Source organism: Duganella sp. Dugasp78 (assembly GCF_059491455.1).
In genome coordinates this window covers 3750043-3980728 of the sequence record NZ_CP168506.1, presented here as the reverse complement: position 1 = coordinate 3980728, position 230686 = coordinate 3750043, and the positions used below count along the sequence as shown (strand labels likewise).

The following is a 230686-nucleotide window of genomic DNA, read 5'->3' as shown; positions in this document are numbered from 1 at the left end:
AGGCCAGCACCAGCAGAGCCGGAGAAAAGCGCATCCTCATTTCGACAGCCAGCCGCCGGTAAAGCCTGCGCGCGCCAGCCCGCGTCGGATGGCAGGGTTGCCGCGCATGACGCGCCAGACCAGATCGCTGCGGTAGTTCTCGGTCATGGCGATGATCGGCCCCTGGTCAATGCCGAGATAGTCGTTGTCGACCCAGCCTTTGCCGGCCACTACCCGGCCCTGCTGCAGCGGCACTTTGTATTCGAAGCTCGGATTGAACGCGTCCAGGAAGCCGTAGCGGTCGTAGATGAAATCACCGTAGCGCTGTTTTATCTCCAGCACGGCGGGGATGACGATCTCCGGCGCGAACGGCAGCGACGCGGCGACGGCGGTCGGCGCCAGCGTGCAGTCGTCGTAGGTTTTCAGGCCGCCGATGCCGCGCGCGGCGTAGGTGCGGAACGGCAGCTGCCGGCCTTCGTATTCCAGCGTCTTGTCGACCGGACCATCGCTGGCGGTGATGCCCCATACGTTGGCGCCGTAGCCTTTGCAGCGCAGCGGATTGCTGATCGCGTAGTCACGCTGAGCATAAGTGGCACGGCGGCTGTTTTCGAAATAGTCGTAGCCGCGCTCTCGCATGTAGTCGTCGCGAATGTCGCGGAAATCGATCCACACGTGGCTGTACTGGTGGATGAACATGGACGGGAAGCCCAGGTGTTCCTTGTCGCCCTTGCCCTCCAGGTTTTTGGCGTAGTTGCTGGTCCAGGCTTTCCATGCGTCGGGCCGCACCGGATGCGAGGGCGATCCCAATGCCAGCACGTAGATCAGCATCGCTTCGTTGTAGCCCTTCCAGTCGTAGCCGATGAAACCCGACTCGGGATGCCAGCCCAGCGCGATGGACGGCTTGCGCGCCTGCGCCCAGGTCCAGTCCACCCGCTCGTAGATTTCCGCCGCCAGCTTGCGGATTTCCTTCTCGGCGGTGTCGTCGCCGTCGAAGTAGGATTGGCAGAACAAGGCGCCGGCCAAGAACAGCGCGGTGTCCACAGTGGACAGTTCCACCTTGTCGTTGTAGCGCAGCCCCGTCTTCATGTCGAGGAAATGATAGAAGAAGCCCTTATAGCCGCTGGTGCCCGTGCCTTGGGCCGCGCCCTGCGGCGCATCGCGGAAGAAGAGCAGGGTGGCCAGTACGCGTTCGCGCGCCTGCTGGCGCGTGATGTAGCCGCGTTCGACGCCGATCGGATACGCGGTCAGCCCGAAGCCCACCGCCGCCACGCTGGAGAACGGTGGCGTCGGATAACGGTCCGGCACCAGGCCGTTGGCGGGGTTGGCGGTGTCCCAGAAGAAGTCGAAGGTGCGCTGTTCCAGCTGGTCGAACAGCGGCGGCAGCTGGTTATCACGAGCGGCAACGGCGCCGCAGCATAGCGCGGAAACGACAAGCACCAATCCGGCTAGGAGACGCGGCGTACGACGTAGCACGAGGGGCAATGACATGGATCGTTTTCTTCCATCAGAAGGCGTAGCGGGCGCTGAACTTCACGGTGCGCATCGGGCCACCGACCGAGTTCGGCGTACCCAGGTTCTTGTTGTCGCCACCGAGGCGGTTCTGCGGATTGCCGGGACCACCGCCCCAACCGTCGTAGCCGCCGTAATTGACGCTGTTGAACAGATTGAGCACGTCCGCGCGCAGCGACACTTTGCCGTAGCGGAAACCGACTTCCTTCGACACACCGACATCGACCTGGTGGAAGGCGCTGCCATTGCCCTTGGCCGATACGCAGTGATCGAAGCCGGTCGAGCAATCCGTGATACGGTAAGGCAGGCCGGAACCCAGCGTCAGCTTCCCGGACAACATCAACCCGAACGGCAGTACGCCATCGCTCACGCCGGCCACCACCAGGCGATGGCGCTCGACGTCGGTCGATGGATTCCAGCCCGACGTATTGCGGCCGTAGGTCCAGTTGAAGATATCGTTGGTCCATTCCTTGTTGGTGGTCTCGCCGCGGCTGTAGGTATAGGTCGCGCCCAGGCTCCAGGTGGAAGCCTTGGTGTACGGCTTGTCCATCTTCAGATAGGCCGAATCGGTTTTCGCCTCGGTGATGAAGTCGCCCAGGATTAGCGTGCTGAATCCCGGCACCGAACCCCACAGCGGATCGATCGGGCTTTGCGTGCCCCAGCCCCCCTGTGGATCGCGATTGCCGCCGAACCAGTTGAACTGGTTATGGCTGCGCGAATTGGTATAACCCGCCTCGCCGTTCCAGATGCCCAGCGCCTGGCGCAGGCCAAAGCTGAACTGGTCGGTGTAGGCCATCTTGTGATCGCTCTTGATCATCCAGATTTCGCCGCCGGGCTGCGCGTTCTTCTGCGATTCGTCCAGCGCATGGTTGGCGATGGTGCGGTCATACGCCCTGCCCCAACCAGCGAACAGCACCGAGGCGCGGTCGCCCTTGATGTCGTAGGACAGGCCCAGTCGCGGCGCCCACGCGCCCTTGAACGGCTTGCGGTTGCTGCCGGTGCTGATGTAGTCGCGGATATTGACGCCGCCCTTGGCCAGCGACTGCGCATAGGTCTGGCCGGCGGGCGCGCCGTCGCGCGGGTCCTGCTTGTCGAAGATGGCGACGCGGTCGGCCGGCGTGACATAGCTGTTGTTGAGCATATTGTCTTCGTAGTCGTAGCGCAGGCCGAGATTGAACAGCAGCTTGTCGCTGGCCTGCCAGTCGTCCTGGAAGTACAGGCCATACTGGTTGTTGGCGAAGTCCACGCCGCTGGCGGGGATGGCCTTGTCGGTGCGGATAACGCTGGCCAGGCCGGTCACGGTATCGATGCGCTCATAGATCTGGTCGACCGCGCGCGCCGTGCCGGACAGGTCGTAGGTGATGTGCTTGACCTTGACGCCGCCCTTCATCGTATGGCCGGCCAAGCCGTTGTAGGTCAGGTCGTCCTGCAGCAGGGTGCCGCTTTGTTCGCGGAACTGGTTGTTGGGCGAGCCGCCGACGATGATCACGTCGACCACGTTGTTGTCGGTATTGCTGGGCGAGACCTGGTAGCGGATGTACGGCTTGTTGGCGTTCGAATGCGGATTCCAGCTGTATTTTTCGTAGCCCAGGCGCGCCTCGTTGAGCCAGCGGTCGTTGCTCCACTCATGCTTGAAATCGAAACGGTCCTCGTCGTTGCTGCGGTTGAGGACATTCTCGGCCACGCTCAATTTGGCGTCTTCCGGTATCAGGTCGGTCTCGCGGCGCACGCGGGCGGTGGCCTCGACGCGCTGGTCGCGGTCGATCTGCGCATCCACCTTCAACAGGAACAGGTTCTCCTTGAACGACGACACAGACGAACCCTGTTGCGCCAGCAGTCCCGGCACCACGCCGGCGTTGGGCAGCAGGTCGGTTCGCTGCGCCACCACCTGGCGCGGACTGTCGATCTTCTTGCCTTCATACGCGAAGAAGAAGTGCGCCACGTCCTGCTTGATCGGACCGCCCAGCGTCACGCCGTACTGGTCCTGCGACGATGCCGGGCGCGATATGCCCTGGCGCTCGGCGGCCTTCTGGAACGGATCGAGCGCGGTCAGGTTGGTGCCGGTGTGGTCCCAGAACACGTCGCCGTGCAGCTGGTTGCCGCCGGACTTGGTGACGGCGGTGATCGCAGCGCTGGACACCTGGTCATACTCCGCCTTGTAGTTCTGCGAGATGACCTTGTACTCGGCCACCGCCGATTGCGGGAACGGATTGCCACGGCTGGAATCGAGGCCGGAGACGCCGCCGCGCAGGATGTTGTTCTTCTGGCTGACGCCATCGATGAAGACGTTGACGTTGTCCTGGTTCTGCGCGCCGCTCTGCACCTTGACGTTGCCGCTGTTGTCGACGTTGAAGCGCACGCCCGGCGCCAGGTCGGCGAAGGACAGGAAATTGCGCGTCACCTGCGGCAGCTTCTCGATCTGTTCGCGCGAGACCGAGGTGCCGATCTCGGAGCCGGCGACATCGCGCCGCGCGGCCGAATCGGTGATCACCACCTGCTGCACGCCGCCCTGCAAGGCCAGGTTGACCTGGCTGGTCTGGCCGACGCTGACGGTGACCAGTTCCGCCTTCTGCTCACCGACCCTGATCTCGTAGGTGCCGGGGGCGACACCGCTCAACACATAGCTGCCGTCGGCGCGCGTGACGGTGCGGTAGACGTAGCCATTGAGCTGGTTGGTGGCGCTGACCGCCGCACCGGCCGACGGCGCCGCGTTGGCGGCCGTGACCTGGCCCTGGATGGTGGCGCTGCTCAGTTGTGCGCCTGCGTATGGTGCGGCCAGCAAAGCGGCGGTCAGCGAGGCCGCCATGACGGATAGGCGTAAAGCGGGCAAATGGCGTGGGCTTGTTTTCATGTTTGTCTCCTGATTTTTGTTGTGTGAATCTAGGCATGAAGCGGAACTGCGATTTAAGTGGGTGTGCTCTCCCCTGTCGACGCGCGCGCCACCAGCTCTGCGCCCAGCGTCTGCGCGCTTGCGGGCACGCTGCCCGGCTGGCCGATCTTGGCGACCAGGCTTTCCAGCGCCCGCACACCCAGATCGGCAATCGGAACCCGGACGGTGGTCAGCGCCGGGCTGACATACCGCGCAATCGGAATATCGTCGAAGCCCGCCAGGGCCATGTCGCGCGGCAGCTGCAGGCCGCCCTGCTTGAGCGTCAGCAGCGCGCCGATGGCCATCATGTCGTTGGCGGCGAACAGCGCGTCGGGGCGCTGGCCTGCGTCCATCCCCAGCAACAGCTGGCCGACCGCCTGGCCGGACTGCTCGGAGAAGTCGCCCTCGTAGACATGTTCGGCGGCGCCGGGCGCCAGCTCGGCCAGCGCGGCGCGGTAGCCGCGCAGACGCTCCTGCGCCTCGAAGTTGCCGGACGGCCCGGCGAGGAAGGCGATGCGGCGATAACCGCCCGCCACCAGGTGCGCCACCATGGCGTGCGCGCCGCTGTAGTTGTCGACCGAAATGGACGGGTACTGGGTGCCGCCGGCGGCGTTGTTCATCAATACAACGGGCAGGTCTTCCGGCAGGTTATCGGACAGGAAGGCGGCATCGACGTGGGGCGACATCACCAGCAGGCCGTCGACGCGGCCGCGCATGGCGCGGATCGCCAGCGCTGCTTCGTCGGCGTCGCCGTGCAGACTGGAGACCATCAGGTGCAGGCCGCGGCGGCGCGCGGCGCCGTCTATGCCGCGTATGATCTCCGAGAAGAATTCGCCGTACAGGTCCGGCAGCAGCACGCCGATGGTGTTGGTGAAGCTGGTGGTCAGGCTGCGCGCGCCCACGTGCGGCATGTAGCGCATGCGCTTGACCACGGCCAGGATGTGCTTGCGGGTGTCGTCCGTGATGCTGGCATGGCCGTTCAACGCGCGCGAAACGGACGCGACGGAAACGCCCGCTTCCTGTGCCACATCCTTGATGGTGATTGCCATTGATAGCCTTCAGTGAAATGTAACCGGTTACATTGCAATCAAAAAGAAAACCGGTCACGCTTTAGAGGAATGTAACCGGTTACATTTGATATCACAAAGTCTACTCGCCTTTTGTCGGGCCTGTAAAGCGATTTTTGCAATATTGCTCGAAGCCCCCTGGCGCCCTGTCTTAGAGGGTCTTGACGAACTCGCGTATGCCGCCGAGCAGCATTTCGACCGACATCGCGGTCAGGATCAGGCCCATCAGGCGCTCGAAGGCCGTCATCACCTGCGGGCCCAGCACTTTCTGCAGGCGCTCGGCGCTGAGGAACACGGCCAGCCAAACCACACCCACCGCCGCCAGCGCGGCCACGTGCACCAGCACCTCGCCGGTGCTCTCGCGCGAGAACAGCAGCACCGTGGCCAGCGCCGACGGCCCGGCCAGCGCGGGGATCGCCAGCGGCACGATGAACGGCTCGCCGCCTTCGGTGCGCCCCAGCACGCCGTCGGGATGCGGGAAGATCATGCGGATCGAGATCAAGAGCAGGATCACGCTGCCGCCGATGCGCAGCGACACTTCCGACAATTGCAGCGCGGTCAGGAAGTGGCGACCGAAGAACATGAAGACCAGCAGCAGCACGAAGGCGATGGCGCACTCGCGGATCACGATGCGCGAGCGGCGCGCCACCGGCACCGGATTGAGCACGCTGGCGAACAGCGGCACGTTGCCGAACGGGTCGGTCACCAGCAGCAGCAGGATGAAGGTCTGGAAGAAGTTCTGGGTCATGGCATCTCGGGGTCAAATGAAAAACGGGAGCCGAAGCTCCCGTTTGCAGTGTACCACCAGATTCAGCTTAAGCCGATTTGCGGCGGCGTGCTACCACACCCATCAGGCCCAGGCCAGCCAGCAGCATGGCGTAGGTTTCTGGTTCTGGTACTGGCGCGGTTTCGTAGGTGTAGGTCACTTTAGCGTAGCCATCCATCGTCACCATCGTGTAATAGTCGGCATTGCCGTTGTCGCCGACCAGCGATTGGGTCGAAGCGCCCAGAACCGCGCCGCTGTATTTACCGGTGCCGATGAAGCTGCTCAGGTTGGTCGAGTACACCCCAAAATTGCTTTGGACCCATGGGGACAATGCCACATGGCGACCAGACGCACCGGCGTAGTCAGTGTTACCGTCGTAATTACCCAGGCTGAAGAACTGCGAATTCGAAGCATGGGTCAGCAGCGTGTCCGAGCCAACGGTCAGGGTCAGGTCAGCGGCTACGCCAACGGTGAAGTTGCCGGCCGAGCCAGTGTTTTCGATATTCAGTTCACCGTCGTACAGCTTGCTGTACAGATCGATGCGCACCGATTGCAGGGTGCCCAGGCTGCCGTCGAACTGGTCGAATTTCAGCACGCCGCCGCCGTTAACCTCAACGTCTTTAATGATATTGCTGTCGGCGGTTACCACCGCTGCGTTTGCACCCAGGGAGGCGCTCAGGGCGGCCGAGGCCAGCATCAATTTGGTAAATTTTTTCATGTCAGTTTTCCGCGATATTTATCTTGATGGGCCGTCTTAAACCTGTGCTGCGCGCGATTTGCGCTTGGCAACGAAGGCAACCATGCCCAGGCCCAGCAGCAGCATGCCGTAGGTTTCTGGCTCTGGCACTGGAGCGGCGGTGTAGGTATAGACGACTTTGCCGAAGCGGGTAGCGCTCGAATCATAGGTAGCTTTAACACCGCTTGCGCCGCTGCCGGTGATGCTGACATTGGCCGAGAAAGGCGCGTTCACAAAGCCGTTGCCGGTGAACAGTGCGAAATCGCTGTTGCCCAGGATCGCGGCGATCGACAAGGTGGTCGAGCCGGTGATACCAGAGATGACCTGCTTACCGTTCACGGTGTAAGGGGCATTGATCACCTGGGCGGTCGAGGTGCCCAGCACACTGGTGTCCGGACGCTTCAGGCTGATCGTCGCAGATGCGCCGACATTGGCACTCTTGTTCTGAACATTGTTCAGACCGGTAAGCGTGACGTTGGTGGTGACCAGCGAGGAGTAATCGATTTCGATGCCGGTCAGCGTACCCAGAGCGCCGTCAAACTGCTGGATGCTCAGCAGCGAGGTCAGGTTGACGCCGGAGGCCGGAAGAGTTCCCAAGTCGATGGTCAGCGTTTTTGCATAGGCAGGGACAGCAGCGGCAAAAGTGATGCACAGTGCAGAGGCAATCTTTTTCATATTCATATTTTTTCCCGATTAATGTACTAAGAGCGACCGTCCTGAACAGCCCATGGCAATCGCTGAGTTCCTTACTTAACGCAATCTTAACACAGAATATCCTATTTGCATTTCTTTTTACACATCTAAGAGAGTGTATTTGCAATATTAGTTGCCAATAAGTATTTATTCGTTGTCCATGACGCACAAATAAGAAAAGCGGCCAGTGGCCGCTTTTCTGTGGAGCAATAAACGCCGCTGGATGCGCGTTTAGTTGCCGCTCTCGCCCTTCTTGATCCAGGCCGCCAGCTGGTGCGGGCGCAGGCCGTCGTAGTCCTCGAACGGCTGGTGAATCCACGGGTTGTGCGGCAGTTCTTCCATCTGGTAGTCCGGCTTGAAGGCCGAGCTGCCCTTGGTCCAGATTACCGCCGTCTTCACTTCCGTCACGCCGTCGAAGTTGGACTTCAGATGGTCCATCACCTTCATCAGCGTCACGCCCGAATCGGCCAGGTCGTCGACCAGCAGGATGCGGCCGGCCAGCGGGCCCTTGGTCATCGTCATGTACTTGGCGATGTCGAGGTCGCCCTGCACCGTGCCCTTGTCGGCGCGGTAGGAGCTGGTCGACAGGATCGCCAGCGGCACGTCGAAGATGCGCGAGAACACGTCGCCAGGACGCACGCCGCCGCGCGCCAGGCACAGTACCTGGTCGAACTTCCAGCCCGACTCGTGCACCTTGAGCGCCAGGCGCTCGATCAGGCGGTGGTATTCATCCCAGGTGACCCAGAGGTGCTTGTCGTTCGATTGTGGGGTCGTCATATTTGCAAAATCCTTTGATTACTCGAATGGATGACGCAGCACGATCGTTTCCTCACGATCCGGGCCGGTCGATACCATGTCGACCGGCACGCCGACCAACTCTTCGATACGTTTGATGTAAGCGCGGGCCGTGGCCGGCAGCGCCGCCAGCGACTTGGCGCCCACGGTGCTCTCGGTCCAACCCGGCATTTCCTCGTACACCGGCACGCAACGGGCGGCTTCTTCAGCGCCGGACGGGAAGATGTCCACGGCCACGCCGTCGATGGTGTAGCCGGTGCACAGCTTCAGCGACTCCAGGCCGTCCAGCACGTCCAGCTTGGTCAGGCACATGCCCGTCACGCCGTTGATCTGCACCGAACGGCGCAGCAGCGCCGCGTCGAACCAGCCGCAGCGGCGGGCACGGCCCGTCACGGTGCCGAATTCGTGGCCCACTTGCGCCAGGTGATGGCCGACACCGGCATCGGTAGGCAGTTCCGAAGGGAACGGGCCGGAACCGACGCGGGTGGTGTAGGCCTTGGTGATGCCCATGATGTAGTGCAGCATGTTCGGACCGACGCCGGCACCGGCGGCGGCATTGCCGGCCACGCAGTTCGACGAGGTGACGAACGGATAGGTGCCGTGGTCGACGTCCAGCAGCGAACCCTGCGCGCCTTCGAACAGCAGGTTGGCGCCGGCCTTGTGCGCGGCGTACAGTGCGCTCGAGACGTCGGTCACCATCGGGCGCAGGCGCGGCACGTAGGCCAGCGCGTCGTCCAGGGTCTTCTGGTAGTCGACCTTCGGGGCCTTCAGATAGTTTTCCAGCACGAAGTTGTGGTAGTCCAGGTTCTCGGCCAGCTTTTCGGCGAAACGGCTTTCGTTCAGCAGGTCGGCGACGCGGATCGCGCGGCGCGCGACCTTGTCTTCGTAGGCCGGGCCGATGCCCTTGCCGGTGGTGCCGATCTTGGCTTCGCCACGCTTGGCTTCACGCGCCAGGTCGAGCGCCGAGTGGTAAGGCAGGATCACGGGCGCCGCGTCCGACACCTTCAGGCGCGACGCGACTTCGACGCCGACCTTTTCCAGCTTGTCGATCTCGCGCAGCACGTCCGGCACCGACACCACCACACCGTTGCCGATGTAGCAGGCCACGCCCGGGCGCATGATGCCCGACGGGATCAGCTGCAGCGCGGTCTTGACGCCGCCGATGACCAGCGTGTGGCCGGCGTTGTGGCCGCCCTGGAAGCGGACCACACCCTGTGCATGGTCGGTCAACCAATCGACGATCTTGCCCTTACCCTCATCGCCCCACTGGGTACCGATGACGACGACGTTTTTTGCGTTTTTCTTTGACATCACACTAACCTAAAGTTTTAAGAATCCAGTTGCTACCATTATCGTCGAGAACCAGAGCGCGGTCGCACTCGAACTCGTCCAGCTCGTTGCTGTGACCCGGCATACTCTGGATCACGACTTCGCCGGACTTGCGCAGTTCGGCGATTTTTTCCTTCAATTCCGGCGCATTGCCCCACGGCGCGCGGATCGAATGCTTGCGCTCCGCGGTCGGCAGCAGGCGCGCCAGTTCGCGCAGGTCGAGCGAGAAGCCGGTGGCGGGACGCGCCCGGCCGAAGGCCTCGCCTACGTGATCGTAACGGCCGCCGCGCGCCACCGCGTTCGGCAGGCCCGGCACGTACAGCGCGAACATCGCGCCGCTTTCGTACTGGTAGCCGCGCAGGTCGGCCAGGTCGATCGCCACTTCGGCGCGGCCGATGGCCGACGCCGCCAGCGCGGCCAGTTCGGCCAGTGCCTTGCTGATGCCAGGCAGGTCCGGCAGCACGTCGCGCGCGCGCTTCAGCACTTCGACGTCGCCGTACAGGTTCGGCAGCGCCAGCAGCGCGTCGCGCACCACCGGCGAATAATGTTGGGTCAGCGCCTGCAGGTCCGGCACGTCCTTGGCGCGCAGCGCCAGGTACAGCCGGGCTTCATCCTTCTTGGCCGCGGCGTCGCCTTCGAGGATGGCGCGCAGCACGCCGACGTGCGTCAGGTCCAGCCGCACTTCGGTGAAGCCGGCCAGGGCCAGCGAGGCCAGCGCCAGTTCCTGGATCTCGGCGTCGGCTTCCAGGCCGGCGTGGCCGTAGATCTCGGCGCCGATCTGCAGCGGCTCGCGGGTGGCGTGCAGACCCGACGGACGGGTATGCAGCACGCTGCCGGCGTAGCACAGGCGCGTGACGGAGTCGCGGTTCAGCAGGTGGGCGTCGATGCGCGCCACCTGGATCGTCATGTCGGCCCGCAGGCCCAGCATGCGACCCGACAGCTGGTCCACCAGTTTGAAGGTGCGCAGATCGGTGTCCTGGCCGGCGCCGGTCATCAGCGATTCCAGGTACTCCAGCAGCGGCGGCATGACCAGTTCATATCCGTACAGACGGAAATTATCCAGCATCAGTCGACGCAGCTCTTCAATCTTGCGCGCTTCCGACGGCAAAACGTCGGCGATATTCTCAGGCAAAAGCCAATTCGGCATGGGGAGGCAGTTTAAAAATGAACAATGTGGCGCACGCGCCGAGGCCCGCGAAGCGGAAGGCCGAACCTGATATTTTACGCGAAAATGCGTTGCGGGAGGGGAAAAAGATACGCCGGATGTCATTCCCGCGAAAGCGGGAACCCATACTGACTATGGATTCCCGCCTGCGCGGGAATGACTATACAACTTATTTTTTGGCGGGAGCAGCGGCCGGGCCGGCGGCGCCGGAGCCCTTGAAGTACTTGAAGAAGTCCGAGCTCGGGTCCATCACCATCACGTCGCTGCGGTTCTTGAACGTGGCGCGGTAGGCTTCCAGGCTGCGGTAGAACTTGTAGAACTCCGGGTTCCTGCCGAACGCTTCGGCATAGATCGCCGAGGCCTTGGCGTCGCCCTCGCCGCGGATCTGCTCGGCGTCGCGGTAGGCTTCGGCGATGATCACGGCGTGCTGGCGGTCGGCGTCGGCGCGGATCTTCTCCGATTCGGCGCTGCCGGTCGAACGCAGCTCATTGGCCACCCGGGTACGCTCGGCCTTCATGCGCTCGTACACCGAGTTGTTGATCTGCTCGACATACTCGACGCGCTTGAGGCGCACGTCGATGATCTCGACGCCGATCTGGGCCGATTCCGCCACCACCTTGGTGCGGATCGCCTCCATCACCTTGCCGCGCTGGCCGGAGATCACCTCGCCCACGGTGCGCTTGGTGATTTCCTCGTTCAACGCCGCCTTGACGATCTGCGACATGCGGTCGCGCGCGCGGTTCTCGTCGCCGCCGAAAGTCACGTAGTACAGCTTGGGCTGGTTCTCGGCGCGGCCGATGCGCCACTTGACGAAGCTGTCGACCAGGATGTTCATCTTCTCGGCCGTGATGAAGCGCTCGGCGTCCGGGGTCTCGATGGTCATGATGCGGTTATCGAGGTAGACCACGTTCTGGAACGGCGGCGGCAGCTTGAAATGCAGGCCCGGCTCGCGGATGACTTCCTTGATCTGGCCCAGCGCGAACACGATGGCGTACTTGCGTTGGTCGACCACGAACATGGTGCACGACAGCAGCAGGAACGCGACGAAGGCCGCAATGAGGGTACTGGCTAAGCGGTTCATTAACGACCCTCCCGTTCACGTAAGGCATCGCGGGCGCGTGAATCGCGCTGGCGACTGACTTCCACCTGCGGCATCACTTCGGCCGGCAAGGCGGACGACGACGGCGAGGCGGCAGCCTGCGCGGCGGCGCGGGCGGCAGCGGCGGCGCTGTCGGTGGCCGCGGCCTGGGCGATCATTTTATCCAGCGGCAGGTACAGCATATTGCTGCCGGACTTGGCGTCGACCATCACCTTGCTGGTGCTGGAGAAGATCTGCTGCATGGTTTCCAGGTACATGCGGTCGCGCGTGACGCCCGGCGCCTTCTGGTACTCGGCCAGCACCTGCTTGAAGCGCGCGGCATTGCCGGTGGCGTTCTCGGTGATCATGGAGCGATAGCCCTCGGCCTCCTGCAGCAGGCGCGAGGCGCTGCCGCGTGCGCGCGGGATCACGTCGTTGGCGTAAGCCTGGCCTTCGTTCTTCTGGCGCTCGCGGTCCTGCCCTGCCCTGACTGCATCGTCAAAGGCGACCTGCACCTGCTCCGGCGGCTGCACCGCCTGCAGGGTCACGTTCGAGATCAGCACGCCGGAGGCGTAGCGGTCGAGGATCTGCTGCATCAGCTGCTGGGTTTCGAGGGCGACCTTGTCGCGGCCCTCGTACAGCACGAAGTCCATCTTGTTCTTGCCGACGATTTCGCGGATCGAGGTCTCGGCCACCTGGCGTACGGTTTCCTCCTCGTCGCGGTTGTTCACCAGCCAGGCCACCGGGTCCTTCAGTTTGAACTGCACGGCGAACTGGATGTCGATGATATTTTCGTCATCGGTCAGCATCAGCGATTCGCGCGCCTGCTTGTTCTTGATGTTGTTACGATAGCCAATTTCCACCATGCGCATCTGCGAGACCTTGACGGTTTCGTCGCTCTGGAACGGATACGGCCAGCGCCAGTTGAAACCGGAGCCGGTCACGTGGCTGATCTTGCCGAAGGTGTAGACCACGCCGGCCTGGCCTTCCTGCACGATGAAGGAACCGCTGGCGAGCCAGATCAGCGCGATCACAGCGCCAATCGCGCCGGCGGTGGCGCGCATGCCGGCCAGGTCGGGACGACCGCCGCCGCCAGTGCCGCCGCCGTTACCGTCGGGACGATTCTTCTGACCGAAGAAGCTGTTCAGGCGCTGATTGAAATCGCGCCACAGCTGCTCCATGTCGGGCGGCCCTTCGCCGGGCTTCTTGCCTTCATTGGCTTGCGGCTTGCCGTCCTGCTTGCCCGAGCCCCAGCGGGGATCGTTCAGCGACAGCTTCAGGCCGAGACGTTTCATAAGTGACGAGACACGCATTAGTGTGATCCGACATGAGTGAGGGTGGGACTGCTATCCGGTTCCGCAACTGGTTCAGCCAATTCGTCGCCAGTCTCATAGGCCTGATTGAGCCGGGCACCCGGCGCGCTCTTGGCCCATTCGACGATGGCGCCGCGCAGAAGGTCCAGTCCTTGACCGGTGCGCGCGCTGAGGAAAACGCGGGAAATCTTATCATATTCATCCCGCTCGACCGAAGGCTCCAGCCCGGCTGCGTCGATCTTGTTCCACACCAGGATCTGCGGAATATGATCGGCGCCGATTTCCTTGAGCACCAGGTTGACCTGCTCGATCTGCTCCATACGCACCGGCGACGAGGCGTCGACGACGTGCAGCAGCAGGTCGGCATGGATGGTCTCCTCCAGCGTGGCGCGGAACGCCGCCACCAGCTGGTGCGGCAGCTCGCGCACGAAACCGACCGTGTCCGAGATCACCACGTTGCCCACTTCCTGCCCCATGTACACACGGCGCGAAGTGGTGTCCAGCGTGGCGAACAATTGATCTGCGACATACACCCCGGCCTTGGTGACGGCGTTGAACAGCGTCGACTTGCCGGCATTGGTATAGCCGACCAGCGACACCGAGAACGTCTGGCTGCGGCCGCGCGAACGGCGCTGGGTTTCATGCTGCTTGCGCAGCTTGTCCAGGCGCGCGCGCAGGGCCTTGACCCGCTCGCCGATCAGCCGGCGGTCGGTCTCCAGCTGTGTCTCACCAGGGCCGCGCAAACCGATACCGCCCTTTTGACGCTCGAGGTGAGTCCAGCCGCGTATCAGGCGCGTGGCCAGATGCTGCAGCTGGGCCAGCTCCACCTGCAGCTTGCCCTCGTGGGAGGCGGCGCGCTGGGCGAAGATGTCGAGGATCAGGCTGGTGCGGTCCAGCACCCGGATGTTCAGGCGCTTTTCCAGGTTGCGCTGCTGGGCAGGCGACAAGGCGTGATTGAAGATGACGATTTCGATGCGGTGGTCCAGCACGGCCAGACCGATTTCATCGGCCTTGCCGCTGCCGACGAAGTAGGCGGCGTCCGGGGAGGAGCGCTTGGCCGTGATCGTCGTCACCGGGTCCGCACCTGCTGAGCGCGCCAGCAGGTTCAGTTCCTCGATGCTGGCAGCAAAGTCGCCCTGACCGAAATCGATACCGACTAGAGCTGCGCGCATACGACGGTCAAGGCTGGGCGAGTTGAAAAGAAGCGGTGTTGCAAGCGCTTATTCCGCGTCGGATTCAATGTTGAGGTTGACAGCGCGTGCCGGCACCACGGTGGAGATGGCGTGCTTATAAACCATCTGGGTCACAGTGTTACGCAGCAGTACGACGTACTGGTCGAACGATTCGATATGGCCCTGCAGCTTGATGCCGTTGACCAGGTAGATCGAGACAGGAACATGCTCTTTGCGCAAGGCATTGAGGAATGGGTCTTGTAACAGTTGCCCTTTGTTGCTCATAACAGCTCCATTTTATGTTGTTGTGTTGGAATTGGAGGCGAAACGCTTGATTTCAAGTACGTGGCCCAGCGAAAGTCAAACAATTTTCGCTGAAACACCGTTCGCCATGCCGGGAATGGTGCTTCTAAGCCACTGTAACCTGTTTTTGCCTTTTTTGCAGGGCGCACCTGCAAAAAAACCGCTTATTTTCCCGTCATTCCCGCGCAGGCGGGAATGACGTTACTTAGCTTGCGTCTTCGCGAACGGGTTTTTGCCAGTGCGCAGTTCGATGCGCAGCGGCGTGCCCACCAGCTGGAAGGTATCGCGGAAATGCTTCTCCAGATAGCGTTTGTACGGCTCGCCGACCGCGTCCAGGGCATTGCCGTGGATCACGATCACCGGCGGATTCATGCCGCCCTGGTGCGCATAACGCAGCTTCGGACGGATCGAACCCTTGCGGCGCGGCTCCTGCTTCTCCACGGCCTCGATCAGGGCGCGGGTCAGCTTCGGCGTCGACAGGTTGCACATGGCGGCGGCGTAGGCCGCGTCCACCGATTTCATCAGCGGGCCGATGCCCTGCGACTTCAACGCCGAGATGAAGTGCATCTTGGCGAAGGACAGGAAGTCCAGCTTGCGGTCGATGTCGATCTTGATCTCGTCGCGCTCGTCGCTGCGCAGGCCGTCCCACTTGTTGACGGCGATGACCAGCGCGCGGCCCGTCTCCAGCACGAAGCCGGCGATGTGGGCGTCCTGCTCGGAGATGTCCTGCTGGGCGTCGAGCATCAGCACGACGACATTAGCTTCCGAGATCGATTGCAGCGTCTTGACCACCGAGAATTTCTCGATCGCCTCGAACACCTTGCCGCGGCGGCGGATGCCGGCCGTGTCGATCAGCGTGTACTGCTTGCCTTCGCGCTCGAACGGAATCTCGATCGAGTCGCGGGTGGTGCCCGGCATGTCGAAGGCGATCACGCGCTCCTCGCCCACCAGGGTGTTGATCAGGGTGGACTTGCCGACGTTCGGGCGGCCGACCAGCGCGATCTTGATGCCGTGGTCGGTCTTTTCCAGTTCCTCGGGATCTTCCGGACGCTGGGCGAAGGCCAGGTCCAGCGCCTCCTCCACCAGGTCGGCGACGCCGTCGCCGTGTGCCGATGAGATCGAGTATGGCTCGCCCAGTCCCAGCTCGTAGAAGTCGGCGACGACGGCGGTGTAGCGCATGCCTTCCGACTTGTTCACGACCAGCATGACCGGACGGCCGCTTTTACGCAGGAAGTCGGTAATGGTTTTGTCATGCGGCGTCAGGCCCTGGCGGCCGTCGACCAGGAACACGACGATGTCGGCTTCGGCCACGGCCTGCTTGGTCTGCAGTGCCATCTGATGCATGATGCCTTCCTTGGCGACCGGCTCGAAGCCGCCCGTGTCGATGACGAGGAAGGGACGTTCGCCGACACGGCCCTCGCCATAGTGACGATCTCGCGTCAACCCAGGCAAGTCCGCCACCAGCGCGTCGCGCGAGCGGGTCAGACGATTGAACAAGGTCGATTTCCCTACATTGGGTCGACCCACTAGTGCGATTACCGGCTTCATTTTATTACTCGACCGCGAGAGCGGTCACTGTCCCTGATTGGGTTTGGAAAATCAAATTCGTGCCGGCGATGACAGGGTCCGATTGTATCGGGCTGCCGTCGGTCGCGGCGCGACCTATTAATGCGCCATCTTCCCGTGACAGGAGATGGACATAACCCTGGTAGTCGCCGACGGCTACTGCACGGCCGTAGGAGACTGGCGTCGACAGGCGGCGGTATGCCAGCTTGTCGTTCTTCCAGGCGTTGCTGCCGTTTTCACGGCTGTAGGCTGCAACTTCACCTTTGTCGTCGGAGACGAATACAAAACGCTGGTCCACCGCCACGCCGACGTCGGACGACGCGGGCTTGCTCCAGTGCGGCGCGCCGGTGATGGCGTCGAAGCAGGCCACGCGGCCCTGGTAGGACACGGCGCAGACATCCTTTTCCAGGATCACCGGCGTGCCGGCGATGTCGGTGACGCGTTCCAGCTCGGTGGCGCCGCGCGGTTCGCCGACCACCACTTCAAAGCGCGGCAGACCGGTGGCCAGCACCAGCGCCAGCAGCTTGCCGCCCGGCTGGGCGACGTACACGTTGGGACCATTGACCACCATGCCCGGCGCGTTGCGCAGGGTCAGGGCCGGCGTGGTGCGGGTGACGTTCCAGCGCTTGGCGCCGGTCTTGGCGTCATACGCGGTGATCAGGTTGTCGACGCTGCGCACGATCACCATGCCGCCGCCGACCACGGGCGACGACAGCACTTCGCTCGACGCCTGGCCTTTCCACAGCTGCTTGCCGTTGGTGTCGTACGCGAGGATAACACCCTTGACGCCGCCGACCACGATCACCTCGCCGTCGGTGCCGACGCCGGCCGTCAGGTCGGTGCCGGTCTTGACGCGCCATTGTTCCTTGCCGGTGGCCGCGTTCAGGCGCGCCAGCGCGCCATCTGCGTCGGCCACGTACAGGCTGTCGCCGGCCAGCGCCGGGGTAAAGACGGCGGTGCCGGCCTTGCCCATCGAGTATTTCCAGACCGTCTTGGGCGTGGTGCCGCCCTTCAGTTCAACCAGCGGCGCCGGCTGGTTCTTGGTATCTTTGGACGAGAACAAGGAACAACCGGCCAACATCGCAAACAGGCTTGCAGCAATAACTTTTTCGGTAATACGCATAAATTTTCAACCTTGATCGTTACGTACATCGTCGCCCTCGCGAAAGCGGGGGCCCATGCTGAATAAGCTCAGCATGGATTCCCGCCTGCGCGGGAACGACGCTGGATTATGCGGCGTCCTTGGCGGCTGGCACCGAGCCGCCGATGGCTTCAAACTTCAGCTGGATCAACTGGCGGCCTGGGTTCTTCTTGTCGGTGGCGTCCAGCGCGGCCTGGTAGGCGGCGCGGGCTTCGGCCAGCTTGTTCTGCGCGACCAGGATGTCGCCCTTGCGGTCGGCCACGGCGCCGGCGAACTGCGGCGCCACTTCACCAGCCAGCACCTTCAGCGCTTCGTCGTAGGCTTTCTCGTCCAGCAGCAGGCCGGCCAGGCGTACCTTGGCCACGGCCTTGAACTCTTCGTCGCCATGCTCGGCCGCCCATTGCAGCTGGGCCTTGGCCGATTTCAGGTCGTTCGCTTCGAAGCTGGTCTTGGCCGCCACCAGTGCGCTCATCGAGGCGTAGGCGGTGTTGCCGAATTTGCTTTCCATGTCGCCGGCGGCGCGCAGCACCTTGGCGTTGTCCTTGGCGTCGGCAGCCTGCTGCACTTCATCATACAGCGCCGACGCTTGCGCGGCCTGGTTGCGCTGGTAGTAGTTCCAGCCGGTGAAGCCCGAATACGCGGCCAGGCCGGCGATCAGCACCCACGAGGTCAGATTGCCGTATTTGTCCCACCAGGCTTTGAGGGTCGCAATTTGTTCTTGTTCTTCGAGATCGTATGCCATGTCGTTTCGTCTGCAAGTTATAGGAGGTTATGAAAGTACAGCTTAGTGATTGCAATGCTCGTCGTGCACGTGGTGGTGATGGTCGCCGCTGTCGGTGATCTGGTCGACCACGAAATCGACGACGTCGTCGAACGGCACCGTCGATTGCTGCTGCGCGCCCTCTTCCGCGCGCATCGCCTTGACGCTGGCGGTGTGGTTGGCCACTTCGTCCTCGCCGATGATGACGGCGAACGAGGCGCCGCTGCCATCGGCTTTTTTCATCTGGGTCTTGAAGCTGCCAGGGCCGTTGGCGGTCGAGGCGTGCATCACCACATCCAGGCCGGCGTCGCGCAGGCGCTCGCCCAGCACGAAGGCTTGCAGCTGCGCGGCCTCGCCCTGGTGCACCAGGTAGACGTCGCACTGATCGGGCGCGGCCGGTTCGCCGGCTTCCTTCATCAGCTCCAGCAGGCGCTCGATGCCCATGGCGAAACCGACGGCGGGCGTCGGCTTGCCGCCGAAGGAGGCGATCAGCGGATCGTAACGGCCGCCGGCGCACACGGTGCCCTGCGAGCCCAGCGAGTCCGTCACCCATTCGAACACGGTGCGGTTGTAGTAATCGAGGCCGCGCACCAGGCGCGGGTTGATCGCGTACGGGATGTTGTTGTGGTCGAGGATCTTGCGCACGCCGTTGAAGTGCGCCAGCGATTCCTCGCCCAGGTAGTCCAGCAGCTTGGGCGCGGCGTTGACCATCTCCTGCATCGCAGGGTTCTTGGTGTCCAGGATGCGCAGCGGGTTGCTGTGCAGGCGGCGCTTGGCCTCGGCGTCGAGGATGTCCTCGTGCTTCTCCAGGTAGGCGATCAGGTCGACGCGGTGGCGCGCGCGCTCTTCGGCGTCGCCGATCGAGTTCAGTTCGAGGCGGATGTTTTCCAGGCCCAGGTCATCCCACAGGCGGCGGCACAGCATGATCATTTCGGCGTCGACGTCAGGGCCGTTGAAGCCGACGGCTTCGCAGCCGAACTGGTAGAACTGGCGATAGCGGCCGCGCTGCGGACGCTCGTGGCGGAACATCGGGCCGGTGTACCACAGGCGCTTCGGACCTTCGTAGACCAGGTTATGCTCGATCACCGCGCGCACCGTACCGGCTGTGCCTTCAGGGCGCAGGGTCAGCTTGTCGCCGTTCATCGAGTCTTCGAACGAGTACATTTCCTTTTCCACGATGTCGGTCACGGCGCCGATGGCGCGCGCGAACAGCGCGGTGTTTTCCACGATAGGCGTGCGGATCTGCTGGAAGCCGTAGCTTTGCACCACTGACTGCGCGGTGTTCTCGAACAGCTGCCACAGATGCGAATCGGTCGGCAGGATGTCGTTCATGCCTTTGACGGCGACAATTTTTTCAGTTTTTTTGTTTTCGGACATTTCTATTCTCTTCATTTACCGCGTCGTTCCCGCGAAAGCGGGAATCCATACTCAGCATGGGTTCCCGCCTACGCGGGAACGACCGGTTGACTGTAATTCTTTTTCACGTAATTCAGTACGATTTCCTGGAACTCTTCAACGATGCGCTCACCGCGCAGCGTAGCGAACTTGGCGCCGTCGACAAACACCGGCGCGGCCGGCGATTCGCCGGTGCCCGGCAGGCTGATGCCGATGTTGGCGTGCTTCGATTCGCCGGGGCCGTTGACGATGCAGCCCATCACGGCCACGTTCATCGCCTCCACGCCCGGATAGATCTTTTTCCACTCCGGCATCTGGTCGCGCAGATAGGTCTGGATGTTGTCGGCCAGTTCCTGGAAGGTGGTCGAGGTGGTGCGGCCACAACCCGGGCACGCGATCACCATCGGCGTAAATTTGCGCAGGCCCATGGTCTGCAGGATCTCCTGGCCGACCACGACTTCCTTGGTGCGGTCACCGCCCGGCTCCGGCGTCAGCGAGATGCGGATGGTGTCGCCGATGCCCTCTTGCAGCAGCACCGATAGCGCGGCCGTCGAGGCGACGATGCCCTTGCTGCCCATGCCCGCTTCGGTCAGGCCCAGGTGCAGCGGATAGTCGCAGCGCTTGGCCAGTTCGCGGTACACGGCGATCAGGTCCTGCACGCCGGAGACTTTGCACGACAGGATGATCTTGTCGCGGCCCAGGCCCAGCTCCTCGGCGCGCACGGCGTTCTCGATGGCGGAGGTGATCAGCGCCTCGTACATCACCGCCTGCGCGGACCATGGCTCGGCGCGGCCGGCGTTTTCGTCCATGATGCGGGCCAGCAGCGCCTGATCCAGGCTGCCCCAGTTGACGCCGATGCGCACCGGCTTGTCGTAGCGCGCGGCCACTTCGATCATCTGCGCAAACTGCGTGTCGCGCTTGGCGCCCTTGCCGACGTTGCCCGGATTGATGCGGTACTTCGACAGCGCCCTGGCGCATTCCGGATAGTCGTTGAGCAGCGTGTGGCCGTTATAGTGGAAATCGCCGACCAGCGGCACGTCGATCTCCATCTTGTCCAGCTGTTCGCGGATGTAGGGCACTGCTGCGGCAGCTTCAGGACGGTCCACCGTCAGGCGCACCAGCTCCGAACCGGCGCGCGCCAGTTCCTTGATCTGGATAGCGGTCTCGATCACGTTGGCGGTGTCGGTGTTGGTCATCGACTGCACCACCACGGGGGCGTCGCCGCCCACCCAGATCTTGCGCTGGCCGTGCGAGACCAGCACGCTGCGGCTGGCGCGGCGATTAGATGGTCCCGAAGGAATAGCTGTTTGCGTTGAAGACATGATCGTTGTACTCGTACTGATTATTTGATGTTCACGCGCGAAATCGTACCGCCGGCGACCGGCGGCAAGGCCAGCGGCGCGCCGCCCAGCGTGGCTTCCACGCCGCCCGGTTTGCCGACGATCAGCAGCGCCGGATCCTTGATGTCAAAGGTCTCGGTGCTGCCGGCTTTCACCAGCCGCGAAATCAGCGGCGTCGTGCCCGGGCGGCGGATTTCCACCCACGAATCCTGCGTCACCTTCAGCACCAGCTGGTTGCCGCTGGCCGTGGCCGGCGCGGCCGCTGGCGGCGCCACCTGCGCAACCGGCGCGGCCGGCGCCGGCGCTGCTGGCGTGGTCGCTGCCGGCGCGGCTGGCTGAGTGGTCACCGCCGGTGCTGGCGCCGTGTCGGTCGCGCCGCCCGGTGGCGGCACCGAAATCAGCGGCACGCTAGGCGACTGCAACGGCGCGGTTTCCTGGCCCGGCTTGGCCAGCGTCGTCTCGATCGGCGCGAGCGCCGCGTCGGCCGGCTTCGGCGCTTCAACCGCAGCGCTGGCGCTGGCCGCGGCATCCTTGTCCGAACGCTGGAACAGCGAGGCCGGAATCAAGCCGGCCTGGTAGGCGTAGGCGCCCGCTGCGCCCACCACCACCACGACCGCAACCCCCACCAGCCACGCGGCCGGACCGGGCGAACGGCCCGTCATCGAGGGGAAGCGCGACTCGGTGAAAGTGGCGGCGATTTCCTTGCGCGGCGGCGCCGCTTCATGACTGGTCGGCGAGATGACTTCGATCATCGCCACCAGCGGCGTAGCGTCTATCTTCACGACCTTGGCGTACGCGCGCACGAAGCCGCGCACCACGGCCATGTTAGGCAGCGCGGCGTAGTCGCCCGCTTCCAGCGCCTTGACCTGGCGCGGCGCCAGCTTCAGTTGATCGGCGATCTGTTCGACCGTCAGCCCCATCGCTTCGCGCTGGGCTGCCAGTTGTGCTCCGGGCGTGGCCAGGCTGCTGCCCTGGTCCTTTGGCGGTTCTGCCCACTCTGAATTCATTGGTATCCCTGTCTCACTCATCAAACGCCCCACGTTGATAAGCAGCATACTCGGTCGAGCCGGGGTGGTGGCGGCGCAATTGCGTCGCCCAGCTGGTTTCCGCTCCCGTATCGCCCACTTTATGCTGCACCTTAATCCCGAGCCACAGCACATCGGCCGTCAGGCTCTCCATCTTTGCCACCTTGTTCAGACGGGTAATGAAGAAATTGGCGCGCACATAATCGCGCTTTTCAAAATAAACCCGCGCCAGATTGGCGTTGGTGGCCGGCAGGTCGGGCGTCAACTGCAAGGCTTGCAGCAGATAACGCTCCGCGCTGGCGTAATCCTTGATCTTCAATGCGCACGAGCCGGCGTTGTTCGCGGCGTTGGCCGGCGAACGGTAGGCACGGTTGGCCAGCGCCGCGTCGAACAGCGGCAGCGCCTCGGCCACGCGGCCGGCCTGGCACAGGAAGGAGCCGTAATTGTTGGCCAACTCCGGATTCGCCGGCGCCAGCTTGCGGGCGCGGACGAAGTTATCCTCGGCCAGGCCGTTCTCGCCCATCGCCTGGTAAATCAGGCCGCGCATGCCGTAGCCGTCGGCGTAGTTCGGATCGGCCACCAGCGCCAGCTTGACCTCGTCGAGCGCGAAGGTGTACTGCGCCTGCTCGAAGTAGCCGACCGCCAGCTGCATGCGGATCTCCACCTTGCGCTGGGCGGCGGTTTGGTCCGACACCGTGGTCAGCTCGGCCTGGCCGCTCTTGCCGCGCTCAGGTCCCGACGACGCGCAGCCGGCCAACGCCCCCGCCACGCACAGGGCGGCGAGTGTAAGCCGGCTACGCTGCGCCAGGAAGGTCATCAGGAACGGATCTCCACGATCTTGCCGAAGTCAGCGCCGAACTTCTGCTGGTACTCGGCCATCTTCTCCATGCGCTGGGCGACCTTGGTGCGGTCCTGGACTTCGCCGGCCAGCTGGCCGCAGGCGGCGTCGATGTCGTCGCCGCGCGTCTTGCGGATGGTGGTGACGATGCCGCCGTCGACCAGGATCTGGGCGAAGGCCTTGATGCGCGGGTTCTTGGAGCGCAGCAGGCCCGATTCCGGGAACGGATTAAAGGGAATCAGGTTGAATTTGCAGTTGACGCCGAACTCGCGGTCCTGCACCAGGGCCAGGAGTTCGCGGGCGTTCTCGTCGGAGTCGTTGACGCCGTCGAGCATGCAGTACTCGAAGGTGATGAAGTCGCGCGGCGCAAATTCCAGGTAGCGCTTGCAGGCGGCCATCAGCTCTTTGAGCGGGTATTTTTTGTTCAGCGGAATCAGGCTGTCGCGCAGCTTGTCGTTGGACGCGTGCAGCGAGACGGCCAGCGCCACCGGCACTTCCTGCGACAGCTTGTCCATCATCGGCACCACGCCGGAGGTGGACAGCGTGACGCGGCGGCGCGACAGGCCGTAGGCGTTATCGTCCAGCATCAGCTTGAGGGCGGTGGCGGTCGGCTCGAAGTTCAGCAGCGGCTCGCCCATGCCCATCATGACCACGTTGGTGATCTGGCGCTCGCCCTTGGGACCGGGCTCGATGCCTTTGGTGCGGCGCAGTTCGAACTCCGCCATCCATAGCTGGCCGATGATTTCGCCCACGCTCAGGTTGCGCGAGAAGCCTTGCTTGCCGGTCGAGCAGAAGCGGCAGTTGACGGCGCAGCCGGCCTGGGTCGAGATGCACAGCGTGCCGCGGTTCTCTTCCGGGATGAACACGGTTTCGACCGCGTTGCCGTTGCCGACGTCGACCAGCCATTTGCGGGTGCCGTCGGTGGACGTGTGGTCGCTGATGATGGCCGGCGCCGTGACGTGGGCGCGGGTTTTCAGTTTGTCGCGCAGCGACTTGGCCAAGTCGGTCATGCTATCGAAATCCGACGCGCCGAATTGGTGGATCCAGCGTTGCAGTTGCTTGGCGCGGAACGGCTTCTCTCCCAACTCGGCGCAATATGCGATAAGTTGCGCGGGATCGAAGTCCAGCAAGTTGGTCAGAGGTGCGTTCTCGGTCGTGCTCATTTCAAGGCTCAAAACAGTACTAATTATTTTTTCCGTTTCCGCGCCGCGGCGCGGAAACGGATCTTACTGAAAATTACTTACCGAAGAAGTAAGCGATTTCAACTGCGGCAGCTTCGACAGCGTCGGAACCGTGAACAGCGTTGGCGTCGATCGAATCGGCGAAGTCGGCGCGGATGGTGCCTTTTTCTGCCTTCTTAGGATCGGTAGCGCCCATCAGTTCGCGGTTTTTCAGGACGGCGTTTTCGCCTTCCAGTGCCTGGATCATGACTGGACCGGAAACCATGAAGTCCACCAGATCCTTGAAGAAGCCGCGCTCTTTGTGCGCAGCGTAGAAGCCTTCGGCTTCTTCACGCGACAGTTGCTTCATTTGAGCAGCAACGATCTTCAGGCCAGCGCCTTCGAAACGGCTGTAGATTTGGCCGATTACGTTTTTTGCAACTGCGTCTGGTTTGATGATCGACAGGGTGCGTTCGATTGCCATTTAAAAAACTCCAATAAAAAGAAAGGTTTAAAACAAAATTGATAACTCAATCAACCTTTGATTTTACCATAGAACACCCCATCTACCGAGAATCGGACGTAGATAAGCTTGCAAGAGCGGCCATATTCGCCGGTTTAACGGGCAAATATTAGGACTATAGCCAGATTAAGTCATCTTTAAGCGGGTTTCAGGGGCTATTTTGCGCATTTTTACCCCGGCGTGCTATGCTTTTGGCAAGCGGTATTTGAATCACTATGAAGGAGGTTCCCTTATGAACAATATGCAAAACACCTACGATCTGGCGGGAAGCCGCCGTTCGGTGCAGCACGCCGTGCTGCGCAACACCTACTGGCTGCTGGCGCTGTCGATGGTGCCGACCATTTTTGGCGCGGCGCTGGGCGTCTCGCTGCACCTGCCGCTGGGTGGCGGGCTGATGGCACTGCTGTTCCTGGCGGTCGCCTTCGGCTTCATCTGGGGCATCGAAAAGAACAAGGATTCCGGCGTGGGCGTGGCCCTGCTGCTGGGCTTCACCTTCTTCATGGGGCTGATGCTGACGCCGCTGCTGTCGCGCATCCTGGGCTACTCCAACGGTGGCTTCCTGATCATGACCGCGTTCGGCGGCACGGCGTCGGTGTTCGCGGTACTGGCGAGCATCGCCACCGTATCGAAGCGCGACTTCTCGGGCATGGCCAACTGGCTGTTCGCGGGCCTGGTGGTGATCCTGCTGGCATCGATCGCCAACATCTTCCTGGGCATCCCGGCGCTGGCGATCGTGATCTCGGTGGTAGCGATCGCGATCTTCTCGGCCTACATCCTGTATGACGTGCAGCAGATCATCAACGGCGGCGAGACCAACTACATCCGCGCCACGCTGAACATCTACCTGGACGTGTACAACATCTTCGTCAACCTGCTGTCGCTGCTGGGCATCTTCGGCGGCAACCGCGACTAAGCGATATCCGCATCTCAAGAAAACCGGCCCAGTGCCGCAATGCCGTTCAGTCAGACCTGAACGGCATTTTTATTTCAGCCAAGAGAATCCATATGCATCGCACCTTCACACAATTGATACTGATGGCCTTGGTCCTCGCGGCTGGGCCGTGGCAAGCGGCGCGGGCGGCATCGCCGTTCGCGCAGGAAGTGCCAACCACCTACGCCCAGTTTGATGAAGGTGCGGGCAGCTTGGCCCTGGTCGTGGCGGAATTGGCCGCCACCGATTACCTGAAGGGTTACGATTGCCCCAAACCGAAGGCCAACCCCGATGGCACCACCACCGTGGTGATGTGCTTGAACCCGCCGCCAAGCTGGTTCAAGGCGCGCGTGCTGCAGCATGTGGCCGGAGCGGAAATCGGCGACGAGTTTTACGCGGTGACCGGCAGCCATTGGGGCGCGATGAAAGCCGGCCCCGCCGAGCCGCCCAAGCTGATGCTGCTCCATTCGAATGGCACGGCGTTGGAAATGATACGCTATAAGTTTTGGCCTGTCGCCCAAAGCAAGGACGGGCAATATCACCTGGTCGTTCAAAGAGGCCCGATTCATTGGCTGCCTTGCTGGGCCGCTTCGCTGATGCAGGAAATCGACTATGACCAATTCGCCGCCGACCTGTCGATCACGCGAGAGGAATACAACAGCCGTTGGGCGGAAAAATATGCAGCCTTCTACCGCGTCACCGCGGACAGCGTGCGCCCGCGTTACGCGATCCCCGTCGCGCGCTTGCAGCAGGGCTTCAAGGATTTGCCGCTGGCGGCCGCCGGCTTTTCCTGCCCGCCGCCAAATCCAGCACCTTGAGTTTCATGGGGGTCAAGTCTGACATTCGGACACGGCCTCTGCCGTAGTGGCCGCTACGGCAGAGGCCGTGTCCGAATGTCAGACTTGACCCCATTTTTTAGCGAACGTGAAAGCGGGTGGTGGCGATGACTTGGGCGTTGGCGTCGATCAGGGCTAGTTGATGCGGGCCGGGGACAGGGCGCCAGGCGTAGTCGGCACCGGCCTGGCCAAGATCGGCGCCGTCCAGGCGCCAGCGCAGGCCCTTCCCTGCCTGGGCCTGGAAGAAGACGCGCTGGATGGCGTCCGGGATGTCGGGGTCGATGGCGATGATGCTGGCCTCGCCCGGATACAGGATCTTGGGCGCGCGCTGCGTGTCCTGCACCAATGCGATGACCGGGGTTTCGGTGCCGGCGATGAACCATTCGCCGCGCGCCGATTCCAGCGCCGGCTGGTAGACGATCTGCTGGCGCAGCACGCCCGCCGGCGGTTGCGGCGCTAGGCTGGCCTGGCCGCGGTGCAGGTAGTCCATTACGTCGCGCCACACCGGCGCCGCGCCGGTGACGCCGGAAACATCCCACATCGACTGCCCGTCGAAATTGCCAACCCAGACGCCGACTGTGTATCGGTCCGAGTAACCCATGCACCAGTTGTCGCGCATGTCCTTGCTGGTGCCGGTCTTGACCGCGCTCCAGAAAGTCGTGGCCAACTCGTTCTTCAGGCCGAAGGTCAGGCTGCGCGCGGCGCGGTCGGACAGGATGTCGCTGACGATGAAGGCGCCCCTGGCATCGAGCACCCGGCGCGGTGCCGGCGAAGGCGCGGCGCCGGCGCGTGGCGCCAGCGTCACCGCGCCGTACATGCCGCCGTTGGCCAGCGTGCGGTAGGCGTTACTCAACTCCAGCAGCGTCACCTCGGCGGAACCCAGCGCCAGCGAATAACCATAATAGTCCGGCGACTCGGTCAGGCTGCTCAGCCCCACATCATGCAGGCGTTCGTAGAAGCGCTCCATGCCGGTCATCACCAGCGTGCGCACCGCCGGCACGTTGAGCGAACTGGCAAGACTGGTGCGCACGCTGACGTGGCCTTTGAAGTCCTTGTCATAGTTCTGCGGGATGTAGAAGCCGGACGGCGTGGAGATATCGATCGCCGTATCGTCCATCACCGACGCCGCCGTGATCAGCTTGCGCTCCAGCGCCAGCTCATACAGGAAAGGCTTGAGCGTGGAGCCGGCCTGCCGCAACGCGGCCACGCCATCGACCTCGCCACCGCCGGCATTGCCGACATAGGCCAGGATCTCGCCGCTGGCGTTATCCAGCACCACCAACGCGCCGTCGTTGACGTTGCGTTCCCTCAGGGACATCAGCTGCTGGCGCAAGGCCGTTTGTGCGTAACGCTGCAAATCGCCATCGAGCGTGCTGCGCACCGACTGCCCGCCGCTGGTCAGCAGCTGTTGCGCCACCTGCGGCGCCGGCGGCAATTCCGCCGACAGCAAGGGGCGGCTCATCGCGACCATGGTCCGCAGCTCGATCTCGCTGCAGGTGGCCGGCGCCCTGAGCTCGCGCGACAGCGTACACGCGCGCTGCCACACCACCTTGGGCGCCGCGCCCGGCCCGCGCAGCAGGCTGGCAAGAATCATCGATTCGGTCAGGTTCAATCCCGACGGCGCCTTGCCGAACAGGCCGCGCGCCGCCGCGCCCACACCTTGCAGCTCGCCGCGGAACGAGACCAGGTTCAGATAGGCTTCCATGATCTGCGGCTTGGTCCACGTCGCGTCGAGCTGGCGGGCGGCCTTGATCTGGTCCCACTTCTGGCCCCAGCTGCGGCCCTTGGCCGACGCTTGCAGATGCGGATCCAGCTGCGCCGCCAGTTGCATGGTGATGGTGGATGCGCCGCGCGGACGGCTGCGGAACAGATTGTCCCAGGCAGCCTTGGTGGCCGCGCTCCAGTCGACGCCTCCGTGTTCATAGAAGCGCTGGTCCTCGGCCTGCAGCACCGCCGCCGCCAGGCTGGGCGAGATGTCGGCCAGCGCCACCCACGATAGCCGGCGCACCTTCATGTCGATGCGCAGCGACTGCACCGGCTGGCCGTGGCGGTCCAGCAGCTGGGCTTCCGACGGGCGGTAGCCGGCACGCACCTGCTCCGGCGTTGGCACGCTGAAAGCCTCGGCTCCTTGCGCGGCGCCGGCCAGCGCCAGCAGGGTTGCTGCAATCAGTTTCATTTCACGGTCATCGGTGCATTCGGCGCTTCGCCAAACATCTCCGGGCTGTACATCGCTTCGACGCGCGTGGCCGGCAGGTTGAACTGGCCCGGATTATTCAAGCGCACAGTGTACTCCACGCTCCATTTGCCTTTCGGGACAAACTGGTAGAACGCGTGATAGCCCTCGAAGCCGCGCTCCTCGAACACCGGCCACGCCCAACCGCTGCTCTTGTTGCCGCTGCTGAGCAGCTGCGAATCGCGTCCCAGGCCCGAACCCAGCACCGTGGCGCTGGCCGGGATAGGATCGTCGACCACCACCCAGGTCATGTCCGACTGCGCTTCCAAATCCAGATGCACGCGATAGACGTCGCCACGCGACCAGACGCCGGCCTTCTTCTGCTCCACCGGCGTGATGGTCTTGGCGATCTTGTAGCCGCTCGATACCGGCGTCTTGAGCGGCAGCGCGGCCAGCGTCTGCACCGTTACCCACGGCTTGCCGGCGCCGGCGTGAACCAGTTCCAGCTCGCCGCTGCCGCGTGGCCACGGCAGCATCACGCTGCCGCCCTTGGTCGCGCCGCCGAAGGCGATGCTCTTGCTGGCCTGTCCCAGCGTGGCGCTGCTGGTGCCGGTCACCGCCACGTTCTCGAATTTCTGCGAGAACCGGTCGATCGCCAGCACGCCCCAGGCATTGGCCACCGTCGTGCCCCAGCGGCCCTTCTTCTGGCGCCCCAGCGCGCCGCGCGCCAGGCGGCCGATATCGTCCTTCCAGGCCGGGTTGTCCACCATCGCCAGCAGCAGCCGGTTGGCGTTGCTGTCGGCAGAGGCCATCAGCCACCACCAGTCGTCGGTACGCTCGGTCGAGAAGCCCATCGTCGTGCCTTGCAGGTTCAGGCGCGAACGCAGGATCTGGTCCGCCTGCGCCAGCCGCTGCGCGTGCTGCGGCAGCTTGGGCGAGCGCTTGAGCACCAGGTACCAGTCGATGACGGCGGACGTCGGCCACAGATTCGGCTCAATGGAGAACGACTCCACCGCCTCCGGCAGGATGCCGTTGGAGCGCGACAGCGCCTCCAGCGCGGCCACCTTGCGGATCGCCAGGTCGGCGGTCGGCAGCGACGAGTAGCGCGTCACCTTGCCCTGCACGAAGGCCATCAGCCCGGTCTCCATGCGGCCCTTCAATTCATCGGGAATAGCGTAGCCGGCTTCCTGCGAGGCCGACAAGACATAGGCGGTCAAGGTGTCGGAACCCTGCTGCATGCTGGCGAAGTACTTGACCAGGCCGTCGGCGTCCAGATGCGCCGGCAGCGTATCGACCGCCGACTGCCACATCGATTTGTCGTGCAGCGCGATGGCGCGCGAGCTGACCTGCTCGAAGCAGCGGTAAGGATAAGCGCTCATGTAGTCGCGCACGCCCGGCAGCTCGCCACCGAGCCTGGCGCTGAACTGCGCCTGCACGCCGCCGCGTCCCGGCACAGCGCCATCCGGCAGGCGCACCTGCATGGACTGCTTGCCGTCCAGCTGCAGCAAGGTCGCCTGCGTGGTGCGCACCGGCACGGCGGCCACCACCTTCTGCTTGACCTTCAGACGGTCGCGCGAGGCCGGGCCGCCCTCGCCTTCGGTGACGATGCTGGCGCTCACGTCCCATGCCAGCGTGCTCACGGACAGCGGCACCTGGTAATCCCAGCCGATATCCTGCGCCTGGCCGGCCTCCAGCGACACCTGCTGCGGCGCCAGCGCCTTGCCACCCGCATTGGCGGTCAACGTGACCTTGACGGCGGCATTGGTGGTATTACGCAGCGTGAAGCCGGCGCGGAAGCGATCGCCCTCGCGCACCAGCGCGGGCAGGCCGGACAGCAGGATCAAATCCTGCGAGCTACGCACCTCGGTGCGGCCGGTGCCGAACAAATCGGCATCGGCGCTGGCGATGGCGACGATGCGGAAGGCCGTCAGCGAATCGTTAATCGGCACCTGTACCGTCGCTTCGCCGTTGGCGTCCAGCGTGACGCGGCCTTTCCAGAACAGCAGCGTGTCGAACAGCTCGCGCCCCGCGCCCTTGCCGCCGCCACCGCCGTGCGGCACGGCCTTGCGGCCGAAGTGGCGCTTGCCGACCACCTGCATCTGCGCGGTCGCCGTCTCCACTTGCAGGCTACGCTGCTGCATCATCGCTTCCAGCAAATCCCAGCTGGTGTTGGGCATCAGCTCCAGCAGGCCGACATCGACCGCCGCCAGCGCCACCTCGGCGCCTGCGGGCGGCGCCGAGCCGTCCGCGCGCGTGACCTTGACCGCCACAGTGGCCTGGTCGCGGATGTTGTAGACCGGCTTGTCGGCGGTGACCTGCACCTTCAACTCATTGGCCGACCAGCCCACACGCAACGGCGCGATGCCCAGCTTGTAGGCAGGCTTGCCCAGATCGACCAGCGCGGTCGGCCGCACGCTGGCGACGCGGCCGCGCACCACCAGTGCCGACACGTAGACGTTGGGCGCGTAGCTGTTCTTGACCGGGATGGTAAATACCGGCGCGCTGCCCGACAACGGACGCACATAGGTATCGATGATGCCTTCGCGCTCGACGGTGATCAGCGCGGTCGCTTCGCGGAACGGCATGCGCACCTGGAAGCTGGCCGTGTCGCCCGGCTCGTAGCGCTTTTTCTCCGGCAGCAGGTCGATGCGGTCGTTGTCGGTGGCGTTGAACCACCAGTCGGCGCCGTCGGCCACCCAGGTTTCGCGGTTGGTCATCGCCACGCGCTGCTGGTTGTCCTGCGTTTTGGCGCGCAGGATCAGGTTGCCCGATGCGGGCGCCTTGACCTGGCAGATCAGCAGGCCCTTGTTATCGGTCCTGCCTTCGCAGGCGGAGCCCAGCGCCTTGACTTCGTTGTTGTTCTCGTAGGCGTAGAAGCCGCCGATCAAACGCCGTCGATGCGAGTACGATTGCCGCTGGAAGAAGTCCACCGACACCGGGGCATCGGCCACCGGCTTGCCTTGCAGGTCCAGCACCACCACCTGGAATTTCAGCGCATCCTTGCTCAGCGCCCAGCCATCCGGCTGGAGGCCAATCACATAGCTGGATGGCCACAAGGGTATGCGGGTGGAGACGGACAGCGTTTCGCCGTTGGCGTCCTGGTAGGACATTTCGGCCGTCAGGTCATGCGCTGTTTGCACCTTCGGCAACTGGTCCAGCGTGACGCGCGCGCCGCCGGCCTTGTCCAGCGTGAGGTTGCGGGTCCTGATGCCGGATGGGCTGCTGACCGCGCCGCCGGAGGGGTCGGCATCGGCCTCGCCTTCCTCGAACATGCCCTCGTCTTCATCGAAGGCGCCGTTGCTGCGCTCGACGCCGACCTTGACGTCGCCAGCGTTGAAGGTGAAGTCCGCATAGTCTTCGAAGCTGACTGCCTTGTCCTGCACCACGGTGCGCAGCTGCACCGCCGCGCCGCCCGCTGCGCCGCCGGACAGATAACTGAGCTGCACATCCAGATCCACCGCAGATGCCTGGATGGCCGGCGTCTTCGGTCCTTGCAGGATGGCCTTCATGGTCGGCACGCGGAACTGCTCGACGCGGAAGCGCCCCGCAGTGCGGCCGCCGAGCAAGACGGTGTACCAGCCCTGCTTGGCGTCGGCCGGAATCGCCCACTGGTTTTCTGCGCTGCCGTTGGCGCTCCAGGCGATCGGCAGTTCGTATTTCTGCTCGCTCCCTTCGTGCATGACGAAGATGCTGCCCGGCTGGGCCTTGCGCTCTTCCGCCGTCAGCTGCTGCGCGCGCCAGTGGCGCTTGTCCTTGCGCGGCGCGTCGCTCGCGCCGACCAGCGCGATGCCCTGCTCGACATGGCGGCGCAGGAAGTGCTTCATGTGCACCGTCTCGCCGGCGCGCAGCAGTGTGCGGTCGAATACCGTGGCAGCGATGACGGTGTCGGCGGCGCTGCCTTCGGTCGGCAGGTTGAAGCGCCAGCTCTCGATGCCGCGCGTCCAGCTGGAGAGCGTAAAGGTCATGTCGGCGCCATTGCGCACGCTGATGAAGTAACCGCTGGCCGATTCGCAACTACTCTCGGGCAGCTCGTGTGCGATGCTGGCCACGCCCATGCTGTCGGTGACGCCCTGCCACAGCTGCTTGCCGGCGCAATCGCGCACCGTCACTTGCGCTTGCGGCACCGGCTTGCCCTTGTCCAGCGACGTCACCCACACCAGCGACGACTGCGCGCCGCGCTTGAAGTGCGCCACCATATTGGTCACCAGCGCCGCCGTGCTGATATAGGCGGTGGATGGCTTGTCGTTCAGCGCCGCGCCCAGCTTGGGGCTGGCCAGTTCGACCACGTAGAAGCCAGGCTTGCGCAACGGGATGCCGACCACTTCAAACGCCTGCCGGCCGCCCGGCTTGGGCATGGCGAAGCGCTCGACCGCGCCCACTGGCGCCTTCCTGCTCTCGCCCAGCAGCGGCTTGTACAAGGCGTCGCCATACAGCTCCTGCGGTTCCCAGCCATAGCCGGCCATGCGGCGCAGCCAGGACATGATCTGCCGGTCCTGCTCATCCTGCGCGACGCCGCCGTCGTTGACGCGCAAGGCCGCGCCATCGACCCGCGAGGTGCGCCCGGCCAGGCTGCCTTCGATATTGCGCACAGTGACGGGCAGCAGGCGGTCGCCCTTGGCCTCGATGATGCCGAAGCGCGCCGGGAACTTGACCAGCGGCGGCTGCACATCCGTCTGCACTGTCATCGGGAAGCGCGCCTGATTCAGCAAGGGGCGGTTGGCGTCGTCTTTCAAGCCGGCCGGCAGCGACAGCATCAGTTTGGATTTTTCAGGGAACGGGCCTTCGATGCTCAGCAAGTTGACGAAATCGGCCTTGGCGTCTTCCTTGTTGACGCTGGCCTTGTAGACTTTGCCGCCAGGGCCGGTCAACTTGACGGCCAGCGCATCGGCCATGCGGATCGGCGCCGTGAACTCCACGCGCGCCGGCAGGAAGGGGATGCAGCCGCCGTCGGATTTCAGCCTGTCGCAACTGAACTTGGCGGTGAATTCGGGCCGCGTCTTGTACGACCAGGTCTGGTCCTGCGTCGTCGCGATGCCGCTGTCTGCGGCGATGCCGGCGCCCCAGATCAGCGACACTTCCACGTTCGCAGGCAGGCGGCGCTTGCATTGCAGGACTGCCAGTGGCAGCTTTTCCAGGCGCTTGCTGCGCACCGTCGCCGTCGCGCCCCACACCACGCCGCGCGCCTTGAAATAGATCGTCAGGTAGCGGTCCATGAAGGACTTGCGCTGTTCCAGTACCTGCTCGCGTTCCGCGCCGGCCAGCACGCGCACGCCGATTTTTTCGTTGATGCCCTCGGCGCGGCACCAGGCATGGGCGGCGACGGTTTCGTCGCTGGCCGGCGCGTCCAGGCCGAGGATGAAGATCTGCTGCTCGTCGATATCCGCCGCGCCTTCACGCGGCGCCGACTGCACGATGGCGGGGCCGCCGGTATTAAAGGCGAAACGGCGTTCGCCGATGAGCGGCTTGCCCGCCAGATCCTTGGCGTCCGGCTTCAGTGTGAAGCTGCAGGCCACGCCGGCCGGCAGGTCGCGGACGAAATCGTAGCTCCAGTTTTTGCCGTCGATCCAGCGGCCCTTGCCCTCTTCCGGACAGTCGACGGTGAACGGATCGCCCAGGCGCATGTCGCCCAGCGGGACCATCTGGCCGCTGAAGCGCGCAGTCGCCTGTCGCACGCCTTTGACGATGCCGCTGGGGGAAAAGGAGGTGACGGAAGTTTGGGCCAGGACGGCCAGCGGCAGGCTGCACAAGGCGGCCATGCTGATAAAGCGGGACAGGAGGCGCATGCCAACTCCGGTGCTGAAGGGGAATCAGACCAGTGTTGCAAACGCCTCCGGCAAAGTCAACAATATTACCGAAAAAACATCAGGCCAGCTTATTCAGCCAGATTGAACACGCCCATCGATTCAACGTGCGAGGTGTGCGGGAACATATTCACCACGCCAGCCTTGTCGAGCACATAGCCGGCGTTGACCAGGATGCCGGCGTCGCGCGCCAAGGTCGACGGGCTGCACGAGACGTAGACGATACGCTTGGGCAGCAGGTCGGCGCGGGTCTGGCTCAGGGCCACCAGCGCTTCGCTCAGCGCCATGGCGCCGTCGCGCGGCGGGTCGATCAGCATGCGGTCGAACTTGCCCAGCTCGATCAGGTGATCGGCCGTGACCTCGAACAGGTTGCGGGTGTAGAAGGTGGTCTTGTGCGACAGGCCATTGGCCTTGGCGTTCTCCAGCGCGCGCTCGGTGAGCGAGGTCGCGCCTTCGATGCCCACCACTTCGCGCGCCTGCGTCGCCAGCGGCAGCGTGAAGTTGCCCAGGCCGCAGAACAGGTCGGCCACGCGGTCTTCCGGCTGCACGTCCAGCAGGCGCAGGGCCTTGGCCACCAGCACGCGGTTGATGTAGTGGTTCACCTGCGTGAAGTCGACCGGCTTGAACGGCATCTTGATGCCGAATTCCGGCAGCAGGTAGTGCAGTTCCTGGCCCAGCGGGTAGTAAGGCGCGGCCGTTTCCGGGCCCTTGGTTTGCAGCCAAAACTGGATCCCGTGCTGGTCGGCGAAGGCCTTCAGCTTGGCGTCGTCGCCGCCGCCCAGCGGCGCCATGATGCGCAGCACCAGCGCGGTCATGCCCTCGCCGATCGCCACTTCAATCTGCGGAATCTGGTCGAACAGGGTCAGCGAGCCGATCAGCGCGCGCAGCGGCAGCAGCAGGTCCGACACGTGCTTGGGCAGGATCTCGCAGCTCTGGATGTCGGCCACGAAGATCGAGCGCTTTTCCTTGAAGCCGACCAGCACCGTGTTCTTCTTCGCCACGTGGCGCACCGACAGGCGGGCGCGGTAGCGGTAGCCCCAGGTCGGGCCGTACATCGGGCGCATCACCGTCAGCGGACGGACCTTGCCGATATGCTGCAGGTTATCCTCCAGCACGCGCTGCTTGATCGCCACCTGCGCGGTCGGCTCCAGATGCTGCATCGAGCAGCCGCCGCACATGTCGAAGTGCGCGCACTTCGGCTTCACCCGCATATGGGATTCGTGCAGCAGCTCGTCCATGCGCGCCATTTCCCAGTTTTTCTTCTTCTTGAACGTGGTGAATGTCACCGTCTCGCCCGGCAAGGCGCCTTCGACAAACACCACTTTACCCTGGGAGCCGTCTTCATTTTCCAGATGGCCGACGCCGCGGGCGTCCATGTCGAGCGACTTGATGAAGATAGTATTTTCTTGCATAACGTTCAATGTTGAATTGGGAATGGCTGGCGCGGGCACTCCCGTGCCGGGCCGACATCATAGCAGAAGGGAACTATAGCAGGGAATCGCGCACCACGCCGCGCGCGGCCATGGCCCGTTTCAGCTTGACCAGCGCTTCCTGCTGGATCTGGCGCACGCGCTCGCGGGTGACGCCCATTTCCTCGGCCAGGGTTTCCAGCGTGGCCGGGTCGTCGTTGTCGAGGCCAAAGCGGCGCATGATGACGATGCGCTGCTTGTCGGGCAGCTTGGTCAGCCAGTCGCGCACCAGCAGGGTCATCTCGTGGTGCTCGGCGCGGGCGTCGGGGCTGTCGTCGGCGTCGCCGGGCAGCATGTCCATCAGCGACGATTGCGGATCGTTGTCCAGCGGCGCATCGAGCGAGGTCGCGTGCTCGGACAGCGCCAGGATGTCCTGCACCTCCTCCACCGGACGGCCGACCAGCTCGGCGATGTCCTCGGCGGTGGCGTCCTTGCCGTTGTGGTGCTGGGCTTCGAGGTGGTATTTGCCGCGCAGGATCTGGTTCAGCTCGCGCACCATGTGCACCGGCAGGCGCACCGTGCGGGCCTGGTTCATGATGGCGCGCTCGATGCTCTGGCGTATCCACCAGGTGGCGTAGGTGGAGAAGCGGAAGCCGCGCTCCGGCTCGAACTTGTCGATGGCACGCATCAGGCCGATGTTGCCCTCCTCGATCATGTCGAGCAGGACCACGCCGCGGTTGATGTAGTGCTTGGCGATCGAGACCACCAGCCGCAGGTTGTGTTCGATCATGGTCTGGCGGGCGCTGAAGTCGCCGGCCTTGGCCAGCGTGGCGTAGTGCACTTCCTGCGGCGCCGTCAGCAGCGGCCGGGTGCCGATCTGGTTCAGGTAGTGCTGGGTGGTGTCGGTCGACAGCTCGGCCGCCAGCACTTTCTTCAGTTCGTCGACGCTTTCCAGCACCGTGCCCGGTTCGGCGGTCTCCGCCTCGCCGTCCGCAGCTTCGATGGCGACATCATCATTGCTCTCGTCCGGGAATTCGTCCGGGGCCGAGTCGTCATCCATCGGGTTGTGCGGCGTCTGTGTCATGGTTCAGCTAGCGGTTAGGCAGGAATCTGGACGGGTCCACCGGTTTGCCCTGCTGCCTGATCTCAAAGTGCAGCTTGACGGAATCGGCATCCGAATCGCCCATTTCAGCAATCATTTGTCCCTTGGTCACGCTCTGGCCTTCCTTGACCACAATGGTGCGATTGTGGGCGTAGGCCGACAACAAGCTATTACTGTGCTTCACAATAACGAGATTACCATAACCACGGATGCCGCTGCCGGCATACATCACTTTTCCGGCCCCGGCAGCCACGACTTGCTGGCCCGCCTTGCCGGCGATATCCACGCCCTTGTTCTTGCCCTCGTCGAAGGTGGCGATGACGCGGCCCTCGGACGGCCACATCCAGCTCAGTTTTTCCTCGTCGACGCTGGCGCTGGCGCTGGGTAAGGCGACGGCCGGCGGCGCGGCAACCACGGCGGGCGATGGCGCCGGGGCCGGCTTGACGCTGGCTTCGGCCTTGGCGCCGCCGTTGCTGTCGGGCCGCTGCAACTCGGCCAGCGCGCTGTCCGAGTACGGCTTCTTCTCGCCCTTGGGTTCGGTTTTCTTGATCACCGGCGGCGGTGGCGGCGTCTTCTCCACCGGCGGCATGACGATGGCGCCGGTCTGCACGCCGGCAGCCGCGCTGTCTGGCGGCAGCACGCGCAGCACCTGGTCCACCTTGATGTCGTTCGGATTGGCCAGGTTGTTCCAGGTCACCAGGTCGCGGTAGTTCTGGCCGTATTCGAGCGCGATGCGGATCAGCGTATCGCCCTTCCTGACGGTGTACAGGCCGCGCTCGTCGCGGGCGATCTGCGCCGTTTCGCTCGGGGTGGCGGTCTTGACTGGCGGCGGCACGGTGCGGTCGACGACCGGTGCCTGATTCGGGGTGGTGCTGCAGGCGCTCAATAAAGCGAGCGCAAAGCTCATTGCGAGCAAGTTACTTTTATTTGTCATTCTCATCTTAGTCTAATGGTACGGGCACGTCAGACCGTGCCCGGACGCAGCGGCACGAAATGGCAGTCTTCCAGCGTGACGCTGGCCCATTCTGCCTTGCCGGTGCGGGTAATTAATTCCAGGTGCTGCGCGCGGACGCCCACCGGCGCCACCAGCCGACCGCCTATGGTCAGCTGCTCGAGCAGTGCTTGCGGCACCTCCAGGCCGGCGGCGGCCAGGATGATGCCGTCGAACGGCGCCGCTTGCGGCAGGCCTAGCATACCATCTCCGTAATGCAAACGCAGGTTCGGCACGCGCAGCGGGCGCAGATTGGCCTTGGCCAGCTCGTGCAGCGGCTTGATGCGCTCGATCGAATACACCTCCTGCGCCACGCAGGACAGCACCGCCGCCTGGTAGCCGCAGCCGGTGCCGATCTCCAGCACGCGCAGCAAGGGGCCGCCGTTGCGCATCACCTCGATCATGCGCGCCACGATGTAGGGCTGGGAGATGGTCTGGTGGTGGCCGATCGGCAGCGAGGCGTCGATATACGCCTGCGAGGCCAGCGCCTCGTCCATGAACAGGTGGCGCGGCACGCTCTCCATCGCCCCCAGCACCACCGCATCCTTGACGCCCTGTCTGGCGATCCGCTGCACCATGGCGCGGCGCACCGCGTCCGACACCAGCGGATTGCCGCGCGGCGCGGGCGCCGCCACCGGCTGCGCCCGCTCCATGGCGTAGCTGTGCGACTTGGACGGCGCCGCCACCGGCCGCGGGTTGGCATAACCGTGCTGCGGCGCCACGTGGCGGGCCGCGTTCTGGGTCGCCGTCTGCGGCGTGGCCACCGGCGCGAACACCGTCGCCTTCTTGGCCCCCTTGTCGACTACCGAGGATAGCGGGAGGGGAAAGCTACGGTTCTTCTCGTTCATGCCAGGGCCTTTGCCAATGCATCGCGTTGAGTTTTGTGGGTCAGGTCGATCTGCAGCGGCGTGATCGAGGTCCGGCCCTGGGCGCAGGCAAAGAAGTCCGTGCCCTCGCCGGCGTCCCTGGTCGCGCCCGGCGGGCCGATCCAGAAAATTTCCTTGCCGCGCGGGTCCCGGGCCCGTATCACCGGCTCGGCCTGGTGGCGCCGGCCCAGCCGCGTGGCGACCGGCACCGTCAGCTGCTCGTAGGGCCGGTTCGGGATGTTGACGTTCAGCAGATACGGCGCCGGCAACGCTTCATAATAGCGCTGAATGATGTCGCGCGCGTGACGGGCGGCATCCTCGATGTGCTCCCAGCCGTAGGCGCCCTGCGAGAACGCGATGGCGGGGATGCCGAACAGATAGCCCTCGGTGGCGGCGGCAACGGTGCCGGAGTACAGCGTGTCGTCGCCCATGTTCGGGCCGTTGTTGATGCCGGACACCACCAGGTCGGGCCGGTAGTCCAGCATGCCGGTCAACGCCACGTGCACGCAGTCGGTCGGCGTGCCGTTAACAAAATAGAAACCATTGGCGGCCTGCTGCACCGACAAGGGCCGGTCCAGCGACAGGGAATTGGAGGCGCCGGAGCGGTTGCTGTCCGGCGCCACGACCACGATGTCGGCGATGGGGGCCAAGGCTGCCGCCAGCGCGTTGATGCCCGGCGCCAGGTAGCCGTCGTCATTACTGATCAGGATTCTCATACAGAGATTTTACCTGAAGCAATGGCCGGACTGCGCGCCGCGGCGGGCCCGGAACCAGATAAATTTGCGCTAGCGCGACGGTGGCCGGGAGCTGGACAGCGGGCCGTCCAGGGCCAGCAATTCGTCGGCCGCGCGGGTCCACAGATCGCTGGGGCCGGGCCGGCTGCGCGGGCGCGACGGCCGCGACAGCGCCTCGCCATACTCGGCCGCGGCCGCGTCCTGATGCAGCTCCGGCACCAGCGCCGGCTCGCCGATGCGGCTGATCGGACCGCCCAGCAGCATCTGCACCTCCGCCAGCTGGGCACGCGCCTTGCGGGTTTCCGGATGTTCCGGCCCCAGGCGGCGGATTTGCGCCTGCAGCACGGCGTCGAACAGGCTGCCGGCGGCCTCCAGCTCCTGCATCCGCAGCAGGGTGCGGGCCAGCGCGCCCTTGCTGCGCAGCGTGTCGGCGTGTTCGGCGCCCAGCAGCCGCTTGCGCACCGCCAGCACCTGCTCCTGCGCGATGCGGGCGTGCTCGGTGTCGCCGCGATGGAACAGCATGTCGGCCCGGCTCGCCTTGCACGCCAGCGTCAGCAGGTGTTCCGAGCCGAGCTGGCGCAAGTAGGCGTCCAGCACGGCATCCAGCATGGCCAGCGCTTCGGCCGGGCGCCCCTGCTCGGCCAGCGTGGCCGCCAGGTTGGCGCGCGCCGCCAGGGTATCGAGATGCTCCGCGCCCAGCAGGCGCTCGCGCGCTTCGACGATGCACTCCTCAAGGAACTGCGCTTCGTCCAGCTGGCCCTGCATGCGCAAGGCGCCGGCCAGGTTGCTCTGGCTGGCCAGCGTGTCCGGGTGGTCGGCCCCCAGGCCACGCTGGCGCAGGCTCATACTTTCCTCGAAACACGCCAGCGCCTGCCGCTGCCGGCCCTCGCGGCGGTAGAGTTCGCCCAGCAGGTTGAGGTCGCGTGCCAGCGGCTGCGACAGCGCCCGCACCCCGCCCTCCTCCAGCGCCCGGCGCGCATCGCCGATCGAGGCCAGCAGGTGAATTTCGCGGCTCGATTGCCAGGGGAAGTAACCGCCGGCCAGCCAGTCGAGGAAGGCTTCGAAGGTGCGCGTCAGCGAGAAGCGGTCGCCGCCCTGATCCATGCGTACCGCCAATTGCTCGCCGTAGGCGAAGGTGCGCGTCTGCTGCAGCTGCACTTCGTCGAAATAACTGTCCAGCGACATCTGCGACATGCCGTAGCAGGAACAGAGCAGCTGCTCGAAGATGGGCTGGTAGCCCAGTATGCGCTGCGCCGGATCGCCGCGCCGCCATTGGGCGCGCTGCGCGCTATCGCCCATTTCGATGCGCGATGGCAGAGGATAGACCAGTAATGGCCGCTGTTCGTCCTCGTGACTGCGGCGATAGGCGGCCGCGCGGGTGACCAGCGCCTGCACGCCCTCCAGGCTTTGGCGGTTGGGCGTGAACACCACCACCAGCTTGCGCGGCAGCAAGGTGGTGCAGATGCCGGCGCTGTCGGTGCGTCCGGTGCGGGAATCGACCAGCACGTAACGGAAGTGCCGCGCCAGATTATCGGCAAAGCAACGGAACAGCGCCGGACAGCTATCGAACAGCTCGTCCCAATGCATCGCCGCCAGCCGTTCGCCATAGCTGTCGTCGAAGCGGCCCGCACGCATCAGGTATAACTGGCTGCTTTGGTCGACCCGGCTGACATATTGCTCCCATCCAATGGTAGCCAGCACTTCCTGCGCCAACTCCTCCTCGTCCAGCAGGGCCGCCCCCTTGCGGCGGCGCGCCAGCTGCTCGCGGCAAGCCTCGAACAGCTCCAGCACCCCCGGCCCCTCCTCGTGGTGGTCGAAATAATGGTGCAGGCCCGGCGCCTCCAGGTCCCAGTCGATCATCAGTACCGGGGTGGTGGCGTTCTGTTGCCTCGCCAGCAACACCGCGATATTGGACAGGGCCATCGTGCGCCCCGTACCACCCTTGTAAGAATAGAAAGTGACAACTTCGCCGGTTCCAGTCAACGGCGGCAGCGACAAGGTGATATCCATGGCAAACCTTTTAGCGTGGGAAGTGTGGAGGAGGATGTGCACGCCATTCAGGCGGGATCTCCGGCATGACAAAACGGCTGCTGTCATACCCCGGCGGCGTGCATCGTTTTAGGTAGTGGTAATGCTCGGCAATGCGTAAGACGATTTTTTCTATATCAGGGAGAAACTCCGGATTGGTTTTCAAGTCGCCGCTGGCCAGCGTGTAGCGGGAAAAGTCGACATACATGCCTGGCCCGGAAATTTGCGGCGGCAAACCGTCGGGGTGACGGGTCATGATGACGGGGATGATCAGGTGGCTGGGCAGCGGATACCACAGCTTGCGTTCGTTCTCGATAAGTTGCATTGCTGCAAACTCGCGCCGCGTGTAAGCGTGGGCCTCATATTTAGGTGTATAAATAACAATCATGCAAACGCTCTCACACAGCGCGCGCGCGATTTTTTGATCCAGGTCGTCGCCACCACCTAGTTGCTCCCTATCAACAAAGAGTTCGTTCTCGTTGTCGAAGTGAGGTTCCAGATAGCATTTGAGCGCCTCGACCAAGTCGTTTTTAAACTTGCTCATGTAGGCGTGCTGGCCGTGCGCATAACTGAAAAAACAGCCGTGACGGATAGTCATGACATCCTCCGTTGCTGACCTGTAGCGGCACAGCGATTAACCAACTCTAACAATCCACTCAGCAGACACTTTGCGCGAACGCAAACGTGCGGCAGACCGAACTTTGCGCAAACGGGTGGCGGTTTCAGGTATCATAAAAAATCTAACGACCGTTCTATTTTTAAATCAAGGAGACCACAATGAAAGCTGTCGTATGTCAAACCTGGGGTGGACCGGACACCCTCGCCGTCCAGGAATTGCCCGATCCGCAAGCCGGTCCGGGACAAGTGGTGATCGATGTCAAGGCGGCTGGCGTGAACTTTCCAGACGTGCTCATCATTCAAGGCAAGTATCAATTCAAGCCGGAATTGCCTTTCGTTCCAGGCAGCGAAGTAGCCGGCGTGGTGCGCTCGGTTGCTGACGATGTGACAACCTTCAAGCCGGGCGACCAGGTCATCGCCTTCACTTCGACCGGTGGTTTTGGGCAACAACTAGTGGCTCCTGTGCAAGCCCTGGCACCCATGCCGCCCGGCATAGATTTCGACACGGCAGCGGCCATCACCCTCACCTACGGCACCTCGCATCACGCGGTGGTAGACCGTGCCGCGCTAAAAGCTGGCGAGACCATGCTAGTACTTGGCGCGGCGGGCGGTGTCGGGCTGGCTGCGATCGAGATCGGCAAAGCCCTTGGAGCCCGCATCATTGCTTGCGCTTCGACCGATGAGAAGCTGGCGGTGTGCAAAGACCACGGTGCGGACGTGCTGATCAACTACAGCAAGGAGGATTTGCGCGAGGCGATCAAGCTGGCGACCGGCGGCAAGGGGCCGGACGTGATTTACGACCCGGTTGGCGGCGAATATGCGGAGCCGGCGTTCCGCTCGATCGCATGGCGCGGCCGGTATCTGGTGGTGGGATTTGCCAACGGTGAAATTCCGAAATTGCCGCTCAACCTGACCTTGCTCAAAGGTGCGTCACTGGTCGGCGTGTTCTGGGGCGAGTTCGTCAAACGCGAGCCGAAGGCCAACCTGGCCGGCATGCGCCAGTTGATGGAATGGTTGCAGGAGGGAAAGATCAAGCCGCATATTTCGGGCCGGTACAAGCTGGAGGAAACCGCGCAAGCGCTCAAGGACATGGCGGCCAGGAAGGTCACGGGCAAGGTGGTGATCTTGCCCTGACCACGGTCATTTCCCCCACTGGGGGAAATGACTTCCCGCGCAGGCGGGAATCCATGCTGACTACGCGGCAGCCCGGACTGTGTATGGCCCCCCGCTTTCGCGGGGACGACAGGCCGCGATTTTGATACCAGAAGTTACTGACCGGAATTCTTATTTTTGAAGAATTCGATCACTTCAGCCTGTTCGCGGGTACGTTTGAAGGACGGCAAACTCTGCCAGATCCGCTTGCCATACGGCTTGGAAATCACCCGCGGATCGCACAACATCAGCACGCCGCGATCACCCTCATCGCGAATCAGACGGCCAGCACCTTGCTTCAGGTTAATAATCGCCTCGGGCAAAGTGTGGTGCATGAAGCCGTTTTTGCCCTGTTTTTCCATCACTTCAATGCGTGCGGCCAGCACCGGATCGTCCGGCGGCGCAAACGGAAGCTTGTCGATAATCACTAAAGACAGCGCGTCGCCGCGCACATCGACGCCTTCCCAGAAGCTTTGCGAGCCGATCAGCACGCCATTTCCAGCCTTGCGGAACTGATCCAGCAACTCGGTACGGCCCTTGTCGCCCTGTACAAACAGCGGATACGGCAGTCCGCGCTTCTCGAATTCGTCGCGCAAACGCTCGGCTGCACGCTTGACGGCGCGCAAAGTGGTGCACAAAAGGAAAGTTTTTCCGCCCGCCGCCTCGATAACCGGCAGCGCCAGGTCCAGCACCGCGTCGGTGTAACCCATGGAATTCGGGTCCGGCAAGCCCTGCGGGACGTACAAAATCCCCTGCTGCTCGTAATTAAACGGGCTCGGCCAGGTCTTCGACGGCTCGCCGTCCAGCCCCATCTGCTCGGAAAAATGGCTGAAATCGTTCTTCACCGCCAGGGTCGCGGAGGTGAAAATCCAGCTGCGCGGCACGCCTTCGCGCTGGCCGTTGAAGATAGGCGCGATCGACAAAGGTGTCTTATGCAGCTGCAGGGACGAGGCATACGCCTCGACCCAGAACACCGCCTCGGCGCCCTTTTCCACCCGCGCCTTGGGATCGAATTTCCAATCCGCTAACTTTTGCGCCAGTTCCAGGCCGCGCTGGCGGCATTGTTCCAGCGTTTCCGCGCGGGCAGCCTGGGTTTCCAGCACCGCCAGCATGCCGTCCAGCTCGTCCTTGAGCGTCTGCAAGGCCGGAAAAAAATCGCTCGACGGCGCGATTTGCGGCAGCGACAAACGGACGATATCCTGCGGGAACGTCAGGCGCAGGTCGCGCGCGGCCTTCTCCACCACCGTGACCACCTTGCCCCAGTCGGCGCCGTCGCGGGCGTTGGACAAGCCTTCGGCCAGCACATCGCGGCACAATTCCAGCACTTGCGAGGTTGAAAACGTGTCGCCGAAGAACAGGGTGGCGGTGTCCGGCAGCTGGTGCGCCTCATCGAAGATCACCGTGTTGGCGGATGGCAGCAGCTCGGCGATGCCGGAATCCTTCAGCGCCACGTCGGCAAAGAACAGGTGGTGGTTGACCACCACCACATCGGCCTGCTGCGCCTCCTTGCGCGCCTTCATGACGAAGCAATCCTGGTAATACTGGCACTCGGCGCCCATGCAATTGTCGCGGGTCGAGGTCACCAGGTTCCAGATCAGCGCGTTTTCCGGCACGCGGGCCAGCTCGGCCTTGTCGCCGGAGCTGGTCATCTTGAGGAAACGCGAGATTTCGCGCAGGTGGCCGACGTCGTCGCGCGAGGTCATGCGGCCGTTCTGCAGCGTGCGTTCCAGGTGGTAATGGCAGACGTAGTTCGAGCGCCCCTTGAGCAGCGCCACCGACACCGGCGCCTGCAGCGCGGCGCGCACGGTCGGGATGTCGCGCAGGAACAGCTGGTCCTGCAAGTTCTTGGTCCCGGTGGAAACGATGGTCTTGCCGCCCCACAGCAGCGCCGGCACCAGGTAGGCGAAGGTCTTGCCCGTGCCCGTGCCGGCCTCGGCGATCAGCGTGGTCTGGTTGGCGATGGCGTCGGCCACCGCCTTGGCCATCTCGGTCTGCGAGCGGCGCGGACGGTACTCGCCCACAGCCGGCCCCAACGGCCCGCCGGCGCCAAACAGGCGTTCGACCTCGGCGTCATGTTTTCCGGGGGGCTGGTCGGGCGTGGCGCCGACTACGGCGGGGATGGTGTCGGCGGGCGTGGGAAGGTGTTCGGTCAAGGTAAGCTTAGTTGTGGCGCTGCGTGTGGCACTGAGCGGACTCAGGCCGGAACGTCGGGCACTAATTGCATTTTCAGCAGAGTGATATGGTCTTTCAATTGCAGCTTGCGCTTTTTCAGGCGACGCAATTGCAGCTGGTCGTGATGACCGTCCAGCGTGAGCATGTCGATGACCGCGTCCAAATCGCGGTGTTCGACGTCGAGTTCTATCAGACGACGCTGGATATCTTGTACATCAGTCATAATTCTCAGTCTTTACTCACACAAATAGTTTCGCCGGAACAACAAACGTATTGCAAACAAACTGCGACACGGTGCATAGTTTAATCTACGGCGCGCTTGTCGCCAACATAATGATCGCTCACCCGCCGTCTAGGATACAGTGTCGCATATGAGCGCATACAAAATAGAAGCCGGCACAGCCCAGCACATCGGAAACCGGTCTCAACAAAACGACCGGGTGGCCCTGTTCACGGCCGCCCAGGCCCCCGGCTATGTGATGGCCGTGCTAGCCGATGGCAACACCAGCGCCATCGGCTCGGACCAGGTGCTGTTGACCAGCAAACACCTGTTCGACGAAATGCGGGTCGGCGACACCCCCAGCATCCCGCGCCTGCAGGAGCTGATGCGCGCCATCGCCGAGGAAGCGCACCAGGTCATCAAGATGAATCCCATCGCCAAGACCGCCGAGCCGCAAAGCGCGCTGGCGCTGATGGTGCTCACGCCGGCCGGCCAAGCGGTGTGGGCCCATGTCGGCGATGCCCGGGTGTACCGCTTCGCCGGCGAGACCTGCGCCATGCGCAGCAACGACGGCGCCTATATCGAGCACCTGGTCAAGCACGACAATCTGCCGCTGGAAGCGGCGAGAAAACATCGCAACTCCAAGCTGCTCAACAACGCGCTGGGCAACAGCTTCAAGTCGCCCTTCGTCACGGTGGGCTACCACGATGGCTTGCAGGCGGGCGATGCCTTCCTGCTGTGCTCGGACGGACTGTGGCAATTGTTCAAGGATACGGAACTGGCGGCTGTGATCGCGCGCAACACCCCGCGCCAGGCGGCCGAACGCCTGATCAGCAAGGCCGGCGAACGCGCCCAGGGCAAGGGCGACAACTGCTCCATGGCCATCATCAAGCTGGTCGAGCAGCCCAAGGAAATCCCCAACTACACCATCCAGAAAATGCGCCGCGCGATCTAATGCCAAGCATGTCGCTCCCGCGAAAGCGGGAACCCATGGAACGCATCCCGGACAAACTCGGCATGGATTCCCGCCTGCGCGGGAATGACGATGACGCGCGGTTACTGTTTCTTGGCCGAGGCCGCCGCAGCGGCGGCTTCGGCAGCGGCGGCTTTCTTCTTCTCGGACTCCTCATGCACGGCGCGCCGGGCGTCGCTGTCGGCCTTCTTCTTCGCCACCTCGGCCTGGCGCTTTTCCGATTCGGCCTTTTTCTTCTCGAACGCGACGACATTGGCGGCACGCTTGCCGGCGTCGGACGCATCCTGCGCCTCCTGACGCTTGACCTTGGCCGCATGCTCGGCCTCGCGGTCCACCACCTTGCCGCCGTTCGGCGCCGGGCGCGGCGTGTCGTCCACGACCTTGGGTTCCTTCAGCGGCTGGGTCGCGCGCTGCGCGGCCTCGTCCGCATCCTTGCGGGCGCGCTCGGCCAGGTCGGCATCGCGCTTCTCGACCGAATCGGCGCGCTTGAAATGCTCGGCCTCCACCTCGGTGGCGCGCAGCCTGGCCAGCGCGGCGCGGCGCTTTTCCTTGGCCTGGTCCAGGCAGTGATTGACGAAGAACTTGGTGTAGCACACGCGCTCGCTCGCGGCGAACTCCTCGTGGACGGCGGCCCGGTCCTTGTACACCTGGGCCAGCGTGGCATTGGCCTGCTCGACCGAGCGGGTCTGCTGCGCGGCGGCCGGCTGCTGCTCGGTGGTCCGGGCTTGCACCGGCGCGGCCAGCACCGCCAGGGCCGCCAGCGCGGCGACTGCGATCATCTCGCCCAGCGGTTTCAAACTTGGTCTCATATTTTTTTCCTGTTGCGTCACGCCAGCGCGCCGGCCGCTGCGCGCTGCTCTTTATCCATGTACTCGCGCGATTGCATCTCGACGATGCGCGATACCGTGCGGTGAAATTCGTTGGCCAGCGTGCCGTTGGTGTACAGCTCTTCCGGCTCCACCTCGGCCGACATCAGCAGCTTGACGCCCTGGTCGTAGAACACGTCGATCAGCCAGGTAAAGCGCCGCGCCTCCGACGACATCGCGGCCGACATCATCGGAATCCCGGACAATATCACGGTATGGAAGCGGCTGGCGATTTCCAGGTAATCGTTCTGCGAGCGGGGACCGCCGCACAGGGTGTTGAAATCGAACCAGATGATGGTGCCGGCGCGGCGCAGCGCGCGGATCTCGCGCGCCTCGATGCGCACCACCGGATCCTCGTCGGCGGTCTCGGCGATGCTGGCGTAGGCCTCGCGCAGCGCGCGGTCGGTGTTGGCGTTGAGCGGCGTCAGGTAGGAATCGACCTGCTCCAGCGCGCGGCCGCGGTAGTCGACGCCGGCGTCGATGTTCATCACGTCCAGCTTGTCGTACAGCAGCGCGATGGTCGGCAGGATGCGGTCGCGGTGCAGGCCGTCCGGGTACAGCAGCTTCGGATCGTAGTTCGAGGTCATGATGAAGGACACGCCGTTCTCGAACAGTGCGCTCAACAGGTTGTACATGATCATGGCGTCGGCCACGTCCGAGATGTGGAACTCGTCGAAGCAGATCAGCCGGTATTTCTTGGCGATGCGCTTGGCCACCTCGTCCAGCGGATTGGCGACGCCGGTCAGCTCGTCGAGCTGGCGGTGCACGCCGCGCATGAACTCGTGGAAGTGCAGGCGCGTCTTGCGCACCAGCGGCACCACCGAGTAGAAGCTGTCCATCAGGAAGGACTTGCCGCGCCCCACTCCCCCCCACATGTACACGCCCTTCGGCACGTCGGGACGATTGATCAGCCGCTTGAAGGTGCTGGAACGCTGGCCCTTGTAGGCCACCCATTCGTCATAGCACAGCTGCAGGCGGTCGACCGCGCGGCGCTGGGCGGCATCGGCCTTGAAATTGCGCTCTTGCAGCGCATGCTGATAAAACTCTTCGACGTTCATGTGTTCGATTCTTTGTGGCGGCGCGCAAATAAAAACGGGCGGACCGCAGTCCGCCCGCAGTCCGCTTAGGGGTGCTGCTTAGAAGTTCAGCGTGCGCTTGTCGATCGCCAGCGCGGCTTCCTTGGTCGCTTCCGACAGCGACGGGTGTGCGTGGCAGATACGCGCGATGTCTTCAGCCGAAGCCTTGAACTCCATCGCCACCACCGCTTCGGAGATCAGCTCGGAAGCCATCGGTCCGATGATGTGCACGCCCAGGATTTCGTCGGTGGCCGCGTCGGCCAGGAACTTGACCATGCCCGAGGTGTCGCCCAGCGCGCGTGCGCGGCCGTTCGCCAGGAACGGGAAGGTGCCGGCCTTGTAGGCCACGCCGTCCGCCTTCAGCTGCTGCTCGGTGCGGCCTACCCACGCGATTTCCGGCGAGGTGTAGATGACCCAAGGGATGGTGTTGAAGTTGGTGTGGCCGTGCTGGCCAGCCATGCGCTCCGCAACAGCAACGCCTTCTTCTTCCGCCTTGTGCGCCAGCATCGGGCCGCGTACCACGTCGCCCACTGCCCAGACGCCTGGCAGGTTGGTCTTGCAGTCGTCGTCGACCGCCACGAAGCCGCGCTCGTCGAGCTTCAGGCCGACCTTGTCGGCGGCCAGGCCGTCGGTGTTCGGGGTGCGGCCGATCGAGATGATCAGCTTGTCGAACACGGCGGTCTGCGCTTCGCCCTTGGCGTTTTCGTAGGCCACGGTGACGTTGTTGGCGCCCTTGGTGATGGTGCCGATCTTGCAGCCCAGGTTGATGTTCAGGCCTTGCTTGGCGAACAGCTTGCCGGCTTCCTTGGCGATCTGCTCATCGACCGCGCCCAGGAACACAGGCAGGCCTTCCAGCACGGTCACTTCGGAACCCAGGCGGCGCCATACGGAACCCATTTCCAGGCCGATCACGCCGGCGCCGATCACGCCCAGCTTGGCAGGCACGCCTTCGATGGACAGTGCGCCGGTGTTCGACAGGATCAGTTTCTCGTCGAACTCCGCGCCTGGCAGTGCGCGTGCGTTGGAGCCGGTGGCGATGATGACTTGCTTGGCGTTGATGGTCTCGTTGGCAGGCGCGGAGATCGTCAGCGGATAGCCGTCAGCGGTGGCGGCGCCGGCGAAGGCTGCGCGGCCGTGGAAGAAGGTGACCTTGTTTTTCTTGAACAGGAACAGGATGCCGTCGTTGTTCTGCTTCACAACGGTGTTCTTGCGCTTGAGCATTTGCGGCAGGTTCAGCGACAGGCCGGCGACATCGATGCCGTGTTCCTTGAACGCGTGACCGGCGTGCTCGAAGTGCTCCGACGATTGCAGCAGCGCTTTCGACGGGATGCAGCCTACGTTGGTGCAAGTGCCGCCAGGGGCCGGGCCGCCCTTTTCATTTTCCCATGCGTCGACGCAAGCGACCGAGAAACCCAGCTGCGCTGCGCGGATCGCCGCGATGTAACCGCCAGGACCGGCGCCGATGACTACTACGTCAAATTGTTTACTCATTTTTTATTTTCCAATCAGTTCTCTTCTGGTACGAAAATCCATAGCAGAATGTAGATGGCGAGTCCGAAGCCAAAGGTCAGCACAAACAGGACGAACAGCAGACGCCAGATCCAGGCCTCAACGCCGGTGACCTGCCCGAGGCCGCCGCATACGCCACCGAGCCAGCGGTCGGTGCGCGAGCGGCGCAATCGGGTGATGTCGTTGGAGACGCCCGATGGGGCTTCCTTGTCCAGCAACCGGGCCTTGGCAGCGGCGAACTCCTCGTCCGACAGCGCGCCAGCCTGGTGCAGTTCGTGCAAACGCTTGATTTCTTCAGATACGCTCATTAGTGATCCTCTGAGATGAGACCCGCAAGCCGCCTGGGGTCTGACCCCGTACGGGGTCAGACCCCGAACTGCCGGGGTCGACAAGCCTTATAACTTACAGGTCCAGCAGCAGACGTGCCGGATCTTCCAGCGCCTCTTTCATCGCGACCAGGCCCAGCACGGCTTCGCGGCCGTCGATGATGCGGTGGTCGTAGGACATTGCCAGGTAGTTCATCGGACGGATCACGATCTGGCCGTTTTCAACCACGGCGCGGTCCTTGGTGGCGTGCACGCCCAGGATGGCCGATTGTGGCGGGTTGATGATCGGGGTCGACAGCATGGAGCCGAAGGTGCCGCCGTTCGAGATCGAGAAGGTGCCGCCGGTCAGGTCGTCCAGGGTCAGCTTGCCGTCCTTGGCTTTGGCGCCGAATTCGCCGATTTTCTTTTCGATGTCGGCGATCGACATCTGGTCGGCGTTGCGCAGGATAGGCACGACCAGGCCGCGTGGCGAACCGACCGCGATACCGATGTCGAAGTAGCCGTGGTAGACGATGTCGTTGCCGTCAACCGATGCGTTGATGATCGGGTACTTTTTCAGCGCGGCCACAGCGGCCTTGACGAAGAAGGACATGAAGCCCAGCTTGACGCCGTGCTCTTTCTCGAACTTGTCCTTGTACTTGTTGCGCAGTTCCATGACCGGCGCCATGTTCACTTCATTGAACGTGGTCAGGATGGCGTTGGTCGATTGCGATTGGATCAGACGCTCGGCGATACGTGCGCGCAGACGGCTCATTGGCACGCGCTCTTCCGGACGCTCGCCCAGGTTGGCAGCCGAAGGAGCGGCAACTTGCTGCAGTGCTGGCTTGGCGGCGGCTGGCGCCAGTGGCGCAACGGCTGGAGCCTTGGCGCCGGCGGCCAGGGCGTCGCCCTTGGTCACGCGGCCGTCTTTGCCCGAACCGGCGACATCGCCAGCGCTCAGGCCTTTTTCCGACAGGATCTTGGCGGCTGCAGGCATGGCCACGTCGCCTTTCGAACCGCCGGTGGCGGCTGCGGCGGCTGGCGCTGCTGCAGGTGCTGCTGCTGCGGCTGGAGCTGCAACGGCGGCGGCGCCGTCGGTGTCGATGATAGCGATCAGTTCGTCAGCAACCACGGTGCTGCCGTCGCCCTTGATGATCTTGACCAGAACACCCGCGGCTGGCGCCGGCAGTTCCAGAACGACTTTATCGGTTTCGATGTCAATCAGGTTTTCGTCGCGGGCGACTGCCTCGCCGACTTTTTTATGCCAGGTCAGCATGGTTGCTTCTGCTACCGATTCCGACAGCTGGGGGACTTTGACTTCGATTTGTGCCATGTAAAACTCCGTATATTTTATTGTTGCGGCGCCCCGCCGCGTAGCAGCAGGGCGCTCCGTCAAGTAAGTGCGATTATTTGGTCAGGATGAAACCTTTGAGCTTCGAGAACGCCGTCTCCAGCAGGTCTTTTTGCTGGGCGTAGTGCTTGTCGTAGTAGCCGACAGCCGGCGATGCCGACGCTGGGCGGCCGGCGTATGCCAGGCGCTGACCAGCGTCCATGCTCTCGAAGATGTTGTGCTGAATCTGGAACCATGGACCCTGATTCTGCGGCTCGTCCTGCGCCCACACTACTTCCGCCAGGTTCGGGAACTTCTTCAGTTCGGCAGCGAACGATTTGTGCGGGAACGGATACAGCTGCTCGACGCGGATGATGGCGGTGTCGGTCTGGCCACGGGTCTTGCGTGCGTTGACCAGGTCGTAGTAGACCTTGCCCGAGCAGGCGATCACGCGCTTGACTTTCTTGGCGTCGATTTTCTCGTCGACTTCGCCGATCACGGTCTGGAACGCGCCTTTGGCCAGCTCGTTCAGCGAGGAACCCGCATCCTTGTTACGCAGCAGCGACTTAGGCGTCAGGATCACCAGCGGCTTACGGAACTGACGCACCATCTGGCGACGCAGCACGTGGAAGATCTGCGACGCGGTGGTCGGCTGCACCACTTGCATATTGTTGTCGGCGCACAGCTGCAGGAAACGCTCCGGACGCGCGGACGAGTGCTCAGGACCCTGGCCTTCGTAACCGTGCGGCAGCATCATGACCAGGCCCGAAGCGCGGCCCCACTTCACTTCGCCGGAGCTGATGAACTGGTCGATGACCACTTGCGCGCCGTTGACGAAGTCGCCGAACTGGGCTTCCCAGATCGTCAGCGTGTTTGGCTCGGCGGTCGAGTAGCCGTATTCGAAGCCCAGTACCGCCTCTTCGGACAACACGGAGTCGATCACGGTGAACGGTGCCTGGCCTTCGGCGATGTTCTGCAGCGGCACGTAGGTGCCTGCATCCCAACGCTCGCGGTTCTGATCGTGCAGCACGGCGTGACGGTGCACGAAGGTGCCGCGGCCGGCGTCCTGGCCGGTAAGGCGCACTGCGTAGCCCGAAGCGACCAGCGATGCGTAGGCCAGGTGTTCGCCCATGCCCCAGTCCAGGTTCAGTTCGCCCTTGCCCATGTTGGCGCGGTCGCCCAGTACTTTCTCGACCAGCGAGTGCACTTTGAAGTTTTCCGGCACGGTGGTGATGCGGGTGGCCAGGCGCTTCAGCTCGGTCATCGGCACGGCGGTGTCGGCCGAGTCGGTCCACTTGCGGTTCAGGAACGGCAGCCAGTCGACCGCGTACTTGTTCTTGAAGTTGGAGATCACTGGATCGACGGTGTGCTTGCCGGCGTCCATCGCGTCGCGGAAGGCCGCTTGCATCTGCTCGCCGCCATCGGCTGCGATCACGGTCTGCGCCACCAGCTTGTCCGCGTACAGCTTGCGGGTGCCCGGGTGGGTGCCGATTTTCTTGTACATCAGCGGCTGGGTCAGCGCTGGCGTATCTTGTTCGTTGTGACCCAGTTTGCGGTAGCAGATGATGTCGACAACGATATCCTTCTGGAACTGCAGACGGTAGTCCATGGCGATCTGCGAAGCCAGAACCACGGCTTCAGGATCGTCGGCGTTCACGTGCAGCACCGGTGCTTCGATCATCTTGACGACGTCCGAGCAGTAGATGGTCGAACGCGCATCGCGCGGGTCGGAGGTGGTGAAGCCGATCTGGTTGTTGATGACGATGTGCACCGTGCCGCCCGTGCCGTAGCCGCGGGTCTGCGCCAGGTTCAGGGTTTCCATCACAACGCCCTGGCCTGCGAACGCGGCGTCGCCGTGCACCAGGATAGGCAGCACTTGCTTGCCCAGGGTGTCGCCGCGACGGTCCATGCGCGCCTTGACCGAACCCTCAACCACAGGGTTGACGATTTCCAGGTGCGACGGGTTGAACGCCAGCGACAGGTGGACCGGGCCGCCTGCGGTCGAGATGTCCGACGAGAAGCCCTGGTGGTATTTGACGTCGCCGGCTGGCAGGTCGTCGCCGTGCTTGCCTTCGAATTCTTCGAACAGTTCCTTGGGCGACTTGCCCAGGGTGTTGACCAGCACGTTCAGGCGGCCGCGGTGGGCCATGCCGATAACGATCTCCTGCACGCCTTTTTCGCCGGCGCGCTGAATGATTTCATCGATCGAGGCGATGAAGGTTTCGCCGCCTTCCAGCGAAAAGCGCTTCTGGCCGACGTACTTGGTGTGGAGGTAGCGTTCCAGGCCTTCGGCCGCGGTCAGGCGTTCCAGGATGTGCTTTTTCTTCTCGGGCGTGAAGTTCGGGGTCGAACGGATCGACTCCAGGCGCTCCTGCAGCCAGCGCTTTTCGGCCGGATCGGAGATGTACATATACTCTGCGCCGATCGAACGGGTGTAGGTGTCGCGCAGGAAGTTCAGCAGGTCGCGCAGGGTCGCGGTCTCAGGGCCGAAGTAGGTGTTGCTGATGTTGAACACGGTGTCCATGTCCGCATCGGTGAAGCCGTAGAAGGTCGGGTCCAGTTCTGGGATGGACGGACGTTCCTGGCGCTGCAGCGGATCCAGGTTGGCCCAGCGGGAACCCAGGTAGCGGTAGGCGGCGATCAGCTGGGTCGCGGCGACGCGCTTGCGGCCCATTTCAGCGTCGGCGGAGGCCACCACGGTACGGATCGGGCCGGCTTTCGCGCGTTCGGCGAAGGAGGCGATGACCGAAGCGTGGGCGACGTCTGGCTTATTGGTACCGTCGACGGCCGGCACGTGCTGCATGGCGTCGAAGTAGGCGCGCCAGTTGTCTGGCACGGAACCTGGGTTGTTGAGGTACGCCTCGTACAGTTCTTCGACGTACGGTGCGTTCCCACCAAACAGGTAGGAATTGGACGTATATTGTTGCATCATCTTGCTCACCTTTCTTCGCGCTTCGCGAGGAATTAGCGGGTTAATCTAACCTTCCGCGACACGGCCTGACCGGTTAGCGGATTGCACATCAAGTTGTGGGGAAGGGCTATAGTTCTTCAGGTAGTACAAAATCGGACAATCAGAATAGCACCGGTATTGTATCCCAACAACCAATTCCGCGACAAAAAGCGTAACAAATGTTTCGGTATTAATTTTCGCCTAAGCCGCATGGTTGCGCGGTTCCCACACAACGTTTCCATATTTTCAACGGCTTGGGGGCCGTGACCGTAGGCGGTAGAATAGCGCTTTCCCTCACCTCCCCGCCCTCATGCACACCCTAGAGCAGCTACGCGCAGGCCAACTGGCCGGCATCCAGCGCCTGCAAATGTCCAGCGGCCTCACCGAGTTCCCACAAGAGATATTCGACCTGGCCGACACGCTGGAGATCCTGGATTTATCGGGCAACGCCCTGTCCACGCTGCCGGACGACCTGCCGCGCCTGCACAAATTGCGCGTGATTTTCTGTTCCGCCAACCGGTTCACGACGCTGCCGGCGGTGCTGGGCGACTGCCCTGCGCTGACGATGATCGGCTTCAAAAGCAACCAGATACGCGAAGTTCCGGCCGCCGCGCTGCCGCCGAAGCTGCGCTGGCTGATCCTGACCGACAACCAGGTCGAGGAACTGCCCGTCGCCATCGGCCGTTGCACGCAACTGCAAAAACTGATGCTGGCGGGGAACCGGCTGTGCGCCCTGCCGCCCGAACTGGCCGCCTGCTCGCGGCTGGAATTGCTGCGCATCGCGGCCAACCGGCTGGCCGCGCTGCCGGCCTGGCTGCTCGACATGCCGCGCCTGTCCTGGCTGGCCTACGCGGGCAATCCCTTCTGCGAGGCCGATGAAGTGGCGGCCGACGCCGGCGCCGGCATCGCCGGCATCGGCTGGGATCAGTTGCGGCTTCAACAAAAACTGGGCGAAGGCGCTTCCGGCGTGATCCACCAGGCCGCGCTGCGGCAGGCCAGCGGCGAACTGGCCGTGGCGGTCAAGATGTTCAAGGGCGCCGTCACCAGCGACGGCCTGCCGCGCTGCGAGATGACCGCCTGCGTCAGCTCGGGCCAGCATCCCAACCTGATCCCGGTACTGGGCGAGGTGCTGGAGCACCCGGACGGCGCCAATGGCTGCGTGATGCCGCTGATCGATCCGGACTTCGGCAACCTGGCCGGCCCGCCCAGCCTGGACAGCTGCACCCGCGACACCTACCCGGCCGGCAAGCGTTTCAGTCCGGCGGAATTGTTCGGCATCGCGGGCGGCATCGCCTCGGCCGCGCGGCATTTGCATGAGCGCGGCATCATGCACGGCGACCTGTACGGCCACAACATCCTGCACTGCGGCCAGGGCCGCAGCCTGCTGGGCGACTTCGGCGCGGCCTCGCTGTTCGCGCCGGACGCGCCGCACGCGGGCGGGCTGCAGCGGCTGGAAGTGCGGGCCTTCGGCCTGCTGCTCGATGAGCTGTTGGCGCGTTGCGAGCTGCCGGTCGCGCAGCAGTCGGCGTTGGCGGAACTGCAAGCGGCCTGCGTCGTGGAAAATCCCGCCGCCCGGCCGTCGCTGGCGGACGTGGAGCGCCGCATCGCCGCCCTCCATGCCTGACAGCGCTCAGCGCGGCGCCGCGTGCGCCAGCCAGGCCGGGGCGCCGGCGAACCAGTCCAGCAGAAAGTCCAGCATCGCCCGCAGCGCTGGCGACATGTGCTGGCGCGAGGTGTAGATGCCGTAGATGCCCATCTGCTGCGGCGCGTAATCCGGCAACAACGCCACCAGCCGGCCTTCGGCGATCAGCGGCGCGGCGCTGTACAGGGGCTGCAGCGCGATGCCTGCGCCCTGCTCGGCCGCCTTCAGCAAAATCAAATCCTCGTTGGCCGACAGGTTGCCGCTGACCGGCACCGACACCGCCTCGCCATCGCGGTCCGTGAACTGCCACAGGCTCTTGCCGAAGTAGGTGTAGGTCAGGCAGTTGTGCACGGCCAGGTCCTCGGCCCGCAGCGGCGTGCCGCGTTCGGCCAGGTAGGACGGCGCCGCGCACACCACCGAATCGCACCAGCCCAGCTGGCGCGCGATCAGGTTGGGCTCCAGCGCGTTGGTGATGCGCAGCGCCAGGTCGATGCGCTGCTCGACCAGGTTGACGGCGCGGTTGTTCATCTGCAGGTCGACCGCCGTGCGCGGGTAGCGCTTCAGGAAGGCCGTGACGGCGATCGCCAGCGCGGCCTGCGCCAGCGATTGCGAGCAGGTGATGCGCAGCAGGCCTTGCGGCGTGTCGGCGTCGGCGCCGCTGCCCACTTCCATCGCCTCGGCCAGCTCCAGCAGGCGGCGGCAGCGCGCCAGCGTCAGGTCGCCGGCGTCGGTCAGGCTCAGGCGGCGCGTGCTCCGGTGCAGCAGGCGGGCGCCGGCCCACTCCTCCATCTCGGCCAGATAGCGCGTCACCATGGCGCGCGACATGTCCAGCGCCTCGGCCGCCGCGATCATGCTGCCGCGTTCGGCGATGCTGACGAAAACCTGCGCTGCTACGATCCTGTCCATCGATTCATCCGATTTATGCAATTAACAGATGCAGATTACCGTATTTTTCTATCGGATAAAGAAATTTAAGATGGCGTCACTCCAACTTCACACGAAAGACCATCATGATCAAGCACAGCCTGTTGTCCGCCGCCCTCGCCACCACCGTTGCCGGCGCCACCGCCGCACCGCTGACCCTGGAAGTGTTCAATCCGGGCGAAGCGGCCATCTTCCCGGTCGCTTCGGTGATCGTCAGCGGCGCCAAGGATGCGGTGCTGATCGACGCCCAGTTCTCGCGCGGCGAAGCGCTCAAGCTGGTCGAGCAGATCCGCGCCGGCGGCAAGCACCTGACCACCGTCTATGTCAGCCACAGCGACCCGGACTTCTATTTCGGCCTGGACGTGATCCACGCCGCCTTCCCGGATGCGAAGATCGTCGCCACGCCGCAAACCATCGCCGGCATCGAGAAGAAGAAGGATGCCAAGGTGGCGTTCTGGGGCCCTATCCTGAAGGACAACGCGCCGCAGAGCATTATCGTGCCGCAGCCGCTGCAGGGCGACACCATCAAGCTGGAAGGCCAGACCTTGAAGATCGAAGGCCTGAAAGGCGCGACGCCGGAGCGCAGCTATGTGTGGATTCCGTCGATCAAGGCGGTGGTGGGCGGCGTGGTGCTGTTCAACGAGCTGCACGTGTGGACCGCCGACACGCAGACGGCCGAGTCGCGCAAGCAGTGGCTGGCAACGCTGGACGACATCGCCGCGCTGAAGCCGGCCACCGTCGTGCCGGGCCACTTCAAAGTTGGCGCGGCGCTGACGCCGGACAGCATCGCCTACACCCGCGACTACCTGGTGCGCTTCGAAGCCGAGACCGCCAAGGCCGCCAACTCGGCCGCGCTGATCGCCCGCATGAAGGAGCTGTATCCGAACGCCGGCCTGAACGCCGCGCTCGACACCAGCGCCAAGGTCGCCAAGGGTGAAATGAAGTGGTAAGAAGGCAGAACTAGACAAATGCATCTAGATATTTTATTCTAGATGCATTGTCCTGGAATCCGCCTTCATCATGAGCACAGTCCCACCCAAGCCGACCCCGTCCGAACTGGAAATGCTGCGTCTGCTATGGCAAAGCGGGCCGGCGACCGCCAAGCAGGTGCACCAGGCGGCGGTGGAGGCGCGTCCCGACATGAACTACGCGACGGTGCTGCGGCTGCTGCAAGTGATGCACACCAAGGGCCTGCTGACCCGCGACGAAAGCCAGCGTGCGCATGTGTATGCGCCAGCGCAGGAACAGGATTCGCTGCAAACCAATCTGTTGAAGGATCTGATCCAGAAAGCCTTCTCCGGCTCCGGCAAGGCGCTGGTGCTGGCCGCGCTGCGCGGCGGCCACGTCAGCAAGAAGGAACGCGAGGAAATCCAGGCATTGCTGGATCAGGAAAAATAAACCGGGGGTCAAGTCTGACATTCGGACACAGGCTCAACCATAATCGCCTCCCAAAGGCTGAGGTCGTGTCCGAATGTCAGACTTGACCCTCAGTTGATCAACTACAATGAGGCCCCATTCATCGGAGCCTTACCCATGATCAGCCGCTTCAACCATTGGCCCGAGCGCCCTCACCCCGTTATCGCCGTCATGCTCGCGCTGGCGATCTGCGCGGTGCCCGTCCTGTTGCCGCATTTCCGCGTGCAGGATCTGGTGGCCAATCTGTTTGCCTATTTCGCTTGCTGCATCGTGGTCTATCCGATCGCGGCGCTGCTGCGGCGCCGGGTCACCAGCCTGCCGTCGATCTGGGCGATCGTCGTGGTGCTCTTGCTGGGAGCGTGCCTGTATCACACCAACATCATCGCGGAAACCGCCAACCTGCCTTGGCCACAGCGCCAGCCGGTCGTCATCAGCAAGTTCCTATTCAACCTGCCGCAGGCGACGCTGGGCGTGATCGCGTGGTGGCTGCTGGTGGTGCGGCCCGACCGGCGCAACACCCAATCCGAAACCGACGCATAAAAAAACGGGCCGAAGCCCGTTTTTTTGTGTGCTGCAACGACCGGCGATTAACGCTGGTCCAGCGGCTTGACTTCGCGGGTCGTCGAACCGACGAACAGCTGACGTGGACGGCCAATCTTCTGTTCCGGATCGGCGATCATTTCGTTCCACTGGGCGATCCAGCCGATGGTGCGGGCCATGGCGAAGATACCGGTGAACAGCGACACTGGAATGCCCAGCGCCGATTGCACGATGCCCGAGTAGAAGTCGACGTTCGGGTACAGCTTGCGCGAAACGAAGTACTCGTCGTTCAGTGCAATCTTTTCCAGTTCCATCGCCAGCTTGAACAGCGGGTCGTCTTGCAGGCCCAGTTCGTTCAGCACTTCGTAGCAGGTTTCGCGCATCAGTTTTGCACGTGGGTCGAAGTTCTTGTACACGCGGTGACCGAAGCCCATCAGCTTGACGCCGGAGTTCTTGTCTTTCACTTGCGCGATGAACTCAGGGATCTTGTCGACGGTGCCGATTTCCTTGAGCATGTTCAGTGCCGCTTCGTTGGCGCCGCCGTGGGCAGGGCCCCACAGGCAGGCGATACCGGCAGCGATACAGGCGAACGGGTTGGCACCCGACGAACCGGCCAGACGCACGGTCGAGGTCGACGCGTTCTGCTCGTGGTCCGCGTGCAGGATCAGGATGCGGTCCAGCGCGCGCACCAGCACGTCGTTGACCTTGTATTCTTCGCATGGATTGCCGAACATCATGCGCATGAAGTTGGCGCTGTACGACAGGTCGTTGCGTGGGTACACGAACGGCTGGCCGATCGAGTATTTGTAAGCCATCGCCACCAGGGTAGGCATCTTGGCGATCAGGCGGATGGCCGACACTTCACGGTGCTTGGCATCGTTGATGTCCAGCGAGTCGTGGTAGAACGAGGCCAGCGCGCCGACGGTGCCGACCAGCACCGACATCGGGTGCGCGTCGCGACGGAAACCGCGGAAGAAGAATTGCATCTGCTCGTGGACCATGGTGTGCTTGGTCACGGTCTCGACGAACTGGGCCTTCTCGACCTTGTTCGGCAGTTCGCCGTTCAGCAGCAGGTAGCACGATTCCATGAAGTCGGCGTTCACGGCCAGCTGTTCGATCGGGTAGCCGCGGTACAGCAGCTCGCCCTTGTCGCCGTCGATGTAGGTGATCGACGAGTTGCATGCCGCGGTCGACATGAAGCCTGGATCATAGGTGAACTTGCCGGTGCCGGCGTACAGTTTGCGGATGTCGATCACGTCAGGACCAACGGTGCCCTTGTAGATCGGGAATTCTACCGACGGGCTGCCATCGGAAAACGACAGGGTAGCTTTGTTATCAGAGGTGTTCATGGACTCTTCCTTCTTGGAGAGATGCGGCAAATAAAAAAAACGAAACTTTTCTGGGTGTGTCTTTACGCCAGACGCAGTCGCTGCAACAGTGCGCGCACATGCGGCAGATCGACCTCGCCTTCCGGCTCCTTGCGGGCCAGTACCAGATCCATCAGGGCATTGTCCGACAAATCGAGGAGCCGCGTGAATGCGTCCACTTCTTCGTCGGTCAATTCGGTTTCATGCGCATCGAGAAAACGGGTCAGGATGATGTCGTTTTCCAGCAGGCCCCGGCGGGAGCGCCACCGCAGGCGCGCTCGGTTGGCGGGGTCGGCCTGATGCGCTGAGCTGTTCGGTTCAGTCATATGGATGTGCTACTTTATATGAAAACGGGCGACGAGGCCGCCGCCCGTGCGGTGCCGCTTAGATCGCGCGGCGTACCATCAATTCCTTGATCTTGCCGATCGCCTTGTTCGGGTTCAGACCCTTAGGGCAAACGTCGACGCAGTTCATGATCGAGTGGCAGCGGAACAGGCGGTACGGGTCTTCCAGGTTGTCCAGGCGCGCGCCGGTGGCTTCGTCGCGCGAGTCGGCGATGAAGCGGTAGGCTTGCAGCAGGCCGGCAGGACCGACGAACTTGTCCGGGTTCCACCAGAACGACGGGCACGACGTCGAGCAGCAGGCGCACAGGATGCACTCGTACAGGCCGTCGAGCTCTTCGCGCTCGGTCGGGGATTGCAGGCGTTCTTTTTCAGGACGGATCGAATCGTTGATCAGGTATGGCTTGATCGAATCGTACTGCTTGAAGAACTGGGTCATGTCGACGATCAGGTCGCGGATCACCGGCAGGCCTGGCAGCGGACGCAGCACGATAGGCTCGGTCAGCTCGTTCAGGTTGGTGGTGCAGGCCAGGCCGTTCTTGCCGTTGATGTTCATCGCGTCCGAACCGCACACGCCTTCGCGGCACGAGCGGCGCAGGGCCAGCGAGTCGTCGACGTCGGACTTGATGCGCTGCAGCGCGTCGAGCAGCATCTTGTCGGTGTCCTTCAGCTCAACCGTCACGTCCTGCATGTACGGCTTGGCGTCCTGGTCCGGATCGTAACGATAAATTTTCAGTTTGAGAGTGCGTGCCATGTTCTAGCCCTTAGAAAGTACGTGGTTTCGGTTTGAAGGTATCAACCGTCAATGGCTTGGTAACGACCGCTTTGTATTCCAGTCGGTTGCCTTCCGAATACCACAGGGTGTGCTTCATCCAGTTGTCGTCGTCGCGCTGCGGATAATCGTTGTGGGCGTGGGCGCCGCGCGATTCCTTGCGGGCCACGGCCGACGTGATGGTCGCTTTCGCGGTTTCGATCAGGTTGTCCAGCTCCAGCGCTTCGACGCGCGCGGTGTTGAACACCTTGGACTTGTCCTTGAACGAGACGTGCTTGCGGCGCTCGTCGAGCACCATGATTTCCTTGGCGCCCTGGGCCATCATCTCTTCGGTACGGAACACGCCGCAGTACTTCTGCATCGTGGCGCGGATGTCGTTGGCGACGCCCTGCACTTTTTCCGAGCCGGTCGAGGTTTCCAGCTTGTTCAGGCGGTTCATGGCGAAATCGGCGGCGTCCTTCGGCAGCGGCTTGTTTTCCTTCTGCTTCAGGTTCGAGGCCACCACGTGGTTGCCGGCCGCGCGACCGAACACCACCAGGTCCAGCAGCGAGTTGGTGCCCAGGCGGTTGGCGCCGTGCACCGAGACGCAGGCGCATTCGCCGATCGCGTACAGGCCGTTGACGACCTTCTGCGTGCCGTCGCCGTTAGGCGTGACGACCTGGCCGTGGATGTTGGTTGGAATGCCGCCCATCTGGTAGTGGATGGTCGGCACGACAGGGATCGGTTCCTTGGTGGCGTCGACGTTGGCGAACTTGTGGCCGATTTCCAGGATCGACGGCAGACGCTTGGCGATGGTCTCGGCGCCGATGTGGCGCAGGTCCAGCATCACGTGGTCCTTGTTCGGACCGCAGCCGCGGCCTTCCTTGATCTCCTGGTCCATCGAACGGGACACGAAGTCGCGCGGCGCCAGATCCTTCAGCGTCGGCGCGTAGCGTTCCATGAAGCGCTCGCCTTCGGAGTTGATCAGGATACCGCCCTCGCCGCGCACACCTTCGGTGATCAGCACGCCGGCGCCGGCCACGCCGGTCGGGTGGAACTGCCAGAATTCCATGTCCTGCAGCGGCAGGCCGGCGCGTGCCGCCATGCCCATGCCGTCGCCGGTGTTGATGAAGGCGTTGGTCGATGCGGCGAAGATGCGGCCTGCGCCGCCGGTGGCGAAGATGGTGGTCTTCGCTTCCAGGATCATCGTTTCGCCGGTTTCCATTTCCAGCGCGACCACGCCGACCACGTCGCCTTCGGCGTCGCGGATGATGTCGAGCGCCATCCACTCGACGAAGAAGTGGGTGCGGGCGCGGACGTTGCGCTGGTACAGCGTGTGCAGCAGTGCGTGGCCGGTACGGTCGGCCGCGGCGCAGGCGCGCTGCACGGCTTTCTCGCCGAAGTTGGCGGTGTGGCCGCCGAACGGACGCTGGTAGATGGTGCCGTCAGGGTTGCGGTCGAACGGCATGCCGAAGTGTTCCAGCTCGTAGACGACCTTCGGTGCTTCGCGGCACATGAATTCGATGGCGTCCTGGTCGCCCAGGTAGTCGCCGCCCTTGACGGTGTCAAACATGTGCCAGAACCAGTTGTCCTCGGCCATGTTGCCCAGCGAGGCGCCGATGCCGCCCTGCGCCGCCACAGTGTGCGAGCGGGTCGGGAACACTTTCGACAGCACCGCCACGTTCAGACCGGCTTCAGCCAGTTGCAGGGATGCGCGCATGCCGGAGCCGCCGGCGCCAACGATTACCGCGTCAAAGCGGCGGGTAGGGATTGCAGATTTGATAGCTGCCACGATTACACACTCCAGAGTATCTGTACCGACCAAACGGCACAAGCGACCAACCACAGGATGGTGGCGATTTGCAGGGTCAGGCGAAGGCCGACGGCTTTGACGTAGTCCATCCAGATGTCGCGCACGCCGATCCAGGCGTGGAAGAACAGGCCGAACAGGGTGACGGCGCTGATCAGCTTGAACCATTGCTGGGCGAACAGACCGGCCCAGCCTTCATACGTGAAGTTCTGGCCGGTGAGGAAGGAAATCAGCAGGATGGCGGTGTACACCACCATCATCACGGCGGTTACGCGCTGTGCCAGCCAGTCGCGCATGCCGTAGCCGGCGCCGACGACGAGACGCTTAGGTCCGATGTTATTGTTGGCCATCTCAGAATACTCCAAACAGTTTGAGGGCGACCACCGCGGTCAGCGCCAGGCTGACCACCAGTACGGAGGCGGCGGACTTGCGGGCGGAATCCTTGTCCAGGCCGATGTGGGCATCCATCACCAGGTGGCGCACGCCGGCGCAGAAGTGCTGCATATAGCCCCACACCAGGGCCAGGATGATCAGCTTGACCAGCGGGTAGGACACTATCCCCTGGTAGTAGGCGAAGGAGATCTCGGAGCGCAAGCTCTGCTCCAGCAGATAGAGCACGAAAGGCAGCAGCGCAAACATCAGGAAACCGCTGATGCGGTGCAGGATGGAGACGACGCCGGCCAAAGGCAAGCGGTAGTTGGACAATTCGGTAACATGAATGTTACGGAACTCCGGCCGTTCTTTTTTGGGGACTTCCCTTACGGCTTCTGACATAACAAGACCTCCTAAGCTTAAACAAAAATATCGAGACTGCGATTTTCGCCGATTTTCGCACTCATAACCAATATCTATTGTTACATATAACCAAAATAGTGTTTGGCAACACTATGCGACGGCTACTTTCCGTAGCTCAACGTATTATCAGCGCAACAAGGCTACCGGCGTATGACGGCGCCCTGCTTGCGCTGCCTGAAGCGCGTTTCCAGATGCTTCAGGGTCTCCCTAATCCTCAGCTAACTAAGTTCATTGTGATAATGATGACGCTCCGTGGAGTACAACCCACGGCGCAATTCCACGGCCTTGTCGCCATACGTGAACGACACGCGCTCGGACGCCAGCAGGGGCGTATTGACGGGAATATGCAGCAGTGCGGCATCCTCGGCGCCGGCGCAGACGGCGCGGATCTTCTCCGTCGCGCGTATCATGCGGGTGCCGAACTCGGATTCGAACAGGCCGTACATCGGCCCCTTGTATTCCACCAGGCGCTCGGCGGTCAGCCCCTTGAAGGTCACGCCCGGCAACCACAGCTCTTCGACGATGGTGGGCAGGCTGTTGAAGGACTGCACGCGCTTGATGAAGATGACGGCGTCGCCGGATTTCAGGTCGAGCAGGCGCGCCACGTCGGCGGGCGCGCGCATGCGCTTGACTTCGATGAATTTGCTTTCGGGGTAGTGCGGCACGCCCTCGTCGGGCATCAGGCGCAGGAAGCGGAAATGGGCGCGCGCCTCGTGGTGGGTGGACACGAAGGTGCCCTTGCCCTGCTTGCGCATCACCAGGTTTTCCGCCGCCAGTTCGTCGATGGCCTTGCGCACCGTGCCCTGGCTGACCTTGAAGCGGTTGGCCAGCTCCACCTCGCTGGGGATCAACTCGCCCGGCTTCCACTCGCCCGATTGCAGGCTTTGCGTGATGAGCGCCTTGATTTGCTGGTACAGTGGCGAGAAAGTCGGCGACGGCGCGGCCGCGGAGCCCGCAGACGGTCCGGCAGCCCCGCCGCTGCTGGTGTTGGAATTGCTGTTCGGATTGGGCGGGACGGAATTCATAGACCAAGATTTCACCACAAATGCCCGGTGCCGTCCAGCAAAAACAAGCAATAACTTATCTGTCTTATATAAGACATAAGATAGGATTGACAGATACCTGCCACAGGCCTACACTCCCCGGCGAGACGGTTTAGCTAACGCTTCGGCAACCCTTCTAAGCGCTCAATTTGCAGTATGATTACGATTTTCCCGGACCGGCACCGGTCCTGCTTCGAGAACGTTTTAATTCCCACTTTGGAGATTCATCATGGCTAAAACCCCAATGCGTGTTGCTGTCACCGGCGCCGCCGGTCAAATCGGTTACGCTCTGCTGTTCCGCATCGCCAACGGCGACATGCTGGGCAAGGACCAACCAGTCATTCTGCAACTGCTGGAAATCGCCGACGAAAAAGCCCAGAAAGCCCTGAAGGGCGTCATGATGGAAATCGACGACTGCGCCTTCCCGCTGCTGACCGAGATGACCGCCCACTCCGACCCGATGACCGCCTTCAAGGATATCGACGTCGCCGTGCTGGTGGGCGCCCGTCCACGCGGCCCAGGCATGGAACGCAAGGACCTGCTGGAAGCGAACGCCCAGATCTTCACCGTGCAAGGCAAGGCGCTGGATGCGGTCGCATCGCGCAACGTTAAAGTACTGGTGGTCGGCAACCCAGCCAACACCAACGCCTACATCGCCATGAAATCGGCGCCGTCGCTGCCGGCCAAGAACTTCACCGCCATGCTGCGCCTGGACCACAACCGCGCGCTGTCGCAAGTGGCCGCCAAGACCGGCACCGCCGTCAAGGACATCGAAAAGCTGTGCGTATGGGGCAACCACTCGCCAACCATGTACGCCGACTACCGCTTCGCCACCGTCAACGGCAAGGCTGTCAAGGAACTGATCAACGACCAGGAATGGAACGCCAACGTGTTCCTGCCAACCGTCGGCAAGCGCGGCGCGGCGATCATCGAAGCGCGCGGCCTGTCGTCGGCAGCGTCGGCCGCCAACGCAGCAATCGACCACGTGCATGACTGGGTGCTGGGCACCGCCGGCAAGTGGACCACCATGGGCGTTCCTTCGGATGGTTCGTACGGCATCCCTGAAGGCACCATGTTCGGCTTCCCGGTGACCACCGAAAACGGCGAATACAAAATCGTCCAGGGCCTGGAAATCGACGCGTTCTCGCAAGAGCGCATCAACCTGACGCTGAAAGAACTGACCGAAGAGCGCGAAGGCGTCAAGCACCTGCTGCCAGCCTAAGTTCTGACACCACCGCACGTGGAACCGGTTAAACCACCGATCCGCCGCACCCGCCGCGCTGCCGAGAGCAGCGCGGCGTCCGTTTCTACTCAAGATTCCCGCATGCACCCATCCGAGGTTTTATTCCAGGGCAATCGCCAGCCGCTGCTGCTGCCGGCCTGCGACCATTACGCCGGCTCCGAAAAGCTGATGCGCAAATCGATCGCCCTGCAACAAGAGCTTGGCCCCCTGTTCGACATCACCCTCGATTGCGAAGACGGCGCCAGCGCCGGCAACGAGGAAGCCCACGCCCGCCTGGTGACGGAGCTGCTGCTGTCGGACGAGAACAAATTCAACCGCATCGGCGCCCGCGTGCACGATGTCGCCAGCCCGTTCTTCGCGCAGGACGTGGAGATCATCTGCGCCGCCGCCCATCGCCTGGCCTACCTGGTGCTGCCCAAGGTGCACGGCGCCAAGGAGGTGGCGGCCGCCATCAAGCTGATCAACACCCACGCCGCCAAGGCCGGCCGCAAGGACCTGCCGGTGCACGTGCTGATCGAAACCCACGGCGCGCTGCGCGAGGCCTACGACATCGCCGCCCTGCCCCAGGTGCAGAGCCTGTCGTTCGGCATCATGGATTTCGTCTCCTCGCACTACGGCGCCATCCCGGCCAGCGCGATGCGCACGCCGGGCCAGTTCACGCACCCGCTGGTGGTGCGCGCCAAGCTGGAGATCGCCGCCGCCTGCCACGCGCACGGCAAGGTGCCGTCGCATAACGTGACCACCGAGATCAAGGACACGGCGGTTGCCGCCAACGATGCCCAGCGCGCCGCCGCCGAATTCGGCTACACGCGCATGTGGAGCATCCACCCGAACCAGATCAAACCAATTATCAAGACCTTCACGCCGCGCCTGTCCGAGGTCAGCGAGGCGGCCGCCATCCTGCTTGAAGCAGAGGCGAAGCAATGGGGGCCAATTTCCCAAAACGGGCGCTTGCACGACCGCGCAAGCTACAGATACTATTGGACCGTTTTACAGCGCGCCAAGCTGGCCGGGCTGAGCTTGCCCGAGTCCGCCATCGCGCTGATGAACGGCAGCCCCACCGACCCCACACTGGAAACACCATGATGTCCATCTCCAAACTACTCCTGGCCTGCAGCTTCGCGCTGGCCTCCCTGACCCTGGCCGCCGGCGCGCAAGCGCAGACCGCCGCGCCAGCCAAGAAAGCCGTCAAGAAGGCGGGCAAGTCCAAAGCCGCCGCCAAGCCGGCCGAAGCCAAGACGCCGGACGAGGAAGCCGACGAGCCGGTCGTCACCGATTCGGCCGTGACCGAGTTCAACTGCGAACTGGGCAACAAGATCACCATCTACACCAACGCCAACGACGATGCGCACATCGCGCTGCGCTGGAAGAAACGCCTGCACCGCCTGACGCGCGTGGGCACCACCACCGGCGCCCAGCGTTTCGAGAACCATTTGTACGGCCTGGTCTGGATCGGCATTCCCGCCAAGGCCATGCTGCTGGACTCCAAGCAGAACCGCCAGCTGGCCAACGAGTGCCGCGATGCCGAGCAGCTGAAGCCGGTTGCCGTCAATGCCTCGGAGCCGACCAGCACCAAGGTCACGTTCCACTGATGTAGTTCCAAATAAGTTCCAAATAAGTTCCAAAAGGGGCGCGCCGGCACGGGCGCCAGCACCACGGTTTTAACTTCAATAATAGACGATACCCACGAAGGAGAGGTCATGTCCCGCAACACTCTGAACACGCTTAAGGATTTCAACATTTCCGGCAAAAAGGGCAAGTTCTACTCCCTGCCAGCCCTGGAAAAGAGCCTGGGCGCCAAAATCTCCCGCCTGCCGGTATCGATCCGTGTTGTGCTGGAATCCGTGCTGCGTAACTGCGACGGCAAGAAGGTCACCGAGGAACACGTCAAGCAGCTGGCCAACTGGGGCGCGACCGCCGACCGTACCGACGAGATCCCGTTCGTGGTCGCCCGCGTGGTGCTGCAGGACTTCACCGGCGTGCCGCTGCTGGCCGACCTGGCCGCGATGCGCAACGTCGCCTACAAGATGGGCGTGAACGCCAAGAAGATCGAACCGCTGGTGCCGGTTGACCTGGTGGTCGACCACTCGGTCACCATCGACCACTTCCGCGAAAAGGGCGCGCTGGACCTGAACATGAAGCTGGAATTCTCGCGCAACAACGAGCGCTACCAGTTCATGAAGTGGGGCATGCAAGCCTTCGACACCTTCGGCGTCGTGCCTCCGGGCTTCGGCATCGTCCACCAGGTCAACCTGGAATACCTGGCGCGCGGCGTGCACAAGACCGCTGACGGCGTCTACTACCCGGACACCCTGGTCGGCACCGACTCGCACACCACCATGATCAACGGCATCGGCGTGGTCGGCTGGGGCGTGGGCGGCATCGAGGCGGAAGCCGGCATGCTGGGCCAGCCAGTCTACTTCCTGACCCCGGACGTGATCGGCGTGAACCTGACCGGCGTGCTGCGCGAAGGCTGCACCGCGACCGACCTGGTGCTGACCATCACCGAACTGCTGCGCAAAGAGAAAGTCGTCGGCAAGTTCGTCGAGTTCTTCGGCGCAGGCACCGAGACGCTGTCGCTGACCGACCGCGCCACCATCGCCAACATGGCGCCTGAATACGGCGCGACCATGGGCTTCTTCCCGGTGGACGACGCCACCGTCGAATACTTCGAAGGCACCGGCCGCACCAAGGACGAGATCGCTGCGTTCGCTTCGTACTTCAAGGCCCAGGGCCTGTACGGCGTACCGAAAGCCGGCGACATCGACTACACCCGCGTGGTGGAACTGAACCTGACCAGCGTTACCCCATCGCTGGCGGGTCCTAAGCGTCCACAGGACCGTATCGAAATCGGCAACGTCAAGAACAACTTCACCGAACTGTTCTCGAAGCCGACCACCGACAACGGCTTCAACAAAAAAGCTGAAGACCTGAACAAGACCTACACCACCACCAACGGCGTGAACGTGAAGAACGGCGACGTGCTGATCGCCGCGATCACCTCGTGCACCAACACCTCGAACCCGAGCGTGCTGCTGGCCGCCGGCCTGCTGGCCAAGAAGGCTGTCGAAGCCGGCCTGACCGTGGCGCCGCACATCAAGACCTCGCTGGCGCCTGGCTCCCGCGTTGTGACCGAGTACCTGACCGCCGCCGGCCTGCTGCCATACCTGGAGCAACTGGGCTTCGGCGTGACCGCCTACGGTTGCACCACCTGCATCGGCAACGCCGGCGACCTGACCCCGGAACTGAACGCCGCCATCAGCAGCAACGACATCGTCGCTTCGGCCGTGCTGTCCGGTAACCGCAACTTCGAAGCGCGTATTCACCCGAACATCCGCTCGAACTTCCTGGCATCGCCACCGCTGGTCGTGGCCTACGCCATCGCCGGCAACATGACCGTCGACCTGATGACCCAGCCTGTCGGCAAGGGCAAGAACGGCAAGGACGTGTACCTGGGCGACATCTGGCCGACCTCGAAAGAGATCGCCAAGCTGATGAAGTTCGCGATGAACTCGAAAGTGTTCAAGTCGAACTACGCCGACGTCAAGGGCAACCCGGGCAAGCTGTGGGAACACGTGTCGTCGACCGAAGGCAATGTCTACAACTGGCCAGCGTCGACCTATATCGCCGAGCCACCGTTCTTCGACGGCTTCGAGATGACCCCGAAAGCGGCCGCCACCGGCATCACCGGCGCGCGCGCGCTGGGCGTGTTTGGCGATTCGATCACCACCGACCACATCTCCCCTGCCGGCTCGATCAAGGAAGACGGTCCAGCGGGCAAATGGCTGCTGGCTAACGGCGTGATGAAGGCGGACTTCAACTCCTACGGCTCGCGTCGCGGCAACCACGAGATCATGATGCGCGGCACCTTCGCCAACGTGCGTATCAAGAACAAGATGATCCCTGCCAAGGCGGACGGTTCGGCGGTCGAAGGCGGCATCACGATTCACCAGCCAAGCGGCGAACAGCTGTCGATCTACGACGCGGCGATGAAGTACGTGGCCGAAGGCACGCCTACCATGGTGTTCGGCGGCGAAGAGTACGGCACCGGCTCGTCGCGCGACTGGGCAGCCAAGGGCACCCAGCTGCTGGGCGTGAAGGCTGTGATCGTGCGTTCGTTCGAACGTATCCACCGCTCCAACCTGGTCGGCATGGGCGTGCTGCCGCTGCAATTCATCGGCAACGACAGCGTTGAATCGCTGGGCATCACCGGCAAGGAAGTCTACGACCTGAAGGGCCTGGAAGGCGAGATCAAGCCACAGCAACTGGCTACCCTGGTCATCCACCGCGAAGGCAAGCCGGCGCAGGAAGTCAAAGTGCTGCTGCGTATCGACACCCCGATCGAAGTCGACTACTACAAGCATGGCGGTATCCTGCCATTCGTGCTGCGCCAGCTGCTGGCCGCGTAAAAAGTTAGTTGCTTCACTGAAGACGCCGGCTAGTCCGGCGTTTTTTTTTACCCCGCCAGCAAGGGGTCTGACCCCGCGGGGTCAGACCCCGGCATCCGGGCTGCGGGTTTCGTTTGGGGGTTTACTGCCCCGCCCACCCGAATCAACTACAATACGGTTCATAAGGGTTATCATCTGCATGACTGATCCGCTTTATCCACTTTTATGAGACTCTTATTGCGCTATGCGTCGTCCAAATAAAGATTCATCCCATAAGTTGTCTGCCGAGAGCCAGCGCCTCGTCACCTATGCCCTCGCTGTAGGGCAGGCGGCCAGCCGTATCGAAGAGCGGGCCTGGGAACACAGCCTCGATGCGCAACTTCATAAACTCCTCAAGACCGGCCACCAGGAAACCGTCGACTCGACCTTGAACAGCCTGTTCAAGGAAGACCTGAACGCGTACGACGTGTTGATGGACAGCGTGGAAGCGGTCAGCGAATCGAGCAGCATCACCGTCGAGACCGACGGCGTCGCCAAACAGTACGACGTACTGCTGGTGGCCGCGCCGATCCTGGCGTGGACCCGCTTCGCCATCGCATCGGGCGCGATCCCGGCCGATATCCTGACCACGCTGTCGGCGCACTTCTCGGCCCACCTGCTGGCCGACGGCACGCACATGGCGATGTCGCCGACGCTGTTCTCGATCGACCAGCTGCCGCGCAGCCACGTCGAGACCTACGCCAAGGTGCACAAGCTGGCCCAGGCCGCGCTCAAGGGCACGGTGCTGAAGGCCGACACCAAGGTGCCGGAGACGGCGCCCTTCCTGGCCGACACGCGCTACCTGCTGGTGGCCGTGGTGGCGCCGGCGGGCGGCCCGCTGTTCCGCTGGCAGATGCCGGCCAACCAGGCCAACTTCGTAGCCGAGCGCACCAACGCGCTGGAGCAGTGGCGCGCGCAGGTCACGCCGACCATCAACCGCCTGCTGCCGGGCTGCGGCGTCGAGCTGCTGCTGCCGGAGGCTTACTACATGGCCTGCCGCGAGGCGGACAAGCTGATCCGCCCGGTGTCGATCCGCGCCGCCGTGCACTACCTGACGCATACGCTGGCGGTCGAGCCGTCCGAACTGCGCGCGGTGATCGCCGGCTTCGGCGAGGAAAACGCCGACGGCCAGATCGACGAGTACCGCGTGGCGTTCACGCAGCGTTCGTCGCCGGATGTGATCTACGGCGTGGTGTGGCCGCTGTACGGGCAGGAAGATGAGGAAGGCACGCCGCCGGAAGGTCCGCTGCAAGGCGGCCCGGGCGGCGTGCTGCAGCAGCCGGTGACGCCGGTGGAGGAAATCATCCGCCACCTGAACGAGGCCGGCATCACGCAGATCAAGAAGCACAATGAGCGCTTCGTGGCAGAGTTCTGCGACGACTGCGGCGCGCCGCTGTTTGCCGACCCGGTCGGCGAACTGGCGCACGCGGAAATGCCCGAGGATACGCCTACCGGCACCGAGCACTTCCACTAACGGCACGTCATACCCGCGAAAGCGGGTATCCATGCCGCGCATCTGCGGACATGTCGTATGGGTTCCCGCCTGCGCGGGAACGACGGCTTGGCCTTACCAGGCTGAATAAGGGTGCTTGATCAGGCTGGAGTTCAGGTAGCGCAGGTCGTCGGTGACTTCCTCGCCGACCCAGTCCGGCTTGTCGAACGCCTGGTCCTCCGAGCTCAATTCGATCTCGGCCACGACCAGCCCGGCGTTCGCGCCGAGGAACTCATCGACTTCCCAGACGTTGCCGGCGTAGTCGATACGGCGGCGGTATTTCTCGATCAGTGGCTGCTCGCACAAGCCATCCAGCAGCTCGGCCGCGTCGGCCATTGGAATCGGATACTCCCACTCGCCGCGCGTGGCGCCGACGTTGCGGCCCTTGATCGTCATCACCGCCCGCTCGCCCTCGATGCGCACCCGCACCACGCGGTCCTTGTGCGACGACAGATAGCCCTGGCGAAAAAACACCGGCTCGCCAAGGCTCTTCCACGCATCGCCGCGCAACAGGAACTTGCGCTCGATTTCTACGCCCATCTCAGGCGTCCAGCGACAGCAGGATAGGCTGCAGGATGGACGCGCCCAGCGCCGCGCTGCGGGCGCCGTTCCAGCCCACGTGCGGGTCCGGCAGGTCGGCGTTGTCCTTGAACGGCATCTCCAGCGTCAGCGCCAAGCAGCCGAAATGGTGGCCCACGTACTTGGACGCCAGGGTCAGCATGTCTTCCTTGTACTTGCTGGCGGCGTAGCCCACCTTGTCCTGGAAGTCCGGCGTGGCGTTCTTGTAGCGGTCGATGAAGTCCTGCTGCTTGACGCGGCGCTCCTCGCTGAAGTTCTCCAGCATCTCGTTACCGGCCACGAAGTTGTACGGCAGCGCCTCGTCGCCATGGATGTCGAAGAACATATCGATGCCGGTTTCGTGCATCTTCTGCTTCACGTACAGCACTTCCGGGCTGCGCTCGACCGATGGCGTCATCCACTCGCGATTGAGGTTGGCGCCCGAGGCGTTGGTGCGCAGGTTGCCGCGCACCGAGCCGTCCGGATTCATGTTCGGCACGATGTAGAACACGCAGCGCTGCAGCAGCTTGCGGGCGATGGCATTGGCGTCGTCCAGCAGCGAATCGATCAGGCCTTCGATGAACCACTCGGCCATCGATTCGCCCGGATGCTGGCGCGCGATGAACCAGATTTTCTTTTCCGCTTCCGGCTTGCCGATGACGACCAGGTTCATGTCGCGGCCGTCGATGGTGTTGCCCAGGTCGAGCACGCGGGCCAGCGGATGCTCGGCCACTTCGCCCAGCAGGCGCAGGTGGCGCTCGAACGAATACGGCTCGAAGTAGGCGTAGTAGACGCTGTCGGTTTCCGGCGTGTGCTTGATGGTCATGACCTCGCCGTCGAAGGCGGTCGGCACGCGGAACCAGTTTTCGGTGTCGTAGCTGGCGACGGCCTGGTAGTCCTCGTAGCCTTTCGCGTAGGTAGCCTGGCCGGCGTTCAGGAAGCGCATGCGCACCTGCTGGCCGCGCGCGCCCTGCAGGCGGAAGTGGAACCACTGGTGGATGTCGGCGTGCGAGTCCTTGCGCAGATTCAGTTCGATCTCCGCCGCGCTATCCGCGCGCAGCACCTCGATGGCGCCGGAGTCGAAGTTTTGGCTGATTTTGATGGTCATGTTGATCCAATATTAAGTGAATACCGATGACGCTATTTTACCAGCGGCCGCCCATTACGGCGGCGGCAGCTCGTGGATCGCTATGCCTTCGATCGGGTCGATATCGCGGTCCCACGGCCGCAGCGCGATCATGCGCTGGGTGTCCTCGTAGCCGGCCTGCCAGCGGGCGCGGATGCCGGCGGCGCTGAAGTCGATGTCCTTGGTGTGGTCCTCGTTGCCGACGCGCGGTGCTTTCAGCGACACCACATGCATGGTGGTGCCGCAGCCCCACGCCGCCAGCTCGCGCACCTCGGGCGACATCGCCGCCTCGTCCGACAGGTGCAGCGTTAGCTGGCGGATCACGTGGCGCAGCCGGTGCAGCTTGCGCTGCTGCTCGATGTTGCTGGCGCGGCTGGCGTACTGGATCTCCTTGTACTTGTCCAGCACCTGCAGCATGCTTTGCGGCTCGCTGCCGTCCGGGTTCCACACCTGCACCGAGAAGATCACCGAGCTGCGGCGCGGCTCGTCGTCGAGCACCGCCTCGATCGGCGTGTTGGAATAGATGCCGCCGTCCCAGTAGGGCTGGCCGTCGATGCGCACGGCCGGAAAGGCCGGCGGCAGCGCGCCGGACGCCATCACGTGCGAGGCGCTCAGCGTCTCCTTGCGGCTGTCGAAATAGCGCATGCCGCCGGAGCGCGCGTTGACCGCGCCGACCGTGAAGCGGGTATCGCTGTTATTGAGCAGGTCGAAATCGACCAGCGTATCGAGCGTGGTGCGCAGCGGCGCCGTTTGATAGTAGGACGCCTGTTCGACGCCGACTTTGGCGTCGGGATTCCACCACGAGGAGAGATTGGGTTCGAAGAAGGCCGGTATGCCCTGCCCCATCGTCACGGCGTTGGCCAGCACGCGCGGCATGACGGAAAAACCCAGCGCGTTCTGCTCCATGCGGTGCCAGAACTGGCGCAGCCGGTCCATGCGGTAGCGCGGCTCGTTGCCGGCGATGATGGCGCCGTTGATGGCGCCGATGGAGGTGCCGATCACCCAGTCCGGCTCGACGCCGGCTTCGTGCATGGCCTGGTAGACGCCCACCTGGTAGGCGCCCAACGCGCCGCCGCCCTGCAGCGCCAGCACGACTTGTCCCGGCATCGACGGCGACGACAGTTGGGCGGGTTTGCGATTCAAGTGTGACCTCCGGAAGGTGACGGGCTGCGCTGCACTGCACCATCCGATTGTAGTGCAATTCAGCGCCGCCCGCAGCCTTCCTTTATGCCACCGTCACGCCTTTCGCCGTCAGCGCGGCGCGCACGCCGGCGCCGTAGGCCGGATCGGCCTGGTCGAAGTGGGCCAGCTGGCGGGCGATGATCTCGGCGCTCACCTGGCTCAACGGACCGGCGATGTTGTCGAACAGGTTCTGCTGCTCCTGCGCCGGCATCAGGCGGAACAGATTACCGGCCTGGGTGTAATCGTCTTCCTTGCCGCGGCCGTCGTAGCGGGCCGCGCCGCCTTGCAGCGCCAGCGCAGGTTCGCCGTGGCCCAGGCCTTGCGGATGGCTGCCGTTCGCTTCGGTGGCCGCGTAGTTCTGCGCCGCGCCGCCGTTGGCGATGGCCATCGCGCCATCGCGCTGCTGGTTGTGGAAGGGGCAGCGCGGCGCGTTCACCGGCAGGTGCTGGTGGTTGGTGCCGACGCGGTACAGCTGGGCGTCGTGGTAGGCGAACAGGCGCGCCTGCAGCATCTTGTCCGGCGAGTAGCCCAGGCCCGGCACCACGTTGGCCGGCGACAGCGCGGCCTGCTCCACTTCCGCGTGGTAGTTCAGCGGGTTGCGGTTCAGTTCAAACACGCCCACCGGGATCAGCGGAAAGTCCTTGTGCGGCCAGACCTTGGTCAGGTCGAAGGGATTCCAGCCGGTGCGCGCTTCCCAGGCAGCCAGCTCGGCCTCGGTGGCCACCTGCAGCTTGACGTCCCACTGCGGGAAGTCGCCGGCGGCGATGGCGCCGAACAGGTCGCGCTGCGCGTAGTCCGGATCGGTGCCGGCGATGCGCGTGGCCTCGGCGGCGGGCAGGTTCTTGATGCCCTGCCTGGTCTTCAGGTGCCATTTTACGTAGACGCGTTCACCGGCGGCGTTGATCATGCTGAAGGTGTGGCTGCCGAAACCGTCCATGTGGCGGTAGCCATCGGGCGTGCCGCGGTCGGAGAACAGCATCGTCACCTGGTGCAGGCTTTCCGGCGTCTTGCTCCAGAAGTCGAACATCATGGTTGGCGATTTCAGGTTGGTCTGCGGATCGCGCTTCTGGGTGTGGATGAAGTCCGGGAACTTGATGCCGTCCTTGATGAAGAACATCGGCGTGTTGTTGCCGACCAGGTCCCAGTTGCCTTCCTCGGTGTAGAAGCGCATGGCGAAGCCGCGCGGATCGCGTTCGGTGTCGGCGCTGCCCTTCTCGCCGCCGACGGTGGAGAAGCGCACGAAGGTGTCGGTCTTCTTGCCGACCTCGGAGAACAGCCTGGCCTTGGTGTATTGGGTGATGTCGTGGGTGACGGTGAAGGTGCCGTAGGCGCCCGAGCCCTTGGCGTGGACCACGCGCTCCGGAATGCGCTCGCGGTTGAAGTGCTGGAGTTTCTCGATCAGGTGGAAGTCTTGCAGCAGCAGCGGGCCGCGCGGGCCGGCGCTGGCGGAGTTCTGGTTGTCGGCGACCGGGATGCCGGAGGCGGTGGTGATCGGTGGCTGGCTCATTGCTATGGCTCCTGGTTAATTGATAGTGAAATCATTTTAAGGAGCACATCAATAAATATAAAGTTAATTAATTATATTTAATTGATAGTTACCAGCTATCAACCAGGATTGCCGCGCAATTTTACCCCGCGTGCCGTAAGCGATACGCTGGCCGCACCACTTAGGGGTCAGACCCCGAGGGGTCTGACCCCCGCTTGGCCGTGCGGGGTAGGTTCAGGCTTCGCTGATGCGCTTGGCGATGTGGGCCAGCGCTTCCTCGACCTGGTCGACCAGGATCAGGCACAGGTCGCCCGCTTGCAGGCGGCCCAGGGCGGTGTCGATGGCGAGGAACTCGCCGTAGATCTCCTGGATGTGCGTGGTGCGCGGCGCGCCGTTCAGGCCGGAGCGCAGCAGGCCCACCACTTCGCCGTCCACGCGGCCGCGCTGGCAGGCGTCCTCGTACAGGATCACGTCGTCGAAGGCGCGGCCGAGGATCTGCGTCTGCTGCGTGATGTCCTGGTCGCGGCGGTCGCCGGCGCCGCTGATGACCACCGAGCGGCGCTTGGCCGGCATCGTCTCCACCGCCTGCACCAACGCCAGGATGGCGTCCGGGTTGTGGCCGTAGTCGGCGATCAGCGTCGCGCCCTTGTAGTCGAACACGTTGAAGCGGCCCGGCGCGTTGTCGGAATCGTTGGCGAAGGTCTTAAGGCCGAGGCGGATCGCGTCCCAGCTGATGCCCACGCCCCACGCGGCGGCGACCGACGCCATCACGTTCTCCACCTGGAAGCCGATGGCGCCGTTGCGGGTGATCGGCACTTCCGACAGCGGAATGCGCTGCGCGTTCTTGCCCTCGGCGGCGACGATATAGCCGTCTGCCACGTACACGGTGCGGCAGCCCTGCGCCAGGTGCGTGGCGATCACCGGGTGGCCGCGCTCGGCGCCGAAGAAGATCACCTTGCCGCGGCAGTTAGCCGCCATGCCGGCAACGATAGGATCGATGGCATTAAGCACCGCGAAGCCGCTCTCGGAGACGTTCTGCACGATCACGCGCTTGAGCACGGCCAGGTCTTCCACCGTGGTGATGTAGTTCAGGCCGAGGTGGTCGCCGCTGCCGATGTTGGTGACCACGGCCACCTGGCAGCGGTCGAAGGCCAGGCCTTCGCGCAGCACGCCGCCACGCGCGGTCTCGAACACGGCGGCGTCGACGTCGGGATGCAGCAGCACGTTGCGCGCGCTGCGCGGGCCGCTGCAGTCGCCGCTGTCGGTCTGGCGGCCTTCGATGTAGACGCCGTCGGTGTTGGTCATGCCGGTGCGCAGGCCGCTGGCGGTCAGCAGGTGGGCGATCAGGCGCACGGTGGTGGTCTTGCCGTTGGTGCCGGTGACGGCAACCACGGGGATGCGGCCGTTCTCGCCCGGCGCGAACATGGTGTTGACGATGGCTTCGCCGACCGCGCGGCCCTTGCCAAACGACGGCGCGATGTGCATGCGCAGGCCGGGGGCGGCGTTCACTTCCACCACGCCGCCGCGCTGGTTCTCGATTGGTTGCAGCACGCCGTCGCAGACCACGTCGACGCCGCAGATATCGAGACCGATCATCTGCGCCGCTTCCACCGCGCGCGCCGCCACTTCAGGGTGCACGTCGTCGGTGACGTCGGTGGCGGTGCCGCCGGTCGACAGGTTGGCGTTGTTGCGCAGGATGACGCGCTGGCCCTTGGCCGGGATCGAATCGGCTTCCAGGTCCTGCAGCGCCAGCCGCGCCAGCGCGATGTCGTCGAAGCGGATCTTGGTCAGCGAGGTCGAATGGCCGCTGCCGCGGCGCGGGTCGGCGTTGACGATGCTGACCAGTTCACGCACGGTGTGCACGCCGTCGCCCACCACCTGCGGCGGATCGCGGCGGGCGGCCGCCACCAGCTTGTTGCCGATGACGAGCAAACGATAATCGTGACCCGGCAGGTAGCGCTCGACCATGATGTCGTCGCGGAATTCGCGCGCCGTGTGGAAGGCTTTTGCCAGGTGCTCCTTCGACATCACATTGACCGTGACGCCCTTGCCCTGGTTGCCGTCCTTGGGCTTGACCACCACCGGCAGGCCGATTTCCTGCGCCGCCGCCCAGGCGTCTTCGACGTCTTCGACCGAGCGGCCGATAGGCACCGGCACGCCGGCCGCGTGCAGCAGCTTCTTGGTCAGTTCCTTGTCCTGCGCGATGGATTCGCCGATGGCGCTGGTGCTGTCCATTTCTGCGGCCTGGATGCGGCGCTGGCGCGAGCCCCAGCCGAACATCACCATGCTGCCTTCGGTCAGGCGGCGGATCGGAATGTCGCGCGCGACGGCGGCGCTGACGATGGCGCCGGTGCTTGGGCCCAGGCGCACGTCTTCATCCAGGTCGCGCAGTTCGTTCAGGGCGCCGGTCAGGTCGAACGGGGTGTCGGCCAGGGCAGCGTTGATCAGGTTGTGCGCCAGGGTCATCGCCAGGCGGCCGACCGCTTCCTCGCTGTACTCGACCACGGTCTGGTAGATGCCCTCTTCCAGCGTGGCCGTGGTGCGGCTGAAGGTGACCGGGCAGCCGGCCTGCGCCTGCAGGCTCAGTGCCGCCACTTCCAGCACGCGCGCCAGCGGCACGGCGTCGGTGTGGCCGGTGGTGTGCAGGGCGCCGATGGCGGGGAAGCGCGCGTGCAGGCGCTGCTCGAAGCCGGGCAGGTTGGCGATCGACTGCTCCTCGGGCGGGCACGATACGATCACTTCCACCGCCGTGTGGTGGCTCCAAAGATTCGGGCCGCGAAGGGCACGGGTGCGGATGACTTCCATAACTCTGCTTGTTCTTTCGTGATGTATCAGTGATGAGTTCGCTTCGGGTTGGTCTCGAAGGTGCGCAGGCCGGCGCCGATCAGCTCGGGCGTCAGGCCCAGCGCCCAGCCGGCGGCGATCGCGGCCAGCACGGCTTCCGGCGGCACCAGCGGCGACAGCGGCAGGCTGGCGACGTCCTCGTAGCCCTGCGCCAGCACGATGCGACTCACTTGCTGGTCCTGGCGCTGGAACACCACGCGCTTGCCATCCTGGCGGTGTTGGGCGACGGCGGCCAGGTGCTCGTCGACGCCGTAGAAAATCACTTCGCCGTCGCACAGGTCGGCCATGTCGACCACTTGCGCGTCGGCGGCGTTGAGCACCGCCACGCCGCTCGGCAGGATGACGTCGACCTGGGTGCGCAGCACGCCGTACAGCTTGTCGTGGCTGTCGATGTAGAACTCGCTGACGTCCTCGAAATCGCTGACGTCGGTGACCACGCCGACCGCGCACTTGTCGTAGGCCAGGCCTTCGGTCAGGATCATGCGGGCGCTGGCTTCGAACACGCCGGCTTCGACGTTCTTGTTGAGCAGCAGGCGCTCGCCGCTTTCCCAGTCGCTGAAGCCGTCGCGCGGCAGCAGGCGGCCGTTGACGAACAGGCCATCGGCGCAGGTCAGGCCGACCTTCTTGCCGCTGATTTGCAGCAGCCAGGCGATCAGTCTCGAGGCCATGGTGGCGCCGTGCTTGCCGGTGATGCCGACGATGGGCATGCGGCCGCCCTCGTCCGGCGCGAACAGGTGGTCGACGATGGCTTCGCCGACGTTGCGCGGCTCGCCGCTGGCAGGCTTGAGGTGGGCCAGCAGGCCCGGGCTGGCGTTGACTTCGATGATGGCGCCGCCCTGCTCTTCCAGCGGACGCGAAATGTCGGCCGCCACCACGTCGATGCCGGCGATGTCCAGGCCGACCACGCGCGCGGCCAGCGTGGCCATCGCGGCCACCTGCGGGTGCACCTGGTCGGTGACGTCGAAGGCGACGTTGCCGTTCGGCTGGATCAGCACTTTCTGGCCGTCCTGCGGCACGGAATAGGCGGTCATGCCCTGGCGCTCCAGCTCCAGGATGATCTCGGCGCCGTGCTCCGGCGCCAGCGCGTTCAGCGGCGCATCCTCGGTGGTGCCGCGGCGTGGATCGGTGTTGATCTGGTCGTCGACCAGTTCGACGATGTTGGATTTGCCGTCGCCGGTGACCCACAGCGACTCGCCGGCGGCGGCGGCGATCAGGCGCTTGCCCACCACCAGCAGGCGGTGTTCGTTGCCGGCAATGAAGCGCTCGACGATCACGCTGGTGCTGTCGCCCTTGCGCGCGGCCAGCGCGTAGGCGGCCTTGACGTCGGCTTCGGTCATCAGGTTGAGCGACACGCCGCGGCCGTGGTTGCCGTCATACGGCTTGACCACCACCGGCACGCCGATGTCCTGCGCCGCTTCCCACGCCGCTTCGGCGCTGGTGACCAGCTCGCCTTCAGGCACGGGCACGCCGCAGGAGCTCAGCAGCGACTTGGTCAAATCCTTGTCGCTGGCGATGCCTTCGGCGATGGCGCTGGTTTGCTCGGTCTCGGCGGTCCAGATGCGGCGCTGGCGGGCGCCGTGGCCCAGCTGCACCAGGTTGCCGTCGGTCAGGCGGATCGACGGGATCTTGCGCACGGTGGCGGCGTCGACGATGTTGGCGGTGCTCGGTCCCAGGCACACCGACTCGACCAGGTCGGTCAGGTCGATGACGGTGGCGGCCAGGTCGTAGGGCTGGTCTTCGATCATCGCCATCAGCAGGTCGCGGCCGGCGGCCAGCGCGGCGCGTCCCACCTGCTCCTGGCGGGTGCGGAAGGCCATCTTGTACAGGCCGGTGCCGTCGCCGATCTGGCGCGTCTTGCCGAAGCCGGTCTTCATGCCGGCCAGGTTTTGCAGTTCGAGCACCACGTGTTCCAGGATGTGGCCGGCATAAGTGCCGTCGCGCAGGCGCTCCAGGAAGCCGCCGTGCTCGCCCACGCCGCAGCGGTGGACGATCAGCCCCGGCAGGATCGCGGTCAGGCGCTCATACAAGCCAGGCAATAAATTCGATGGGAAATTCTCCAGTTCGCCAATATCCAGCCAAGCCTCGATCACCGGGCGATAGGTCCAGATGTTGGGGCCGCGCAAATGGGTTACGCGGAGAACTTCTATGTCTTTCTTCTTGGTCATGTTTCTATTCTTGTATCTTTGTTATCAGCCGTGGCCAGCCCGCGCCGTATTTTAACCTCTGTACCACCGCTGGCGGCCAAATTGCATTTGGCCGACCCAGCGCGTGCGTTATACTTGCCGCCAACAAAACACTGGTGCTTCTTGATTTCTATCAAGGATGTCACCCATGACAGAATACCGTAAATAAAGCACTTATATCAGTCGCAACATCCACTAGTACCGCCTTTGTTCCACCTTTTTCGCCACTGGAGTACGCTGCACGATGACAACAGAACAACTTTCCTCCAACTCCAGCCAGAGCGAGCTTCCTGAACGCTGGCGTTCCGAGATACAGGCACAACTTTCCCAAGGGGAAAACGTTGTAAGTGCCCTGGAGGTTGACCTGGACGAACAACTTCGTTTCTCCAAGGGAGTAATTGTCGTCACCGAGCGCGGCGTGCTGGCGCGCGCGCCGGGCCGCAGCGACTGGCAACGTTGGCCTTTCGCCAAGGATATGCTGCTGAAGCACCACGACCACGCGGGCGTCGGCCACCTGGAGCTGGTCAACGGCAGCGGCCGCCTGGGCGCGTGGCGCTTCACGCTGGGCCAGAACCTGCATGCGATCCGCCTGGTCGAGCAGTTCGGCGCGCACCGCGACAGCCATGCGCTGGGCGTGCCGGTGGTGCGCGAGGAAAAAAACGTCTGCCCGAGCTGCAAGGCGCCGCTCGAGCCGGAACAGGAAGAGTGCCCGATCTGCACCAAGGTGGTCTACACGCCGCCGTCGACGTGGACGCTGTTCCGCCTGTGGCGCTTCGCCAAGCCGTACCGGCTGCCGCTGGGCTTCGGCTTTGCGCTGATGCTGCTGTCGACCGGCGCGCACATGATACCGCCCTACCTGACCATCCCGCTGATGGACAAGGTGCTGATCCCCTACCAGAACGGGGCGCCGGTCGACACCTCGCTGGTGGCGCTGTACATGTCCGGCCTGGTGGGGTCGGCGGTGCTGGCGTGGATACTGGGCTGGGGCAAGACCTATGTGCTGGCGCTGGTGTCGGAGCGCATCGGCGCCGACCTGCGCACCGAGACCTACGACCACCTGCTGCGGCTGTCGCTGGAATACTTCGGCGGCAAGCGCACCGGCGATTTGATGTCGCGCATCGGCAGCGAGAGCGATCGTATCTGCGTGTTCCTGTCGCTGCACCTGCTGGACTTCGCGTCGGACTGCCTGATGATCATCATGACCGGCGTGATCCTGTTCTCGATCGATCCGTGGCTGGCGATCTTCACGCTGCTGCCGCTGCCGTTCATCGCGTGGCTGATCCACGTGGTGCGCGACCGCCTGCGCACCGGCTTCGAAAAGATCGACCGCGTGTGGGGCGAGGTGACCAACGTGCTGGCCGATACCATCCCCGGCATCCGCGTGGTGAAGGCGTTCGCGCAGGAGTCGCGCGAAGCGTCGCGCTTCCGCACCGCCAACAAGCACAATCTGGCGGTCAACGACAAGCTCAATAAAATCTGGTCGCTGTTCTCGCCGACCGTGTCCTTCCTGACGGAGCTGGGCCTGCTGGTGATCTGGGTGTTCGGCATCTACCAGGTGTCCAAGGGCCATATCACGGTCGGTGTGCTGTCGGCCTTCATCGCCTACTCCAGCCGCTTCTACGGCCGCCTGGATTCGATGAGCCGCATCGTCTCGGTGACGCAAAAATCGGCGTCGGCTGCCAAGCGTATCTTCGATATTCTCGACCACGTGTCGTCGGTGCCGGAACCTGCCAATCCAGTCAAGCTGGCCAAGGTCGATGGCAACATCACCTTGCGCGAAGTGGGCTTCCGCTACGGGAACCGCGCCGTCAACCGCGGCATTTCGCTCGACATCAAGGCCGGCGAGATGATCGGCCTGGTGGGCCACTCGGGCTCCGGCAAATCGACGCTGGTCAACCTGATCTGCCGCTTCTACGATGTCTCGGAAGGCGCGATCATGCTCGACGGCGTAGACATCCGCTCGTTCGCGGTGTCGGACTACCGCCGCAACATCGGCCTGGTGCTGCAGGAGCCGTTCCTGTTCTTCGGCACCATCGCCGAGAATCTGGCCTACGGCAAGCCGGAGGCGACGCGCGCCGAGATCATCGCCGCCGCCCGCGCCGCGCATGCGCACGAATTCATTTTGCGCCTGCCGCAGGGTTACGATTCGATGGTCGGCGAGCGCGGACAGGGCTTGTCCGGCGGCGAGCGCCAGCGCATCTCGATCGCGCGCGCGCTGCTGATCGATCCGAAGATCCTGATCCTCGACGAGGCCACGTCCTCGGTCGACTCCGAGACCGAGAAAGAAATCCAGCGCGCGCTGGAGAACCTGGTGCAGGGCCGCACCACGATCGCGATTGCGCACCGCCTGTCCACGCTGCAGAAGGCGGACCGCCTGGTGGTGCTGGACCGCGGCGTGGTGGTGGAGGAAGGCGCGCACGACGACCTGATGGCGCGCGAAGGCGCCTACTTCCGCCTGTATCAGGCGCAGGCCCGCAACGTCGACACGGATCTCGACGACAGCGGCAGCAAAGAATAAGAGAACCAGAACATGACGACGAATTTTGAATTGACACGCAATCCCTTTGGCCGCCTGGTGCTGACCACGGCCGAGGGCGAAGTGCACGAGAGCGTGGCGCCGGTGCGCGCCTTCCCGGTGCAGGCGCCGGACGACGGCATCGCGCTGGTGAGCACCGACGGCAAGGAAGTGGGCTGGATCGACCGCATCGAGGACTTGCCGGCGGCCGTGGGCCAGCTGGTGCGCGAGGAGCTGGAGGGACGCGAGTTCATGCCGGAGATCGCGCGCATCAGCGGCGTGACCAGCTACGCCACGCCGTGCACCTGGTCGGTGGCGACCGACCGCGGCGACACCGAGTTCGTGCTGCGCGGTGAAGAAGACATCCGCCGCCTGACCGTGGACACGCTCTTGATCTCCGACATCCACGGCATCCACTACCTGATCCGCGACGTGCGCGAGCTGGACAAGCACAGCAAGAAAATCCTCGACCGTTTCCTGTAAGCGCGCCTTTTGCGGCGGGCAGCGCCAGCAGCCTGCCAGCCGCCTCTACACTTTGACATACCGCAGCGTGTGCCTTCAAAAGCACCGCATGATTGATGCCGTGCGCCCGCCATCGTGGCGCCGCAAGGCATACAATGAAACTGCCCGAACCAAAATCCCACTTTCCGCTACTTCCGGCGCCCAAGCGCAAACGCAAGCGCCGCAAGCCGGCCCCTGCCAAGCCGCCGGCGCACGGACCTTTGAAGAAAAGGAACAGTCATGGATGAGATCAAGGAAGAATTGCAGTTCAATTTGCGCTACGCCCAGCGACTGTGCCAACGTACATCTCGCTTTTATCGCAGGATACAGACCACGCTCACCTTCATCAGCCTGCTTGCTGGCAGCAGCGCGGTCGCCGCACTGGCCGCCCAGATGTTGATTCCATCGGCGTGGCTGCTGGGCGTGTTCGCGGTGTTCAGCTGTCTTAACCTGGCGATACGGCCGGCCGACAAAATCGCCGCCAACGATGCAGATACCCGCAAGTACGGCGCGCTACTGGCAAAACTCAACGTGCTGGACGCGCCAACGCTCCAGCAGATGCTGGACGAGGCGCGCCTCTCCGATACGATCGAGGTGGAGCCCCTGCGGGCGGTAGCCTATAACGATGTCGTCATGGAAATCGACGAGCCGGATTCGCTGATTGAACTGAGCCCGATGCAGAAGCTGATGGGCGTTCTAGCCTGATTCCACCAGCCGGCCACGGCGTCGACGAACTGGACCGTCTATTTAAAAGCTTTCATGAGCGCGTCCAGTTTCACCTTCAGCGACTGGTCGTGATGGCTGACCGGCGGCACTTCGCGTTTGACGTCGAGCAGCTGGTACACCGCCATCTGCGCCGCGCGCACCGAGTATTCGACGGTGAACACCACGTCCTCCGGCACCTCGACGAACTGGCTGACGAAGGCCAGGTTGCGCGAGTTGGCCGGTACCGGCAACGGGCGGTCGCTGTTAAAGCGCGGCATGAACATGCTGGTGATGTAGGGCATGCGGCATGGGATGCAGTTGGCCTTGGCCATGATCTCCATGTCGAAATTCAGATGGCCGCACAATTCGCGCAGGATCTCTTCGCCGCTGCAATCGGCCATCGGCTTGGCGACGAAATTGCCGATGCGGTCAGGGTGCAGCGCGTAGCCCCAGAACACCTGCACGCCTTCCGGCTGACCGGCGAAGTGCGGCTGGTGGGCCAGCACGATCGACATCAGCCAGTTCGAATCCTTGAACGTCACCAGCCCACCGGTGCCGGCCACGTTGCCGCTGAACTGCTCCATCTTGTCGAAGAACGCCGGGTCCTTCAGTGTGACCGTGAACGACTCCCACCACGATTCCGGGATGCTGGTATTGAAGGCGGCCGGATTGCCGAACTGCGGACGGTCCACCGCCAGCTTTTCCCACAGCGCCCAGCCCTGGCTGTCGCGCTTGTCCAGCTTGGGCGGCGCGCTGTGCATGCTGCCGAAGCTTGAAGCGTCGGTCATCGAGCCGTTCTGGAAGAACACCAGATCGTGCGGGGCGACGGCAATGGTCATGGCCTCGCCGTTGCGGGTGCATTTCAACGCCGTCGCGGTCAGCGTGCCGCCCTCCTCCAGCAGTTCGATATCGTCGACCATGCAGTTGCGGACGATCTGCACGCCCTGCTGCTGCAACCAGTGCTGCAAAGGCCGCACCAGCGAATCGTACTGGTTGTAGACGGTGCGCTTGACGCCGGCCAGCGTTTCGATGCGCGAGAACTCCATCATGAAGCGATGCAGGTAGCGCTTGAACTCCACCGCGCTGTGCCACGGCTGGAAGGCGAAGGTGGTGGCCCACATGTACCAGAATTTGGTGTCGAAGAATTCGGGCGACAGCCAGTCGGTGATGGCGCTGTCGCCCAGTTTTTCTTCGTCGGCTTCGGCCAGCGCCAGCAGCTCGGTGCGGTCCTGCATGCTGAAGCCCATCGACGTCACGTCGACGCGGAAGCGGTTGCGGTCGACCAGGCGGGCCTGCGAGTGCGATTTGTGCATGTCGTTGAAGGCGACGGTCTCGTCGTAGACGCTTTGGCCTTTGTGCTCCAGCGAGGGGATGGACTTGAACAGGTCCCAGGTGCATTCGTAGTTGTCGGTGGTGAGCATGCGGCCGCCGCGCAGCATGTAGCCGGTGTCCGCGTTGCCGCCGCCATCGAGGCTGCCGCCGGCCAGCGGCAGCGCTTCGAAGATGGTGATGTGGCGGGCATCGACGCCGGCGTCGCGGATCATGAAGGCGGCCGCGGCCAGCGAGCCGATGCCTCCGCCGACCAGATACGCTTTGATGGTGTTGCTCATGGCACTGTCCTTTGTGTGTGTAGGTAAGTGCCACGATAGTGCGGATCTTGAGGCGCGATATCCATGCGCCAGATCAAAAATCCAAAAATATATCCCCCATCCCGGGCTCGCTGGTCCGCAGCGGGCGGTTTGTGCGAAATCAAATGTAGCAGGTCGCGCAGCCCTAGACTCTTAGGAGTTCTTAAGGAGACCGATATGAAAATGATTGTCGTGGTAAATGAGCAGGGACAAGTAGTCGCCGCAGCACATGCCGCTCCCGAAGTCGTGCCGGACGCAGCTAATCCCGGCGCTTCTTCGTCCGGCGGATCGTCATGCGGTTTAGGCGCGCTTCCCGGTCAACGAGTCGCCGTTGTCGAAGTTCCTGAACAACTGAAAGCTCTCGATTCCGAGCAGCGGCTGCGCGCAATACTCGATCATCGACTCCCGCCTGGTGCCGACTCTCTTGAACACTCACCGCGGGCCCAAAAATAGGTTCGTGTTTGACGCATTTTGGAAAGGACTTCTCATGTCATTCAATAACGTACAACCAGCCGACGGGCCCTTCAGCATAGGCTCCGAACCCGTTCGCGTCTGGCTTACATTGGGCAACAGCGAAGATTTTGGCGCCCAGTGGATTATGGCAAATCCCATAGGCCCCGGCAGCCTCGAAGTTTCAAGCTTCACCAAAGAAAAAAGAATCCGGGTACCAAACGCTCTTGATGTGATCTACTGGGTCACCGTGAGCAATGATGGCGAGGATACCTTGTTTAATATCCAGGGCGGCGGGAACGTCTGACACAACGCCGTCAGGCAAATGCGGGAACGGTCCGCTACACCGAGCGGACCGGCCGGCAGTTTTACTTTTCCGTCGAATACATGCCGGCGTATTTCAGGCCGAAGTACAGGATGAAGGTGTAGCAGGCCGCCGGCACCAGGAAGGACATCTGCAGGCTGATGGTGTCTGCCAGCAGGCCTTGTGCGAACGGCACCAGCGCGCCGCCGACGATGGCCATGCACAGCACACCCGAGCCCTGTCCGGTCAGTGGACCGAGCTTGTTCAGCGCCATCGAGAAGATGGTCGGGAACATGATGGAGTTGAACAGGCCCACGGCCAGCATCGCCCACATCGCCAGTTGGCCGCCAGAGAAGATCGCCGTCAGCACCAGCGCGATCACGGCCGCCGAGTTGAAGGCCAGCGCCTTGCCTGGACTGACGTAGCGCATCACGGCGAAGCCGATGAAGCGGCCCACCATCGCGCCGCCCCAGTAGTAGCTGACGAAAGGTGCCGCGTCGGCAGCCGACAGGCCCGCCACTTTCGCATCGCCGATGAAGTTGATCATGAAGCTGCCGATACTGACTTCGCCGCCCACGTACAGGAAGATCGCCACCGCGCCCAGCACCAGGTGGCGGTGCTGCAGCACTGCCGACCAGCCGGCGCTTTCAGCGCCCGCCTGTTCGGCGTCGACGATCTTCGGCAGGCGCGCCAGCGCGAACAGCACCGCCAGCGCCAGCAAGGCCGCCGCCAGCACCAGGTACGGGCCCTGCACGCTGGCCGCCTGGGTCGCGTGGTAGGCCGCCAGCTGTTCGGTGGTCAGCTTGGCCATGTCGGCGGAGCTCATCACGCCGCCGGCCAGGATCAACATGCCGCCCAGCGTGGGCGCCACAGTGGTGCCCAGCGAATTGAAGGCCTGGGTCAGCGTCAGGCGGCTCGACGCCGTCTGCGGATCGCCCAGTACCGTCACGTAGGGATTGGCCGCCACCTGCAGGATGGTGATGCCGCCCGCCAGCACGAAGAAGGCGATCAGGAACAGCGTGTAGCCGCTGGTCGCCGCAGGATAGAACAAGGCGCAACCGGCGGCCGCGATGGTCAGGCCGGCGACGGCGCCGTTCTGGTAGCCGATTTTCTTGATCAGCATACCGGCCGGCAGCGAGACGATGAAGTAGGCGCCGAAGAAGCAGAACTGCACCAGCATCGCCTGCACATAAGTCAGCGTGTAGACTGCCTTCAGGTGCGGGATCAGCACGTCGTTCAGGGAGGTCAGCAGACCCCACATGAAGAACAGGATGGTGACGATGATCAGCGGACCGGTATTGCCGCCCGTCTGCGTCTGGCCGCCTTGCATAGCGACGGCTGGGGAATATTGTTCCATGCTTTGAGAATCTCCTGAGTGTTATTTAAAATCGCCGCACGCCAGCGCATCCTTGTCCGTGGCGGCACCGCCAGCGATCTGGATGTTGGCGAAGGTCGCGGCGAACGGCGCATCGGCGGCCACATTGAACGGCGTGCCCAGTGCCGCCAGCGACAGCCCTTTGGCGCTGAAGCAGGCCAGCGGGATTTTAACCGTCTGCTTGCCCTTGCCCGCCAAACGCTGGAACACGGCGCTGGCGTCCAGTTCCACCGTTTCGATGCCGACGCTGACCTTGCCCTGCGGCGCAGCCGACACGATAACATCAAATTGAAGTGCGCCGTCGGTTGAAGCGAAGGCCGGCAGCTTCTGCGCCTTGGCCGCTTGCGCTTCCAGCCTGGCCGCGCCGGTCCAGGTGAGGCGCTTGGCATCCTGCTGGGTGTTGATCTGCGCGGTTTCGACGGTGACGGTCGGCAGCTTGAAGACGGCGTTCAGGTCCGCGCCCAAGGCCACGCGCTGGGCGCCGCTGCTCACATACAGCGCATAGGTGGAGCGGTCGGCCGGCGCGTACACCGGCACCGCGGTGGTCTTGCCGCAGCCGCCGGCCGGATAGCTGGCGTCCAGCAGCGGCAAGGTGCGCTTGCCGGCCGCACCCGCGTACGTCAGGCCGTAGCCGTACTTGAACAGCGGATCGTAGGCGGCATCGCCAACGTTCAGCGGCGACTGGCAGGCCGACTTCGGCCACGAGAACGACAGCTTGCCGTGGAAGTCCGCATTGACCTTGCCGTCCGCCTTGCGGAACAACACATCGGAGATGCCCTTGCCTTCGGTGCCCGGCAGCCAGGCCGAGACAAAACTGTCCGACAGGTTGAGCAGATCGTTGACGAACAGCGGCCGGCCGGACATCAGCACCGTCACCACCGGCTTGCCCTTGCCCGCTACCGCCTGCAATACCGCCAGGTCTTCGGGATGGCGGCCGGACAGGCGCAGCGTGCCCGATGGGTCGATGTCGCCGTCGCCTTCCGCGTATGGCGTCTCGCCGATGACGGCGATGACGGCGTCGAACTTGCTCACGTCGACGCCGGCGGCATTTTCGCTGAAGGTGACGTTGCCTTCGCCGGCGGCCTCCCGGATGCCGGCCAGGATGGTGTCGCCGAACGGGTAGTCGCTGTTCTTGTTGTCGGTGCCCTGCCAGGTCAGCGACCATCCGCCCGACTGGTTGGCCATGCTGTCGGCGCTCTTGCCGACCACCAGAATCTTCTTGCCGCGCGCCAGTGGCAGCACGCCGCCGTTGTTCTTCAACAGCACCAGCGATTCGCGCACCGCCTGGCGCGCCAATGCGCGCGCCTGCAGCAGCTCCTGCTTGCCGGCGTAGATGTTCTGCGAAGGCTTCTTGCCGTCGAACAGACCGGCGCGCAGCTTCACGCGCAGGATGCGGGTGACGGCATCGTCGATGCGCGACATCGGGATCTCGCCCTTCTCCACCTGCGCGATGGTGTTGGCGATGAAGCTCTTCCAGTGTTCCGGCACCATCACCAGATCGACGCCGGCGTTGATCGAGGCGGCGCAGCTGTCGTTGGCGCAGCCCGGCACTTCGGCGATGGCGTTCCAGTCGCTCACCACCAGGCCGTCGAAGCCCATCTTGGTTTTCAGCGCGTCGGTCAGCAGCTCTTTACTGCCGTGCATCTTGCCGTGGTCGGTGCCGCCCTTGACATCGTTCCAGCTGTTGAAGGACGCCATCACCGTCTGCACGCCCGCCTGCAGCGCCGGGTAGTAGCCCTGCGCGTGGATGTTGATCATCTCCGACATCGTCGACTGGTTCTCGCCGCGGTCCTTGCCCTCGGCCGTGCCGCCGTCGCCGATGAAGTGCTTGGCGGTGGCGACCACCGTGCCGTCCGATTTCAGGTCGCCCTGCAGGCCCTTGACGTAGGCGCCGGCGTAGTCCCTGACGATGGCCGGGTCTTCGGAAAAGGATTCGTAGGTGCGTCCCCAGCGATCGTCGCGCACCACGGCCAGCGTCGGCGCGAACACCCAGTCGATGCCGGTGGCGCGCACCGCCCTGGCGACCGAGCGGGCCATCTCGCCGACCAGCTTCGCATCGCGCGCCGCGCCCAGGCCTATGTTATGCGGGAACAGCGTGGCGCCGTACATATTGCTGTTGCCGTGCATGGCGTCGATGCCCCAGATGACGGGGATCTGCACCTTCATGTCGGTGCTCATCGAGGCGTCGTAGTAGGCGTCGGCCAGCTTGACCCAGTCGGCGGCGCTGGCGTGCTTGTTCCCGTCGGGCCAGCTGCCGCCGCCGTTCAGTACGGAGCCGATGTAGTACTTGCGGATGTCTTCCGGCGTGCTGAATTTGATTTCGGGCTGCGTCATCTGGCCGATCTTCTGCGCCAGCGTCATGCCGGCCACGACCTGCGCGATGCGCGCCTCCATGCGAGGGTCCTGCTTGACGGCGCTGGTGATGTGCGGCCAGTCGGCCAGCGGCTTGGCGGCCGGCGCGGCGGCGATGTGCGCGCCGGCCAGCGCCAGCGTGGCGGCCAGCACGGCGCGACGCAGGGTGTGGTTATTGGTCTTCATTCGTGTACTCGTCTCCGTTATTGATATTGTTATCCCGTCGCTCCCGCGCAGGCGGGAGTCCATACTCAGCATGGATACCCGCCTGCGCGGGTATGACGGTTATTCGGCGTGCAGGAAGGCGCTGTACCACCGGCCGCTCTGCTTGAGGATGCGGCGCTGCGTCGGGTAGTCGATATAGGTCAGGCCGAAGCGGCGCAGATAACCCTCCGCCCATTCAAAGTTATCCAGCAGGCTCCAGGCGAAATACCCTTTGACGTTGCCGCCGGCCGCGATGGCGTCGCGCACGGCGGCCAGGTGGCGGATCAGGTAATCGCGGCGCGCGGTGTCGTTGACGGCGCCGTCGGCATCCACGTGATCGTCGTAGGACGAACCGTTTTCGGTCACATACAAATCGCCGGCCGGATAGTCGCGGGCCACGCGCTCCAGCAGCTCGACCAGCCCTTGCGGCGACACTTCCCAACCGAAGTCGGTGCGCTGGCGATCCCACGGATAGACGATGGCGGTACGCAGCGGGTACTGGTCCGGCGCATCCTTCACCACCTCTGGGAAGTAGTAGTTCACGCCGAGGAAGTCCATCGGCGCGGCGATGGCCTCCATATCGCCCGGCAGCACCTGCGGCGCGTCCCGGCCCACCAGTTGCAGCGCCAGCTCGGGATAGCCACGGCCATACAGCGCATCGAGGAACCAGCGGTTGCGCAGCACGTCGTGGCGCAGCACGGCCTGCTGGTCGGCAGCACTGTCGCTGGCCGCTTGAACCGGATGCAGGCTCAGGGCGATGCCGACCTTCGCGCCCGGCACGTTGGCGCGTATCAGCGGCACCGCCAGCCCGTGCGAGACCAGCACGTTGTGGCAGACCTGCAGCGCCAGCGGCAGGCTCTTGTTGCCCGGCGCGTGCATGCCGTCCCAGTTGCCGTGCATGGACGTGCACCATGGCTCGTTGTGCGTGATCCAGTGCTGCACGCGGTCGCCCAGGTGCTTGCTGACCACGTCGGCGTAGCGCAGGAAGGCGTCGACGGTGGCGCGGTTGGCCCAGCCGCCCTGGTCCTCCAGGTACTGCGGCAGATCCCAGTGATACAGCGTGCACCACGGCTGCAGGCCGCGCGCCAGCATGCCGTCCACCAGCTTCGAATAGAACGCCAGTCCCTGCGCGTTCGGCTCGGCGTCGACGCCGTTGAAGATGCGCGGCCAGGCGATCGAGAAGCGGTAGGAATTCAGGCCCATGGACTGCGCCAGGTCCAGGTCCTCCTCCCAGCGGTGATAGTGGTCGCAGGCCACGGCGCCGGTGGAGCCGTCGCGCACCTTGCCCGGCGTGGCGCTGAAGGTATCCCAGATCGACGGCACGCGCCCGTCCTCCGCGGCCGCGCCCTCGATCTGGTAGGCCGACGTCGAAACGCCCCACAGGAAGTCGCTGGCAAAGTCGCTACGCTGGATCGCCGTCGGCAGGTCGGTAAGTATCATGGTCATGGTTTTTAAGTGGAATCGTTTCCATTTCACTGCAAAAAAAGAGCATGCGACCAGCGCATACTCCTCGTTCTTTACTGCCTGGGCGCCGCCAGCGACGCCCGCTGCGTCACGTGCAGCGCGTAATCGCGCGCCACCGGCCGCTTCAGCTCATAGCAGCGGTTGAGCAGGAAGTTCAGGCCGTTCAAGGTCATCTCGCTCCACGGGATATGCACGCTGGTCAGGCGCGGCGCGGTGAATTCCGCGCTGTGCGTGTCGTCGTATCCCAGCACCGAGACCTGCTCCGGCACCGCCACCCCCGCCTGCTGGAAACAGGACAAGGCCCCCACCGCCATTTCATCGTTGGCGCAAAACACCGCCGTAAATTCATAGCCCGACGCCAGCAGCTGCTCGGCGCAAGCCCAGCCGCCGTCCGGCGAAAACTGGCCGTCCTCCATCCACACCGACGCCGGGTCTATGCCCGCCGCCGCCAGCTCCGCCAGGAAACCGGCGATGCGCTGCTGGTTGTCCGGCGCGCTGGCGCGGCCCGCGATCACGGCGATCCGGCGGTGGCCCTGCTCCAGCAGGGTGCGCGCCGCCAGCCGGCCGCCGGCCTCGTGGTCGACGGTGAAGCACTGCTCGGCGATGCTGGCGAAGGCGTGGTTGATCACCACCACCCGCGACTGGAACGGCCCCAGCGCCACAAAGTCCTCGTCCTCCAGCGCGTTGCTCATCACGATCAGGCCGTCGCTGCCGCGCTCGATCAGGAAGTTGACGCCCTCGATCGCCTGCTGCCGCGCGTCGCCATCGCCGACGCCGAAGGCCACCACCATGTTCAGGCCACCGGCCCGCAGCGCCGTGTAGATCGACTGCAGGATGGGCGTGTAAAACGTCCCGCTCAGGTAGGGGATGTAGACCCCGATCATCTGCGAGCTGCCCGACAACAGCGAGCGCGCCGCGTGCGACGGCCGGAACTCCAGCTCCTCGATCGCCTTGCGCACCTTCTCCTGCGTCGCCTGCGACACCGAGCCCTTGCCGCTGATTACGCGCGACGCTGTGCCCAGCCCTACTCCCGCCAGGCGGGCTACGTCTTTGATGGTTGCCACAGCTTCCCTTATCCGTTCAGTCGGCGGCAAGCATACCCCATCGCGGCCGGCGGTGACAAGCGCGCCGGCCCCCTCGGTTCCGTTCAGTCCCGCAGCGCGGCGGCGATGCTTTTCTGCGCCTTCTCCACCGGCATGCGGGTGTTCCAGAATGCCGTCAGCACGTCCTGCAGGGCGCCGTTCTGGTCGGGCGTCAGGTAGACCTCGATCATGCCCAGCGGCCGCGCCTTGTCGCGCATGATCGCCATGCCGGCCTGGGCGCAGGCGTCCATCGACGACACGTCGACATCGCTGCGCACCGGCAGCGAGCCCTTGAGCTTGCTGAACGCCAGCTGCGCGGCCGGCGCCATCATGGTGGTGGCCAGCAGCTTCTGCGCCCTGACCGCGTCGGCGTTGGCGGTTTTCGGGAACACGAAGGCGTCGCCCTGGATCAGATAGGGCACGGCCGGGCCGAGGCCGGCGATGCAGCCGTAGTCCTTGCCGGCGCTCTGTCTGGCGGCGGCGAACTCGCCCTTGGCCCAGTCGCCCATGATCTGCATCCCGGCCTTGCCGCTGATCAGCATGGCGGTGGCGTCGTTCCAGTTGCGGTTGGGCGAGCCGGCGTCGACATAGCCCTGCAGGCGCTTGAAGGCCACCAGCACCTTCTTGAACGCTTCCGAATTGAGCGCCTTGGGATCGCGCTCGCGCAGCACCTGCAGGTACAGCTCGCGGCCGCCGACATTGGCCAGCATGGCCTGGAACAGGATGTTTTCCTGCCACGGCTGGCCGCCGTGCGCCAGGCCGACCAGGCCGGCCGCCTTGAGCTTGTCGAGCGCGGCAAACAGCTGCTCCGGCGTGGCCGGCTCGGCGGCGATGCCGGCCTTCTTGAACGCCGCCTTCGAATACCAGATCCAGGTCGACATGTGGAGGTCGACCGGCAGCGCGTAGTAATGGCCCTTGACGCGGATGACGTCGAGCATCGGCGCCGGCAGCAGCTGGTCCCAGTGGTCGCGCGCGGCGATGTCGTCGACGTTGTTGAGCGAGCCCTGGTCGATCAGGTCGCGGAACTGCTTGGTGGTGTTGAACTGGGCGGCGGTGGGCGGATTGCCGCCGACGATGCGGTTGATCGCCACCGCCTTGGCCTGGTCGGCGCCGGCCACGGCGGTGTCGACCCAGACGCCGCCGGCGGCGCGGTAGGCGTCGGCGAACTGGCGCACGGCGGCCGACTCGCTGCTGGAGGTCCACCAGTGCATCACTTCGGCGCGCGGCCCGGCGGCCGGCGCGGCCGCGTGGCTGGCGCCAGCGCTCGCGCCCAGCGCCAGCGCGGCCAGCAGCGACGCGGCGGCGGCGTCCCTACGGTGCATCAACATCCTGTCTCCTTGTCCGCCGGTGCGGCCCGGCGATATTCTGTTCAGAGCGCGTTTGGAAACGTTACCAAATCACCCGGACGACTATAGCATCGCTTGTTTTTCAGTGTCAACCGGAATCGCGGCGGCCGGCGCCGGGGCCCGCCGCCGCGCCGCTTACACGCCCTCCGGCACAAACACGCGCAGGCGATGGCCATCGCGGTCGACCGCCACGAAAGTGTAGCCGAAGTCCAGCGCCACCGGACGCTGGGCGATGGCCACGCCGCGCGCCGACCAGTCGGCGTGCATGTCGTTGACCACGCTGCGGTCGCCGACGCTGATGCACAGCTCGCCACCGCCGCCGGAGGCCAGCGCCTTCGGCTCGACCGCGTCGCGCGACCACAGGCCCAGCTTCAGGCCGGACGCCAGCACGAACAGCGCGAAGGTCGGCGCGACATCCACCGGCTGCTGGCCCAGCAGGTCGGCGTAGTAGGTGGCGCTGGCGACCGGGTCGTCGACATACAGCAAGACAAAGTTAGGGCTGATCATCATGGTTCTCCTGGTGGGTTGGCGCGGCACGCTGTCCGGCGCCGCATGACCATAATGTTAAGGGCCGGCTGCGACAGTTTCTGTCAGGAGCATCGCGCTTGTGCCCGATCAAGCGCCGATATTTCCGAGTGGATAGACTTTAGCGGTATCGACACCCAGGAGGCCGCGCATGACGATCCACCGCCGCTGGCCGCGCCGGCAGCGCGGCGCCCTTGCCCTGATGTTCGCCGCCGCCGTGGTCGGCATGTTGCTGCTGGTCGGCATGGCGCTCGACGTTGGCCAGCTGTACACCCGCAAGGCCGAGCTGCAACTGCTGGCCGACGCCACCGCGCTGGCCGCCGCGCGCGAACTGAACGGCACCGCAGCCGGCGTCGCCAGCGCGCTGGCCAAGGCCGCCGACGCCGCCGGCGCGTTGCGCTACCAGTTCGGCAAGGAGCCGGTCGCCTGGTCCAGCGCCGCCCTCAGTTTCAGCGCGAGCCCCGACGCGCCGGCCAGCGACTGGCGCGCAGCCGCCGCCGCCCAGGCCGCGCCGGACGGCCTGCTGTATGCGCGCGCCGACAGCGACAAGCTGGCGCCGGCCCACGGCCAGATTGCCACCGTGTTCCTGCGCCTGCTGTCGGGCGGGCTGGAAACAATGAGCACCTCGGCCCACGCGGTGGCCGGCCGCCTGACCATCGCCGCCACGCCGCTGGCGGTGTGCGCGCTGTCCAGCACGCCCGCCGCAGCCCGCCTCAACCCCGGCCCGCCGGCGCTGACCGAGTTGGTGGAATACGGCTTCCGGCGCGGCGTCGGCTACGACCTGATGCAGCTCAACCCGAACGGCCTGACGCCGGAACACTTTGCCATCGACCCGCTGACGCCGCCCGGCAGCGCCGGCAGCGCCGGCAACACCGCCGACAGCGTGCTCACCCCTTACGTGTGCGCCGGCACGCTGCAGGTCCCGCGCCTGCAGGGCGGCGCCATCACCGTCAAGCGCGGCTTTCCGCTGGCCACCCAGTACCCCCAGCTTAACGCCCGCTTCGACCAGTACGTCGGCGGCACCTGCTCGCCCAACGGCGCGCCGCCCGACACCAACGTCAAGGCCTATGTCTACACCGCGATCCCGTGGATGAGCACGGCGCGCAACGGCCAGGGCGCCAAACGCTACGCCGACGCCGTCAACAACAAGCTGTGGACCGTGGCCGATCCGCTGCCCGCGCCGGCCGGCACGCTGAACGCCGACTACGGCCCGCTGTGGTCCTATGCCAAGGCGGTGCCGTACGCCGCCTACACCGCCGGCGCGGCCGAGCCAGCCACCGGCTACGCCACCTTCGCCGCCGGCACCTGGTCGACCCTGTACGGGCCCGGCGCGCCAGTCGCCAGCAACGCTTACCCGGCCAGCACGCCCTACCTGGCGCTGACGGGCGCCAACTTCCTGGCGCCCGGCGCCGCCAACCTGCCCGGCCTGCGCCAGCGCCGCGTGCTCAACGTGGCGCTGCTGGCCTGTCCGGTGGCGGCAGGCGGCACCGTCAGCGCCACCGTGCTGGCGGTGGGCAAATTCTTCATGACGGTGCCCGCCACCGCCACCAGCCTGTACGCCGAATTTGCCGGCGCGGTGCCGGACCAGGCGCTGGGCGGCGCCGTCGAGTTGCTGCCATGAGCCAGCCCGGCCGCCGCCAGCGCGGCATCGCCGCCGTGGAAATGGCGCTGATACTGCCGGTCTTCGTGCTGCTGCTGGCGCTGCCGCTGTTTCTCGGCCGCGCGCTGTATCACTACCAGATCATGCAACGCGCCGCCCATGACGGCGCGCGCTACCTGGCCTCCTGCGCCGTGCTCGATCTCAAGACGCCGGCGCGCGCCGCGGACGTGGTGGCCGCCGCGCGCGCCATCGTCGCCGCCGAGCTCGATGGCGCCAGCGCCGGCAGCTACCCGCCCGTGGTCACCATCCTCTGCGACGGCACCCAGTGCACCGGCTTTTCCCTGCCCACGACCATCACCGTGAATGTCAGCGACCTGCTGGAGGACGACGTGTTTCCCTATTTTTCCTACGACCTGCTGGGCACCGGCGGCATGTCGCTGAGCGCCACCGCATCGATGCACTATGTCGGCAACTAAGCCCCCACGCGCACCGCGCGGCGCGATCACGGTCGAATTCAGCCTGCTGTCGCTGCTGTTCTTCACGCTGCTGTTCGCCGTGATGGAGGTGGCGCGCGCCATGTATGTGTTGAATACCCTGCAGGAAGTGACGCGGCGCGCGGCGGCGCTGGCCGCCGTGAGCGACTTCAGCAACCCGGCCGTGATGGACCGGCTGCGCCAGACGGCGCTGATGAACGACGGCCCCGGCACGCTGAAGATGGGCCAGCCCGTCACCGACGCCCACCTGCGCATCGACTACCTGTCGCTGGCGCGCAGCGGCAACGGCGATCTCACACCCACCCCCATCCCGAGCGGCAGCCTGCCGGCCTGCGTGGCGCGCGCCCGCCTCAATTGCATCGCCGATCCGAACGGCGCCAGCTGCATCCGCTTCGTGCGCGTGCGCCTGTGCGCGCCGAACGGCAACGCTTGTGACGCGGTGAGCTACCAGACCATCATGCCCCTGTTCAGCCTGTCCGCCACGCTGCCCACCGCGACCGCGATCGCCAGGGCCGAGTCGCTGGGCTTGCAGGCGGGCAGCCCGATGTGTCCGTAGAGGCCAAGAATTGCACTAATACAACACCCAATGCCGCGCGATAGTATTGGCGTAGTGAACCGGCAGCGTATATGCTGAGAACTGGTCTGTATGACGATTCCCCCCAGAAAGCACACGCAAATGAAGCGCCGCTCCCTGATACGGCTGGCATTGCTAACCTGGCTGCCCGCCCGGGCCGCGCCGGGCCAGCCGGTGATCAACGTCTCCACCCTGGTCGGCGACGATCCCGCCACGGACGTCGCCGAGCAGGTGTTGCGCGAGGCCTACCACCGGCTGGGCTACAAGCTCGAAGTGCACCGCCTGCCGGGCGAACGCACGCTGATCTACGCCAACGAGGGCCGCATGGACGGCGAGCTGTACCGCAAACTGGGCATGGACCGCAGCTACGGCAACCTGGTCATCGTGCCGGTGCCGCTGCTGACCTACGAAATCGTGGTCTTCACGCACGGCACCAATTTCATCCTCAACGGCTGGGACAGCCTGAAGCCCTACACCATCGGCCACGTTCGCGGCATCAAGATCGTGCAGGAAAACACCATCGGCATGAAGACCGAGGCCGTGCCGACCATGACCCAGGCCTTCCAGAAAATGATGGTCGGGCGCACCGACGTGGTAGTCGGCAACCGCCTGTCCGGCATGGCCGTGATCAAGAACCTGAAGCTGGACGAGGTGGCGATGCTGTCGCCGCCGCTGGCCTCGTTCCCGGTGTACCACTATCTGCACAAGTCGCGCGCGGCGCTGGTGCCCCAGCTGGCCGCCGTGCTGCGCCAGATGCGCACCGACAAGGTGATCGAGAACATTCAGCAACATGTCTCGAACGGCCCCGCCTGAGGCCGCGCTACATGCCGTGCAGGCGCTTGAACAGGCCGACCAGATCAAGATACTGCACGCCGACATACAGGCCGATGCCGGCGGCGACCAGCAAAGCCGTAACCACGGTGGATTTTTTCATGACGCTTCCTTTCACAGGCTGACAAGAGATTGATGAATGCTGAGACGTGAGGCCGACCATGCCGGCAGGCCGCTCGCCAGCAAGGCGCCCAGCAGGACCAGCGCCGCCCAGGCCAGCGCGCCGGCGCCCGACACGGCCAGGGGAAACGCCAGCCCGAACAGCAGCTCGCCGAGATAGGCGCCGATCGCCGCCGACAGCGGCAGCGACAGGGCGAACGCCAGCGGCACGCTCATCAGCGCCACCAGCACACCCTCGCACAGCACATTGCGCAGCACCACGGCGGAACTGGCGCCGATGCTGCGCATGATGCCGAACTCGCGGCCGCGCTCGGCCACGTTGCTGCCCATCGCCGAGCCCAGTCCGAACAGGCCGACCGCCGCCATCAATAGCGCGATGAACAGCATGGCCGCGATCAGCAGGTCGAAATGACCGTCGACCTCCTTGCGCAGCATGGTCTCGGTCAGGTTCATGCGGACGTCGATGCCGGCGGCGGCCAGCGTGGCGCCGATCCGGCGTGCCGCCTCGGCGATGCCCGCTTCGTCACGCGCGCGCAGCACGATGCGGTAGCTGGCGGCCTGCCCGGCGCGACCCGCCATCCGCGCATAGGTCGGCGCCAGGACGAACACCGTGGCCGCCGTCATGTCCTGGCGCGCGATGCCGGCCACCCGCAGCGTCAGCGTGCGGCCATGGCCGGCGATGCCGATGTCGCCGCCCACCCGCGCCTGCGGGAAGAATTCCAGCGCGGCGCTGTTCAGCACCACCTGGTCCGGCTGGCCGGCGTCCAGCCACCGGCCGGCCAGCATCTCCAGCTTCAGCGTCGCGTTCTGCTCGGGCACCGCCTGCACCGTCAGCGTGCCGTGCGCGCCGTCCGGATAGACACGCTCGATCTCCAGGCCGTCCGCGCGCTGGCGGGCCACGCCGCTATGCTCCCACGCCTCGATCAGCGCCACCTGCGGCAGCGCGCCGAGCAGCTGGGTGACCTGCGCGACCGGCGCCGGACGGGCCAGCAAGGTCTCGATGTCGTAGTGGCGCTCTGCCGCCGCGTCGACCAGGTGCTGCGCGGACGCGGCCCGGATATTCAGGCTGCTCATGTACATGGCGCCGGCCAGCGCCAGCAAGGACAGCGTCAGCAGCAGGCGGCCGCGCCGGCGCAGGCTGTTGCGCAGCGCCAGCAGCAGGCTGCGGTCGACCAGGGGCAGGCGGTCCAGCCAGGCGGCCGGCGCGGCGAAGCGCTGGCCGTGGCTGCCGCTGTCGCTGATGGCCGCCTGCACCGTCGCCGCGCTGGCCTGCGCGACCGGCACCGCGGCCACCGCCAGCGGCAGCAGCACGCCGGCCGCGATCAGCAGCAGATAGCACCAGTGCGGAACGGCGCCGCTGTGCATAGTGAAGTTGAGAAGCTGGTTCAGCACCACACGCGAGAACGCGCGCCCCGCCGCCAGCCCGGCCGACATGCCGAGCGCCGTGGCGATGGCGGCCAGCGCCAGTACCAGCGTCAGGTACAGGCCGGCGATCTGCGAGCGCCGCGCGCCGATGGCCTTCATCACGCCGATCTGGCGCCGCTGCTGCTGCAGCATGCCGCCCACCACGGTGGCCGTCAGCACCGCCGACAGCACCAACGCCACGCCGCTGAACACCAGCAGCATCGCCAGGATCGAGCTCATGACCTTTTGATGCGGATGCTCGCCCGGCGGCGGAATGCGGATGCGCTCCACCGCATGGCCGTTCTGCCGCAGCCAGACGGCCAGCCGCGCCACCGTCGCCTCGATGGCGTCGACATTCATGGGCTGCTCGCTGACGGTCAGCTTCAGCTGGCGCAGGCTGCCGTCCAGGCCCAGCGCGGCCACGCTGGCCGGCGTGGCATAGGCGTACACGGTCTGGCCGCGACTGGCCGGCGGCAACGACGGATCGTGCACGGTGCCGGAGACCAGCAGCGATTGCGGCGCACCGTGGCCGGTGCTGACGCTGAGGCGCTGGCCAATGCGCGCGCCGATCAGGCGCAGCGCGTCGCGCTCCAGCAGCAGCGATCCGTCCGGCGGCGGCCACGCGCCCTGCTCGCGATACACAGTGTTGATGCGCAGCTGATTAAAATCCTCCACCACGAAGATGGTCAACGGCAGCGCCGCGCCCTTGCCCTCACCCGCCAGCGTGACGCCGACCGTGCCGCTGGCCTGCGCCTGCGCGATGCCGGGGAAGGCGCGTATCGCCGCCAGCAAGGGCGCGTCGATGCGCTCCAGTTGCAGCGTGGCCGACGGCGGATTGGTGTCGAGGTAGTTACGGGTGGTCTCGCGACTGAGGATGGTGTAGCTGCTCAACATGGTGGCCAGCCCGCACACGCCAGCCGCCATCGCCAGCACCATCAGGGCCACGCGGCCCGGCGTGAGCGCGACGTCGCGCAACAGCTTGCGCCAGCGCGGGCTAAGCATGACGTACCCGGTTGGCGTGGAGGTCGACGCCGGCCGCGCTGGCGTGCGGCGCGCAGATCCGGCCGTCGGCCAGCGTGACGAGGCGCGTGAAGTACTCGCTGAAATCGCGTTCGTGGGTCACCATCAGCACCGTCTTGCCCTGCTCGACCAGGCCGGCGAACAGCTGCATGATCTGGCGCGTGGTGTCGCTATCGAGGTTGCCAGTCGGTTCGTCGGCGACCAGGATGGGCGCGTCGTTGGCCAACGCGCGCGCGATCGCGGCGCGCTGCTGCTGGCCGCCGGACAGCGCCGACGGCAGCTTGTCGGCCTGCGCGCCGATGTCGAGCTGCTCCAGCAACGCCAGCGCGCGCGCACGGCGCTGGCGCGCCGGGTAGGTGGCACAGAAATCCATCGGCAGCATCACGTTCTCGGCCACGGTCAGCGTCGGCAGCAGCTGGAAGAACTGGAACACGATGCCCAGATGGCGGCCGCGCCAGCGTGCCAGCTCCGATTGCCGCATGCTGTGTACGGCGGCGCCGTCTATCCAGACTTCGCCGGAGGATGGCGTATCGATGCCGGCGGCCAGGTTCAGCAGGGTCGATTTACCGCTGCCGGACTTGCCGACCACGGCCACGAACTCGCCGGCCCCGACCTCCAGGTTGACGCCGTCCAGCGCCATCAGGCTGCCGGCGCTGCTGTCGTAACGTTTGCTCAAATCGCGCAAGACCATCAAGGGTCGCGCCGCTGCGGATATTGTCATGGTTGATTCCCGTCGATTTAATAACACAGCAGCCATTAAACCGACGGGGGATTGCCACTTTATCTCCGTCGTGTGAAGATTTGTAAAGTAGCCAACTTTGTGGACAGGACGATGCAACACCCCGGTTTAGTAATCCTTCCTAAACTGCGCCACGCCAGCATGCTTTCCGCGAATTTGCCACCTGGGTGGGTGAAAATGCCGCAATCAAAACAAGCAACCGCCGTCAGTTTCATAAACGGCGCGCAAAAACCAAAATGAAACCTACCTATTTCCTGCTACTCGCTTTGACCGTGCCTCTCGCCCACGCGCGCGACATCAGCGTCAGTTCGCCCGATGGCGCGCTGGTCGTCAGCATCAGCGACGATCGCGCCAATCCGACCTATCGCGTGACCTATCGGGGCGTGCCCGTCATCACGCCGTCCCACCTGGGCATGGTGTTCAAGCGCGGGGCCTCGTTTGGCGAGGGCTATCAGATTGCCGCCACGGCCAGCGACAGCGCCGACACCACCTGGACCCAGCCCTGGGGCGAGCGCAAGCTGGTGCGCGACCAGCACAACGAGATCCGAGTCGACTTCGCGCGCACGCTCGACGCGCGCAGCAAGTTCACGGTGCGCTTCCGGGTGTTCAATGACGGCATCGGCTTCCGCTACGAGGTGCCCGAGCAGCCAGGCATGCCAGGCGAGATCGAGATCGTCGACGAAACCACCGAGTTCCAGGTCCCCGACGCCGACAAGACGCGCGCCTGGTGGATTCCGGCCCGCGCCTGGCGCGGCCTGGAATACCTGTACCGCTCCACGCTGCTGAAAGACGCGCCGCACGTGGAAACGCCGTTCACGCTGCGCCTGCCGTCCGGCGTGCACCTGTCGATCCACGAGGCGGCGCTGACCGACTACGCGTCGATGACGCTGAACCAGCAGCACGACGGCGTGTTCAAGGCCGACCTCACGCCGTGGTACGACGGCAGCCGCGTGAAGACCCGCGGCGCGTTCAAGACGCCATGGCGCACCGTGCAGATATCGCCCGATGCCAAGGGCTTGTTGAACTCCGACCTGATCCTCAACCTGAACGAACCGAACAAGCTGGGCGACGTCTCCTGGGTCAAGCCGGGCAAATACGTCGGCATCTGGTGGGCCATGCACCTGTGGCAGAAAACCTGGGCCTCGGGCCCCAAGCATGGTGCGACGACGGCCGAGACCAAGCGCTATATGGACTTCGCCGCCAAGTACGGTTTCTCCGGCGTGCTGGTGGAAGGCTGGAACGTCGGCTGGGACGGCGAATGGCAGGACAACGGCGACAGCTTCAGCTTCACCCAGCCTTACCCGGATTTCGACATGCGCCAGATCGCCGCCTACGGCAAGAAACTGGGCGTGGGCCTGATCGGCCACCACGAAACCTCGGGCGCGGTATCGCACTACGCCAGCCAGATGGACGCCGCATTCAACTACTACCGCGACAACAATGTCACGCAGGTCAAAACCGGCTACGTCACCGACAACGCCCGCATCAAGCGCGTCGACGCCGACGGCATCACGCGCTACGAATGGCACGACGGCCAATACATGGCCGGCGAATACCTGCATTCCGTGCTGGCGGCGGCCAAGCGCCACATCAGCATCGACACCCACGAGCCGATCAAGGACACCGGCCTGCGCCGCACCTATCCCAACTGGCTCACGCGCGAGGGCGCGCGCGGCCAGGAATACAACGCCTGGGGTTATCCGCCCAATCCGCCCGAGCACACGGCGCTGCTGCCATTTACCCGCATGCTGTCCGGCCCGTTCGACTACACGCCCGGCATCTTCAACCTCAAGCCGAACGGCGAGCAGTCGGAGAACCGCGTGCGCTCGACGCTGGCCAAGGAGCTGTCGCTCTACGTCGTGCTGTATAGCCCGATCCAGATGGCGGCCGACCTGCCCGAAAACTACGAGGCGCGACGCGACGCCTTCCAGTTCATCATCGACGTGCCGGCCGACTGGGAAGAGAGCCGCGCCATCGCCGGCGAAGTGGGACAGTATGTGGCCATCGCCCGCCAGCAGCGAGGCGGGCGCGATTGGTACCTCGGCGCGTTGACCAATGAAACGGCGCGCACGCTCAATCTCAAGCTCGACTTCCTCGCGCCGGGCCAGCGCTATCAGGCCGAGATCTACCGCGATGGCCCGGACGCCCATTGGGAAACCAATCCCTACGCCATCGTCATCGAGAAGAAGGCCGCAAAACGCGACGACATGCTGCCGCTATGGCTGGCGGCCGGCGGCGGCGCCGCGATCCGCTTCAAGGCGATCGACTAGCGCGATGTTTACTAAAACCGCACTAAACTCCGTCGTCCGCGCCGCCCTCGCCTCGCCGCCGCAGGCTTCGGATGCTATAAACAGCACAATAACAATACCAACTGGAGACGATCAATGACGCAACACCGCACCACCGGCCAGCTCGCGCTCAGCATCGCGCTGGCCATGACCAGCATCTGGGCCGGCGCCGCGCCCGCACCGGAACCTGGCTTCCCGGTCAATACCTTCATCGGCACCCAGGATGATGGCAATACCTTCCCCGGCGCCTCCGCCCCATTCGGCATGCTGCAACTGAGCCCGATCGGCGAGCACTATGCGGGCTGGCGCTACCTGGACCCGAAGATCCGCGGCTTCGGCCACTTCTTCCTGTCCGGCGCCGGTTGCTGGGAACAGGGCGGCCAGTTGTCGGTGCTGCCGGTGACCGGCGACATCGGCCCCGGCGCCAGCTTCGACACCAGCAAGCCGGCCAGCTTCGATCAGAAGAAGTACGCGTCCAGCTACACCCATGAGGGCGAAGTCGGCACGGCCGGCTACTTCAAGATCAAGCTCACCGACTACGGCGGCATCGTCGCCGAAACCACGGCGCTCACACGCGCCGGCGCGGAGCGCTACACCTTCGCGGACACGGCGCGCCAGGGCCATGTGCTGGTCAACGTCGGCCAGGCCAATGAACGCCACTCGGTGGTCGGCAGCACATTGCAGGTGGTTGGCGACCGCGCCATCGAAGGCAAGATCGTCACCAAGAGCTTCTGCGGCGGCGCCCAGTACGCGACCTGGTTCCGCATGGAGTTCGACCGTCCCTTCAGCACGCACGGCGTCTGGAGCGACGCCGGCGGCGCACCCGGCACCCGCGCCCTTAGCCAGCAAGGCGACAGCCGTCCGCACGGCGCATGGTTCACCTTCGACCTGAAAGACGGCAAGGCCGTCACCGCCATCAGCGCCATCTCCCACGTCGACGCCGAGGGCGCGCGCCGCAACCTGCACGCCGACGCCTACGCAGGCGCACAGCCGCTCAGCTTCGACGCCATGCGCGTGGCCTCGCAGCGCGCCTGGCAGAAGGAGCTGAACACGGTGCGCATCGGCGGCGCCGACAAGGATCAGCGCACGGTGTTCTACACCGCCCTGTATCACGCGCTGCTGCAGCCCCTGACGGGCAACGACGCCGACGGCCGCTATCGCGGCTACGACGACGCCCTGCACAACGCCGACGGCGCCACCTACTACGAGTTCTTCTCGCTGTGGGACACCTACCGCGCGCACAACCAGCTGCTGGCGCTCCTGCGCCCGCAGCGCGCGCGCGACATTGCCGATTCGGTGTTGAAGACCCGCGAACAAGGCGGATGGCTGCCGCGCTGGGGCTACGCCAACTTCGAATCCAACGTAATGACGGGCGACCCGGTGACGCCCTTCCTGGTCGACCTGTGGCGCTTCGGTGCGCTGAAAGGCCAGGAACAGCGCGCCTATACGGCGCTGCGTGAAAATGCCTTCGGCGTGCCGCCCTTCGGCAGCCGCAGCGAAGGCCGGGCCGGCAATCCAAGCTACCTGGCAAACGGCTACGTGCAGTACGACCGCGCCTTCCGCGCCAAGGGCATGGATGTCGATCCGCACCACGGCGGCTCCGCCACGCTCGAATATGCGCAGGCCGATGGCGCGCTGGCCTACATGGCCGAGGCACTGGGCAAGCATGACGACGCCGCGCTGCTGCGCCAGCGCGCCGGCAACTGGCGCAAGGTCTGGGATGCATCGGCGGACGACAAGGAACTGGGCTTCAAGGGTTTTCCGCGCGCGCGCATGAGTGACGGCACGTGGTTTGCGGAACTCGACGGCAGCTACAGTCCGCGCGCCGAACACGGCTTCCACGAAGGCACGGCATGGCAGTATCAATGGCTGGTGCAGCAGGATGTGGGCGGCCTGGTGGCGGCGATGGGCGGACGCGCGCAGGCCGCGCGCAGGCTCGACGCCTTCTTCGCCTACGACGCCTTGCGCAAGAATCCCTACGAGGCGGTACGCAAGGATTGGGTGATGGGGCCGTATAACTACTACAGCCAGTATCGCTATAACCCCAACAACGAGCCGGACCTGCATGCGCCGTGGATGTACACGCTGGTTGGCCAGCCGTGGAAGACCAGCACCGTATTGCGCGCTGCCGAAACGCTGTTCACCAACGCGCCGAACGGCGTTACCGGCAACGACGATCTGGGGACCATGTCGGCGTGGTATGTGTTCAGCGTGCTCGGACTGTATCCGTCGATGCCGGGCAGCGGACACTTCCTGCTGCATGCGCCGAAGTTCGCCAGCGCAGAGCTGGATGTGGGCAACGGCAAGACCTTGCGCATCAATAGCAACGCCGCCGGCGGCAAGGCTCAGGCACCGATGGCGATCGAGCAGGTGCGCTGGAACGGCCAGCCGTTGCAGCAGGTCTGGCTGGACTGGGAGCAGCTCAACGCCGGTGGGCAGATCCAGATGAAACTGGGCAGCGACGCCGCCGCGCACACCTGGGGCACGCAAGCGGACGCCCTGCCCGCCGATCTGCGCGAGCCGCGCAGCCAGTAACTACCCCGTCATTCCCGCGCAGGCGGGAATCCATGCCGAGTCTCTGACCACGCGGCGTATGGGTTCCCGCCTGCGCGGGAACGACGGTTATGGCGCTGCCGCCTTCCAATACCGGTCGATCCACTCCCCGTGCGTCGGCATCGCCGCGACGGCCTGCGCCAACGTCGCGCGCATCCCCTCCACGTACTGAACCAACTTATCTTCCGGCATATCGTCCACGATCGGATGGTAGCTTTGCGGCAGGATGCGCTGGCCCAGCATCACCTGCACCCAACTCGGCAACGCAAAGAAATCCTCGCCGTTGCGGAAGTAGCGCCCGTCGCTGCGGAACAGTTCCATCACCTCCCGCAAGCTATCCGGAATGGACATGGTGCAGCAGTAATCCCAGAACGGCGTGTCGTTACGTTCGGTCGCATGATAATGCAGGATCAAGAAATCCCGAACCCGCTCGTACTCGAACGCGGATTCGCGGTTGAACCGCTCGGCCAGCAAAGGGTTGAAATCGCGGCCGGGGAACAAGGCCAACAGCCGGCTGATACCCGACTGAACCATATAGATGCTGGTCGATTCCAGCGGCTCCAGGAAGCCGCTGGCCAGTCCCAACGCCACCACATTCTTGTTCCAGAACTTCTTGCGCATGCCGGGCGTGAAGCGCAACTGGCGCGGCTCGGCCAGCGCCTTGCCGTCCAGGTTGGCCAGCAGCGTCGCGGCGGCCTGGTCGTCGCCGAGGTGGCGGCTCGAATACACGTAGCCATTGCCGGTGCGGTGTTGTAGCGGAATGCGCCACTGCCAGCCCGCCTCGCGCGCGGTGGCGCGCGTGTACGGCGTGATCGGATCGACGCGTTCGCTGGGCACCGCCATCGCACGGTCGCAAGGCAGCCAATGCGTCCAGTCCTCGTAGCCGGTCTTGAGCGTCTGCTCGATCAGCAAGCCGCGGAAGCCCGAGCAATCAATGAACAATTCACCTTCAACGACCTCGCCGTTTTCCAGCCTCACCGACTCGACATAGCCATCGCCGGCGCGCTGATTCACGCCGACGATCTTGCCTTCGATGCGCCGCACGCCGCGCTGCTCCGACAGCTCGCGCAGGAAGCGCGCATACAGGCTGGCGTCGAAGTGATAGGCGTAGGCGATGTCGGCCAGCGGCGAATTGGCCGGCGCATTCCTGTCGCCGGGTACGAACTTTCCCTGCGGCGCCATGACGGTCTGCAGCGAATAATCGCCGATGGGCGCGGCACGTCCCGACTGGAACAGCTTCAGCCAGAACTGGTGGAACGGCAGCGGCCCCAGCGAGCGGCCTATGACACCGAAGCCGTGGATATAACTGTCGCCGATGCGCGACCAGTCCTTGAACTCGATGCCGAGCTTGATCGTGCCCTGTGTCCGTTTGACGAACTCGGTTTCATCGATGCCCAGCATTTGCGCGTTGAACATGCGGATGTGCGGCACGCTGGCCTCGCCGACGCCGACGATGCCGATTTCCTCGGACTCGATCAGCCGTACCGAAGCCTGCTTGCCCAGGTAAGTGGCCAGCGCCGCAGCCGCCATCCAGCCGGCGCTGCCGCCGCCAACGACGACCACGCGCTGGATGCGGTGGTCGGCGCCGCTCGGATTGGGAGTGTTTTTCATTTTTCGCTATCCCTTGCACAAGCAAAAAAGTCGGCAGTTGCCAGGACAGGCAACGCCGACGGGAACCCGGGGGGACGGGAGGAAGATCAGAACTTGTAGTTCAGGCCGAAGTACGCAATGCGGCCGGTGTAGCCACTGGAGTAGAAGCGATCCTTGGTGTCGCTACCCAGGTGCGAACGCGTCTCTTCCTTGGTGAGGTTCAACACCGAAGCGGTCAGGCTCAGTTCCTTGGTGATGTTGTACGCCACGTTCAGGTCGATCTGGCTGTAGGGTTCCTCATACACGTTCAAGCCGTTGTCCAGACCGTCTACCACTTCGCCGCGACGGTTGTACGAAGCACGCAGCAGGTACTTGTCGGTCTCGTAGAACACGGTGACATTGGCCTGGTTCTTGGCGCTACCAACCAGCGGCGACTTGCCGATTTCAGTGCCGTCGCCGAGAGTGATGGCGGCCTGATTGGTCTTGTTGTAGGTATAGTTGACCTGGAAGCCGAGACCGGACGCCAGCGTGTGCTGCGCATACATCTCGATACCCTGCGACACGCCATTGCGGCCGCCGGCCGTGGTCGAGTAGTTCTGCACCGTCACGGACTGACCGCCGACGTTCATGGTCACGTCGCGCACCACCGGCACCGAGAAGTTGCTGACGTTCTTGCGGAACAGGTCGGCGCCGAGCACGGAGCCGCGGTGGAAGTACCACTCCAGGCCCACGTCGAACTGAGTGGCCTTGTACGGATCGAGCTGCTTGTTGCTGCCCTCGCCGAACCAGCCCTGCTTGTCGCCGCCACCAATCAAACGGCGGTCGTTGACGTATTCCTGGCTGTAGTTCTGCAAGCCGCCCGGCGATGCGATGTCGCCATAGCTCGGCCGCGACACCACCTTGGACGCGGCCATGCGCAGCAGCAGGTCCGGGCGCACGTCGAAGGCCAGGTTGAAGCTCGGCAGCACGTCGTTGTAGCTGCGGTCGAGCGAGCTGAGCACGAACGACGAGGTATGCGCAATGTTGTCCGGCAGCCTGGTGAAGCCGCTGGTGCAACCGGAGCCGGCAGGTGCGCCGACCGCAGGCGCGCCGCCCGCCTGGCAAGGCGCCGGGCTGCCATTGGGGCCGTCGTAGAAGTAGTCGTTGTAGTTATCGACCCGGTCGGTCGAATCGGCATGCTGCCTGGTGCGCACCACGCGCAAGCCGACATTGCCGCGCAGACGGTCGGTCTTGATGTTGGCCTGGAAGTAGGTCGACGAGATCTTCTCGTTGACGTTGTAGACGAAGTTGTCTTCGTTGCGGGTCTGCATCTGGCCGTAGGTCTGGTTCAGGTAGGCGATGTAGGCTGGATAGTTAATCGCCGGGAAAGCGCTGGCGCTGATGCCGCCCGCCAGGTTGTCCAGCGACTGGCTGTACAGGAACTGCGGCTGGAACTTGTTGGCGGTGGAATCGCAGCCGGCCTGGTAGCGTTTGTCGTAGTTGGCCGGATCGGCGCCCTTGCACACCCAGTAGTTGTTGCCGGTGCTGCGGTGGGTGCCGCCGTCACGGTACTTGCCGCCGAATTGCAGCGAGTCCAGCCAGTTGCTGTCGCTGTGCCAGGTGAAATCGGCCTGGGCGTATTTCTGCTGGGTGCTGTTGTGGGTCCACGAGGAACTGGTCGAACCGAGGTCGATTTCGCCGATGCCCTTCTGCAGGTTCGCCATCAGCTCCGGCGAGAAGGTCATGGTCGGCTTGCCGGCCGTGCTCCAGGCGCTGGCGTAGTTGCCGAGGGTCCAGCTGCCGTCCGCGTTTTGCAGGCGCGGCTTGATCGGCATGGCGAATTGCAGCTCGGGACCGCCGCCGGCCCAGGTACGGCCGCCCTTGATGGTGGCGTCCAGCGACTCGCCGTGCCATTCGGCTTCGAGGTCGGCGGTTTGCGACAGCGCCTTTTCACGGTTGTAGCTGCCGGTGATCTGCGGCGTCGGGATGGTGCAATCGTCCGGACCGAAGCCGCCGGTGTTGGTCAGCCCGCCGGCCTTGGCCTGGTCTCCGCTGCAGTAGTACTTCTTGCCGGCATGCGCGCTGTATTGCGCGCCGGTGACGATGGTGCCGCTGCGGTCGAAGGTCAGGCCGTCGAGCATGCGGCCGCCCGGCCAGTTGCCGTCGCCGTCATAGCGGGCCAGATTCCATTCCGGGATCTTGAGCGTGTTGGTCTGCGAGTTCTGCGACAGGTCGAAGCGGAAGTAGTTACCCGTCACGGTCAGGTTGCGGATCGGCTTGGCCTGCAAGGTCAGCTGCCCGCCCTTGCGCTCGCGGTCCTCGGTCTTGACGTCGAAGTTGAGCGACGTCGGCATCATGAAATTGGTGTAGTGCTTGCCGTTCTGGTCATTGAAGCCGGACTGGCCCCACCAGTAGCTGTTCATGTTGGACGGCTTGCCGTTGACATCGGTGGCAGGATGCGCATCGTAGTCGTCGCCATACCACTGCCAGTTTTCAACGCCGGCGCCCATGGTGCGGGTGGTGCGTTTCTGCTGCGTGTAGCCGACCAGCACGCCGAAACGGTTGCCCTCGTCGTGCCAGGCGTACTGGCCTGAGAACTGGCCGTCGGTCTTCTTGCTGGTGTCGGCCCAGGTGCCTTCGGCGGAAACGAAGCCGGTGCCTGACTTGACCTCCAGCGGACGGCGCGTATGCAGGATCACCGTGCCACCGATGCCGCCTTCGTCGATGCGCGCTTCCGGCGTCTTGAACAGCTCGGCGCTGGACAGCATGTTCGCCGGCATCAGCATGTAGTTGAAGGAACGGGTCGGATCGCCGTTGGACTCGGCCGTGGCGATGTAGTTGCCGTTCAGTTGGGTCAGGGTCAGTTCCGACGACAGGCCGCGGACGCTGACGTTCTTGCCCTCGCCGCCGCTGCGGTCGATGATCACGCCGGGCACGCGCTGCAAGGCGTCGGCCACGTTCTTGTCGGGGAACTTGCCGATGTCTTCGGCGGTGACCACGTCGACGATGGCGTTGGCGTTGCGCTTCTGGTCGAGGCTTTTCTCGATCGCGTAGCGGTAGCCGGTGACGACCACCGAGTCGACCGGTTTGGCGTCGGCATTCTTATCGGCCGGCTTGTCGGCGGGCGCGGTTTGCGCGTGGGCGCTGGAAAGGGTCATCAGGCCAAGGCTCAAGGCCGTGGCGATCGGCGTCTTGGTCCAGCGGCGCTGCCGTGCAGCGTGAGGGGTTTTGAACGTCATGTACTGTCTCCTGGTCGTGTGCCCAACGAGGGGCTGTATTTATTATTTGACGGTGGCATCGATTTCCTAAACGGCTAAAAAGCCGCTTGCATATCGATGGACACCGCATTCCAACCAGAAAGATTTATACAGAAGAAGCGAAGGGGGCTCTACAAACTTTCAAAGATTGCATGAAGTTTAGCGTGGTTTAGGAAACAAGCGAGGTGGGTACGCGACACCCGCCAGCCGGGCGTCGCCGGGAGTGGGATCAGGCGGGGGTGCCGCGCATGTAGTTCAGTTGCCAGGTGTGGCCGTCGAGGTCCTCGAAGCCGTGGCCGTACATGAAGCCGTAGTCTTCGGCGGCGCCGGTTGGCGTGCCGCCGGCGGCCACGGCCCTGGCCACCAGGTCGTCCACCTCTTCGCGGCTTTCGCAGGTCAGGCAGACCCACATTTCGATCATTTCACGGGTGTCGGGGATTTTCTTGCTGGTGAAGGTGTTGAAGAACGCTTCCGTCATCAGCATGGCGTGGATGCTGTCCTTGGCAATGACCATCAAGGCCGCGTTGTCATTCGAGAACGTGGGGTTGAAGGTATAGCCCAGCGCGCTGAAAAAGGCCTTCGACTTGTCCAGGTCCTTGACCGACATGTTCACAATGATCTGTTTGTTCATGTTGCTTCCTTTCGAGTGTGGTGAATTCCTACCTACGACGTCCGGCATACTCAAAAATCGACATACATTGGCGCCTTTATTTGCAGGAAGATTTCCTTATGGAACATCAACTGTTATAGTGACATTTCGTTCTAAGCGAGGGTTTCGGTACGCCCACAGTACTATGCTCAGTATCCATACCAACTACGCGTCCCTCGCTACCCAACGCACGATTGCCCTCACCTCGGGCAGGTTGGCGGTGACCATGACGCGTCTGGGTACCGGACTGCGCATCAATTCAGCGATGGATGATGCGGCAGGGCTGCAGATTGCCACCCGGCTGAAGGCGCAGTCGAGCGGCATGGACGTATCGATGGGAAATATCCACAAGTCCCAGTCCATCTTGCAAACTGCGGACGGCGCGCTGGACGAAAGTACGACCATCCTTATTCGCATGAAGGACTTGGCAACCCAGGCGGCCGACGGCAGCAGCGCGGCCATGGACCGCCAGGCGATGCAAGCTGAATATACGGCCTTGAGTAATCAGCTTAGCAATATTGCGATCGGCACCACCTTTGGTGGCACCAAATTGCTTACCGGAGACACCGCAGCTGAGCGGGCGGCCGTACAGGCGACGACAGCCAATGCGGTTGCGTTCGCGGCCAGCAGCAGCGCCGCGCTAGGTACCGCCAACGCGCAATATGCTGCGGCGTTCGCGGCAGATGCCGCCGGCTCCACGCCGGCGACCCAGTCGGCGCTGGCCGTCGCCACAGCCGCCGTAGCCACATACACCTTGCAAACCAGTGTCGCGCAGACCGCGGCCAACGACGCCCAGGTCTACGCTGCCAAGGTGGCTCTGGCCTCCGTGGTCAACGGCATCTTTTCCAGCAGCGAAAATTTCCAGATCGGCGCATCAAGCAAGGAGGTCATGACGGTCACGCTGACTCCGCTGCTCGACGCCATGCACACGGCTTTACATGCTGCCGCCACCACTTACGATACCTTCGGCATCGCAAACAGTGCTGCCGGCAGCGACGTCGTCACAGCGACACTGGCCCGCGGCAGCATCGATAAGTTGGGCCAGGCCCTCGACGCTGTGGCCGGCGTGCGCGCGGCAATCGGCGCCTACGCCAACCGGTTGGACCACGCGTACAACAATCAGGCCAGCATGGAGAGCAACACTAAACTGGCGACGGGTCGCATCATGGACACCGACTTTGCGCAGGAGAGCGCCGGCATGATTTCCGACCAGATGCTGATGCAGGCATCCACAACCATGCTGCATCGGAGTAATAGCATCAGTTCCATGGTGATGGGCTTGCTGGTCTGAGGCCGTGGACACCGGCTTGGCTTCCTTTCCTTTTGAGATCAGGAAAAGAGGATGTCTGCATTGGGCGATCGCCAAATGGAAGCGCGTCTCAAAAGCGGGCTACCGCAAGAACAGCATGGTCTCCAGTCAGGTCTAGAGGTTGAGAGCACAAGCGCAAGAATGAACCGCTATGAACGCGGTACACATACTAGGAACAGCGTTGACGGAGCGGATTGGGAACGTCCTCGGCCTAGCACTGACGTACTTCTACGCTCGCAATGAAGACGAGGCCCGTCTAGTCGTTTTTTCCCACCGAACGTAGCAAGACAACAGAGATGAGTCGCTACAATTTACCGAAGAGTTAACTACGCCTTAGCAAGGAGTCTGCCTCCATGGGGCGGATTCGACGCTGTTTCAACATCGGAGCTTTTTACATGGAATCTGATCGACTTCCACACCTGACCAAAGCGGAACTTCACATGCAAGGTCAGTATGCCGACATACTTAACGAAGTGAGAGTTCGTATTGAGGCGCTAAAAACAATTGTTGACGGCACTGCGTCATTACAGCCATGGCTGACAGCCGAACTGATCTACTTGCAGCTTAGGATGCTCTGTGAATTAGTTGCTATCGGGTGTTTGGTGGCTCATGGGGACCTTGGAAAGGAAAAATTGGGGCAACTGCCAAAGCTCTATCAAGCGGGAGCGATCTTGCAAAAACTGGAAACGCTCCACCCAGAATTTTTCCCGATGCCGATAACGATAACGTCATCTAACGGGACACACCATATTGAGTACGTAGAAACTGGCTATTTAAGCAAAGCAGAGTTTTTGGAGCTCTATGCAGAAACCCATCAACACCTGCACAGAGGCAGCATGGCAGTTATCTATCGAGAAACGAATCCCAAGCAGCCGCCAAATGTTGAGACAGGTTTAAATTGGGCAAAAAAGCTTTTGGCACTTCTCAACACGCACCATATAAAGACCTGCTTGGGAAATAAGCAACTAATTTGTTTTTTGGCCCACGAACAAGTCGGCGGTAACGCCTTGGTCATAGCCGCTGTATCCCCTCCACCGCAATAACGTCCATAATTTTAGGTGGCGCTCTTTGCAAAAAGCGAACGACCTTACGTTAGCGGGCTCAACTTCAGGCTAGGAGTTTACCTTAGCGCTGGGGACACCATATCGACGAAATCCGCAGCATCTTTGAAATAGTTTCTAAATGCGTTTGCAATAGCAGCCGGGTTTGCACCACTGACGTAGACTACGTCATCTGCCGGGTGCGCCTTTTCAATCAAGTCACGGAAGTGCAAAGCCCCTTTACTTTCAACCCAACCATATGCCTGCAATCCATCGGCTGAAAAATGCAAAACGATGTTTTTTCTTCGTGGTATTTCTAAATTACTTTTTCGAGCCGCTCTCAAATTGGCAATAATGTGAAGTTCTGCTTCCAAAATTTTCATTTCAGAAACTAGCTCTTTATCGCTGAGATCCGGACAAGGACCGTAAATATCTTCCTTGGTGCGCGCAATATATTCGCTCGAAAGTACAAACAGCCGTTCGCGTCGGACATTCGCACCAACATCGAATTTTATTCGGTGTCCATCGAGGATATCACTAATTTCTACTGCGGTTGCCCAAGCGTGCTGCGCCTTGGTTCTGTACTGTATTTCGATTCGGAGGCCGTTGTAAATGCTCCCGGCGCTCTCATCATTCACGTGATACTGGAATACGTCATGAACGCCCCGGTATCCGGTCGGCTTTGGGAAATCTATGTAGTCGTACTTATCAGCGTGTATTCGCTCGTGCTTAGCGCGACTTTGATGAAATCGTGCTCGAAAATCACGCAGGTCTTCCACGCTATCAAAGATTAGCCGGCAACCAGCTAGGTCATGCATCGTCGACAGGTCTTTTGCTCGCCCAGTTTTAAGCTTGTCGATAATTGTGTTTAATCGTTTGAGTCGCTGCGCGAAAATTACTGGCCTGGCCCCGATGTAGCGACGCAAGGTGTTTCGAAACGTTGTGAGAACGAAGGCATGAGAGTTACGCCAATTGGTAATCACTTCAGCGTCGAGGTCTGTCGCATTGTCTTGCGCAGTACGCTCACCCGCACGGCGTACCGCTGTACGACTATAAAGGGATGGGTCACCGTATGAATATGGCATAAATCGCCGCTGGGCCTTGAGTTTTCAATTCAGCATCTAACCAGATTTATGCATTTAGTGCAACAAAAACAAAAATATTACACTCATTTGGATATGCAAACTTCTTTGGACGAGCGTGTTCCCGCGTACTAGCACTCATCTACGGAATAAAGATTGCGGGCCGATAAAGGCGCCACCAATGCACCTTGCCCGGATTGCTTCCCATTGCCTCACATGCACGGTGATTTGCGCGTTCGAATAAGCCTGGGTGTGCGGCGGGTTCACCCGCTTCGATTTCATTGCATCGCGACATCCACTGAGCCACCTGGTCTTCGGTGAAATGTCGCTCGCCTGGAAGCTCTATATCGCGCTCCAGCAGTGCCCACTCAGAGCTACGCTTGGCGCTGTCGCGTGCTTTGGTGCCGAAGCCGAACACCAACGAGGCGGCGCTGCTGGTCGTGATAGCAATTGCACACCAGGCTACAACCTCGGGATCGGCCATCTTTGCGAACGCATACGAGCCAGCAAGGATCGAGACGACTTTTATAAAACCTTCCCTGAACTCGAATATCCGCTGGCGCTCTTGATAATAGATACGGTTGGCCAGCACACGCTGACGCACGTCGCATCGGCGCTTGTAAAGATATTCGAAATCGGACATAGCTATCTCCTTTCCGTCGGCGCTGGTGGCGCAGGGCGGTGCTCCGCTGGTCGAGGAACGTGTGCACGTTCTTCACGCGCGGGGCTTGGGGTTGGGGTCGGTCGCGGGTTATTGGTCGCCATATCGTACACCTTTTCGAAATCGATCTCTTTCTTGCATTGGAGGAGTGAAGAAAAAAGCAAGTTTCTCACAAGACCAATTATATGCAATATCACAACTAAATTGGCACCGATATTCCGAAGACATACAAAGAAATTCGTCTAAGGCCAACATAATTCAAGGCACCGTTAAGGCAGGGAGCGTAAAACGAAAAAGGCCAATCCGAAGATTGGCCTAAGTCGTTGATTCTATTGGTCGGGGCGAGAAGATTCGAACTTCCGACCCCTTGCACCCCATGCAAGTACGCTACCAGGCTGCGCTACGCCCCGACGAATTTGGAATTATAACAGCGGCTTTAAGTATTTGTCATGTTTGCTTTTCACCGGCGTTGCAATCTCCCCTCTGCGCAGGAGTAAGATAAGCATTTCCGTTCGTCATCGGAAACCCGCATGCACTCCCCCGCCGAACTCGCCGCCCTGCAACAAGCCGCCGACCTCATCAAACAGGCCGACGCCCTGATCATCGCCGCCGGCGCCGGCATGGGCGTCGATTCCGGCCTGCCCGACTTTCGCGGCAACGAGGGCTTCTGGAAAATCTACCCCGCCCTCGGCCGCGCCGGCATGGAGTTCGCCAGCGTCGCCACGCCCTACACCTTCCGCTCCGACCCAACGCTGGCCTGGGGCTTCTACGGCCATCGCTTGCAGCTCTACCGCAACACCACGCCGCACGCAGGCTTCGCCCTGCTCAAAGCCTGGGGCGAAGGCATGGAGGCCGGCTATGGCGTCTTCACCAGCAACGTCGACGGCCACTTCCAGCGCGCCGGCTTCGATCCGCATGGCGTCTACGAATACCACGGCTCCATCCATCACCTGCAATGCATGGAACCGTGCGGCCCGGATATCTGGAGCGCCGACGGCTTCGTGCCGGAAGTCGATACCGAGGCCTGCCGCCTGCTGAACGCCGCGCCGCTTTGCCCGCAATGCGGCGGCATGGCGCGGCCGAATATCCTGATGTTCGGCGATTGGGGCTGGAACGAGCGGCGCGCGGTGATACAGGAGGCGCAGCTGCAAACCCTGCTGCAGAAGGCGCAGCGTCCCCTGGTGATCGAGTTGGGCGCGGGAGCGGTGATACCGTCGGTGCGCCACTTTGGTCAGCGCGTGCTTCATAGTCACAACGGCCGCATGATACGGATTAATCCACGCGAGCCGGATGTCGCCAGCCCGCTCGATGTGGGCCTGGCGATGGGCGCCCTCGCCGCCTTGACGGCGATCGACGCATTGCTATAAACGATTTACACCAATTTCACGGCGATGCCGGACAGGCCATCCACCTTGCCCACCAGCGTCTGTCCGCGCACGACCGCTCCCACACCTTCCGGCGTGCCGCTGAAAATCAGGTCGCCCGGCGCCAGCGCGAACAGCGTGGACAAATTGGCGATGGTCTCGCTGATCGACCAGATCAGGTGATCGATGGTGGCCGATTGTTTGGTCACGCCATCCACCTCCAGCTGGATCGCCGCGCGGTTGATGTCTCCCGCTTCGGCCGCGCGATGGATCATGCCAACCGGCGCCGAGTAGTCGAAGGCCTTGCCGATTTCCCAAGGGCGACCGGCGTCGCGCATCTTGAATTGCAAATCGCGGCGTGTCATGTCCAACCCTACCGCGTAGCCGAAGATGTGCGCGGCCGCGTCCTCCACCGCGATGTTGCTGCCGCCCTTGCCGATGGCGACCACCAGTTCGCACTCGTAGTGCAGGTTGCTGGTCGCCTGCGGATACGGCAGGTCCAGCACCACACCGGGCGGCACCGGGATGACCGCTTGCGCGTCGTTTGGTTTGCAGAAGAAGAATGGCGGTTCGCGGTCCGGGTCGAAACCCATCTCCCGCGCATGCGCCGCGTAGTTACGGCCGACGCAGTAGACGCGGCGTACAGGGAACAGGTCGGTGGTGCCGGCGACCGGTAGGCCGACGATGTCATGGGCGGGAATTACGTAGGATGTCATGATGCTCCGATAGCGGGAATGGGAGATCAGGCATGGTACAACAGCCTCCGCCCGCGCGCAGCGGACGGAAACAATACGAGACAAATCAGGTCATCAGCAGCGCGCGCATGGCGACGCGGAAGGCCTCCGCCAGACTGGCGCGGTCCATGTTCGGCCGGTACAGCGCGCGTATCGTCAGCCCGTGGAAATAGGAGATCAGTGTGTCGAGACGGCCGTCCAGCAGCACGTCGTCCACCGGCAGATTGCGCTGTTCGCGGCCGCGCTTGACCAGCGCGCGCAACTGCGCGCGCGAGACTTCTTCGTTTTCGCGCATCTTGGCGGCGATCACCGGATTGCGCGAGGCCTCGGCAAACATCTCCAGCGGCACGCTCCACGGCTGCGGGTCGAGCGACTCGTCGATGTGGATGGGCGCATCTTCCAGTATCGCTTCCAGCGGATCTTCGCGCGTGGCCAGGTCGCGCAGCAGGCCCGATACATGCTCCGCCTCGCGGGCGACAAAGGCCAGGATGATGGCGTCCTTGCCGTCGAAGTAGTTGTAGATATGGCCGGCGCTCATGCCGGCCTGCTTGGATATCTCGGCCATGCTCGCACCATGGAAGCCGCTGCGCGCGAAGCAGACGGCGGCCGCTTCCAGCACCTGGTTGCGCCGGTTCTGCGCCCGTTCCGGGTCGGTGCGTCGTTTTGCGATGGGTGCGGTCATGGAGTCTTCCTTGGGTAACGATCTTGCCTGAGGCGGTACTGTGGCGAAGCGGCCCCCTTTTGTCAATTTATCAGCAGCCGAAGGCGGCAGGCGCGCAACACTCAGGGCCGGCCGCTGCGGCCACTTTAGCTGCGCTGCTGGGCGGCTTCCGGCTGCCAGCCGCCGCCGAGTACCTTGTACAGGGTGACGGCGTTGCTGGATTTACCCAGGCGCGCAGTGATCAAGCCCTGCTGCGCCGCGTACAGCGCGCGCTGCGACACCAGCGCGTTCAGGTACGAGTCCGCGCCCTTGCGGTAGCGCGCCTCGTGGATGCGGAAGCTCTTGTCGGCCGCATCGACCAGCGCCTGCTGCGAGGCGATGCGCTCGTCCAGCGTGCCGCGCTGGGCCAACGCGTCGGCCACTTCGCGGAACGCCACCTGGATCGCCTTCTCGTACTGCGCCACCGAGATGTCGCGATTGGCCTTGGCGATATTCAGATTGGCGCGATTGACGCCGCCGTCGAAGATCGGCAGATTGATCTGCGGGACGAAGCTCCACGTCGACGATCCCGCCTTGAACAAGCCGGACAAGTTGCTGCTCGCGCTACCGCCCGACGCTGTCAGCGATATGCTGGGGAAGAAGGCGGCGCGCGCCACGCCGATGTTGGCGTTGGCGGCACGCAGCGCGCGTTCCGCTTCCTGCACATCGGGGCGCGCTTGCAGCAGGTCCGACGGCAGGCCCGCCGGAATCGCGGCCAGCTGCGTCACCGCATCCAGCTCGCCGGCAGGCAGAAACTCCGCAGGCACGCCGCTGCCGACCAGCAGTGTCAGCGCGTTCTGGTCCAGCGCCACTTGCGCGGTGTAGACCGCCATGTCGCTGCGCGCCGATTCCACACTGGTCTGGGCTTCATACATATCAACGCCTGAGGTGACGCCGGAATCGAAGCGCTTCTTGCTCAGATCATAGGACGTCTGCTGGCTGCGCAGCGTTTCCGCCGCCAGCTTCAGGCGCTGCTGGTCGGCGATCAGCGTCAGGTAGGCGTTGGCCACCTCGGCCACCAGCGTGATCTGCTGCGCGCGGCGCGCTTCCTCTGTGCCGAGGTAAGTCTGCAATCCCGCTTCCGACAGGTTGCGCACCTTGCCGAAGAAGTCCAGCTCATACGACGCCATCGTCAACCCGCCGCTGTACTGGCGGTTGATGGCCGCCTCGCCGGTGCCTGTCATGGTCGAAGACGTGCGCGATGCGCTCTGGCCGACATTGGCCGACAGCTTGGGCAGCAAAGCCGCGCTGTCGATGTTGTACTGCGCCTTGGCCTTCTCGATGTTGAGCACCGAGACGCGCAGGTCCCGGTTGTTGGCCAGCGCCAGCGCGATCACCTTGCGCAGACGCTCATCAGCAAAGTATTCGCGCCACTGGATTTCCGATACCGGCCTGGCATCGGCCGCCGCTGCCGGCACGCCTTGGTAGGCATCGCCAGCCGGCCAGGCTTGCGCCACCGGTTGCGCCGGACGTTCATACACCGGCGCCAGGCTGCAACCCGCTAGCATCGCCAACGCCGCCATGGTGAATATAGATTTTTTCATGATTTTTTCCACGATCAATGCGCCTCCACAGCGGCAACAGGAGCGGCGGCCTTCTTGCTGAAGAAACCGCGCACCAGTACAAAGAACACCGGCACAAAGAAGATGCCCAGGAAGGTTGCGGACAGCATCCCGCCCAACACGCCGACGCCGATCGCGTTCTGGCTGCCGGAACCGGCGCCGCTGCTGATCGCCAGCGGCAGCACGCCGAGGCCAAAGGCGATGGACGTCATCAGGATCGGACGCAGTCGCAGACGCACGGCCTGCAGGGTCGCCTGCTTCAGCTCCACGCCCTGCTCCTGCAGCTCCTTCGCAAACTCCACGATCAGGATCGCGTTCTTCGCCGCCAGCCCCACCACGGTCAGCAAGCCGACCTGGAAGTACACATCGTTCGACAGCTTGAACACAAACGTCGCCAGCACCGTGCCGATCACACCCAGCGGCACCACCAGCAGCACCGAGAAGGGAATCGACCAGCTTTCATACAGCGCGGCCAGGCACAGGAACACGATCAGGATCGAGATCGCGTACAGCTGCGTGGTCTGCGAGCCGGAGTCGCGTTCCTCCGTCGACAGGCCGGTCCACTCGAAGCCGACACCAGGCGGCAGCTGGGCCGCCATCTTTTCGATTTCCACCATCGCGGCGCCGGAGCTCTGGCCGGGCGCCGGCATGCCGAGGATCTCGGTCGACGGCAAGCCGTTGTAGCGTTCCAGGCGCGGCGACGCGTAGATCCATTTGCCGGTCGAGAAGGCCGAGAAAGGTACCATCTCGCCGTCTGCATTGCGGACAAACCATTTGCCCAGGTCTTCCGGCGACATGCGCGAATCGGGCTGGCCCTGCATGTACACCTTCTTCACGCGGCCACGGTCCACGAAGTCGTTGACGTAGGCGCTACCCCAGGCAGTACTCAGCACCTTGTTCACATCGGCGATCGACAAGCCCAGCGCCGTCGCCTTCTGCTGGTCGACCGTGATCTTGTACTGCGGCGTATCTTCCTGGCCGTTGGGACGAACCGCCATCAGCACCGGATTCTTGGACGCCATGCCCAGCATCTGGTTACGCGCCGCCATCAGCGCCTCATGGCCTACGCCGCCCTGGTCCTGCAGCTGCAGGTCGAAGCCGCTGGCGTTACCCAGTTCCAGCACGGCGGGCGGCGCGAAGGCAAACACCATCGCATCCTTGATCTGCGAGAAGCTGCCCATGGCGCGGCCGACGATGGCGTTCACGCGCTGGCCAGCTCCCTTGCGCTCCGACCAGTCCTTCATGCGGACGAAGGCGATACCGGTGTTCTGGCCGTTGCCGCTGAAGCTAAAGCCAGCCACCGCGAACACCGACGCCACCGAATCCTTCTCTTCGTTCAGAAAGTGCTGCTCGACTTTTTCGATCACCTTCAGCGTGCGCTGCTGGGTCGCGCCGGTCGGCAGCTGGATTTGCGAGAACAGCACGCCCTGGTCTTCCTCCGGCAGGAAGGAAGTCGGCAAGCGCACGAACACGAAGGCCAGCACCGCCAGCAGCAGCGCGTACAGGATCAGCGAACGTCCACCGCGGTTCAGCAGCGCGCCCACCCAGCCCTGGTACTTCAAGCTGCTGCGGTCGAAGCTGCGGTTGAACCAGCCGAAGAAGCCGGTGTTAATCGCCGCATGGCCCTTGGCCACTGGCTTGAGCAGGGTCGCGCACAGCGCCGGCGTGAAGATCATCGCCACCAGCACCGACAGCACCATCGCTGAAACGATCGTCACCGAGAACTGGCGGTAGATCACGCCGGTGGAACCGCTGAAGAAGGCCATCGGCACGAACACCGCCGACAGCACCATCGCGATGCCCACCAGCGCGCCGCTGATCTGGCCCATCGATTTGCGCGTCGCTTCGAGCGGGGACAAGCCCTCTTCCGTCATCACGCGCTCGACATTTTCCACCACCACGATGGCGTCATCGACCAGCAGGCCGATCGCCAGCACCACGGCGAACATGGTCAGCGTGTTGATCGAATAGCCCAACGCGGACAAAATCGCGAAGGTCCCCAGCAGCACCACCGGCACCGCCATCGTCGGAATCAGCGTGGCGCGGAAGTTTTGCAGGAACAGGTACATCACCAGGAACACCAGGATCACCGCCTCCACCAGCGTCTTGACCACTTCCTCGATCGACAGCTTGACGAATGGCGTGGTGTCGAAGGCAATCACCGCCTTCATCCCGGCCGGGAACTGCTTCTCCATCGCCGCGATGCGGGCCTTGACGGCGTTGGCGGTATCGAGCGCGTTGGCGCCTGTGGCCAGCTTGATGGCGACGCCGGTGGCAGGCTTGCCGTTGTAGCGGGCCAGCACGTTGTAGTTCTCGCTGCCCAGCTCCATGCGGGCCACGTCGCGCAGGTGCACGGTGGCGCCGCTGCTCGCGGTCTTCAGCAGGATCGCGCCGAACTGCTCGGCGGTCTGCAGGCGGCTCTGCGCCGACACAGTGGCGTTGAGCTGCTGGCCCGGCATGGCTGGCGCGCCGCCCAGCTCACCGGCCGATACTTCGGTGTTCTGCGCGGTGATGGCGGCGGTCACGTCGGCCGGCGTCAGCTGATAGCTTTGCAGCTTGGCCGGATCGAGCCAGATGCGCATCGCGTACTGGGCGCCGAACAGCGTCACGTCGCCCACGCCTTCTACGCGGCTGAGCGGATCGATGACGTTGGCGGCCACGTAGTCGCCCAGGTCGGCCTGCTTCATGCTGCCGTCTTCGGAGACGAAGCCCAGCACCATCATGAAGTTCTTGGTGGCCTTGGCCACCACCAGGCCTTGCTGCGTGACGATGGCCGGCAGCAGCGGCGTCGCCAGCTGCAGCTTGTTCTGCACCTGCACCTGGGCGATGTCCGGGTTGGTGCCGCTCCTGAAGGTCAGCGTGATGCTGATGCCGCCGGTGCCGTCGCTCGACGAGGACATGTAGCGCAAGCCGTCGATGCCCTTCATCTTCTGTTCGATGACCTGGGTAACAGCGTCTTCCACCGTCTTGGCCGAGGCGCCCGGATACGAGCCGCTGATCGAAATCGACGGCGGTGCGATGCTTGGATACTGCGCGATCGGCAGGCCGAGGATCGCGATCACGCCCGACAGCATGATGACGATGGCGACGACCCACGCGAAGATCGGGCGGTCAATAAAGAAACGTGACATGACCATGCTCCTTTACTGGGCGCTCTTGGCGCTGGACGGCATGGCGCCGCCCACTGCCACGGCTGCGGCAGCGGTGGTGGGTTTCGCGGCGTTGGCCGGCGCGCCGGGCTTCACCTTCTGCACGCCTTCGACGATCAGCAGGTCGCCCGCGTTCAGGCCGGACTTGACCAGCCACTTGTCGCCCAGCGTGCCGCCGGTGACCAGCGTGCGCTGTTCGACCTTGCCTTCCTTGTTCAGCACCAGCGCGGTCGCCTCGCCCTTGGCGTTGCGGGTCACGCCCTGCTGCGGCACGGCGATGGCCTGCTCGTTGACGCCCGATTCCACCACTGCGCGCACGAACATGCCAGGCAGCAGATCGTGCCTGGGGTTGGGGAACAGCGCGCGCAGGGTGACGTTGCCGGTGCCCGGATCGACCGTCACGTCGGAGAACTGCAGCTTGCCGCTTTCCGCGTACTTGCTGCCGTCCGACAGCAGCAGCGTGACCCTGGCCTGGCCGCCGGCCTGCTTCAAGCCGCCGCTTTCCAGCTCGCGTTTCAGGCGCAGCAGGTCTTCGCTCGATTGCGTGACGTCGACATAGATCGGGTCCAGCTGCTGCACGGTGGTCAGCGCGGTGGTCTGGTTGGCGGTCACCAGCGCGCCCGGCGTGACGGCCGAGCGGCTGATACGGCCGCCGATCGGCGCGTCCACGTGCGTGTATTTGAGGTTGATGGACGCCTGCTCCAGCGCGGCGGCGGCCGATTCCACGTCGGCCTTGGCCTGCTCGTTGGCGGCGACGGCGTCGTCGTAGTCCTGCCGGCTCACGCCTTCGATCGCCACCAGCTCCTTGTAGCGCGCCACTTTCGGCCCGCTGGTCATCAGGTTGGCCCGGGCCTTGGCCAGCGCCGCCTTGGCCGAGTTGCAGGCCGCCTGGTAGCTGGCCGCGTCGATCTGGTACAGCGCCATGCCGGCCTTGACGTCGGCGCCTTCGACAAACAGGCGTTTTTGTATCAGTCCGCTGACCTGCGGGCGCACTTCGGCCACCTGGAAGGCGGCAGTGCGGCCCGGCAGTTCGGTCGTGATGTGCAGCGCTTCCGGCGCCACTTTGAAAACGCCCACTTCCGCCACCTGCGCATGAGGTGATTCGGTCGTGGATTGGGAGCAACCAGCAGCCAGCGCGGTGACGGCGATCAGGGCTGCGGTCCTGCAGAAAAGAGCTTCCATAATGTGACTTTCTGTATAAATTATGTGCATAGATCGATAGAATGAACGATCATTCTAATTAAGTCAAGCCAGCTTTTTGTCCATGACACGACAAAACGTGGCGCACGCTGGTGAATTTCAGAGGGTGGCCGGGGCAGGCGCCGCGCCCGGTGCTACAATGAATTAATTTCTTTCAGACATCATTCTTGGCCCGTGCCATGACATCGCAGCCCACCCCACGCGCGGCCCGGCCGCGCCTCACCACGCTGGTGACAGTGGGCGTGGCCGCGACGGTGCTGATGTCGGTGCTGTCGCTGCTGGTGCTGGTCGATCACTTCGCCATCGACTATGCCGAGCGCGAAGCGGGCCAGCGCTTGCAGCAGCTGTCGTGGCAGATGCGCGATGCGCTCAATCGCGTGGTGCAGAAGGCCACCGGCGACGTCCAGCTGCTCACGGAACTGCCGCAGATCCGCGACGCCAACTCCCCCGCCGACGTCCGCCGGGTGCTGGAAAGCCTGCAAAAAACCTTCCCCGACTACGCCTGGATCGGCCTGGCCAATCCCGACGGCAGCGTTTACGCCGCCACCCAGGGCCTGCTCGAAGGCCAGGACGTCAGCGGGCGCGCCTGGTTCAAGGGCGGCCGCGACCAGCTGTATGCCGGCGACTTTCACCCCGCCACCCTGCTCGGCAAAACACTGCCGCACAGCGCCGACCCGTGGCGCTTCGTCGACGCCGCCGGGCCGGTGCGGCGTTCGGACGGCAGCTACCGCGGCGTGCTGTGCGTGCACATGAGCTGGAACTGGGCGCGGCGCCTGGTGCAGACCATCCTGGCGCCGGCCGACCACCAATACTCGGCCGAGATCTTCGTGGTGCGCGGCGACGGCACCGTCATGCTCGGCCCCAAGGGCACCGAGGAAAAGACCATCGACAGCACCAGCCTGGCGCTGTCGCAGTCGGGCGCGCCGGGGTCGCTGAAGGAAACCTGGGCCGACGGCCACAGCTACCTGACCGGCTTCTCCCGCACCGGCAACGCCAACGACCCGGCCACGCTGGCCTGGTCGGTGCTGGTGCGCCAGCCGGAGGACGTGGCGCTGGCCGGCGCCCGCGCGCTGGAGCGCCAGATCCTGCTGCTGGGCGCCATCCTCGGCGTGGCGATGGCGCTGGCGGCGTCGGTGGCGGCGCGCCGGCTCACCCATCCGCTCAACGCGCTCAGTAAAAATATCGAACAGCGCTCGGCCGCGGCGGCCGGCGCCGAACCCGGCGCGCTGGCGCCGGTCCCGCTGATCGACAGCTTCCATGAGGCGCAGGTGCTGTCGCAGGCGCTGGCCGACCTGGTGCGCAACGAGCAGGGCCACCTGGCCACGCTGCGCGGCATGAACGAGCAGCTGGAATCGACCGTGGCCGAGCGCACCCGCGAGATCGCCCGCAAGGCGCTGCTGCTGGAACGCGCGCTGGCGCAGGAGCAAAGCACGCAGCTGCTGCTGCAGGAGCGCGCGGCCGAGCTGCGCGCCATCCTGGACAACGCCCACGACGCCTTCATCGCCCTCGATCCGGGCGGCGTGGTGCTGGACTGGAACCGCCAGGCCGAAAAACTGATCGGCTGGAGCCGCGCCGAGGTGATCGGCCAGCCGCTGGCGTCCATGGTGCTGCCGCCGCTGCTGCGCCGCGCCTACGAGCGCGACATGCGCCAGCTGGCCGACAGCGGCGCCGACACCGTGCTCAATCGCCGCATCGAGCTGACCTTGTGCAACCGCGCCGGCCAGGAGCTGCCGGTGGAGGTGTCGCTGGCCTATGTGCCGCGCAGCAGCGGCCACCTGTTCATCGCCTTCCTGCACGACATCAGCGAGCGCAAGTCGCTGTTCGAATCGATGGCGGCGATGGCGCTGCGCGACACCCTGACCGGCCTGCCCAACCGGCGCGCGCTGATGACGGCGCTCAACGACGCCATCCAGCGCGCCAACCGCCTGCGCCAGAGCTGCGCCGTGTTCTTCCTCGACCTGGACCGCTTCAAGCAGATCAACGACCGCTACGGCCACGAGGAAGGCGACGAGCTGCTGCGCCAGTTCGCCGCGCGGGTGCAGCACATCGTGCGCAAGACCGACACCGTGGGCCGGCTGGCGGGCGACGAGTTCATCGTCATCCTGGAGAACCTGCACAGCGACAGCGCCGCCCAGGAGACCGCCGACAAGCTGCTGCCGGCGCTGCAGCAGCCGTTCCACCTGAAGACCGCCTCCGTCTCGCTGAGCGCCAGCATCGGCATCGCCATCCACCATCCCGACGACCCGCAGGATATCGAGATGCTGCTCAGCCGCGCGGACCGGGCCATGTACCTCAACAAGCAGCAAGGCGCGCAGCAGCGCCTGCAGGGCTGAGCGGCGCGCACGCTTGCTATCGAAAATCCCGCTTCGCCCATTTCAGGTAGTATCAGCCGAAGATCAGCCGCACCCCTGCCATGGGGGGCTATTTTTCGGACCGCCTATGCAAGCCCAGAACAGCGTCACTCATCTGTTTCTCTCTTCCGGCGTGCCCGGCCTGGACGAAGTCCTGGCCGGCGGGCTCACGCGCGACCGGCTCTACCTGGTCGAGGGCGAGCCCGGCACCGGCAAGACCACGCTGGCGCTGCAGTTCCTCAACGAAGGCGCGCGCCAGGGCGAGGCCGTGCTCTACATCACGCTGGCGGAGACCGCCGTCGAGCTGCTGAGCGTGGCGCAGTCGCACGGCTGGACCATGGACGGCATCCACGTCGAGGAAATCCTGCCCAACGAGGACGTGCTCGATCCCGAGCAGCAGTACACCATCTTCCATCCGTCCGAGATCGAACTGGGCAACACCACCCAGCGCATCGTCGCCGCCGTCGAGCACCACCAGCCACGCCGCGTGGTGCTCGATTCGCTGTCGGAGCTGCAGCTGCTGGCGGAAAGCCCGCTGCGCTACCGGCGCCAGGTGCTGGCGCTCAAGCAGTACCTGAGCAGCCGCAACTGCACCACCATCTTCCTCGACGACCGCACCGCCCTCAGCACCGACCTGCAGGTGCGCAGCGTGGCGCACGGGGTGATGAAGCTGGAGCTGGCCGACCAGGCCTACGGCGCCGAGCGGCGCCGCCTGCGCGTGGTCAAGTACCGCGGCATCGCCTTCCGCGGCGGCGCCCACGACTACAAGATCGTCAGCGGCGGGCTGCAGGTCTTCCCGCGCCTGGAGGCGGCCGCCACCCGCGTGGTCAGCGAGCGGCGCCAGCTGTCGAGCGGGCTGCCGGCGCTGGACCAGCTGATCGGCGGCGGCCTCGAGGAAGGCATGAGCACGTTGATCTCCGGCCCGCCGGGCACCGGCAAGTCCACGCTGGCGGCGCAGTTCGTGCACGCCGCCACCCAGCGCGGCGAGCCGTGCGCGATGTTCCTGTTCGAGGAGGCGCGCAACAATATGCTCAACCGCGCGGCCGGCGTCGGCATGCGGCTGGCCGAGGCGATCGAGCGCGACCTGCTGACGATCCAGCAGATCGATCCGGCCGAGCTGACGCCCGGCCAGTTCTCGCACGCGGTGATGCAGGCGGTGGAGCGCGGCGTGCGGGTGGTCGTGATCGACAGCCTGAACGGCTACCTGAACGCGGTGCCGGACGAGCGCTTCCTCGCCATCTACCTGCACGAGCTGCTCACCTACCTGGGCCAGCGCGGCGTGGTCAGCATCGTGGTCGGCGTCCAGCAGGGCATGCTGGGCAGCGGCATGACCACCGCCATCGACGCCAGCTACATCGCCGACAACGTCATCATGCTGCGCTACTTCGAAGCCGAGGGCGAGGTGCGGCAGGCGATTTCCGTGTTCAAGAAGCGCGGCAGCGCGCACGAGCGCACCATCCGCCGCTTCCAGATCAGCAAGGACGGCATCCAGGTCGGGCCGGTGCTCAACGACTTCCACGGCATCCTGACCGGCGTGCCCACCTTCAACGCGCCGCAGGCCGCAGGCGGCCAGCGGCCCGGCTGACACCGATGGAAACGCGCATCCTGATCTACGCGCCGACCGGCCAGGACGCCCCGCTGGCGGCCAAGGTGATGGCGATGGCGTCCATCAACAGCCACATCTGCTGCTCGCTGGCGGAGCTGGCCACGCAGCTGGAACAAGGCGCGGGCGCGGTGCTGACGGTGGAGGAGGCGCTGGCGCCGGGCGGCTACCAGCTGCTGCAGGCGCACGTGGCGCGCCAGCCCGACTGGTCCGACCTGCCCATCATCCTGCTGACCCACCGCGGCGCCGATTCGCCGATGGTGCGCCGGGCCGTGGCCGGCCTGGGCAACCTGAGCCTGATCGAGCGGCCGGTGCGCACGCTGACGCTGATCACCGCCCTGCACGCCACGCTGCGCGCCCGCCACAAGCAGTACCAGGTGCGCGAGGCGGCGCGCCGCAAGGATGAATTCCTGGCCAGCCTGGGGCACGAGCTGCGCAACCCGCTGGCGCCGATCCGCACCTCGGTCTCGCTGCTCACCCATCTGTACCCGGACGCGCAGCCGGTGGCGCGCATCCGCGACGTGGTGGAGCGCCAGGTGCGGCTGCTGACGCGGCTGGTCGACGACCTGCTGGACGTGGCCCGCATCACCAGCGGCAAGATCACGCTGCAGCGCCAGCCGGTGAGCCTGGCCGCGGTGATGAACCATGTCGGCGAGCTGTGCGTGCAGGCGGCCGACGCCAAGCGCATCGACATCGGCTGGCAGCTGCCGGCCGAGGACCTGACGTTCGACGCCGACTATGCGCGGGTGGTGCAGATCATCGCCAACATCGTGTCGAACGCGGTCAAGTTCACGCCGCAGGGCGGCCAGGTGGCGGTGCGCGCGGCGCACGACGGCGACACGCTGGAGGTGACGGTGCGCGACAACGGCATCGGCCTGGATGCCGAATCGATGTCGCGCATCTTCCGCATGTTCGAGCAGAGCAGGACGGTGGCCGGCCAGTTCTCCAGCGGCCTGGGCATAGGCCTGAGCCTGGCGCGCCAGTTCGCCGAGATGCATGGCGGCTCGGTGGAGGTCAGCAGCGCCGGGCCCGGCCAGGGCAGCCAGTTCACGATCCGCCTGCCGGTGGTGAGCGGCGCCGCGCGCGACGATGCCGTGCTGCCGGCCAGCAGCGACGCCGACGGCCGCAAGGTGCAGGTGCTGGTGGTGGACGACAACCAGGACGCCGCCGACTCGCTGGCGGCGCTGCTGGAGATCGACGGCTTCGACGCGCACGCCGTGTACGACGGCGCCAGCGCCATCGCGGCCAGCAGCGCGCATCCGCCGGACCTGATCATCCTCGACCTCGGCATGCCCGGCATGGACGGCTACGAGACCGCGCGGGCGATCCGCCAGCGCCCTGGCGCCGACGGCATCCTGATGATCGCGCTGACCGGCTGGGGCCAGGGCGATGCCCGCCGCCGCTCCGGCGAGGCCGGCTTCGACCATCACCTGGTCAAGCCGGTGGAGCTGGACCAGATCATCCGCCTGGCCGGCGCGCACCACAACCGCGAGCAGGTGCAGGCGGCGCGCTGAGGCGCGCGCCCGCTCAGTGCGGGGTGATGTTGATGGTCGCGCCCTGCAGGTAGACGGCGTTGCTGCCTTCAAAGCCGGAGTCCGCGCCCAACATGATCCAGAAATTGCCGTCCTTGTCGGCCCTCACCACGATGGGGTCGCTCGACTTGCGGCTGGTGCTGGCCCAGTTTCCGCCGGCGCAACCGAGGCCCGCCACGCCCTGCGTGCCCAGCACCTTGCCCTGGGTGCCCGAAACGCCCTGGTTGCCGCGGTCCAGGTTCAGGCGATAGTTGCCGTCGGGGCGCAGCACCGGCTCGATGTTGAAGTAGTCCGCCGCCGCCACCATGTACACGCTGTCGCCGCGCGAACCGCCGACGCCGGCGCAGCCGGTGCCCGCATCGGTCGCATAGTGCAATTCGAAGGTCACGTTGTACTCGGTGTTCTTCACGAAGCCGCCCAGCTGGTGCGTGACATAGGTCAGCACATCGTCGCTGTTGTTGTGCGACGCCAGGTAGTAGCCCTTGCCGCTCAACGGCGCCGGCAAGTCCTTCCAGCCCGAGGCTATTTCAGTGGGCCTGGTCTTGTCGCTGTAGTCGGCCACGTCGCTGTGCCAGCCGTCGATGCCGTTGTTGAAATCCACCGTCACCGTGGACGCCACCGGCGCGGGCAGGTGCTCGTCGAAGATGTTTGGAAAAAGATCGCCGCCGCCGCCGCCGCAGGCGGCCAGCGTCAGGACGCCGGTCGCGGACAGCGCGGCAAGCAGATATCGTTGTATGGTCATGGTTTTCCCTAGTGTGTGCGATGCCCTACTGAGGCATCGACACCTAGTTTAAAGAAAAGCATGCATTATTAGTAATTAATTTGTAATCAATCTTGTAATAATTGGTAACTGGCGCTTACTTCCAGTCGCCACGCAACGCCAGCACGCGCTGCTGCAGGCCTTCCGGCGTCACGTCCTGCGGCGGCATCGGCACGCCGACCGCCAGCGCCAGCCGCGAGCGCAGGCCGGTGCGGAAGGCGCGCTCGAACACATTGGCGCCGCTGCGGCTCAGCAGGTGGCCCCACAGGCCGCGCAGCGCCATCGGGATCACCGGCACCTTGCTGCGTTCGACGATCTTGGCCACGCCACCCTTGAACTCGTTGATCTCGCCGGTGCTGGTCAGGCGGCCTTCCGGGAAGATGCACACCAGGTCGCCCTCGTGCAGCGCCTGCGCGATATCGACGTAGGCCTTCTCCATCAGCCACGGGTCTTCCTTGGCCGGCGCGATCGGGATCGCGCGCGCGGTGCGGAAGATCCAGCCCAGCAGCGGCAGCTTGAAGATGCGGTGGTCCATCACGAAGCGGATCGGCCGTGGGCTGGCCGCGCCGATGACGATGGCGTCGACGTAGCTGACGTGGTTACACACCAGCACCGCCGCGCCTTCGGCCGGAATATGCTCGGCGTCGATGGTGCGCACGCGGTGCACGGTGTGGATCAGCATCCAGGCCAGGAAGCGCATCAGGAACTCCGGCACCAGCGAGAAGATGTAGATCGCCACCAGGGCGTTGAGCGCAGCCGTCACCAGGAACAGCTGCGGGATGGTGAAGCCTCGCCCCAGCAGCACGATGGCCAGGCCGGCCGCCGCCACCATGAACAGCGCGTTGAGGATGTTCATGCCGGCGATGGTGCGCGACATGTGGGCGGGATCGCAGCGGGTCTGGATCAGCGCGAACAACGGCACGATGAAGAAGCCGCCGAACATGCCGATCAACAGCACGTCGCACAGGATGCGCAACATGCCGTGTTGCGCCATCAGGGCGAAGGCGTCCAGGTGCGGGCCGGCTGCCAGCGCCACGGAGCCGGCGCCGGCGGCGAAGCCCTGGCTGGAGAAGTACAGGTCGGCGCCGAACACCGACAGGCCGATGGAGCCGAACGGCACCAGGCCGATCTCCACCTTGCGGCCGGAGAGGCGCTCGCACAGCAGCGAGCCGCTGCCCACACCCAGCGAGAACACCGTCAGCAGCAGCACGAACACGCTGTGGTCGCCGTGCAGGTAATCCTTGGCGTACACGGGGAACTGCGCCAGCACCAGCGCGCCGTAGAACCAGAACCACGAGTTGCCCAGCATGGACAGGAACACCACGCGGTTCTTGCGGGAGAAGTTGATGTTGCGGACCGATTCGCCGATGAAGTTCCAGCTCACCTTGAGCTCGGGCGCCGGCGCCGGCGCCAGCGGGATGCGGTAGCTGGCGACCAGGCCGAGCAGCGCCACGGCGATGGTGGCGACGGCTTCGAAGGCGATGCCGTTGGGCTTTTGCACCACCAGCACCGCGCCCAGGATCTCGCCGAGCAGGATGCCGACGAAGGTGCCCATCTCGGTCACGCCGTTGCCGCCGATCAGTTCATCGGGCTTGAGCTGCTGCGGCAGGTAGGCGTATTTGACAGGGCCGAACAGGGTCGAGTGGACGCCCATGCCGACCACGGCGGTGACCAGCAGCCACAGGGTGTGCGTCATCCAGCCAAGGCCGGCGATGCACATGATGGCGACCTCCAGCCATTTGACGAAGCGGGTCAGGCCGGACTTTTCGAACTTGTCGGCCAGCTGGCCGGCGGTGGCCGAGAACAGCACATAGGGCAGGATGAACAGGCCGGGGATCAGGTTGGTGATCAGCGACGGCGACAGCGTGGTCCAGCTCATCGCATCGAAGGTCAGCATCACCACCAGCGCGGTCTTGAACAGATTGTCGTTGAACGCGCCGAGGAACTGGGTCCAGAAAAACGGCGCGAAGCGGCGTTGCGACAACAGGGAAAACTGATTGGGCTGGCTCATGTCTGCGTCATCCGTTCTGATGGGTGGTACGGAAAGGTTGAACGGATTATAACCCTATGCTCAATGCCGCCGTGCCCTCAGGACACCGACGCGACCTGCGGGATGAAGATGACGATGCGTGTGCCGGCGCCGATGGCGGTGGCGATGTCGATCCGGCCCTCGAAGGCGGCCACCCGCTCGCGCATGCCGACGATGCCGATGCCGGACGACGCCAATGCGGAGTCGTAGCCGGCGCCGTTATCGGCGATCTCCATGCGCAGCCCTTCGCCGTTCAGCGACAGGGCCACCGTCACCTGCGTGGCGCGCGCGTGCTTGGCTATATTGGACAAGGCTTCCTGCATGATGCGGTAGGCCGAGATGCCGATGCCGCTTTCCAGCCGCGCAAAGTCGCCGTCCGCGCGGAACGCGAAGCGGCAGCCGGCATGGGCGCGGTCGTAATGGCGCACCATCTCCTCCACCGCGCCTTCTAGGCCCAGCATGTCCAGCACCTCGGGGCGCAGGCGCCGCACCAGCGTGCGGCCGCTGTTGTAGAGCCCCAGCGCCAGCTTGATGATGGTCTGCGCGCGCTCGCGCACCTCGCCCGGCTCGCTGACGTCGACGATGCGCTGCGCCTCCAGCCGCGCGGCGATCAGCGTCGCGTTGAGCTCATCGTGGATCTCCAGCGCGATGCTCTTGCGCTCATCCTCGACGGCGGTGTTGACCTTGCGGATCAGGCGGCGCTTCTCGGCATCGGCCGCGCGCAGCGCCTGCATCGACGCCTGCAGCGACGCGTTCAAGCCCTGCGACAGCTGCCACGCCAGCAGCGCGCACACCAACAGCCCAAGGCTGGCCACCAGCAGCTCGACATAAAAACGGTGCGTCTGCTTGAGCAGCAGCGCCGACGGCGACATCGTCACCCGCACATAGCCCATGGTCTCGACCGCGCTGCTGCTGCCGGCCGGCTTGTCCTTCAGGTAGGGCTTGCCGTCGGCCGTCAGCATGGTCACGAACATCAGCCGCTTGAGCACGGGCGCCTCGTAGTAGCGCGCGTCCGGCTGGCCCGGCGCATGCGCGGCGGCTTGCACCAGTTGATGCCGTTGCGCGTCCAGCACTTCGATGCGGTCGATGCTGGCATCCGATTGCAGCAGGCCGTTGATGGTCAGCCGCAGGTCATCGTAGCGGTGCGACAGCAGACTGAATTCGCTGCTCTGCGCCAGCACCTTGGCCACCAGCGGGCCGCGCTCGGCCAACTCCTCGCGCACCTCGGACAGCCGCGAATGGTAGGCGTACCAGACGAAGGTGCTAAACATATAGGCCAGCGGGATGACGGTGACGCACAGCAGCCGCGCGCGCACGCTCCAGTGGCGCCAGAAGTTGAACCGCATCCGCTTACGGCTCGATCAGGCCGTGCTTGACGGCCAGCCGCGTAATATAGGCCGGCCGGTGCACGCCCAGCTTTTCCTTCACGGCCTGGCTGATGTTGCTGATGGTCTTGGTGGAGACGTCGAGCTTCTCGGCGATCTCCGCGTTGGTCAGGCCTTCGGCCATCAGCGTGAAGATCTCCAGCGCGCGCTCGTCCAGCTGCGACTGCGGCGACGCGTCGCCGCGCACCGACAGGTTGGCCAGCCGCTCGGCGATCTGCGGCAGGAAGTACAGCTCGCCGTCATGCGCGCGCCGCACGGCCGCCGCCAGGTCGGCCGGATCGCAATCCTTGGTCATGAAGGCGCGCCCGCCGAGGCGGTAGGTCTCCTTGATCAGGCTGTCCTGGTCGAACTGGCTGAGGAAGACGATGGCGGCGTCCGGCGCATGCGCCAGGATCTGCTTGGCCACGTCCAATCCGGTGAGCTGTTCGCCGAAGCGGATATCCAGCACCGCCACGTCGGGCTTGAGCTGCTTGTACTGCTCCAGCGCCTCTTCCGGCGTGCGCGCCTGCGCCACCACGTGCAGCCCCTGCCCTTCGAGCGACATCGCGAAGCCCGTCATGACGATGGGATGATCGTCCGCCAGCATGACCCGTATCTTCTTCACTACTACCTCCTGGAATATTTGCTACCCGATGATGGAAGCATACCACACCATGACAGCGCAAAATATTCCATGATTTCCCTTTTATTTTGCTATTACATGGAATAGTATACTTCCAACACATAGCAATCCCACCACCACCAAGGAGCACATATGCATCAGAAAAAGAATCTCACCGGTCTGACCGTCGTGGCCCTGTTGCACGTCGCGCTGCTGGCCGCCTTCCTGCACGGCTCCAAGCTGACGGTGTTCAGGGTGAAGGAGGCGATGATCGACCTGGCGCCGACCGCGCCCGTGCCGCCGCCAAAGGTGCTGCCGCCGGACGTGCCGCTACCCAAGCTGGCGCCGCCGGATATCTTCGTGCCGCAAGTGGAAACGCCGGTGCTGCCGTCCAACCCGCCGCCGGTGACGGCCCGGCCGCTGACGGACCAGCCACCGGCCCAGCCCACGCCGACCGGGGTCGCCGAACCTGGCGCCAAGACGGTGGTGAAGGCGGCGCCGCAGCTGGTGGCGGCGGTGGTGGACGCCAAGGCCTGCGCCAAGCCGGACTATCCGAAGTCCGCGCTGCGCAACGGCGACACGGGCACCGTCACGCTGGCACTGCTGATCGGCACCGACGGCCGGGTGGCCGATTCGAAGGTGGAGAAATCCAGCGGCTTCCGAGAGCTGGACCGCGCGGCGCAAGTCGGGCTGGGATTATGCCGCTTCAAGCCCGGCACCGTGGACGGCGTACCGCAGCAATCGTGGACCAAAATGCAGTACGTCTGGAGCCTGGACGATTAAAACAAACGCTTCAAACAAGCGGGGGTCAAGTCTGACATTCGGACACGGCCTCTGCCGTGGCGGCCGCCACGGCAGAGGCCGTGTCCGAATGTCAGACTTGACCCCCGCGATTTTCAGACCTATCGCGGCTTGACCGCGACCAGGTTAATCAGCGTTTCCTCACGCACGGCGGCCGGCTTGATGCGCAACGCCGTTTCCATCAGCCCCAGGTCCTCGCGGCTCCACCACAGGAAGGGATAGGAAACCGCGTTGTCAGGCACAGAGAACCCCGCGTCGCGCACCATCGCCAGGTATTCCGGCGCGGTCTTCTGCACATGCATCGGATGGCGGAACAGCAGGCGGATGATCCACGAATGGATATAGCGCTTGGTCGACTCCGCGAACAACAGCACGCCGCCCGGCTTCAACACGCGGTAGAACTCCGCGATGGCGCGCTCCTGGTCGATCAGGTGGTGGAAGGTCTGGTGGCAGAACAGCAGGTCCACCGAGTTATCTTCCAGCTTGATGTTGGAGCTGGAGCAGCAGATAAACTCGGCGGCGATATTCAGCGCCGCCACTTCCTTGGCCGACTCCTGCAGCATCTCGGGATCGATATCCATGCCGATCAATCGCTGCGGCGCATAGCGCCGATGCAGCTTGCCGAGCGAACGGCCGAAACCACAGCCCACGTCCGCCACCACGCCGAAATGGCGCGGCTGATCCGCCGGCATCAGGCGCTGCAAATCCGCCAGCGCGCGCTCCAGCACGTGCACGGTCCACGTCTCGGTGCGCAGAAACCACTTGCCGAACGCCGTCTCCGGCACATGCGGATCCGCTGGTGGCTGTAATAAATCCAGGTTGGCGCTCATAAAACCCTTTGTTGTTCCATAGTTTATAAAATCTCAAGAGTGCGACCGTGACGGCAAAACCACGTACAATATCGGTCCCGTTCCACGCGCTATGCCGACTGTCCGTGTCCAACCATCTTTCCCGCCTGCTGCTTGTACTCTGCTCGATGCTGCTGAGCCCTTGCGCCGCCGCCCAGGATGCGCCGCCCGCGCCGATACCGCCGATACGATTCCTGCTGACCTTCGACGACGGCCCGGCCGCCGCCGACAGCGACAATCCGACCGTGCATATCCTCGAAACGCTGGCCAGCAACCCGCTGCAGGACCACATCAAGGCCGTCTTCTTCACCCAGACCCGCGCCTGGTATGGAGGCGGCACAGAGGTCGGCCGCGGCTTGATACGGCGCGAATACGACGAAGGCCATGTGGTCGCGCTCCACAGCGCCACCGCCTTCCACTCCAATCACCGCTTCATGAGCCGCGCGACGCTGGACGAGTCGATGCAGCGCGGCGTCGACGACCTGATCGCCGTCACCGGCGTCGCGCCCAAGCTGGTGCGCCCGCCGTTCTGGGCCTACGATGCCGATACGCTGGCCTCCTACCACCAGCACGGCATGCGCATGCTGCTGACCGACCTGAATGCCAACGACGGCAAGATCTACGGCGTCAACTTCAGCTGGCACAAGCGCTCCAACATGCTCACCCATCTGGCCGAGACCCGCAAACGCTGGGCCGCAGGCGCCATGCCCTCGGTCGACGGCAGCACGCCGGTGGTCGTCACCTTCCATGACGTGAACACCTACACCTCTCGCCACATCCAGGAGTACCTGGAGATCCTGGTCGACGTCGCGCACGAACTCGACATGCCGCTGGCCGCCAAGCCGTTCTACGACGACCGTGAGGAACTGGAGCGCGCAGCGCTGGCCAGCACCGTCGATAGCGCCAGCGTCAAACAGCACCTGCCAGGCCTGTGGGGCTGGCTGTGGCAGTGATCACGCCAGCGTAACCAGCTCTATCCGCGGCGGTGCCTTCAACTGCAAGGCGCTGCACAACACCACCGACAATTCCTCATGCGGCAGATCGACGCGATGCGCCTGCGCGACCTCGCCCAGCTTGAAGCGCGCTTCCTTCCCGCTCCACAAACTGTAAAAGCCGACGACGCGCTGCGCCTCGTCCAAACCCTGCAACCGCGCCCACTGCGCCATCTCGTCCGCATCGAAGGCCTGCGCCGCCAATGCCGCGAGATCGCGCTGCGGATCGCGCATTTCAATATCCAGTCCCAGCGCGGTCTGCGCGCTCACGGCGCACGCCACCCAGCGCCCGCTGTGCGAGATGCTGAAGCATGGTGCGCGTCCACGCACCAAGGGCGCCTTCAGCAAAGGCGCCGCACCGGGCCTGTCCTCCAGATCGACATCGCGCGGCGCCACGCCCAGCAAAGAGCCCAACGCCATGCGCAACAAGATCCGTCCAGCGACAAACTGACGCTGCCGCTGGGCGCGGACAAAGCGCCGGTAGCGCGCCATCTCGCTCGCGGACAGCCAATCGCGCAGACGCAGCAGATCCTCATCCGCCACACCATCAACATCGGCCATCCAGAGCGAGGCGGCGACTGTCATTGCCGGGCGATCGCCTGGTCGTCGGCGCCGGTCGGGCCGCCTACCGCACGGTCATAATTGGCCATCACATAGCTGGCCGAGAGCTTGCCGACACGCGTCAGCATCAAGTTGTCAGTTATGCCCCACAGGAAGCCCGCCCCCATCGCACCGGCGCGTTGGAAGAATTCCGGGTTGGCGATCACGGCACCGTTGGCATCGTGGATCGACACGTGCATCAGGACACCCGAACTGCCGGCCAAAGGCCCCAGCAGCACGCGCTTGGCGCCGTGCTTGAACGAGAGTTCGTCGACCACCGGCTCGATCACCAGCGTGCGGCCGTTGGCCGGACGCTGGTTCCACTGCGCCACCGACGCCGCCAGCTCGGCGCGGAAGTTCTCGTCGATCTTGGCCAGGCCGGCGACGTCGCCAACATAACCGGCCTTGAACACCACAGGTTTGACTTCAATGCGGCCGTAGGAAGCGAAAGCCTCCTTCGGTGGCGGATTCTGCGCGCTGCTCGCCTTGATCGTGGTCGCGCAGCCGGTCATCAGCAGCGCGCCGCCTGCAGCAGCTGCCATCACGGCGTTACGGATATTTTTATGCATGGCGATCTTTCAATGAGTCGGTAAATGGTCTGTGTGGGATTATTTGGCGAACTTGACGAAATCGGCCTTCAACGCGACACCGGCCATAATGGCGCCATCCGCGCATTCGAACTCGGTCTGGCTGGCCATTTCCTTGTCGTTGAAATTGCTGACGATGTTGACCACGCCATCGGCGCCCACTTCCTGCGCGCGCTTCTGCAGTTGCAGCATCGCCGACAGGAACACCCAGTTGCATGCCTTCTCGGTCGACTTGCCGAAGCCATTGGTGCGCAGGCTGGTCCTGTCGCTGGTGATCTTGGTCTGCACGGCCGGCGTAGGCTGGTCGGCGAAGTAGAACTTGACGCTGTCGCCCAGGCGCTGCTGCGCGTTGTTGGCGGCCATGGCGGCGGCGATCGGCAGCTGGACCATCTTGTCGGCGGCCGAAGCGTACAACGGCGCCACAGCCAATACCAGCAGTGCCATCGCGGAATGCAGTTTCTTCATTGTGGTGTTCCTATTTAACGTACCGTTTGAAAATCAGCGACGTGTTAATGCCGCCGAAAGCGAAGTTATTCGACATCACGTACTCGCACTGCAGTTGCCGCCCTTCGCCGGCGATGTAATCCAGCGCCGCGCACGCCGGATCGATTGCGTCCAGATTGATGGTCGGCGCAAACCAGCCCTCGCGCATCATTTCGATGCTGATCCAGGCTTCCAGCGCGCCGCACGCGCCCAGCGTGTGCCCCATATAACTCTTGAGGGAACTGATAGGTGTCTTATCGCCGAACACCGCCAGCGTCGCCTGCGACTCGGCGATATCGCCCTGGTGGGTGCCGGTGCCGTGCGCGTTGATGTAGCCGATGTCCGATGGCTGCAAGCCGGCGTCCTGCAAAGCCAGCTGCATCGCCTTCTGCATGGTCGCAGCATTCGGCTGGGTGACGTGGCAACCGTCGCTGTTGGTGCCGAAGCCGACCAGCTCCGCGTGGATCACGGCGCCGCGCGCCTGCGCATGCGCCAGGTCCTCCAGGATCAGGCAGCCGGCACCCTCGCCGATCACCAGACCATCGCGGCCGGCGTCGAACGGCCGTGGCGTAGTGTGGCCTGCGTCGTTGCGGGTGCTGGTGGCGAACAGCGTGTCGAACACCGCCGCCTCGGTCGCGCACAGCTCCTCGGCGCCGCCGGCCACCATCGCCAGCTGCTTGCCGCCGCGGATAGCCTCGTAGGCGTAGCCTATGCCCTGGCTGCCGGAAGTGCAGGCGCTGGACGTGGTGATCACACGGCCGGTGATGCCGAAGAAGACGCCGATATTCACCGGCGCCGTATGCGCCATCATCTTGATATAGGTGGTCGCGTTGATGCCCTTGGTGGTGCGCTCCTCCATCATGCGGCCGAAGTCGCCGATGGCGCTCGGCGTGCCCGCCGACGAACCGAACGACACCCCCATGTCGCCGCTCTTGAGCAGCGGGTGCTCCAGCAGGCCGGCATCGGCCAGCGCCAGTTCGCTGGCGCGCGTGGCCATCAGGGCGACGCGGCCCATGCTGCGGATCGCCTTGCGGTTATAACGTTCGGTCAGCGAGAACGGCGCGGCCGGCGCGCCAAGGCGCGTGTTCAGTCCCTCGTAATCCTCCCACTCCTCCATGCGCACCACGGCGTTGCGGTACTGGCCCAGACGCTCGCGGATCGTGGCCCAGTCGTTGCCGATCGGGCTGATGCCGGCCATGCCGGTGATGGCGACGCGGCGGCTCATGCCAGTCCGCCGTTGACGGAGATGACCTGGCGCGTGATGTAGCCCGCCTCTTCGCCGATCAGGAAGCTGACGGCTGCCGCCACCTCCTCCGGCTTGCCGACGCGGCGCGCCGGTATCATCTTCAGCGCTTCTTCCATCGGCACCTCGCTGGTCATGTCGGTCTCGATCAATCCCGGCGCCACGCAGTTGACGGTAATGGCGCGCTTGGCCAGCTCCAGCGCCAGCGCCTTGGTGGCGCCGATGATGCCGGCCTTGGCCGCGCTGTAGTTGACCTGGCCGCGATTGCCGATCAATCCCGACACCGACGCCAGCGTGACGATGCGGCCTGGCTTGCGGCGCTGAACCAGCGGCATCACCAGCGGATTGAGCACGTTATAGAAACCGTCCAGATTCGTTTTCAGCACGATATCCCAGTCCTCGCCGGACATCGCCGGGAAGGCATTGTCGCGTGCGACACCGGCGTTGCACACCACGCCGTAATAGCAGCCATGCTGCTCGATGTCCGCCTCCAGTGCGGCGGCGGTGGCGGCGCGGTCGCCGATATCGAACTGCAGCACGCGCACCGCGCGGCCCATTCCGGCGATCTGCTGTGCGACCGCGTCGGCCTCGGCGCGCTGGCTGCGGCAATGCAGCACCACGTCGTAGCCGTCGCGCGCCAGGCGCAGCGCAATCGCCTTACCGATGCCGCGCGACGATCCCGTCACCAGCACGCTCATGGACTTATTCTGATTCATACTGCGTTTCCATCTTTGAGAAATTGATTGACATTATCCGGCTGGAACACCGTCACCGTGGCCGTCGCCACCGCGCTTGCGCCGCCGGCGACGTCGATGCGGCAGTCGAACGCACCCAGGCCGTTTTCGCCTTGCAGTACCCGCTGCACATGCACCAGCAGCACGCTGCCGTTGGCGAACAGCGGCAGGCCGCAGACATATTTGCGAGATCCGAGCAGGAAGCCCACCTTGACCGCCTCCCCGCGCCGCACGGCCAGCCAGCCGGCATGGGCGGCGATTGCCTGTGCCATGTATTCGATGCCTACCCAGGCGCCGACGCCCTCCTCGCCCGCCAGCATGCTGCCGGCATGGATGCGCACTTCCGCGCACAGGTTGTCGTCGTCCGCGCTCAGCACGCGGTCGAGCAGCACCATCTGGCCGGAATGCGGCACCAGCTCGCGCACGTCCGGCATCGTCATGCGGTCCTCCCCAGCAACAGCGCCGCATTGGAGCCGCCGAAAGCGAATGAGCTGCTCAGAACATGACCCAGCGGGCGGCCCAGTGCCGCGCCGCGCGCCACCAGGTTCAGCGCCGGCAGCGCCGGATCGACCACGCCGTCCCACAGGTGCGGCGGCAGAAGGCCTTGCTGGTTATCGTCCTGCATGGCCAGCCAGCACAACGCCGCTTCGACCGCGGCCGCCGCGCCCAGCGTATGGCCAGTGAACGGCTTGGTGGAACTGACCGGCACTTCGAGGCCGAACAAGGCCGCGATCGCGCCCGACTCCATCGCGTCGTTCTGGCGGGTCGCCGTGCCGTGCATGTTGATGTAGTCGATCTGTGTCGGCGCCACGTTGGCGCGTTCCAGCGCTTGCGTCATCGCCAGCCGCGCCCCCACGCCGGCCGGATCGGGAGCCGACATGTGATGGCCGTCCGACGATTCGCCCCAGCCCAGCAAGGCGACCGTGGCGGCCTCGCCGCTCATCAGGAACAGGGCCGCGCCTTCGCCGATGTTGATGCCGTCGCGGTTGGCGCTCATCGGGCTGCATTGCGCAGCGCTGACCGAGTCCAGCGCGGCAAAGCCGGCCACCGTGAAGGCGCACAGCGAATCGACGCCGCCGGTCAGCACGGCGTCGCACAAACCCATCTTGATCAGGCGCGCGGCACCGGCCATCGCCTTGGCGCTCGACGAGCATGCGCTGGAATGCACATAGGCCGGACCGGCCAGGCCCAGTTCCCACGCCAGCATTTCGGCGGGCGATCCCATCTCCTGGTGGCCGTAGTAGAAGTCCGATGGCAGTACGCCATCCGCCACATGACGGGCGATGGCCAGCTCCGTCTCACCGATGCCGGAGGTGCTGGTGCCGATCACCACGCCGACGCGGTCGGTGCCGTAGCGCGCGATGGCGGCATCCACATCGGGACGAATCTGCGCTAGCGCCGCCAGCGCCAGCGCGTTGTTGCGGCTGCGCTGATGCGGCGGCAGATGCGCCACCGACGGCAGTTCCGTGCGCACGCGGCCTAGCGGCAGCTCGCGGCCGGGCGAGCAGCTATCGGTCGCCGCCACGCCCGTCTCGCCTGCGTACAGGCGTGCCTTCACCTGCGCCGGGCCTTCGCCCATCGCGCAGATAATGCCGCAAGCGTTCAGATAAAATTTCAGCATTCGTCGGTCTCAGTCGGTAGGCGCGGCAAACTGTATCGTCAGCTTATAGTGATATCGCAAATTGTCCAGAACAACCGTGCCGCTCCAGCGCGGCATGCCACTGTAGGAGATCTGCATGATGGGTTGATCATCCAGGAACAAGGTGCGACGGGCGCCCTGCTCGGCGATCCGCCAGCCCTGCGGCAGCGCGGCGGCGATCGCCTCGGCCGGCCACAGGGTCAGCTGCATATCTTCCAGCACGTCCTCGGCGCGCACCTGCGACGGCAGCATCACATGCCGCCACGAGGTCAGCTCCTTGCCGTCGTAATGCAGCGTGAGCACGCGCTGGCTGAACGCCAGGCCGACGACGTCGATCGCGTCCGGCTCCACCTGCAGCGCGACATCGAGATCATCGGTGCGGCCGTTGCGCTCGACCTTCAGGTGCTGCTGCACGCTGATCGAGATGCCCAACGCCGCCGGCGCCAGCTTCAGTCCAAGGCGGGCCTGCGGCGGCGGCTTGGTGGCGCAGGCGGCCAGCAGCAGCGCCGCAAGCAGCCCCGCCAGCGTAGGCGCGATCCGGCGCATTACCCCTGCGCGCATACCGCCTCCAACGCCGCCAGGCGACGCGGCGTCTCCTTGACGAAGGGGTTGGTCAGGTCCCAGGCATAGCCGGCCAGGATTGCCGAAATCATGCGTCGCACTTCCGGCTGCTGCTTCTCGTGGAAGATGATGGTCTGGAAGCCGCCGGCATACCACGACTCGACAAAGGCGCGGAACGTATCCACGCCCTTGCGCAGCGGCGCGCCAAAGTCGGCCTGCCAGTCCACCTGCTCGCCGGCGAACTGGCGTTGCAGCACCGCCGCGGCCAGGCTGGCCGACTTGAAAGCGATGGTCACGCCCGACGAGAACACCGGATCGAGGAACTCGCCCGCATTGCCCAACAAGGCGTAGCCCTCGCCCCACAGCTTGTCGACGTTGGCCGAGTAACCGACGATCTGGCGCGCCGGCGTATCCCACTTGGCGTTCTCCAGCAGCGCCGACAGCGATGGCTCTTCGGCCACGATGGCTTGCAGGCGCTCGGTAGCGCTGCCCTGGTAGCGGTCGAGGAAGCTGGTCTCCGCCACCACGCCCAGCGAGCAGCGGCCGCCGGCGAAGGGGATGGTCCAGAACCAGACATCGCAATGCGTGGGATGTACGGTCACGCGGATCTTGGTGCGATCGAAGCCGCCGCCATGAATGCCGTCTTCGACGTGCGTGAAAATCGCGCCGCGTACCGGGAAGTTGGACGGCGTTTCCAGCTTCAGGAGACGCGGCAGGATGCGGCCAAAACCGCTGGCATCGAGGATGAAGCCGGCGCGGACCTGGTACTGCGCGCCGTCTTCGCCCTTGACCGTGACCAGCGCCGGCGCGCCGTCCTTGCCCAGTTCAATATCGAGCACCTCATGGCGATAGCGCACCTCGGCGCCGAAGCGCTCCGCTTCCTTGGCCAGCAGATGATCGAAGTCGGCGCGCTGCACCTGGTAGGTGGTGCCCCATCCGGCCGAGTGCTTGTCGCGGAAATCGAAATCGGTATAGCGGCCGTTGCGCATGAACGCCGCGCCGTTCTTGAACTGGTAGCCCGCTTCGACCACGGCCCGCAGCATGCCCGCCTGCTCCAGGTAGGCCATACTTTGCGGCAGCAGGCTCTCGCCGATGGAGAAACGCGGGAACTGTTCGCGTTCGATCACCAGCACCTGGCGTCCCTGCTGGCGCAGCAGCGCGGCAGCCAGGGAGCCTGCGGGACCGGCGCCGACGATCAGGATTTCAACGGCTTCGATGTTCATTGCGTCAGTCATTGTTACTTTCTTTAGTGGAGCCAAAACAGGGGACGATCAACCAGACCAGCGCGGTCCCCAGCAGCATCGTCAGGCCGAACGCCTGCAACGCCGGGGTGGAACTCAGTCCCAGCAAACCGAAGGACAAAATCGTATTCGCGGCCGACATGCCGACCGCCAGCCACGGCGTGCGGTCGCGCCGGTCGGGATGTTCCTGCATGAAGATGCCGTAATCGACGCCGACACCCAGCAGCAGCATCAGCGCCAGCACGTGGAACAGCTGGAGGTTCTGCGACGCGAAGCCGAGCAAGGCCAGCGCGGCGATGCTGGCCAGCGCGGTCGGCGCCAGCACGCGCCAGGTACGGCCCCGGTAGCGCGGGAACAGCAGCGCAAACACCACCGCATAAGCGCCCAGCACCACCCAGCTCATATACTGGCGATAGCGGCCCAACACCGATGAAATCTCGGCCACCTTGTCGACCCACTGCACGCCTTGCAATCCATCGGCGGCCAGCTGCACCTGCGGCACCGCAGTGCTGGACAGGCCGCGCAAGGCGACGATGCTGGCGTAGACGCCGTTCACATCGCCCAGCCATAAATGGCGCCACGGCTCGCTGGCCGGAGTCTTCAGAAAATCATCCAGCGTCAGCGGCGTCGCAGCGGTCCGCAAGCCCGCAGCGGTGGCGGCGACCCACTGCGCGTCCTCGCCGGTTTGCGCGGCGATGGCGTGCAGCGGACCGCCGGCGGCCAGCAGCTTGTCTTCGATCAGCTGACGGCGCGCCGCCTGCGTGCGTGCGGACGGCACCCAGTTGGACATCGCCTGGTAGCCGGAGATGCGCCGCGCCGCCAACATCACGTCCAGCCGCGCCTTCAGCGCTTCCTCGCGTTGCAGCACCGTCTCGACGGAATCGCCGCGCACCAGGAAGTACTGCACCGGCGTTGGCGCGTCCAGCAGCTTGCTCAGTTTGAGCTGGTCGGCAATCAGGTGCTTGGGCGGATTTTGCAGCAGGCGGATGTCGTCATTGGCGCCAAGGCGGCTGACGCCGTAGCCCGCCGCCAGCGCGAACGCCACGGCGGCCAGCAGCGTGGCGCGGTTCATGCGCAGCAGCGGCCAGCGCAGCAGGGCCGCGCCGTAGACGCGCACCAGTGCCCCGCTCTTCAGGGTTCGGCTGCCGATCAGCGCAGGGAACCAGCACACCACCGTCAGCCAGGCGAACACCAGGCCAAGCGCGGAGAACACCGCCATCTGGCGCAGGCCGGGGAACGGCGTCAGCGCCAGTCCCATGTAACCGATCACCGCCGCCAGCAACGTCAGGCCGAGGCCCGGCAGCAGGCGTTTCAGCAGCGCCGGCGACGCCAGCTTCTCGTCGGCCGCTAGCCGGTTGCATAGGAAGTAGATGCCGTAGTCCTGCGCCACGCCGATCAGGCTCGCGCCGAACACCAATGTCATCAGGTGCACGCGGCCGAACAGCAGCCAGCACACCGACAGCGCGCCGAGGCAGCCGATGCCGATCGATAGCAGGATCAGTGAAATCGGCTTGAACGAATGGAAGGCGAACCACATCAACAGCACAACCCCCAGCAGCGAGCCGATGCCGATGGTGGACACCTCGCCGCTGGCCTGGGCACTGGCGTTGGCCGCGTGCAGGATCACGCCGGCCTGTATCAATTCAACTTGCGGCGTCGCCTTGCGGGCGGCGTCGCCGGCCTGCTTCAGCAAGGGCAGCACGGTTTCCTGCGCCGTCATCGACAGCGCAGGCACCTTCAGCGTCAGCGGCAGCAGCACGTACTGGCGCTGCGCGTCAGCGACGAACAGATGGCCGTCGCGCGGACGGACCGGGGTTTCCTGCGCGCGTTCCTGCAGCCAGCCGGCGAACAGGCCGAATGGATCGTCCTGCCACGAACCGACGTTCGGACCGCCGAATGGGCTATACAGTTTAGCCAGCGCCGCTTCCAGCCAGAACTGCGGCGGCTGCATGCGCAGCTGCGCTTCCTGCGGCGCCGTCAGCAGCGTCAGGCGATGTTGCTGGAACAGCGACAGCCAGTCGCTCTGCGTCTGCTCGTTGATCGGTGTCGCTTCGAATACGTCCTTGCGGGCGGCCAGCACCGCGCTGTAGGCGTCCGCCGCGCGGCGCGCGTCCTGCCAGTCGGCCGCGCCGACCAGCACCACCACGCGCTGCTGCGCCGCGTCGACCATATGACTGAACGACTGCTGCAACAGGGGATCGCGCTCCTGCACCGGCAGCAGCGCCATGATGTCCGTATCCGGCACAATGCGCTGCACCAGCCACAGATAGGCGTTATGCCCCAGCAGCATGCAGACCACAAGGGCCCACAGCAGCGCAAGTTGGCGGGTACGGCTCAAAACAGTGCCGCCTCTTCCTTGGTCATCGCGGCGTCGCCGGCCTGGATCGCCGAGAACACGATGGTGGTGCGGTCGCCGCTGGCGTCGCCCATGACGATGGTCTTCACGTAGGCGCCGCCATCGAGCTTGATGGTGCCGATGGCTTTTTCCAGCGCCGCCTGGCGCGGCTTGAGCACGACGTTCCAGCTGTTGGCGTCAACCGTGCCGTCCACTTCGAACAGCGTCTCCAGCTGTGCCAGATCGCCGGACAGCAGCGAGAACAGCACGTTGTTGATCATGCGGACGGTCGGCTCGGTCTTGGCGTCCAGGCGCATCGCCACGCGGTCGCCCTGGTAGTTGACGATTTCGTCGCGCGTCAGCCGCAGCGTGCTGGGAAAAGGCTGCAAGGTGCGCCACAACACGCCCTTGCCAGCGACCACGCAAAAGCGGCCGTTGGCGGCCAGCGGCTTCTTCATGCCCGCCAGCTGCTTGCTCTGGTCGAAGCGGCCGCACATGACAGGCGGCTTGGCCAGCATGGCCTGGATCTTCGCGACCGGCACAGCGGCATGGACCACCTGCCCCATCGCAGCCAACACGGCCGCCAGCAATATCGTTTTCATCAGTTTCATACGGGTTCTATCCCCAATTTTTCAAACAGCACAGGAGGCGACACGAAGCACATCTCCTTGGTAGCGATATCGACGGCGACCATGGTGGTACTGGCGCGGTTCAGGCGCTTGCCGGTGGCGGCGTCGGTGATCAGGTAGTCGATCTTCAGGCGGTTTTCCCATTCGACGATATCGGCGCGCAGCTTGAGCGTCTGGCCGAAGGTGGCCGAGCCCACGTAGCGCAGTTGCATGTCGATCACCGGCCACGCGTAGCCGGACTCCTTCATCTGCAGGTAGTTGTAGCCGATCTTGTCCAGCAGCGCGCAGCGCACCACCTCCAGGTACTTGACGTAGCGGCCATGCCAGACGATCTCCATCGGGTCCAGGTCGAAGAACTGCACCTGCATCTCGACTTCCGCGAACCAGCGGCTTTCCTTGTTAGTTCGGCGCATACAGATCCCATGCCTTGGCGCGGATGCGTTCCAGCAGCAGCCGCAGTTCCGGTTCCAGCCGGCGGTCTTCCTCGACCGGCTTGATGTCGGCGCCCAGCGCTTCCTGCATCGCCGCCAGCGCGGCCTGCGGCTGCAGCTCCGGATTGACCTGGCAACGCAGCCATACGCCCTGGCGCACGGTGATCAGCAGCGCGGCGACGACCTGCTCCGTCAATTCCAGCACGCGCAGGCAGTCGCGCGCGGCGATGGTGCCCATGCTGACCTTGTCCTGGTTGTGGCACTCGGTCGAACGCGAGAACACCGAGGCCGGCATGGTCAGCTTGAGCGCTTCCGCCGTCCACGCCGAGGCGCTGATCTGCAAGGCCTTCAGCCCGTGGTTGATCGGCGCGCGCGCGCCGGTGGCGCCGGACAGGTTGGCCGGCAGGCCGTGGTTGTAGCGGCTGTCGACCAGCAGCGCCATCTGGCGGTCCAGCAGGTCGGCGAGGTTGGCGACCGCGTTCTTCATGCCGTCCATCGCGAAGGCGATATGGCCGCCGTAGAAATGGCCGCCGTGCAGCACGCGCTCGTTTTCGGCATCAATCAGCGGATTGTCATTGGCGCTATTGAGTTCATTCTCGATCGACGAGCGGAAGAACGGCATGGCGTCGGCCAGCACGCCGATCACGTGCGGGGCGCAGCGGATCGAGTAGCGGTCCTGCAGGCGCTTGCCGTTGCGTTCCCACTGGTCGGTCGGCAGATTGCTGCGCAGCCATGCCGCCACCTGCTGCATGCCGCCGTGCGGCTTGACCGAGAACAGCACTTCGTCGAAGTGGTGAGCGTTGCCGTCCATCGCGAACGAGGCCATCGCCGTGATGCGGGTGGTCAGTTGGACCAGGTATTCGGCGCGGTCATAGGCCATGCAGGCCAGGGCGGTCATGACGGCGGTGCCGTTCATGATCGCCAGCCCTTCCTTCGGGCGCAGGCGCAGCGGCGTGATGCCGGCTTCCTTCAAGGCCTGCGCGGCCGGCACTTGCACGCCGTCGCGCCATACTTCGCGCTCGCCGCACAGCACCGCCGCCAGGTAGGACAGCGGCGTCAGGTCGCCGCTGGCGCCGACCGAGCCTTCGGATGGAATCAACGGCAGCAGGCCGGCGTCGAGCAGGCGCGTGATCTGCAGCAGCAGCTCAACGCTGACGCCGGAATAGCCCTTGCTCAGCGACGCCAGGCGCGATGCCAGGATGGCGCGCGTCTGCGCCGGCGTGAAGTACTCGCCCAAGCCGACGCCGTGGTAGGTGTACAGGTGGTGAGGCAGCTCGGCCACCAGTTCCGGGGGCACCACCACGGTGCAGGAATCGCCGTAGCCGGTGGTGACGCCGTAGACGGTGCCATCCTCGCGCAGCAGGCGGTCGAGGAAGTCGGCGCCGCGCGAGATCGCGGCGCGGAAGGCCGGATCGTCCGACAGCGCCGCAACGGCACGACCTTGCGCGATGTCGACGATGTCTTCGATCGTCAGGCGGTTCTGGTCGAAGCGCACGGTACGCGGCGTGGTATTGAGTTGGGCTATGTCAGCGAGATGCATCGGATCGTTCCAATTGGGGTAAGTGCCAGAAATCATAAAAGTTAAACCACTGCAGCGGCGCGCGCAGGCAGTAGTGCTCCAGGCGGCGCGCGTAATCGCCGGCCAGTTGCTGGAAGGCGGCGTCGCGGCCCTGGCGCGGTATACTCACGGCGTCGCGGAAGGCCTCGAAATACAGCGACGAGCGCTGCCCGTCGCGGATGGAGAACAGCAGGAACACCGGGCATTGCAGGATATTGGCCAGCACATACGGGCCGACCGGGAACGGCGCCGGCGCGCCCATGAAATCGGCCAGCGCCACACGAGGATTGTGCGACACCGGCACGCGATCGCCGGCGATGACCACGAACTCGCCGCGCGCCACGCGCTCGGACAACAGGATCGCCGTGGCCGGCGACATCTCCGTCACCTGCATCAGATTCAGCTGGCTCTCCGGGTTGAGTCGGGCCAGCATATCGTTGAAGGCCTGCGCGTGCTTGGTGTGGACCAGCACCGTCATTTTGATGTCGCGGCGCTGGCGCGACAGCACGCGGCACAGCTCCAAGTTGCCCAGGTGGGCGCAGATCACCAGCCCTCCCCGTCCGGCCGCCGCCGCGCCGGTGATCAATTCGCTGCCATGCAGGTCCACCGTATCGAGCTTGAACAAGCCGCCCCACAGCAGCATCTTGTCCAGGATGCTCTCGCCGAAAGCGGCGAAGTGGCGCAGCACGCCGGGCGCGGAGGTTGACGTGTAGCTGGCCACGCGGCGCAAATACGCCTGCGAAGCGCGGCGCGGCCGCGGCTTGCTCAGCACATACCAGGCCAGCACCGGATACAGCACCACGCGAAACGGCCAGCGGCCGAATACGCGGCAGATCCAGAACAGCAGGCGCATGCCCGCCACGAAGCTAATCTCGTTGATGGAGGCCCAGTGCAAACTACGCGCGGTCATCGGACTTGCCTTTTGCGCGCCAGCAGGCGGGGAATGCGCGGCAGCATGCCGAAGAACAGCTTCGTATGCATCCACGAGATCCGCACATTATCGCTCCAGACGCGGAAGTGCGATACGCCATCCGACGGATAGCTGACGCGGGTCGGCAAGTTCACCACTTGCAGGCCGTCCCAGAACAGCCGCACCAGGATATCGGTGTCGAAGTTCATGCGTGCGCCGATAGGGCTGCGCGCCGCCAGCGCATTGACCGGCGCCACTGGATAGACGCGGAAACCGCACATCGAATCCTTAATGTCGAACGACAGGGTATTGATCCAGACCCAGATGTGGGTGGCGTAGCGGCCGTACAGGCGCGCCTTCGGCACCGACTCGTCGTAGACCGGATGGCCGGCGACGATAGCGTCCGGACAGGCGGCGGCATGCGCCAGGAACTTCGGCACATCGGCGGTTTCGTGCTGGCCGTCTGCGTCGATTTGCAGCACATGGGTGTAGCCCAGTTCCGCAGCGCGGCGGAAGCCGCTCAGCACAGCGACGCCCTTGCCCTGGTTCTGCGCCAGCCGGACCAGCGTGACTGCGCCGGCATGCTGCTGCACCAGCGCGTCCAACACGGCGGCGCAGGCGGCGCTGCTGCCATCGTCGACCAGGATGCACGGCGCGCTGTGGCGCAGCAGCCCGGCCACTACGGCGCCGATCGCGTGTTCATGGTTATAGACCGGCACCACGATGCAGGGTTTGAAATCACGCATCCGCGTCTCCCAGCATGACGCGGCCGCTGGCATGCTGCCCAGCCTCGGACAGGTAGCGGAATTGCAGGCAGCCCGTGGCCTGGTCGTGCAACAATTCCAGCCGCACCGGGGTCTCCGGCTGTATCACCTGCTGGAACTTGAGCGCGTTGATGCCCTTGAACCGCGTCGGCAGGCTGAAATACTGGCGGCCGTAATGGATCGCCCAGTCGACCTGCACTACGCCAGGGAGGATGGGCGCGACGTCGAAGTGACCATCGAAATACAGCAGGTCGGCCGGCGCGCTCACTTCCAGCAGCACGCGCAGCGGTTCGCGTTCCAGTTCGCGCAATTGCGGCAAGCGCGGACGGCGGTCGGCTGCGCCGTCGTCGCCGTCGAGCAGCGCCAGCAAGGCTGCCAGCGTGGTCTTGCCCTGGGCGTTGACCGGCATCTGGTCCAGATAGCGCCAGCGGCGCGGCAGCGCGACCGCGTCCACCACCGCCGCCAGCACGGCGCGCAGGCGGACGTTGAATGCGGGCTTGCCTTCTGCCTCCAGCAGCGCGCGGCCCGCCGGCGTCGGAACGATGAATGCGGCCAGGCGCTGACGCTCGCCGGCACCAGGTTCGCACAGGACGACGCGAACCTCGGCGACCATGCCGCACGCCAGCAGCGCAGCTTCCATCGCGCTCAGCGAGATGCGCTTTTCTTCGATCTTGACGATACGGTCGCTGCGCCCCAGCAGCAGGAAGCGCTGCTCGCCGACACGCGCGGCACGGTCGGCCAGCGCCAGCCAGTTGTCGTCGGCCAGATGCGGCGACCGCACTTCCAGCGTGTCGTCCGCCGCGCCAAGGCGCCATGCCACCGTCGGGAAAGGCCGCCAGGCGTCGTCAGTGAGACCGCTGCGCTGGCGCCAGGCGACGCCGCCTGTCTCCGAGCTGCCGTAGACTTCCACCGGCACGCTGCCCAGCAGACGTCCGGCGGCCAGCGCCGTTTCCGCCGCCAGCGGACCGCCGGACGAGAACACCGCGCGCAACATAGCCGTCGCGCCGCGCCAGTCCAGATGCTCCGGCAAGCGCTTCAGGTGGGCCGGGCTGGCAATCAGCACGCATGGGCCGGCGGCCATGCCGGCCGCCAGTTCTTCAGGATAGGTGATGCTCAGCGCGTGGATCGCGCGGCCGGTACTGAGCGGCCACAGGACCTTGAACAGCAGGCCATAGATATGTTGGTGCGAGACGGTCGCCAGCACGGCGGCGTCGCCGGCGTTGGCGCCGAACAGTACATCGAGCGTTTCGACTTCGCTCGCCAGCTGCGACAGTTTTTTAGGAATGGCTTGCGCCGCGCCGGTGCTGCCGGACGTGAACACGACCAGCGCCGGCAAGTCGGCAGACAAGGCGCCGCCCATCTGCGCAGCGGTGGATACATCGTCCGCCTCGGCGGGCTGCAGCGGCCGCAGCTCCGCAGGGAACTGGCCCAGGAAGCCGTCCACCGAAGTGCACAAGGCGGCGCAGCTGGCCTCCAGCGTATCGGCGCTCAGCCAGATGGTTTTACCGGCATGCCAGGCACCCAGCAGGGCCGCGCCGAATTCCAGGCTGTCGTCCAGGTAGAGCGCGAAGTCGCTGCCCGGCTGGCCGCGCAGCAGCGCATGCCATGCATGGACATGCGCCAGCCACTGCGCATTGCTCATCACCGAGCCGGCACACCAGCCGGCCACGTCGTCGGCAGGCCGCGCCGCGATGGCGGCGTACAGATTTTCGATCCGGTCAGACATGATGCAGACGCTTGAAACGCAGGCGCACCAGATACTCGGCGCCGAACAGCAATGCCATCAGCACGTATGAGATCACGCCGGTGTACAGCGACCAGGCGGCCTCCGACATCCACAACGCGGTGGCGAAGGCGATCAAGCCATTGATGATAAAGAAGCCGCACCACACCTGCGTCACCTTGCGCATATAGGCTTGCGCCACCGGCGGGAAGTCCTCGCCGCGCAGGCGCGCCATGCGTTCGACCGCCGACATCGGCGTCGTCAGGCTGTAGCCGAAGCCCGCCAGCAGCGCCGCATTGACCAGCACCGGATACAACTTCAGCGGCAGCAGCAGATTGCTCCACACCGCGCACGCCATCAACACCAGCGCGCCCGCCGCCGACCAGCGGGCAACGCCGCTCAGTTTCAGCGCGGGCAGGCGCGTGGCCACGGCCAGCAACAACAGGCCGGCCAGCCAGCGCGGCTCCACCTGCCCATGCCCGAACCAGATCGCCAAGGGATACAGCAGCGTCACCGCCACCGTCAAGACAGTCATCGGCATCGCACTTACGCTGCCTGCTCCGTCATGCCGGCCAGCGCGTCGACCACGTCGCCGATGGTGCGGATGGTCTTGAACACTTCCGGCTGCAGGCGCTTGCCGGTCAGCTGCTTGAGCTTCACCGCCAGGTCGACCGCGTCGATGCTGTCGATGTCCAGGTCGGCGTAGAGGTTCGAGTCTGCGCTCAGGTCAGCTTTGTCGAGTTCAAACATCTCGGCCAGCAGATCGACTACCCAGATCTGCAACTGCTCTTTGCTCATGTCGTTCAAATCAATCATGTCCCGCTCCCTTATTTCTTTCTATGGCTATCGATCATCGCTGCCAGCGCCTGGACCGAGGCGAAATGGCGACGGGTGTCTTCCGAATCGGCAGACAGCGAAATCCCGTACTTCTTCTGCAGGGCCACGCCCAGTTCGAGCGCGTCGATCGAGTCCAGGCCCAGGCCTTCGACGAACAGCGGCGCCGCACTATCGATGTCGGCCGGCGTGATGTCCTCCAGTTGCAGCACATCGATGATCAGTTGTTTCACTTCCAGTTCAAGCATGGCTTTGGCACTTCCCGGTAAAATAATTCTGTAAAAATTCAGTCAACTGGCGCGCCGCCATCACATCGCTGGCGGCACCCTCGGTAAACGCTGCTACCGCCAGGTCATCCTGGACGTCGATCCGTATCAGCACACGGCGCGGCGGCACGCGCCACCACTTGTCGCCCTTGCCCAACGTGGCCGGCTCGCAGCGGATCAGCACCGGCGTCATGTCGCGCGCGCCGCGCACCGCGATGTTGGCCGCGCCGCGCTTCATGCTGATCACGCCATTGCCCGGCGTGCGCGTCCCTTCCGGGAACACGATCAGGTTATTACCGCGCCGCAGAGAGGCGATGCAATCGTCCACCAGCTCCGCCCCGCCCTCGTTGTTGATGTAGCCCGCCGCGCGCACAGGTCCGCGCGTAAACGGGTTGTTCCACAACGCGCCCTTGACGATGCAATCGGCGTTCTTCACGAAGGCCATCAGGAACACGGTGTCGATCAGCGTCGGATGGTTGGCCAGTATCAGCAGGCCGCTCCGGTCCAGCTTTTCGACGCCGCGTATCTCGTAACGCAGCACGCCCAGCGCGCGCATCAAATCCACATAACTGCGAAACGCCCGCCGTATCACCGTGCGCGCCGCCGTCACGCGCCGCTCCGGCTGACGCACCACCACGTTCAGCGCCGGGAACACCAGCACCCGCAACAGCAGCCCGCCAACGCCGAACACCAGAAAACTCAGGCCGGTGGCGAACACGCGCCAGTAGCGCGACAGCATGGCCGCCAGCCGGTCACGCATCGCGGGTCCAGCTCCAGCGCAGGCGTCCGTCGCAGCGCTCCAGCCGCCGCGCACCGCGCAACTGGAAACGGGCCACCTCCAGGCCGGCCGGCATGCCGGCCGACGGCGGCTCGACGCTCGCGGTCCAGTTCAATGATATCGCGTCGTCCGCCGCTGGCGTCAGCAGCCACGCCCACGCATACGGCTGTTCTTCGCAATCCTGAAACGGTGCAAACAACTCCGGCAAAGGGCAATCGCAGGCCACCAGCAGCACCTGGGGCGCGCCGTCCGCCATCAGGCCGCAGGCCTCGATGACGGCATGCTCGATGGTGGCCGCGCCGGCGGCCAGCGCCAGCTGATTGGCGCGGTCGCCGCGGGCAATGCTCAGCAGCCCCGCGATGGCGTTATGCACCGACATGCTGAACGCCGTCGGCGACAAAGGCTCGCCCCGCGCCAGGTCGCTCAGCAGCTCCAGCGAACGCGCCACCTCGCCGTGACGCGAGCAGAAAACCGTGGGAATATCGGTGCGGCCGTCGAGGCATTGGTATGCCACTTCCAGCGCCATCTTACCGAGAAAACCGGCGCGGCGGCGCAGCATCGCAGGCATCGCCTTGACGCCCGGCTCGGCACCGGCCTGGATCGCAAACGGGGTCTGCGCCCACTGTTCCCAGGCGGCGGGATCGGACAGCCCCGGCGCCCATTCGGCGTGCCGGGAAATCGAAAAACTGACACCGTTCGTACGCATGTTATTAAATAATCCAGAGCTTTGAGATGAAAAAGGGACGACCTCATGCTCACATGCCGCAGAAATGCCAGCCGACGTACTTTTCAAATTATAAACGACAGTTCTTGCCGTCACCTCAAATAAATAGACTTAGGGCAACTATTTTATCGTCTATCCCCGCCTTTTGTGCAATTGACAGTGCGGATTCTCTCCAAAAATCACGTTTTTTGGCAGGAAAAAGCGGGGACGGCAGAAAGCGGGAATGTTTCAGAGTGCGGCTGATATGTTTCACGCGAGGACGCGAAAGCGAAGTATATCCCGGACGCGCCTGGGCGGCGGTCCGGGAGGTTGACGGGGTCAGAACACCCAGAGTTTATCGGCCGGCATTTGCAGCCAGTATTTGCCCGCTTCCAGCTTGTACTTGGAATAGGCGCGCAGGCTCATCTCCGGTCCGTCCTCGCTCTTGAACAGGCACTCGAAGCGGTCGCCCAGGTACATGCAGGTCAGCAGCGGCAACTCGATCGCGTTCTCCACCGGCGTCGCGCTGATCTTCACTTCCTCCACGCGGATGATGGTGGACGGCTCGCCGCCGCCGGCGCCGCGCGCGGTGGCCCGCAGCGGCGTGGCGCCGACGGCCAGCGTCACGCTGGCGCCGTCGCGCTGCACCACCTTGGCCGGCAGGCGGTTGTTGCTGCCCATGAATTCGGCGGTGAACAAGGTGTCCGGCGTCTCGTACATGCTTTGCGGCGAGCCTTGCTGCTCGATCTTGCCGTTGTTGAGCAGCAGGATGCGGTCCGAGATCGCCATCGCCTCGGCCTGGTCGTGCGTGACCATCAGCGCCGACAGGCCCAGTCGCACGATCAGCTCACGCAGGAAGGCGCGCGCTTCTTCGCGCAGCTTGGCGTCCAGGTTGGACAGCGGTTCGTCCAGCAGGATCACCGGCGGGTTGTAGACCAGCGCGCGCGCGATCGCCACGCGCTGCTGCTGGCCGCCCGACAGCTGGTGCGGGAAGCGCTCGGCCAGGTGGCCCAGGCCCAGGTTCTTCAGCACGTCGCTGACCTTGTCCTTGATCTCGGTGGCGCCCATCTTGCGCAGCTTGAGGCCATAGGCGACATTGTCGAACACCGTCTTGTGCGGCCACAGCGCGTAGGACTGGAACACCAGGCCCAGGTTGCGGTGCTCGGCCGGCATTTCAAAACTCTTCGCGCCGTCGAACACATTGCGGTCGCCGATGGAGATGGTGCCCTGCTTCGGGCTTTCCAGTCCGGCCACGGCGCGCAGCAGCGTGGTCTTGCCGCTGCCCGAAGGGCCCAGCAGCGCCACCACTTCGCCTTTTTGCAGGTGCATGGACACGCCCTTCAGAATCGAGTTGGCGTGGGCGCCGGTGCCGTAGTCCAGGTGCAGGTCGTTGACGGTCAGTTCATTCATGATGAGGTCTCGTTTCATTTTATTTTGACTTAATTATGCAGCTTCACGCCAAAGCGCAGGGCCACGCCCAGGCCGATGGCCACCAGCGTAATGTTAATGAACGATAGCGCCGCCACCAGGTCGGTGGAGCCGCCGGCCCACAGCGACACCAGCATCGCGCCTATCACCTCGGTGCCCGGCGACAGCAGGTACACGCCGGTCGAATACTCACGCTCGAAGATCAGAAACACCATCAACCACGCGCCCAGCAGGCCGTACTTCACCAGCGGGATGGTGACGTCGCGCGTCACTTGTCCGCGCGATGCGCCGACCGCGCGCGCCGCCTCTTCCAGCTCCGGCCCCACTTGCAGCAGCGCGGTGGAAATCAGGCGCATGCCGTAGGCCAGCCACACCACCGAATACGCCAGCCACAGGGCGAAGATGGTCGAGCGCAGCGACCGCAGCACCGGTATCGCGTGCTCGCTGAGCCACAGGGCCGCGCCGTTGTCCATGCCCTTCAACATGCCATCGAGCCAGCTCGGTACGAACAGGAACACCCACAGGAAGGACAGGCCGGCCAGCAGGCCAGGAATGGCGCGCGGCACCAGCACGCTGTAGTCCAGGAAGCGGGTGATGCCGTCCGGCTTGCGGTGCATGGCCAGCGCGATGGCGCAGTAGCAGATCACCGCGAAGCCGCCGCCGATCACGCCGATCAGGATGGTGTTGAGGATGCCGCGCATCAGCGCCGGCTGCTCCATGATCTCGCGGAAGTGCTGCAAGGTCAGCACGTCGCGCAGGTTGACGCCCTCGCCCCAGTACTCCACGAAGGAGCGCAGCACGATGCCCGACATCGGCATGATGATGGTGAACATCAGCCAGGCGAAGATCAGCGCGAAGGCCAGCCATTTCCATTTACCGAGCGGCATGGACTTCGAACGCGCGCCCTTGCCCTTGATCGAGACGAACTTGTTGGCCGACTTGAGCAACCAGCGCTGTATCATCACCAGCGGCATCGTCACCATCACCAGGCAGACGGCGACGGCGGCCATCAGGTGGTAGGACGGCGTGCCCAGTTTGTTGGTCAGCTTGTACAGATAGGTCGCCAGCACCAGGTGGCCTTCGGGATCGCCCAGCACCAGCACCAGGCCGAACACCTCGAAGCCGAGGAAGAACACCAGCACGGCGGCATAGGCCAGCGCCGGCGTGATCATCGGCAGCGAGACGTTGAACATCACCTGCAGCGGCGACGCACCGGCCACGCGAGCCGCTTCCTCGACGTCGGAGCCCAGGCTTTTCAGCGCGGACGATGCGTACAGGTAGACGTGCGGCACGTGCGTCAGGCCGGCGATCACCACGATGCTGGTGAAGGAGTAGATATTCCACGGGATGAAGCCGAGGATGTCCTTGGCCCACAGCGAGTAGAAGCCCACTGGGCCCATCGAGACCACGTAGCCGAAGCCCATCACCATCGGCGAGACGAAGATCGGCACCAGCAGCATGGGCGCGATGAAGCCGCGGCCCGGCAGGTCGGTGCGTATCATCAGGAAGGCCAGCATGCCGCCCAATGGCACGGCGATGGCGGTCAGGCCGGCGGCCAGCAGGAAGGCGTTCTTGAACGCCACCGAGAAGTCAGGGTCTTCAAAAATGAAACGGTAGGCGTCCAGGCCCAGCTCCTTGGCGGGCATGAAGAAGGGCGCGTTCAGGAAGCTTTGGTAGAAGATCAGCAGCAGCGGCAGGAAGATGGCGGTGGCGGTCAGCGTCACCACCACGCCACGTGTCCAGTTGATGCCGCGCCGGCCGGAGCCAGGGAGAGTGAGAGTTTGCATAGGAATTCCGTTTTGTACGTGCGCATGCGGACACCGACCCCGCAGGTCAGCGGCAGGGGTCTGACCCCTGGGGGTCAGACCCCGCGTCGGTTCGGGTTGCGCGGGCGGGTGGAACGATTACTTCTTGCCTGCGGTTTCTTTCCACTGCTTGAGGAAGGCCATGCGCTTGGCCGGCCCCAGGAACTGCAGCACGATAGGATGCACCGGCACCGGCTTGACGTTGTCCTTGCCGATCAACTTGATCAGGTCCGCCGAGGTGGTCTCGCCGGTGACGTCGGCGCGGATCGCGAACAGCTTGGATTCGTTGGCGACGATGGTCTGGCCGCGATGCGACAGCATGTAGTCCAGCCACAGCTTGGCGGCGTTGACGTTCTTGGCGGCCTTGTTGATGAACAGTACGCGCGACAGGATCAGCGTGTAATCCTTCGGCAGCACCACGCCGATCGACGGATCGGTCTTGGCGCGCACCAGCGCGTAGGAGCCGAGCACGTTGTAGCCGATCAGGTTCTCGCCCGACGAGATACGTTCCATCATGGTGCCGGTGGACGACTGCACGCGCACCTTGGCCGCGCCGAAGGCATTTTCCAGATCCAGGAATTTCGGATTCTCGCGCGCGTCCTGGGTCATGAACATGAAGCCGACGCCGGATTTTTCGATATCGTAGGTGGTGACCTTGTCCTTGAACTTGGGCTGCGTAATGAGCTTGGCGAAGTCGGCGTGCGTCTGCGGCACTTCCTTGGCGTCCACCAGGCGCTTGTTGTAGACGATGGCGGCCGGCTCGAAGGTGGTGCCGTAGGCCTGGTCGTCCCATACCGCCCAGCCGGGGACTTTGGACGTTTCGACCGATTTGTATTTGAGCGCGTAGCCGTCGGAGGCCAGGCGCATTTGCAGGTCCATCGCGGACGACCACATGGCGTCGGCCGTGTTGCCGCCGGCCGCCACTTCGGAGATGAAGCGGTTGTACACTTCGGTGGAATTCATGTCGTTGTATTCGACGGTGATGCCCGGGTACAGCGTATTGAAATCCTTGATCAGCGGCTGGGTGGCCTTGCTGTCGGTGGCGCCGTAGATCACCAGCTTGCCCTCTTTCTTGGCGCCGTCAATGATCTTCTGGTAGTCGGCCGGATAGCCGGCCGGCACCTGCGCGAAAGCAGCACCGGCGAAAAGAGTGGCGCATGCAGCGGCCAAGGTGGTTTTGAACATCATGTTTGTCTCCGTCGTTTTATAGGTATTGGTGTTCAGCGCACCAGACCGAGTTCGGCGGCGCGCCTGCCGTAATCGTCCACGGCCTTTTTTACATATGCTGCCAGCGCGTCGCCGGTCAGCCCAAACGGGGACAGGCCCGACGCCGCGCGCATTTGCGCGAACTGCGGACTGGCCAGCACGCGGTCGAAGTTGGCGACCCAGTGCTGATAATCCGCATCCGACACCTGTGGCCCCATCCAGACGCCCCGGATGATAGGCCACACCACATCGATGCCCTGCTCGCGCGCCGTCGGCACATTCGCCAACACGCCCGGCAGGCGGTGCTCGGCCAGTATCGCCAGCACCCTGGTATTGCCGTCCGCCGCGTACAGCGTCGCTTCGCTGGCGTCGCCGGACACTACCTGCACCAGGTTGGCGTGCATGGCGGCGAAAGCTTCGCCGCCGCCCTCCAGCGCCACGAAACGCAGCACCTTGGGATCGACGCCGGCGGTCTTGACCACCATCGCCATCTTCAGCCAGTCCTGGCTGCCGATGGTGCCGGAGACGCCGATCAGGACCTTCCCGGGATGATCCTTCAGCGCCGCCACCAGCTGGCCCAAGGTCTTGTAGGGCGAATCGGCGCGCACCGCGATCATGCCGTAGTCGGCGCCCAGCGCCGCCACCCAGCGCACATCGGAAGACTTGGCCTTGCCGAACTTGCCCTGCGCCAGATTGAGCAGCGAGCCGCCCGAAAAAGCCACCAGCGTATTCGGTTCCGAACGCCGCTGCGACACCAGCGAATGCCAGGCCACAGCGCCGATCCCGCCCGGCAGATAGCTGATATGCATATCCGACGGCGGCGGCTTCGGCGTGCCGCTCAAGCCCTGCAAACCCTTTTGCGCCAGCTTGCAGGTGAGGTCCATCGCGCCACCCGGTTTGGACGGCACGATGCACTCCAGGCCTGCCGCCTGCGCTGCAGCGCTTAGCAAGAGCGCGGCAATCAAAGCCAGCAAAACTTTAGTCATCTTGGTAGGTATCTTAGAACGGTGAAGCTTTCAAAGCGCTTTCAGAGCGCTTTCAGAGCGCGGCATTTTCATGAAAAATGCCGCGCTCCCTCTTCGGCTTAGAAGCGGTGCTGCATGCCGACGACCAGGCCGTGCTGGCTGGTGCCGAAGGCGGCGTCGTCGCGCGACAAGCCGGTCAGCTGGCCGTTCTTGGACTTGACGTAGGCAGCCGACACATGCAGGTCGGTGCGCTTGGACAGTGCGTAGCGATAGCGCGCCACGTACATGGTTGGATCGGCGTCCTTGCCGGCGGCGACGTTCTTGACGTTGACGTGATAAACAGCGCCGGTCAGCGTGGTCACCTCGTTGGTCTTGTAGGCGATGCCGGCCCAGGTGGTGGTGGCGTCGACGTCGGCGGTGAGCGCCTTGCCGGCGACCAGTTTGTAGTCGCGCACCACGCCAAACAGTTTCAGCGGGCCGTTTTCATAATTCGCGCCCAGGTGCCAGACGGTGTTCTTGTCGCGGTTGCCGGTAGCCGGAACGGTGTTGCCGTTGTTGCGCTCCCAGGTGGCCATCAGGTTCACGGCACCCAGGTTGTAGGCGCCACTGAAGCCGTATTTGGCGCTGTCCTGCGTGCCGGTGGTCTGCTCGCCGGCGGCGTAGTTGGCGCCGAACTTGAAGGCGCCAACAGTGCCGGCGTATTTGATGATGTTGTCGTACGCCGTGGTGAAGCCGTATTTGCTAGGACCGGTAGCAGGGCCCGAGGTGGCCCACGAGTAGTAAGGCGCAAAGCCCATCGGATCGTAGGCGATCACGGTGTCGTACACGGCGCTGAACGAACGGCCGAGAACCACGCGGCCAAAGGCGCCTTCCAGGCCGACGGTGGCCTGGCGCTTGAACAGCACGCCGTCCTGTGCGCCGGTGTCCATCAGGATGCCGCCTTCCAGGTTGAAGATGGCTTTCAGGCCACCACCCAGGTCTTCGCTGCCACGCAGGCCCCAACGCGAGGTATTCATGCCGCCCGAGATCACGCTGGTCTGGCTGCCGCCGGTTGCCGATTTGTTATTGGCCGTTTCCACGCCCATGTCCAGCAAACCGTAGACCTGCACGTTCGATTGGGCGTGAGCGGCGCCGCCAGCGGCTGCCGCGAGTGCCATGATAGCGAGGGTCAACGAGGTTTTTTTCATGTAGGTCTCCAGAGGATGTAGTTATTTGTGGCGACTGATCTTTGCAATCAGGCTGCCACTATAGGAGTCACTTCCTTTCAATTACCTTTCACTGCTCATTCGGCATGGATTCCTGTCGTCCATGCACCACAAATCAGGTGGGGACTTCCCTTTTGAGGCGGCTGCGACCATGATTCTGGCCTTACACTGAACTTATTTCATATGGTTGGCAAGAATTTATGCGCATTCTGTTAGTTGAAGACCACACCGAGCTGTCACATTGGCTGTCCAAGGCCCTGCGGGACGCCAACCTGACCGTGGAATGCGCCGACAACGGCGCCGATGCCGACGCCCTGCTGCACACGCAGGATTACGCGCTGGTGATCCTCGACTTGACCTTGCCGCGCATGGACGGTCTGGAAGTGCTCAAGCGCCTGCGCGCACGTGGCGGACCGCGCGGCCAGACTCCCGTCCTGATACTGACCGCGCGCGGCGGCCTGGAAGACCGCGTGCAGGGCCTGAACCTGGGTGCCGACGATTACCTGGCCAAGCCCTTCGAACTGGCCGAACTGGAGGCGCGCGTGAAAGCGCTGCTGCGCCGCAGCGTCGGCAACGAGGCGCTGGTACACAGCTGCGGCGCGCTCAGTTTCGACACCGTCACGCGCATGTTCAGCTACGCCGGCGCCCCGCTGGCGCTGACGCCGCGCGAACACGCGGTGCTGGAGACGCTGATCACGCGCTCCGGCCGCGCGGTCTCGAAGGAGAAGCTGTTCGACGAAGTCTTCGCGCTGGCCGACGACGCCAACCTCGATGCGATCGAGCTGTATATCCACCGCGTGCGCAAGAAGCTCGACATCGCCGCGCCGGACGCCGCCGTCATCACCACGCTGCGCGGCATCGGCTATCTGCTGCAGCCGCGGCCTGCGCCCGTCCCGGCGCCGGCTGGCGGCGCCAAGGGCGGCTGACCTTGGCCCTGGCCGGCCGCCGCATGTCGTTGCTGGAGAAGATGGCGCGCCGCTTCGGTCCGGGCGCCCTGCCGCTGGGCAGCCTGCGCGGCCAGCTGCTGCGCTGGCTGCTGGGGCCCTTGCTGGTGCTGGTGGCGCTGAACACGCTGTCGGTCTACCACAACGCGCTGGACGCGGCCGACGTGGCCTACGACCGTTCGCTGCTCGCTTCCACGCGCGCGCTGGCGGAACGCGTCTCCATCGTCGACGGCAAGGTGGTGGCGGACGTGCCCTACGTGGCGCTGGACAGCTTCGAGACCGATACGCTGGGCCGCATCTACTACAAGGTCACCGGCATCAACGGCGAGACCGTGTCCGGCTACGCCGACCTGCCGCCGGTGCCGGCCAATGTGCCGCGCTCGGAGGCCTATCCGGCGCTGGTGCGCTTCTATCACGCCAACTACAACGGCCAGCCGGTGCGCATCGCCGCGCTGCTGCAGCCGGTGTACGACGATTCGATGCGCGGCATCGCGCTGATCCAGGTGGGCGAAACGCTGGAGGCGCGGCGCGGCCTGTCCAACCAGATCCTGTTCGACACGCTGAGCTGGCAGGCCTTGCTGCTGCTGGCGGTGGCGCTGCTGGTGTGGTTCGCGGTGCGGCTGGTGCTGCAACCGTTGATGCGGCTGAAGATCGCGGTGGAGACGCGCAGCCTCAATGATCCTTCCGATGTCGATCCGGCGCTGGTGCACAAGGAAGTGCGGCCGCTGGTGGCGGCGATGAACAGCTCACGTTCGCGCCTGCACATCCTGATCAGCAGCCAGCGCCGCTTCATCGCCGACGCCTCGCACCAACTGCGCACGCCGCTGACGGTGCTGAAGACGCAGGCCGAACTGGCGCTGCGCGAATGCGACCGTCCCGGCGCCGATCCGCAGGCCACGCGGGCGGCGCTGCGCGAGATCGTCCACAGCATCGCCGCCACCACCGATTCGACGGTCAACCTGGCCAACCGGCTGTTGACGTTGGCCCGCATCGAACATGGCGGCGACGCCGACGGCGCGGCGGCCCAGTCGGAGCCTGCCTCGCTGCGCGACATCGCGCGCCAGGTCGGGCTGGAAATGGCGATGGCGGCGGTGGCCAAGCAGATCGACCTGGCGCTTGAGGCGGACAGTGAATGCGTGGTTCACGGCCAGGCCCTGCTGCTGCACGAGATGATCGCCAACCTGGTCGACAACGCCTTGCGCTACACGCCGCAGGGCGGCACGGTGACGCTGCGGGTGCGGCCGGATGCGGGCGGCGTGGTGCTGGAAGTGGAGGACAGCGGCCAGGGCATCGCCGCCGCCGAGCGCGAACGGGTGTTCGCGCCCTTCTACCGCGCCGCCGCCACGCTGGAGCGCAATCCCGGCGGCGCCGGCCTGGGCCTGGCCATCGTGCGCGACATCGCCACCCTGCACGGCGCCAGCATCACGCTGGACGACGCCAGCACCGGCCAGGGCCTGAAAGTGACCGTGGCCTTCCCCGGCACCTGAGCCGCTCTGCCCCGGCCCATCGCCGCTGCGGTAAAATACGCTTTATAACGTTAGCGTCCGGGGCACACTATGAGCGAGCAGGACATCCGCTGGCTGCAACGCCTGTCGAATTACCGGCGCGCGTTGACGCAGCTGAAAAAATTCATCGACCACGGCGACCTGAACGAGCTTGAGCAGCAAGGCCTGATCAAGGCATTCGAGTTCACGCACGAACTGGCGTGGAACGTCATGAAGGATTACTTTCACTATCAGGGCAACAGCAATATCAGCGGCTCCCGCGACGCGACGCGCGAGGCGTTTCAATATGACCTGATCAGCGACGGCGAAACCTGGATGGGGATGATTAAAAGCCGCAACCAATCGGCGCATACCTATAACAAGGAAACCGCCGACGAAATCTCCGGCCTGATATTGAAGCACTACTTCGCGCTATTCACGGCGTTCGAGCAAAAAATGACGGAGCTCGCCGATGTCGATTGAACTGGAGCCGCTCGTATTCGGGTTGAAGCTTGGTGTTGTGCGCAGCATGGGTGCTGTTTTTGCCGCACACCCTGAGGTCGAGCAGGCGATTCTGTATGGCTCACGAGCCAAAGGCACTTTCAAACGCGGCTCGGATATTGATCTGTGTTTGACCGGCGCGGGCCTGAACATGCCGCTGCTACTCAAAATAGAGAATCAGCTGGACGACCTGCTGCTGCCCTACAAAATAGATTTGTCGATCCGCGACCGGATCGACAACCCAGAACTGCTAGCCCATATCGAAAGAGTGGGCGTGTCGTTCTATCACCGCAATAAGGAATAAGTACATGATCACCAAAGAAGACATGGTCGAGCTGTTTGCCGACATGAAGCAGAACGCGCCGTGGGACATTTCCAAGCCGCTGTTGTGGGGCTATTTTTTCGCCGATGAGACCAAGAGCAAACTGGAAGCCGCCTCGGAGCAGCTGAAGGCCAAGGGCTATCAGGTGGTCGGCATCTACGACTCCAAGCCGGAAGCCAGCGTGCCCGCGCTGTGGTGGCTGCACGTTGAAAAAGTCGAGAAGCACACCGCCGACACGCTGCACGCCCGCAACCAGGAGTTCTACGTCTTCGCCGAAGAGCACCAGCTCGAATCCTACGACGGCATGGACGTCGGTCCTGCCGCCTGATTACAGCAAGGCCGCCAGCGCCGGGTGGTGCTTGGTGGCCGCGAACTCCGTCACCTGATAGCTGGCGATTCCGTTCCGCGCGAACGGGTCCTGAGCCAGCAAGCCGTCGAGCTCCGCGCGCGACAGCCGTCCACTCGCAATAATCACACCGCCGTCGCGCGGGTTCTTGGGACCCGAAGCGAGAAACATCTCGCGCGCATACTGCTCGTCGAGGAAGGCGCGATGCGCGGCCAGATGCGCCTCCAGTTCCGCCAGCGGTTTCAGATAAGTCAGATTGACGATATACATGCTCGGGTAGCCTTATTGGGAAACCTGGGCATCATATCACCGGGCCAGCGCGTGCATCGGCCCATGAATGAAAAGATTTGGCGTGACATGTCGATTTGGTGGCGAGTCGTTCGTCGTCATCTTAATCACCAGGAGACCATGATGACACTCACCATTACTGCATTTGAACGGTCGCCCGACGGCGGCATGGGACTGGCACGCGACACGCGCGTCCGCTGGGCACTTGAGGAAGTGGGACTGCCCTACGAGGTGCGCCCGGTTTCATTCACCGCGATGAAGGAGCCGGCGCATCTGGCGATTCATCCCTTCGGCCAGATCCCGACCTATGAGGAAGGCGACCTGGCGCTGTTCGAGTCCGGCGCGATCATCTTCCACATCGCTTCGCATCACGCGGGTTTGCTGCCGGACGAGGCCAACGCCCGGGCCCGCGCGGTGACATGGATATTTGCCGCGCTCAACACGGTGGAACCGCCTATCCTTGAACTGGTCACCGCGAAATTTCTGGAGGGGGATAAACCTTGGACCAAGGAGCGCCTGCCTCTGATCGTTGATCGTATCCGCCACCGCCTGGGCCAGCTCTCTGCGCGCCTGGCGGATGCCGAATGGCTGGATGGCGCGTTCAGCGCGGGCGACCTGACCATGGTATCGGTGCTGCTCAGGCTGCGGCCGTCGGGCATTCTGGATGAATTTTCCGGCCTGGCTGCCTATGTCGCCCGAGGAGAGGCGCGACCTGCGTACAAGCGCGCGTTCGCCGCGCAATTGGCGTTTAATTCTAGTCTCTAGCCTAGATCTGGTCGCCTTGCAAGCCTGCGGGATCGGCTCCGGCGGGGGCTGCGAGCCAGCATTCGAGGGTCTACGTCATCGCATCCGAAATATCCTGCGAGCCGCCGCGGCGGCGCAGTTGTTCGGTGGCGCTAGCGCGCCTGGCGCAGCGCCAGGCGGGTAGCGCCGGCGCGCGGCGCCTCCTCCAGCTTGAACACGCTGACCACTTCCGCCAGGTGCGCGGCCTGCTCCTGCAACGAGCCGGCAGCGGCTGCCGCCTGCTCCACCAGCGCGGCGTTCTGCTGCGTGGTGCTGTCGATCTCGGTCACCGCCAGGTTGACCTGCGCGATGCCTTCGCTCTGCTCGTGGCTGGCGGCGACGATCTCGCCCATGATGCTGGTCACCTGCTCCACCGACGACACGATCTTGCTCATCGTGACACCGGCCTCGTCGACCAGCGCACTGCCGGCATCGACCTTGGTCACCGAATCGCCGATCAGCTCCTTGATCTCCTTGGCCGCGCTGGCCGAACGCTGCGCCAGGTTGCGCACCTCGGACGCCACCACCGCGAAGCCCCTACCCTGCTCGCCGGCGCGCGCCGCCTCCACCGCTGCGTTCAAGGCCAGGATGTTGGTCTGGAAGGCGATGCCGTCGATCACGCCGATGATGTCGACGATCTTGCGCGAGCTGTCCTTGATCGACACCATGGTCTGCACCACGCGGCCCACCACCTCGCCGCCCTCGGTCGCGTAGCCGGAGGCCGACTGCACCAGCTGGTTGGCCTGCTTGGCGCTTTCCGCGTTCTGCGTCACGGTGGCCGTCAACTCCTCCATCGCCGACGCGGTCTCCTCCAGGCTGGACGCCTGCGCCTCGGTGCGCGAGGACAGGTCCAGGTTGCCGCTGGCGATCTCGCTGGACGCGGTGGCGATGGTCTCCGTACTGTCGCGCACCTTGCGGATGGTGGCGTTCAGCGACGACACGAAGCGGTTGAACCCATCGGCCAGCGCGCCCACCTCATCCTCGCTCTCGACCGTCATGCGGCGGCTCAAGTCGCCGTTGCCGTCGGCGATCTCGCCCAGCATGTGCGCGGCGCGCGCCACCGGTGCCGCGATCGCGCGGCTGACCAGGAACACCACGAACAGGCCGATGCCGCCGCCCACCAGGCCGCCCACCAGCGCCGACACCGTCACCGAACGCGTGACCGCGCCCAGCACCTCGGCCTCCGGCACTTCGGCGATGACATACATATTCAGCTCCGGCACGAACGACGACGCCACCAGGCGCTTGCCGCCCGGCGCCGAGTAACTGGCGCTGGCGTAGCTCTGGCCGCCCAGCAGTTGGGTGGTCAGCTCGGCGTTAAAGCCCGGCAGGTCCTTCATGAAATGCTGGCCGTCCGCCAGCGCGGCATCGCGGTGCACGATCAGCATGCCGTTCGGCCGCACCAGATAGACGAAGCCGGATGCGCCGACCTTGTAGCTGCGGATGGTCTCGGCCAGCTTGTTGACCGACAGCCCCAGGCTGGCCACGCCGATCTTGCCGTCGCCGGTGTCGAAGCGGGTGTTGATGAAGACGTTGTAGGTGGTGGCGCCCGGCTCCTTGTCCAGGTTGAGCGAATACGGCTTGCCGCTGGCGAGGAAGCTGAAGAACCACTGGTCGGCCGCGGCGCCCTTGTCCAGCGTGCGGCTGTAGCCTTTCTCGTCGAAATATTTGCCGGTGCTGCCGGACACCCACGACACCGCCGCCGCCTTGGCGGACTTGCGGATGCTGGCCGCGTAGGCGATCCAGGCCGGCAGGCCGCTGTCCGGCAGGCCGGCTTTCTCCCAGTCCAGTAGGAAGGTGTTGGCGCTGACCGACAGCGTGGCCGCCAGCGGTTCGCCGATCTGGCGCAGGATGTCGTTGCGAATCTCGCCCACCTCGGCCGGCAGCTCCTGGGTCACCACGCGCTCGCGGATGCTGTTGCCCGTCATGACCACGCTGAGCGTGGCCGAGACCACCAGGAACAGCAGCAGGCAGGCCGCCATGCTGAGCATCAGTTTTTGCTGTATCGACAGACGGCGCAGAAGACTAGCCATGACACTCCCCAAAGGTTAAATCGGCATAAGCATATTTGCAAATCAGCGTAATCGAATAGTGTTGCCATGCGCAACCTAAAATTCCGCGTCCGTGCCGGCCAACAACGCAACCAATCGAACAGGCTGTAGGGGCGCTTTAGTCATATCATTCAGCCAATATAGAGACTATTTAACGACGATGCTTACGAAACTTTCGTTTCGCCAGCTGCTGCTGGGCGTCTTCCTGCTGATCGCCGTGCTGCTGAGCGCCGCTTCGCTACACGCGCTGTGGACCCTCGACCGGCTCGCCGCCCACAGCCGCGACAGTGGACGCCACGCCCTGGCACTGACCGAGAACACCCAGCAACTGGCCGAGCGCAGCGTGGCGATGGCGCGCAGCGCGCGCCAGTTCCTGGTGCTGGACGATCCCGCCTTCCGCAAGCGCTACGCCGACGCCTGGCGCGAGGCGCGCACCGCGCTGGACGCGGTGGCCGCCGCCCTGCCCTACACGCCGCCCGGCACCTTCGAGCGCTGGCGCCATGCCGGCGAGCAGGCCTGGACCATCCTGCAGGCGCCGGCGCGGCCGCGTTCGAGCGCGCGCCAGCAGGCGCTGGAAAAAGTGCTGGCGCCGCTGCCGTCGGTGAACGCGGAGCTGGCCGACGAGGTCAAACAGGAGGTCGAGCGCCGCAACAGCGAGCTGCTCAGCGAGCTGGACCAGCGGCGCGGCATCCTGAAGGGGCAAGTGATGGCATCCATCGTGCTGGCGGCGCTGCTGGCGGGCGGCTTCGGCCTGTGGCTGTCGCGGCCGCTGGCGCAGATCGAATCGGCCATCGACCGGCTCGGCGAGAACCGCTACGACCAGGCCATCGCCGTGCGCGGCCCCAGCGACCTGCAACGCGTGGGCCAGCAACTGAACTGGCTGCGCCAGCGGCTGTCGGACCTGGAGGAGGACAAGGCCCGCTTCCTGCGCCACATTTCGCACGAGCTCAAGACGCCGCTGGCGGCGCTGCGCGAGGGCGTGGCGCTGCTGGAGGACGGCGTGGCCGGCGCGCTCTCGCCCAACCAGCGCGAGATCGCCGGCATCCTCAACCAGAACACGGCAGCGCTGCAATCGCAGATCGAGGCGCTGCTGCGCTACAACGCCGCCACCTTCGATGCGCACCATGTGCGGCGCAAGCCGACCGACATGGCGGCGCTGCTGGCGCAAGCCATCGCCGACCAGCGCCTGCAATGGCAGGCGGCCGGCCTGAGCGTGGCCATCGAAGGCCAGGCCGCGCCGATCGCCGTCGACGCCGACAAGCTGGCGGTCGCCGTCGGCAACCTGCTGTCGAACGCGCTGCGCTTCAGCCCGCGGGGCGGACAGATCGTGTTCCGTCTCGCCGAATCGGAGCGCAAGCTGCTGCTCGACTGCATCGACCAGGGGCCGGGCGTGGCGCCGGCCGACGCGGCGCGCATCTTCGAACCGTTTTATCAGGGCGAGCGCCAGCCGGCCGGCGCACGCCGGGGCAATGGCATCGGCCTGTCCATCGTGCACGAATACATCGCCGCCCACGGCGGCGCCTTGCAACTGCTGCCCTCCGACCGGGGCGCGCACTTCAGAATCGACTTGCCTTATGAAATATGATTTGACCTCCTCGCTGCTGTTGCTGGTGCTCAGCCTGACGCTGGCCGCCTGCTCGCTGACCGCGCCCCGGCCGACGCTGCCGACGCCGGCCGATGTGACGCTGCCGCCGCCACCGGCCATCGTCGAACTGCCGCCGCCGCCGCCGCCGGATGAAGTCGGGCCCTTGCTCAGCTATCACCAGCAGCTGCGCAAGATGACGCAGGGCGACATGCTGAAGGAGTTGAGCGGACTGGGCCTGCAACAGCGCAGCCCGCGCGTGGCGGTCCAGATGGGCATGGTGCTGATGCTGACGCGCGGCAGCGGCGACCTGGCGCGCGCGCAGGCGCTGCTCGACAGTGTGGCCACCGCCACCGAGACCGAGGCGCAGCCGTTCAAGGCGCTGGCGCAGCTGTTGTCCAGCAATTGTGCGGAGACGCGCCGGCTGGCCGAGCATGCCGACAAGCTGGCCGTGCAGCAAAAGGACAGCCAGCGCCGCATCGACCAGCTCAACGAAATGCTGGAAGGCCTGAAGACCATCGAGCGCACGCTGCCGGCCCGTCCGGCGCCCGGTCCGCAGGCGGTGATCAAATGAGCGGCGCGCGCGCCAACCTCGCCACCCCGGTCGCAGGCCAGCCGCCGGCCGCAGCGACTGCACCGGCCGCCGCCCGCGAAGCCGGCGCGGTTGGGGAGGCAGCCGCCCGCGAACCGGGCGCGCTGACCCGCGCCGGCGACAACGGTGCCCCGCGCAGCGTCGCCGCCGGCCAGGGCGCCCACCTGCTGCTGGTGGACGACGACGCCGACCTGCTGCGGCTGCTCTCCATGCGCCTGAGCGCCAACGGCTACCGCGTGACGGCCGTGGGCAGCGCGGAGGCGGCGCTGGCGCGCATGGCGATCGAGCTGCCGCGCCTGGTCATCAGCGACATCCGCCTGCCGGACCGCGACGGCATGTCGCTGTTCCAGGAAATCCGCAGCGCCTGGCCGGCGCTGCCGGTGATCCTGCTGACCGCGCACGGCACCATCCCCGACGCGGTCGAGGCCACCACGCTGGGCGCCTACGCCTACCTGACCAAACCCTTCGACGCCAAGACGCTGCTGGAGCGCATCGTGCAGGCGCTGAGCCTGTCCGCGCCGGACGCCGGCCCCGCCAGCGGCGACCACGCCTGGCGCGCCGGCCTGATCAGCCGCAGCCAGTGCATGGACGAGCTGCTGGCCGAAGCGCGGCTGGTGGCCGCCTCCGACGCCAGCATCCTGATCCGCGGCGAAAGCGGCACCGGCAAGGAGCTGCTGGCCAACGCCATCCACCGCGCCAGCCGGCGCAGCAAGGCGCCGTTCATCGCCGTCAACTGCGGCGCCATCCCGGAGGCCTTGCTGGAGTCCGAACTGTTCGGCCACGTCAAGGGCGCCTACACCGGCGCCGTGGCCAGCCGCGAAGGCTTGCTGCAGGCGGCCGACGGCGGCACGCTGTTCCTCGACGAGATCGGCGACATGCCGCTGCTGCTGCAGGTGAAGCTGCTGCGGGTGCTGCAGGAGCGCGTGGTGCGCCAGCTGGGCTCGGACGTGGCGCGGCCGGTGGACGTGCGCATCCTGTCGGCCACCCACCGCGACCTCGACGTGGCCATGCACGAAGGCCAGTTCCGCGAAGACCTGTACTACCGCCTGAACGTCATCACACTGACCCTGCCGCCGCTGTCGCAGCGGCGCGAGGACATCGCGCCGATGGCGACCCAGTTCCTGCAAGCGCTGGCCGCCAAATACGGCAAAACGGTGCGCGGCTACGCGCCCGGCGCGCTGGAGGCGCTGACCACGGCGGCCTGGCCGGGCAATGTGCGCCAGCTGTACAACGTGGTCGAGCACGTGTGCGCGCTGGCGACCGCGCCGCTGGTGCCCCTGTCGCTGGTGCAGCGGGCGCTGCGGGTGCCGTCGCTGGAAGTGCTGAGCTACACCGAAGCCAAGCAGCGCTTCGAGCGCAACTACCTGGTCCAGCTGCTGAAACTCACTGACGGCAACGTGGCCGACGCCGCCCGCCTGGCCGAACGCAACCGCACGGAGTTCTACCGCCTGCTGCAGAAATACGATCTGGACGCCAGCCTGTTCCGCGGCGACGGCAGCGCTGTCGCCTCCGAGCGACAGGAATAAACGCCGGCAAATCAAGCACTTACGGCGTGGTGGCGGAAGCTTGTCGCCATCTCCCGACAAAAACCGGGCAATATGGCCGGAAATACCATGGCTGGTAAATTCCCGGAAGGAATATACACTTTAAGCGATTGATTTTTAAAGGATTATTATGGCTGGCACGGGGTTTGCAAAGGAGAGGATAACGTCACTGACGTTTCACCCTTAAACTTGAAAGAAGGAAGCAAATCATGATGACTACCAAACTGATCGCCCGCCTGCTGGTTGCTGCAACCCTGACCGCCGCTGCCGCCACTGGCACCGCATTCGCTGCCGGCCAGACCGAAGCCGCAATGGCTGGCGCCGCCAAGACCGGCGCCGCCACCAACGACGACGCCATCACCAGCAAAATCAAAGCTTCCCTGGCAGATCAAAAACAAATCGGCGTGACCACCACCGACGGCGTGGTTGTGCTGAGCGGCTCCGTAGCGAGCACCGATATCGGCACCAAGGCCATCCAGGTTGCATCGGCCGTGCCGGGCGTGAAAGAAGTGAAAAGCGAACTGACCGTCGCTTCGAAGTAAGCAGTAGCAGTAGTAGCAAGAGCAAGACCCCGGTATTAATAGGAGTAACCCTTCACCGGACAGCGTGCGTAGATGCTGTCCGGTTTTTTTTTCGCCCAAACAGCGGGGGTCAAGTCTGACATTCGGACACGAGCTCTGCCGTAACTGGCGTTACGGCAGAGCTCGTGTCCGAATGTCAGACTTGACCCCCGTAGGAATTATTAGCTCAGGTTTTCCAGGCGGATCTTGGTGACCTGGCCGCACACGGTGGCCAGGCCTTCGATCTTGGCGATGGCCGTCATGACGTTCTTCTCCTGCGTCTGGTGCGTCAGGAAGATGATGTCGGTGCGGGTCTCGCCGTCCGCCGGTTCCTTCTGCATCATGGCGTCGATCGAGATGGTGGCGTCGGCCAGGATGCGCGTCAGGTCGGCCAGCACGCCCGGCTGGTCGCTGACGTTCATGCGCAGGTAGTAGCTGGTGGTGATCTCCGCCATCGGCAGGATCTCGATGTCGGTCATCGCGTTCGGCTGGAAGGCCAGGTGCGGCACGCGGTGCTCGGCGTCGGCCGTGGCCAGGCGGGTGATGTCGACCAGGTCGGCGATCACGGCCGAGGCGGTCGGCTCGGAACCTGCGCCCTTGCCGTAGTACAGCGTGGCGCCGACGGCGTCGCCATGCACCAGCACGGCGTTCATCGCGCCTTCGACGTTGGCGATCAGGCGCTTGGACGGGATCAGCGTCGGGTGCACGCGCAGTTCCACGCCTTCGGTGCCGTTGACCTTGGCACGCTTGGCGATGCCCAGCAGCTTGATGCGGTAGCCCAGCTGCTCGGCGTAGCGGATGTCAATGGCGTTGAGCTTGGAGATGCCCTCGACGTGCGCCTTGTCGAACTGCACCGGAATGCCGAAGGCGATCGCCGACATGATGGTGGCCTTGTGCGCCGCGTCCACGCCTTCGATGTCGAAGGTCGGGTCGGCTTCGGCATAGCCCAGCTCCTGCGCCTGCTTGAGCACGGTGCCGAAGTCCAGGCCCTTGTCGCGCATCTCGGACAGGATGAAGTTGGTGGTGCCGTTGATGATGCCGGCGAACCATTCGATGCGGTTGGCGGTCAGGCCTTCGCGCAGCGCCTTGATGATGGGGATGCCGCCGGCCACGGCCGCCTCGAACGCCACCATCACGCCCTTGGCTTGCGCGGCGGCGAAGATCTCGTTGCCGTGCACGGCCAGCAGCGCCTTGTTGGCGGTGACCACGTGCTTGCCGTTGGCGATGGCTTGCAGCACCAGCGCCTTGGCCTCGTCGTAGCCGCCGATCAGCTCGACGACGATGTCGATGTCCGGATCGTTGACGATGTCGAACGGGCTGGACACCACCTTGACCTTGCCGCCGGTGCGCTGCTTGGCGCGCTCCAGGTTGCGGGCCGAGACCGCGACGATTTCGATGCCGCGGCCGGCGCGGCGGCGGATTTCTTCCTGATTGCGCAACAACACGTCGAACGTGCCGCCACCGACGTTACCGACGCCGAGCAAACCTACTTTGATGGGTTTCATATAAATCGTTTCTATAATTTAAACCCGTCATTCCCGCGCAGGCGGGAATCCATACTGAGCCGGCTATCACGCGGCCTATGGATTCCCGCTTGCGCGGGAATGACGGCGAAGTTAGAAGCTGGCGCCGTGACGTTTCCGGTAGCCTTCCATGAACTTGGCGATACGGCCGAAAGCTTCGACCATATCATCCGAATTCGGCAGGAACACAACGCGGAAGTGATCCGGCGCGATCCAGTTGAAGCCGCTGCCCTGGACGATCAGCACTTTGGTTTCGGCCAGCAGCTCGTAGGCGAATTGCTGGTCGTCCGCGATCGGGTAGATCTTCGGATCGAGGCGTGGGAACATGTACAGCGCAGCTTTCGGCTTGACGCAGGTTACGCCTGGAATATCGGTGAGCAGCTTGTAGGCCAGGTCGCGCTGCTTGAGCAGGCGTCCGCCCGGCCCCACCAGGTCCTGGATGGACTGGTAGCCGCCAAGCGCGGTCTGGATCGCAAACTGGCCCGGCGCGTTGGCGCACAGGCGCATCGAGGCCAGCATGTTCAGGCCCTCGATGTAATCTTTCGCATGGTCCTTCTGGCCCGACACCACCATCCAGCCGGCGCGGTAGCCGCAGGCGCGGTAGTTCTTCGACAGGCCGTTGAAGGTGACGAACAGCACGTCGTCGGCCAGCGAGGCGATCGAGACGTGCTCGACGCCGTCGTACAGCACCTTGTCGTAGATTTCGTCGGCGTAGATGATCAGCTGGTGCTGGCGCGCCAGTTCGATGATCTGCAGCAGCAGCTCGACCGGGTACAGCGCCCCGGTCGGATTGTTGGGGTTGATGACGACGATGGCGCGCGTGTTGGAGGTGATCTTGCGGCGCATGTCCTCGATGTCCGGGAACCAGTCCTGCATCTCGTCGCACACATAGTGCACCGGCGTGCCGCCCGACAGCGACACCGCGGCGGTCCACAGCGGATAGTCGGGCGCCGGCACCAGCACCTCGTCGCCGGTGTTGAGCAGCGCGTTCATCGACATGACGATCAGCTCGGATGCGCCGTTGCCCAGATAAACATCCTCGATGGTCACGCCCGGAATATTCTTGCTCTGGGTGTAGTGCACCACGGCCTTGCGCGGCGCGAACATGCCCTTGGAATCGGTGTAACCGGCCGCGTTGGGCAGGTTGATCTTCATGTCCTGGACGATTTCATCGGGCGGATCGAAGCCGAACACGGCAAGGTTGCCGATATTCAACTTCGTGATCTTATGGCCTTCTTCTTCCATCTGCCGGGCTTTTTCCGGCACCGGGCCGCGAATCTCGTAGCAGACTTCCGCTAATTTGTTCGATTTTTGAATCGGTCGCAAAATAAAATCCTGTCTTGGTGAGGCAAACCGCTCAGGACTGCCAAAATGCCCCGGCGGCCCGTGCTGCAATGCGAAAAGACCCATTCTGCCGAAAGCCTCCCATTTAATCAACCTTTGAGGGGTGGAAAGCTCAGGAACATCCCGGAAAAACGCTACAATGGCGCTTCTTTTGCCGACTAAAACCGCGATTTCTGTCATGAAGCTCCACGCCAGCGATACCCAAAAATACCAGACTGTTACCGGTTACGATGAAACCGGCGTCGAAATCAACGCCCAGCGCTACAACTACAGCCTGATCGTGCTGCCGGAAATCCCGCCGCGCGCCTGGGACGCCCCCACCTTCGAATCTATTACCGCAGAGCATTTCGACACCATCGGCGCCGACAGCCCGGACGTGGTCATCCTCGGCACCGGCGCCAAGCAGCGCTTCATCCACCCGCGCCTGACCGCCGCGCTGACCATGCGCCGCATCGGCGTCGAATGCATGGACAGCCAGGCCGCCTGCCGCACCTACAACATCTTGATGGGCGAAGGCCGCAAGGTCACCTTAGCTTTGATCATCGACCACAACGAGGGCAACCCCGCCTGATGAACGACCTGTACAACTCCAAGAAAATCGTCTGGTCACTGCTGGCCGCGTTCATCATCGTCTGGCTGTACATGCTGGGAGTGCGCACGCTGGTGCCGCCCGACGAGGGCCGCTACGCCGAAATGGCGCGTGAAATGCTCGCCACCGGCGACTGGATCACCACCCGCCTGAACGGCATCAAGTATTTTGAAAAGCCGCCGCTGCAAACCTGGATGAACGCGGCCTCGTTTGCCGTGTTCGGCCTGGGCGAATGGCAGGCGCGCCTGTGGACCGGCCTGTGCGGCCTGGGCGGCGTGATCCTGACCGGCTACGCCGGCAACCGCGTGTTCGGCGCCCGCGCCGGCTTCTACGCCGCGCTGGCGCTCGGTTCCAGCCTGTTCTGGGTGGCCTCCGGCCAGATCGATTCGCTGGACATGAGCCTGTCGGGCATGATGACCATCGTGCTGTGCGCAGTGATGATCGCCCAGCGCGACGACGCTGGCGAGCGCGAACGCCGCAACTGGATGCTGGCCTGCTGGGCCGGCATGGCGCTGGCGGTGCTGGCCAAGGGCCTGATCGGCTTGGTGCTGCCGGGCGCGGTGCTGGTGCTGTACTCGGCGCTGTCGGGCGATTTCGCCATCTGGAAGCGCCTGCACCTGGGCAAGGGCCTGCTGCTGTTCTTCGCTGTCGCCACGCCGTGGTTCGTGCTGGTGGCGCTGCGCAACCCCGAACAGCCCTACTTCTTCTTCGTGCACGAGCACTGGGAACGCTTCTTCCTCAAGACCCACCACCGCGAAGGCGCGTGGTACTACTTCTTCGTGATGCTGGCGCCCGGCATCGTGCCGTGGCTGGGCCTGCTGCCGCAGGCGCTGTGGGGCGCCGTGCGCCGCGAGCGCAACGGCGTGTTTCAGCCCAAGCTGATGCTGCTGATCTGGGCCGTGTTCATTTTCTTCTTCTTCAGCTATTCCAGCTCCAAGCTGCCCGGCTACATCCTGCCGATCTTCCCGGCGCTGGCCCTGCTGATCGCGGTCGACCTGGAAAACGCCTCGCGCCGCAGCCGCATGATCGCCGCCGGCCTGCTGATGCTGATCGGCGCGGCCGGCGTGGCCGCGGTGCCGCAGATGGTCACCATGGCGGTGCGCCATCCCGAGGAAACCGCACTGCTGGAAGCCTACCAGCCGTGGGTGCTGATGGCCGGCATCGTGGCCGCCGCCGGCGGCGCGCTGGCGCTGCTGCATGCGCGCCACCTACGGCGCGACCTGACCGTGCTCACCATGGCCGTGGCCGGCTTCGCCGCCACCCAGCTGATCCTGGCCGGCTTCGAGCCATACGGCAAAATGCGCTCCGGCAAAGCCGTGGCGCTGAAGATGCTGCCCGAACTCAAGCCGGACACCAAAATCTATTCGGTCACCACCTACGAGCAGTCGATGACCTTCTACCTGCGCCGCACCGTGGTGCTGGTCGATTACTGGGACGAGTTCACCTTCGGCCTGCGCCAGCAGCCGGAGCTGTCGATTCCGACGGTCGACGAGTTCGTCGCGCAGTGGAACGCGCAGACCAGGCAAGGCGTCAAGGCGCTGGCCATCCTCAGCCCGGAGAAGTACGAAGAGCTGAAGAACGACGGCCTGCCGATGCGCGTGGTGGCCGAGGATACGCGCCGTGTCGTGGTCGCCAACCTGTAACTTATTAAAAAAACACATGAATATCGCAACTTTCGGTTTTATCGTCTTTGGCGTGCTGTTGAACGCCATCGCCCAGCTGCTGCTCAAGGCCGGCGCCAAGAACGTCGGCGAGATCCACCTGACGCTGAACAACCTGTTCTCGGTCGGCCTCAAGGTGGCGATGCAGCTGCCCATCATCGGCGGCCTGACCTGCTACGTGCTGTCGGTGGTGCTGTGGATCATCGCGCTGTCGCGGGTGGACGTGTCGATCGCCTACCCGATGCTGTCGCTGGGCTACGTGGTCACCGCCATCGGCGCCTGGTATCTGTTCGGCGAGGCGCTGACGGTGCAGCGCCTGGTCGCCATCGGCATCATCCTGGTGGGCGTCGCCTTGCTGGCGCGTACCTGACGAACAATTTAGAATGCGGCCATAAGCCAAATCAATAACGAGAGCATAACGAGAGCCACACCCATGACCTCCGCCCTACCTTTCTTGCCATTTTCGAAACCTACCATCGATGAGGCAACCATCGCCGCCGTCAGCGACGTGCTGCGTTCCGGCTGGATCACCAGCGGCCCCAAAGTGGCCGCCTTCGAAGCCCAGATGTCCGAATACTTCGGCGGCCGCCCTGTGCGCACCTTCAATTCCGGCACCTGCACGATGGAGATCGCGCTGCGCATCGCCGGCATCGGCGCCGGCGACGAAGTCATCACCACCTCGATCTCCTGGGTCGCCACCGCCAACGTCATCATCGAAGTGGGCGCCACGCCGGTGTTTGCCGACATCGACCCGGTCACCCGCAACATCGACCTGGACCAGGTGGAAGCCGCGATCACGCCGCGCACCAAGGCCATCATCCCGGTCTACCTGTCCGGCCTGCCGGTCGACATGGACCGTCTGTACGCCATCGCCAGGAAGCACAATCTGCGCGTGATCGAAGACGCGGCCCAGGCCTTCGGTTCCGAGTGGAACGGCAAGCGCATCGGCTCGTTCGGCGATTTCGTCTCGTTCAGCTTCCAGGCCAACAAGAACATCACCACCGGCGAAGGCGGCGCGCTGGTGCTCAACAACCTAGAAGAAGCCAAACTGGCCGAGAAGTACCGCCTGCAGGGCGTGACCCGCAGCGGCGTCGACGGCATCGATGTCGATGTCCTCGGCGGCAAGTACAATATGAGCGACATCATGGCCGCCATCGGCCTGGGCCAGTTCGCCAATATCGACAACATCACCGCGCACCGCCGCAACCTGGCGCGCCATTACTACCAGGCCTTCGGTCCGGAGTTCGAAACGCTGTCCGGCGCCCAGCTGCCAGTGCAGGCCTTCGACACCAGCAAAGCGAATAGTAACTACCACCTGTTCCAGATCCTGCTGCCCGATAACGGCCCGACCACCCGCGCCGACTTCATGCGTGCGATGCAGGAGCGCTTCAACATCGGCACCGGCTACCACTACGCGCCCATCCACCTGTTCACCATGTACCGCGAGCGCGGCTTCAAGGAGGGCATGTTCCCCGTGTCGGAAAAAGTCGGCCGCCTGACGGTGACCCTGCCGATGTTCTATGCCATGACCACGGCCGATGTCGACCGTGCCGTCGCCGCCGTGAAAGCGATCCTGATCAAATGAGTGTGTCGTCGCATATGAAGCCAGACTTTAAACCAGAAATTAGCGTTGTCATTCCGATCTACAACGAGCAGGCCGGCCTGCAAGCCTTGTTCGACCGCCTGTATCCGGCGCTCGACAAGCTCGGCACGACCTACGAGATCGTGTTCGTCAACGACGGCAGCCGCGACAACTCGGTCTCCATCCTGGCCGAGCAGTTCCGCACCCGTCCCGACGTCACCCGCGTGGTGCTGTTCAACGGTAACTACGGCCAGCACATGGCGATCCTGGCGGGCTTCGAAGCCTCGCGCGGCGACATCATGATCACGCTGGACGCCGACCTGCAGAACCCGCCCGAGGAAATCGGCAACCTGGTGGCCAAGATCCGCGAAGGCTACGACTACGTCGGCTCGATCCGCCGCAAGCGCCAGGATTCGGCGTGGCGCACCTATGCGTCCAAGGCCATGAACCGCCTGCGCGAGCGCATCACCAACATCAAGATCACCGACCAGGGCAATATGCTGCGCGCCTATGGCCGCAATGTGATCGACCTGGTCAACCAGTGCGGCGAGGTCAACACCTTCGTGCCGGCGCTGGCCTATCGTTTCTCGCGCAAGCCGACCGAGATCATCGTCGAGCACGAGGAACGCTCGGCCGGCGAATCGAAGTACTCCTTGTACAGCCTGATCCGCCTGAATTTCGATCTGGTCACCGGCTTCTCGCTGGTGCCGCTGCAATTCTTCTCGATGTTCGGCATCCTGCTGTCGATCGCCTCGGGTCTGCTGGTGTTCGTGCTGCTGGTGCGCCGCCTGTTCCTGGGCGCGGAAGCGGAAGGCCTGTTCACGCTGTTCGCGATCGCGTTCTTCTTCATGGGGACCATCCTGTTCGGCATCGGCCTGTTGGGCGAATACGTGGGCCGCATCTTCCAGCAGGTGCGCGCGCGCCCGCGCTACGTGGTACAAACGATATTGGAACAAAACCCCGGCCAGTCGCCCGACGCGCCGGCCGGCGTGGAAAAACGTACCGTAGGCCGAGGCCATGACTGATTTCAACAAACAACGCGCCGTCGTCTTCGGCTACCACAACGTCGGCGTACGTTGCCTGAAGGTGCTGCTGGCCGGCGGCGTCGATGTCGCGCTGGTGGTCACGCACGAGGACAGCTCCGACGAGAACATCTGGTTCGAATCGGTGATTTCGCTGTGCCAGGCCGAGGGCATCCCCTACATCACGCCGGCCGACGCCAGGTCGCCGGAGCTGCTGGAGCAGATCAGGGACATCGCCCCCGACCTGATGTTCAGCTTCTACTACCGCAACATGCTGCCGGCCGAGCTGCTGGCGGTGGCGCCCGCGTTCAATATGCACGGCTCGCTGCTGCCGGAATTCCGCGGCCGCGCGCCGGTCAACTGGGCGGTGCTGCACGGCGCCACCGTCACCGGCGCCACGCTGCACGAGATGACCGTCAAGCCGGACGCTGGCGCCATCGTCTCGCAGATGGAAGTGCCCATCCTGCCGGACGACACCGCCTTCGAAGTGTTCGGCAAGGTCACCGTGGCGGCCGAGCAGGCGCTGTGGCGCGTGCTGCCGACGCTGCTGGCCGGCACGGCGCCGCGCACCAAGAACGACCTGAGCAAGGGCGGCTACTTCGGCGGCCGCAAGCCCGAGGACGGCCGCATCAACTGGCTGCTGCCGGCCCAGGACGTCTACAATCTGCACCGCGCCGTGGCCCCGCCCTACCCCGGCGCCTTCACCGATATCGGCGGCGTGCGCTACGTGCTGCAACGGGCCCGACTGTCTGGCAATTTCGGCAATGTTGTATCGCTAAGTTTGCCACCGGGCTTGACAGTAGTGGATAATTGCATCTTTGGCGTGTGCGGCGATGGCCGCATGCTGACGATTTCCGCCTTGACGGCCGACGGGGTCCCCGTCACGGCCGAGCAGCTGCAATCCCGCCTGGCGGAGCTGTCCGCTGGCGGACAATGAACATTACCTGGGTAACTATCAAATGAAAAAAGTCCTCATCCTCGGCGTCAACGGCTTCATCGGCCATCACCTGTCGAAGCGCATCCTGGAAACGACCGACTGGCATGTCTACGGCATGGACATGAGCACCGACCGTATCACCGACGTCCTGGAGAACGAGGCGTACAAGTCGCGCATGCACTTCTTCGAAGGCGACATCACGATCAACAAGGAATGGGTCGAGTACCACGTCAAGAAGTGCGACGTGATCCTGCCGCTGGTGGCGATCGCCACGCCGTCGACCTACGTGAAGGCGCCGCTGCGCGTGTTCGAGCTGGACTTCGAGGCCAACCTGCCCATCGTCCGTTCGGCCGCCAAGTACGGCAAGCACCTGGTGTTCCCGTCGACCTCGGAAGTGTACGGCATGTGCCACGACGACGAGTTCGATCCCGAGAACTCCGAGCTGATCTGCGGCCCGATCAACAAGCCGCGCTGGATCTACTCCAACGCCAAGCAGCTGATGGACCGCGTGATCTGGGGCTACGGCATGGAAGGCCTGAACTTCACCCTGTTCCGTCCGTTCAACTGGATCGGCGCCGGCCTCGATTCCATCCACACGCCGAAAGAAGGCTCGTCGCGCGTGGTGACCCAGTTCTTCGGCCACATTGTCCGCGGCGAGAACATCTCCCTGGTCGACGGCGGCGCGCAGAAACGCGCGTTCACCGACATCGACGACGGCATCGACGCGCTGATGAAGATCATCGAGAACAAGAACGGCGCCGCCACCGGCAAGATCTACAACATCGGCAACCCGGTCAACAACTACTCGATCCGCGAGCTGGCCGGCATGATGCTGGCGCTGGCGCCGCAGTACCCCGAGTACGCCGAAGGCGCAGCCAAGGTCAAGATCGTCGAGACCACCTCGGGCGCCTACTACGGCACCGGCTACCAGGACGTGCAGAACCGCGTGCCGAAGATCACCAACACCTGCGAAGAGCTGGGCTGGAAACCGACCACCACCATGGCCGACGCGCTGAAGAAAATCTTCGACGCCTACCGCGGCCAGGTGGCCGAAGCACAAAAACTGATGGACTAAGATTTGACCGAGACTTTGCAACCGCAAGCGCCGCTGATGGTGTTGAAGATTGATGTCGACACCTACCGCGGCACCCGTGAAGGCACCCTCAACCTGGTGCAGATGCTGAAGGCCCACAAGGCCCAGGCCACCTTCCTGTTTTCGCTGGGACCGGACCACACCGGCTGGGCGCTGCGCCGCGCGCTACGCCCGGGCTTCTTCAGCAAAGTCTCGCGCACGTCCGTGGTCGAGCATTACGGCCTCAAGACGCTGATGTACGGCACCCTGCTGCCGGGTCCGGACATCGGCAAGGAATGCGCCGGCCAGATGCGCACCGTGCGCGACGCCGGCTTCGAATGCGGCATCCATACCTGGGACCACGTGCTGTGGCAGGACAACGTCGCCAAGCGCGACGGCGCCTGGTCCACCAGCATGATGCGCAAGGCCGCCGCCCGCTTTGCGCGGGTGTTCGGCAGCGCGCCGCGCACCCACGGCGCGGCCGGCTGGCAGATGAACAACGCCGCCTTCGCCGAGCACGACACCGCCGGCTATGCCTACGCCTCCGACGGCCGCTGCATGCTCAACGAGAACGGCACGCTGGCCCATCCTGGCGACGGTCCGCACCGCTTGTCCGACGGCGACAAAGTGCTGTCCCACATCCAGTTGCCGACCACGCTGCCGACCCTGGACGAGCTGCTGGGCCGCGAGATCGACGGTGTCACCATCGGCACCGGCAACATCGCCGCCTTCCTGCTCAAGCTGACCGCCGGCGCCACCCGCGACCACGTATATACTTTGCATTCCGAGCTTGAAGGGCAAAAACTCGCCCCCATCTTCGAGCAGTTATTGGCCGGATGGAAGGCGCAAGGTTACCAACTGGCGTCGATGGCCGATTACCATCAGAAGGTCCAGCACCAGACCATGCCGGTTTGCCCGATTACCTGGGGTGAGCTGCCCGGTCGTTCGGGACAGCTGATCGTACAGGGCGCCGCCCGTTCTTAATGCCTACCGTTCAGGAGAGTGCCTGTGGCTGATAGCCCATCCGTAGTACCCGACTTTTCCGCCGCCATGACCGGCGGCCAGACCTTCCAGCTGTCGGGCCGTCCGGCGCGTCACACGGTGCTGTTCTTCTACCCCAAGGACAACACCCCGGGCTGCACCACCGAAAACATGGCGTTCCGCGACCTGCACGAGCAATTCCAGGCCGCCGGCGCCGAAATCTACGGCATCAGCCGCGACTCGCTGCGCTCGCACGAAAGCTTCAAGACCAAGCTGGGCCTGCCCTTCGAGCTGATTTCCGACCCCGACGAAGCGCTCTGCCTGCAGTTTGGCGTCATGAAGATGAAGCAAATGTACGGCAAGACGGTGCGCGGCATCGAACGCAGTACGTTTGTGATTGACGCTCATGGTCAATTGGTGAAAGAATGGAGAGGCGTGAAGGTAGCGGGTCACGTCGATGAAGTGCTGGAATTTGTAGCGCATCAGGCTTAGTGTCAGGATGCGCGTTGCAGCTTCCGGAGTTGCTCAACCGAACCATATCCAGTCATTTTGAGTCATCACTGTAATTCACACCACCACCCTACATGGTGGCCAGCCGGCCACCACGCGGTACTTTCTCCGGGCATGATGAGCGCCCGTCGGCAGTCTTTAAACCCTGTTTTACCCAGCATCCACCCCATCCGGTCCCAACGTTTCCAACGTTGGGAGTGTGCGTTCGTGCTCGCATTGCGAGCACTCACCTATGGGCGGATTCCTCCAGATTTTTTTCAAATGAGATCCTGATGCCACTGCCAAAATTACCTAGTAAGCCAGCGACTTTACTTCTGGCGAAAGATTATCCAAAAGCGACAGGGCCGCGTCCAGTTCCCGCTGTAGCAGCGGTGGCCGCGGCTGTGCCTGCGCCCGCGCCGAAGAAAGCGGCGCCTGCAAAAGCCCCAAAAACCACCACCAAGTCCAAAGCCGTGGCGTCCGTGCTGAAGGCCGCGCCCGCCGTACTGAAGAACGCTGCAGCCGGCATCGCGCCAGCGGCCGCACCTGCCAAGCCGGCCGCCAAGGCCAAGCCCGTACCTGCCGCGCGCGGCAAGGTCACGCCGATCACCGCCGAGGCGCCGCACCCGGCCAAGCACAAGCCGCATGAAGTGGCGATCAAGTCGTCGACCAGCCGTCACGCCGACCAGACCGGCACCACCAAGCTGTTCGTGCTGGACACCAACGTGCTGATGCACGATCCATCGTCGTTGTTCCGCTTCGAGGAACACGACGTCTACCTGCCGATGATGACGCTGGAAGAGCTGGACAACCACAAGAAGGGCATGACCGAGGTGGCGCGCAATGCCCGCCAGGTGTCGCGCACTTTGGACGCGCTGGTTTCCAACACCGACGACGACGCCATCGAGAACGGCATCCTGCTGTCCAAGCTGGGCAACAAGGACGCCAAGGGCCGCCTGTACTTCCAGACGCGCCTGCAAACGGCGGACCTGCCGGTCGGCCTGCCGGTCGGCAAGGCCGACAACCAGATCCTGTCCGTGGTCCGCTCGCTGGAAGCGGAACAGGAAGGCCGCCCCGTGGTGCTGGTGTCCAAGGACATCAACATGCGCATCAAGGCGCGCGCGCTGGGCCTGCCGGCCGAGGACTACTTCAACGACCACGTGCTGGAAGACACCGACCTGCTGTACTCGGGCATCGTCCAGCTGCCGGACGATTTCTGGACCAAGCACGGCAAGGACCTCGAATCCTGGCAGGAAAATAAAAACGGCCAGAGCGCGACGTTCTATCGCGTCACCGGTCCGTTCGTACCGTCGCTGCTGGTCAACCAGTTCATCTTCCTGGAACCGAAGAATGGCGAAACGCCGTTCTACGGCCAGGTCAAGCAGATCAACGGCAAGACCGCCGTGCTGCAGACGCTGCGCGACTTCAGCCACAACAAGAACAATGTGTGGGGTGTAACCGCCCGCAACCGCGAGCAGAACTTCGCCTTGAACTTGCTGATGAATCCGGAATGCGACTTCGTCACCCTGCTGGGCCAGGCCGGTACCGGCAAGACCCTGCTGGCCCTGGCCGCAGGCCTGGCGCAAGTGCTGGAGACCAAACTCTACAACGAAATCATCGTCACCCGCGTGACGGTGCCGGTCGGCGAAGACATCGGTTTCCTGCCGGGCACCGAGGAAGAGAAGATGTCGCCATGGATGGGCGCGTTCGACGACAACCTCGAAGTGCTCAACAAGTCCGATTCGGACGGCGGCGAATGGGGTCGTGCTGCAACGCAGGACCTGATCCGCTCGCGCATCAAGATCAAATCGCTCAACTTCATGCGCGGCCGCACCTTCGTCAACAAGTTCCTGATCATCGACGAAGCGCAGAACTTGACGCCCAAGCAGGTCAAGACGCTGGTCACGCGCGCCGGTCCCGGCACCAAGATTCTGTGCCTGGGCAATATCGCGCAGATCGACACGCCTTACCTGACCGAGGGCTCCAGCGGCCTGACGTATGTGGTGGATCGCTTCAAGGGATGGTCGCACAGCGGTCACGTGACCCTGGCGCGCGGCGAGCGTTCACGCCTGGCTGACCACGCCAGCGACGTTTTGTAAATGTAGTAGAATAAACCCGTACCTGTTAGCCCCGCCCGCAGCAATGCCGGCGGGGCTTCTTTTTTCTCCGAAGGAACTTTTAAATGGGCTCGCAAGACCATTCCGATGTCGATTTTTAATGCATTGCACAATAAAGGCAACGCCAGCCACGAAAATGCTTGAAACCAGCCGCAAGCTGTATGACACTAGGAACTGCAAGTCTTTGATTTCACCAGCCTTTCGGACCACAGCCGAGGTAAGCGCAATGGACATCCCTATCCTGATCCGAAAAAAAGGCAACACCAAGTATGGTGTCACCGTGCCGGACATTCCCGGCTGCGTCACTACGGGCGAGACGGTGGACAAGGCCATGAGCAACGCCACCAAGGCCATCTATGGCCACGTCGGCCAACTGGTCGAGCAGGGCAAGGCCTTTGAAATCAAACCCTCCGAAGTGGAACTGCTGTCGCGCGAGCCGGACTATGCCGGCGGCATCTGGGCGCTGGTCAGCCTGGACCTGGCCAAGCTGAACGATCCGCCGGAGGATTGAGCTAGCGGCTGCCCGCCTGCCCGCGACGCCACCACAGTTTGCGGGCCAGCCACCAGATCAAGGCCAGTATCAACGACCACGGCAGCAGGTATGCCAGGCCCGTCAGCGTACTGGCGATGCCACCGGACAGATTGCCATTGAAGTCGGACAGCGCATGCCGGATCGGGCTCCAGAAGGACGAGCGGCTGCCCGATTGGATATGGATATGGAGCAGGTCCAGATTGATGCGTTCCATCAGATGGTTGTTCTCGCCGCTGGCCTGCTCCAGTTCAGCCTGCACGCTGGCCTGCTCCCTGGAGAGTTTGATCAGCGCATCGGCATCGATGCCGGGCTTGCGTTCCAGCTCGGTCAAGCGCTGCTGATAAGCGCGCAACATCTCAAGGCGTTTCGTGCTGTCGGACACCGGCCGCGCCAGATCCTCCACACTGGTTTCCTGCCGCGCCAGCTCACCGCCGGCGGCGGCCAGTGCCAGCAGCTGGTTTATCCCCGCAGGCTTGGCGCGCACGCGCAGGGAGGCTTCGTTGCGCCGTCCGCCGTCCAGGCTGGAGCTGAGCAGCATGCAACTGTTTTCCCGATCCGCCTGACAGGCCGCCGTCAACCTGGCCAGCAAAGGCTGGATCTGCTCTTCCCCGGTATCGATGGTCACAATATGCTGGTAGGCCAGGAACTTGCCGCGTCCCGGCGCAGTGCTTGCCGCCAGTGGCACAGAACCATCGATCGCTTGCGGACGGCCGCAGGCAGCAAGCGTCATCACCAAAAGCAAACACAGCAACCTGACCATAGCGTAGACGTCCTTGAAAATATTAAATGTTCAGCAATGCTAACATTTTCCAAGGCAGTGACTTGCCATCAGCGATTTCAACATCAGTGTGGGTGGGCTGCAATTAAGGCAGATAAAGCTCGACCTGCAACCAGAATCCGCCTTGATAGCGGTCACTGTCGCGCCAGTTTTCGATAGGAGTGGGAGGCGGCGGCACTACTTCTGCCCGGTCATACATTGCGATAAAAGCTTCCTGTGCCATCGCGGGAAGATCATCCAAGTCGTCTGCTGCCGTGTACACCTCAGGAAGGTCAGGAAAAGCAGCGCCATAGGCGCTGCCCTCATCCTTCCAGACATAAATCGGATAAAGCATAGTGGCCTTCATTTCAAATTCGCCTGCTTCAAGATAGCCTTGGTAAGACCGATAGACAAATCTTTTTTGGGATGAGGAACAATCACAGTCTTGCCCGAGGCAGTATGAAGAAACTTATGATGGCTGCCACGCGTAGAAACATGGCACCAACCATGAGAAAGAAGGAGTTTGATAAGATTGGTGCTGTTCATCCGGCGACTTTATCGATAAAATCGCTCCGCCGTTCTGCGTCAAAACAAGCCGCGCTCTCCGACAAACGAAGATCATATCGGTGCGTCGCTTAACACTAAATTATCTCCTTGACGCACCAGTGCAGCTCTTCCAACCAGCCTCTCCACTCGCGCTTGAATCAGCTCACGCAAGTGACTACTGGTAGCTTTAAATCCAAATGATCGAGAAACTGACAACACGATCTCTTCCGAACTTGCCCCAAAGTTTCTTTCGACCACGCTACGAATCGCAATATCGATCTCCTTAGGAGGTAACATCTCTGGCTTACGCAATGCGTCGGAAATCACCTCGCTTCGATCTCGGACAATAATCGGCGCACCCCTCATCGATATAAATCGATCTTCAATCACAATTCCTTCTTCTTGGAGAACAAGCTCAAGTCCCCGCTCCACTGCAGCTTGAATACGCCCCCCCGCCCGCTTCAGCCCCCACGTGGACCGCAACCGAACTATGATTTCATCGGCGTGCACAGGGCTCTCTACAGCAACGACTGATTTTATGAGTTCAGCAAGCACGCCAACTGGCGTTTCATGAAGCTCGTGACCGCCCGCAGGTCGCACAGGCCTCGCTTCAATGTAGGCAATACGCTCCTTCTCCATTTCATCCATTGAGGCCAAACCAATTTCAGTCGCCCCTCCCCGATCAATACTAACTATCGTTACAGGCACTGCAAGACTTCTCTTGGACGAGAGTTCTAACCGCGCGTCTAGTTCCTCCCGCGCAGCGTCAATAGCAGTTAGAACGCGCTGAAGCTCGTCTTTCGGTCGGTTAAACCAGTCGGCACTCCATATTCGGTGAATAATCCATCCGTGATCCTCAAGAACTGCCTGCCGCAACCTGTCTCGATCTCGAGCAGACCGTGAACTGTGATAGGTCGCACCATCGCACTCGACACCCAAAATATATCGACCTGGTCGGTCAGCATCTGCGATTGCCAAATCAATGAAGAAACCAGCGATTCCGACTTGCGGATGAACTTGACAGCCATGCTCTTGCAGGGCTTTTGCAACCTGGATTTCAAACGCACTCTCATAATTCCGATCGGTAGCTTGAGCCATGGCAAGGCGGCCAGTACGGGCGTAATGCAGAAATAATTTGAAAGCGTAAACTCCCTTACCTTTTCCCCGTTCCAAGTCAATGTCTTCGTCTGTAATGGAGGAGAATACTTCACATCGCCTCTTCGCCCGGCTAATGAGCACGTTCAAGCGCCGCTCGCCACCGTCCGCGCTCAACGGTCCAAAACGCATCGCCAGATATCCTTGCGCGTTACGGGCATACCCGACCGAAATAAAAATCACATCCCGCTCATCGCCTTGGACGTTTTCCAGATTCTTAACAAAAAAAGGTTCATTAGGATGAAGATTAAAGAATGCTTCGGTTTCCAGATTTTGCCGCCGTAACAATTCCAACTGATCCTGAATCGCTTTACGCTGCTTCACAGAAAACGTGGCGACGCCCAAGGATAGCTCTGGATTCTGGCGGGCATGCTGGATGATGGCATTCGCTACAGTCCTCGCCTCCACCTCATTGGTACCACTGTTGCCAGAGTCAAAAATTCCATCGGCAATGTGACTGAACTGTAGTCCCATACCTGCCTCTTTTGTGTAAGGGCTAGGAACGATGAAAAGTTTGTTCTCGTAGAACTGACTATTCGACACCGCAATCAATGATTGATGCCTGCTACGGTAGTGCCAACGCAACATCCGTTGAGGTAGCCCACGAGCAGAAAATAAACCGAGAATGCTTTCAATGTCAGATACCTGAGCTTCATCGTTTTCTTCATCATCCAACGACCCGCTCGTCATTTTTGAAAAGAACTTGGTCGGAGGAAGTTGCCTCTCATCGCCGACCACAACCACTTGGCGGCAACGCGCAATCGCGCCCAATGCGTCAACTGGCTGAATTTGACTCGCCTCATCCATGACAAGTAAATCAAAATGAAGCTGCCCCGGTGGCAGGAATTGCGCAACGGATAGAGGACTCATCATAAGTACTGGTTTAAGTGCCTGTATCGCAGGTGCGGCCTTGAGCATTAATTGCCGAATCGGCATGTGACCTCGACGCCGAGCCATCTCTCCCCGCAAAACACCCAACGGTCCAGCGCCGCCTCCCCCCTGAGGGATCTTTCGATAATGTGCCTGAACCACCTCCAGGCTGGAGGCAGCTATCCGCTCACGATCTAATGCAGAGAAGTCACTCACCAGCCGTGAGTGGATTTGTCCATCAAAGCGCGCTAGAGCGGGATCGGCAGCCACCTGATCCCTGAACAGCGCTTCGTAATAGGCCATATCAAAGGTTTTGCGCGTGGCGCTGGCATCTATAGTGCCGCCTTCCAGTCCCGCAACTATTTCCGCCAATCCTGCAGCGCTAGCTTGCTCGGCTCTATCTCGATAAGAAACCCATTTAGATAACTGCTCCGACGACTCCATCCACGCAGTCAAGCGCGTGGCCAACTTTGTCACCGACACGTTCCCCGCAGCCTTCGTACCAAATAATTCCCAAGCATCGCTACGCAAACTGCTAAACAACTGCTCAAAGTTTTCAGCAAGCGCCAAAAAGTCCTTCTCAATTGTCACTGCGTTTAAGAGGGGCAAGCCGCGCGCCTCGTGCCGTGCCGCGACGTTGAGAATATCACCGTTCTCGCCTATCCAACGGGTTGCGCTATCCAAAGACGCCCAGTCCGACGCTGTAGCAGCCCACGCGGTGTCAAAGGCCGTGTGGCCAAGTAGCTGACCATCATCAAGTATTTTTTTTGCGGCTTGTGCAGCAATCAGCCTCTCTAGATTCGAGATAATTTCCGACCTAGCTGCAGGCATCCGCACGAATACTTCTGAGCACATTCGGGACATCGAGATCAAATGTTCGATATACACAAGCATCGTCTCCAACGAAACGTCTTCTACGGTAATAGCATCGGGAAACAAGCGATTTCTTTCCGGCCCGATTGAGTTCCACATTTCTTGAAGCAAGCCATGGACATCGAGGAGCAAACGTTGGACATGTTCAGCGCGCACGCCAATGGCAGCTCTATCAGGTAGTCTCTGAGCAATCAGTCTTGGCTCGGCCCCTAAACCTCTTAAACTACGCATCCACTCAACCAGCGCAGACAACGGAGCAACCGACGAACGCTCACCCCGCCAGTCGGCTCCAAAGGCTGCGCGCCCAATGTCGTCATTGATCTTAATGCTCGTGCGCGCCTTCTGTCCCTTCGCCAAGAGATCCAGCAGGGAGAGTTGCCTCGCTAACGGCGTATCCGGAATCTTCAATATGGACTTCACTCGGGCCCGCGCCTTCCGCCAGCCGCCGTTAAGAAACCTAAACATGCCGCTACCATGCGCTGCCAATACCTGGCGCGCATCTGAAAGATCCATATCTAATGCCGCATCCACAATATCGCTTTCAATCTCAGCGCTAACAGAATGCCATACCGAAACTGCCTCGACCAAATCGGCGGCCTGTTCGACGCCTTGCTCCCATATGGTCGCGGCAAAGATTTCCGGACTGGCGTTCGGCGCTGCCGCAACGCGCTCCGCAGTTAATATCCTGTTGGAAATGAAGGTGATCGTCCCTAGGCTTTCGCTACTTCCTAGGGCGCGCGTTAGTCGTGCCGCCTCATCAACAAGTGTCGGTAAGATAGCCAGCAATTGATCGGCAACGGCAAAGGCAGAAAGGTTAAAGTTGACTGGGAGTTGGTCAAAATCTCTACGCAATACGTCCACGTCCACAAACCACGCTGATGGGCTCAAACTGTCACGCAATCCCGACTCGAGACCGCTCCATTGCAGGCCAGCCTCGATCAATCGCTTTATGTGTTCGCGCTTAACGGTCCAACACTCTGCAGTCAAAGCAGAAGCGCTCAAAAGCGGCGCATCGGCAACACGACGCGCACGTTCGATCAACGCGTTCATTTCCACCAAATTTTCTGGCACATCCAGCTCTAACGACTGAGAAAGTGACAACCGGGCTCCACATGCCACGTCAAGATTACTTTTTAACTCGGCGATTCGACGTACAAGGCGCTCTACGTCGGTGGGGAGAATTACGGTCAGCCCAACTCCACGCCAAGGATGCGCGGACGGTGAACCAATTTCAATTATCCTTTGCGCTAACTCAGCGATCAGACCCTCTCGAAACTTACGTTCGTCGGGACTCCAGTTCTCCGGTGAAACCAATCGCAGGTCAACTGGTTGAAAATCCTCTTGACGCAAACGCGTCAGCTCCCCGATAACTTGATATGGTGTCAACTGCGCATTGGAATGCACCTTATGCAGCCTAGTCGAGTGGGAATTAAGTGCGTTTCGGGCTTCTGAAAGCCGAGAATTTAGTGTCGATTCGAAATCACATCTTGGGGCGCCAAGATTGGAAGTACGCCGTAGTTCCTCAAGCAAAATTCGCTTGTTCGCCTTGTTGCTGTGCAGCTCAAGACAGGCATCACCAACCCCCGCGGAATCGAGACGCCGCTTTACCACTTCCAGCGCGGCCATTTTTTCCGCTACGAACAAAACAGTTTTTCCATCGGCGACTGCCGAGGCAATAACATTTGCGATCGTCTGCGACTTGCCAGTGCCAGGAGGCCCTTGGATGACAAGATTCTGCCCCGCTCTGACGTCGTGAACCGCAAGCGCCTGCGAACTATCACAATCAACTATGTGCAACATGTCAGCAGGAGCAATATGCGCATCAATGCACTCATTGTCAGGGAACAACGGTGCAGGTGAGCCAAAACCATCATTTAACAGGCCTTTGATCAAAGGCTGAGAAGTAATACCTGCTTGCGCTGGCCATGCCGCAGGATCCAAGTCGCGATACATGAGGAACTTCGAGAACGAGAAAAACCCGAGAACAATATCGTCAGAATTGACACACCAATCAGGCTTAGATTTGATGGCATCGCCCACTTCGCTTATATAAGCCGCAATGTCGACCTCATCACTCGACTCAAACGGAGGTAATTTCAAACTATGAATACGGTCCAGATAAGCCTCCAGCGACAAGTTGGAAGCGGGATCCTCTTGGCGCCATCTAAGTTTAAATTGCTCTGCCGCGTTTCCACGTTCGAGGCTGACAGGAACTAGAATCAGAGGGGCATAACGAATATTTTTTACATTGGTTGGATCAACCCATTTCAAGGTCCCCAACGCCAGAAACAAAATATTGACACCTTGCTCCTCCTCAAGAGTACGAGCATCGAAATAGAGTTCGAGCAATCTTTTCTGGAGTCCCTTAGACGTCAGTTTAGTCTGGAGTTTCGTATCCACATGACGATTGAAAACGCCATGTTCATTTACGCTTTCGTCCGGCTGAGCTAGATCACCGATTTCATCGCTGTCTTCCACGGAATCAGTTGTGCCCCGAGACATAGCTGCTCGACCGGGCAAGAATGTAAAAGCACGGTTTTCGGTGACCAGCATCCGGAAAATTTCGGATGTTTTTTCATCAATTACCTCGATGGTTCGCGCGGATTTCGCTGATCGCGGAATATTCAACAAGCGATTTCGTGCAGACAAATCCAGCAACTCTGTGCGAGCTCTTTCCAGCTTTTCTGAAATAGACAAACTAGCATGCAAGAAGTTCGATTCGTGACTGTTTTCACCATCGGATATCATTTTTCAGCCCTCATTCATTCAAGGAAATATTTCTTCTCTAAACAATTATTTATTTTAGAACACTTCTTTAATAATGAGCCATTTACTCCATGAACGGCAAAAAAAGAAAGGCAACCGAAGCGTTCTTCCTTGACCTTCCCACGGCGGGAAGGGCTACAGTCTGATCATCGAAACTGTTCGAGGAGTACGAGGATGTATCAACTGCAAGTAGAAAACATGAGCTGCGGCCATTGCGTGGGCGCGGTGACCAAGGCGGTGCAGGCGGTCGATGCGGCCGCAAAAGTCGAGGTCGACCTGGCCGGCAAGACCGTCAGGATAGAGAGCGCCAGCCCGCTGGCGCCATTGAAATCTGCCATCGCCGATGCGGGCTATCCTGTCACCGGCGCGGCCTGATTATTTGTCCAGCTCCGGGTAGCGGCGGAAGATGCCGTCTTCATTGAACGGTATCCGCCGCTTCGACCCGACGTAGGCGACGATGTTGGGCCGCAGCGCCACCTTGTCGCGCAAGGCGATCAGCTCCGGATACGACGGCTCCAGCCGCGCCATCGTCTTAGGGAAGGCATAGCGCAGCCCCTCGACCAGCTGGAACAGCGACAGGTCCACATACGTCAGCCGCGAGCCGACCGCATAGCCGCCCCGTCCCGGATTGCGCGCCACCACGCCCTCGAAGTAATCGAGGAACTTCGGTATGCGCTGCTCGCGGAAGTCCCTGGCGCGCGCCTTCGCTTCCTTCTTCTGCTCTTCGTAGTATTTGCCGACCGCGATCGGATGATGCGTGTCGTGTACCTCATTGACGATGTCGGCGATCGTAAGCTGCAGCTGGTTGGCCCACAAGCGCCCTGCCAGCGCGCGCGGAGCCAGTCCATGCCGGGCGCCGAGGTACATCAGGATGTTGGCGGTCTGCCCGATCAGCAGCTCGCCCGCGCCCAGCACCGGCGGCGCGAACGATGGGTGGTCGACCTCCCCGCCATCGAGGCAGGCCAGCAGCGCCGGCATGCCCTTCTTCTGCCGCGCCACATCGACATACGGTACCGCCGCTTCCTCCAGCGCCAGGCGCACGAATTCGCCGCGGCCTTGCAGGCCGTCCCAGTAATAGAGTTGATAGGGTGTCGTCATGCCAAGATAGTAGCATCGACAACACCTGGACGGCGCCAGGAACGATATTCAGTACACGGTTATAATCGACTGTTGACCTGACACTACCGAGCCCCCATGCCGCCAGTCCCGCCACTTGAAATCCACATTGTCCTGATGGTCGCCGCCGCCGGTCTCATGGCCGGCGTACAGAACGCACTGGCCGGAGGCGGCTCGTTCATCACCTTCCCCGCGCTGCTGCTGGCCGGCCTGAATCCGCTGGCCGCCAACATGACGTCCACCATCGCGCTATTCCCCAGCCAGATCACCTCCGCCTACGCCGGCCGCAAACTGGCGGGCGATGTCGGCCCGCTCACGTTCAAGCAGATGCTGATCATCAGCGCCATCGGCGGCATCTTCGGCGCCATCCTGTTATTGAACACGCCGCCGTCGTTCTTCGCACGGCTGGTGCCGTGGCTGGTGCTGTTCGCCACCAGCGTGTTCGCGTGGGGCAGCTTCCGCAAGAAACCGCTGCACGCCGCCGGCAGTATGCCGCGCTGGACGCTGGTGCTGGTGCAGAGCTGCATCGCCGTCTACGGCGGCTATTTCGGCGGCGGCATCGGCTTCCTGATGCTGGCCGCGCTGACCATCGCCGGCCAGCAGGTGCGCACCGCCGCCGCCACCAAGAACGTGCTGGCGATGGCCATGAACGCCGCCGCCACGCTGATCTTCGCCACCTCCAGCTTGATCAGCTGGCCGGCCGCGCTGGCGCTGTGCGCGGGTGGCATCGCCGGCGGCTTGTGCGGCGGATGGCTGGTCCACCGTCTGCCGGAAAAAATCATGCGCGGCTTCGTCGTGCTGGTCGGCACCGCGCTGACCATCTGGATGTTCGTCAGAACCTAGCCTTCAGCGTCAGGCGCAAGGTGCGCGGCTCCACCGGATGGTAGTGGATGTCGTTGACGCCTTCGGCCGGCTCGCCCTGCAGGCGCGAAGCGTAGTAGTAATCCACGTCGCTGGCCTTGCGGTCGAACAGGTTGAAGGCATCGAGCGACACCGCCCAGCGCCGGTCGATCCTGTAGCCCACCCGCGCATACGCAATCGCCGTCGTCGCCGAACGCTGGCTGTTATCCTCGATCAGCGGACGCGGACCGAAGTAGCGCATCTGGAACGCGCCGGACCACGGACCGATGTCGGTGACGGTGGCGCCGAACGAAGCCACCTTGCCGATCGCGCCCGGTATGTAGTCGCCCACTTCGTCATGCTCGGTGTAGTGCGCGCGCGAATAGGCCAGGTCCAGGTCGAACAACAGCCAGGGCGCGGCGATGTAGTGGTTGTTCCACTCGACGCCCGAACGGTAGCTGCCACGGCTGGCCGCCGTATCGCCGGCGTCGCCGGAGAACACCAGCTCGGACGCCGAACGCAGCTTCCACAAGGCCATCGAGCTTTGCAGGCCGGGCACGAACTCGGTGCGCGCGCCCAGTTCCGCGCCGCGCGTCTTGACCAGCGGCGTCACCGGGTCGATCGGCTCGCGCTCCTTCGGCGTCAGGTGCACGGTGGTGCCGCGCGCGTCGTTGCTGTGGAAGCCCTCGCCGTAGTTGATGAAGAATTCCGTCCTGGCCCATGGCCCCAGCACCACCGACATCTTCGGTGACGTCATGCCCTCGCCCACCTTGCCGGTGTTCTCGGCGATATTGCTGCTCACATCGAAGCGGTAGCGGTCGTAGCGCACACCGGCCGTGGTGCGCAGCCACTCGCGCCACTGCACGGTGTTCTCGAAGTAGACCGAGGCATTCGCTTGCTTGACCTTCGACTGCGTGATGGTGCCGGTGATCTGCCGCTTCACGGTGCTGTACAGCGCCAGCGGCGACAGGTAGTCATATCTCCCCTGCAGGCCGACCTTGTTGTTCACTTCCAGCCCGCCCCACTTGCCGAACCAGGTCTGCGCCACGTCGAAGCCGGTCATGCGGCGCTTTTCGGTCTGGCGCGACTGGTCGCCGTTGACCGGATCGTCGAGGAAGTAGGTGAAGTCGTTGTACAGGTCCAGGCTTGATTGCACCACGTAGGCATTGGCCTGCAACAGCGTGTCGCTGCTGCGGCGGCGCAGCGTGGCGGACAGGCTGTAACGCGAGGTGATGCCGCCATCGCTGGTGTCGATGGCGCCGTAGGGACTGATCTCGCCGCTCCGCACTGCGCGCAGCGGAACCTGGTTGCTGGCATACCAGCCGCCCTTGTAGAACATGCCGGTGACGCTGAACTGGTTGTCGCTGCCGCCCTGGCTGTAGCGCAGCACGCCCAGGCTTTTGTGGAAGGCTTCCGGGCTGACCCACGGCCCGTTGTTGTGGCCCAGCTCCGCGCCGTAGACCAGGTTGCCCTCGCCCAGCGGCGTCGAGCCGGTCACATTGGCGCGGTAGTACTGGTGCCCGCCCGCCGTCACGCTGGCGGTGTTTTCCTTCAGCTTGTTCGCAAGTCCCAGGTGCGCCGCGCCGGCGGAGGCGAAGTCGCCTTCGTCCGCATAGTACGGACCCTTTTTGTAGTTGATGCGGTCCACCAGTTCCGGCATCAGGAAATTCAAATCGGTATAGCCCTGTCCGTGCGCGTGGGTGCGCATATTGACCGGCATGCCGTCGATGAAGGTGGCGAAGTCGGTGCCGTGATCGAGGTTGAAGCCGCGCAGGAAGTACTGGTTGGCCTTGCCGTCGCCGCTGTGCTGCGTGACGATCACGCCGGGCACGAACTCCAGCAGCTCGCCGGGCCGCAGCGCCGGACGGTTGGCGATCAGCTCCGCCGTCACCGAACCCTGGCTGGCGGCGCTGGAGGTGCCGACGCCGTTGTCATAGTGGCCGCGCACTTCCACCGCCACCATGGCGGGGGCGGGGCCGGTAGCCTCCTCGTTGGCATGGGACGCAAGCGGCAGAGCAAGTGGCAGGCCCGCCGCCAGCGCGACCATGGATTTGACGATCATAGGTACTCCTTCAGCTTACTCAGTTTGTTACGGCGGCCGACGTAGCCGGCGCCTATCAGCGCGGCGGCCAGCGCCAGCAGCGCCAGCGTGCCGACAGTCTTCTGCACCGGTGTCAGGTTGGTCAGCGTCTGCATTTCAAAGCCGTTGACCTTGGCGTCGGCAGTATCGGCTGCGACCTTGGCCTTCGGCGCCGGCTCGGCCGATTTGCTCTTCGCATGCGCGGGCGGCGGCGGTGGCAGCTCCTGCGCCTTGGCCTGCAAGGCCTGCAGGTCCGCCACCGCGTTCTGCATGGCGGCGTCGGTCTGCTGCTGCGTGGCTGTCGGCACCGGCGGCTGTGCGGACGGCGCCGCGCCACCGGCACGGCCGGCAGCCGCCGCTCCGCGCGCGACCGCCGCGTTGGTGCCCACGTTGGGCACGAACTGGCCACTGAACTGCGGCGCGATCTTCATCGTCGCCTTGCTGCACGAATCGGCGCTGCACGACACGCCGGCATCCTTGATGGCCTGCGCGTTTTGCTGCGTCAGCTTTTCGCGCACCGCGTCGCTCGGTTTCCAGTAACCGCGTTCGATCGCGCTCAGCATGCGGTCCGTGATGGCCTGGAAGGCACGCAGATTGCCGCTGGTGGCGAAACGCTCGCGCACCTTCAGGCCATGGCGATCCTCAACGTAGGTGTCATACATGCGCTGCCATTTGCCGCCGTCCACCACTTCCGGCACCGTGACCTGCCAAGCCCACAGGTAGTCGACCACGCGGTTGATGTAGCGCGCTCCGGAATAGCCTTCCTTCAGCATGCTGTCGGCCCAGCGCGGGTTCAGGTAGCGGGCCTGCATCTCCTGGCCCATGTACTGCTCCAGCGTCTTGTGGCCCGGCTTGCGCGGGTTGGACAGGTCGCTGACCATCACCTCCGGCGTCTTGCCGTCCACGCTGCGGATCGCCATCGCGGTGCCGCCCAGGTATTGGAAGAAGTCGTCGTTGTCCAAGGTGGCGAACAGGTTGCTGGAGCGGCTGTGCAGCGCGATCTTGCTGCCGCTGATGGCCTGCCTGAACAACTCGCGGCGCTGGCCGGGATCGGCCTTGTCGTCGCCCCAGTAGCCGGCGCCGAACGGATGGCTCATGCGGTTGATGAAGACGTCCGCCACTTCCTTCTCGTTCTGCCAGGCGTTGGTCAGCGGGATCAGCTTCTCGATCTGCGTGCCGTAGGCGCCGCTCGGCAGGCCGAAGATGCGCACCGACGCCATGCGCAGCGCCTCCTCGGCGCTGATGCCGCTGGCCTGCAAGGCGGCGACGGTCTTGGCGCTGTGCGCCTGCATCACGTTGCCGTCTTCGCCGGGGCCGTTGTCGTCCTGCCTCTGCGCCAGCTGCGCCGCCTGGTCCATCAATGTCAACAGGTTGCCGAACAGGTCGCGGAACAGGCCGGAGGAGATCAGCGTCACGTCCACGCGCGGGCGGCCCAGCTGCTTGCGCGTCAGCGCTTCCACGCCGGTCACGCGGCCACGCTCGTCCCAGGTCGGACGCACGCCCATCAGCGCCATCGCCTGCGCCTCCATGATGCCTTCGTGGCGCGAGGTCTCGACGCCCCACAGGTTCATGCTCAACTTGTCCGGCCAGGCGCCGTGGCGCTTGCGGTAGTCCTCCGCCAGTTGCTGCGCCAATTTATAGCCGGCTTCGTAGGTGGTCTTGCTCGGGATGCGCGACGGATCGAGGCCGAAGAAGTTACGGCCGGTCGGCAGCGCGTCGGGATTGCGTACCAGGTCGGCGCTGGCGCCGGTCGGGATGTAGCGGCCGGACAGCGCCTGCATCAAGCGCTCCAGCTCCAGCGCGGCGCTGCGTTCGATGTCGTTTTCCAGCTGGGCGATGCGCTTGGTCTTCTGCTCCGCCGTCGATGTCGTATCGAGGCTGACCACGGCGCGCGCGGTGGCGTTGCGCAGCTCCGGCTTCGGCGCCACGCCGAAGGTGTGCAGGCCGAACGGCGTCAGCTTGCTGCCGGTGTCGTCCAGGTATTCCTCCAGCGCCTCCATGTCGGCTTCGGTTTTGAGCTCGTTCTTCTTCATGTCCTTCAACACGCCGCTCTTGGCCGCCAGGCGGTTGATCGCTGTCAGGTGGCTGCGCGCCAGCAGCGGGCTTTTTTGTTCGGCCACGCGGTAGTCGTTCAGCAGCGCGCCCAGCTCGCGCAGGTCGGGATTCAGGCCGGCCACGTCGAACGGTGGCGTCATATGGTCGATGATGGTGGCCATGCCGCGGCGCTTGGCCTGTATGCCCTCGCCCACGTCGTCCATCACGTAGGGATAGATGTTGGGCATGGCGCCGATCAGCGCCTCGGTCGGATCGCTTTCCGACAGGCCGGCCTCTTTACCGGTCAGCCATTCCTGCGTGCCGTGGGTACCGATGTGCATGACGGCGTTGGCCTGGAAGCCCTTCTGCAGCCACAGGTAGAACGCGATGTATTCGTGCGATGGCGGCATGCTGACTTCATTGTGCAGCTTCTCCAGGTTCTGCTCCCACGCGCGGCCGGGCTGCGGCGCCATCAGCACATTGCCGAAGCGGCGCGCCGGATAGACGAAGAACGGCTCGCCCTTGGCGTTGCGCCACAGGACGGGCGCGTTCTCCGGCTTGCCCCAGGATTTTTCGATCGACGCGCGCAGCGGCTGCGCCAGCGTGATGAACCACTTCTGGTAATCGGCCAGCGGCACCAGCAGCGCCTGGCCGCTTTCGGCCAGATGCTTCAGGCCCGCCATATAGTCGCCCTTGGATTTGCCCGGGTAGTTGCCCCATTGCTGGATCTCGCCTTGCAGCTCTTCCTGCGACGGCGGCAGCGCCGTGCCGGTCTGGTAGCCTTCCTGCTTGAGGCGCTGGACGATCTGCCACAAGCTCTCCGGCAGCACGTTCAGGTAGGCCGCGCCGATGGTCTCGGAGCCGTGCGGATAGTTAAAGTACAGCATGGCGATGCGCTTGTCGCCGTTGGCCTTGTGGCGCAAAGCCAGCCAGCTGGCGACACGCTCATTCAAGCGCTCGATACGCTCAGGGATGGGCGTCTCTTCGACGTAGGCCAGGCCAGTCTGCGCATCGCTGATGCGTTCACGGCTGGCGACCACGGTCGGCTGGATCAGGCCCGCCACTTCGGCGCCGGCCAGCTGCCAGGTGCGCTCGATGATATCGAGGCCGATCCTCGATTCCTGCCACTGCGCCAGCGACTGCTGGCTCAAGGTGATGGCGTTGATCGCCGGGACGCCGATCTTGTCCAGCAGCGCGCCGGTGTTGGCGGTGCCGCCCACCTTCATGCCCAGCGCGACGATCAGCTCGACGCGGCTCTTGCCGTTTTCGTCCAGCAGGAAGCGCAATGGCACGTCGTAGGGATAGCCGAACACCGGCAGCACGTTGTAGCCGCTGGCCTCAAGGCGCGCGACGATGGCCGCCAGCGGCAGCGTTTGTCCCGCCACCAGGCTGGCGCGGTAGAACGGCACGGCGATCCACGGCGCGCCGGTCTTGTAGTTGGCGTAGCCTTGCAGGTACTGCTCGTAGCTGCTGGAGGTGCGGTTGGCCGCCACGTCGTACAGGCCCACCTCCGGCATCGCACGCACCGGCGCGACCTCCAGTTTCGAACCGAAGTGATTGCGCAGGATGTAGCGCAGCAGGTTGCCCATGTTCTCCACGCCGCCCTCGCTGTGGTAGGACTGGATGGTCTTATCGTCGCGCACACCCTGCTCGCGCAGGCTGTCGTCGATGGCGCCGCCGACCGCGAACACCGGACGGCGCGCCTTTTGCAGCGCCTGCAGTTCCGCGCTCAGTCCCGTCATGGCCTGGCGGCTCTTGGCGTTGACGACCACGACGTCGGCGCTGGTCAGCGCATGGTGGTCGGCCGGCGTCATGCCGTTGGCGGGAATGATACGCACGGCGACGTTCAGCTCCTTCAACTCTGCCTGCAAGCCGCGTACCGCCAGCACGGTGGGACGCGATTCGATATCGCCCAACATCAGCGCCAAGGTGCGCGGCGCCTGCGCCGAATGCACGTAACCGCCGATGCACAGCGAGATCACCAGCAGGGCCAGGCCCCACAATTTATTCCGGCACATAGACGACCTTCCCATCCGGCAGTTGATACGCGGTGCCCAGGCGTTTGCCGGAGCCCGACAGCGGCTTGTCGCTCACTTTGCTCACCTTGATTTCGGCGCCTTTCTTGGTCAGCACCTCGACGTGGCCGTCGGCGCTTTTCTTGGCGATGGTGACTTCGGAGTTCGGGTCCAGCAGGTCCATCATGTTCCAGGCCGAGAACAGCGCCAGCATCATGGCGACGATGAAGACGATGCTGGCGTCGAACAGGTTGGCGACGCCGGCCAGCGGGTCTTCGTTATGCTCGCCGATGCGGCTGTAGCGGTGGCGGTTCATATAGCGCATCTCAGGCTCCCGCGCGCACCAGGTGCGGCTTGTGGTCCTGCGCCGCGAGGTGGGATTCGGCGGCGTAGGCGATCTCGGTCAGGTCGCTGCGCAGCCAGTGCTCGCGCACCAGGCCCAGTACATAGGCGCTGACGCTGCACGCCAGGCCGACCACGGTGGCGGTGAAGGCGGTGGTCATCGACTCGGCCATCTTCGGCAGGTTGCCCTGCGCAAGCCCGGCCAGCGAAATGCCCATCGGGATCAGGGTGCCCATCAAGCCCAGCGCCGGGCCGACGCGCACCACGAAGCGCACGCCGTCCAGGCGGCGCACGCCGTTGACGTCAGCGCGCTGCACCAGCCGTTCGAGGCGGGCGTCCAGTCCCGGCTCGCCTTCCTGGGCGGCCAGCACGGCGGCCATCTCCTGCTTCGCGGTGGCGACCAGCACGCGCACGCCGCGTCGGCGCTCCAGCCATTCGGCGCCGAAGGTGCCGAAGCACACCAGCATGTGCAGCACCAGCGCGGCGATCCCCAGCAGCACGGGCAGGTACAGGACGGAGGAAATGGAATACAGCAGTGTCTCGATGGAGTGCACGGCCGCGTCGGCGGGCAGGTTAAACATGGGAGGGTCCTGTGGGCAGAGATGAAAAATCGGGGCGCAGGCGTGCGCGAACGGCGCGTGCGCAAGACACGGCCGCCAGTCGGCAAGGCCGTGGCGCGCAAAATCGATGCATAGATGTAGTTCAAAACAGATGCAAGCCGCTCACTTCCCCGTGAGCGGATTGAACAGAAATGCCTGGGCATTTCCACCTGTCCTGGCCGGTATCCGGGCTGGCAAGCGACACCGCCTGACCTTCCCATGCAACTGCACAGTGGTTTGAAGAGGCGGATTTGTCGTCAACGACGACGCTTGTTTACCGTTGCGGGGGCAGCACATGTTGGCTGGCGTGGCCAGCTCCATGTTTCCCGTTTAACTGCGCGCCTGGACAGGCGCGCGGGCACCAAAACGGGCCGATTATACTTTAATCGGCCAGCGATTGGAGAATCGGGCAGTCGGGGCGATCATCGCCGTGGCAGCAGCTGGCCAGCGTTTGCAGGGTGTCGCGCATTTCCGTCAGCTCGGCGATGCGCTGGTTCAGTTCCGCCACGTGGCCCATGGCGATGGTTTTGACGTCGGCGCTGGCGCGCTCCTTGTTCTGCCACAGCGACAGCAGGTCGCGGATCTGGTCCAGCGAAAAGCCCAGTGTCCGTCCGCGCTTGACGAAGCGCAGCGCATGCAGGTCGTTGTCGCCGTAGATGCGGTAGCCGGCGTCGCTGCGCTTGCCCGGCGGGATCAGGGCGATGCTTTCGTAGTAGCGGATCATCTTGGCCGAGACGCCGCTGGCGGCCGCCGCTTGTCCGATGTTCATGCTTGTCCTTTCAGGTGGTCCGGCTTCCAGCGCCGCAGCAGCAAGGCGTTGCTGATGACGCTGACGGAGCTGAGCGCCATCGCGGCGCCGGCAACCATGGGGTTGAGCAGGCCGAGGGCGGCCAGCGGTATGCCGACCAGGTTGTAGATGAAGGCCCAGAACAGGTTCTGGCGTATCTTGCTGTAGCTGCGGCGCGAGATCGAAATGGCGGCGGCCACCAGCGCCGGATCGCCGCGCATCAGTGTGATGCCGGCGGCGTGCATGGCGACGTCGGTGCCGCTGGACATGGCGATGCCGACATCGGCGGCGGCCAGCGCGGGAGCGTCGTTGATGCCGTCGCCGACCATGGCGATGCAGGTATCGCCGGTCTTCAAGCCGGCGACTGTGCTGGCCTTGTCGGCGGGGAGCATGCTGGCGATGACGCGGCTGATGCCCAGCTGCTTGCCGACGGCGTCGGCGCTGCCCTGGTTGTCGCCGGTGAGCAGGATGGTCTGGATATGCATCGCATGCAGCGCTTGCAGCGCGGCGCCGGCTTGTGGTTTGACGCGGTCGCCGAAGGCCAGCAGGCCGAGTAGCTGCGCGGGCTGCGGCGCGCTTGCGGCGGCCAGCCAGGAAATCGTCAGGCCCTGTTGTTCCAGCGCTGCCGCCCGGGCGCTCAACGCATCCAATGCGACACCCTCTTCCTGCATCAGCCGCGTGCTGCCCAGGATCAGGCGCGCGCCGTCGACGACGGCCGCCACGCCGCGGCCGGGCAAGGCGGTGACGCCGGTGGCGGCCGGCGCGGCGGCGATGGCGCCGGCGGTGGCGGTGGCCACCGCACGCGAGGCGGCGGCGTCGGCCACGGCGCGGGCCAGCGCATGTTCGCTGCCGCGCTGGATGGCGGCGGCCAGCTGCAGCAACCGTTCCTCATCGATGCCGACCGGCTCCAGCGCCGCCAGCGACGGCTTGCCCTCGGTGAGGGTGCCGGTCTTGTCGAACGCCACGGTGGTGATGCGGTGCGCCAGCTCCAGCGCCTCCGCGTCCTTGATCAGTATCCCGTAGCGCGCCGCCACGCCGGTGCCGGCCATGATGGCGGCCGGCGTCGCCAGCCCCAACGCGCACGGACAAGCGATCACCATCACCGCCACCGCGTTGATGATGGCCCGCTCGGCATCGCCGCTCGCCAGCCACCAGCCGGCGAAGGTCAGCGCCGCCAGCACCAGCACCACCGGCACGAACACCGCGCTGACACGGTCCACCAGATGCTGCACCGGCGCCTTGGCCGCCTGCGCATCCTCCACCAGCCGGATGATGCGCGCCAGCGTGCTCTCCGCGCCCACCGCCGTCACCCGCACCAGCAGCAGGCCTTCGCCGTTGATGGCGCCGCCCGTCACGCGGTCGCCGGCATGGCGCGCCACGGGCAGGCTTTCGCCGGTGATGAGCGCCTCGTCGACATGGCTGGCACCCTCCATCACTTCGCCGTCCGCCGCCACGCGCTCGCCGGGACGCACCACCACCAGCTCACCCTGCCGCACATCGGCGATCGGCACCTCGACATCCTGCGCACCGCGCCGCACCCGCGCCGACTCCGGCCGCAGCACCTGCAAGGCGCGGATGGCCGACGTGGTCTGGCGCTTGGCGCGCGCCTCCAGCCATTTGCCCAGCAAAATCAAGGTGATCACCACGGCCGACGCTTCGAAGTACAGGTGCGGCATGGAAGACGACGACGCCAGCAGCTGATACACGCTCAGGCCATACGCGGCGCTGGTCCCCAGCGCCACCAGCAGATCCATATTGCCGCTGCGGGCGCGCAGCGCCAGCCAGCCGGCGCGATAGAAGCGCGCGCCCAGCCAGAACTGCACCGGCGTCGCCAGCAGCAGCTGCGCGCGGCCGTCCAGCATCCAATGGACGCCGGCCAGCTCCAGCAGCATCGGCAGCAGCAAGGGCAGCGACAGCAAGGCCGCCAGCAGCACCGCGCGGCCGCCAGTGGGATGGGCCAGCGTCGGCGCGGCCGGCGTGGGTGCGGGGGCCGATGGCGGCAGTTCCGGCGTGGCGTGGTAGCCGGCTTTGTCGACCGCCTGCGCCAGCAGCGCGAAATCGAGCGGCTGCGACGATTCCACCCGCGCCGACTCGGTGGCCAGGTTGACGCTGACCTTGTCCACGCCCGGCACCGCCGCCAGCACGCGCTCGACGCGGCCGACGCAGGAGGCGCAGGTCATGCCCTCGATGTTGATCGATTGGCTTAGAGGTGAGACGGAGGCAGACATGGCGATCCCGGTGGAAGACTCGATGACGACAGCATCAAGTATCCCACGATGGGAAGGTCAAGTCCAAATTGCGGCGATCAGCGCACTTCGCAGTCGATGACGTTCGACTTGCCGGGCGTGTTACGCGCCGACGGGGCCGTGCTCTGGTTGAACGCCGGCGGCGGCAGGAACTGGATGCCGGGATTGACCGGCAGGATCACCGGCGGCTGCTGGAAGTTGGGCGTGTAACCGAACTGGCCCGCGGCGAAACTGGTGGCGCCCGCAGGGTTGGTCAAATGGATCAGGCCGTCGATCACGTGCACATACAGGCCGGGCGCCAGCATCGGCGGAGGAGACGATGGCAGCGGTGCTTGCGCCAGCATCAGCGGCTGCACCGGCGCGGCCAGCGGATCCAGCGCGGCGGTGCTGGCCAGGTTGTAGGCCAGGCGCGCAGCCACGGCCTGCTCACTCGGCTCGACGATGTCGGCGATGAAGGTGGTGCCGCGGATGCCGATGGTGGCGCTTGGCGTCTTCATGGCGAATTTTTCCTTGTTGCGCTTGCCCAGCAGGCCGGTGACCGAGCGCAGCCCGCCCTTGACCAGGTTGAACGAGGCGTTGTCGGCGTCGGGCTTGCCGGCGTCGTAGCTGAAGTCCTCGACCTTGAAGGTGGTGGCCGGCTTGAGCGTGATCTCGCTATTGTCGATGAACTTCACCAGCGCATAGGTGTTCTTCTCGGTCACCAGCGTGTCGCCGCTCTCGACCTCGGAACGCATCGACAGGATGCGCACCACGCCGTCGGCCTTCCGGGACAGCAGCGGCCCGCTCAGCTGGACCACCGTGCCCACCACCTGCGCGGCCCAGCTGACGCCCGCCGCGCCGCACAGCGCCAGCAACAGCAAGCCCTTGAGCAGGGCCCGGACCATGAGAGAGTTTTTTGGCTGTGACATATTCATTTCCAGTACATTCAGGGGACCGCTCAGTACGCCAGTCCCAGGCGCAGGTGCAGGCGGCTGGCGTTGTCGCGGCCGGTGTTGCCGGCGCGGACCACGTGGCCGAAATCGAGTTGCAGGTTGGCGTAGGTCGACAGCACGAACCGCGCGCCGACGCCGGTGCTGGCGATGGTGGTACTGGTCAGCTCCGCCGGCAGCGGATGGTTGCGCCTGGCATAGGCCTCATCGTAGAAAGCCAGCAGGCGGCAATTCCAGCCGTCGTGGGTGCACAGGTTGGGCGTGTACGCCTCCAGGTTGACGCCCAGGCCGGAGTCGTTGGAAATCTCGCGCTCGATGAAGCCGCGCACCGAGGTCGCGCCGCCGGCACCGAACTGTTCGCCGGGGATCAGCGCATCGCTGCTGTACTGGCCGTTGAGGATGGCGCGCAGCTGCCAGTCGTTGGCCAGCGCGCGGGTCAGGCTGCCGGCCAGGCGCAGCATGGTGTAGTCGGCCTTGGCGCCGGCGCGGGCCAGCGTGAACGCGGCCTGGTCGCCCTTGGCGCCGCCGGCGATATTGCGCAGCAGTGTCAGCTGGCCGCTCAGCTCGCCCTGCTTGATCGGCAGCGTGGCCTGGTAGGCGATGCTGAGCGGATGCACGGTCACATCGTTGCCCAGCTCCTGGCCCTGCAACTGCACGCTGTTCTTGAACGCCTTGTAATCGAAGCCGTAGCTGAGCTTGGCTTCGAGCTCGCCGCGCTTGGCCAGGGTCTGGTTGTAGCGCGCGCCGTACACCGCGCCCTTGCCGCTGACGGCCAGGTTGACCGCGCCGGCCGACACGGTGCCGGAATCGACGTTGGAATAGCTGGCGAAGAAGTCCAGCGAGTCGCCCAGCGCGTACAGCGGGATGTGGTAGCCGGCGCCATAGACCTTGACGCGGCCCGGTTCCTCGGCCGAGGTGGTGTACTGCAGGGACGCCAGGTGGTCGCGGTTAAACAGGTTGGCGTTTTGCAGGATGAAGCCAAGATGGGTCTTGCCGGTCTGCTGGGTGCCGGTGTTGTCGACGTTGACCATGCCCTTCCAGATCGGCTGGTCCTTAACGTCCAGCACGGCGTCGACCTCGTCGTCCTTTTCGCCGCTTTGCAGCTTGAGGGTGACTTCCTTGGCCGGACTCTCGTTGCCCTGCTTCAGGTTGGCCGAGACCGCCTTCAGGTCCGGCGTCCGGCCCTCCTGCAAGGCGGGCAGGCTGCGGCGGATATTGTTCTCGTCGAAGTACAGATTGTTCTTCACGCTGATGCGGCCGATGTGCGTTTCCACCACCCGCAGCAGCACCACGCCGCGGTTCAGCTCCTGCTCCGGCAATTCGATCGTCACCACGTTGTAGCCGCGTTCATGGTAGACCGCTTCCAGCGCTTCCAGCGCCCGTTGCACGTCGCCGAAATCGCGCTCCTTGCCGGTGAATTTGGCCAGCAGCGCATCGATCTGCGCCTGCGGCAACAAAGTGTTGCCCTTGACCTCGAACCGGGATATCTCGAACCGGATCACAGTATTGTCGTCCGCCGCAGGGGCCGCCCAGGCCGAGCTGACGGCGGCGGCCAGAAGGGAACCTGCTAATAGGCGCGTAAAGCTATATTTCATGGGTTCGCTCGTAGTAAGGGTCGCGTGTGATTTGCTAACTTTGAAATTTTGTCATCGACACCGGCAAAGCTTGAAAACGCTCTTCCGATGCTAGCATAGCCCTTATATACAATGCCTATTTGAAAGATTGAAATTGATAGCACCCGCCACCGAGTGTTGGATTTCAGCTCACAAACAGGGCCGCCCCACCGGCGGCCCCATGCTGTCCGGCTCGGCATCAGTTGCAATACATCTTCTTGGTCGGCTCGCTCTTACTGGCGAGCACGTCGACCTTGCCGGTGGACTTGTCCTTATCGTCGGGGACTTTGTCGTCCGGCTTGGTCGTGCCACCGGTGCTGCCGGTGCCGCCGGTCCCGGAGGAAGCGACGCTGCTATCCGGCAGTGTCGGTGCGATCTGCGCATTCAAGATGCCGCCCTGGGTGACGGTGTTGATGATGTTGACAGTGGAGTTCACCGCCTGGGCCACCGGCGGGGATGTCTGGCTGCTGGCTGCGGCGTCCGCGGCGGCCTTGGCAGCGGCGGCGTCGGCGGCTGCCTTGGCGGCGGCATCGGCGGCTGCCTTGGCAGCAGCGTCGGCGGCAGCCTTGGCGGCGGCGTCGGCGGCAGCCTTGGCGGCGGCGTCGGCCGCAGCCTTGGCAGCAGCGTCGGCGGCAGCCTTGGCGGCGTCGGCGGCGGCCTTGGCAGCAGCGTCGGCGGCGGCCTTGGCAGCAGCGTCGGAGGCAGCCTTGGCGGCAGCGTCGGCGGCGGCCTTGGCGGCAGCGTCGGCGGCGGCCTGGGCGGCGGCATCGGCAGCAGCCTTGGCAGCGGCATCGGCAGCGGCCTTGGCGGCGGCATCGGCGGCGGCCTGGGCGGCGGCATCGGCGGCGGCCTTGGCAGCAGCGTCGGCCGCAGCCTTGGCGGCGGCATCGGCGGCAGCCTGGGCGGCGGCATCGGCGGCGGCCTTGGCAGCAGCGTCGGCCGCAGCCTTGGCAGCGGCGTCGGCGGCAGCCTTGGCAGCGGCATCGGCAGCGGCCTTGGCGGCGGCATCGGCGGCGGCCTTGGCGGCGGCGTCGGCAGCGGCCTTGGCGGCGGCATCAGCCGCGGCCTTGGCAGCGGCGTCGGCCGCGGCCTTAGCGGCAGCATCGGCCGCAGCCTTGGCGGCAGCATCGGCGGCGGCCTTGGCAGCGGCGTCGGCCGCAGCCTTGGCAGCAGCGTCGGCGGCGGCTTGGGCGGCGGCTGCGGCGGTGCCACTGCCGGAATCTATGCTCGGCGACGGCGTGCCGCCGACCAGGGTGACCGATCCGGCGCTCACCGTGCCGAATGGGGCTGCCATCGACACGGGTGCGCCGTGGCTGTTGATCGTGGTGGTGCTGCCGACGCTGATGCTACCGTTGGTGGCGACCGCCGAGATGCTGCCGCTCGACGAGCTCACGCTCAACGAGCCGCCCAGTACGATGTTATTGGCCGCCAACAGATTGATCGTATTAGTCGCGCTCAGCGCGCCGCCCAGCACCATGTTATTGGCCGCCACCAGATTGATCGCGTTGGTCGCGTTCAGCACCGATCCTCCCTGCAACATGATGTCGGTGCTGGCCGACAGCGCGATGTTGCTGCCGAAAACGCTGTCGTTGATGGTGATCGGGCTGTGCGCGGTGATCGACACCTCGCCGTTGTAGGCGTGGATCGTGCCGCCGGTGTGGATGCCGCCGTGGTTGTCGATGACGATGTTGCCATTGGAGGTGGTCAGCACGCCCAGCGCCAGTTCGCCACTGCTGACGGTGTTGTTGAGCTGGATGTTGCCTTGACCGTAGATGTTGCCGCTGAAGGCCCCCACATGGTTGCCGGTGTTGGTCAATGCGACGCCACCGTAGCCCGATACGTGCAGGCTGTCGGTCACCAGGGCGCCGGTCTGGGTGATCCCCCCACCACTCTCGCCGGCGCCCAGGGTGATGCCCGCTTGCGCACGCACGTTGCCGATGGCGATGGCGCCGGAGCCGTAGACGTTGAGCGAGCCGCTCATGTCGATGCTGCCGTTGGTCTGCGTCAGGTTGTAGGCGGTCAGGTTGGCGGCGCTGTTGGTGCCGCTCAGCACGCCGCTGGCCAGTGTCAGGTTGTTGATCGTACTTGTGCCGTTCAGCACCGCGCTGCCGCCGTTGAGGTTGAGCGTGGAGCTGCTCAGGCTCGCGGTGCTGCCGACGGTCAGCACGCCGCTGTTCAGCGTCAGGTTGCCGGCTTCCATGGCGCCGGTCAGCGTCATGCTGCCACCGTTCAGGTTGAGTGTGGAGCCGGTCAGATACGATTTGCCGCCGGTGTCGGTGACGGTCAGCGCGCCGCCGGTCAGCGCCAGCTGGCTGCCGCTGCCGACGGCAAGATTGGTCAGCGTGGTGCTGCCGTCGATGCCGGCGGTGGCGTCATAGGTGATGGTACCGGCGCTGGCGCCGATGGAGGCGGCCAGCACGTTGGATCCGCTCGGCGCAACGCCGTCGGCCCAGTTGCCGGCAGCGCTCCACAAGCCGCCGCCGCTACCGGTCCAGGTCGATAATGGACGCGCGGTGATGGTGCCTTGGGCGCTGTTGCTGAGCGTGTAGTTGCCGGCGGCGGAGCCGGTGATGCCCAGCGAGCCGCCGCTGACGCTGACGATTTTATTGACGCCGACATTCTTGTCGGCATATTGCAGGGTGACGCCTTCGGTGATGAGCAGCGACACCGCGTCGAGCGGGCCGGACGGCACGCCCAGCAGGCCGTTGAGCGTGGCGCCGGTCAGCGTGGCGTTGGTGCTGTTGTTGTACTCGCGGCTGGCCAGGGTCACTGTCAGCGGGGCCGGGGTGATGTTGGCGGTCAGCCCGCTCGGCATGCCGGTCACCGCGTAATTGCCGGCTTTGTCGCCGCCCAGTGTGAAGCCGGTGGCCGTCACGCTCTTGCCGGTGCCGACGTTGCGGTTGTCGAAGGTGCCGGTGCCGGCGGTCAGGGTGACGGCGTCGCTGTTGAACACGCCGCTCAGCGTGCCGCCGGCGACGTTCAGGCTCGCCAGCGTGCCGTACTCGCTGGTGACCGGGTTCAAGTCCATGTTGTACACGCGGTTGTTGGCCGTCACCGTACCGCCGACGGTCAGCGGCGCCTTGGTAATATTGACCGTCACATCCGTAGGCGTTACCAGCTGGTAATTGCCGGCCTGGCTGCCGCTTAGGGCGAAGCTGCCCAGCGATACGACGACCAGCTTGCCCTGACCGACGTCCGCGGTTTGCAGCGACAGGCTGCCGCTACCGGTCAGCATCACGGTATCACCCGAAAGCGGGGTCACCGAAGGCGTGCCACCCGGCGTGATGTCGCCGAGGCCGCCGTTGTAAGTGCGGTCGACGGCGCTCAGGCCGGTGATGGCCAGGTTGGCCTTGTTGATCGTGCCGGTGCCGGTGACGGTGCCGCCCTCGTTCAAATCCAGCACGTAGTTGCCGTGCGGGTTGTTGGTCAGCGTCGGCTCGGTGACGGTGATGGTCTTGCCGGTGCCGGCGCCCGCGCTGGCAAAGTTAAAGCTGCCGCTGATGCCGGGCGTGTCGCCGTTCACCGTGTTGCCGTAACTGATGCTGTAGGTGCCGTTGGATGTGCCCTGTACCAGCCCGGTCCCTTGGTCATAGGTCTTGCTGGCGTTGGTGACCGAGGCGGTGATGTGGCGCGGCGTGATGATCAGGTTCGTCGAGGCGTCATAGCTCACGTCGTACTTGGTCGAATACAGGCCGCTGACCTTGTGGGTGCCGACGTTGAGCCCGTCGCTGTAGCTCAGCGTACCGTTGACGTCGACATGGCTGAACGCCTGCGAGTACGCCACCGAGACACCGTCGTACACCTTGGTGCTGCCGCCGCCGGTGACGGTGATCGGTGTCAGCATGCCTCTCAGCAAGGGCTGCGTCTGGCCCTCGTACATGCGCCACACCGACGAGCTGCCATCGAAGTCGAAACCGGTGAAGCTGGCCTGCTGCTTGAGCTGCGTCGAGTTCAGGCCGACGGCCCCGGCGCTGTCGCTGGTGGCGCCGGCGGTCAGGAAATAACCGCCGCTCGCCGGACTGCCGCTGGCGCCGTCGCCGACCAGCGCATTCACCACCGTGCTGGTGTTGGACTTGACGTCGCCGCTGCTGTAGACGGAGGTCAGGGTGCCGCTCCCCCCTTTGCCGCCCAGCAGGCCACCGGTGCTGCCGGTGCTGCCGGAGGTCTTGCCAGTGACATTGCCCTGCACGTAGGAGTCGTGGATCATGCCGTTGGAGTAGCCCGCCAGCCCGCCGACATTCGAACCGTTGCCGGTCACGTTGGACTCGATCGCCACGCCGCTGACGGTGCCGCCCGACTGGTAGCCCACCAGCGCGCCGGTGTAGCTGTTGCCCTCGACCGTGGCGCCGCTCAGCTTGACGTTCTCCAGCGTGCCCGCGCCCAGCAAGGAGAACAGGCCGACACGGTCGCTCGTGCTCTTGATGTAGAGGCCGCTGATAGTCTTGTTGCCGCCGTCGAAAGTGCCGTGGTAGGCATAATCCACGCCGCCGATCGGCTTGAAGCCGGCGTAGTTGCTGCCACTGATCAGGTTCCAGTGCGCCGTCTGGCTGGCGTCGATATCGTTGTCGAGCGTGTAGGAATAGCCGGTGGATAATGAAGCTATCCCTTGCAAGCCATAGACGTCGGCCAGGTGGTAAGGCGTGTTCGCGCCGTCACCGCTGACGGCGCGCACGAAAGTACCGTTGCCGCCGATACGGAAATCGCCGGCACTGAAGGCCGGCAGGGTACCGACCTGCGACCAGGCGCCCTTCTGCAAATTGAAGATGCCGCTGACGGCGACGCTGTCGGTGGCGCTGATGGTGGTGTCGGCGCTGAGCTCCAGGCCGCCGACGTTGGTCGCCGCCTGCAGGGCGATGCTGCCGGTGGCCGTCAGCTTCAGGTTATTGGCATAAGTCAGCGGCTGGCTGACCACGATATTGCCGGCGGCAGACTGGTTCTGGGTCTTCACTTCCAGCGAGTTGGCCGCGGGGTAGTGCGCGCTGGCCAGGTCCGCATTGGTCAGCACCAGCGTGTCGGCCGGGTCGCCGGTCGCGCCCAGGTCCACGGCATTGGTCGTGTCCAGGCTGACCGAGGTGCCGTTCAAGCTACTACCACTGGCCAGGGTCATCTTGCCGGCGAACAGATTGATGTTGGCGTCCGACGTGACGCTGCCCCTATTGGTGATGCGGTGATTGCCGCTGGGCTGGGTCTGCAGGCTGATCACACCGGCATTGGCGACAGCGGCGCCGCTGTTGATGGTCAGGTCGCCGCCGGATTGCAGCAGGAGCGTGCCGGCGTTCTGGCCGCCCTTCAGGTTCAGGTTGCCGACCACGGTCAGGCCGCCCGCGCCGACGCCGGGACCTCCGGAGTTGCCGCCGATAGTCAGCCAGCCGTTGACGGGCAGCTGGATGCCGGCCAGCTCGTCCTGGGTCAGGCCCAGCACGCCGGCGCCGTCGGTGGCGCCAACGCCGACCTGGATATTGACGCTGCTGGACTGGGGCACCAGCAGCACGCCGTGCTGCGTGGTCGCCGACAGCGTGCCGTTCAAGGCCATGTTATCGGCCTGCACCGTGATGTTGCCGCCGGTGGACGAGACGGCCACGCCGCTGTCGACCGTCGCCACGCCGTCGGTCTTGGCCGAGGTCAGCGTGATGTTGCCGGCACTGGTCAGGTTGCCGCTCACCCTGAGATCGCCGGTTTGGGCCGTGGCCGTGAACGTGCCGCCCGCACTGCCGCTGCCGAGATTGGCGCTCGCGCCCGTCAGCACGACATTGCCGCTGGTCGCCTGGAGCGACGCCACGCCGCCGATGTTGTTGCTGTCGTTGGCCAGCGTGATGTCGTTGACCGCGATCGCGCTGAGGTTGTGGACCGTGAGCGCGGAGATCGGTTCGGTGACCTGTGCGATATTGCGGCCCGCCGTCAGCATCAGGTTGCTTTCGCCGCCGGTGACGGGGGCCTTCAGGTAGATGTCGCGCGTGGCCGTCAGCGACAGGGTCCGCCTGGACGAAGGGGAACCGCTGGAAGGCAGGAGAATTTCGCTCAGCACCGCAATATCGCCGCCGCTGTTGCCGTTGGGATTGCCCGTGCTGACCGTCACGTCGTTGGCCAGCAGCGCCGTGTGCAGCGTATCGGTCAACAGCAGCGAATCCTGCACGCTGCCCGACTCCAGGAAGATCGATCCGCCGCTCACCAGATTGAGGTTGCCCACCGAGTTGGGCACGCCGGACACGCTGTCGCTGTCGGCGATGTAGACATCGCTGGGATCGAGCAGCAGCTTGCCGGTGGCGCCCTTGGGCGCGCGGGTATCGACCGTGCCGCGCATGTCGAGGTAATGGCCGGAGGTTTCGACGAAGCCGCCGTTGCCGCCGTTGGCGCCGCCGCGCGCGGAGATGGCGCCGAACATCTGCGTGGCCTGGTCGCTCCAGACGATGACCTTGCCGCCGTCGCCGCTCACCGTGGCGTCGGCCTTGATGACGCTGTCCTTGCCCACATACGATTGCTGCGCGTTCTGCACCGCCGGGTTCTTGCCCTGGTAGTCGCCGCCGACCAGCACCGTGCCGCCGCCGGCCGCGCCGCTGGCGTCGACCACGGCGTTGCCGGTCAGGCCCACCAGCGGGCCCAGCAAGCGGATGTCGCCGCCGGTGTTCAGGTTGCTGCCGGTGGCGCTGGTGCTGCTGCCCGCCTCCACCAGCGTGGTGACGCTGGACTTCAGGATGATCTGGCCGTTGGCGCCGCGCACCGCGCTGTTGGCGTTGATGCCGCCGCGCTGGCTGACCAGCGCGCCATACACGCCGACCCGGCCGCCCTGCGCCACGATCTGCCCCAGGTTCAGCGCCTGGTCGGCCGGCGCCGACACCACCACCTGCACATTCGGATCCTTGGAATCGAACAACTGCACGCTGCGGCCTGCCGCCAGCACCACGTCGCCGTTGGGGGCCGAGATCACGCCGCTGTTCTCCACCGCCGGCGCGACCAGGAAGATCTGGCCGCCGGACGGCGTGGTGATGGCGCCGGCGTTGCTGACCTTGCCCGCCGTGGCGTCGCCGCTGAAGTTGTTTTTGCCGGCCAGGAAGTCGGCGTTGGAGATCGCCAGGCTGGACGCCACCAGGCCGTTGACGTCCACCCGCGAGCCGGCGCCGAAGATCACGCCGTTGGGATTAATCAGGAACACCTTGCCGTTCGATTGCAGCGAGCCCAGGATCTGGGTCGGGTTCTGGCCGGTGATGCGGTTCAATACCTTGCTGTCCGCGCTCTGCTGGATGAAGCGGGTGATCTCGTCCGGCGCCACCGAAAAACTTTGCCAGTTGATGATGGTGTTGGGCGTGTTGGTGATCGAATAGGTCTTACCCTGGAGGTTGAAGCTGGCCTGCCCCGCCACCACGGTCGGGCTGACGGGCGCGGCCTGGGCGCTGGCGTAGCAGGCGGCCACCAGCACGGCGATCAGTTTGCGGCGCAGCGGCGCGGCGTGGGCGCGGCGTTGTGGGGAGCGGCTGGTCTCGGCTTTCATAACGGCATCCTCTATCCGGTGTGGATCTGGCCTCGCGCGCCCCGGTGCGCCGCGAGTCGGTTACTTGGAATTGTTGGTGGTTCGAAGGGCTTAAAAGCATCCGCAAAAGAATAGCCACGAGGAAACTAATATTCCCCTAAGTGTAGCCTTCTTTGTCGAGGCTGCCACGTTTTTTTTCCTGCCTGGAGGACAGTTTTTCCCTGGCTGTGGCTAGATTGCGCCTTTATTATTTCGCCTTCATGATTGAGCTTTTCCAACTATTTGGTTTCAAACGTGGTGACGCCGTCCCAGTCCGCGCCGGGAGGATGAGTTCGGTAATAGGCAATGCGTTCAGTATATAAGGAATACAGGCTGCGGTCAGGCAATAATGCCCTCAACTCAACAATTATCGCCATTGCCTGATCCCATTGTTGCGCGCGCACGGCAGCCAGCGCGCTGTGCCAGCGATCCAGCTCGCTGCGGGTGGCGGGATCCAGATCCTTGTCCAGGACAATTGGCTCGAAAATCGCGACCGGTTCGTTCTTGCCCTTGACCCGCACCAGGTCCAGCTCGCGGTAGGCGTACTCCGGCGCGGCGGCGCGGGTGGCCTCGCCGACCGCGATGCCGACCCCGTACACCTTGGTGATGCCCTCCAGCCGCGAGCCCAGGTTCACGGCGTCGCCCATGACGGTGTAGGCGCGGCGGATTTTCGAGCCCATGTCGCCCACGTGCATCAGGCCGGAATTGAGGCCGATGCCGATCTTCAGCGGCGGCCAGCCGCGCGCGATGAAGTCCTCGTTGAGGCGGTGGGCGCTGGCCTGCATCAGCAGCGAGGTGGCGACCGCGCGGCTGGCGTGGTCGGCAAACGCCACCGGCGCGCCCCAGAAGGCCATGACGGCGTCGCCGATATACTTGTCGAGCGTGCCGCGGTGGCTGTCGCGGATGTCTTCCGACATCGCCGTCAGGTACAGGTTGATGTACTCGCGCAGCTGCTTGGGCGTCAGCCCTTCGGAGATGGTGGTGAAGCCGCGCACGTCGACGAACAGCACGGTCAGCTCGCGGCTTTCGCCGTCCATATTGTATTTTTCCGGATCGTCGGCCATCTCGGCCACCAGCTCGGGCGCCACGTATTCGCCGAAGCGCGACACCAGCGCCTGCCCCTTCCGGACCTCGAAGAAATAGCCCCAGGCCACGTTGAGCACGAACACGGCGGCCACCACGATCAGCTGCATCGCCAGGTTGTAGATCAGGTCGAGCGAGGCGTATTCGTAGTAGTTCAGGCCGAAGCTGGCGGCCAGCACCAACACGCCCAGCAGGATGGAGCGCAGCGGCGACAGCGCGGCCAGCGCAAAGCTGAGCACCAGGCCGATCGCCAGGATCTGCCCGGCCTCCAGCGTGAAGGCATAGTAGGGCCGCGATTTGAAGCGGTTGTCGAGGATGGACTTGATGATGTTGGCGTGGATTTCCACGCCCGGATATTCGGCCTTGACCGGCGTCGCGCGCAGGTCCACCAGGCCGGGCGCGGTGGTGCCGATCAGCACGGCCGTGCCCTTGAGCAGCGCGACCGGCGCGCGCCCGGTCAGCACGTCGGCCGCCGACACGTAGCGGAAGGCGCCGCCGTCGCGGCCGCCGGTGCCGCGGAACTGCACGACCGTGCTCATCGCCTCGCCAACCGGGATCACGCGCTGCTTGCGGTCCGGCAGCAGGATGGTCAGGGCGTCGTAGCCGCCGCTGTCGAGCTGGTTCTGCGACAGCTGGTCCACCGATTCCGTCAGCAGCGGCTTGATCGCCCGCGCGCCCAGGTACAGCCCGGCCGTGGCCACCGACAGCGAGGGATAGTATTTATCGCCGACCTGCTGGATCAGATAAGCTGAGCGGACGATGCCGTCCGGGTCGGTGGAGACGGAAAAACTGCCGCCGCCGGCCGCGGCCCGTTGCAGCACCGGCACATTGGCCTCGTAGCCGGGCGCGTTGTAGGCGGTCAGTTCGCGGCCGTTCAGGTCGCGCTCGGTGAACAGCGGCTTGGGCAGCTCGCCCTTGACCTGGTCCGGCGACAGGTTGAAGCCCAGGATCACCGGCTGCCCGGCCAGCGCGGCGGCGAACAGGCCGTCGTAGTCCAGCGAAGGTTTCAGTTCAGCCAGCTTCTGCCGCAGCGCCGGCACGTCGCTCAATTCCTTGTTGGACAGCTTCTCCAGCACGCCGTAGCCGGAACTGGTGTCCGGCTCGGGGAAGGAAATATCGTAGCCGACCGCCTTGACCTGGTAGTGGCCGGTCAGCTGCGAGATCAGCCGGGCCTGGACGTTGCGGCTCCACGGGAAGCGGCCGAACTCGGTCAGCGCCTGACCGTCGATGTCGACGATGACAATGCGCGGATCCAGCACCGGCGCCTCCAGCTTCATGCGCTCGCCGGCCAGCAGGTTGTCGAGGCGGGCCACGGTCTCGCTCTCCCAGATGTTGAGCGCGTACAGCACGCCGGCGGTCGTGATGAGCACGCCCAACAGCCAGCGCGGGCCGTACTTCAGCAGGGTCTTGGTCCACTTGGCGGGGATCAGGCGCACGCGCGCTCCTTCCGGGGGTTAGGGCGTGAAACCGGGGATCTTGGATTCGTCGATGACGTCGATCTGCTTTTCGTCCATGTTCTTGTGGGCGAACTCCAGGTAGATCTTGTTGCGGATGAAGATGTCGAACAGGTCGGGATCGATGTGGCCGTTGAGCGAGAAGTTGCCGAGGATGCGCAGGGACTCCGACAGCATCTTACCTTTTTTGTACGGCCGGTCCTTGGCGGTCAGCGCCTCGAAGATGTCGGCGATCGCCATCACCCGCGCCTGGATCGACATCTGCTCCTTGGTCAGCCCGCGCGGGTAGCCCTTGCCGTCCATGCGCTCATGGTGGCCGCCGGCGTATTCCGGCACGTTCTTCAGGTGCTTGGGCCACGGCAGCGCCTCCAGCATGCGGATCGACATCGAGATGTGGTTGTTGATGATCTTGCGCTCGGTGTCGGTCAGCGTGCCGAACTTGATGGTCAGGTTCATCAGCTCGTCGGCGTTGAAGAAGTCCTGCTCGACGCCGTCCACGCCGACCCAGCGGCGCTGGCCGATGCGCTGCACGCGCTCCTGGTCCTCCGTCTTCATGCCCTCGCCGCCGACGTTGGCGACGCGGATGAAGTCGCGCTCCTCGCGCAGCGTGGCCTGCAGCTGCGCCAGTTCCGCATCGATCGCGCCGTGGTCGCCGCCGGCCAGCTTGCGCTTGAGCGCGTCGATCTCGGCGTCGCGCAGCAGCACTTCGAAACGGGTGTCGATCTGGGCGATGCGGTCGAAGATGGTTTCCAGCTTGGTGGCCTTGTCGACCACGTGCACCGGCGTGGTGATCTTGCCGCAGTCGTGCAGCAGGCCGGCCAGCCACAGTTCCTTGCGGTCGGCGTCGTTCATGCGGAAATCGGCCATCGGGCCGGTCTCGGTGTTGTGCACGGCCTCGGCCAGCATCATCGTCAGTTCCGGCACGAACTGGCAGTGGCGGCCCGTGTACGGCGATTTTTCATCGATGCCGATGTTGATCAGGTTGACCAGGGATTCCAGCAGCTCTTCCAACTGGGCGATCAGGCGCTGGTGGGTCAGCGCCACGGCGGCCTGCGCCGCCAGCGCCTCGATGAAGCGCTGGTCGGTCTGGCTGAAGGCGCGGATCGCGCCGGTGTCGCTGTCCTTGGCGTTGATCAGCTGCAGCACGCCGACCAGCTCGCCCTCGTGGTCGCTCATCGGCACCGTCAGGAACGATTGCGAATGGTAGTGGCGCAGCTGGTCGAACTTGACCATGCCGGAGAAGTTGAACACGTCCGCCTTGTAGACGTCCTCGATGTTGACCGACAGGCCGAAGTGCGCCGCGTAGGCCGCCACCGAACCCAGGTTTTTCTCGCCGTTCTCGTCAAACAGGGGCACGCCGGGCGCGGTGATCGGCTCGCCATTGATGCCGCCTTGATGTGTATTAAGGGTGTCGTTGATCAGGATCGTAAAATCGAGGTAACGCTTGTCCTCGCTGGGCCGGTACAGCGTACCGCCGTCGGCGTTGGTCATACTCTTGGCAACGATCAGGATACGCTCGAGCAGCGTATCGGTGTCGTGGCTGCTGCCCAGCTGGACGCTCAGTTCCGTCAGCTGGTCGAGCCGCTGCGAGATCTGCGTTTGGTTCAACTCTTGCATGGTTGTTTTTTCAATACCTGTTGTATGGGCTTGTGCCGGCCGTCAGGCGTCCGGGCGCACTTTCGAAGTGTATCGCTAGCATAAGCTGTTGTACATCGGCAAATGACCCACGACACAAAATTAGCGTCGGCAGTGTCGGGTTTTTCCCTGTTGCCGAAAAAAAAAGCTATCATCGACCGCAGCATCCGGCAAAAAAAGAACAGGGACTGAGTATGAAATTTATTTTTTGGGGAGTGCGCGGTTCCATTCCCTCGCCCGGCCCGCGCACCGCGCGTTATGGCGGCAACACCACCTGCATCGAAGTCCGCACCGACAACGACACCCTGATCGTCATCGACGGCGGCACCGGCATCTTTTCGCTGGCCCAATCCCTGTTGCAAAACAAAAAAACCCCGGTCCACGCCAACATCTTCATCACCCACAGCCACTGGGACCACATCCACGGCCTGCCCTTCTTCACGCCGCTGTTCGTGCGCGACAGCCGCGTGCGCCTGCACGGCGTGACCGACCCCGTGACCGGCAACGGCATCGAGCACGTGATGGGCGTACAGTTGCAAAACAGCTATTTCCCGGTCAGCGAGACCCAGATGGACGCCACCATCGAATACCAGACCCTCGCCATCGGCGAGCCGATCCAGGTCGGCGACGCCACCGTGCACAACGTGGTGATGAACCACCCGGTGACCGACCTCGGCTACCGCATCGAGTGCCACGGCAAATCGATGTTCTTCACCGGCGACCACGAGCCGCACTACAACATCCATCCGCCCGGCCACCCGGAACACGCCGCCTACCAGCAATGGATGACGGAGCGCAACGCCGCCATCGACGCCGTGGCGCACGGGGTGGACGCCCTGATCGTCGACTGCTCCTACACCCGCGAGGAATACCCGGCCAAGCAGGGCTGGGGCCACGGCACCTTCGATTCCGCGTTCGCCATGGCGCTGCGCACCGGCGCCAAAGCGTTATACTGCACCCATCATGAACCGACCCGCAGCGACGACGAACTCGAAGCCGTGTTCGCCGACGTGATGGCACGCCACGCGCCGCTGCCGGGCGGCCTGAAGGTCTTCCTCGCTTATGAAGGCATGGAAGTTCTACTGACCTAGCGAAAGCGATCATGAACGACGCCGGCCACCCCAGTCCACACCCCAGCGATGTCGACCTGCGGCTGGCGTTCTTCCAGAAACTGCAAACGGTCACCACCAAGATCCACGCCACCAGCAACCTGGACGAGATCATGCTCGACCTCGGCATGGAGTTCTGCGACCTGTTCAACTGCGACCGCTTCACGCTGTACGCGATGGACCATGAAAAGGACTACATCGTCTCCAAGGTCAAGACCGGGCTCACCTCGTTCCGCGACCTCAAGCTGGCGGTGACGCCGGCCTCGATCGCCGGCTACGTCGCGCTGACCCGCAAGACCATCAACATCGCCGACGTCTACGACCAGGCCGAGCTGGCGCGCTACTCGCCGGAGCTGCGCTTCCAGCAGGGCGTGGACCAGCGCACCGGCTACCGCACCAAGCAGATGCTGGTGGCGCCGCTGATCGCGGTGCAGTCGCGCGAGCTGCTGGGGGTGGTCCAGTTCATCAACAACCGCGACCGCGCGCCCTTCTCCACCATCGCCGAGGCCGGTGTCAAGGAACTGTGCGAGACCCTGTCCGTGGCCTTCAGCCAGCGCATGAAGCCGCCACAGATGGTACGCACCAAATATGACGGCCTGGTGACGGACGCGGTGCTGTCGGCGGCCGAGCTGGAGCTGGCCACGCGCTCGGCCCGCAAGAAGGAGCACGACATCGAGGACGTGCTGATCGACGAATTCCAGGTCAAGCTGGCGGCCATCGGCGCCTCGCTGGAGCGGCACTTCGGCGTGCCCTACGAGCACTTCAAGCCGGACCGCATCAAGCCGGTCGAACTGCTGCGCAACCTGAAGCGCCAGTACATCGAGGAATCCGGCTGGATGCCGCTGGAGGACGGCAAGGAAGGCATGCTGGTGGTGGCGCTGGACCCGGAGCGGGTGGCCAACATCCACATCGTCAGCCAGATCTTCCCCAAGGCCAAGCCGGTGTTCCGCGTGACCAGCAACCGCGAGTTCCGCATGATGGTCGAGCACTTCTTCGGCGCGGCCGGCGACAGCGGCAGCGTCGGCGAACTGTTGTCCGGCATGGATGACGACGGCGACGACAGCGACGGCGGCCCGGTCGAGGTGTCGGAGGCGGTCGAGAACGAGCTGGTCAAGCTGCTCAACAAGATCATCGTCGACGCCTACCGCCAGGGCGTGTCGGACATCCACATCGAACCGCTGCCCGGCAAGGGCAAGACCGGCATCCGCTTCCGCAAGGACGGCACGCTGGTGCCCTACATCGAGATCCCCGCCGCCTACCGCAGCGCGCTGGTGGCGCGGGTGAAGATCATGTGCGACCTCGACATCTCCGAGCGCCGCAAGCCGCAGGACGGCAAGATCAAGTTCAAGAAATACGGCCCGCTGGACATCGAGCTGCGGGTGGCGACCATCCCCTCGTCGGGCGGGGTCGAGGACATTGTCATGCGCATCCTGGCGGCCGGCGAGCCCATCCCGCTCGACAAGCTGGGCGTGCTGCCGTTCAACCTGGAGCGCCTGCGCGCCACCATCGAGAAACCGTATGGCCTGTTTTTCGTCTGCGGCCCGACCGGCTCCGGCAAGACCACCACGCTGCACTCGGTGCTGAACTACCTGAACACGCCGGACACCAAGATCTGGACCGCCGAGGACCCGGTCGAGATCACGCAGAAGGGCCTGCGCCAGGTGCAAGTCAACCGCAAGGCCGGGCTGGACTTCGCCACCGTGATGCGGGCCTTCCTGCGCGCCGACCCGGACATCATCATGGTCGGCGAGATGCGCGACAAGGAAACCGTGGGCATGGGCATCGAGGCCTCATTGACGGGCCACCTGGTGTTCGCCACGCTGCACACCAACAGCGCGCCGGAATCCATCGTGCGGCTGCTGGACATGGGCATGGACCCGTTCAACTTCGCCGACGCGCTGCTGGGCATCCTGGCGCAGCGGCTGGCCAAGCGCCTGTGCGGCAACTGCAAGCAGGCCTACCAGCCGAGTGAAGAGGAGCTGAACCTGCTGCTGACGGAGTTCTGCGAGGAGCTGCTCAACACCGAGGGCTTCATCCGGGACGGCGCCGCCGGCCGCGCCGCCGTGCTGGCCGGCTGGCGCCAGCGCTACGCCAGGGACGGCAAGTTCACGCTATACCGCGCGGTCGGCTGCGACGAGTGCAACAAGGGTTACAAGGGCCGGGTCGGCCTGCACGAGCTGATGATAGGCAGCGACAAGGTCAAGAAGCTGCTGCAGGAACACGCGCGCGTCGCCCAGCTGCTGGCCGCCGCGCTGGAGGACGGCATGCTGACGCTGAAGATGGACGGCATCGAGAAAGTCCTGCTGGGCATCACCGACATCAAGATGGTGCGGGCGGTCTGCATCAAGTAGGCAGCTGCTTTTCAAAGCAGACCGCCAGCGGGTTGCCGATGTACTTGCCGTAGTTGGCGATGCGGCGGTAGCCGTGCGCCTCGTAGAAGTCGACTGCGCGGCGGTTGACCAGGCGCGTCTCCAGCCACAGCGCCTGGTAGCCCAGCGCCACCGCCTCGTCCTCCAGGAAACGCAGCACCGCGCTGCCGACGCCGCTGGTGCCGTGGCGCGCGTACATGCGCTTGATCTCGGCCACGCCCGGCTCTAGCGGCCGCAGCTCGCCGCAGCCCAGGGCCGCGCCGGCGCTGTCGCGCGCCACCACGAAGCAGCCCGCCGGGCCGCAGACGTCTTCGATGTCGAAGGAGGACCGGCCGCTGTCGCCGGTGATCGATTCCAGCGCGGTCGACAACTCCTCCATCAACAACAGGGAGTCGCGGGCGGTGGGATCTTCGGTCTGGAGTTGGATATGGGTATGCATGGTGGGCAAATTATTGCACAGTACAGATCACCAGTTCGGGATTGGCGTTGATGCGCACCGGAATGCGGCTGCACCCCACGCCGCGACTGACGATCAGCTCGCCATTACCGCTCACCGGGAAGCGTCCATAATGATAGGGACGCGACAGCGGGCCGGCCGGCAGCACCAGCGGCGTGCCGTCGCGCAGCGCGATCTGGCCGCCGTGCGTGTGGCCGGCGAAGGCGACGTCGTAGCGCTGGCCGGCCAGCTCCAGCAGGCCGTCCGGCGCGTGCATCAGCAGCACCCGCACGTCGCCGGCACCGGCAAAGGTGGCGGCGACGTCGGGCTCTCCGGTCCAGGGGTCGTCCATGCCGCAGATCGAGACATTGCCGAACGGCGCGGGCAGCGCCACGGCGCGGTTGACCAGCATGTGCACACCCGCCGCCTCGAACCGGCGGCAGATCTCGCCGTCGTCGGTCGACAGGTCGTGGTTGCCCAGCACGGCAAACTTGCCCAGCGGCGGACGGCAGGCCGCCAGCGCCGGGCACAGCACGGCGACATTGGCGGCCGGGCCGGACACGTAGTCGCCGCCCATCAGCAGCACGTCCGGCTGCTCGGCGGCGATGCGGGCGAACAGGTCGTCGAAGATGCCGGCGTGGGTCGGCGGGCCGGCGTGGAAATCGGAGGCAAACGCGATCTTGAGCGGACGCGGCAGGCGCCGGCCGGGCGCCAGCGTGAGCGCGTGGCGGGTCACGCCCAGGCGGCCGTGCAAGCGGCTGTGATAGCTCAGCGCGCTCACCACGCCCCCCATCAGGACAACATTCATCAACGCTGTCAGCTTGCTACGGTGCGGTGAAAAACGCTTGCTGCGGGGAACTTTCATGGGGAGGAACAATCAAACGGGTAAAGAGGCGGCATGATAGCCTATTTGCGCCGCCCCAGGCCGGCCCGGCCGGCTACAGGCTGCGGCTGGCGCTCTGTTGCGACTGCAGCAGCGCCGCGTTCAGCGCCGCGGTAAATTCATCCAGGTTCAGCGGCTTGGTCAGGTAGCTCATGAAGCCCTCCTGCCGGCTGCGCGCGACATCGTGCGACATCGCATTGGCCGACAGCGCGATCACCGGAATCGCCTGCGTGACCGGGTCGGCCCTGAGCAGCCGCATCGCTTCGTTGCCGCTCATGCCGGGCAGGTTGATATCCATCAGGATCACGTCCGGCCGCTGCTCGCGCGCCAGCCGCAGGCCGGTGCTGGCCTCGGTGGCGCTCAACAGCCTGAGGTCGCCGCGAAAACCGATCAATTCCCGCACCAGCAGCAGGTTGGCCGGATTGTCCTCCACGTACAGCAGGCTGCGCTGCCCGGCGCCGGCGGCGACACGCAGTTCCGGCGGCACCACCTGGCTGAAGGCGGCGGGCACGCGGTGCGCGGCGGCCGCCTTCAGCTCGATCCAGAACACGCTGCCCTCGCCCACCGTGCTGCTCACGCCGATGGTGCCGCCCATCATTTCAACCAGGCGCTGGGTCATCACCAGGCCGATGCCGGTGCCCTCCTCGCTGGACGCTTCGCGCCCCAGGCGGTTGAAGGGCTGGAACAGCTGGGCGAGCTGGGCTTGCGTGAGCCCCTCGCCGCCGTCCTGGATCGCGATGCGGGTGCGCTCCGGCGACAGGGCGACGCAGGTCACGCTGATCAGTCCGCCCTTGCGGTTGTACTTGACCGCATTGCTCAGCAGGTTGAGCAGCACCTGCTTCAGGCGCGTGTGGTCGGCCTGCACATACATGCCGGGGTCGAGCACGAAGCGCAGGCGCAGCTCGCGGTTGTCGGCCAGCGGCCCTATCATGTGCTGGCAGGTGCCCATCATCTCCTCCAGCTCGACCGCCTCGACCGACAGCGACAGCGTGCCCGACTCGACCTTGGCCAGGTCCAGCACCTCATTGATCAGCACCAGCAAATGCTTGCCGGCCTTGAGGATGTGCTGCATGAATTCACGCCGCTTCTCCGGCGTCACCGGCATATTGTCGGCCACCAGGATCTGCGCGAAGCCGAGGATGGCGTTGAGCGGCGTGCGCAGCTCGTGGCTCATGTTGGCCAGAAAGGTCGACTTGGCCTGGTTGGCCTGCTCGGCGTTGATCTGCGCGCGCCGCAGCTCGGCCACGAACTGCTTGCGTTCGCTGATATCGGCCAGCACCACCACCGACTGCCGCATGCCGTGCACCTCGAAGTCGTTCATCGCCAGTTCCAGCGGCAGGTGGCGGCCGTCGCGGTGCAGGCCGTCGACCTCGCCGTCGCGGATGAAGGCGTGCTCGCTGTCGGCCGCCAGTTCCGGTATCAGCCGCGAGATGTGGCGCCCCACCACGTCCGCCGCGCTGTAGCCGAACACCTTGGCCAGCGCCGGATTGGCGCTCATCACCAGGCCGGCGGCGTCGGTGGTGAGCACGCAGTCGGCGATGTTGTGCACCACCGCGCGGATTTCCTCTTCCTTGAAGTGCAGCTCCTCCAGCGCTTTCGCGTACTGCGTGGCGCGCTGCTCGTTTTGCAGGTTCAGGCTGTGCAGGTCGGCGCCGCGCTGGAGTGCGTGCTCATGCGAGGCCACCAGCCGCGCGAACAGCTTGTTGCTCTCCAATAGCAGCACGATCAGCACGCAGCTGGCGGCGAACAGGCCGTAGATGCGGCCGGCGTACCAGCCGACGTCGTAGCGGCCGGCGTTGAGCACCGCCGACAGGCCGATGTCGCACAGCCAGGCCGCCATCACCACGCCCAGCCACAGGTCCAGCAGCGAACGGGTGGAATAGCGCCACAACACCGCCAGCGCGACCACGCTGGCGCCCCAGGTGGACGCCAGCACGATGCGGCCGGCCAGCGTGTAGTGGCCGGCTTCCAGAATCGGCGGCAGCAGGTCGTGGCCCATCGTGCACAGCAGGGTGAATCCGGCCACGGCCAGCAGCACCGCGGCGATCGCCCACAGCGCGGCCCAAGGTGGCATGGCTGGCGCGTGCGGCCGCTGGCGTTCGCGATGACCCAGCAACGCATAGGCCGTCACGCACAGGGGGAAGCCGGCGTGCCAGAAGACATATAGCCAGGCCGTGGCCTGGCTATGCCCGCCCAGCCAGCCGCCGGGCGAAAACACCCCCGGGAAGCTCAGCATGTGCGGCACGGTGAGCATGGCGGTGAACAGGTAGCCGCCGGCCAGCACCAGCAGCGATCTCGAGCGCAGGATGCTGAAGTGCCCGAACAGCATGACGGCGGTGATCAGGTCGTTGAGCAGCAGGCTCGATTCATAGATGGGGATAAAGGCGGCCAGCGGCGCCAGCGGCACCTGGACGTAGGGCAGCAACGCGCAGAACACCAGCGCCGAGACGAGCGTCAGCACCAGCGCGCGCTGGCGCGCCGGCCGGTCCGCTACCATCAGTGGCAGCAATGGCAAGTTTGCTGCCGGCGACGTATCCGTCATTCATCCTCCCCAGTGGCTGCCGACCTTTCAGGCTGCAAGCCATATTGTACATCCGCGCTTGTGTCCGCCAGGCTCACATCTGGCGGAACAGGTGCAGATAGCTGCGGCTTACCGACAACACGTCGTGGCGACGCTTCAGATGGATCTGCGCGGTTTCGTTGTCGCCGCGTATCACATGGCTGATCGCGCCCAGGTTGACCACCACCGAGCGGTGCACCTGGGCGAAGCGCTGCGCATCGAGCTGGGCCAGCAGTTCTTTCAGCGGCGTACGGATCAGCGCCTCGCCCGGCTTGCCCTGGTCGCCGCGCCAGGCCACCAGCGTGTACTTCTCATCGGCGCGCAAGAAGTCGATCTCGTCGACGGCGATCATGCACAGCGCCTGCCCCACCTGCGCGCGTATCCAGCGCAGCGGCGGCGGCCCTGCCGGCGTCGACAGCTGCGCCGACAACTGCGCCAGCAGCCGCGCCAGGTCCGGCGCCGGCAGGGTGTCGGCGCGCAGGCGCTGCTGCAGGCGCGCCACCGTCTCGGCCAGCCGCGCCGCCTCCACCGGCTTGACCAGATAGTCGAGCGCGCCCTGCTCGAAGGCCTGGATCGCGTACTCGGTGTGGGCGGTGACGAACACCAGGTGGGCGCGGCTGCCGATCCGCATTGCCGCCTCCACGCCCGACAGGCCCGGCATGTGCACGTCGAGAAAACAGATGTCGGGCTGCAGCGCGTCGAACTGTTCGACCGCCTCGCGGCCGTTGCGCGCCTGCGCCACCACCTCCAGCTCGGGCCACGCTTGCGCCAGCAGGCGCGCCAGCGACTGCCGCAGCAGCGGCTCGTCGTCGGCGATCAGCGCGGTCGGCGCGCGCGCCGTCATCGGCTGGCCTCGCGCAGCGGCAGGTCGACCTCGGCGCAGACGCCGTGCGGCGCCACCGCGGTCAGCCGCAAGGCGGCGTCGGCGCCAAACACCAGCTGCAGGCGCTCGCGCAGTGTGGCCAGGCCGGTGCCCAGGCTGCCGCCACCCGCCTGCAGGCCGATGCCGGTGTCGGCCACCTGCGCCTGGCAGCGGCCGCCGCGCACAAGCACGCGGACGTCGATGCGGCCGCCCTCTTCGCTGGGATCGATGCCGTGACGGATCGCGTTCTCGACCAGCGTCAGCAAGGTGGTCGGCGGACACGGCAGCGGCAAGGCGGCGGCGTCGGCCGACAGCGTGAACTGCAAACGGTCGGGCATGCGCATATGCATCAGCTCCAGATAGGCGCGCACCAGCTGCAGCTCCTGCTCCACGCTCGTGACGGACTCGTGCAGGCGCGGCACCGCCGCGCGCAGATAGGCGATCAGGCTGCCCAGCACGGCCGACGCCTGCGGCGAGCCGGAGTCGACCAGCTCGCGCACATTGGCCAGCGTGTTGAACAGGAAGTGCGGCTCGACCTGGGCCTGCAGCAGGCGCAGCCGCGCATCCAGCGCCTGGCGCTCCAGTTCGCTGCGCTGCAGTTCGAAGCGCAGCGCCTGGTGGCGGGCCAGCGCGTCCTTTTGCCGCACCAGTGCGCCCAGCGCCATCCACGGCGCCAGCAGCACGCCGAGGACGGTAAAGGTCCAGAAGCCGCTGAGGCGTCCAGTGTCGTGCCAGAACGCGGGCGCGCCGGGCGCCGTCGACC

186 protein-coding genes, 1 tRNA gene, 1 pseudogene and 1 riboswitch (2 of these 189 running past the window's edge) are annotated in these 230686 nt (G+C 64.3%); of the genes and pseudogenes, 58 read left to right on the top strand and 130 right to left on the bottom strand.

The genetic code is table 11. The features are described from left to right. The 23 genes from ACEN9O_RS17620 to ndk all read right to left on the bottom strand — a co-directional run. A protein-coding gene (locus ACEN9O_RS17620) for a sugar ABC transporter substrate-binding protein (protein WP_495613149.1) crosses the window boundary here: on the bottom strand, window positions 1-34 show its 5' end (the start). It extends 1229 nt beyond the left edge of the window; the window shows 34 of its 1263 coding nt (coding positions 1-34); the start codon lies at window positions 32-34; its stop codon lies beyond the left edge, outside the window. 2 nt (window positions 35-36) lie between these two features. Beyond that, entirely contained in the window at window positions 37-1416 is a 1380-nt protein-coding gene (locus tag ACEN9O_RS17615) for a glucoamylase family protein (protein ID WP_495613148.1), read from the bottom strand. Between the two features lie 67 nt (window positions 1417-1483). Continuing rightward, complete coding sequence (locus ACEN9O_RS17610) at window positions 1484-4339, bottom strand: TonB-dependent receptor (protein ID WP_495613147.1); 2856 nt, start codon at window positions 4337-4339, stop codon at window positions 1484-1486. Window positions 4340-4392: 53 nt separating this feature from the next. Beyond that, complete coding sequence (locus ACEN9O_RS17605; RefSeq protein WP_495613146.1) at window positions 4393-5406, bottom strand: LacI family DNA-binding transcriptional regulator; 1014 nt, start codon at window positions 5404-5406, stop codon at window positions 4393-4395. A gap of 169 nt (window positions 5407-5575) precedes the next feature. Continuing rightward, the gene (locus ACEN9O_RS17600; protein ID WP_495613145.1) at window positions 5576-6172 is read right to left on the bottom strand and encodes a MarC family protein; all 597 of its coding nucleotides are present in this window, start codon (window positions 6170-6172) and stop codon (window positions 5576-5578) included. A 67-nt stretch (window positions 6173-6239) separates the two neighbouring features. Next, on the bottom strand, window positions 6240-6908 hold the full coding sequence (locus ACEN9O_RS17595; RefSeq protein ID WP_495613144.1) for a choice-of-anchor E domain-containing protein: 669 nt from the start codon (window positions 6906-6908) through the stop codon (window positions 6240-6242). A gap of 36 nt (window positions 6909-6944) precedes the next feature. Beyond that, window positions 6945-7607, bottom strand: a complete 663-nt coding sequence (locus ACEN9O_RS17590; protein WP_495613143.1) for a choice-of-anchor E domain-containing protein — start codon at window positions 7605-7607, stop codon at window positions 6945-6947. A 243-nt stretch (window positions 7608-7850) separates the two neighbouring features. Continuing rightward, entirely contained in the window at window positions 7851-8396 is a 546-nt protein-coding gene (locus ACEN9O_RS17585) for a phosphoribosyltransferase (protein WP_495613142.1), read from the bottom strand. Window positions 8397-8414: 18 nt separating this feature from the next. Further along, window positions 8415-9725, bottom strand: a complete 1311-nt coding sequence (locus ACEN9O_RS17580; protein ID WP_495613141.1) for an adenylosuccinate synthase — start codon at window positions 9723-9725, stop codon at window positions 8415-8417. A gap of 4 nt (window positions 9726-9729) precedes the next feature. Beyond that, window positions 9730-10890, bottom strand: a complete 1161-nt coding sequence (locus ACEN9O_RS17575) for an ATP phosphoribosyltransferase regulatory subunit (protein WP_495613140.1) — start codon at window positions 10888-10890, stop codon at window positions 9730-9732. Window positions 10891-11077: 187 nt separating this feature from the next. Next, window positions 11078-11989 (bottom strand): protease modulator HflC, encoded by a 912-nt coding sequence (hflC, locus tag ACEN9O_RS17570; RefSeq protein WP_495613139.1) that lies wholly within the window; start codon window positions 11987-11989, stop codon window positions 11078-11080. Then, window positions 11989-13281, bottom strand: a complete 1293-nt coding sequence (gene hflK / locus ACEN9O_RS17565; RefSeq protein WP_495613138.1) for an FtsH protease activity modulator HflK — start codon at window positions 13279-13281, stop codon at window positions 11989-11991. The genes hflC and hflK overlap by 1 nt, the downstream gene beginning before the upstream one ends. A gap of 17 nt (window positions 13282-13298) precedes the next feature. Further along, a complete protein-coding gene (gene hflX, locus ACEN9O_RS17560; RefSeq protein WP_495613137.1) occupies window positions 13299-14471 on the bottom strand; it encodes a GTPase HflX in 1173 nt (390 codons plus the stop codon). A gap of 48 nt (window positions 14472-14519) precedes the next feature. Further along, window positions 14520-14756: an RNA chaperone Hfq gene (gene hfq / locus ACEN9O_RS17555; protein WP_117013357.1), complete on the bottom strand. Its 237-nt coding sequence runs from the start codon at window positions 14754-14756 to the stop codon at window positions 14520-14522. A gap of 219 nt (window positions 14757-14975) precedes the next feature. After that, window positions 14976-16322, bottom strand: a complete 1347-nt coding sequence (gene der / locus ACEN9O_RS17550) for a ribosome biogenesis GTPase Der (RefSeq protein ID WP_161088237.1) — start codon at window positions 16320-16322, stop codon at window positions 14976-14978. Between the two features lie 4 nt (window positions 16323-16326). Further along, window positions 16327-17463 carry an outer membrane protein assembly factor BamB gene (gene bamB, locus ACEN9O_RS17545; RefSeq protein ID WP_495613136.1) on the bottom strand — a complete coding sequence of 379 codons (1137 nt, stop codon included), beginning with the start codon at window positions 17461-17463 and terminating at the stop codon, window positions 16327-16329. 106 nt (window positions 17464-17569) lie between these two features. Further along, window positions 17570-18223 carry a YfgM family protein gene (locus tag ACEN9O_RS17540; RefSeq protein ID WP_495613135.1) on the bottom strand — a complete coding sequence of 218 codons (654 nt, stop codon included), beginning with the start codon at window positions 18221-18223 and terminating at the stop codon, window positions 17570-17572. 42 nt (window positions 18224-18265) lie between these two features. Next, a complete protein-coding gene (hisS, locus tag ACEN9O_RS17535; RefSeq protein ID WP_495613134.1) occupies window positions 18266-19618 on the bottom strand; it encodes a histidine--tRNA ligase in 1353 nt (450 codons plus the stop codon). Window positions 19619-19686: 68 nt separating this feature from the next. Further along, window positions 19687-20958, bottom strand: a complete 1272-nt coding sequence (gene ispG / locus ACEN9O_RS17530) for a flavodoxin-dependent (E)-4-hydroxy-3-methylbut-2-enyl-diphosphate synthase (RefSeq protein ID WP_495613133.1) — start codon at window positions 20956-20958, stop codon at window positions 19687-19689. A gap of 20 nt (window positions 20959-20978) precedes the next feature. Then, the gene (locus ACEN9O_RS17525; RefSeq protein WP_495613132.1) at window positions 20979-21983 is read right to left on the bottom strand and encodes a helix-turn-helix domain-containing protein; all 1005 of its coding nucleotides are present in this window, start codon (window positions 21981-21983) and stop codon (window positions 20979-20981) included. 13 nt (window positions 21984-21996) lie between these two features. Continuing rightward, on the bottom strand, window positions 21997-22818 hold the full coding sequence (gene pilW / locus ACEN9O_RS17520) for a type IV pilus biogenesis/stability protein PilW (protein WP_495613131.1): 822 nt from the start codon (window positions 22816-22818) through the stop codon (window positions 21997-21999). Further along, window positions 22818-24002: a dual-specificity RNA methyltransferase RlmN gene (gene rlmN, locus ACEN9O_RS17515; RefSeq protein WP_495613130.1), complete on the bottom strand. Its 1185-nt coding sequence runs from the start codon at window positions 24000-24002 to the stop codon at window positions 22818-22820. The genes pilW and rlmN overlap by 1 nt, the downstream gene beginning before the upstream one ends. 73 nt (window positions 24003-24075) lie before the next feature. Beyond that, a complete protein-coding gene (ndk, locus tag ACEN9O_RS17510) occupies window positions 24076-24483 on the bottom strand; it encodes a nucleoside-diphosphate kinase (protein ID WP_090314593.1) in 408 nt (135 codons plus the stop codon). A gap of 271 nt (window positions 24484-24754) precedes the next feature. On the opposite strand from ndk, the gene ACEN9O_RS17505 reads away from it, so the two are divergent. After that, window positions 24755-25435 carry a Bax inhibitor-1/YccA family protein gene (locus ACEN9O_RS17505; RefSeq protein ID WP_495613129.1) on the top strand — a complete coding sequence of 227 codons (681 nt, stop codon included), beginning with the start codon at window positions 24755-24757 and terminating at the stop codon, window positions 25433-25435. A gap of 92 nt (window positions 25436-25527) precedes the next feature. Continuing rightward, entirely contained in the window at window positions 25528-26271 is a 744-nt protein-coding gene (locus ACEN9O_RS17500) for a hypothetical protein (RefSeq protein ID WP_495613128.1), read from the top strand. Window positions 26272-26368: 97 nt separating this feature from the next. Here ACEN9O_RS17500 and pbpC read toward each other — a convergent pair whose 3' ends face one another. The 9 genes from pbpC to ACEN9O_RS17455 all read right to left on the bottom strand — a co-directional run bounded on the left by pbpC (window position 26369) and on the right by ACEN9O_RS17455 (window position 41991). Further along, entirely contained in the window at window positions 26369-28465 is a 2097-nt protein-coding gene (pbpC, locus tag ACEN9O_RS17495; protein ID WP_495613127.1) for a penicillin-binding protein 1C, read from the bottom strand. Next, window positions 28462-34245: an alpha-2-macroglobulin family protein gene (locus tag ACEN9O_RS17490; RefSeq protein WP_495613126.1), complete on the bottom strand. Its 5784-nt coding sequence runs from the start codon at window positions 34243-34245 to the stop codon at window positions 28462-28464. The genes pbpC and ACEN9O_RS17490 overlap by 4 nt, the downstream gene beginning before the upstream one ends. An 89-nt stretch (window positions 34246-34334) precedes the next feature. Continuing rightward, on the bottom strand, window positions 34335-35675 hold the full coding sequence (rlmD, locus tag ACEN9O_RS17485) for a 23S rRNA (uracil(1939)-C(5))-methyltransferase RlmD (RefSeq protein WP_495613125.1): 1341 nt from the start codon (window positions 35673-35675) through the stop codon (window positions 34335-34337). Between the two features lie 73 nt (window positions 35676-35748). Further along, complete coding sequence (gene rpoS, locus ACEN9O_RS17480) at window positions 35749-36756, bottom strand: RNA polymerase sigma factor RpoS (RefSeq protein WP_495613124.1); 1008 nt, start codon at window positions 36754-36756, stop codon at window positions 35749-35751. Window positions 36757-36763: 7 nt separating this feature from the next. Next, a complete protein-coding gene (locus tag ACEN9O_RS17475) occupies window positions 36764-37708 on the bottom strand; it encodes a peptidoglycan DD-metalloendopeptidase family protein (RefSeq protein WP_495613123.1) in 945 nt (314 codons plus the stop codon). Window positions 37709-37737: 29 nt separating this feature from the next. Then, window positions 37738-38613 (bottom strand): protein-L-isoaspartate(D-aspartate) O-methyltransferase, encoded by an 876-nt coding sequence (locus tag ACEN9O_RS17470; RefSeq protein ID WP_495613122.1) that lies wholly within the window; start codon window positions 38611-38613, stop codon window positions 37738-37740. Further along, complete coding sequence (gene surE / locus ACEN9O_RS17465) at window positions 38610-39347, bottom strand: 5'/3'-nucleotidase SurE (protein WP_495613121.1); 738 nt, start codon at window positions 39345-39347, stop codon at window positions 38610-38612. The genes ACEN9O_RS17470 and surE overlap by 4 nt, the downstream gene beginning before the upstream one ends. Before the next feature lie 69 nt (window positions 39348-39416). Next, on the bottom strand, window positions 39417-41375 hold the full coding sequence (locus ACEN9O_RS17460; RefSeq protein ID WP_495613120.1) for a KGGVGR-motif variant AAA ATPase: 1959 nt from the start codon (window positions 41373-41375) through the stop codon (window positions 39417-39419). Between the two features lie 10 nt (window positions 41376-41385). Continuing rightward, window positions 41386-41991 carry a toll/interleukin-1 receptor domain-containing protein gene (locus ACEN9O_RS17455; RefSeq protein ID WP_495613119.1) on the bottom strand — a complete coding sequence of 202 codons (606 nt, stop codon included), beginning with the start codon at window positions 41989-41991 and terminating at the stop codon, window positions 41386-41388. 179 nt (window positions 41992-42170) lie between these two features. On the opposite strand from ACEN9O_RS17455, the gene ACEN9O_RS17450 reads away from it, so the two are divergent. Then, the gene (locus ACEN9O_RS17450; protein WP_495613118.1) at window positions 42171-43145 is read left to right on the top strand and encodes an NADPH:quinone oxidoreductase family protein; all 975 of its coding nucleotides are present in this window, start codon (window positions 42171-42173) and stop codon (window positions 43143-43145) included. A 134-nt stretch (window positions 43146-43279) separates the two neighbouring features. Here the strand turns inward: ACEN9O_RS17450 and yoaA are convergent, their stop codons facing one another. Next, complete coding sequence (gene yoaA, locus ACEN9O_RS17445; RefSeq protein WP_495613117.1) at window positions 43280-45316, bottom strand: DNA repair helicase YoaA; 2037 nt, start codon at window positions 45314-45316, stop codon at window positions 43280-43282. 41 nt (window positions 45317-45357) lie between these two features. Continuing rightward, window positions 45358-45558, bottom strand: a complete 201-nt coding sequence (locus tag ACEN9O_RS17440) for a YdcH family protein (RefSeq protein WP_008450659.1) — start codon at window positions 45556-45558, stop codon at window positions 45358-45360. Between the two features lie 148 nt (window positions 45559-45706). Here ACEN9O_RS17440 and ACEN9O_RS17435 point away from each other — a divergent pair, with 148 nt between their 5' ends. Next, on the top strand, window positions 45707-46510 hold the full coding sequence (locus ACEN9O_RS17435; RefSeq protein ID WP_495613116.1) for a PP2C family protein-serine/threonine phosphatase: 804 nt from the start codon (window positions 45707-45709) through the stop codon (window positions 46508-46510). 101 nt (window positions 46511-46611) lie between these two features. Here the strand turns inward: ACEN9O_RS17435 and ACEN9O_RS17430 are convergent, their stop codons facing one another. The 6 genes from ACEN9O_RS17430 to ACEN9O_RS17405 form a co-directional block, all read right to left on the bottom strand. Further along, window positions 46612-47337, bottom strand: a complete 726-nt coding sequence (locus ACEN9O_RS17430; RefSeq protein WP_495613115.1) for a hypothetical protein — start codon at window positions 47335-47337, stop codon at window positions 46612-46614. 17 nt (window positions 47338-47354) lie between these two features. After that, complete coding sequence (gene zapE / locus ACEN9O_RS17425) at window positions 47355-48452, bottom strand: cell division protein ZapE (RefSeq protein WP_495613114.1); 1098 nt, start codon at window positions 48450-48452, stop codon at window positions 47355-47357. A gap of 78 nt (window positions 48453-48530) precedes the next feature. Continuing rightward, window positions 48531-49961 (bottom strand): dihydrolipoyl dehydrogenase, encoded by a 1431-nt coding sequence (gene lpdA, locus ACEN9O_RS17420; protein WP_495613113.1) that lies wholly within the window; start codon window positions 49959-49961, stop codon window positions 48531-48533. Window positions 49962-49975: 14 nt separating this feature from the next. Next, entirely contained in the window at window positions 49976-50287 is a 312-nt protein-coding gene (locus tag ACEN9O_RS17415) for a PspC domain-containing protein (RefSeq protein ID WP_495613112.1), read from the bottom strand. A 94-nt stretch (window positions 50288-50381) separates the two neighbouring features. Further along, complete coding sequence (gene odhB / locus ACEN9O_RS17410) at window positions 50382-51617, bottom strand: 2-oxoglutarate dehydrogenase complex dihydrolipoyllysine-residue succinyltransferase (RefSeq protein WP_495613111.1); 1236 nt, start codon at window positions 51615-51617, stop codon at window positions 50382-50384. A gap of 73 nt (window positions 51618-51690) precedes the next feature. Continuing rightward, entirely contained in the window at window positions 51691-54546 is a 2856-nt protein-coding gene (locus ACEN9O_RS17405) for a 2-oxoglutarate dehydrogenase E1 component (RefSeq protein ID WP_495613110.1), read from the bottom strand. Between the two features lie 328 nt (window positions 54547-54874). Between ACEN9O_RS17405 and ACEN9O_RS17400 the strand changes: the two genes are divergently transcribed. Continuing rightward, a complete protein-coding gene (locus tag ACEN9O_RS17400; RefSeq protein ID WP_495613109.1) occupies window positions 54875-56188 on the top strand; it encodes a leucine-rich repeat-containing protein kinase family protein in 1314 nt (437 codons plus the stop codon). A 6-nt stretch (window positions 56189-56194) separates the two neighbouring features. Here the strand turns inward: ACEN9O_RS17400 and ACEN9O_RS17395 are convergent, their stop codons facing one another. Continuing rightward, window positions 56195-57112, bottom strand: a complete 918-nt coding sequence (locus tag ACEN9O_RS17395; protein ID WP_495613108.1) for a LysR family transcriptional regulator — start codon at window positions 57110-57112, stop codon at window positions 56195-56197. 104 nt (window positions 57113-57216) lie between these two features. Here ACEN9O_RS17395 and ACEN9O_RS17390 point away from each other — a divergent pair, with 104 nt between their 5' ends. From ACEN9O_RS17390 to ACEN9O_RS17380, 3 genes are all read left to right on the top strand, one after another. Next, the gene (locus ACEN9O_RS17390; RefSeq protein ID WP_495613107.1) at window positions 57217-58080 is read left to right on the top strand and encodes an MBL fold metallo-hydrolase; all 864 of its coding nucleotides are present in this window, start codon (window positions 57217-57219) and stop codon (window positions 58078-58080) included. Between the two features lie 70 nt (window positions 58081-58150). After that, a complete protein-coding gene (locus ACEN9O_RS17385) occupies window positions 58151-58528 on the top strand; it encodes a BlaI/MecI/CopY family transcriptional regulator (RefSeq protein ID WP_495613106.1) in 378 nt (125 codons plus the stop codon). 135 nt (window positions 58529-58663) lie between these two features. Then, window positions 58664-59086: a hypothetical protein gene (locus ACEN9O_RS17380; protein ID WP_495613105.1), complete on the top strand. Its 423-nt coding sequence runs from the start codon at window positions 58664-58666 to the stop codon at window positions 59084-59086. Between the two features lie 47 nt (window positions 59087-59133). On the opposite strand, the gene gltA is transcribed toward ACEN9O_RS17380, so the two are convergent. The 7 genes from gltA to ACEN9O_RS17345 all read right to left on the bottom strand — a co-directional run bounded on the left by gltA (window position 59134) and on the right by ACEN9O_RS17345 (window position 65175). Continuing rightward, a complete protein-coding gene (gene gltA / locus ACEN9O_RS17375; protein WP_117015781.1) occupies window positions 59134-60435 on the bottom strand; it encodes a citrate synthase in 1302 nt (433 codons plus the stop codon). Window positions 60436-60497: 62 nt separating this feature from the next. Next, window positions 60498-60779 (bottom strand): FAD assembly factor SdhE, encoded by a 282-nt coding sequence (locus tag ACEN9O_RS17370; protein WP_161083432.1) that lies wholly within the window; start codon window positions 60777-60779, stop codon window positions 60498-60500. A 58-nt stretch (window positions 60780-60837) separates the two neighbouring features. Beyond that, on the bottom strand, window positions 60838-61548 hold the full coding sequence (locus ACEN9O_RS17365) for a succinate dehydrogenase iron-sulfur subunit (RefSeq protein ID WP_090314620.1): 711 nt from the start codon (window positions 61546-61548) through the stop codon (window positions 60838-60840). Window positions 61549-61558: 10 nt separating this feature from the next. Then, window positions 61559-63337, bottom strand: coding sequence for a succinate dehydrogenase flavoprotein subunit (gene sdhA / locus ACEN9O_RS17360; protein WP_495613104.1), 1779 nt, complete (start codon window positions 63335-63337; stop codon window positions 61559-61561). A gap of 2 nt (window positions 63338-63339) precedes the next feature. Then, window positions 63340-63705, bottom strand: a complete 366-nt coding sequence (gene sdhD / locus ACEN9O_RS17355; protein WP_495613103.1) for a succinate dehydrogenase, hydrophobic membrane anchor protein — start codon at window positions 63703-63705, stop codon at window positions 63340-63342. Between the two features lies 1 nt (window position 63706). Beyond that, a complete protein-coding gene (gene sdhC, locus ACEN9O_RS17350) occupies window positions 63707-64129 on the bottom strand; it encodes a succinate dehydrogenase, cytochrome b556 subunit (protein WP_495613102.1) in 423 nt (140 codons plus the stop codon). Between the two features lie 239 nt (window positions 64130-64368). After that, window positions 64369-65175 (bottom strand): GntR family transcriptional regulator, encoded by an 807-nt coding sequence (locus ACEN9O_RS17345; RefSeq protein ID WP_495613101.1) that lies wholly within the window; start codon window positions 65173-65175, stop codon window positions 64369-64371. A 247-nt stretch (window positions 65176-65422) separates the two neighbouring features. On the opposite strand from ACEN9O_RS17345, the gene ACEN9O_RS17340 reads away from it, so the two are divergent. The 5 genes from ACEN9O_RS17340 to ACEN9O_RS17320 all read left to right on the top strand — a co-directional run bounded on the left by ACEN9O_RS17340 (window position 65423) and on the right by ACEN9O_RS17320 (window position 72337). Then, entirely contained in the window at window positions 65423-66415 is a 993-nt protein-coding gene (locus ACEN9O_RS17340; protein WP_495613100.1) for a malate dehydrogenase, read from the top strand. 102 nt (window positions 66416-66517) lie between these two features. Further along, complete coding sequence (locus ACEN9O_RS17335; protein WP_495613099.1) at window positions 66518-67522, top strand: HpcH/HpaI aldolase/citrate lyase family protein; 1005 nt, start codon at window positions 66518-66520, stop codon at window positions 67520-67522. Next, window positions 67522-68028 carry a hypothetical protein gene (locus tag ACEN9O_RS17330; RefSeq protein WP_495618500.1) on the top strand — a complete coding sequence of 169 codons (507 nt, stop codon included), beginning with the start codon at window positions 67522-67524 and terminating at the stop codon, window positions 68026-68028. The genes ACEN9O_RS17335 and ACEN9O_RS17330 overlap by 1 nt, the downstream gene beginning before the upstream one ends. A gap of 108 nt (window positions 68029-68136) precedes the next feature. Further along, the gene (gene acnA, locus ACEN9O_RS17325) at window positions 68137-70845 is read left to right on the top strand and encodes an aconitate hydratase AcnA (protein ID WP_495613098.1); all 2709 of its coding nucleotides are present in this window, start codon (window positions 68137-68139) and stop codon (window positions 70843-70845) included. Window positions 70846-71068: 223 nt separating this feature from the next. After that, window positions 71069-72337, top strand: coding sequence for a DUF2863 family protein (locus tag ACEN9O_RS17320; RefSeq protein WP_495613097.1), 1269 nt, complete (start codon window positions 71069-71071; stop codon window positions 72335-72337). Window positions 72338-72430: 93 nt separating this feature from the next. On the opposite strand, the gene ACEN9O_RS17315 is transcribed toward ACEN9O_RS17320, so the two are convergent. From ACEN9O_RS17315 to ACEN9O_RS17290, 6 genes are all read right to left on the bottom strand, one after another. Beyond that, window positions 72431-72895 carry a CYTH domain-containing protein gene (locus tag ACEN9O_RS17315; RefSeq protein ID WP_495613096.1) on the bottom strand — a complete coding sequence of 155 codons (465 nt, stop codon included), beginning with the start codon at window positions 72893-72895 and terminating at the stop codon, window positions 72431-72433. A gap of 1 nt (window position 72896) precedes the next feature. After that, entirely contained in the window at window positions 72897-74021 is a 1125-nt protein-coding gene (locus tag ACEN9O_RS17310; RefSeq protein WP_495613095.1) for a M14 family metallopeptidase, read from the bottom strand. A 54-nt stretch (window positions 74022-74075) separates the two neighbouring features. Continuing rightward, window positions 74076-75146, bottom strand: coding sequence for a patatin-like phospholipase family protein (locus ACEN9O_RS17305; protein ID WP_495618499.1), 1071 nt, complete (start codon window positions 75144-75146; stop codon window positions 74076-74078). Between the two features lie 118 nt (window positions 75147-75264). Beyond that, entirely contained in the window at window positions 75265-76728 is a 1464-nt protein-coding gene (locus ACEN9O_RS17300) for a catalase (RefSeq protein WP_495613094.1), read from the bottom strand. 213 nt (window positions 76729-76941) lie between these two features. Then, the gene (gene cphA, locus ACEN9O_RS17295) at window positions 76942-79512 is read right to left on the bottom strand and encodes a cyanophycin synthetase (RefSeq protein ID WP_495613093.1); all 2571 of its coding nucleotides are present in this window, start codon (window positions 79510-79512) and stop codon (window positions 76942-76944) included. Window positions 79513-79538: 26 nt separating this feature from the next. Continuing rightward, window positions 79539-81716, bottom strand: a complete 2178-nt coding sequence (locus ACEN9O_RS17290) for a cyanophycin synthetase (protein ID WP_495613092.1) — start codon at window positions 81714-81716, stop codon at window positions 79539-79541. Window positions 81717-81978: 262 nt separating this feature from the next. Between ACEN9O_RS17290 and ACEN9O_RS17285 the strand changes: the two genes are divergently transcribed. From ACEN9O_RS17285 to ACEN9O_RS17275, 3 genes are all read left to right on the top strand, one after another. After that, entirely contained in the window at window positions 81979-84252 is a 2274-nt protein-coding gene (locus tag ACEN9O_RS17285; RefSeq protein WP_495613091.1) for a cyanophycin metabolism-associated ABC transporter, read from the top strand. A 12-nt stretch (window positions 84253-84264) separates the two neighbouring features. After that, window positions 84265-84732 carry a cyanophycin metabolism-associated DUF1854 family protein gene (locus ACEN9O_RS17280; RefSeq protein ID WP_495613090.1) on the top strand — a complete coding sequence of 156 codons (468 nt, stop codon included), beginning with the start codon at window positions 84265-84267 and terminating at the stop codon, window positions 84730-84732. 258 nt (window positions 84733-84990) lie between these two features. Continuing rightward, on the top strand, window positions 84991-85455 hold the full coding sequence (locus ACEN9O_RS17275; protein WP_495613089.1) for a hypothetical protein: 465 nt from the start codon (window positions 84991-84993) through the stop codon (window positions 85453-85455). Between the two features lie 38 nt (window positions 85456-85493). On the opposite strand, the gene ACEN9O_RS17270 is transcribed toward ACEN9O_RS17275, so the two are convergent. Next, on the bottom strand, window positions 85494-87065 hold the full coding sequence (locus ACEN9O_RS17270; protein ID WP_495613088.1) for an oleate hydratase: 1572 nt from the start codon (window positions 87063-87065) through the stop codon (window positions 85494-85496). Window positions 87066-87260: 195 nt separating this feature from the next. Here ACEN9O_RS17270 and ACEN9O_RS17265 point away from each other — a divergent pair, with 195 nt between their 5' ends. Further along, window positions 87261-87536, top strand: a complete 276-nt coding sequence (locus tag ACEN9O_RS17265; protein WP_495613087.1) for a hypothetical protein — start codon at window positions 87261-87263, stop codon at window positions 87534-87536. A gap of 34 nt (window positions 87537-87570) precedes the next feature. Continuing rightward, the gene (locus ACEN9O_RS17260; protein ID WP_495613086.1) at window positions 87571-87840 is read left to right on the top strand and encodes a hypothetical protein; all 270 of its coding nucleotides are present in this window, start codon (window positions 87571-87573) and stop codon (window positions 87838-87840) included. A 61-nt stretch (window positions 87841-87901) separates the two neighbouring features. Here the strand turns inward: ACEN9O_RS17260 and ACEN9O_RS17255 are convergent, their stop codons facing one another. The 6 genes from ACEN9O_RS17255 to ACEN9O_RS17230 form a co-directional block, all read right to left on the bottom strand. Next, the gene (locus ACEN9O_RS17255) at window positions 87902-89194 is read right to left on the bottom strand and encodes a sugar MFS transporter (protein WP_495613085.1); all 1293 of its coding nucleotides are present in this window, start codon (window positions 89192-89194) and stop codon (window positions 87902-87904) included. A 21-nt stretch (window positions 89195-89215) separates the two neighbouring features. Then, window positions 89216-91750, bottom strand: a complete 2535-nt coding sequence (locus ACEN9O_RS17250; RefSeq protein ID WP_495613084.1) for a glycoside hydrolase family 3 protein — start codon at window positions 91748-91750, stop codon at window positions 89216-89218. Between the two features lie 99 nt (window positions 91751-91849). Then, the gene (locus tag ACEN9O_RS17245) at window positions 91850-93214 is read right to left on the bottom strand and encodes a GH1 family beta-glucosidase (RefSeq protein ID WP_495613083.1); all 1365 of its coding nucleotides are present in this window, start codon (window positions 93212-93214) and stop codon (window positions 91850-91852) included. Window positions 93215-93285: 71 nt separating this feature from the next. Continuing rightward, window positions 93286-94296: a LacI family DNA-binding transcriptional regulator gene (locus tag ACEN9O_RS17240; RefSeq protein ID WP_495613082.1), complete on the bottom strand. Its 1011-nt coding sequence runs from the start codon at window positions 94294-94296 to the stop codon at window positions 93286-93288. 83 nt (window positions 94297-94379) lie between these two features. After that, window positions 94380-95636, bottom strand: coding sequence for an ABC transporter substrate-binding protein (locus tag ACEN9O_RS17235; protein ID WP_495618498.1), 1257 nt, complete (start codon window positions 95634-95636; stop codon window positions 94380-94382). Between the two features lie 159 nt (window positions 95637-95795). After that, window positions 95796-96170: a VOC family protein gene (locus ACEN9O_RS17230; protein ID WP_495613081.1), complete on the bottom strand. Its 375-nt coding sequence runs from the start codon at window positions 96168-96170 to the stop codon at window positions 95796-95798. 166 nt (window positions 96171-96336) lie between these two features. Here ACEN9O_RS17230 and ACEN9O_RS17225 point away from each other — a divergent pair, with 166 nt between their 5' ends. From ACEN9O_RS17225 to ACEN9O_RS17210, 4 genes are all read left to right on the top strand, one after another. Further along, complete coding sequence (locus ACEN9O_RS17225) at window positions 96337-97806, top strand: pilus assembly protein TadG-related protein (RefSeq protein ID WP_495613080.1); 1470 nt, start codon at window positions 96337-96339, stop codon at window positions 97804-97806. Further along, a complete protein-coding gene (locus ACEN9O_RS17220; protein WP_495613079.1) occupies window positions 97803-98261 on the top strand; it encodes a TadE/TadG family type IV pilus assembly protein in 459 nt (152 codons plus the stop codon). The genes ACEN9O_RS17225 and ACEN9O_RS17220 overlap by 4 nt, the downstream gene beginning before the upstream one ends. After that, window positions 98248-98835 (top strand): TadE/TadG family type IV pilus assembly protein, encoded by a 588-nt coding sequence (locus ACEN9O_RS17215; protein WP_495613078.1) that lies wholly within the window; start codon window positions 98248-98250, stop codon window positions 98833-98835. The genes ACEN9O_RS17220 and ACEN9O_RS17215 overlap by 14 nt, the downstream gene beginning before the upstream one ends. Window positions 98836-98955: 120 nt before the next feature. Further along, window positions 98956-99666: a substrate-binding periplasmic protein gene (locus ACEN9O_RS17210; RefSeq protein WP_495613077.1), complete on the top strand. Its 711-nt coding sequence runs from the start codon at window positions 98956-98958 to the stop codon at window positions 99664-99666. A gap of 132 nt (window positions 99667-99798) precedes the next feature. On the opposite strand, the gene ACEN9O_RS17205 is transcribed toward ACEN9O_RS17210, so the two are convergent. Further along, window positions 99799-102210, bottom strand: a complete 2412-nt coding sequence (locus tag ACEN9O_RS17205) for an ABC transporter permease (RefSeq protein WP_495613076.1) — start codon at window positions 102208-102210, stop codon at window positions 99799-99801. Continuing rightward, window positions 102203-102949 carry an ABC transporter ATP-binding protein gene (locus ACEN9O_RS17200; RefSeq protein ID WP_495613075.1) on the bottom strand — a complete coding sequence of 249 codons (747 nt, stop codon included), beginning with the start codon at window positions 102947-102949 and terminating at the stop codon, window positions 102203-102205. Before ACEN9O_RS17200 ends, ACEN9O_RS17205 begins: the two co-directional genes overlap by 8 nt. Window positions 102950-103203: 254 nt before the next feature. Between ACEN9O_RS17200 and ACEN9O_RS17195 the strand changes: the two genes are divergently transcribed. Both ACEN9O_RS17195 and ACEN9O_RS17190 read left to right on the top strand, forming a co-directional pair. After that, window positions 103204-105237: a glycoside hydrolase family 97 protein gene (locus ACEN9O_RS17195; protein ID WP_495613074.1), complete on the top strand. Its 2034-nt coding sequence runs from the start codon at window positions 103204-103206 to the stop codon at window positions 105235-105237. A gap of 114 nt (window positions 105238-105351) precedes the next feature. Then, window positions 105352-107790, top strand: coding sequence for a GH92 family glycosyl hydrolase (locus ACEN9O_RS17190; protein WP_495613073.1), 2439 nt, complete (start codon window positions 105352-105354; stop codon window positions 107788-107790). An 87-nt stretch (window positions 107791-107877) separates the two neighbouring features. On the opposite strand, the gene ACEN9O_RS17185 is transcribed toward ACEN9O_RS17190, so the two are convergent. The 3 genes from ACEN9O_RS17185 to ACEN9O_RS17175 all read right to left on the bottom strand — a co-directional run bounded on the left by ACEN9O_RS17185 (window position 107878) and on the right by ACEN9O_RS17175 (window position 113265). Then, window positions 107878-109419, bottom strand: coding sequence for a tryptophan halogenase family protein (locus ACEN9O_RS17185; RefSeq protein WP_495613072.1), 1542 nt, complete (start codon window positions 109417-109419; stop codon window positions 107878-107880). Between the two features lie 86 nt (window positions 109420-109505). Continuing rightward, the gene (locus ACEN9O_RS17180; protein ID WP_495613071.1) at window positions 109506-112616 is read right to left on the bottom strand and encodes a TonB-dependent receptor; all 3111 of its coding nucleotides are present in this window, start codon (window positions 112614-112616) and stop codon (window positions 109506-109508) included. Window positions 112617-112863: 247 nt separating this feature from the next. Further along, a complete protein-coding gene (locus ACEN9O_RS17175) occupies window positions 112864-113265 on the bottom strand; it encodes a VOC family protein (protein ID WP_495613070.1) in 402 nt (133 codons plus the stop codon). On the opposite strand from ACEN9O_RS17175, the gene ACEN9O_RS17170 reads away from it, so the two are divergent. Both ACEN9O_RS17170 and ACEN9O_RS17165 read left to right on the top strand, forming a co-directional pair. Beyond that, the gene (locus ACEN9O_RS17170) at window positions 113240-114574 is read left to right on the top strand and encodes a flagellin N-terminal helical domain-containing protein (protein ID WP_495613069.1); all 1335 of its coding nucleotides are present in this window, start codon (window positions 113240-113242) and stop codon (window positions 114572-114574) included. The two genes, ACEN9O_RS17175 and ACEN9O_RS17170, sit on opposite strands and share 26 nt — an antisense overlap. Before the next feature lie 413 nt (window positions 114575-114987). Then, complete coding sequence (locus ACEN9O_RS17165) at window positions 114988-115635, top strand: hypothetical protein (protein ID WP_495613068.1); 648 nt, start codon at window positions 114988-114990, stop codon at window positions 115633-115635. Window positions 115636-115712: 77 nt separating this feature from the next. On the opposite strand, the gene ACEN9O_RS17160 is transcribed toward ACEN9O_RS17165, so the two are convergent. From ACEN9O_RS17160 to ACEN9O_RS17150, 3 genes are all read right to left on the bottom strand, one after another. Next, window positions 115713-116717: a RelA/SpoT domain-containing protein gene (locus ACEN9O_RS17160; RefSeq protein ID WP_495613067.1), complete on the bottom strand. Its 1005-nt coding sequence runs from the start codon at window positions 116715-116717 to the stop codon at window positions 115713-115715. Window positions 116718-116856: 139 nt separating this feature from the next. Next, a complete protein-coding gene (locus ACEN9O_RS17155; RefSeq protein ID WP_495613066.1) occupies window positions 116857-117357 on the bottom strand; it encodes a hypothetical protein in 501 nt (166 codons plus the stop codon). A 351-nt stretch (window positions 117358-117708) separates the two neighbouring features. Beyond that, a tRNA-Pro gene (locus ACEN9O_RS17150) sits at window positions 117709-117785 on the bottom strand. Between the two features lie 120 nt (window positions 117786-117905). Here ACEN9O_RS17150 and ACEN9O_RS17145 point away from each other — a divergent pair. After that, window positions 117906-118742 (top strand): SIR2 family NAD-dependent protein deacylase, encoded by an 837-nt coding sequence (locus ACEN9O_RS17145; protein WP_495613065.1) that lies wholly within the window; start codon window positions 117906-117908, stop codon window positions 118740-118742. Window positions 118743-118747: 5 nt separating this feature from the next. On the opposite strand, the gene ACEN9O_RS17140 is transcribed toward ACEN9O_RS17145, so the two are convergent. The 5 genes from ACEN9O_RS17140 to ACEN9O_RS17120 form a co-directional block, all read right to left on the bottom strand. Continuing rightward, window positions 118748-119455: a fumarylacetoacetate hydrolase family protein gene (locus ACEN9O_RS17140; RefSeq protein WP_495613064.1), complete on the bottom strand. Its 708-nt coding sequence runs from the start codon at window positions 119453-119455 to the stop codon at window positions 118748-118750. 85 nt (window positions 119456-119540) lie between these two features. Further along, complete coding sequence (locus ACEN9O_RS17135) at window positions 119541-120155, bottom strand: TetR/AcrR family transcriptional regulator (protein WP_495613063.1); 615 nt, start codon at window positions 120153-120155, stop codon at window positions 119541-119543. 125 nt (window positions 120156-120280) lie between these two features. Then, window positions 120281-121717, bottom strand: a complete 1437-nt coding sequence (adeC, locus tag ACEN9O_RS17130) for an AdeC/AdeK/OprM family multidrug efflux complex outer membrane factor (RefSeq protein ID WP_495613062.1) — start codon at window positions 121715-121717, stop codon at window positions 120281-120283. 14 nt (window positions 121718-121731) lie between these two features. Beyond that, the gene (locus ACEN9O_RS17125; RefSeq protein WP_495613061.1) at window positions 121732-124866 is read right to left on the bottom strand and encodes an efflux RND transporter permease subunit; all 3135 of its coding nucleotides are present in this window, start codon (window positions 124864-124866) and stop codon (window positions 121732-121734) included. Between the two features lie 12 nt (window positions 124867-124878). Beyond that, window positions 124879-126066, bottom strand: a complete 1188-nt coding sequence (locus tag ACEN9O_RS17120; protein ID WP_495613060.1) for an efflux RND transporter periplasmic adaptor subunit — start codon at window positions 126064-126066, stop codon at window positions 124879-124881. A 197-nt stretch (window positions 126067-126263) separates the two neighbouring features. Between ACEN9O_RS17120 and ACEN9O_RS17115 the strand changes: the two are divergent. From ACEN9O_RS17115 to ACEN9O_RS17100, 4 genes and pseudogenes are all read left to right on the top strand, one after another. Continuing rightward, window positions 126264-127133 (top strand): annotated as a pseudogene (locus ACEN9O_RS17115) (cache domain-containing protein); the annotation flags it as partial. Window positions 127134-127199: 66 nt separating this feature from the next. Next, complete coding sequence (locus ACEN9O_RS17110; protein WP_495618497.1) at window positions 127200-128417, top strand: diguanylate cyclase domain-containing protein; 1218 nt, start codon at window positions 127200-127202, stop codon at window positions 128415-128417. A 106-nt stretch (window positions 128418-128523) separates the two neighbouring features. Further along, complete coding sequence (locus ACEN9O_RS17105; RefSeq protein WP_495613059.1) at window positions 128524-130020, top strand: ATPase domain-containing protein; 1497 nt, start codon at window positions 128524-128526, stop codon at window positions 130018-130020. A 5-nt stretch (window positions 130021-130025) separates the two neighbouring features. Continuing rightward, window positions 130026-131552, top strand: coding sequence for an ATP-binding protein (locus ACEN9O_RS17100; protein ID WP_495613058.1), 1527 nt, complete (start codon window positions 130026-130028; stop codon window positions 131550-131552). Between the two features lie 13 nt (window positions 131553-131565). Here the strand turns inward: ACEN9O_RS17100 and ACEN9O_RS17095 are convergent, their stop codons facing one another. The 4 genes from ACEN9O_RS17095 to ACEN9O_RS17080 form a co-directional block, all read right to left on the bottom strand. Next, the gene (locus tag ACEN9O_RS17095; protein WP_495613057.1) at window positions 131566-132312 is read right to left on the bottom strand and encodes a hypothetical protein; all 747 of its coding nucleotides are present in this window, start codon (window positions 132310-132312) and stop codon (window positions 131566-131568) included. Window positions 132313-132427: 115 nt separating this feature from the next. Next, the gene (locus tag ACEN9O_RS17090; protein WP_495613056.1) at window positions 132428-134341 is read right to left on the bottom strand and encodes an MFS transporter; all 1914 of its coding nucleotides are present in this window, start codon (window positions 134339-134341) and stop codon (window positions 132428-132430) included. A gap of 77 nt (window positions 134342-134418) precedes the next feature. Further along, the gene (locus ACEN9O_RS17085; protein WP_495613055.1) at window positions 134419-135705 is read right to left on the bottom strand and encodes a sensor histidine kinase; all 1287 of its coding nucleotides are present in this window, start codon (window positions 135703-135705) and stop codon (window positions 134419-134421) included. 4 nt (window positions 135706-135709) lie between these two features. Beyond that, on the bottom strand, window positions 135710-136348 hold the full coding sequence (locus tag ACEN9O_RS17080; RefSeq protein WP_495613054.1) for a response regulator: 639 nt from the start codon (window positions 136346-136348) through the stop codon (window positions 135710-135712). Window positions 136349-136498: 150 nt separating this feature from the next. Here ACEN9O_RS17080 and ACEN9O_RS17075 point away from each other — a divergent pair, with 150 nt between their 5' ends. After that, window positions 136499-137128, top strand: coding sequence for an energy transducer TonB (locus ACEN9O_RS17075; RefSeq protein WP_495613053.1), 630 nt, complete (start codon window positions 136499-136501; stop codon window positions 137126-137128). Window positions 137129-137247: 119 nt separating this feature from the next. On the opposite strand, the gene ACEN9O_RS17070 is transcribed toward ACEN9O_RS17075, so the two are convergent. After that, window positions 137248-137976, bottom strand: a complete 729-nt coding sequence (locus ACEN9O_RS17070; RefSeq protein ID WP_495613052.1) for a class I SAM-dependent methyltransferase — start codon at window positions 137974-137976, stop codon at window positions 137248-137250. Between the two features lie 104 nt (window positions 137977-138080). Between ACEN9O_RS17070 and ACEN9O_RS17065 the strand changes: the two genes are divergently transcribed. After that, the gene (locus ACEN9O_RS17065; RefSeq protein WP_495613051.1) at window positions 138081-138947 is read left to right on the top strand and encodes a polysaccharide deacetylase family protein; all 867 of its coding nucleotides are present in this window, start codon (window positions 138081-138083) and stop codon (window positions 138945-138947) included. On the opposite strand, the gene ACEN9O_RS17060 is transcribed toward ACEN9O_RS17065, so the two are convergent. The 26 genes from ACEN9O_RS17060 to ACEN9O_RS16935 all read right to left on the bottom strand — a co-directional run bounded on the left by ACEN9O_RS17060 (window position 138948) and on the right by ACEN9O_RS16935 (window position 163596). Continuing rightward, the gene (locus ACEN9O_RS17060; protein WP_495613050.1) at window positions 138948-139571 is read right to left on the bottom strand and encodes a 4'-phosphopantetheinyl transferase family protein; all 624 of its coding nucleotides are present in this window, start codon (window positions 139569-139571) and stop codon (window positions 138948-138950) included. Beyond that, window positions 139568-140155, bottom strand: a complete 588-nt coding sequence (locus ACEN9O_RS17055) for a hypothetical protein (RefSeq protein WP_495613049.1) — start codon at window positions 140153-140155, stop codon at window positions 139568-139570. Before ACEN9O_RS17055 ends, ACEN9O_RS17060 begins: the two co-directional genes overlap by 4 nt. 39 nt (window positions 140156-140194) lie before the next feature. After that, window positions 140195-140638: an excinuclease ATPase subunit gene (locus tag ACEN9O_RS17050; protein WP_495613048.1), complete on the bottom strand. Its 444-nt coding sequence runs from the start codon at window positions 140636-140638 to the stop codon at window positions 140195-140197. Between the two features lie 10 nt (window positions 140639-140648). Then, entirely contained in the window at window positions 140649-141881 is a 1233-nt protein-coding gene (locus ACEN9O_RS17045) for a beta-ketoacyl-ACP synthase (RefSeq protein ID WP_495613047.1), read from the bottom strand. Further along, entirely contained in the window at window positions 141878-142615 is a 738-nt protein-coding gene (gene fabG / locus ACEN9O_RS17040) for a 3-oxoacyl-ACP reductase FabG (protein WP_495613046.1), read from the bottom strand. The genes ACEN9O_RS17045 and fabG overlap by 4 nt, the downstream gene beginning before the upstream one ends. After that, window positions 142612-143073, bottom strand: a complete 462-nt coding sequence (locus ACEN9O_RS17035; RefSeq protein ID WP_495613045.1) for a hotdog family protein — start codon at window positions 143071-143073, stop codon at window positions 142612-142614. Before ACEN9O_RS17035 ends, fabG begins: the two co-directional genes overlap by 4 nt. Continuing rightward, window positions 143070-144254 carry a beta-ketoacyl-ACP synthase gene (locus tag ACEN9O_RS17030; RefSeq protein ID WP_495613044.1) on the bottom strand — a complete coding sequence of 395 codons (1185 nt, stop codon included), beginning with the start codon at window positions 144252-144254 and terminating at the stop codon, window positions 143070-143072. Before ACEN9O_RS17030 ends, ACEN9O_RS17035 begins: the two co-directional genes overlap by 4 nt. Before the next feature lie 9 nt (window positions 144255-144263). After that, window positions 144264-144833: a DUF3261 domain-containing protein gene (locus ACEN9O_RS17025; protein WP_495613043.1), complete on the bottom strand. Its 570-nt coding sequence runs from the start codon at window positions 144831-144833 to the stop codon at window positions 144264-144266. Further along, on the bottom strand, window positions 144818-146056 hold the full coding sequence (locus ACEN9O_RS17020) for an NAD(P)/FAD-dependent oxidoreductase (protein WP_495618496.1): 1239 nt from the start codon (window positions 146054-146056) through the stop codon (window positions 144818-144820). The genes ACEN9O_RS17025 and ACEN9O_RS17020 overlap by 16 nt, the downstream gene beginning before the upstream one ends. A gap of 4 nt (window positions 146057-146060) precedes the next feature. Beyond that, a complete protein-coding gene (locus ACEN9O_RS17015; protein WP_495613042.1) occupies window positions 146061-148412 on the bottom strand; it encodes an MMPL family transporter in 2352 nt (783 codons plus the stop codon). Further along, window positions 148409-149020, bottom strand: a complete 612-nt coding sequence (locus tag ACEN9O_RS17010; protein ID WP_495613041.1) for an outer membrane lipoprotein carrier protein LolA — start codon at window positions 149018-149020, stop codon at window positions 148409-148411. The genes ACEN9O_RS17015 and ACEN9O_RS17010 overlap by 4 nt, the downstream gene beginning before the upstream one ends. Beyond that, the gene (locus ACEN9O_RS17005) at window positions 149017-149451 is read right to left on the bottom strand and encodes an acyl-CoA thioesterase (protein WP_495613040.1); all 435 of its coding nucleotides are present in this window, start codon (window positions 149449-149451) and stop codon (window positions 149017-149019) included. Before ACEN9O_RS17005 ends, ACEN9O_RS17010 begins: the two co-directional genes overlap by 4 nt. Continuing rightward, complete coding sequence (locus ACEN9O_RS17000) at window positions 149438-151009, bottom strand: HAL/PAL/TAL family ammonia-lyase (RefSeq protein WP_495613039.1); 1572 nt, start codon at window positions 151007-151009, stop codon at window positions 149438-149440. The genes ACEN9O_RS17005 and ACEN9O_RS17000 overlap by 14 nt, the downstream gene beginning before the upstream one ends. After that, a complete protein-coding gene (locus tag ACEN9O_RS16995) occupies window positions 150996-151937 on the bottom strand; it encodes a lysophospholipid acyltransferase family protein (RefSeq protein ID WP_495613038.1) in 942 nt (313 codons plus the stop codon). The genes ACEN9O_RS17000 and ACEN9O_RS16995 overlap by 14 nt, the downstream gene beginning before the upstream one ends. Continuing rightward, the gene (locus tag ACEN9O_RS16990; protein WP_495613037.1) at window positions 151934-152683 is read right to left on the bottom strand and encodes a glycosyltransferase family 2 protein; all 750 of its coding nucleotides are present in this window, start codon (window positions 152681-152683) and stop codon (window positions 151934-151936) included. The genes ACEN9O_RS16995 and ACEN9O_RS16990 overlap by 4 nt, the downstream gene beginning before the upstream one ends. Further along, the gene (locus ACEN9O_RS16985) at window positions 152676-154427 is read right to left on the bottom strand and encodes an ApeI family dehydratase (RefSeq protein ID WP_495613036.1); all 1752 of its coding nucleotides are present in this window, start codon (window positions 154425-154427) and stop codon (window positions 152676-152678) included. Before ACEN9O_RS16985 ends, ACEN9O_RS16990 begins: the two co-directional genes overlap by 8 nt. After that, a complete protein-coding gene (locus ACEN9O_RS16980; RefSeq protein WP_495613035.1) occupies window positions 154420-154965 on the bottom strand; it encodes a COG4648 family protein in 546 nt (181 codons plus the stop codon). The genes ACEN9O_RS16985 and ACEN9O_RS16980 overlap by 8 nt, the downstream gene beginning before the upstream one ends. Before the next feature lie 5 nt (window positions 154966-154970). After that, entirely contained in the window at window positions 154971-155240 is a 270-nt protein-coding gene (locus ACEN9O_RS16975) for an acyl carrier protein (protein WP_495613034.1), read from the bottom strand. Window positions 155241-155251: 11 nt separating this feature from the next. Further along, on the bottom strand, window positions 155252-155506 hold the full coding sequence (locus ACEN9O_RS16970) for a phosphopantetheine-binding protein (RefSeq protein WP_332853719.1): 255 nt from the start codon (window positions 155504-155506) through the stop codon (window positions 155252-155254). After that, window positions 155499-156284 (bottom strand): lysophospholipid acyltransferase family protein, encoded by a 786-nt coding sequence (locus ACEN9O_RS16965; protein ID WP_495613033.1) that lies wholly within the window; start codon window positions 156282-156284, stop codon window positions 155499-155501. Before ACEN9O_RS16965 ends, ACEN9O_RS16970 begins: the two co-directional genes overlap by 8 nt. After that, complete coding sequence (locus ACEN9O_RS16960) at window positions 156277-157008, bottom strand: beta-ketoacyl synthase chain length factor (protein ID WP_495613032.1); 732 nt, start codon at window positions 157006-157008, stop codon at window positions 156277-156279. Before ACEN9O_RS16960 ends, ACEN9O_RS16965 begins: the two co-directional genes overlap by 8 nt. A 336-nt stretch (window positions 157009-157344) precedes the next feature. Then, on the bottom strand, window positions 157345-158415 hold the full coding sequence (locus tag ACEN9O_RS16955) for an ABC transporter ATP-binding protein (protein WP_495613031.1): 1071 nt from the start codon (window positions 158413-158415) through the stop codon (window positions 157345-157347). Between the two features lie 29 nt (window positions 158416-158444). Then, the gene (locus ACEN9O_RS16950) at window positions 158445-160220 is read right to left on the bottom strand and encodes an ABC transporter permease (RefSeq protein WP_495613030.1); all 1776 of its coding nucleotides are present in this window, start codon (window positions 160218-160220) and stop codon (window positions 158445-158447) included. A gap of 117 nt (window positions 160221-160337) precedes the next feature. Beyond that, complete coding sequence (locus ACEN9O_RS16945; protein WP_495613029.1) at window positions 160338-161426, bottom strand: ABC transporter substrate-binding protein; 1089 nt, start codon at window positions 161424-161426, stop codon at window positions 160338-160340. Between the two features lie 32 nt (window positions 161427-161458). Further along, window positions 161459-162430: a Bug family tripartite tricarboxylate transporter substrate binding protein gene (locus ACEN9O_RS16940; protein ID WP_495613028.1), complete on the bottom strand. Its 972-nt coding sequence runs from the start codon at window positions 162428-162430 to the stop codon at window positions 161459-161461. Between the two features lie 98 nt (window positions 162431-162528). After that, window positions 162529-163596 carry a porin gene (locus ACEN9O_RS16935; protein WP_495613027.1) on the bottom strand — a complete coding sequence of 356 codons (1068 nt, stop codon included), beginning with the start codon at window positions 163594-163596 and terminating at the stop codon, window positions 162529-162531. Between the two features lie 218 nt (window positions 163597-163814). Between ACEN9O_RS16935 and ACEN9O_RS16930 the strand changes: the two genes are divergently transcribed. From ACEN9O_RS16930 to ACEN9O_RS16910, 5 genes are all read left to right on the top strand, one after another. After that, window positions 163815-164540, top strand: coding sequence for a response regulator (locus tag ACEN9O_RS16930; protein WP_495613026.1), 726 nt, complete (start codon window positions 163815-163817; stop codon window positions 164538-164540). A 23-nt stretch (window positions 164541-164563) separates the two neighbouring features. Then, window positions 164564-166045: a sensor histidine kinase gene (locus ACEN9O_RS16925; protein ID WP_495618495.1), complete on the top strand. Its 1482-nt coding sequence runs from the start codon at window positions 164564-164566 to the stop codon at window positions 166043-166045. A gap of 69 nt (window positions 166046-166114) precedes the next feature. Continuing rightward, entirely contained in the window at window positions 166115-166525 is a 411-nt protein-coding gene (locus ACEN9O_RS16920) for a nucleotidyltransferase substrate binding protein (RefSeq protein WP_495613025.1), read from the top strand. Further along, window positions 166515-166847, top strand: coding sequence for a nucleotidyltransferase domain-containing protein (locus tag ACEN9O_RS16915; protein ID WP_495613024.1), 333 nt, complete (start codon window positions 166515-166517; stop codon window positions 166845-166847). The genes ACEN9O_RS16920 and ACEN9O_RS16915 overlap by 11 nt, the downstream gene beginning before the upstream one ends. Before the next feature lie 4 nt (window positions 166848-166851). Further along, window positions 166852-167193: a ribonuclease E inhibitor RraB gene (locus ACEN9O_RS16910; protein ID WP_495613023.1), complete on the top strand. Its 342-nt coding sequence runs from the start codon at window positions 166852-166854 to the stop codon at window positions 167191-167193. Here the strand turns inward: ACEN9O_RS16910 and ACEN9O_RS16905 are convergent, their stop codons facing one another. Beyond that, window positions 167194-167481, bottom strand: a complete 288-nt coding sequence (locus ACEN9O_RS16905) for a YciI family protein (RefSeq protein ID WP_495613022.1) — start codon at window positions 167479-167481, stop codon at window positions 167194-167196. Window positions 167482-167622: 141 nt separating this feature from the next. On the opposite strand from ACEN9O_RS16905, the gene ACEN9O_RS16900 reads away from it, so the two are divergent. Continuing rightward, window positions 167623-168264: a glutathione S-transferase family protein gene (locus tag ACEN9O_RS16900; RefSeq protein WP_495618494.1), complete on the top strand. Its 642-nt coding sequence runs from the start codon at window positions 167623-167625 to the stop codon at window positions 168262-168264. A gap of 131 nt (window positions 168265-168395) precedes the next feature. Here ACEN9O_RS16900 and ACEN9O_RS16895 read toward each other — a convergent pair whose 3' ends face one another. Beyond that, complete coding sequence (locus ACEN9O_RS16895; RefSeq protein WP_495613021.1) at window positions 168396-170315, bottom strand: methyl-accepting chemotaxis protein; 1920 nt, start codon at window positions 170313-170315, stop codon at window positions 168396-168398. 178 nt (window positions 170316-170493) lie between these two features. Here ACEN9O_RS16895 and ACEN9O_RS16890 point away from each other — a divergent pair, with 178 nt between their 5' ends. From ACEN9O_RS16890 to ACEN9O_RS16875, 4 genes are all read left to right on the top strand, one after another. Then, entirely contained in the window at window positions 170494-171918 is a 1425-nt protein-coding gene (locus tag ACEN9O_RS16890) for a sensor histidine kinase (RefSeq protein ID WP_495613020.1), read from the top strand. After that, window positions 171908-172489 (top strand): hypothetical protein, encoded by a 582-nt coding sequence (locus ACEN9O_RS16885; RefSeq protein ID WP_495613019.1) that lies wholly within the window; start codon window positions 171908-171910, stop codon window positions 172487-172489. Before ACEN9O_RS16890 ends, ACEN9O_RS16885 begins: the two co-directional genes overlap by 11 nt. After that, the gene (locus ACEN9O_RS16880; protein WP_495613018.1) at window positions 172486-174033 is read left to right on the top strand and encodes a sigma 54-interacting transcriptional regulator; all 1548 of its coding nucleotides are present in this window, start codon (window positions 172486-172488) and stop codon (window positions 174031-174033) included. Before ACEN9O_RS16885 ends, ACEN9O_RS16880 begins: the two co-directional genes overlap by 4 nt. A gap of 227 nt (window positions 174034-174260) precedes the next feature. Continuing rightward, complete coding sequence (locus tag ACEN9O_RS16875) at window positions 174261-174593, top strand: BON domain-containing protein (RefSeq protein WP_332853739.1); 333 nt, start codon at window positions 174261-174263, stop codon at window positions 174591-174593. Window positions 174594-174793: 200 nt separating this feature from the next. Here ACEN9O_RS16875 and ACEN9O_RS16870 read toward each other — a convergent pair whose 3' ends face one another. Continuing rightward, window positions 174794-176116: a homoserine dehydrogenase gene (locus ACEN9O_RS16870; protein ID WP_495613017.1), complete on the bottom strand. Its 1323-nt coding sequence runs from the start codon at window positions 176114-176116 to the stop codon at window positions 174794-174796. A gap of 111 nt (window positions 176117-176227) precedes the next feature. Continuing rightward, window positions 176228-177460: a pyridoxal phosphate-dependent aminotransferase gene (locus ACEN9O_RS16865; protein WP_495613016.1), complete on the bottom strand. Its 1233-nt coding sequence runs from the start codon at window positions 177458-177460 to the stop codon at window positions 176228-176230. A 196-nt stretch (window positions 177461-177656) separates the two neighbouring features. Here ACEN9O_RS16865 and ACEN9O_RS16860 point away from each other — a divergent pair, with 196 nt between their 5' ends. The 11 genes from ACEN9O_RS16860 to ACEN9O_RS16810 all read left to right on the top strand — a co-directional run bounded on the left by ACEN9O_RS16860 (window position 177657) and on the right by ACEN9O_RS16810 (window position 188439). Next, on the top strand, window positions 177657-178049 hold the full coding sequence (locus ACEN9O_RS16860; RefSeq protein ID WP_495613015.1) for an Mth938-like domain-containing protein: 393 nt from the start codon (window positions 177657-177659) through the stop codon (window positions 178047-178049). Continuing rightward, the gene (locus ACEN9O_RS16855) at window positions 178049-179710 is read left to right on the top strand and encodes a glycosyltransferase family 39 protein (protein ID WP_495613014.1); all 1662 of its coding nucleotides are present in this window, start codon (window positions 178049-178051) and stop codon (window positions 179708-179710) included. The genes ACEN9O_RS16860 and ACEN9O_RS16855 overlap by 1 nt, the downstream gene beginning before the upstream one ends. Window positions 179711-179726: 16 nt before the next feature. Further along, the gene (locus tag ACEN9O_RS16850) at window positions 179727-180098 is read left to right on the top strand and encodes an SMR family transporter (RefSeq protein ID WP_495613013.1); all 372 of its coding nucleotides are present in this window, start codon (window positions 179727-179729) and stop codon (window positions 180096-180098) included. 63 nt (window positions 180099-180161) lie between these two features. Continuing rightward, a complete protein-coding gene (locus ACEN9O_RS16845) occupies window positions 180162-181313 on the top strand; it encodes a DegT/DnrJ/EryC1/StrS family aminotransferase (protein ID WP_495613012.1) in 1152 nt (383 codons plus the stop codon). Window positions 181314-181327: 14 nt separating this feature from the next. Continuing rightward, the gene (locus tag ACEN9O_RS16840) at window positions 181328-182335 is read left to right on the top strand and encodes a glycosyltransferase (RefSeq protein WP_495613011.1); all 1008 of its coding nucleotides are present in this window, start codon (window positions 181328-181330) and stop codon (window positions 182333-182335) included. Continuing rightward, the gene (locus ACEN9O_RS16835; protein WP_495613010.1) at window positions 182328-183269 is read left to right on the top strand and encodes a formyltransferase; all 942 of its coding nucleotides are present in this window, start codon (window positions 182328-182330) and stop codon (window positions 183267-183269) included. Before ACEN9O_RS16840 ends, ACEN9O_RS16835 begins: the two co-directional genes overlap by 8 nt. Before the next feature lie 22 nt (window positions 183270-183291). Continuing rightward, window positions 183292-184344, top strand: coding sequence for a bifunctional UDP-4-keto-pentose/UDP-xylose synthase (locus ACEN9O_RS16830; RefSeq protein WP_495613009.1), 1053 nt, complete (start codon window positions 183292-183294; stop codon window positions 184342-184344). Window positions 184345-184380: 36 nt separating this feature from the next. Further along, window positions 184381-185325, top strand: a complete 945-nt coding sequence (locus ACEN9O_RS16825) for a polysaccharide deacetylase family protein (protein WP_495618493.1) — start codon at window positions 184381-184383, stop codon at window positions 185323-185325. 24 nt (window positions 185326-185349) lie between these two features. Beyond that, a complete protein-coding gene (locus ACEN9O_RS16820) occupies window positions 185350-185814 on the top strand; it encodes a peroxiredoxin (protein WP_495613008.1) in 465 nt (154 codons plus the stop codon). Between the two features lie 290 nt (window positions 185815-186104). Further along, window positions 186105-187910: a PhoH family protein gene (locus ACEN9O_RS16815; protein ID WP_495613007.1), complete on the top strand. Its 1806-nt coding sequence runs from the start codon at window positions 186105-186107 to the stop codon at window positions 187908-187910. Window positions 187911-188154: 244 nt separating this feature from the next. Further along, on the top strand, window positions 188155-188439 hold the full coding sequence (locus ACEN9O_RS16810) for a type II toxin-antitoxin system HicB family antitoxin (protein WP_495613006.1): 285 nt from the start codon (window positions 188155-188157) through the stop codon (window positions 188437-188439). Window position 188440: 1 nt separating this feature from the next. Here the strand turns inward: ACEN9O_RS16810 and ACEN9O_RS16805 are convergent, their stop codons facing one another. The 4 genes from ACEN9O_RS16805 to ACEN9O_RS16790 all read right to left on the bottom strand — a co-directional run bounded on the left by ACEN9O_RS16805 (window position 188441) and on the right by ACEN9O_RS16790 (window position 195409). Beyond that, window positions 188441-189190 carry a DUF4349 domain-containing protein gene (locus ACEN9O_RS16805; RefSeq protein ID WP_495613005.1) on the bottom strand — a complete coding sequence of 250 codons (750 nt, stop codon included), beginning with the start codon at window positions 189188-189190 and terminating at the stop codon, window positions 188441-188443. A gap of 133 nt (window positions 189191-189323) precedes the next feature. After that, window positions 189324-189584, bottom strand: coding sequence for a type II toxin-antitoxin system HicB family antitoxin (locus ACEN9O_RS16800; RefSeq protein ID WP_495613004.1), 261 nt, complete (start codon window positions 189582-189584; stop codon window positions 189324-189326). Beyond that, window positions 189581-189763 carry a type II toxin-antitoxin system HicA family toxin gene (locus ACEN9O_RS16795; RefSeq protein ID WP_495613003.1) on the bottom strand — a complete coding sequence of 61 codons (183 nt, stop codon included), beginning with the start codon at window positions 189761-189763 and terminating at the stop codon, window positions 189581-189583. The genes ACEN9O_RS16800 and ACEN9O_RS16795 overlap by 4 nt, the downstream gene beginning before the upstream one ends. A 72-nt stretch (window positions 189764-189835) precedes the next feature. Beyond that, window positions 189836-195409, bottom strand: a complete 5574-nt coding sequence (locus tag ACEN9O_RS16790; protein ID WP_495613002.1) for a DUF3320 domain-containing protein — start codon at window positions 195407-195409, stop codon at window positions 189836-189838. 192 nt (window positions 195410-195601) lie between these two features. Here ACEN9O_RS16790 and ACEN9O_RS16785 point away from each other — a divergent pair, with 192 nt between their 5' ends. Further along, window positions 195602-195802 carry a heavy-metal-associated domain-containing protein gene (locus tag ACEN9O_RS16785; protein ID WP_495613001.1) on the top strand — a complete coding sequence of 67 codons (201 nt, stop codon included), beginning with the start codon at window positions 195602-195604 and terminating at the stop codon, window positions 195800-195802. Here the strand turns inward: ACEN9O_RS16785 and ACEN9O_RS16780 are convergent, their stop codons facing one another. After that, window positions 195803-196525: a glutathione S-transferase gene (locus tag ACEN9O_RS16780; protein WP_495613000.1), complete on the bottom strand. Its 723-nt coding sequence runs from the start codon at window positions 196523-196525 to the stop codon at window positions 195803-195805. Window positions 196526-196621: 96 nt separating this feature from the next. Here ACEN9O_RS16780 and ACEN9O_RS16775 point away from each other — a divergent pair, with 96 nt between their 5' ends. Then, entirely contained in the window at window positions 196622-197386 is a 765-nt protein-coding gene (locus ACEN9O_RS16775; RefSeq protein WP_495612999.1) for a sulfite exporter TauE/SafE family protein, read from the top strand. On the opposite strand, the gene ACEN9O_RS16770 is transcribed toward ACEN9O_RS16775, so the two are convergent. The 11 genes from ACEN9O_RS16770 to ACEN9O_RS16720 all read right to left on the bottom strand — a co-directional run bounded on the left by ACEN9O_RS16770 (window position 197376) and on the right by ACEN9O_RS16720 (window position 221686). Then, window positions 197376-199445, bottom strand: a complete 2070-nt coding sequence (locus ACEN9O_RS16770; protein WP_495612998.1) for a TonB-dependent receptor — start codon at window positions 199443-199445, stop codon at window positions 197376-197378. The genes ACEN9O_RS16775 and ACEN9O_RS16770 overlap by 11 nt on opposite strands. Further along, a complete protein-coding gene (locus ACEN9O_RS16765; protein WP_495612997.1) occupies window positions 199442-203515 on the bottom strand; it encodes a cobaltochelatase subunit CobN in 4074 nt (1357 codons plus the stop codon). The genes ACEN9O_RS16770 and ACEN9O_RS16765 overlap by 4 nt, the downstream gene beginning before the upstream one ends. Further along, window positions 203502-203837, bottom strand: a complete 336-nt coding sequence (locus ACEN9O_RS16760) for a DUF2149 domain-containing protein (protein ID WP_116990142.1) — start codon at window positions 203835-203837, stop codon at window positions 203502-203504. Before ACEN9O_RS16760 ends, ACEN9O_RS16765 begins: the two co-directional genes overlap by 14 nt. Window position 203838: 1 nt before the next feature. Beyond that, window positions 203839-204435 carry a MotA/TolQ/ExbB proton channel family protein gene (locus tag ACEN9O_RS16755; RefSeq protein WP_495612996.1) on the bottom strand — a complete coding sequence of 199 codons (597 nt, stop codon included), beginning with the start codon at window positions 204433-204435 and terminating at the stop codon, window positions 203839-203841. Between the two features lie 178 nt (window positions 204436-204613). Continuing rightward, window positions 204614-204834: riboswitch (cobalamin riboswitch) on the bottom strand. 1 nt (window position 204835) lies between these two features. Next, window positions 204836-205222 (bottom strand): Cu(I)-responsive transcriptional regulator, encoded by a 387-nt coding sequence (cueR, locus tag ACEN9O_RS16750; RefSeq protein WP_495612995.1) that lies wholly within the window; start codon window positions 205220-205222, stop codon window positions 204836-204838. Continuing rightward, window positions 205219-207468: a heavy metal translocating P-type ATPase gene (locus tag ACEN9O_RS16745; protein ID WP_495612994.1), complete on the bottom strand. Its 2250-nt coding sequence runs from the start codon at window positions 207466-207468 to the stop codon at window positions 205219-205221. Before ACEN9O_RS16745 ends, cueR begins: the two co-directional genes overlap by 4 nt. A 77-nt stretch (window positions 207469-207545) precedes the next feature. Further along, complete coding sequence (locus tag ACEN9O_RS16740; protein ID WP_495612993.1) at window positions 207546-208394, bottom strand: FecR family protein; 849 nt, start codon at window positions 208392-208394, stop codon at window positions 207546-207548. Window positions 208395-208423: 29 nt separating this feature from the next. Then, window positions 208424-210010: a ShlB/FhaC/HecB family hemolysin secretion/activation protein gene (locus tag ACEN9O_RS16735; protein ID WP_495612992.1), complete on the bottom strand. Its 1587-nt coding sequence runs from the start codon at window positions 210008-210010 to the stop codon at window positions 208424-208426. Window positions 210011-210227: 217 nt separating this feature from the next. After that, window positions 210228-217514, bottom strand: coding sequence for a YDG domain-containing protein (locus tag ACEN9O_RS16730; protein ID WP_495612991.1), 7287 nt, complete (start codon window positions 217512-217514; stop codon window positions 210228-210230). Window positions 217515-217771: 257 nt separating this feature from the next. Further along, a complete protein-coding gene (locus tag ACEN9O_RS16725; protein WP_495612990.1) occupies window positions 217772-220051 on the bottom strand; it encodes a CHASE2 domain-containing protein in 2280 nt (759 codons plus the stop codon). Between the two features lie 18 nt (window positions 220052-220069). Then, on the bottom strand, window positions 220070-221686 hold the full coding sequence (locus ACEN9O_RS16720) for an HD domain-containing phosphohydrolase (protein ID WP_495612989.1): 1617 nt from the start codon (window positions 221684-221686) through the stop codon (window positions 220070-220072). A 212-nt stretch (window positions 221687-221898) separates the two neighbouring features. Between ACEN9O_RS16720 and ACEN9O_RS16715 the strand changes: the two genes are divergently transcribed. Further along, window positions 221899-222795, top strand: a complete 897-nt coding sequence (locus tag ACEN9O_RS16715) for an MBL fold metallo-hydrolase (RefSeq protein ID WP_495612988.1) — start codon at window positions 221899-221901, stop codon at window positions 222793-222795. A gap of 11 nt (window positions 222796-222806) precedes the next feature. Next, window positions 222807-225164 carry an ATPase, T2SS/T4P/T4SS family gene (locus ACEN9O_RS16710; protein WP_495612987.1) on the top strand — a complete coding sequence of 786 codons (2358 nt, stop codon included), beginning with the start codon at window positions 222807-222809 and terminating at the stop codon, window positions 225162-225164. Here ACEN9O_RS16710 and ACEN9O_RS16705 read toward each other — a convergent pair. The 5 genes from ACEN9O_RS16705 to ACEN9O_RS16685 all read right to left on the bottom strand — a co-directional run. Continuing rightward, window positions 225157-225621 (bottom strand): GNAT family N-acetyltransferase, encoded by a 465-nt coding sequence (locus ACEN9O_RS16705; protein ID WP_495612986.1) that lies wholly within the window; start codon window positions 225619-225621, stop codon window positions 225157-225159. The two genes, ACEN9O_RS16710 and ACEN9O_RS16705, sit on opposite strands and share 8 nt — an antisense overlap. 10 nt (window positions 225622-225631) lie before the next feature. Then, window positions 225632-226426, bottom strand: coding sequence for a metallophosphoesterase (locus ACEN9O_RS16700; protein WP_495612985.1), 795 nt, complete (start codon window positions 226424-226426; stop codon window positions 225632-225634). Between the two features lie 130 nt (window positions 226427-226556). Further along, a complete protein-coding gene (locus ACEN9O_RS16695) occupies window positions 226557-229016 on the bottom strand; it encodes an MASE4 domain-containing protein (protein WP_495612984.1) in 2460 nt (819 codons plus the stop codon). Between the two features lie 100 nt (window positions 229017-229116). Then, window positions 229117-229905: a LytR/AlgR family response regulator transcription factor gene (locus ACEN9O_RS16690; protein ID WP_495612983.1), complete on the bottom strand. Its 789-nt coding sequence runs from the start codon at window positions 229903-229905 to the stop codon at window positions 229117-229119. Then, a protein-coding gene (locus ACEN9O_RS16685) for a sensor histidine kinase (RefSeq protein WP_495612982.1) crosses the window boundary here: on the bottom strand, window positions 229902-230686 show its 3' portion. Its footprint extends 298 nt past the window's final position; 785 of the gene's 1083 nt are visible here — the last part of the coding sequence; the start codon falls outside the window, past its right edge; the stop codon is at window positions 229902-229904. The genes ACEN9O_RS16690 and ACEN9O_RS16685 overlap by 4 nt, the downstream gene beginning before the upstream one ends.

What these genes read in the sequence shown, in the direction of transcription:
- ACEN9O_RS16975 (WP_495613034.1), bottom strand. Translation starts at nt 155,240, where the DNA reads ATGATTGATTTGAACGACATGAGCAAAGAGCAGTTGCAGATCTGGGTA.
- ACEN9O_RS16980 (WP_495613035.1), bottom strand. Translation starts at nt 154,965, where the DNA reads ATGCCGATGACTGTCTTGACGGTGGCGGTGACGCTGCTGTATCCCTTG.
- ACEN9O_RS17300 (WP_495613094.1), bottom strand. Translation starts at nt 76,728, where the DNA reads ATGAGCCAGCCACCGATCACCACCGCCTCCGGCATCCCGGTCGCCGAC.
- ACEN9O_RS16985 (WP_495613036.1), bottom strand. Translation starts at nt 154,427, where the DNA reads ATGTCTGACCGGATCGAAAATCTGTACGCCGCCATCGCGGCGCGGCCT.
- ndk (WP_090314593.1), bottom strand. Translation starts at nt 24,483, where the DNA reads ATGGCAATCGAACGCACCCTGTCGATCATCAAACCAGACGCAGTTGCA.
- hfq (WP_117013357.1), bottom strand. Translation starts at nt 14,756, where the DNA reads ATGAGCAACAAAGGGCAACTGTTACAAGACCCATTCCTCAATGCCTTG.
- ACEN9O_RS17215 (WP_495613078.1), top strand. Translation starts at nt 98,248, where the DNA reads ATGTCGGCAACTAAGCCCCCACGCGCACCGCGCGGCGCGATCACGGTC.
- ACEN9O_RS17290 (WP_495613092.1), bottom strand. Translation starts at nt 81,716, where the DNA reads ATGACCAAGAAGAAAGACATAGAAGTTCTCCGCGTAACCCATTTGCGC.
- sdhC (WP_495613102.1), bottom strand. Translation starts at nt 64,129, where the DNA reads ATGTCAGAAGCCGTAAGGGAAGTCCCCAAAAAAGAACGGCCGGAGTTC.
- ACEN9O_RS17435 (WP_495613116.1), top strand. Translation starts at nt 45,707, where the DNA reads ATGAGCGCATACAAAATAGAAGCCGGCACAGCCCAGCACATCGGAAAC.
- acnA (WP_495613098.1), top strand. Translation starts at nt 68,137, where the DNA reads ATGTCCCGCAACACTCTGAACACGCTTAAGGATTTCAACATTTCCGGC.
- ACEN9O_RS17135 (WP_495613063.1), bottom strand. Translation starts at nt 120,155, where the DNA reads ATGACCGCACCCATCGCAAAACGACGCACCGACCCGGAACGGGCGCAG.
- ACEN9O_RS16970 (WP_332853719.1), bottom strand. Translation starts at nt 155,506, where the DNA reads ATGCTTGAACTGGAAGTGAAACAACTGATCATCGATGTGCTGCAACTG.
- ACEN9O_RS17335 (WP_495613099.1), top strand. Translation starts at nt 66,518, where the DNA reads ATGCACCCATCCGAGGTTTTATTCCAGGGCAATCGCCAGCCGCTGCTG.
- ACEN9O_RS17100 (WP_495613058.1), top strand. Translation starts at nt 130,026, where the DNA reads ATGGAAACGCGCATCCTGATCTACGCGCCGACCGGCCAGGACGCCCCG.
- ACEN9O_RS16925 (WP_495618495.1), top strand. Translation starts at nt 164,564, where the DNA reads ATGTCGTTGCTGGAGAAGATGGCGCGCCGCTTCGGTCCGGGCGCCCTG.
- ACEN9O_RS16830 (WP_495613009.1), top strand. Translation starts at nt 183,292, where the DNA reads ATGAAAAAAGTCCTCATCCTCGGCGTCAACGGCTTCATCGGCCATCAC.
- ACEN9O_RS16745 (WP_495612994.1), bottom strand. Translation starts at nt 207,468, where the DNA reads ATGTCTGCCTCCGTCTCACCTCTAAGCCAATCGATCAACATCGAGGGC.
- ACEN9O_RS17250 (WP_495613084.1), bottom strand. Translation starts at nt 91,750, where the DNA reads ATGAAGACCAATAACCACACCCTGCGTCGCGCCGTGCTGGCCGCCACG.
- ACEN9O_RS17460 (WP_495613120.1), bottom strand. Translation starts at nt 41,375, where the DNA reads ATGGATATCACCTTGTCGCTGCCGCCGTTGACTGGAACCGGCGAAGTT.
- adeC (WP_495613062.1), bottom strand. Translation starts at nt 121,717, where the DNA reads ATGAAAAAATCTATATTCACCATGGCGGCGTTGGCGATGCTAGCGGGT.
- ACEN9O_RS17050 (WP_495613048.1), bottom strand. Translation starts at nt 140,638, where the DNA reads ATGAAGAAACTGCATTCCGCGATGGCACTGCTGGTATTGGCTGTGGCG.
- ACEN9O_RS17090 (WP_495613056.1), bottom strand. Translation starts at nt 134,341, where the DNA reads ATGAGCCAGCCCAATCAGTTTTCCCTGTTGTCGCAACGCCGCTTCGCG.
- ACEN9O_RS16840 (WP_495613011.1), top strand. Translation starts at nt 181,328, where the DNA reads ATGAAGCCAGACTTTAAACCAGAAATTAGCGTTGTCATTCCGATCTAC.
- ACEN9O_RS17470 (WP_495613122.1), bottom strand. Translation starts at nt 38,613, where the DNA reads ATGAACGAGAAGAACCGTAGCTTTCCCCTCCCGCTATCCTCGGTAGTC.
- ACEN9O_RS17190 (WP_495613073.1), top strand. Translation starts at nt 105,352, where the DNA reads ATGACGCAACACCGCACCACCGGCCAGCTCGCGCTCAGCATCGCGCTG.
- ACEN9O_RS17055 (WP_495613049.1), bottom strand. Translation starts at nt 140,155, where the DNA reads ATGCATAAAAATATCCGTAACGCCGTGATGGCAGCTGCTGCAGGCGGC.
- ACEN9O_RS17185 (WP_495613072.1), bottom strand. Translation starts at nt 109,419, where the DNA reads ATGAAAAACACTCCCAATCCGAGCGGCGCCGACCACCGCATCCAGCGC.
- ACEN9O_RS16700 (WP_495612985.1), bottom strand. Translation starts at nt 226,426, where the DNA reads ATGAATGTTGTCCTGATGGGGGGCGTGGTGAGCGCGCTGAGCTATCAC.
- ACEN9O_RS17270 (WP_495613088.1), bottom strand. Translation starts at nt 87,065, where the DNA reads ATGAGCAACACCATCAAAGCGTATCTGGTCGGCGGAGGCATCGGCTCG.
- ACEN9O_RS17230 (WP_495613081.1), bottom strand. Translation starts at nt 96,170, where the DNA reads ATGATGATCAGCCCTAACTTTGTCTTGCTGTATGTCGACGACCCGGTC.
- ACEN9O_RS17205 (WP_495613076.1), bottom strand. Translation starts at nt 102,210, where the DNA reads ATGCTTAGCCCGCGCTGGCGCAAGCTGTTGCGCGACGTCGCGCTCACG.
- zapE (WP_495613114.1), bottom strand. Translation starts at nt 48,452, where the DNA reads ATGAACGTCGAAGAGTTTTATCAGCATGCGCTGCAAGAGCGCAATTTC.
- ACEN9O_RS17365 (WP_090314620.1), bottom strand. Translation starts at nt 61,548, where the DNA reads ATGGCACGCACTCTCAAACTGAAAATTTATCGTTACGATCCGGACCAG.
- ACEN9O_RS16995 (WP_495613038.1), bottom strand. Translation starts at nt 151,937, where the DNA reads ATGACCGCGCGTAGTTTGCACTGGGCCTCCATCAACGAGATTAGCTTC.
- sdhD (WP_495613103.1), bottom strand. Translation starts at nt 63,705, where the DNA reads ATGGCCAACAATAACATCGGACCTAAGCGTCTCGTCGTCGGCGCCGGC.
- ACEN9O_RS17220 (WP_495613079.1), top strand. Translation starts at nt 97,803, where the DNA reads ATGAGCCAGCCCGGCCGCCGCCAGCGCGGCATCGCCGCCGTGGAAATG.
- ACEN9O_RS17005 (WP_495613040.1), bottom strand. Translation starts at nt 149,451, where the DNA reads ATGCGCCGAACTAACAAGGAAAGCCGCTGGTTCGCGGAAGTCGAGATG.
- ACEN9O_RS16915 (WP_495613024.1), top strand. Translation starts at nt 166,515, where the DNA reads ATGTCGATTGAACTGGAGCCGCTCGTATTCGGGTTGAAGCTTGGTGTT.
- ACEN9O_RS16785 (WP_495613001.1), top strand. Translation starts at nt 195,602, where the DNA reads ATGTATCAACTGCAAGTAGAAAACATGAGCTGCGGCCATTGCGTGGGC.
- surE (WP_495613121.1), bottom strand. Translation starts at nt 39,347, where the DNA reads ATGAGAATCCTGATCAGTAATGACGACGGCTACCTGGCGCCGGGCATC.
- ACEN9O_RS17540 (WP_495613135.1), bottom strand. Translation starts at nt 18,223, where the DNA reads ATGGCATACGATCTCGAAGAACAAGAACAAATTGCGACCCTCAAAGCC.
- ACEN9O_RS16795 (WP_495613003.1), bottom strand. Translation starts at nt 189,763, where the DNA reads ATGAACAGCACCAATCTTATCAAACTCCTTCTTTCTCATGGTTGGTGC.
- ACEN9O_RS17310 (WP_495613095.1), bottom strand. Translation starts at nt 74,021, where the DNA reads ATGACCATCAAAATCAGCCAAAACTTCGACTCCGGCGCCATCGAGGTG.
- ACEN9O_RS17390 (WP_495613107.1), top strand. Translation starts at nt 57,217, where the DNA reads ATGATCAAGCACAGCCTGTTGTCCGCCGCCCTCGCCACCACCGTTGCC.
- rpoS (WP_495613124.1), bottom strand. Translation starts at nt 36,756, where the DNA reads ATGACACAGACGCCGCACAACCCGATGGATGACGACTCGGCCCCGGAC.
- ACEN9O_RS17610 (WP_495613147.1), bottom strand. Translation starts at nt 4,339, where the DNA reads ATGAAAACAAGCCCACGCCATTTGCCCGCTTTACGCCTATCCGTCATG.
- ACEN9O_RS17440 (WP_008450659.1), bottom strand. Translation starts at nt 45,558, where the DNA reads ATGACTGATGTACAAGATATCCAGCGTCGTCTGATAGAACTCGACGTC.
- ACEN9O_RS17330 (WP_495618500.1), top strand. Translation starts at nt 67,522, where the DNA reads ATGTCCATCTCCAAACTACTCCTGGCCTGCAGCTTCGCGCTGGCCTCC.
- ACEN9O_RS16705 (WP_495612986.1), bottom strand. Translation starts at nt 225,621, where the DNA reads ATGCATACCCATATCCAACTCCAGACCGAAGATCCCACCGCCCGCGAC.
- ACEN9O_RS17010 (WP_495613041.1), bottom strand. Translation starts at nt 149,020, where the DNA reads ATGAAACTGATGAAAACGATATTGCTGGCGGCCGTGTTGGCTGCGATG.
- ACEN9O_RS17030 (WP_495613044.1), bottom strand. Translation starts at nt 144,254, where the DNA reads ATGCTGAAATTTTATCTGAACGCTTGCGGCATTATCTGCGCGATGGGC.
- ACEN9O_RS16855 (WP_495613014.1), top strand. Translation starts at nt 178,049, where the DNA reads ATGAACGACCTGTACAACTCCAAGAAAATCGTCTGGTCACTGCTGGCC.
- ACEN9O_RS17490 (WP_495613126.1), bottom strand. Translation starts at nt 34,245, where the DNA reads ATGCGCCTCCTGTCCCGCTTTATCAGCATGGCCGCCTTGTGCAGCCTG.
- ACEN9O_RS16905 (WP_495613022.1), bottom strand. Translation starts at nt 167,481, where the DNA reads ATGTATATCGTCAATCTGACTTATCTGAAACCGCTGGCGGAACTGGAG.
- ACEN9O_RS16890 (WP_495613020.1), top strand. Translation starts at nt 170,494, where the DNA reads ATGCTTACGAAACTTTCGTTTCGCCAGCTGCTGCTGGGCGTCTTCCTG.
- ACEN9O_RS16710 (WP_495612987.1), top strand. Translation starts at nt 222,807, where the DNA reads ATGAACGACGCCGGCCACCCCAGTCCACACCCCAGCGATGTCGACCTG.
- der (WP_161088237.1), bottom strand. Translation starts at nt 16,322, where the DNA reads ATGAAGCCGGTAATCGCACTAGTGGGTCGACCCAATGTAGGGAAATCG.
- ACEN9O_RS17105 (WP_495613059.1), top strand. Translation starts at nt 128,524, where the DNA reads ATGCAAGCCCAGAACAGCGTCACTCATCTGTTTCTCTCTTCCGGCGTG.
- ACEN9O_RS17045 (WP_495613047.1), bottom strand. Translation starts at nt 141,881, where the DNA reads ATGAGCCGCCGCGTCGCCATCACCGGCATGGCCGGCATCAGCCCGATC.
- ACEN9O_RS16845 (WP_495613012.1), top strand. Translation starts at nt 180,162, where the DNA reads ATGACCTCCGCCCTACCTTTCTTGCCATTTTCGAAACCTACCATCGAT.
- ACEN9O_RS17170 (WP_495613069.1), top strand. Translation starts at nt 113,240, where the DNA reads ATGTTCACAATGATCTGTTTGTTCATGTTGCTTCCTTTCGAGTGTGGT.
- ACEN9O_RS16775 (WP_495612999.1), top strand. Translation starts at nt 196,622, where the DNA reads ATGCCGCCAGTCCCGCCACTTGAAATCCACATTGTCCTGATGGTCGCC.
- ACEN9O_RS16800 (WP_495613004.1), bottom strand. Translation starts at nt 189,584, where the DNA reads ATGAAGGCCACTATGCTTTATCCGATTTATGTCTGGAAGGATGAGGGC.
- bamB (WP_495613136.1), bottom strand. Translation starts at nt 17,463, where the DNA reads ATGCGTATTACCGAAAAAGTTATTGCTGCAAGCCTGTTTGCGATGTTG.
- ACEN9O_RS17000 (WP_495613039.1), bottom strand. Translation starts at nt 151,009, where the DNA reads ATGCATCTCGCTGACATAGCCCAACTCAATACCACGCCGCGTACCGTG.
- ACEN9O_RS17140 (WP_495613064.1), bottom strand. Translation starts at nt 119,455, where the DNA reads ATGACATCCTACGTAATTCCCGCCCATGACATCGTCGGCCTACCGGTC.
- ACEN9O_RS17590 (WP_495613143.1), bottom strand. Translation starts at nt 7,607, where the DNA reads ATGAATATGAAAAAGATTGCCTCTGCACTGTGCATCACTTTTGCCGCT.
- ACEN9O_RS17020 (WP_495618496.1), bottom strand. Translation starts at nt 146,056, where the DNA reads ATGAACATCGAAGCCGTTGAAATCCTGATCGTCGGCGCCGGTCCCGCA.
- ACEN9O_RS17605 (WP_495613146.1), bottom strand. Translation starts at nt 5,406, where the DNA reads ATGGCAATCACCATCAAGGATGTGGCACAGGAAGCGGGCGTTTCCGTC.
- ACEN9O_RS16945 (WP_495613029.1), bottom strand. Translation starts at nt 161,426, where the DNA reads ATGATGTTCAAAACCACCTTGGCCGCTGCATGCGCCACTCTTTTCGCC.
- ACEN9O_RS17210 (WP_495613077.1), top strand. Translation starts at nt 98,956, where the DNA reads ATGAAGCGCCGCTCCCTGATACGGCTGGCATTGCTAACCTGGCTGCCC.
- pilW (WP_495613131.1), bottom strand. Translation starts at nt 22,818, where the DNA reads ATGACCTTCCTGGCGCAGCGTAGCCGGCTTACACTCGCCGCCCTGTGC.
- ACEN9O_RS16990 (WP_495613037.1), bottom strand. Translation starts at nt 152,683, where the DNA reads ATGCGTGATTTCAAACCCTGCATCGTGGTGCCGGTCTATAACCATGAA.
- ACEN9O_RS17145 (WP_495613065.1), top strand. Translation starts at nt 117,906, where the DNA reads ATGCACTCCCCCGCCGAACTCGCCGCCCTGCAACAAGCCGCCGACCTC.
- pbpC (WP_495613127.1), bottom strand. Translation starts at nt 28,465, where the DNA reads ATGAAACTGATTGCAGCAACCCTGCTGGCGCTGGCCGGCGCCGCGCAA.
- ACEN9O_RS16935 (WP_495613027.1), bottom strand. Translation starts at nt 163,596, where the DNA reads ATGAAAAAAACCTCGTTGACCCTCGCTATCATGGCACTCGCGGCAGCC.
- hflK (WP_495613138.1), bottom strand. Translation starts at nt 13,281, where the DNA reads ATGAAACGTCTCGGCCTGAAGCTGTCGCTGAACGATCCCCGCTGGGGC.
- ACEN9O_RS16805 (WP_495613005.1), bottom strand. Translation starts at nt 189,190, where the DNA reads ATGACGCTTGCTGCCTGCGGCCGTCCGCAAGCGATCGATGGTTCTGTG.
- ACEN9O_RS17095 (WP_495613057.1), bottom strand. Translation starts at nt 132,312, where the DNA reads ATGACCATACAACGATATCTGCTTGCCGCGCTGTCCGCGACCGGCGTC.
- ispG (WP_495613133.1), bottom strand. Translation starts at nt 20,958, where the DNA reads ATGTCTTCAACGCAAACAGCTATTCCTTCGGGACCATCTAATCGCCGC.
- ACEN9O_RS16730 (WP_495612991.1), bottom strand. Translation starts at nt 217,514, where the DNA reads ATGAAAGCCGAGACCAGCCGCTCCCCACAACGCCGCGCCCACGCCGCG.
- ACEN9O_RS17110 (WP_495618497.1), top strand. Translation starts at nt 127,200, where the DNA reads ATGGCGCTGGCGGCGTCGGTGGCGGCGCGCCGGCTCACCCATCCGCTC.
- ACEN9O_RS17200 (WP_495613075.1), bottom strand. Translation starts at nt 102,949, where the DNA reads ATGACAATATCCGCAGCGGCGCGACCCTTGATGGTCTTGCGCGATTTG.
- ACEN9O_RS16720 (WP_495612989.1), bottom strand. Translation starts at nt 221,686, where the DNA reads ATGCAAGAGTTGAACCAAACGCAGATCTCGCAGCGGCTCGACCAGCTG.
- ACEN9O_RS16780 (WP_495613000.1), bottom strand. Translation starts at nt 196,525, where the DNA reads ATGACGACACCCTATCAACTCTATTACTGGGACGGCCTGCAAGGCCGC.
- ACEN9O_RS17305 (WP_495618499.1), bottom strand. Translation starts at nt 75,146, where the DNA reads ATGCCGGGACAAGTCGTGCTGGCGCTGCAGGGCGGCGGCGCGTTGGGC.
- odhB (WP_495613111.1), bottom strand. Translation starts at nt 51,617, where the DNA reads ATGGCACAAATCGAAGTCAAAGTCCCCCAGCTGTCGGAATCGGTAGCA.
- ACEN9O_RS17395 (WP_495613108.1), bottom strand. Translation starts at nt 57,112, where the DNA reads ATGGACAGGATCGTAGCAGCGCAGGTTTTCGTCAGCATCGCCGAACGC.
- ACEN9O_RS17415 (WP_495613112.1), bottom strand. Translation starts at nt 50,287, where the DNA reads ATGAGCGTATCTGAAGAAATCAAGCGTTTGCACGAACTGCACCAGGCT.
- ACEN9O_RS17025 (WP_495613043.1), bottom strand. Translation starts at nt 144,833, where the DNA reads ATGCGCGCAGGGGTAATGCGCCGGATCGCGCCTACGCTGGCGGGGCTG.
- ACEN9O_RS16790 (WP_495613002.1), bottom strand. Translation starts at nt 195,409, where the DNA reads ATGATATCCGATGGTGAAAACAGTCACGAATCGAACTTCTTGCATGCT.
- cueR (WP_495612995.1), bottom strand. Translation starts at nt 205,222, where the DNA reads ATGAACATCGGACAAGCGGCGGCCGCCAGCGGCGTCTCGGCCAAGATG.
- ACEN9O_RS16715 (WP_495612988.1), top strand. Translation starts at nt 221,899, where the DNA reads ATGAAATTTATTTTTTGGGGAGTGCGCGGTTCCATTCCCTCGCCCGGC.
- ACEN9O_RS17195 (WP_495613074.1), top strand. Translation starts at nt 103,204, where the DNA reads ATGAAACCTACCTATTTCCTGCTACTCGCTTTGACCGTGCCTCTCGCC.
- ACEN9O_RS17225 (WP_495613080.1), top strand. Translation starts at nt 96,337, where the DNA reads ATGACGATCCACCGCCGCTGGCCGCGCCGGCAGCGCGGCGCCCTTGCC.
- fabG (WP_495613046.1), bottom strand. Translation starts at nt 142,615, where the DNA reads ATGAATCAGAATAAGTCCATGAGCGTGCTGGTGACGGGATCGTCGCGC.
- ACEN9O_RS16850 (WP_495613013.1), top strand. Translation starts at nt 179,727, where the DNA reads ATGAATATCGCAACTTTCGGTTTTATCGTCTTTGGCGTGCTGTTGAAC.
- ACEN9O_RS17345 (WP_495613101.1), bottom strand. Translation starts at nt 65,175, where the DNA reads ATGAATTCCGTCCCGCCCAATCCGAACAGCAATTCCAACACCAGCAGC.
- ACEN9O_RS17070 (WP_495613052.1), bottom strand. Translation starts at nt 137,976, where the DNA reads ATGAGCGCCAACCTGGATTTATTACAGCCACCAGCGGATCCGCATGTG.
- ACEN9O_RS17600 (WP_495613145.1), bottom strand. Translation starts at nt 6,172, where the DNA reads ATGACCCAGAACTTCTTCCAGACCTTCATCCTGCTGCTGCTGGTGACC.
- ACEN9O_RS16740 (WP_495612993.1), bottom strand. Translation starts at nt 208,394, where the DNA reads ATGTCACAGCCAAAAAACTCTCTCATGGTCCGGGCCCTGCTCAAGGGC.
- ACEN9O_RS16810 (WP_495613006.1), top strand. Translation starts at nt 188,155, where the DNA reads ATGGACATCCCTATCCTGATCCGAAAAAAAGGCAACACCAAGTATGGT.
- ACEN9O_RS16875 (WP_332853739.1), top strand. Translation starts at nt 174,261, where the DNA reads ATGATGACTACCAAACTGATCGCCCGCCTGCTGGTTGCTGCAACCCTG.
- ACEN9O_RS16815 (WP_495613007.1), top strand. Translation starts at nt 186,105, where the DNA reads ATGCCACTGCCAAAATTACCTAGTAAGCCAGCGACTTTACTTCTGGCG.
- ACEN9O_RS17500 (WP_495613128.1), top strand. Translation starts at nt 25,528, where the DNA reads ATGCATCGCACCTTCACACAATTGATACTGATGGCCTTGGTCCTCGCG.
- ACEN9O_RS16895 (WP_495613021.1), bottom strand. Translation starts at nt 170,315, where the DNA reads ATGGCTAGTCTTCTGCGCCGTCTGTCGATACAGCAAAAACTGATGCTC.
- ACEN9O_RS16900 (WP_495618494.1), top strand. Translation starts at nt 167,623, where the DNA reads ATGACACTCACCATTACTGCATTTGAACGGTCGCCCGACGGCGGCATG.
- hflC (WP_495613139.1), bottom strand. Translation starts at nt 11,989, where the DNA reads ATGAACCGCTTAGCCAGTACCCTCATTGCGGCCTTCGTCGCGTTCCTG.
- ACEN9O_RS17405 (WP_495613110.1), bottom strand. Translation starts at nt 54,546, where the DNA reads ATGATGCAACAATATACGTCCAATTCCTACCTGTTTGGTGGGAACGCA.
- gltA (WP_117015781.1), bottom strand. Translation starts at nt 60,435, where the DNA reads ATGAACACCTCTGATAACAAAGCTACCCTGTCGTTTTCCGATGGCAGC.
- ACEN9O_RS17255 (WP_495613085.1), bottom strand. Translation starts at nt 89,194, where the DNA reads ATGGAACAATATTCCCCAGCCGTCGCTATGCAAGGCGGCCAGACGCAG.
- lpdA (WP_495613113.1), bottom strand. Translation starts at nt 49,961, where the DNA reads ATGAGTAAACAATTTGACGTAGTAGTCATCGGCGCCGGTCCTGGCGGT.
- ACEN9O_RS16860 (WP_495613015.1), top strand. Translation starts at nt 177,657, where the DNA reads ATGAAGCTCCACGCCAGCGATACCCAAAAATACCAGACTGTTACCGGT.
- ACEN9O_RS16870 (WP_495613017.1), bottom strand. Translation starts at nt 176,116, where the DNA reads ATGAAACCCATCAAAGTAGGTTTGCTCGGCGTCGGTAACGTCGGTGGC.
- ACEN9O_RS17380 (WP_495613105.1), top strand. Translation starts at nt 58,664, where the DNA reads ATGATCAGCCGCTTCAACCATTGGCCCGAGCGCCCTCACCCCGTTATC.
- ACEN9O_RS17280 (WP_495613090.1), top strand. Translation starts at nt 84,265, where the DNA reads ATGACGACGAATTTTGAATTGACACGCAATCCCTTTGGCCGCCTGGTG.
- ACEN9O_RS17320 (WP_495613097.1), top strand. Translation starts at nt 71,069, where the DNA reads ATGCGTCGTCCAAATAAAGATTCATCCCATAAGTTGTCTGCCGAGAGC.
- ACEN9O_RS17475 (WP_495613123.1), bottom strand. Translation starts at nt 37,708, where the DNA reads ATGACAAATAAAAGTAACTTGCTCGCAATGAGCTTTGCGCTCGCTTTA.
- ACEN9O_RS17595 (WP_495613144.1), bottom strand. Translation starts at nt 6,908, where the DNA reads ATGAAAAAATTTACCAAATTGATGCTGGCCTCGGCCGCCCTGAGCGCC.
- ACEN9O_RS16735 (WP_495612992.1), bottom strand. Translation starts at nt 210,010, where the DNA reads ATGAAATATAGCTTTACGCGCCTATTAGCAGGTTCCCTTCTGGCCGCC.
- ACEN9O_RS17180 (WP_495613071.1), bottom strand. Translation starts at nt 112,616, where the DNA reads ATGACGTTCAAAACCCCTCACGCTGCACGGCAGCGCCGCTGGACCAAG.
- ACEN9O_RS17285 (WP_495613091.1), top strand. Translation starts at nt 81,979, where the DNA reads ATGACAACAGAACAACTTTCCTCCAACTCCAGCCAGAGCGAGCTTCCT.
- ACEN9O_RS16930 (WP_495613026.1), top strand. Translation starts at nt 163,815, where the DNA reads ATGCGCATTCTGTTAGTTGAAGACCACACCGAGCTGTCACATTGGCTG.
- ACEN9O_RS17385 (WP_495613106.1), top strand. Translation starts at nt 58,151, where the DNA reads ATGAGCACAGTCCCACCCAAGCCGACCCCGTCCGAACTGGAAATGCTG.
- ACEN9O_RS17245 (WP_495613083.1), bottom strand. Translation starts at nt 93,214, where the DNA reads ATGACCATGATACTTACCGACCTGCCGACGGCGATCCAGCGTAGCGAC.
- ACEN9O_RS16770 (WP_495612998.1), bottom strand. Translation starts at nt 199,445, where the DNA reads ATGATCGTCAAATCCATGGTCGCGCTGGCGGCGGGCCTGCCACTTGCT.
- ACEN9O_RS16910 (WP_495613023.1), top strand. Translation starts at nt 166,852, where the DNA reads ATGATCACCAAAGAAGACATGGTCGAGCTGTTTGCCGACATGAAGCAG.
- cphA (WP_495613093.1), bottom strand. Translation starts at nt 79,512, where the DNA reads ATGGAAGTCATCCGCACCCGTGCCCTTCGCGGCCCGAATCTTTGGAGC.
- ACEN9O_RS16950 (WP_495613030.1), bottom strand. Translation starts at nt 160,220, where the DNA reads ATGCAAACTCTCACTCTCCCTGGCTCCGGCCGGCGCGGCATCAACTGG.
- ACEN9O_RS17585 (WP_495613142.1), bottom strand. Translation starts at nt 8,396, where the DNA reads ATGACGACCCCACAATCGAACGACAAGCACCTCTGGGTCACCTGGGAT.
- ACEN9O_RS17450 (WP_495613118.1), top strand. Translation starts at nt 42,171, where the DNA reads ATGAAAGCTGTCGTATGTCAAACCTGGGGTGGACCGGACACCCTCGCC.
- hisS (WP_495613134.1), bottom strand. Translation starts at nt 19,618, where the DNA reads ATGTCCGAAAACAAAAAAACTGAAAAAATTGTCGCCGTCAAAGGCATG.
- ACEN9O_RS17315 (WP_495613096.1), bottom strand. Translation starts at nt 72,895, where the DNA reads ATGGGCGTAGAAATCGAGCGCAAGTTCCTGTTGCGCGGCGATGCGTGG.
- ACEN9O_RS16760 (WP_116990142.1), bottom strand. Translation starts at nt 203,837, where the DNA reads ATGCGCTATATGAACCGCCACCGCTACAGCCGCATCGGCGAGCATAAC.
- ACEN9O_RS17580 (WP_495613141.1), bottom strand. Translation starts at nt 9,725, where the DNA reads ATGTCAAAGAAAAACGCAAAAAACGTCGTCGTCATCGGTACCCAGTGG.
- ACEN9O_RS17085 (WP_495613055.1), bottom strand. Translation starts at nt 135,705, where the DNA reads ATGCGGTTCAACTTCTGGCGCCACTGGAGCGTGCGCGCGCGGCTGCTG.
- ACEN9O_RS17370 (WP_161083432.1), bottom strand. Translation starts at nt 60,779, where the DNA reads ATGACTGAACCGAACAGCTCAGCGCATCAGGCCGACCCCGCCAACCGA.
- ACEN9O_RS16880 (WP_495613018.1), top strand. Translation starts at nt 172,486, where the DNA reads ATGAGCGGCGCGCGCGCCAACCTCGCCACCCCGGTCGCAGGCCAGCCG.
- ACEN9O_RS17455 (WP_495613119.1), bottom strand. Translation starts at nt 41,991, where the DNA reads ATGACTATCCGTCACGGCTGTTTTTTCAGTTATGCGCACGGCCAGCAC.
- ACEN9O_RS17125 (WP_495613061.1), bottom strand. Translation starts at nt 124,866, where the DNA reads ATGTCACGTTTCTTTATTGACCGCCCGATCTTCGCGTGGGTCGTCGCC.
- ACEN9O_RS17260 (WP_495613086.1), top strand. Translation starts at nt 87,571, where the DNA reads ATGTCATTCAATAACGTACAACCAGCCGACGGGCCCTTCAGCATAGGC.
- ACEN9O_RS17430 (WP_495613115.1), bottom strand. Translation starts at nt 47,337, where the DNA reads ATGAGACCAAGTTTGAAACCGCTGGGCGAGATGATCGCAGTCGCCGCG.
- ACEN9O_RS17265 (WP_495613087.1), top strand. Translation starts at nt 87,261, where the DNA reads ATGAAAATGATTGTCGTGGTAAATGAGCAGGGACAAGTAGTCGCCGCA.
- ACEN9O_RS16835 (WP_495613010.1), top strand. Translation starts at nt 182,328, where the DNA reads ATGACTGATTTCAACAAACAACGCGCCGTCGTCTTCGGCTACCACAAC.
- ACEN9O_RS17060 (WP_495613050.1), bottom strand. Translation starts at nt 139,571, where the DNA reads ATGACAGTCGCCGCCTCGCTCTGGATGGCCGATGTTGATGGTGTGGCG.
- ACEN9O_RS17120 (WP_495613060.1), bottom strand. Translation starts at nt 126,066, where the DNA reads ATGGAAGCTCTTTTCTGCAGGACCGCAGCCCTGATCGCCGTCACCGCG.
- ACEN9O_RS17175 (WP_495613070.1), bottom strand. Translation starts at nt 113,265, where the DNA reads ATGAACAAACAGATCATTGTGAACATGTCGGTCAAGGACCTGGACAAG.
- ACEN9O_RS16690 (WP_495612983.1), bottom strand. Translation starts at nt 229,905, where the DNA reads ATGACGGCGCGCGCGCCGACCGCGCTGATCGCCGACGACGAGCCGCTG.
- ACEN9O_RS16955 (WP_495613031.1), bottom strand. Translation starts at nt 158,415, where the DNA reads ATGAATGAACTGACCGTCAACGACCTGCACCTGGACTACGGCACCGGC.
- ACEN9O_RS17525 (WP_495613132.1), bottom strand. Translation starts at nt 21,983, where the DNA reads ATGAATTCAGAGTGGGCAGAACCGCCAAAGGACCAGGGCAGCAGCCTG.
- ACEN9O_RS17035 (WP_495613045.1), bottom strand. Translation starts at nt 143,073, where the DNA reads ATGACGATGCCGGACGTGCGCGAGCTGGTGCCGCATTCCGGCCAGATG.
- ACEN9O_RS16965 (WP_495613033.1), bottom strand. Translation starts at nt 156,284, where the DNA reads ATGCGTGACCGGCTGGCGGCCATGCTGTCGCGCTACTGGCGCGTGTTC.
- ACEN9O_RS16825 (WP_495618493.1), top strand. Translation starts at nt 184,381, where the DNA reads ATGGTGTTGAAGATTGATGTCGACACCTACCGCGGCACCCGTGAAGGC.
- ACEN9O_RS16885 (WP_495613019.1), top strand. Translation starts at nt 171,908, where the DNA reads ATGAAATATGATTTGACCTCCTCGCTGCTGTTGCTGGTGCTCAGCCTG.
- ACEN9O_RS16755 (WP_495612996.1), bottom strand. Translation starts at nt 204,435, where the DNA reads ATGTTTAACCTGCCCGCCGACGCGGCCGTGCACTCCATCGAGACACTG.
- ACEN9O_RS17075 (WP_495613053.1), top strand. Translation starts at nt 136,499, where the DNA reads ATGCATCAGAAAAAGAATCTCACCGGTCTGACCGTCGTGGCCCTGTTG.
- ACEN9O_RS17155 (WP_495613066.1), bottom strand. Translation starts at nt 117,357, where the DNA reads ATGTCCGATTTCGAATATCTTTACAAGCGCCGATGCGACGTGCGTCAG.
- ACEN9O_RS17505 (WP_495613129.1), top strand. Translation starts at nt 24,755, where the DNA reads ATGAACAATATGCAAAACACCTACGATCTGGCGGGAAGCCGCCGTTCG.
- ACEN9O_RS17165 (WP_495613068.1), top strand. Translation starts at nt 114,988, where the DNA reads ATGGAATCTGATCGACTTCCACACCTGACCAAAGCGGAACTTCACATG.
- ACEN9O_RS17160 (WP_495613067.1), bottom strand. Translation starts at nt 116,717, where the DNA reads ATGCCATATTCATACGGTGACCCATCCCTTTATAGTCGTACAGCGGTA.
- ACEN9O_RS17400 (WP_495613109.1), top strand. Translation starts at nt 54,875, where the DNA reads ATGCACACCCTAGAGCAGCTACGCGCAGGCCAACTGGCCGGCATCCAG.
- rlmD (WP_495613125.1), bottom strand. Translation starts at nt 35,675, where the DNA reads ATGCAAGAAAATACTATCTTCATCAAGTCGCTCGACATGGACGCCCGC.
- ACEN9O_RS17275 (WP_495613089.1), top strand. Translation starts at nt 84,991, where the DNA reads ATGGATGAGATCAAGGAAGAATTGCAGTTCAATTTGCGCTACGCCCAG.
- ACEN9O_RS17575 (WP_495613140.1), bottom strand. Translation starts at nt 10,890, where the DNA reads ATGCCGAATTGGCTTTTGCCTGAGAATATCGCCGACGTTTTGCCGTCG.
- ACEN9O_RS16940 (WP_495613028.1), bottom strand. Translation starts at nt 162,430, where the DNA reads ATGACTAAAGTTTTGCTGGCTTTGATTGCCGCGCTCTTGCTAAGCGCT.
- hflX (WP_495613137.1), bottom strand. Translation starts at nt 14,471, where the DNA reads ATGCGCGCAGCTCTAGTCGGTATCGATTTCGGTCAGGGCGACTTTGCT.
- ACEN9O_RS16960 (WP_495613032.1), bottom strand. Translation starts at nt 157,008, where the DNA reads ATGCGTACGAACGGTGTCAGTTTTTCGATTTCCCGGCACGCCGAATGG.
- rlmN (WP_495613130.1), bottom strand. Translation starts at nt 24,002, where the DNA reads ATGAGCACGACCGAGAACGCACCTCTGACCAACTTGCTGGACTTCGAT.
- ACEN9O_RS17340 (WP_495613100.1), top strand. Translation starts at nt 65,423, where the DNA reads ATGGCTAAAACCCCAATGCGTGTTGCTGTCACCGGCGCCGCCGGTCAA.
- ACEN9O_RS16920 (WP_495613025.1), top strand. Translation starts at nt 166,115, where the DNA reads ATGAGCGAGCAGGACATCCGCTGGCTGCAACGCCTGTCGAATTACCGG.
- ACEN9O_RS17235 (WP_495618498.1), bottom strand. Translation starts at nt 95,636, where the DNA reads ATGCACCGTAGGGACGCCGCCGCCGCGTCGCTGCTGGCCGCGCTGGCG.
- ACEN9O_RS16765 (WP_495612997.1), bottom strand. Translation starts at nt 203,515, where the DNA reads ATGTGCCGGAATAAATTGTGGGGCCTGGCCCTGCTGGTGATCTCGCTG.